Source organism: Paenibacillus sp. FSL K6-3182 (assembly GCF_037976325.1).
Taxonomy (GTDB): Bacteria; Bacillota; Bacilli; order Paenibacillales; family Paenibacillaceae; genus Pristimantibacillus.
Map to the genome: position 1 here is coordinate 4,430,988 of NZ_CP150265.1, position 230,686 is coordinate 4,661,673.

229 protein-coding genes, 2 other RNA genes, 1 riboswitch and 2 other annotated features (1 of these 234 running past the window's edge) are annotated in these 230,686 nt (G+C 45.2%); of the genes, 48 read left to right on the forward strand and 183 right to left on the reverse strand.

Annotated elements, in window-relative coordinates; genetic code table 11:
• Nucleotides 1-35 precede the first annotated feature (35 nt).
• The 11 genes from ribE to MHH56_RS19640 form a co-directional block, all read right to left on the reverse strand.
• Nucleotides 36-695, reverse strand: coding sequence for a riboflavin synthase (gene ribE / locus MHH56_RS19590; RefSeq protein ID WP_339203317.1), 660 nt, complete (start codon nt 693-695; stop codon nt 36-38).
• A 94-nt stretch (nt 696-789) separates the two neighbouring features.
• A complete protein-coding gene (ribD, locus tag MHH56_RS19595) occupies nt 790-1,887 on the reverse strand; it encodes a bifunctional diaminohydroxyphosphoribosylaminopyrimidine deaminase/5-amino-6-(5-phosphoribosylamino)uracil reductase RibD (RefSeq protein ID WP_339203318.1) in 1,098 nt (365 codons plus the stop codon).
• Nucleotides 1,888-2,106: 219 nt separating this feature from the next.
• A riboswitch (FMN riboswitch) is annotated at nt 2,107-2,315 on the reverse strand.
• A gap of 33 nt (nt 2,316-2,348) precedes the next feature.
• On the reverse strand, nt 2,349-2,780 hold the full coding sequence (locus MHH56_RS19600) for a peptidylprolyl isomerase (protein WP_339203319.1): 432 nt from the start codon (nt 2,778-2,780) through the stop codon (nt 2,349-2,351).
• 53 nt (nt 2,781-2,833) lie between these two features.
• Nucleotides 2,834-4,165, reverse strand: coding sequence for a diaminopimelate decarboxylase (gene lysA, locus MHH56_RS19605; protein WP_076271388.1), 1,332 nt, complete (start codon nt 4,163-4,165; stop codon nt 2,834-2,836).
• A 131-nt stretch (nt 4,166-4,296) separates the two neighbouring features.
• Nucleotides 4,297-5,943 carry a spore germination protein gene (locus MHH56_RS19610; RefSeq protein WP_339203320.1) on the reverse strand — a complete coding sequence of 549 codons (1,647 nt, stop codon included), beginning with the start codon at nt 5,941-5,943 and terminating at the stop codon, nt 4,297-4,299.
• 25 nt (nt 5,944-5,968) lie between these two features.
• Complete coding sequence (locus tag MHH56_RS19615; protein WP_076271390.1) at nt 5,969-6,397, reverse strand: stage V sporulation protein AB; 429 nt, start codon at nt 6,395-6,397, stop codon at nt 5,969-5,971.
• On the reverse strand, nt 6,390-7,040 hold the full coding sequence (locus MHH56_RS19620) for a stage V sporulation protein AA (RefSeq protein ID WP_339203322.1): 651 nt from the start codon (nt 7,038-7,040) through the stop codon (nt 6,390-6,392). Before MHH56_RS19620 ends, MHH56_RS19615 begins: the two co-directional genes overlap by 8 nt.
• A 115-nt stretch (nt 7,041-7,155) precedes the next feature.
• A complete protein-coding gene (gene sigF, locus MHH56_RS19625; protein ID WP_054024324.1) occupies nt 7,156-7,911 on the reverse strand; it encodes an RNA polymerase sporulation sigma factor SigF in 756 nt (251 codons plus the stop codon).
• A 19-nt stretch (nt 7,912-7,930) separates the two neighbouring features.
• Nucleotides 7,931-8,377, reverse strand: coding sequence for an anti-sigma F factor (spoIIAB, locus tag MHH56_RS19630; protein ID WP_076271392.1), 447 nt, complete (start codon nt 8,375-8,377; stop codon nt 7,931-7,933).
• A complete protein-coding gene (gene spoIIAA / locus MHH56_RS19635; protein ID WP_076271393.1) occupies nt 8,374-8,727 on the reverse strand; it encodes an anti-sigma F factor antagonist in 354 nt (117 codons plus the stop codon). The genes spoIIAB and spoIIAA overlap by 4 nt, the downstream gene beginning before the upstream one ends.
• 345 nt (nt 8,728-9,072) lie before the next feature.
• Nucleotides 9,073-10,266 carry a D-alanyl-D-alanine carboxypeptidase family protein gene (locus MHH56_RS19640; protein WP_339209679.1) on the reverse strand — a complete coding sequence of 398 codons (1,194 nt, stop codon included), beginning with the start codon at nt 10,264-10,266 and terminating at the stop codon, nt 9,073-9,075.
• A 79-nt stretch (nt 10,267-10,345) separates the two neighbouring features.
• Here MHH56_RS19640 and MHH56_RS19645 point away from each other — a divergent pair, with 79 nt between their 5' ends.
• Nucleotides 10,346-10,486: a hypothetical protein gene (locus MHH56_RS19645; RefSeq protein WP_339203323.1), complete on the forward strand. Its 141-nt coding sequence runs from the start codon at nt 10,346-10,348 to the stop codon at nt 10,484-10,486.
• Between the two features lie 140 nt (nt 10,487-10,626).
• Here MHH56_RS19645 and MHH56_RS19650 read toward each other — a convergent pair whose 3' ends face one another.
• From MHH56_RS19650 to ald, 7 genes are all read right to left on the reverse strand, one after another.
• On the reverse strand, nt 10,627-11,958 hold the full coding sequence (locus tag MHH56_RS19650) for a pyrimidine-nucleoside phosphorylase (RefSeq protein WP_339209680.1): 1,332 nt from the start codon (nt 11,956-11,958) through the stop codon (nt 10,627-10,629).
• A 36-nt stretch (nt 11,959-11,994) separates the two neighbouring features.
• A complete protein-coding gene (locus tag MHH56_RS19655) occupies nt 11,995-12,153 on the reverse strand; it encodes an aspartyl-phosphate phosphatase Spo0E family protein (RefSeq protein ID WP_083682665.1) in 159 nt (52 codons plus the stop codon).
• Nucleotides 12,154-12,262: 109 nt separating this feature from the next.
• On the reverse strand, nt 12,263-13,102 hold the full coding sequence (locus MHH56_RS19660; RefSeq protein WP_076271395.1) for a purine-nucleoside phosphorylase: 840 nt from the start codon (nt 13,100-13,102) through the stop codon (nt 12,263-12,265).
• Between the two features lie 57 nt (nt 13,103-13,159).
• Entirely contained in the window at nt 13,160-14,353 is a 1,194-nt protein-coding gene (gene deoB / locus MHH56_RS19665; RefSeq protein ID WP_339203325.1) for a phosphopentomutase, read from the reverse strand.
• A 49-nt stretch (nt 14,354-14,402) separates the two neighbouring features.
• Complete coding sequence (gene xerD / locus MHH56_RS19670; protein ID WP_339209681.1) at nt 14,403-15,293, reverse strand: site-specific tyrosine recombinase XerD; 891 nt, start codon at nt 15,291-15,293, stop codon at nt 14,403-14,405.
• A gap of 114 nt (nt 15,294-15,407) precedes the next feature.
• On the reverse strand, nt 15,408-15,641 hold the full coding sequence (locus MHH56_RS19675) for a DUF4227 family protein (protein ID WP_054024318.1): 234 nt from the start codon (nt 15,639-15,641) through the stop codon (nt 15,408-15,410).
• An 80-nt stretch (nt 15,642-15,721) separates the two neighbouring features.
• On the reverse strand, nt 15,722-16,867 hold the full coding sequence (gene ald, locus MHH56_RS19680; protein ID WP_339203326.1) for an alanine dehydrogenase: 1,146 nt from the start codon (nt 16,865-16,867) through the stop codon (nt 15,722-15,724).
• A gap of 556 nt (nt 16,868-17,423) precedes the next feature.
• On the opposite strand from ald, the gene MHH56_RS19685 reads away from it, so the two are divergent.
• Complete coding sequence (locus MHH56_RS19685; RefSeq protein WP_339203328.1) at nt 17,424-18,275, forward strand: S8 family peptidase; 852 nt, start codon at nt 17,424-17,426, stop codon at nt 18,273-18,275.
• Between the two features lie 50 nt (nt 18,276-18,325).
• On the opposite strand, the gene MHH56_RS19690 is transcribed toward MHH56_RS19685, so the two are convergent.
• From MHH56_RS19690 to MHH56_RS19700, 3 genes are all read right to left on the reverse strand, one after another.
• Nucleotides 18,326-18,799 (reverse strand): Fur family transcriptional regulator, encoded by a 474-nt coding sequence (locus tag MHH56_RS19690; RefSeq protein ID WP_339203330.1) that lies wholly within the window; start codon nt 18,797-18,799, stop codon nt 18,326-18,328.
• Between the two features lie 92 nt (nt 18,800-18,891).
• Nucleotides 18,892-19,512 (reverse strand): stage II sporulation protein M, encoded by a 621-nt coding sequence (gene spoIIM, locus MHH56_RS19695; protein ID WP_339203331.1) that lies wholly within the window; start codon nt 19,510-19,512, stop codon nt 18,892-18,894.
• 2,007 nt (nt 19,513-21,519) lie between these two features.
• Complete coding sequence (locus MHH56_RS19700; RefSeq protein WP_339203332.1) at nt 21,520-22,083, reverse strand: NUDIX hydrolase; 564 nt, start codon at nt 22,081-22,083, stop codon at nt 21,520-21,522.
• Nucleotides 22,084-22,179: 96 nt separating this feature from the next.
• Here MHH56_RS19700 and mciZ point away from each other — a divergent pair, with 96 nt between their 5' ends.
• Nucleotides 22,180-22,344 (forward strand): Z-ring formation inhibitor MciZ, encoded by a 165-nt coding sequence (mciZ, locus tag MHH56_RS19705; protein ID WP_339203333.1) that lies wholly within the window; start codon nt 22,180-22,182, stop codon nt 22,342-22,344.
• Nucleotides 22,345-22,484: 140 nt separating this feature from the next.
• Here the strand turns inward: mciZ and MHH56_RS19710 are convergent, their stop codons facing one another.
• Complete coding sequence (locus MHH56_RS19710; protein WP_339203335.1) at nt 22,485-23,615, reverse strand: M20/M25/M40 family metallo-hydrolase; 1,131 nt, start codon at nt 23,613-23,615, stop codon at nt 22,485-22,487.
• 96 nt (nt 23,616-23,711) lie between these two features.
• Between MHH56_RS19710 and prli42 the strand changes: the two genes are divergently transcribed.
• Nucleotides 23,712-23,813, forward strand: a complete 102-nt coding sequence (gene prli42 / locus MHH56_RS19715; protein ID WP_161807522.1) for a stressosome-associated protein Prli42 — start codon at nt 23,712-23,714, stop codon at nt 23,811-23,813.
• Here prli42 and lipB read toward each other — a convergent pair.
• The 5 genes from lipB to lpdA all read right to left on the reverse strand — a co-directional run bounded on the left by lipB (nt 23,799) and on the right by lpdA (nt 29,501).
• Nucleotides 23,799-24,506, reverse strand: coding sequence for a lipoyl(octanoyl) transferase LipB (gene lipB / locus MHH56_RS19720; protein ID WP_339203337.1), 708 nt, complete (start codon nt 24,504-24,506; stop codon nt 23,799-23,801). The genes prli42 and lipB overlap by 15 nt on opposite strands.
• A gap of 17 nt (nt 24,507-24,523) precedes the next feature.
• A complete protein-coding gene (locus MHH56_RS19725) occupies nt 24,524-25,849 on the reverse strand; it encodes a dihydrolipoamide acetyltransferase family protein (RefSeq protein WP_339203339.1) in 1,326 nt (441 codons plus the stop codon).
• Between the two features lie 110 nt (nt 25,850-25,959).
• Nucleotides 25,960-26,943 carry an alpha-ketoacid dehydrogenase subunit beta gene (locus MHH56_RS19730; protein WP_339203341.1) on the reverse strand — a complete coding sequence of 328 codons (984 nt, stop codon included), beginning with the start codon at nt 26,941-26,943 and terminating at the stop codon, nt 25,960-25,962.
• Entirely contained in the window at nt 26,943-27,977 is a 1,035-nt protein-coding gene (locus MHH56_RS19735; protein WP_339203343.1) for a thiamine pyrophosphate-dependent dehydrogenase E1 component subunit alpha, read from the reverse strand. Before MHH56_RS19735 ends, MHH56_RS19730 begins: the two co-directional genes overlap by 1 nt.
• A 96-nt stretch (nt 27,978-28,073) precedes the next feature.
• Complete coding sequence (gene lpdA / locus MHH56_RS19740; RefSeq protein ID WP_339203344.1) at nt 28,074-29,501, reverse strand: dihydrolipoyl dehydrogenase; 1,428 nt, start codon at nt 29,499-29,501, stop codon at nt 28,074-28,076.
• A 216-nt stretch (nt 29,502-29,717) separates the two neighbouring features.
• Here lpdA and MHH56_RS19745 point away from each other — a divergent pair, with 216 nt between their 5' ends.
• Nucleotides 29,718-30,011 carry a DUF2627 domain-containing protein gene (locus tag MHH56_RS19745; protein ID WP_054024305.1) on the forward strand — a complete coding sequence of 98 codons (294 nt, stop codon included), beginning with the start codon at nt 29,718-29,720 and terminating at the stop codon, nt 30,009-30,011.
• Between the two features lie 91 nt (nt 30,012-30,102).
• On the opposite strand, the gene coaD is transcribed toward MHH56_RS19745, so the two are convergent.
• Entirely contained in the window at nt 30,103-30,585 is a 483-nt protein-coding gene (coaD, locus tag MHH56_RS19750; protein WP_076267027.1) for a pantetheine-phosphate adenylyltransferase, read from the reverse strand.
• A 136-nt stretch (nt 30,586-30,721) separates the two neighbouring features.
• Here coaD and MHH56_RS19755 point away from each other — a divergent pair, with 136 nt between their 5' ends.
• Nucleotides 30,722-30,889 (forward strand): mechanosensitive ion channel protein MscL, encoded by a 168-nt coding sequence (locus MHH56_RS19755; RefSeq protein WP_144376707.1) that lies wholly within the window; start codon nt 30,722-30,724, stop codon nt 30,887-30,889.
• Between the two features lie 292 nt (nt 30,890-31,181).
• Complete coding sequence (locus MHH56_RS19760; RefSeq protein WP_339203347.1) at nt 31,182-32,402, forward strand: GNAT family N-acetyltransferase; 1,221 nt, start codon at nt 31,182-31,184, stop codon at nt 32,400-32,402.
• Between the two features lie 741 nt (nt 32,403-33,143).
• Here the strand turns inward: MHH56_RS19760 and spo0A are convergent.
• From spo0A to MHH56_RS19890, 26 genes are all read right to left on the reverse strand, one after another.
• Nucleotides 33,144-33,956: a sporulation transcription factor Spo0A gene (spo0A, locus tag MHH56_RS19765; protein WP_076266965.1), complete on the reverse strand. Its 813-nt coding sequence runs from the start codon at nt 33,954-33,956 to the stop codon at nt 33,144-33,146.
• A gap of 297 nt (nt 33,957-34,253) precedes the next feature.
• Nucleotides 34,254-35,582, reverse strand: coding sequence for a SpoIVB peptidase (gene spoIVB, locus MHH56_RS19770; protein ID WP_076266964.1), 1,329 nt, complete (start codon nt 35,580-35,582; stop codon nt 34,254-34,256).
• Nucleotides 35,583-35,705: 123 nt separating this feature from the next.
• The gene (recN, locus tag MHH56_RS19775) at nt 35,706-37,418 is read right to left on the reverse strand and encodes a DNA repair protein RecN (RefSeq protein WP_339203349.1); all 1,713 of its coding nucleotides are present in this window, start codon (nt 37,416-37,418) and stop codon (nt 35,706-35,708) included.
• A 16-nt stretch (nt 37,419-37,434) separates the two neighbouring features.
• Nucleotides 37,435-37,887: a transcriptional regulator ArgR gene (gene argR, locus MHH56_RS19780; RefSeq protein ID WP_076266962.1), complete on the reverse strand. Its 453-nt coding sequence runs from the start codon at nt 37,885-37,887 to the stop codon at nt 37,435-37,437.
• 16 nt (nt 37,888-37,903) lie between these two features.
• The gene (locus tag MHH56_RS19785) at nt 37,904-38,371 is read right to left on the reverse strand and encodes a hypothetical protein (protein ID WP_339203351.1); all 468 of its coding nucleotides are present in this window, start codon (nt 38,369-38,371) and stop codon (nt 37,904-37,906) included.
• Nucleotides 38,372-38,550: 179 nt separating this feature from the next.
• On the reverse strand, nt 38,551-39,384 hold the full coding sequence (locus tag MHH56_RS19790) for a TlyA family RNA methyltransferase (protein ID WP_339203352.1): 834 nt from the start codon (nt 39,382-39,384) through the stop codon (nt 38,551-38,553).
• Nucleotides 39,385-39,400: 16 nt separating this feature from the next.
• The gene (dxs, locus tag MHH56_RS19795; RefSeq protein WP_076267073.1) at nt 39,401-41,299 is read right to left on the reverse strand and encodes a 1-deoxy-D-xylulose-5-phosphate synthase; all 1,899 of its coding nucleotides are present in this window, start codon (nt 41,297-41,299) and stop codon (nt 39,401-39,403) included.
• A gap of 117 nt (nt 41,300-41,416) precedes the next feature.
• A complete protein-coding gene (locus MHH56_RS19800) occupies nt 41,417-42,331 on the reverse strand; it encodes a polyprenyl synthetase family protein (protein WP_339203355.1) in 915 nt (304 codons plus the stop codon).
• A 2-nt stretch (nt 42,332-42,333) separates the two neighbouring features.
• A complete protein-coding gene (gene xseB / locus MHH56_RS19805) occupies nt 42,334-42,588 on the reverse strand; it encodes an exodeoxyribonuclease VII small subunit (protein ID WP_076266958.1) in 255 nt (84 codons plus the stop codon).
• On the reverse strand, nt 42,566-43,942 hold the full coding sequence (xseA, locus tag MHH56_RS19810) for an exodeoxyribonuclease VII large subunit (RefSeq protein WP_339203356.1): 1,377 nt from the start codon (nt 43,940-43,942) through the stop codon (nt 42,566-42,568). The genes xseB and xseA overlap by 23 nt, the downstream gene beginning before the upstream one ends.
• Before the next feature lie 8 nt (nt 43,943-43,950).
• On the reverse strand, nt 43,951-44,811 hold the full coding sequence (gene folD, locus MHH56_RS19815; protein WP_076266956.1) for a bifunctional methylenetetrahydrofolate dehydrogenase/methenyltetrahydrofolate cyclohydrolase FolD: 861 nt from the start codon (nt 44,809-44,811) through the stop codon (nt 43,951-43,953).
• 50 nt (nt 44,812-44,861) lie between these two features.
• The gene (gene nusB / locus MHH56_RS19820; RefSeq protein ID WP_339203358.1) at nt 44,862-45,305 is read right to left on the reverse strand and encodes a transcription antitermination factor NusB; all 444 of its coding nucleotides are present in this window, start codon (nt 45,303-45,305) and stop codon (nt 44,862-44,864) included.
• Between the two features lie 150 nt (nt 45,306-45,455).
• Nucleotides 45,456-45,686 (reverse strand): DUF2273 domain-containing protein, encoded by a 231-nt coding sequence (locus tag MHH56_RS19825; RefSeq protein ID WP_076266955.1) that lies wholly within the window; start codon nt 45,684-45,686, stop codon nt 45,456-45,458.
• 14 nt (nt 45,687-45,700) lie between these two features.
• The gene (gene amaP, locus MHH56_RS19830; protein WP_076266954.1) at nt 45,701-46,258 is read right to left on the reverse strand and encodes an alkaline shock response membrane anchor protein AmaP; all 558 of its coding nucleotides are present in this window, start codon (nt 46,256-46,258) and stop codon (nt 45,701-45,703) included.
• Nucleotides 46,259-46,360: 102 nt separating this feature from the next.
• Nucleotides 46,361-46,768: an Asp23/Gls24 family envelope stress response protein gene (locus tag MHH56_RS19835; protein ID WP_076266953.1), complete on the reverse strand. Its 408-nt coding sequence runs from the start codon at nt 46,766-46,768 to the stop codon at nt 46,361-46,363.
• A 136-nt stretch (nt 46,769-46,904) separates the two neighbouring features.
• The gene (gene accC / locus MHH56_RS19840) at nt 46,905-48,260 is read right to left on the reverse strand and encodes an acetyl-CoA carboxylase biotin carboxylase subunit (protein WP_076266952.1); all 1,356 of its coding nucleotides are present in this window, start codon (nt 48,258-48,260) and stop codon (nt 46,905-46,907) included.
• A 53-nt stretch (nt 48,261-48,313) separates the two neighbouring features.
• A complete protein-coding gene (accB, locus tag MHH56_RS19845; RefSeq protein WP_339203360.1) occupies nt 48,314-48,805 on the reverse strand; it encodes an acetyl-CoA carboxylase biotin carboxyl carrier protein in 492 nt (163 codons plus the stop codon).
• A gap of 231 nt (nt 48,806-49,036) precedes the next feature.
• Nucleotides 49,037-49,669 carry a SpoIIIAH-like family protein gene (locus tag MHH56_RS19850; protein WP_339203361.1) on the reverse strand — a complete coding sequence of 211 codons (633 nt, stop codon included), beginning with the start codon at nt 49,667-49,669 and terminating at the stop codon, nt 49,037-49,039.
• A gap of 32 nt (nt 49,670-49,701) precedes the next feature.
• A complete protein-coding gene (spoIIIAG, locus tag MHH56_RS19855; protein WP_076266949.1) occupies nt 49,702-50,334 on the reverse strand; it encodes a stage III sporulation protein AG in 633 nt (210 codons plus the stop codon).
• A gap of 32 nt (nt 50,335-50,366) precedes the next feature.
• Entirely contained in the window at nt 50,367-51,122 is a 756-nt protein-coding gene (gene spoIIIAF, locus MHH56_RS19860) for a stage III sporulation protein AF (RefSeq protein ID WP_339203363.1), read from the reverse strand.
• A gap of 17 nt (nt 51,123-51,139) precedes the next feature.
• Nucleotides 51,140-52,387: a stage III sporulation protein AE gene (gene spoIIIAE / locus MHH56_RS19865; protein ID WP_339203364.1), complete on the reverse strand. Its 1,248-nt coding sequence runs from the start codon at nt 52,385-52,387 to the stop codon at nt 51,140-51,142.
• Between the two features lie 5 nt (nt 52,388-52,392).
• Nucleotides 52,393-52,788, reverse strand: coding sequence for a stage III sporulation protein AD (gene spoIIIAD, locus MHH56_RS19870; RefSeq protein ID WP_054024281.1), 396 nt, complete (start codon nt 52,786-52,788; stop codon nt 52,393-52,395).
• 40 nt (nt 52,789-52,828) lie between these two features.
• Entirely contained in the window at nt 52,829-53,032 is a 204-nt protein-coding gene (gene spoIIIAC, locus MHH56_RS19875) for a stage III sporulation protein AC (RefSeq protein WP_054024280.1), read from the reverse strand.
• A gap of 15 nt (nt 53,033-53,047) precedes the next feature.
• Nucleotides 53,048-53,566 carry a stage III sporulation protein SpoIIIAB gene (gene spoIIIAB / locus MHH56_RS19880; protein WP_076266947.1) on the reverse strand — a complete coding sequence of 173 codons (519 nt, stop codon included), beginning with the start codon at nt 53,564-53,566 and terminating at the stop codon, nt 53,048-53,050.
• Nucleotides 53,563-54,612 (reverse strand): stage III sporulation protein AA, encoded by a 1,050-nt coding sequence (spoIIIAA, locus tag MHH56_RS19885; protein WP_339203366.1) that lies wholly within the window; start codon nt 54,610-54,612, stop codon nt 53,563-53,565. Before spoIIIAA ends, spoIIIAB begins: the two co-directional genes overlap by 4 nt.
• 103 nt (nt 54,613-54,715) lie before the next feature.
• A complete protein-coding gene (locus MHH56_RS19890; protein WP_076266945.1) occupies nt 54,716-54,982 on the reverse strand; it encodes a YqhV family protein in 267 nt (88 codons plus the stop codon).
• Nucleotides 54,983-55,118: 136 nt separating this feature from the next.
• Between MHH56_RS19890 and MHH56_RS19895 the strand changes: the two genes are divergently transcribed.
• Nucleotides 55,119-55,832: a 2-phosphosulfolactate phosphatase gene (locus MHH56_RS19895; protein ID WP_339203367.1), complete on the forward strand. Its 714-nt coding sequence runs from the start codon at nt 55,119-55,121 to the stop codon at nt 55,830-55,832.
• A 73-nt stretch (nt 55,833-55,905) separates the two neighbouring features.
• Here the strand turns inward: MHH56_RS19895 and MHH56_RS19900 are convergent, their stop codons facing one another.
• The 5 genes from MHH56_RS19900 to MHH56_RS19920 all read right to left on the reverse strand — a co-directional run bounded on the left by MHH56_RS19900 (nt 55,906) and on the right by MHH56_RS19920 (nt 60,112).
• Nucleotides 55,906-57,159, reverse strand: coding sequence for an aspartate kinase (locus MHH56_RS19900; protein ID WP_339203369.1), 1,254 nt, complete (start codon nt 57,157-57,159; stop codon nt 55,906-55,908).
• Nucleotides 57,160-57,387: 228 nt separating this feature from the next.
• Nucleotides 57,388-57,945: an elongation factor P gene (efp, locus tag MHH56_RS19905; protein ID WP_076266942.1), complete on the reverse strand. Its 558-nt coding sequence runs from the start codon at nt 57,943-57,945 to the stop codon at nt 57,388-57,390.
• A 28-nt stretch (nt 57,946-57,973) separates the two neighbouring features.
• Nucleotides 57,974-59,047, reverse strand: coding sequence for a Xaa-Pro peptidase family protein (locus MHH56_RS19910; protein ID WP_339203370.1), 1,074 nt, complete (start codon nt 59,045-59,047; stop codon nt 57,974-57,976).
• Nucleotides 59,048-59,072: 25 nt separating this feature from the next.
• Entirely contained in the window at nt 59,073-59,513 is a 441-nt protein-coding gene (gene aroQ, locus MHH56_RS19915) for a type II 3-dehydroquinate dehydratase (RefSeq protein ID WP_339203371.1), read from the reverse strand.
• Between the two features lie 92 nt (nt 59,514-59,605).
• A complete protein-coding gene (locus MHH56_RS19920) occupies nt 59,606-60,112 on the reverse strand; it encodes a YqhR family membrane protein (RefSeq protein WP_339203373.1) in 507 nt (168 codons plus the stop codon).
• A 219-nt stretch (nt 60,113-60,331) separates the two neighbouring features.
• On the opposite strand from MHH56_RS19920, the gene MHH56_RS19925 reads away from it, so the two are divergent.
• Together MHH56_RS19925 and MHH56_RS19930 are read left to right on the forward strand one after the other, a co-directional pair.
• Nucleotides 60,332-61,294, forward strand: coding sequence for a DUF1385 domain-containing protein (locus MHH56_RS19925; RefSeq protein ID WP_339203375.1), 963 nt, complete (start codon nt 60,332-60,334; stop codon nt 61,292-61,294).
• A 31-nt stretch (nt 61,295-61,325) separates the two neighbouring features.
• Nucleotides 61,326-61,643: a hypothetical protein gene (locus MHH56_RS19930; RefSeq protein ID WP_339203376.1), complete on the forward strand. Its 318-nt coding sequence runs from the start codon at nt 61,326-61,328 to the stop codon at nt 61,641-61,643.
• Nucleotides 61,644-61,710: 67 nt separating this feature from the next.
• Here the strand turns inward: MHH56_RS19930 and mntR are convergent, their stop codons facing one another.
• A complete protein-coding gene (gene mntR, locus MHH56_RS19935; protein WP_053376766.1) occupies nt 61,711-62,133 on the reverse strand; it encodes a transcriptional regulator MntR in 423 nt (140 codons plus the stop codon).
• Nucleotides 62,134-62,343: 210 nt separating this feature from the next.
• On the opposite strand from mntR, the gene splB reads away from it, so the two are divergent.
• Entirely contained in the window at nt 62,344-63,411 is a 1,068-nt protein-coding gene (gene splB / locus MHH56_RS19940; protein WP_339203379.1) for a spore photoproduct lyase, read from the forward strand.
• Nucleotides 63,412-63,426: 15 nt separating this feature from the next.
• On the opposite strand, the gene MHH56_RS19945 is transcribed toward splB, so the two are convergent.
• From MHH56_RS19945 to MHH56_RS19985, 9 genes are all read right to left on the reverse strand, one after another.
• A complete protein-coding gene (locus MHH56_RS19945) occupies nt 63,427-64,140 on the reverse strand; it encodes a cytochrome c biogenesis protein CcdA (RefSeq protein ID WP_339203380.1) in 714 nt (237 codons plus the stop codon).
• Between the two features lie 21 nt (nt 64,141-64,161).
• Nucleotides 64,162-64,971 (reverse strand): metal ABC transporter permease, encoded by an 810-nt coding sequence (locus MHH56_RS19950; protein ID WP_339203381.1) that lies wholly within the window; start codon nt 64,969-64,971, stop codon nt 64,162-64,164.
• Nucleotides 64,955-65,779 (reverse strand): ABC transporter ATP-binding protein, encoded by an 825-nt coding sequence (locus MHH56_RS19955; protein ID WP_256710823.1) that lies wholly within the window; start codon nt 65,777-65,779, stop codon nt 64,955-64,957. Before MHH56_RS19955 ends, MHH56_RS19950 begins: the two co-directional genes overlap by 17 nt.
• A gap of 59 nt (nt 65,780-65,838) precedes the next feature.
• Nucleotides 65,839-66,861, reverse strand: a complete 1,023-nt coding sequence (locus MHH56_RS19960; protein ID WP_339203384.1) for a zinc ABC transporter substrate-binding protein — start codon at nt 66,859-66,861, stop codon at nt 65,839-65,841.
• Between the two features lie 286 nt (nt 66,862-67,147).
• Nucleotides 67,148-69,139, reverse strand: coding sequence for a methionine--tRNA ligase (gene metG / locus MHH56_RS19965; protein WP_339203385.1), 1,992 nt, complete (start codon nt 69,137-69,139; stop codon nt 67,148-67,150).
• A gap of 52 nt (nt 69,140-69,191) precedes the next feature.
• Nucleotides 69,192-69,470 (reverse strand) — a binding site (T-box leader).
• Between the two features lie 64 nt (nt 69,471-69,534).
• Nucleotides 69,535-69,774: a membrane protein insertion efficiency factor YidD gene (yidD, locus tag MHH56_RS19970; protein WP_339203387.1), complete on the reverse strand. Its 240-nt coding sequence runs from the start codon at nt 69,772-69,774 to the stop codon at nt 69,535-69,537.
• A 17-nt stretch (nt 69,775-69,791) separates the two neighbouring features.
• Entirely contained in the window at nt 69,792-70,229 is a 438-nt protein-coding gene (locus MHH56_RS19975; RefSeq protein WP_076266931.1) for a Fur family transcriptional regulator, read from the reverse strand.
• Between the two features lie 180 nt (nt 70,230-70,409).
• Entirely contained in the window at nt 70,410-70,634 is a 225-nt protein-coding gene (locus MHH56_RS19980) for a hypothetical protein (protein WP_076266930.1), read from the reverse strand.
• A 387-nt stretch (nt 70,635-71,021) separates the two neighbouring features.
• Nucleotides 71,022-71,447, reverse strand: a complete 426-nt coding sequence (locus MHH56_RS19985) for an Hsp20/alpha crystallin family protein (RefSeq protein WP_076266928.1) — start codon at nt 71,445-71,447, stop codon at nt 71,022-71,024.
• A gap of 152 nt (nt 71,448-71,599) precedes the next feature.
• Here MHH56_RS19985 and MHH56_RS19990 point away from each other — a divergent pair, with 152 nt between their 5' ends.
• Genes MHH56_RS19990 through MHH56_RS20010 form a run of 5 tightly spaced genes read left to right on the forward strand, consistent with a single transcriptional unit; the run spans nt 71,600 to nt 73,395 of the window.
• Entirely contained in the window at nt 71,600-71,827 is a 228-nt protein-coding gene (locus tag MHH56_RS19990) for a spore germination protein (RefSeq protein WP_054024261.1), read from the forward strand.
• On the forward strand, nt 71,824-72,027 hold the full coding sequence (locus MHH56_RS19995; RefSeq protein WP_339203389.1) for a spore germination protein GerPB: 204 nt from the start codon (nt 71,824-71,826) through the stop codon (nt 72,025-72,027). The genes MHH56_RS19990 and MHH56_RS19995 overlap by 4 nt, the downstream gene beginning before the upstream one ends.
• A 41-nt stretch (nt 72,028-72,068) precedes the next feature.
• Nucleotides 72,069-72,737: a spore germination protein GerPC gene (gerPC, locus tag MHH56_RS20000; RefSeq protein WP_339203391.1), complete on the forward strand. Its 669-nt coding sequence runs from the start codon at nt 72,069-72,071 to the stop codon at nt 72,735-72,737.
• Complete coding sequence (locus tag MHH56_RS20005) at nt 72,737-72,949, forward strand: spore gernimation protein GerPD (RefSeq protein WP_144376705.1); 213 nt, start codon at nt 72,737-72,739, stop codon at nt 72,947-72,949. The genes gerPC and MHH56_RS20005 overlap by 1 nt, the downstream gene beginning before the upstream one ends.
• A gap of 8 nt (nt 72,950-72,957) precedes the next feature.
• On the forward strand, nt 72,958-73,395 hold the full coding sequence (locus MHH56_RS20010) for a spore germination protein GerPE (protein ID WP_339203393.1): 438 nt from the start codon (nt 72,958-72,960) through the stop codon (nt 73,393-73,395).
• Nucleotides 73,396-73,448: 53 nt separating this feature from the next.
• On the opposite strand, the gene MHH56_RS20015 is transcribed toward MHH56_RS20010, so the two are convergent.
• Complete coding sequence (locus MHH56_RS20015) at nt 73,449-74,477, reverse strand: YeiH family protein (RefSeq protein ID WP_339203395.1); 1,029 nt, start codon at nt 74,475-74,477, stop codon at nt 73,449-73,451.
• Nucleotides 74,478-74,668: 191 nt separating this feature from the next.
• Between MHH56_RS20015 and MHH56_RS20020 the strand changes: the two genes are divergently transcribed.
• Nucleotides 74,669-75,556 carry a LysR substrate-binding domain-containing protein gene (locus tag MHH56_RS20020; protein WP_339203397.1) on the forward strand — a complete coding sequence of 296 codons (888 nt, stop codon included), beginning with the start codon at nt 74,669-74,671 and terminating at the stop codon, nt 75,554-75,556.
• A gap of 105 nt (nt 75,557-75,661) precedes the next feature.
• Nucleotides 75,662-77,530 carry a prenyltransferase/squalene oxidase repeat-containing protein gene (locus MHH56_RS20025; protein WP_339203399.1) on the forward strand — a complete coding sequence of 623 codons (1,869 nt, stop codon included), beginning with the start codon at nt 75,662-75,664 and terminating at the stop codon, nt 77,528-77,530.
• A 63-nt stretch (nt 77,531-77,593) separates the two neighbouring features.
• Here MHH56_RS20025 and gntK read toward each other — a convergent pair whose 3' ends face one another.
• Together gntK and gnd are read right to left on the reverse strand one after the other, a co-directional pair.
• Nucleotides 77,594-79,132, reverse strand: a complete 1,539-nt coding sequence (gene gntK / locus MHH56_RS20030; RefSeq protein ID WP_339203400.1) for a gluconokinase — start codon at nt 79,130-79,132, stop codon at nt 77,594-77,596.
• Between the two features lie 105 nt (nt 79,133-79,237).
• Entirely contained in the window at nt 79,238-80,134 is an 897-nt protein-coding gene (gnd, locus tag MHH56_RS20035; RefSeq protein WP_339203401.1) for a phosphogluconate dehydrogenase (NAD(+)-dependent, decarboxylating), read from the reverse strand.
• 134 nt (nt 80,135-80,268) lie between these two features.
• Here gnd and MHH56_RS20040 point away from each other — a divergent pair, with 134 nt between their 5' ends.
• Nucleotides 80,269-81,114, forward strand: coding sequence for a MurR/RpiR family transcriptional regulator (locus MHH56_RS20040; protein ID WP_339203403.1), 846 nt, complete (start codon nt 80,269-80,271; stop codon nt 81,112-81,114).
• 71 nt (nt 81,115-81,185) lie between these two features.
• On the opposite strand, the gene MHH56_RS20045 is transcribed toward MHH56_RS20040, so the two are convergent.
• From MHH56_RS20045 to glgB, 6 genes are all read right to left on the reverse strand, one after another.
• Nucleotides 81,186-82,535 carry a GntP family permease gene (locus tag MHH56_RS20045; RefSeq protein WP_339203405.1) on the reverse strand — a complete coding sequence of 450 codons (1,350 nt, stop codon included), beginning with the start codon at nt 82,533-82,535 and terminating at the stop codon, nt 81,186-81,188.
• A gap of 254 nt (nt 82,536-82,789) precedes the next feature.
• Nucleotides 82,790-84,775, reverse strand: coding sequence for a glycoside hydrolase family 15 protein (locus MHH56_RS20050; RefSeq protein WP_339203406.1), 1,986 nt, complete (start codon nt 84,773-84,775; stop codon nt 82,790-82,792).
• The gene (glgA, locus tag MHH56_RS20055) at nt 84,757-86,223 is read right to left on the reverse strand and encodes a glycogen synthase GlgA (RefSeq protein WP_339203408.1); all 1,467 of its coding nucleotides are present in this window, start codon (nt 86,221-86,223) and stop codon (nt 84,757-84,759) included. The genes MHH56_RS20050 and glgA overlap by 19 nt, the downstream gene beginning before the upstream one ends.
• A 140-nt stretch (nt 86,224-86,363) precedes the next feature.
• On the reverse strand, nt 86,364-87,476 hold the full coding sequence (gene glgD, locus MHH56_RS20060) for a glucose-1-phosphate adenylyltransferase subunit GlgD (RefSeq protein WP_076266918.1): 1,113 nt from the start codon (nt 87,474-87,476) through the stop codon (nt 86,364-86,366).
• Nucleotides 87,473-88,639: a glucose-1-phosphate adenylyltransferase gene (locus MHH56_RS20065; RefSeq protein ID WP_076266917.1), complete on the reverse strand. Its 1,167-nt coding sequence runs from the start codon at nt 88,637-88,639 to the stop codon at nt 87,473-87,475. The genes glgD and MHH56_RS20065 overlap by 4 nt, the downstream gene beginning before the upstream one ends.
• A 16-nt stretch (nt 88,640-88,655) precedes the next feature.
• Nucleotides 88,656-90,563, reverse strand: a complete 1,908-nt coding sequence (glgB, locus tag MHH56_RS20070) for a 1,4-alpha-glucan branching protein GlgB (protein ID WP_339203411.1) — start codon at nt 90,561-90,563, stop codon at nt 88,656-88,658.
• Nucleotides 90,564-91,259: 696 nt separating this feature from the next.
• Here glgB and MHH56_RS20075 point away from each other — a divergent pair.
• Nucleotides 91,260-92,153 (forward strand): helix-turn-helix domain-containing protein, encoded by an 894-nt coding sequence (locus MHH56_RS20075; protein ID WP_339203412.1) that lies wholly within the window; start codon nt 91,260-91,262, stop codon nt 92,151-92,153.
• 2 nt (nt 92,154-92,155) lie between these two features.
• On the opposite strand, the gene helD is transcribed toward MHH56_RS20075, so the two are convergent.
• Entirely contained in the window at nt 92,156-94,483 is a 2,328-nt protein-coding gene (helD, locus tag MHH56_RS20080) for an RNA polymerase recycling motor HelD (RefSeq protein ID WP_339203414.1), read from the reverse strand.
• A 240-nt stretch (nt 94,484-94,723) separates the two neighbouring features.
• Here helD and MHH56_RS20085 point away from each other — a divergent pair, with 240 nt between their 5' ends.
• Complete coding sequence (locus MHH56_RS20085) at nt 94,724-95,449, forward strand: queuosine precursor transporter (protein ID WP_339203415.1); 726 nt, start codon at nt 94,724-94,726, stop codon at nt 95,447-95,449.
• A gap of 91 nt (nt 95,450-95,540) precedes the next feature.
• Here MHH56_RS20085 and MHH56_RS20090 read toward each other — a convergent pair whose 3' ends face one another.
• A complete protein-coding gene (locus MHH56_RS20090) occupies nt 95,541-97,865 on the reverse strand; it encodes an alpha/beta hydrolase (RefSeq protein ID WP_339203417.1) in 2,325 nt (774 codons plus the stop codon).
• Complete coding sequence (locus tag MHH56_RS20095; RefSeq protein ID WP_339203419.1) at nt 97,856-98,644, reverse strand: ABC transporter ATP-binding protein; 789 nt, start codon at nt 98,642-98,644, stop codon at nt 97,856-97,858. Before MHH56_RS20095 ends, MHH56_RS20090 begins: the two co-directional genes overlap by 10 nt.
• A gap of 157 nt (nt 98,645-98,801) precedes the next feature.
• Here MHH56_RS20095 and MHH56_RS20100 point away from each other — a divergent pair, with 157 nt between their 5' ends.
• Nucleotides 98,802-99,431 carry a GTP pyrophosphokinase family protein gene (locus MHH56_RS20100; RefSeq protein WP_076266910.1) on the forward strand — a complete coding sequence of 210 codons (630 nt, stop codon included), beginning with the start codon at nt 98,802-98,804 and terminating at the stop codon, nt 99,429-99,431.
• A gap of 47 nt (nt 99,432-99,478) precedes the next feature.
• On the opposite strand, the gene MHH56_RS20105 is transcribed toward MHH56_RS20100, so the two are convergent.
• Genes MHH56_RS20105 through MHH56_RS20115 form a run of 3 tightly spaced genes read right to left on the reverse strand, consistent with a single transcriptional unit; the run spans nt 99,479 to nt 100,669 of the window.
• Nucleotides 99,479-99,895, reverse strand: coding sequence for a hypothetical protein (locus MHH56_RS20105; RefSeq protein WP_339203421.1), 417 nt, complete (start codon nt 99,893-99,895; stop codon nt 99,479-99,481).
• 6 nt (nt 99,896-99,901) lie between these two features.
• On the reverse strand, nt 99,902-100,114 hold the full coding sequence (locus MHH56_RS20110; protein WP_076266909.1) for a DUF1540 domain-containing protein: 213 nt from the start codon (nt 100,112-100,114) through the stop codon (nt 99,902-99,904).
• Nucleotides 100,115-100,168: 54 nt separating this feature from the next.
• Nucleotides 100,169-100,669: a YpuI family protein gene (locus tag MHH56_RS20115; RefSeq protein WP_076266908.1), complete on the reverse strand. Its 501-nt coding sequence runs from the start codon at nt 100,667-100,669 to the stop codon at nt 100,169-100,171.
• 184 nt (nt 100,670-100,853) lie between these two features.
• Here MHH56_RS20115 and MHH56_RS20120 point away from each other — a divergent pair, with 184 nt between their 5' ends.
• Complete coding sequence (locus MHH56_RS20120; protein ID WP_339203424.1) at nt 100,854-102,701, forward strand: S8 family peptidase; 1,848 nt, start codon at nt 100,854-100,856, stop codon at nt 102,699-102,701.
• A 67-nt stretch (nt 102,702-102,768) separates the two neighbouring features.
• Here the strand turns inward: MHH56_RS20120 and rnpB are convergent.
• The 31 genes from rnpB to MHH56_RS20275 all read right to left on the reverse strand — a co-directional run bounded on the left by rnpB (nt 102,769) and on the right by MHH56_RS20275 (nt 137,603).
• Nucleotides 102,769-103,175: RNase P RNA component class A (gene rnpB / locus MHH56_RS20125), an RNA gene on the reverse strand.
• A 77-nt stretch (nt 103,176-103,252) separates the two neighbouring features.
• Nucleotides 103,253-104,374, reverse strand: a complete 1,122-nt coding sequence (locus tag MHH56_RS20130) for a Nif3-like dinuclear metal center hexameric protein (protein WP_339203426.1) — start codon at nt 104,372-104,374, stop codon at nt 103,253-103,255.
• On the reverse strand, nt 104,350-105,123 hold the full coding sequence (locus tag MHH56_RS20135; protein WP_339203428.1) for a class I SAM-dependent methyltransferase: 774 nt from the start codon (nt 105,121-105,123) through the stop codon (nt 104,350-104,352). The genes MHH56_RS20130 and MHH56_RS20135 overlap by 25 nt, the downstream gene beginning before the upstream one ends.
• Nucleotides 105,123-105,959 (reverse strand): hypothetical protein, encoded by an 837-nt coding sequence (locus MHH56_RS20140; RefSeq protein ID WP_339203430.1) that lies wholly within the window; start codon nt 105,957-105,959, stop codon nt 105,123-105,125. Before MHH56_RS20140 ends, MHH56_RS20135 begins: the two co-directional genes overlap by 1 nt.
• Before the next feature lie 126 nt (nt 105,960-106,085).
• On the reverse strand, nt 106,086-107,216 hold the full coding sequence (rpoD, locus tag MHH56_RS20145) for an RNA polymerase sigma factor RpoD (protein ID WP_053376806.1): 1,131 nt from the start codon (nt 107,214-107,216) through the stop codon (nt 106,086-106,088).
• Between the two features lie 18 nt (nt 107,217-107,234).
• Nucleotides 107,235-109,088, reverse strand: a complete 1,854-nt coding sequence (gene dnaG / locus MHH56_RS20150) for a DNA primase (protein WP_076266903.1) — start codon at nt 109,086-109,088, stop codon at nt 107,235-107,237.
• A gap of 41 nt (nt 109,089-109,129) precedes the next feature.
• Nucleotides 109,130-109,579, reverse strand: a complete 450-nt coding sequence (locus MHH56_RS20155; RefSeq protein WP_339209682.1) for a YaiI/YqxD family protein — start codon at nt 109,577-109,579, stop codon at nt 109,130-109,132.
• A 101-nt stretch (nt 109,580-109,680) separates the two neighbouring features.
• Nucleotides 109,681-110,496 carry a pyruvate, water dikinase regulatory protein gene (locus MHH56_RS20160; RefSeq protein WP_076266901.1) on the reverse strand — a complete coding sequence of 272 codons (816 nt, stop codon included), beginning with the start codon at nt 110,494-110,496 and terminating at the stop codon, nt 109,681-109,683.
• Between the two features lie 27 nt (nt 110,497-110,523).
• Nucleotides 110,524-112,605, reverse strand: a complete 2,082-nt coding sequence (gene glyS, locus MHH56_RS20165) for a glycine--tRNA ligase subunit beta (protein WP_339203434.1) — start codon at nt 112,603-112,605, stop codon at nt 110,524-110,526.
• Complete coding sequence (glyQ, locus tag MHH56_RS20170; RefSeq protein ID WP_076266899.1) at nt 112,598-113,485, reverse strand: glycine--tRNA ligase subunit alpha; 888 nt, start codon at nt 113,483-113,485, stop codon at nt 112,598-112,600. The genes glyS and glyQ overlap by 8 nt, the downstream gene beginning before the upstream one ends.
• 359 nt (nt 113,486-113,844) lie before the next feature.
• Nucleotides 113,845-115,386, reverse strand: a complete 1,542-nt coding sequence (locus tag MHH56_RS20175; RefSeq protein ID WP_339203435.1) for an MDR family MFS transporter — start codon at nt 115,384-115,386, stop codon at nt 113,845-113,847.
• A 153-nt stretch (nt 115,387-115,539) separates the two neighbouring features.
• On the reverse strand, nt 115,540-116,283 hold the full coding sequence (recO, locus tag MHH56_RS20180) for a DNA repair protein RecO (protein ID WP_076266897.1): 744 nt from the start codon (nt 116,281-116,283) through the stop codon (nt 115,540-115,542).
• A gap of 127 nt (nt 116,284-116,410) precedes the next feature.
• Nucleotides 116,411-116,572 (reverse strand): YqzL family protein, encoded by a 162-nt coding sequence (locus MHH56_RS20185; RefSeq protein ID WP_076266896.1) that lies wholly within the window; start codon nt 116,570-116,572, stop codon nt 116,411-116,413.
• A gap of 100 nt (nt 116,573-116,672) precedes the next feature.
• A complete protein-coding gene (gene era / locus MHH56_RS20190) occupies nt 116,673-117,596 on the reverse strand; it encodes a GTPase Era (protein ID WP_054024225.1) in 924 nt (307 codons plus the stop codon).
• A gap of 8 nt (nt 117,597-117,604) precedes the next feature.
• Nucleotides 117,605-118,042 (reverse strand): cytidine deaminase, encoded by a 438-nt coding sequence (cdd, locus tag MHH56_RS20195; RefSeq protein ID WP_339203439.1) that lies wholly within the window; start codon nt 118,040-118,042, stop codon nt 117,605-117,607.
• A 24-nt stretch (nt 118,043-118,066) separates the two neighbouring features.
• Nucleotides 118,067-118,429, reverse strand: a complete 363-nt coding sequence (locus tag MHH56_RS20200) for a diacylglycerol kinase family protein (protein ID WP_076266894.1) — start codon at nt 118,427-118,429, stop codon at nt 118,067-118,069.
• Nucleotides 118,429-118,926, reverse strand: coding sequence for an rRNA maturation RNase YbeY (gene ybeY, locus MHH56_RS20205; RefSeq protein ID WP_339203441.1), 498 nt, complete (start codon nt 118,924-118,926; stop codon nt 118,429-118,431). Before ybeY ends, MHH56_RS20200 begins: the two co-directional genes overlap by 1 nt.
• Entirely contained in the window at nt 118,923-121,169 is a 2,247-nt protein-coding gene (locus tag MHH56_RS20210) for an HDIG domain-containing metalloprotein (RefSeq protein WP_339203443.1), read from the reverse strand. Before MHH56_RS20210 ends, ybeY begins: the two co-directional genes overlap by 4 nt.
• 17 nt (nt 121,170-121,186) lie before the next feature.
• Nucleotides 121,187-122,158, reverse strand: a complete 972-nt coding sequence (locus MHH56_RS20215; RefSeq protein WP_054026960.1) for a PhoH family protein — start codon at nt 122,156-122,158, stop codon at nt 121,187-121,189.
• A gap of 6 nt (nt 122,159-122,164) precedes the next feature.
• A complete protein-coding gene (yqfD, locus tag MHH56_RS20220) occupies nt 122,165-123,358 on the reverse strand; it encodes a sporulation protein YqfD (protein WP_083681718.1) in 1,194 nt (397 codons plus the stop codon).
• A gap of 54 nt (nt 123,359-123,412) precedes the next feature.
• Nucleotides 123,413-123,691: a sporulation protein YqfC gene (gene yqfC / locus MHH56_RS20225; RefSeq protein WP_076266890.1), complete on the reverse strand. Its 279-nt coding sequence runs from the start codon at nt 123,689-123,691 to the stop codon at nt 123,413-123,415.
• Between the two features lie 149 nt (nt 123,692-123,840).
• The gene (locus MHH56_RS20230; RefSeq protein WP_339203445.1) at nt 123,841-124,335 is read right to left on the reverse strand and encodes a hypothetical protein; all 495 of its coding nucleotides are present in this window, start codon (nt 124,333-124,335) and stop codon (nt 123,841-123,843) included.
• A gap of 70 nt (nt 124,336-124,405) precedes the next feature.
• A complete protein-coding gene (floA, locus tag MHH56_RS20235; RefSeq protein WP_339203447.1) occupies nt 124,406-125,395 on the reverse strand; it encodes a flotillin-like protein FloA in 990 nt (329 codons plus the stop codon).
• A gap of 33 nt (nt 125,396-125,428) precedes the next feature.
• Nucleotides 125,429-126,802: a nodulation protein NfeD gene (locus MHH56_RS20240; protein ID WP_339203449.1), complete on the reverse strand. Its 1,374-nt coding sequence runs from the start codon at nt 126,800-126,802 to the stop codon at nt 125,429-125,431.
• Nucleotides 126,803-126,958: 156 nt separating this feature from the next.
• Complete coding sequence (locus tag MHH56_RS20245; RefSeq protein ID WP_076266886.1) at nt 126,959-127,402, reverse strand: GatB/YqeY domain-containing protein; 444 nt, start codon at nt 127,400-127,402, stop codon at nt 126,959-126,961.
• Nucleotides 127,403-127,417: 15 nt separating this feature from the next.
• Nucleotides 127,418-127,591: a 30S ribosomal protein S21 gene (gene rpsU, locus MHH56_RS20250; protein WP_005547957.1), complete on the reverse strand. Its 174-nt coding sequence runs from the start codon at nt 127,589-127,591 to the stop codon at nt 127,418-127,420.
• Between the two features lie 91 nt (nt 127,592-127,682).
• Nucleotides 127,683-128,030 (reverse strand): histidine triad nucleotide-binding protein, encoded by a 348-nt coding sequence (locus MHH56_RS20255; protein WP_076266885.1) that lies wholly within the window; start codon nt 128,028-128,030, stop codon nt 127,683-127,685.
• A 127-nt stretch (nt 128,031-128,157) separates the two neighbouring features.
• The gene (locus MHH56_RS20260; RefSeq protein ID WP_339203451.1) at nt 128,158-128,772 is read right to left on the reverse strand and encodes a hypothetical protein; all 615 of its coding nucleotides are present in this window, start codon (nt 128,770-128,772) and stop codon (nt 128,158-128,160) included.
• A gap of 15 nt (nt 128,773-128,787) precedes the next feature.
• Nucleotides 128,788-132,642: a helicase-exonuclease AddAB subunit AddA gene (addA, locus tag MHH56_RS20265; RefSeq protein ID WP_339203454.1), complete on the reverse strand. Its 3,855-nt coding sequence runs from the start codon at nt 132,640-132,642 to the stop codon at nt 128,788-128,790.
• 3 nt (nt 132,643-132,645) lie between these two features.
• The gene (addB, locus tag MHH56_RS20270; protein ID WP_339203455.1) at nt 132,646-136,161 is read right to left on the reverse strand and encodes a helicase-exonuclease AddAB subunit AddB; all 3,516 of its coding nucleotides are present in this window, start codon (nt 136,159-136,161) and stop codon (nt 132,646-132,648) included.
• Nucleotides 136,162-136,193: 32 nt separating this feature from the next.
• Nucleotides 136,194-137,603: a class I SAM-dependent rRNA methyltransferase gene (locus MHH56_RS20275; protein ID WP_339203457.1), complete on the reverse strand. Its 1,410-nt coding sequence runs from the start codon at nt 137,601-137,603 to the stop codon at nt 136,194-136,196.
• Nucleotides 137,604-137,710: 107 nt separating this feature from the next.
• Here MHH56_RS20275 and MHH56_RS20280 point away from each other — a divergent pair, with 107 nt between their 5' ends.
• Nucleotides 137,711-138,685: a Na/Pi symporter gene (locus MHH56_RS20280; RefSeq protein ID WP_339203459.1), complete on the forward strand. Its 975-nt coding sequence runs from the start codon at nt 137,711-137,713 to the stop codon at nt 138,683-138,685.
• A gap of 2 nt (nt 138,686-138,687) precedes the next feature.
• On the opposite strand, the gene MHH56_RS20285 is transcribed toward MHH56_RS20280, so the two are convergent.
• The 5 genes from MHH56_RS20285 to prmA form a co-directional block, all read right to left on the reverse strand.
• On the reverse strand, nt 138,688-139,119 hold the full coding sequence (locus tag MHH56_RS20285; protein WP_076266880.1) for an NUDIX domain-containing protein: 432 nt from the start codon (nt 139,117-139,119) through the stop codon (nt 138,688-138,690).
• A gap of 115 nt (nt 139,120-139,234) precedes the next feature.
• Complete coding sequence (mtaB, locus tag MHH56_RS20290) at nt 139,235-140,626, reverse strand: tRNA (N(6)-L-threonylcarbamoyladenosine(37)-C(2))-methylthiotransferase MtaB (RefSeq protein ID WP_339203461.1); 1,392 nt, start codon at nt 140,624-140,626, stop codon at nt 139,235-139,237.
• A gap of 5 nt (nt 140,627-140,631) precedes the next feature.
• Nucleotides 140,632-141,408 (reverse strand): RsmE family RNA methyltransferase, encoded by a 777-nt coding sequence (locus MHH56_RS20295; RefSeq protein ID WP_339203463.1) that lies wholly within the window; start codon nt 141,406-141,408, stop codon nt 140,632-140,634.
• Nucleotides 141,409-141,519: 111 nt separating this feature from the next.
• Nucleotides 141,520-142,233: a site-2 protease family protein gene (locus MHH56_RS20300; protein WP_339203465.1), complete on the reverse strand. Its 714-nt coding sequence runs from the start codon at nt 142,231-142,233 to the stop codon at nt 141,520-141,522.
• Nucleotides 142,194-143,192, reverse strand: coding sequence for a 50S ribosomal protein L11 methyltransferase (gene prmA / locus MHH56_RS20305; RefSeq protein WP_339203467.1), 999 nt, complete (start codon nt 143,190-143,192; stop codon nt 142,194-142,196). The genes MHH56_RS20300 and prmA overlap by 40 nt, the downstream gene beginning before the upstream one ends.
• Nucleotides 143,193-143,718: 526 nt before the next feature.
• Here prmA and MHH56_RS20310 point away from each other — a divergent pair.
• Nucleotides 143,719-143,889, forward strand: a complete 171-nt coding sequence (locus tag MHH56_RS20310; protein ID WP_339203469.1) for a hypothetical protein — start codon at nt 143,719-143,721, stop codon at nt 143,887-143,889.
• 57 nt (nt 143,890-143,946) lie between these two features.
• Here MHH56_RS20310 and MHH56_RS20315 read toward each other — a convergent pair whose 3' ends face one another.
• The 13 genes from MHH56_RS20315 to gpr form a co-directional block, all read right to left on the reverse strand.
• On the reverse strand, nt 143,947-144,153 hold the full coding sequence (locus MHH56_RS20315) for a hypothetical protein (RefSeq protein ID WP_339203471.1): 207 nt from the start codon (nt 144,151-144,153) through the stop codon (nt 143,947-143,949).
• Nucleotides 144,153-144,320: a YfhD family protein gene (locus tag MHH56_RS20320; RefSeq protein ID WP_076266875.1), complete on the reverse strand. Its 168-nt coding sequence runs from the start codon at nt 144,318-144,320 to the stop codon at nt 144,153-144,155. The genes MHH56_RS20315 and MHH56_RS20320 overlap by 1 nt, the downstream gene beginning before the upstream one ends.
• 111 nt (nt 144,321-144,431) lie before the next feature.
• The gene (dnaJ, locus tag MHH56_RS20325) at nt 144,432-145,562 is read right to left on the reverse strand and encodes a molecular chaperone DnaJ (protein ID WP_076266874.1); all 1,131 of its coding nucleotides are present in this window, start codon (nt 145,560-145,562) and stop codon (nt 144,432-144,434) included.
• A gap of 99 nt (nt 145,563-145,661) precedes the next feature.
• On the reverse strand, nt 145,662-147,494 hold the full coding sequence (gene dnaK / locus MHH56_RS20330; RefSeq protein ID WP_339203473.1) for a molecular chaperone DnaK: 1,833 nt from the start codon (nt 147,492-147,494) through the stop codon (nt 145,662-145,664).
• A gap of 83 nt (nt 147,495-147,577) precedes the next feature.
• Entirely contained in the window at nt 147,578-148,138 is a 561-nt protein-coding gene (gene grpE, locus MHH56_RS20335; protein WP_339203475.1) for a nucleotide exchange factor GrpE, read from the reverse strand.
• Nucleotides 148,139-148,190: 52 nt separating this feature from the next.
• Nucleotides 148,191-149,216, reverse strand: coding sequence for a heat-inducible transcriptional repressor HrcA (gene hrcA / locus MHH56_RS20340; RefSeq protein ID WP_076266871.1), 1,026 nt, complete (start codon nt 149,214-149,216; stop codon nt 148,191-148,193).
• Nucleotides 149,217-149,477: 261 nt separating this feature from the next.
• Nucleotides 149,478-149,753, reverse strand: coding sequence for a hypothetical protein (locus tag MHH56_RS20345; RefSeq protein ID WP_076266870.1), 276 nt, complete (start codon nt 149,751-149,753; stop codon nt 149,478-149,480).
• Nucleotides 149,754-149,952: 199 nt separating this feature from the next.
• Nucleotides 149,953-150,423 carry an N-acetyltransferase gene (locus MHH56_RS20350; RefSeq protein ID WP_076266869.1) on the reverse strand — a complete coding sequence of 157 codons (471 nt, stop codon included), beginning with the start codon at nt 150,421-150,423 and terminating at the stop codon, nt 149,953-149,955.
• 83 nt (nt 150,424-150,506) lie between these two features.
• Entirely contained in the window at nt 150,507-151,685 is a 1,179-nt protein-coding gene (gene hemW, locus MHH56_RS20355) for a radical SAM family heme chaperone HemW (RefSeq protein WP_339203479.1), read from the reverse strand.
• 136 nt (nt 151,686-151,821) lie between these two features.
• Nucleotides 151,822-153,639: a translation elongation factor 4 gene (lepA, locus tag MHH56_RS20360; protein ID WP_339203481.1), complete on the reverse strand. Its 1,818-nt coding sequence runs from the start codon at nt 153,637-153,639 to the stop codon at nt 151,822-151,824.
• 80 nt (nt 153,640-153,719) lie between these two features.
• A complete protein-coding gene (locus MHH56_RS20365; protein WP_339203482.1) occupies nt 153,720-154,157 on the reverse strand; it encodes a hypothetical protein in 438 nt (145 codons plus the stop codon).
• A gap of 17 nt (nt 154,158-154,174) precedes the next feature.
• A complete protein-coding gene (locus MHH56_RS20370) occupies nt 154,175-155,428 on the reverse strand; it encodes a stage II sporulation protein P (RefSeq protein WP_339203484.1) in 1,254 nt (417 codons plus the stop codon).
• 203 nt (nt 155,429-155,631) lie between these two features.
• Nucleotides 155,632-156,639 (reverse strand): GPR endopeptidase, encoded by a 1,008-nt coding sequence (gpr, locus tag MHH56_RS20375; protein WP_339203486.1) that lies wholly within the window; start codon nt 156,637-156,639, stop codon nt 155,632-155,634.
• A gap of 217 nt (nt 156,640-156,856) precedes the next feature.
• Between gpr and rpsT the strand changes: the two genes are divergently transcribed.
• The gene (gene rpsT, locus MHH56_RS20380) at nt 156,857-157,129 is read left to right on the forward strand and encodes a 30S ribosomal protein S20 (RefSeq protein ID WP_053376847.1); all 273 of its coding nucleotides are present in this window, start codon (nt 156,857-156,859) and stop codon (nt 157,127-157,129) included.
• A 161-nt stretch (nt 157,130-157,290) separates the two neighbouring features.
• Here the strand turns inward: rpsT and holA are convergent, their stop codons facing one another.
• The 7 genes from holA to MHH56_RS20415 form a co-directional block, all read right to left on the reverse strand.
• Entirely contained in the window at nt 157,291-158,325 is a 1,035-nt protein-coding gene (holA, locus tag MHH56_RS20385; RefSeq protein WP_339203489.1) for a DNA polymerase III subunit delta, read from the reverse strand.
• A gap of 259 nt (nt 158,326-158,584) precedes the next feature.
• Nucleotides 158,585-159,553 carry a zf-HC2 domain-containing protein gene (locus tag MHH56_RS20390; RefSeq protein WP_339203490.1) on the reverse strand — a complete coding sequence of 323 codons (969 nt, stop codon included), beginning with the start codon at nt 159,551-159,553 and terminating at the stop codon, nt 158,585-158,587.
• The gene (locus tag MHH56_RS20395) at nt 159,550-160,098 is read right to left on the reverse strand and encodes a sigma-70 family RNA polymerase sigma factor (protein ID WP_053376850.1); all 549 of its coding nucleotides are present in this window, start codon (nt 160,096-160,098) and stop codon (nt 159,550-159,552) included. Before MHH56_RS20395 ends, MHH56_RS20390 begins: the two co-directional genes overlap by 4 nt.
• A 558-nt stretch (nt 160,099-160,656) precedes the next feature.
• On the reverse strand, nt 160,657-163,065 hold the full coding sequence (locus MHH56_RS20400; protein ID WP_339203493.1) for a DNA internalization-related competence protein ComEC/Rec2: 2,409 nt from the start codon (nt 163,063-163,065) through the stop codon (nt 160,657-160,659).
• Nucleotides 163,066-163,173: 108 nt separating this feature from the next.
• Nucleotides 163,174-163,704 carry a deaminase gene (locus MHH56_RS20405; RefSeq protein WP_076266860.1) on the reverse strand — a complete coding sequence of 177 codons (531 nt, stop codon included), beginning with the start codon at nt 163,702-163,704 and terminating at the stop codon, nt 163,174-163,176.
• Nucleotides 163,705-163,816: 112 nt separating this feature from the next.
• The gene (locus MHH56_RS20410; RefSeq protein WP_076266859.1) at nt 163,817-165,109 is read right to left on the reverse strand and encodes a homocysteine synthase; all 1,293 of its coding nucleotides are present in this window, start codon (nt 165,107-165,109) and stop codon (nt 163,817-163,819) included.
• Nucleotides 165,110-165,189: 80 nt separating this feature from the next.
• Nucleotides 165,190-165,750 carry a helix-hairpin-helix domain-containing protein gene (locus MHH56_RS20415; RefSeq protein WP_339203494.1) on the reverse strand — a complete coding sequence of 187 codons (561 nt, stop codon included), beginning with the start codon at nt 165,748-165,750 and terminating at the stop codon, nt 165,190-165,192.
• 195 nt (nt 165,751-165,945) lie between these two features.
• Between MHH56_RS20415 and comER the strand changes: the two genes are divergently transcribed.
• Nucleotides 165,946-166,785 (forward strand): late competence protein ComER, encoded by an 840-nt coding sequence (gene comER / locus MHH56_RS20420; protein ID WP_339209683.1) that lies wholly within the window; start codon nt 165,946-165,948, stop codon nt 166,783-166,785.
• Nucleotides 166,786-166,825: 40 nt separating this feature from the next.
• On the opposite strand, the gene leuS is transcribed toward comER, so the two are convergent.
• The 5 genes from leuS to MHH56_RS20445 form a co-directional block, all read right to left on the reverse strand.
• Nucleotides 166,826-169,264, reverse strand: coding sequence for a leucine--tRNA ligase (leuS, locus tag MHH56_RS20425; protein ID WP_339203496.1), 2,439 nt, complete (start codon nt 169,262-169,264; stop codon nt 166,826-166,828).
• An 82-nt stretch (nt 169,265-169,346) separates the two neighbouring features.
• Nucleotides 169,347-169,600, reverse strand: a binding site (T-box leader).
• Between the two features lie 100 nt (nt 169,601-169,700).
• Nucleotides 169,701-170,963, reverse strand: coding sequence for an MFS transporter (locus MHH56_RS20430; RefSeq protein ID WP_339203497.1), 1,263 nt, complete (start codon nt 170,961-170,963; stop codon nt 169,701-169,703).
• A 95-nt stretch (nt 170,964-171,058) separates the two neighbouring features.
• Nucleotides 171,059-172,252: a GNAT family N-acetyltransferase gene (locus MHH56_RS20435; RefSeq protein ID WP_339203498.1), complete on the reverse strand. Its 1,194-nt coding sequence runs from the start codon at nt 172,250-172,252 to the stop codon at nt 171,059-171,061.
• A 143-nt stretch (nt 172,253-172,395) separates the two neighbouring features.
• A complete protein-coding gene (locus MHH56_RS20440; RefSeq protein WP_339203500.1) occupies nt 172,396-172,698 on the reverse strand; it encodes a hypothetical protein in 303 nt (100 codons plus the stop codon).
• Between the two features lie 53 nt (nt 172,699-172,751).
• On the reverse strand, nt 172,752-172,946 hold the full coding sequence (locus tag MHH56_RS20445; RefSeq protein ID WP_076266853.1) for a YwbE family protein: 195 nt from the start codon (nt 172,944-172,946) through the stop codon (nt 172,752-172,754).
• 127 nt (nt 172,947-173,073) lie between these two features.
• Between MHH56_RS20445 and MHH56_RS20450 the strand changes: the two genes are divergently transcribed.
• Nucleotides 173,074-174,906 carry a DEAD/DEAH box helicase gene (locus tag MHH56_RS20450; protein ID WP_339203503.1) on the forward strand — a complete coding sequence of 611 codons (1,833 nt, stop codon included), beginning with the start codon at nt 173,074-173,076 and terminating at the stop codon, nt 174,904-174,906.
• A gap of 79 nt (nt 174,907-174,985) precedes the next feature.
• Here MHH56_RS20450 and MHH56_RS20455 read toward each other — a convergent pair whose 3' ends face one another.
• The 4 genes from MHH56_RS20455 to MHH56_RS20470 all read right to left on the reverse strand — a co-directional run bounded on the left by MHH56_RS20455 (nt 174,986) and on the right by MHH56_RS20470 (nt 178,813).
• On the reverse strand, nt 174,986-175,438 hold the full coding sequence (locus MHH56_RS20455; RefSeq protein WP_339203505.1) for a hypothetical protein: 453 nt from the start codon (nt 175,436-175,438) through the stop codon (nt 174,986-174,988).
• Nucleotides 175,439-175,532: 94 nt separating this feature from the next.
• Nucleotides 175,533-176,330 (reverse strand): Cof-type HAD-IIB family hydrolase, encoded by a 798-nt coding sequence (locus tag MHH56_RS20460; protein WP_339203507.1) that lies wholly within the window; start codon nt 176,328-176,330, stop codon nt 175,533-175,535.
• A gap of 73 nt (nt 176,331-176,403) precedes the next feature.
• Nucleotides 176,404-177,156 carry a 16S rRNA pseudouridine(516) synthase gene (locus MHH56_RS20465; RefSeq protein ID WP_339203509.1) on the reverse strand — a complete coding sequence of 251 codons (753 nt, stop codon included), beginning with the start codon at nt 177,154-177,156 and terminating at the stop codon, nt 176,404-176,406.
• Between the two features lies 1 nt (nt 177,157).
• Entirely contained in the window at nt 177,158-178,813 is a 1,656-nt protein-coding gene (locus tag MHH56_RS20470; protein WP_339203510.1) for an RsmB/NOP family class I SAM-dependent RNA methyltransferase, read from the reverse strand.
• A gap of 308 nt (nt 178,814-179,121) precedes the next feature.
• Here MHH56_RS20470 and MHH56_RS20475 point away from each other — a divergent pair, with 308 nt between their 5' ends.
• The 5 genes from MHH56_RS20475 to MHH56_RS20495 all read left to right on the forward strand — a co-directional run bounded on the left by MHH56_RS20475 (nt 179,122) and on the right by MHH56_RS20495 (nt 182,528).
• Complete coding sequence (locus tag MHH56_RS20475) at nt 179,122-179,850, forward strand: Gmad2 immunoglobulin-like domain-containing protein (RefSeq protein ID WP_339203512.1); 729 nt, start codon at nt 179,122-179,124, stop codon at nt 179,848-179,850.
• Nucleotides 179,851-179,902: 52 nt separating this feature from the next.
• Entirely contained in the window at nt 179,903-180,361 is a 459-nt protein-coding gene (locus MHH56_RS20480) for a sigma-70 family RNA polymerase sigma factor (RefSeq protein WP_339203513.1), read from the forward strand.
• Nucleotides 180,354-181,304 (forward strand): DUF4179 domain-containing protein, encoded by a 951-nt coding sequence (locus MHH56_RS20485; RefSeq protein ID WP_339203515.1) that lies wholly within the window; start codon nt 180,354-180,356, stop codon nt 181,302-181,304. The genes MHH56_RS20480 and MHH56_RS20485 overlap by 8 nt, the downstream gene beginning before the upstream one ends.
• Nucleotides 181,305-181,479: 175 nt before the next feature.
• The gene (locus MHH56_RS20490; RefSeq protein ID WP_076266845.1) at nt 181,480-181,995 is read left to right on the forward strand and encodes a thioredoxin family protein; all 516 of its coding nucleotides are present in this window, start codon (nt 181,480-181,482) and stop codon (nt 181,993-181,995) included.
• On the forward strand, nt 181,992-182,528 hold the full coding sequence (locus MHH56_RS20495) for a PCYCGC motif-containing (lipo)protein (RefSeq protein WP_339203518.1): 537 nt from the start codon (nt 181,992-181,994) through the stop codon (nt 182,526-182,528). Before MHH56_RS20490 ends, MHH56_RS20495 begins: the two co-directional genes overlap by 4 nt.
• Before the next feature lie 121 nt (nt 182,529-182,649).
• On the opposite strand, the gene MHH56_RS20500 is transcribed toward MHH56_RS20495, so the two are convergent.
• From MHH56_RS20500 to MHH56_RS20510, 3 genes are all read right to left on the reverse strand, one after another.
• Nucleotides 182,650-186,216 carry a LamG-like jellyroll fold domain-containing protein gene (locus MHH56_RS20500; protein ID WP_339203519.1) on the reverse strand — a complete coding sequence of 1,189 codons (3,567 nt, stop codon included), beginning with the start codon at nt 186,214-186,216 and terminating at the stop codon, nt 182,650-182,652.
• Between the two features lie 282 nt (nt 186,217-186,498).
• Nucleotides 186,499-187,302 carry a GTP pyrophosphokinase family protein gene (locus MHH56_RS20505; protein ID WP_076266843.1) on the reverse strand — a complete coding sequence of 268 codons (804 nt, stop codon included), beginning with the start codon at nt 187,300-187,302 and terminating at the stop codon, nt 186,499-186,501.
• A 17-nt stretch (nt 187,303-187,319) separates the two neighbouring features.
• On the reverse strand, nt 187,320-188,417 hold the full coding sequence (locus tag MHH56_RS20510) for a quinone-dependent dihydroorotate dehydrogenase (RefSeq protein WP_339209684.1): 1,098 nt from the start codon (nt 188,415-188,417) through the stop codon (nt 187,320-187,322).
• Nucleotides 188,418-188,591: 174 nt separating this feature from the next.
• Between MHH56_RS20510 and MHH56_RS20515 the strand changes: the two genes are divergently transcribed.
• Nucleotides 188,592-188,732, forward strand: a complete 141-nt coding sequence (locus MHH56_RS20515; RefSeq protein WP_179089760.1) for a hypothetical protein — start codon at nt 188,592-188,594, stop codon at nt 188,730-188,732.
• Between the two features lie 5 nt (nt 188,733-188,737).
• On the opposite strand, the gene MHH56_RS20520 is transcribed toward MHH56_RS20515, so the two are convergent.
• The 3 genes from MHH56_RS20520 to MHH56_RS20530 form a co-directional block, all read right to left on the reverse strand.
• Nucleotides 188,738-190,132: a L,D-transpeptidase gene (locus MHH56_RS20520; RefSeq protein WP_339203521.1), complete on the reverse strand. Its 1,395-nt coding sequence runs from the start codon at nt 190,130-190,132 to the stop codon at nt 188,738-188,740.
• 159 nt (nt 190,133-190,291) lie between these two features.
• Nucleotides 190,292-190,528 (reverse strand): ferredoxin, encoded by a 237-nt coding sequence (locus tag MHH56_RS20525; RefSeq protein ID WP_053376893.1) that lies wholly within the window; start codon nt 190,526-190,528, stop codon nt 190,292-190,294.
• Nucleotides 190,529-190,584: 56 nt separating this feature from the next.
• On the reverse strand, nt 190,585-191,871 hold the full coding sequence (locus MHH56_RS20530) for a DNA polymerase IV (protein ID WP_339203523.1): 1,287 nt from the start codon (nt 191,869-191,871) through the stop codon (nt 190,585-190,587).
• Between the two features lie 202 nt (nt 191,872-192,073).
• Here MHH56_RS20530 and cimA point away from each other — a divergent pair, with 202 nt between their 5' ends.
• On the forward strand, nt 192,074-193,690 hold the full coding sequence (cimA, locus tag MHH56_RS20535) for a citramalate synthase (RefSeq protein ID WP_076266839.1): 1,617 nt from the start codon (nt 192,074-192,076) through the stop codon (nt 193,688-193,690).
• A gap of 63 nt (nt 193,691-193,753) precedes the next feature.
• On the opposite strand, the gene MHH56_RS20540 is transcribed toward cimA, so the two are convergent.
• Complete coding sequence (locus MHH56_RS20540) at nt 193,754-194,293, reverse strand: TlpA disulfide reductase family protein (RefSeq protein ID WP_076266838.1); 540 nt, start codon at nt 194,291-194,293, stop codon at nt 193,754-193,756.
• A 253-nt stretch (nt 194,294-194,546) separates the two neighbouring features.
• Here MHH56_RS20540 and MHH56_RS20545 point away from each other — a divergent pair, with 253 nt between their 5' ends.
• The gene (locus MHH56_RS20545; protein WP_339203525.1) at nt 194,547-195,002 is read left to right on the forward strand and encodes a M67 family metallopeptidase; all 456 of its coding nucleotides are present in this window, start codon (nt 194,547-194,549) and stop codon (nt 195,000-195,002) included.
• Here MHH56_RS20545 and MHH56_RS20550 read toward each other — a convergent pair.
• Genes MHH56_RS20550 through MHH56_RS20560 form a run of 3 tightly spaced genes read right to left on the reverse strand, consistent with a single transcriptional unit; the run spans nt 194,988 to nt 198,209 of the window.
• Nucleotides 194,988-195,722, reverse strand: a complete 735-nt coding sequence (locus MHH56_RS20550) for a 3'-5' exonuclease (protein WP_076266836.1) — start codon at nt 195,720-195,722, stop codon at nt 194,988-194,990. The two genes, MHH56_RS20545 and MHH56_RS20550, sit on opposite strands and share 15 nt — an antisense overlap.
• 12 nt (nt 195,723-195,734) lie before the next feature.
• Nucleotides 195,735-196,802: a DUF294 nucleotidyltransferase-like domain-containing protein gene (locus MHH56_RS20555; RefSeq protein ID WP_076266835.1), complete on the reverse strand. Its 1,068-nt coding sequence runs from the start codon at nt 196,800-196,802 to the stop codon at nt 195,735-195,737.
• 42 nt (nt 196,803-196,844) lie between these two features.
• Nucleotides 196,845-198,209, reverse strand: a complete 1,365-nt coding sequence (locus MHH56_RS20560) for an ammonium transporter (protein ID WP_339203527.1) — start codon at nt 198,207-198,209, stop codon at nt 196,845-196,847.
• A gap of 593 nt (nt 198,210-198,802) precedes the next feature.
• Between MHH56_RS20560 and MHH56_RS20565 the strand changes: the two genes are divergently transcribed.
• Entirely contained in the window at nt 198,803-199,243 is a 441-nt protein-coding gene (locus MHH56_RS20565; RefSeq protein WP_076266833.1) for a MerR family transcriptional regulator, read from the forward strand.
• 35 nt (nt 199,244-199,278) lie between these two features.
• On the forward strand, nt 199,279-199,959 hold the full coding sequence (locus MHH56_RS20570; protein WP_076266832.1) for a zinc metallopeptidase: 681 nt from the start codon (nt 199,279-199,281) through the stop codon (nt 199,957-199,959).
• A gap of 94 nt (nt 199,960-200,053) precedes the next feature.
• Here the strand turns inward: MHH56_RS20570 and MHH56_RS20575 are convergent, their stop codons facing one another.
• Together MHH56_RS20575 and MHH56_RS20580 are read right to left on the reverse strand one after the other, a co-directional pair.
• Nucleotides 200,054-200,950 carry a LysR family transcriptional regulator gene (locus tag MHH56_RS20575; protein WP_339203529.1) on the reverse strand — a complete coding sequence of 299 codons (897 nt, stop codon included), beginning with the start codon at nt 200,948-200,950 and terminating at the stop codon, nt 200,054-200,056.
• 34 nt (nt 200,951-200,984) lie between these two features.
• Nucleotides 200,985-201,632, reverse strand: coding sequence for a rhomboid family intramembrane serine protease (locus MHH56_RS20580; protein WP_339203530.1), 648 nt, complete (start codon nt 201,630-201,632; stop codon nt 200,985-200,987).
• Between the two features lie 102 nt (nt 201,633-201,734).
• Here MHH56_RS20580 and tpx point away from each other — a divergent pair, with 102 nt between their 5' ends.
• Nucleotides 201,735-202,253 (forward strand): thiol peroxidase, encoded by a 519-nt coding sequence (gene tpx / locus MHH56_RS20585; RefSeq protein ID WP_076266829.1) that lies wholly within the window; start codon nt 201,735-201,737, stop codon nt 202,251-202,253.
• A gap of 77 nt (nt 202,254-202,330) precedes the next feature.
• Here the strand turns inward: tpx and MHH56_RS20590 are convergent, their stop codons facing one another.
• The 4 genes from MHH56_RS20590 to MHH56_RS20605 form a co-directional block, all read right to left on the reverse strand.
• Nucleotides 202,331-202,720, reverse strand: coding sequence for a DUF1499 domain-containing protein (locus MHH56_RS20590; RefSeq protein ID WP_083681704.1), 390 nt, complete (start codon nt 202,718-202,720; stop codon nt 202,331-202,333).
• 113 nt (nt 202,721-202,833) lie between these two features.
• Nucleotides 202,834-203,016, reverse strand: a non-coding RNA gene (gene ssrS / locus MHH56_RS20595) — 6S RNA.
• A gap of 48 nt (nt 203,017-203,064) precedes the next feature.
• Complete coding sequence (locus tag MHH56_RS20600; RefSeq protein ID WP_076266827.1) at nt 203,065-203,841, reverse strand: DUF624 domain-containing protein; 777 nt, start codon at nt 203,839-203,841, stop codon at nt 203,065-203,067.
• Nucleotides 203,842-204,022: 181 nt separating this feature from the next.
• The gene (locus MHH56_RS20605) at nt 204,023-205,639 is read right to left on the reverse strand and encodes a DEAD/DEAH box helicase (protein ID WP_339203532.1); all 1,617 of its coding nucleotides are present in this window, start codon (nt 205,637-205,639) and stop codon (nt 204,023-204,025) included.
• 194 nt (nt 205,640-205,833) lie between these two features.
• Here MHH56_RS20605 and MHH56_RS20610 point away from each other — a divergent pair, with 194 nt between their 5' ends.
• From MHH56_RS20610 to MHH56_RS20620, 3 genes are all read left to right on the forward strand, one after another.
• Nucleotides 205,834-206,634 (forward strand): YitT family protein, encoded by an 801-nt coding sequence (locus MHH56_RS20610; protein ID WP_339209686.1) that lies wholly within the window; start codon nt 205,834-205,836, stop codon nt 206,632-206,634.
• Nucleotides 206,635-206,778: 144 nt separating this feature from the next.
• On the forward strand, nt 206,779-206,967 hold the full coding sequence (locus MHH56_RS20615; RefSeq protein ID WP_076267060.1) for a hypothetical protein: 189 nt from the start codon (nt 206,779-206,781) through the stop codon (nt 206,965-206,967).
• Between the two features lie 228 nt (nt 206,968-207,195).
• Nucleotides 207,196-208,392, forward strand: coding sequence for a putative glycoside hydrolase (locus MHH56_RS20620; RefSeq protein WP_339203534.1), 1,197 nt, complete (start codon nt 207,196-207,198; stop codon nt 208,390-208,392).
• A 74-nt stretch (nt 208,393-208,466) separates the two neighbouring features.
• Here MHH56_RS20620 and pfkA read toward each other — a convergent pair whose 3' ends face one another.
• The 3 genes from pfkA to MHH56_RS20635 are packed head-to-tail and all read right to left on the reverse strand — an operon-like array spanning nt 208,467 to nt 210,888.
• Nucleotides 208,467-209,435: a 6-phosphofructokinase gene (gene pfkA / locus MHH56_RS20625; RefSeq protein ID WP_076266824.1), complete on the reverse strand. Its 969-nt coding sequence runs from the start codon at nt 209,433-209,435 to the stop codon at nt 208,467-208,469.
• A 29-nt stretch (nt 209,436-209,464) separates the two neighbouring features.
• Nucleotides 209,465-210,547 carry a tetraprenyl-beta-curcumene synthase family protein gene (locus tag MHH56_RS20630; protein WP_339203536.1) on the reverse strand — a complete coding sequence of 361 codons (1,083 nt, stop codon included), beginning with the start codon at nt 210,545-210,547 and terminating at the stop codon, nt 209,465-209,467.
• A gap of 23 nt (nt 210,548-210,570) precedes the next feature.
• Complete coding sequence (locus tag MHH56_RS20635; RefSeq protein WP_339203538.1) at nt 210,571-210,888, reverse strand: hypothetical protein; 318 nt, start codon at nt 210,886-210,888, stop codon at nt 210,571-210,573.
• Between the two features lie 134 nt (nt 210,889-211,022).
• Here MHH56_RS20635 and MHH56_RS20640 point away from each other — a divergent pair, with 134 nt between their 5' ends.
• Entirely contained in the window at nt 211,023-212,210 is a 1,188-nt protein-coding gene (locus MHH56_RS20640; RefSeq protein ID WP_083681702.1) for an MFS transporter, read from the forward strand.
• Between the two features lie 133 nt (nt 212,211-212,343).
• Here MHH56_RS20640 and MHH56_RS20645 read toward each other — a convergent pair whose 3' ends face one another.
• The 3 genes from MHH56_RS20645 to MHH56_RS20655 form a co-directional block, all read right to left on the reverse strand.
• Nucleotides 212,344-213,063 (reverse strand): YebC/PmpR family DNA-binding transcriptional regulator, encoded by a 720-nt coding sequence (locus tag MHH56_RS20645; RefSeq protein ID WP_339203539.1) that lies wholly within the window; start codon nt 213,061-213,063, stop codon nt 212,344-212,346.
• Nucleotides 213,064-213,357: 294 nt separating this feature from the next.
• The gene (locus tag MHH56_RS20650) at nt 213,358-213,555 is read right to left on the reverse strand and encodes a cold shock domain-containing protein (protein ID WP_054024152.1); all 198 of its coding nucleotides are present in this window, start codon (nt 213,553-213,555) and stop codon (nt 213,358-213,360) included.
• Nucleotides 213,556-213,638: 83 nt separating this feature from the next.
• Nucleotides 213,639-214,430: a methylase gene (locus MHH56_RS20655; RefSeq protein ID WP_339203540.1), complete on the reverse strand. Its 792-nt coding sequence runs from the start codon at nt 214,428-214,430 to the stop codon at nt 213,639-213,641.
• Nucleotides 214,431-214,486: 56 nt separating this feature from the next.
• Here MHH56_RS20655 and MHH56_RS20660 point away from each other — a divergent pair, with 56 nt between their 5' ends.
• The 3 genes from MHH56_RS20660 to pepF all read left to right on the forward strand — a co-directional run bounded on the left by MHH56_RS20660 (nt 214,487) and on the right by pepF (nt 217,020).
• Nucleotides 214,487-214,720 carry a hypothetical protein gene (locus tag MHH56_RS20660; RefSeq protein WP_076266819.1) on the forward strand — a complete coding sequence of 78 codons (234 nt, stop codon included), beginning with the start codon at nt 214,487-214,489 and terminating at the stop codon, nt 214,718-214,720.
• Nucleotides 214,721-214,852: 132 nt separating this feature from the next.
• Nucleotides 214,853-215,035: a hypothetical protein gene (locus tag MHH56_RS20665; RefSeq protein ID WP_339203541.1), complete on the forward strand. Its 183-nt coding sequence runs from the start codon at nt 214,853-214,855 to the stop codon at nt 215,033-215,035.
• A gap of 194 nt (nt 215,036-215,229) precedes the next feature.
• A complete protein-coding gene (gene pepF / locus MHH56_RS20670; RefSeq protein WP_339203542.1) occupies nt 215,230-217,020 on the forward strand; it encodes an oligoendopeptidase F in 1,791 nt (596 codons plus the stop codon).
• Between the two features lie 73 nt (nt 217,021-217,093).
• On the opposite strand, the gene MHH56_RS20675 is transcribed toward pepF, so the two are convergent.
• A complete protein-coding gene (locus tag MHH56_RS20675) occupies nt 217,094-217,441 on the reverse strand; it encodes a helix-turn-helix domain-containing protein (protein ID WP_339203544.1) in 348 nt (115 codons plus the stop codon).
• Between the two features lie 189 nt (nt 217,442-217,630).
• Between MHH56_RS20675 and MHH56_RS20680 the strand changes: the two genes are divergently transcribed.
• Nucleotides 217,631-218,359: an SDR family oxidoreductase gene (locus MHH56_RS20680; protein ID WP_339203547.1), complete on the forward strand. Its 729-nt coding sequence runs from the start codon at nt 217,631-217,633 to the stop codon at nt 218,357-218,359.
• Between the two features lie 74 nt (nt 218,360-218,433).
• On the opposite strand, the gene MHH56_RS20685 is transcribed toward MHH56_RS20680, so the two are convergent.
• The 11 genes from MHH56_RS20685 to MHH56_RS20735 all read right to left on the reverse strand — a co-directional run bounded on the left by MHH56_RS20685 (nt 218,434) and on the right by MHH56_RS20735 (nt 230,534).
• Nucleotides 218,434-218,928: a DinB family protein gene (locus tag MHH56_RS20685; protein ID WP_339203549.1), complete on the reverse strand. Its 495-nt coding sequence runs from the start codon at nt 218,926-218,928 to the stop codon at nt 218,434-218,436.
• A 463-nt stretch (nt 218,929-219,391) separates the two neighbouring features.
• Nucleotides 219,392-220,252, reverse strand: a complete 861-nt coding sequence (locus MHH56_RS20690) for a DUF92 domain-containing protein (RefSeq protein WP_339203550.1) — start codon at nt 220,250-220,252, stop codon at nt 219,392-219,394.
• 79 nt (nt 220,253-220,331) lie between these two features.
• Nucleotides 220,332-221,093 (reverse strand): glycerophosphodiester phosphodiesterase family protein, encoded by a 762-nt coding sequence (locus MHH56_RS20695; RefSeq protein ID WP_339203551.1) that lies wholly within the window; start codon nt 221,091-221,093, stop codon nt 220,332-220,334.
• A 24-nt stretch (nt 221,094-221,117) separates the two neighbouring features.
• Nucleotides 221,118-222,410, reverse strand: a complete 1,293-nt coding sequence (locus MHH56_RS20700) for a CapA family protein (protein WP_339203554.1) — start codon at nt 222,408-222,410, stop codon at nt 221,118-221,120.
• 100 nt (nt 222,411-222,510) lie between these two features.
• Nucleotides 222,511-223,977: a protoporphyrinogen oxidase gene (gene hemG, locus MHH56_RS20705; protein WP_339203556.1), complete on the reverse strand. Its 1,467-nt coding sequence runs from the start codon at nt 223,975-223,977 to the stop codon at nt 222,511-222,513.
• 5 nt (nt 223,978-223,982) lie between these two features.
• Nucleotides 223,983-224,936 (reverse strand): ferrochelatase, encoded by a 954-nt coding sequence (hemH, locus tag MHH56_RS20710; RefSeq protein ID WP_339203557.1) that lies wholly within the window; start codon nt 224,934-224,936, stop codon nt 223,983-223,985.
• Entirely contained in the window at nt 224,929-225,999 is a 1,071-nt protein-coding gene (gene hemE / locus MHH56_RS20715) for a uroporphyrinogen decarboxylase (protein ID WP_339203558.1), read from the reverse strand. Before hemE ends, hemH begins: the two co-directional genes overlap by 8 nt.
• Before the next feature lie 211 nt (nt 226,000-226,210).
• Entirely contained in the window at nt 226,211-226,900 is a 690-nt protein-coding gene (locus MHH56_RS20720; RefSeq protein ID WP_339203559.1) for a hypothetical protein, read from the reverse strand.
• Nucleotides 226,901-226,902: 2 nt separating this feature from the next.
• Complete coding sequence (locus MHH56_RS20725) at nt 226,903-227,505, reverse strand: hypothetical protein (protein ID WP_339203560.1); 603 nt, start codon at nt 227,503-227,505, stop codon at nt 226,903-226,905.
• The gene (pilM, locus tag MHH56_RS20730; RefSeq protein ID WP_339203561.1) at nt 227,502-228,545 is read right to left on the reverse strand and encodes a pilus assembly protein PilM; all 1,044 of its coding nucleotides are present in this window, start codon (nt 228,543-228,545) and stop codon (nt 227,502-227,504) included. Before pilM ends, MHH56_RS20725 begins: the two co-directional genes overlap by 4 nt.
• Before the next feature lie 33 nt (nt 228,546-228,578).
• Complete coding sequence (locus tag MHH56_RS20735; RefSeq protein ID WP_339203563.1) at nt 228,579-230,534, reverse strand: hypothetical protein; 1,956 nt, start codon at nt 230,532-230,534, stop codon at nt 228,579-228,581.
• A gap of 73 nt (nt 230,535-230,607) precedes the next feature.
• On the opposite strand from MHH56_RS20735, the gene MHH56_RS20740 reads away from it, so the two are divergent.
• Nucleotides 230,608-230,686 carry the beginning of a prepilin-type N-terminal cleavage/methylation domain-containing protein gene (locus MHH56_RS20740; protein WP_339203564.1) on the forward strand. 377 nt of this gene lie beyond the right edge of the window, so 79 of the gene's 456 nt are visible here — the first part of the coding sequence; its start codon is at nt 230,608-230,610; its stop codon lies off the right edge, out of view.

Consider the following 230,686-nt stretch of genomic DNA (forward strand, 5'->3'; position numbering starts at 1 on the left):
CCAGACTAGACACTACTTAAACTAAACTAACTTATTTACAAAAAACCATTTTCCATAAGAAAAGATGTAGTGAGCTTGGCTTTGGCTGGCAAGGCTTCTGGCTGCTTGAAATGAAGCAGGTGATCGACGTACTTGCCGATGACATCACATTCGATATTAACGGTATCGCCTGCACGCTTATGCTGTAAGGCCGTTTCGCCTAATGTGTGTGGAATAATCGATACGGATAACGTATGTGATGATGTATCCACTACAGTAAGGCTTATGCCATCAATTGTGATCGAGCCTTTTGGAATCACATAACGCAGCATGTCTGCGTCGTCGATATGGATTTTATAAACAACGGCATTAGCATCCGTTTCTCGTGAAGTTATTTTCCCGGTTCCATCAACATGCCCCTGAACGATATGACCGCCAAAACGTCCGCCAGCTTGCATCGCTCTCTCTAAATTCACTTGTTCGCCAGCACGAAGCTGTTGAAGATTAGACTTACGATAAGTCTCAGGCATCACGTCAGCAGCAAATGATGCACCGTCAAACGACGTTACCGTTAAACAAACGCCATTAACCGAGATGCTATCGCCCAGCTTAACACCATCTGTTACAAGGGATGCTCCGATGACCAGCCTCATCGCTTCGCCTTGCTTCGTGATTCCTTTCATCTTTCCCACTTCTTCCACTAATCCGGTAAACATGGGTTTCCTCCTCAAGGTTCGCTAATGCAGCAAACCTACTTCAAAACAACATAAATCCTGCGATGATGCCAGAGATTTGTTCAACGCCTTATCCTTAATAAACTGGATATCCTGAGACGCAAATGTCCTCGCCGGCCATTTCTACGCTTACTCGATCTAAGGAAATAGCATCGGCCATTTTTTCGAATCCAGCGAAAGTAAATGTACCTGGTGCATCCAAGCCGCCGATAATCTTGGTCGCGTAATACAGCATGATTTTATCAATAAGACCTGCCTCTAACATTGCACCATTTAATTGACCGCCGCCTTCAAGCAAGATTGAGCCGATTTCAAGCTCCCCCAGCTTCTTCATTCCTTCACTGAGATCTACTTTTGCTCCCGTGCCGCAAATGATGACCTCAATCCCTGCTGCTTCAAGCGCTTCACGGTTTTCCGAGCTTGCTTGGCTGGAAGTTAAAACAATCGTTCTAATCGAGCGATCAGTTACAACTCTGGCATTAAGCGGCAGCCTTAGTGCTGAATCTACGATAATACGTATCGGATCAATTGCTGGGACAGATGCTCTCGTATTGAGCAGCGGATCATCTGCAAGGACAGTGCCTATGCCAACCATAATGGCTTCATGCTGATGACGCAGCGTATGAACCTGCTCGCGAGCAACTGCACCAGTAACCCAACGGCTATCGCCTGAATGGGAAGCAATCTTGCCATCAAGCGTACTCGCAGTTTTTAAAGTAACGAATGGGAGGCGGGTCGTAATGTACTTATTAAATTTTTCATTCATTTGCTGCGATCTTTGCTCGAATACGCCAACCGTAACGTCGATCCCCTCTTCACGAAGCCTTGCAATGCCTCGGCCGGACACTGCTGGATTGGGATCGCCGCTTGCGACTACAACCCTTGCAGCCTTCGCATCAATGATACGTTCACAGCATGGCGGCGTCTTTCCAAAATGGCTGCATGGCTCTAACGTTACATAAACGGTTGCTCCTTCAGCCGCATCTCCCGCCATCTGAAGCGCATGCACTTCAGCATGACCGGTTCCTCGCTTTAGATGCGTACCAATGCCGACAATCGCACCATCCTTTACGACGACGCAGCCGACAACAGGATTAATGCCGGTTTGACCCGAAGCTTTTGCAGCCATATCTAACGCTAATCCCATATAATATTCATCATTTAAAATGTCCATATACAAAAAACACCCCCATCGGCATACGATCCGACAGGGGTGATGAAAGATAAAACGAGAACTACGACAAAACCGATCGATGTTGTCGGCTTTGAGAGCCGTCGTTATCTTACGTCGCAAAATTGCGAAATCGGTTTGTAAAGTACACTAAATAAACTAACCTAATTTGTATGTGAAATAAAACACATACAAATAAGCAGTAAATTGTAGCTGTCGAAGCATCCCCTTCTCCCATCCAGACTGTACTGTCGGTCCCGGAGTTTCACCAGGTCCACCGTTTTAATCGTATTCTATCCAAATGATCTTGGATAAAATGCCGTTTAAACCGGGTCACGGACTGACGAGAGGCACAGAAATTCGGTTATCCGATATTCTGTGCCTTCCCGATCACCGCCGGTTAGGAATTTCACCTGACCCCGAAGGATTGCTGCACTTACAATATTATAGTTAGTATCTTAACATTAAATCGTTTCGACTTCAACCTTTTCCATTTTGTCTCCGCCTTTGAAAGCATCAACAAACTCCATACCTTTTGAAACCTTGCCAAAAACAGTATGTCCGCCATCCAAATGCGGTTGTGGTGCATAACCGATATAGAATTGGCTGCCGCCTGTATTGCGACCAGCATGCGCCATTGCTAGTGAACCGCGCTCATGCTTATTAGGGTTGATTTCACAATCGATTTGGTATCCAGGACCGCCTGTACCTGTTCCGTTTGGACATCCGCCTTGAGCGACGAAACCTGGGATAACACGGTGGAAAGTAAGACCGTTGTAAAAACCTTCGTTAGCAAGCTTTTCAAAGTTTGCTACTGTGTTCGGCGCGTCTTGATCGAATAGATCGATAAGAACCTCTCCACCGTTTGCTAGTGTGATTTTTGCTTGTTTAGCCATTGCTGCATCTACCTTTCTTTTATCCGAATAAGACTACGTTACCAATTTCGCTCTTATTTCGCAAGCGATGATTTTTGAAGTCTTGCCGGAATGACGTCATTGCAAACGATATTTTCAAGCGATTCACGCTTAACAGCAAGGTCTGCCTGACCATCTTTAACGAAAACGACAGCCGGACGACGAATGCGGTTATAGTTGCTCGCCATTGCATAATTATAAGCACCCGTACAGAAAACAGCAAGTAAGTCGCCATTTTTTGCTTTAGGCAATTCCAAATCCCAAATGAGCATGTCGCCACTCTCGCAGCATTTGCCCGCGATGGAAACCGTTTCTTCAGCAGCTTCATTCGCACGATTAGCGAGTACTGCTTCATATTTGGATTGGTATAGCGCTGGGCGAGGGTTGTCCGTCATACCACCGTCTACTGCAATGTATTTACGTACACCAGGGATATTTTTGCTTGTACCTACTGTATACAAAGTTGTTCCTGCATCGCCAACCATACTGCGGCCCGGCTCTACCCAAATCTCAGGCAATGGGAACTCGGCATCTGTAAACTTCGAAATGATAGCGCCAGTAATTGCCGCAACATATTCACTGATTGGCAATGGTGTGTCGCCATCAACATAACGAATACCAAAGCCGCCGCCAAGATTGATTACTTTAAACGTTAGGTTAAGCTCATTACGAATCTCAACCGCGAAATCAGCAACCTTGTCCACAGCCATACGGAAACCTTCAACTTCGAAAATTTGTGATCCAATATGGGAATGAACGCCCAAAACAATCAGGTTAGGCAAAGCAATCGCTTCTTGAATCGCTTGTTTCGCCGCGCCATTGCCAAGGTCGAAACCAAATTTCGAATCCGTTTGTCCAGTAGAAATATAGTCATGCGTATGTGCTTCAACGCCAGGCGTAATACGAAGTAGAATGTTTACTTTCTTGCCTTTATCGCCAGCAAGAGCATTCAGAAGCTGAAGCTCCATGAAATTGTCAACTACAAAGCAGCCGATACCAGCATCAAGCGCCATGTTGATTTCCTCAGGCGTTTTGTTGTTGCCGTGGAAATGGATACGTTCAGCAGGGAAGCCTGCTTGCATTGCTGTGTAAAGCTCACCGTCGGATACAACATCCAGCGACAGCCCTTCTTGCTCAGCAATCGCACACATTGCCATTACACTAAACGCTTTGCTTGCGTATGCGACTTGAAATCTAAGTCCTGATGCTTTGAAGGCTTCTACATACTCGCTTGCACGCTTACGAACAAGAGCCTCATCCACAATATATAGTGGCGTACCAAACTGTGCAGCCAAATCAGCCACATCACAGCCGCCAATTTCCAAATGTCCTTTTTCGTTAATATTACTAGTTCCATGCAGGTACATAATTTCCCCTCAGCTTTCTTCTATCTGCATGCAGATAGAACGGATAGAATTTGCATTAATAGGTTTAGTATAACGCAATCTACCCGGACTACGAAATGGATAAATCCACATTTCATTTGCATTTTATGAATCTACTCTGTATTTGGCATCTTATCGCTCTGCTGAGGCCGCAAAATATTTGGGCGCTGCCTGTTGTACAGGACTGGCTGACGGATGATAATGCTCCAAAGCGCTCCGAGGTCAAACGGTATAATGGGCCACATATACGGACGATTGAATGAGCGCTCCACGATCAGCATTAGCAAAATAGCCGTCGTCGCAATGACGAAACCCGGCACACTGAAGGCGGCCACCGATATAATTAACACGAGCCTTACGATTCGATTCGCTAGTCCAAGCTCATAACTTGGTGTTGCGAACATCCCAATCGCTGAAATCGCCATATACAAAATAACTTCATTAACAAAGACGCCGGTCTTAACGGCAATATCACCAATGAGAATCGCAGCAACTAACGACATAGCCGTTGCGAGAGATGTAGGCGTATGAACAGAAGCCATACGCAGCAAATCCACGCCTATCTCAGCTAACAGAAATTGTACGACTAATGGCAGTTTGCCGGTCTTACTCGGACCAATAAACTCAAGAGCAACAGGCTTCATTTCCGGATGCATGACGAACAGCAGCCATAACGGCAGCATGAACAACGATGCCAAAATACCTATAAATCTCACCCAGCGCAGATAGGTGCCAATAAATGGTGTTTGTCGATTCTCCTCTGCATGCTGCATTAGATCGGTATAAGTAGTCGGCAGCGTCATAACACTTGGCGAAGTATCAACGAATACAGCTACAGCACCCTCCAGCAGATGTGCAGCTACCGTATCGGGTCTCTCTGAATATCGAACAAGCGGGAAGGGATTCCAGCCCCTTTTTACAGTAGACTCCTCCAGTTGCTTGTCCGCAAGCGGCAAGCCGTCTATTTTAACCATAGCGATTTTGTCTTTGACGGACTTAAGCAGCTCCTTGTCCACAATATCGTCGATATAAGCGATACAAACGTCCGTTTGTGTCCGATCGCCCACCCGCACAATTTCATATCGAAGCTGGGGATCACGCAGCCGTCTGCGAACAAGTGAAATGTTGACCATCAACGTTTCTACGAAGCCATCTCTGCTGCCGCGTACAACCTTCTCAAGCGAAGGCTCCTCTGGTCCTCTTGCGGGGAAAGCCTTCGCATCGATCATGAGAACACTGGATTCACCATCAATAAACAATGCGGTTACACCGGATAACACGCACGTCAGCATGTTATTCCAATCGTCTTCCTTTATGACCTGCGCCGCAGGAACATATAAATCAAGGAAGGAATGAAAGGCATCCGCAGATAAATCCTCGGGTTGGAGATACGTTAATCGCTTGAGCACATCTGACAGCAGCGTATCCTTAACCAAACCATTCAACGACAACATTGCTGTGCGCTTCTCGCCAAACGTCATCTCTCTCACAACAACGTCAAAGCTTACTTTATAACCGATCTCATTTTCCAATCTTATCAGAACTTCATCCAAATCGCTCGGAATCGGAGTTATGTCCTTATTGCCGTTCTTATTGGAAACAGCTGTGCTGACATTGTTTTTTTTATTACCACTACCGAATGATGTTTTGTTTCGAGCAACTCCCGATTCCTCTTTCTGTTGATCCTCATTGACTTCTAAAAACGGAGGTCTTCCATTTTGTTCATTATCGTTGTCATGAAAATTTTCATTGTCATTCATGTTAGCTCACCCCATCCTTACTGTATCACCATTGAAATACTAACCAATCGAATAATGAGCCCAACGTTTTGCCTAGAACCATTGCCATGACGAGACTAACCATATAAGCAGATAAATTCATTCTTTTGGCCAAAATCGGGAGCACATTCATTACCTCAGTCAAGGCTGCTGCGAGCATCCCCACAAACATGCCATCAATCAGCCCTGTCGCACTTAAAAACAGACCCGACGGCAGCGAAAGCTTCCAGCTCATAAAATCAGCAAAGGTCCAGTACAGCGAACCGGATATGACGGCGGTCTCAAACCACACTGACATCCGGTAAGCATTAGCAACTTGAGCAAGTCGCGGAATGAGATCAAGGACAATTAGCAATGCTACCAACCCACTGCCTACAGCAAGACCCCCTGCCAAGCCTAGCAGAGCAATAAAAATATTAGCAGCGGCACTAATCATGTTTGTCCCCCTGCGTTTGATCGTAATCCGATTTTTTACGCATTTCGTCGGCGATGACATAGGCATTTACATTTTCTTGATACATATAGAGCTCAACCTCAAGCGGGTTAGGCTCCTCATTGAATCGTTTACGGAATAAATGGTTGAAAAACAATACCATCCCAAGTCCAATGCCCAGAGAATAAGGGATTTGAAACCATAGGGGATGCTCCGTGCGCTTCCCCGTTATCAGCTCGACAATTCGGATATGAACCTCCTTCATACTGACATCCGTATGAAAATTCATAATCGCAAGGCCCGCTCCAAAGAACAGCAGCAGCCACGAAAAAATAAGCACAGCAATACGCGGTTTTACTGGCTTCTCCGCCACCATAACGAGCACTTGAGGGTCACCGTAGGCTTCTACAGTTAAATCCGGCTCAAGCTCTCTTATCGCTTTGACGATTTGAAGCAAGTCTATAACGACGCGATTGCCATCCGCCTTCTTGTGCTCGTAAAGAACAAGCCCCTTCAAGCGGTTCTCAAGCAAGTCATCCTTTGCGAGCAGCCTCGCTGCTTGGCCTAAGGAAATGCGTTGATTCGGTTTCATGTATATCCGTTTTTTCAGACGCAGATAGAGGACCGAATGGTTTGGTTTTGCCATTTGTCAACTTCCCTTCTGCTGATACGTTGGTGTATGTTTCCCTTTTAGTATGATAAAAGGACGATTCGGATACTCATGCAATTTGAGGTAAAAAATAGAAAAAAACCAAACCGCCTTAAAGGGCGATTTGGTCTCGGATGGACTGCAATATTTTTTTCTCAAGCCGTGATACCTGTACCTGTGATATACCAAGCCTGCTCGCTACTTCGGATTGCGTTTTGTCACGGTAATACCGCAAGTATACAATCAATCGTTCACGCTCGCTTAGACCTTCGATGGCTTCCACAAGCGCAAGCTTGTCAAACCACCGATCCTGAGATTCATCGGCTATTTGATCCATCAGCGTGATAGGGTCCCCGTCATTTTCAAACACAGTTTCGTGTATCGAAGTTGGCGGCTTATTCGCTTCTTGAGCGAATACAACATCCTCTGGGGTAATGCCCAGCCGCTCCGCAACCTCGCTAATGGTGGGCAATCGACCTAACGTTTTGGAAAGCTCATCCTTCATTTTGCGCACCTTATTGGCGGTTTCCTTAAGGGATCTGCTAACTTTCAACGTACCATCATCGCGTAAAAATCGCTGAATTTCCCCAATGATCATGGGAACTGCATAAGTTGAAAACTTAACATCATAAGACAAATCAAATTTGTCTACTGATTTAAGCAATCCTATGCAGCCGATTTGGAACAAATCATCGGGCTCATAACCACGATTGATGAACCGCTGCACGACTGACCAAACTAGCCGAATATTACACTGTACGAGTGTATCTCTTGCAAGCGTATCGCCGGACTGACTTAACGCAATAAGCCGCTTCACTTCCGCGTCATCCAAGTATGGCTGGGCCGTCTGCTTTAGATTGACATCCATGAGGTTCAACCCCTATACGCTAATTGTAGAGCGCTTTTTTCGATTCAATTCGTTTAAGCATTGCTACGCGTGTGCCGCCGTCTACCTGACTTGAAACCTCAAAACGATCCATAAAATTTTCCATAATCGTGAAGCCCATTCCAGAGCGCTCAAGCTCAGGCTTCGACGTATAAAGCGGTTGACGAGCAAGCTCCAAATCTTCAATTCCGCGACCGTTATCCGACACCGTTAAGGAAACCGAATCTCCTTCAATTCTTGCCTCTATTTTGACCTGACAAGTAGGATCGTTCTCGTAGCCATGTATAATCGCATTCGTTACAGCCTCGGACACAGCCGTTTTCAAATCATTCAGCTCCTCGAGCGTCGGATCCAGCTGTGACACAAATGCCGCTACCGCGATTCGTGCAAAGGCTTCGTTTTCCGATCGGGCGCTGAAGGAAAGCGTCATTTCATTGGAACCGTTCATGACACCACCTCCAAACTAGAAATTGCGGTACGTTCGTTTTCATGAATCGTCAGAATTTTGAACAGACCCGACATTTCGAATAGGCGATGAACATTAGGATTCACATCGCAGACGACCATTTTGCCACCCTTGCTCTTCACCTGCTTGTATCGGCCCAATATGACGCCTAGACCGGAGCTGTCCATGAACTGCAGCTCCTTCAAGCTAAGAATGACATGCTCGCTGTTACCGCGAAGTAGAGCCTCTTCCATCTTAAAGCGTACGACATCGGCAGTATGATGATCCAACTCGCCCCGAAGCCTTACGATCAGCACATTGCGGTATTGCTCCAATTCTGCTTGCAGACTCATTATGCTGTTCATCTCCTCTAGGTTTTTTCAAACACAAGCAAACGTCTTTGGCGTCTTTCGGACGCTAAAGCAGCTTTGACGGTGAACCATAAGGCAAGTATAAGAAAACCATATACCTGCTTATCTATTAAGAAAGAATAGGTCATACCTATACCTCTCCTAACCTTTCACCGTGAAACGTGGACTGATCTGCGGTGAGTCAGGTTCAGCCGTTTACACTTGCCGAGATAGAACTAGCAATTCTCCAAAATGCTTCACGATTCCTGCATGCCGACAAAACTAGAAGCATACCGCTAACAGCTGACAAAAAACGAGTCGCTTTCAGACATAAAGTTTATGTGTTTGTTACGCAAATAGACCAGAGAAGGAACGCTTCAACAATTTCCACCAGCCTGCCCGTTCAACAGACAAGGGAGCATCCACATCAAATTCTTTGAGCACTTGATCGCCTTGATAGACAACAAGCTTGCCAATCGGTTGACCAATTTGAACTGGCGCTTTGAGCGGACCCGCAATTTTCAGCTCATAACGGATATCTTTTGTTGGACTGCCCTTTTTAAGCAGAACGCTGTACGCATGCTTAGCGACAAGCGGAAGTTCCGCGGCAGTGCCCTTCTCGATTTTCAGCGTCCCCATCGACTCGCCTTCTTTAATAATCGAGTGATTCATGTACTGCGCGAACGTGTAATCGAACATTTGCGAAACTTCAGCATTTCTGGTTTTCGTATCTGGCTCTCCCATTACAACAGCAATGACGCGCATGTCATCCCGCCTTGCTGTAGCCGAGAGGCAATATTTGGCTTCACTCGTGAAGCCAGTCTTCAAACCATCAGCGCCACTATAAAAACGTACTAGTTTATTCGTATTTACGAGCCAGAAAGGCTTCGCGGACGTCTTTCTTAAGTAATCCTGATAAAGCCCTGTATATTTGGTTACTTCCGAATGCTTTAACAGCTCCCGAGACATCACCGCAATATCATGCGCCGATGAGAAATGATTGGCTACAGGCAGGCCGTTTGGGTTAGAAAACTGTGTATCGTTCATGCCAAGCTGCTGGGCCCGCTCATTCATCATCGTTACGAATTGCTGCTCTGTACCCGCAAGCTTCTCAGCCATAGCCACGGATGCATCATTGCCTGATGCGAGCGCTATGCCCTTAATCATATCGTCTACGGTCATTTCTTCTCCCGGCTCAAGAAAGATTTGTGAGCCGCCCATAGAAGCTGCGTATTCGCTCGTTTGTACCTTGTCTGTTAGTTTAATCTTGCCGTCATCAAGTGCCTCCATAATAAGCAGCAGCGTCATTATTTTGGTGATACTTGCAGGCGGTAGCTTATCATGGCTATTTTTTTCGTAAATAACCGTCCCGCTATCCGCATCCATAAGGATGGCAGAACGTGCTGAAGGTGCTAAATTAGCGTTAGAGGCCTGACTTTGCGGCGCAGGGGTCGGACCGGGAGCTGGTGTTGGCTCCACAGCAGCAAAAGCGGCTGTCGGCAGCACAAGCGCGAATGCAAGAATGATTATACAGAGCTTCATAGTACGATTTACCAACTAAATCTCCTCCTGTTAAAGTTTTGAAAAGCAAAACTTGCTTCGTAAGCATTCGCTTAGTTTTGTGAAGCAAAACTCGCTTCGTAAGCATTCGCTTAGTTTTATGAAGCAAAACTTGCTTCGTAAGCATTCGCTTAGTTTTGAGAAGCAAAACTCGCTTCGTAAGCATCCGCTTAGTTTTGTGAAGCAAAAACTTACTTCGTAAGTGTTCTAAGCTGCGCAATTCGCTTATATTTCTCTTTTTAGTGTTGACTCTTAAGTTGGAAATTATTCCATCAGCTAGAGTTAATTGAAACGCAAAAAAATCCGCCCCCAAATTGCGGAGCGGATTTCATAAAAAAATATTTAATTATACCTAGTAATGCCTTCTGCTGTTATTACGGATAATAGCAATGGACGAGACAGCGGCTTCTCCGAAGATATCGTAAGTGCTTGCTTTACTCGCTCAGCAACTGCAAGTGTGGATTCATTTGATTCACGGACATGAAGCAGGGCAAGCGTATCACCAGCATTTACTGGATCTCCAAACTTCTTGCGAAGTGTGACTCCAACGGCATAATCAATTGAAGCGTCGTATGTCGCCCTTCCTGCACCAAGCAGCATAGCGGCTATCCCCAGCTGTTCGGCTTCAATCGCGTTGACAAAACCAGAGTCCGATGCTTTCACTTCTACAATGAAAGGCGCTTGCGGAAGCTTCGTTGGATCATCAACAATTGAAGCGTCCCCACCCTGTGCAGTAATAAATGCTTTGAACTTATCTAAAGCAGCTCCGCTTGCGATCTGATCACGCAGCAGCTGCTTCGCAGACTCCACAGAATCGGATTTCCCGCCTAAGATAACCATATGTGCCCCAAGCGTTAAACAAAGCTCTGTAAGATCCTCAGGGCCATTTCCTTTGAGCGTTTCAATTGATTCTTGTACTTCTAAAGCATTTCCAATCGCAAAGCCAAGCGGCTGATCCATATCACTTATAACAGCAGCCGTATTCCGTCCGACCTCTGTTCCGATATCTACCATCGCTTGCGCTAATTGCTCAGAATGCTCTAGCGTTTTCATAAATGCTCCACTGCCTGTTTTGACATCAAGCACGATGGCATTAGCGCCTGCAGCAATTTTTTTGCTCATTACTGAGCTTGCGATAAGTGGAATGGACTCTACTGTAGCGGTAACATCACGAAGGGCATATAGCTTCTTATCCGCTGGCGCAAGATTTCCGCTCTGCCCTATGACGGATAAACCAATATCGTTCACCTGTGTCATAAATTTCTCGCGTGAGAGCTCCGTACGAAAGCCTTCAATGGATTCCAGCTTATCAATCGTGCCGCCAGTGTGGCCTAAGCCTCGACCGGACATTTTGGCAACAGGAATGCCTACGGATGCGACTAATGGCGCAAGGATCAAAGTTGTTTTATCCCCCACGCCTCCTGTGCTATGTTTATCGACTTTAATTCCGCTAATAGGACCAAGATCGACCTGATCGCCTGAATTAGCCATTGCAAGCGTTAAAGCTGCTGTTTCTCTAGGCGTCATCCCTTGAAAAAAAACAGCCATCGCCCATGCTGACAGCTGATAATCCGGGATATCGCCACGAGAATAACCATCAATTAAAAAAGTTAACTCCGAAGCGGTCAGCTCGCCGCCATCTCTTTTCTTCTGTATAAGATCTACCGACCGCATTTGTCCCTCTCCATTCACCATTACGTTGTTGATCCGTTATAAAGCGCGTCGCTCCCTCTGCACCTGGACAATAATCTCATCTAAAGTCTGGCTTAGTACAAGCACGTCCAAGTGCTGAAGGCTTTCATTCAATAGAGCTGCTTCTATCATTTTTTTACGCAACTGCTCCATCTGTGTGAGAACTTGCTTGTCCATGTCATTGTCCACTCCATCTTTCTTTGGTCATGGACATTATACGACGAAACGTAAAAAAAACACTGTCATATTGAGTCGACGAATATATTACAATTGTGTTACGAATTTGTTACATTTTCGCAATCAATGCATTAACTAGACCCAAAAATTGGGACTTGACACGTTCAGTCGTTTCCATAACTTCTCCATGCGACAGCGGCTGATCCAAAATACCCGCTGCCATATTGCTAATACACGATATTCCGATGACCTCAATCTCTGAATGACGTGCTGCAATAACTTCGGCAACAGTCGACATTCCGACAGCATCAGCTCCAAGAACCCGCAGCATTCGAATTTCTGCTGGTGTCTCATAAGTTGGTCCAAGCAAACCTGCATACACACCTTCACGAAGTGTAAAGCCTTGCTCTTTTGCAATATCTCTTGCAACAGCACGCAGACGCTTGCTGTATGCCTCCGACATATCTGGAAACCTTACGCCAAGCTCGTTGTCGTTTGGTCCGATTAACGGATTTTTGCCAGTCATATTCAAATGGTCTGAAATCAACATTAGGTTGCCTGCTTCATAATCCATATTGACTCCGCCAGCTGCATTGGTAACAAGCAATGTTTTCACACCTAGCGCCTTCATGACACGTACAGGAAATGCCGTTAGTTCCGGACCATAACCTTCATACATATGAAAACGACCGCGCATCAGCAATACCGTTCTGCCCGAAAGTGTACCAATGAGCAGCTCGCCCGCATGTCCTTCAACAGTGGAAATCGGGAAATGAGGAATATCATGATATTGAATCGTAATCGCATTTTCCAAATAGTCTCCAAGCACACCAAGTCCCGAACCCATAATTAAACCAATTTCCGGTCTTTGCTCTGTTTGAGCCTCGATATATTGTGCTGCTTCCTTAATGTTTGCTGCTGTTAGTCCTGCCGAAGTAATTGTTGTCATTCTATTTCCTCCTAAAAGTATGTTCATAAAACGATTTGTACCCAATTGTAAAAATAATTACTTTTGTTCCCGTGTAATAAGCTCAGACAGGAAGCTGGTTCCGTTAGGTGGTGTTGCAACACCAAAATTATCGGCTATTGTTGCTCCAAGATCAGAGAACGTAGAACGTACTTGGAGAGGCCCTGGCTCGTTAAAAGCAGGACTCACGAGCAATATTGGTACGTATTCACGAGTATGGTCTGTACCTGGATGTACGGGATCATTGCCATGGTCCGCAGTCACGATAAGCAAGTCTCGCTCGCCAAGCTGTTTCTCAAGCAAAGGAATTGCTACGTCGAACTCTTCCAAAGCTGAGGCGTAGCCAATTGGATCGCGGCGATGGCCATAAAGCGAGTCGAAATCTACAAGGTTCGTGAACAGAAGGCCTTTAAAAGGCTGCTTCAGTTGTTCGATCGTTTTGTCGATGCCGTCCGCATTGCTTTTTGTCGGAGTAGAAGCTGTAATGCCTTCTCCGTCAAAAATATCATTGATTTTCCCAATTGCAATGGAATCGAAACCAGCGTCCTTCAACGCATTCAATACTGTTGGCTGTGGAGGCTTCACCGCGTAATCATGACGATTAGGCGTTCGTTTAAAAGCGCCTGGCTCGCCAATATAAGGTCTTGCGATGACGCGCCCTACTGTGAAGCGCTCGTCCATTGTCAGCTCTCTTGCTATTTCACAAGCGCGGTAGAGCTCCTCGAGCGGAATGATCTCTTCATGCGCAGCAATTTGAAATACACTATCAGCTGATGTATAAACAATCCATGCGCCAGTTTCCATTTGCTCGGCACCCAGCTCATCGAGTATGTCTGTACCGCTTGCTGGTTTGTTTCCAATGACTTTACGGCCTGTTCGCTCCTCGAATGGGGTAAGCAGCTCAGGAGGAAAACCATCCGGAAACGTTTGAAATGGCACTGTCATTTCTAGCCCCATAAGCTCCCAGTGACCAGTCATCGTATCCTTGCCAACGGACACCTCAGCCATTTTACCATAATATGCTGCGGGAGCTTCTGAAGATGGACTCCAATCATGGATGCTAGCTATTCGATCAAGACCCCATCTTCTAAGATTCTGAAGCTGCGTTGACGGTGCTTTTTCTATGATATGGCCTAGCGTATGTGAGCCAAGATCACCGAATGCCTCAGCATCTGGCAGTTCACCTATTCCAACGCTATCCAAAACGATTACTGTTATTCGATCAAATCTCATATGTATGACTACCTCCTCTGTAATTGGGATTTATCGATGTCGACCTTTGTTAAGCACGCGGATGAGCTCGAGAATAAACTTCTTTCATTCGCTCTTTGGACACTTGGGTATACTTGAGCGTAGATGATATATCCGCATGTCCTAGCAGTTCCTGAACAGAACGAATATCCGCTCCGTTATCGAGTAAATGTGCTGCTACGGAATGTCTAAGTGTATGTGGCGTAATCTCTTCTTCAATCCCAGCTTCCTTCGTGTACTTCTTTATCGTCTTCCAAAATCCTTGTCTTGTCAAACGTGTTCCTAAATGATTTAGAAACAACGCCGATTCAGACGCTCTTTCTGTCAGCAATTCATCACGGCCATATTGCAAATAGTCTACAATTGCCTCGGAAGCTAATTTTCCAAAAGGAACAAGCCGTTCCTTTTGGCCTGTACCCATACATTGAATAAATTCTAGCTGCATATTAACATGCTCAATATTAAGCGAGACAAGCTCTGACACTCTTATTCCTGTTGCATAAATGAGCTCCAGCATGGCTTTGTCACGTTTGCCGGCTGCACTTGAGCAATTCGGCGTCTCAAGAAGCTTATTCGTCACAGAGACGCTTAATATGCTTGGCGGCTTCTTCTCCTGCTTTGGGGCCTCCATATAGATAGACGGATTGCTTTGAATAACGTCCTCTGCGAGAAGGAAATGAAAAAATGCTCGTACTGACACGATGTGCCTGGATAACGTAGCGGCTTTCCTGCCCTGTTCCTTCAAGTGGAGCATATACCTCGACATGTGATGCCGCTTCACAGCAGTAAGCTCGGTCAAGCCTTGCTGGTCAATATAAGCTATAAACTGATTCAAATCCCGCTCATATGAAGAAAGCGTATTTGCTGACAAACCTCGTTCTACCTGCAAATGTTGAATGTAGCGATTTAAATGAGCCTTCATTGGACTTCCTTTCACATAAGACACCATTCTAACATGCTTTTCTACAAAAATATTCAACATTCGACTCTATTAATCCTGCTTGAGATCGTTTATCTGCACAACCTTAACAATCCTTTACTCCCCATACCAATAAAACCAGCGAAGCCGATCGGCAGCATCTTTACTGTCTGGAGAATTAGGGTCCGTCACAAAAACCTTCATGGCATGCCCTTTAGGCTCACGATAAGGATGGATAGGTGAAATCGCGTCGGCAAGCCAGCGATAGCCCCCTGTGACGACAAAAAGCAATACTACAAAAACAAAAATAAAGAAAATACGGCTCGTCCATCTCCGTATCGAGAAAACCATGTAAACCAGCCTCCTTCATTAGCCGATACGTTGTCACTTGTCCATCCGTATCACCATATGAGGAGGCAGGTTCTATTATGTCAATCATCCTTCAATTGCTCGTAAGGAACGTTATTCAACAAATTTTCTAATGGCACATAAGGCTGATTGGTCGCTGTAGCAACCGGCTTATACGTTACTTTACCTGCATGAGTATTCACGCCTTTTTGCAGCGGCAAGCTTTTTTGAACAGCGTTCATTCCATTATTCGCCAAATCAAGCGCATAGGAGCTCGTTACGTTCGTTAAAGCGATAGTCGACGTCCGCGGCACTGCGCCTGGTATATTAGCAACGGCATAATGAACGACCCCGTGCTTCATATAGATTGGATCTTTATGCGTTGTCGGCCGGTCTACCGTTGCAATCGATCCGCCTTGGTCGACTGCTACATCGACGATTACTGCACCTTTTTTCATTCTTTGTACCATCGGTTCTGTTACCAAATGTGGTGCGCGTGCACCTGGAATAAGAACTGCCCCTATAAGCAAATCTGCTTTAGCAACAGCTTCTGCAATATGATACGGACTCGACATCAGCGTATGAATTCTTCCGCCAAAAATATCATCCAAATATCTCATACGGTCGGCACTTTTCTCCAAAACAACTACATTTGCACCCATTCCCAGCGCAATTTTCGCCGCATTCGTCCCTACGATTCCGCCACCAATAATGACGACCTCTGCCGGTGGAACGCCTGGAACCCCGCCGAGCAGCACCCCTCTTCCACCGTTAAACGCTTCTAAAAACTGCGCACCTACCTGCACTGACATTCTGCCTGCCACTTCACTCATCGGCGTAAGCAGCGGCAGGCTGCCGTTTGCAAGTTGTATCGTCTCATAAGCGATACCAGTCACTCCACTGTCCACGAGCGCTTTCGTTAAGTCAGGGGCTGCGGCCAAATGCAAGTACGTAAACAGCAACAAGCCTTCGCGAAAATAACCGAACTCCTCTGAAAGAGGCTCTTTCACCTTCATAATCATTTCCGCACGCATCCATACCTCTGCTGCGCTCGCAACGATCTCAGCACCTTCACGCTCGTAATCGCTGTCTTCAAAACCACTGCCGCTGCCGGCTCCTGTTTCTACAAGCACTTTATGCCCAGCTCCTGACAACATCGTAACGCCAGCGGGAGTTAAGGCAACACGGTACTCGCTTTGTTTAATTTCTTTTGGTACGCCTACAATCATGCCCATTTCCTCCTCTAAAGCTTTGTGATTGTTGATGCTTAAATAACCGCTTTCTATGTTGTATGAGAGTTCGGCATGGAATGATCGTCCTTTCCGTGAACTTCACAGCAAAATATATGTAGAACATAAGCTTCATTTCTATACTTTGTTATATTTCGAAAAATATGTGTCAAAGTGACAAGTACCCATACCGAAATACATCCTATCCCATAGACTGAAAAAGGAATTGCTTGATTAGGGGGTTCTAGGTCCATTGTCAAAATTAAAAGGTATATTTAAAAGCTGTATTTCTTGTAAATCGTCTCAAAACACCAATCGGAAACTAATAACACTCCAATCAGCTAAATCCTATAAACGCTGTCTTCGGCACCTCAAACAACTCGGAATTACCCCGTTCAAAACCGTCTCAAGAAGCCGAATCATCGGTTGTCATTTTCATAAAAACTCGTCTTTACAGTCACTCTTGAATCTTCCGCAAGTTAAGCTTGTCGAAAAAGATTTCAAAATCCGCGCTCACGGCCTTCAGAATAATAATACTAGGAAACACAGCTATGCAATGCCCCTGCTCACGCCAGCTACAATACCCGCAATTTTGCCATGGAATGTTATTCGAGTAAAAGCACCCGATGCATGGGCTAGAACACGGGGAAAATCCATTAATGTCGCTATCCTCGACACAGGAATCGCCAATCATCCCGACTTGAATATCGCTGGCGGGATTAACACAATCAACGGCGGTTCTTACGCTGACGATAATGGTCATGGCACCCATGTCGCAGGCATCGTCGCAGCAGCGGGTAGAGCAGGCAAATCATTGGGTACCGCTCCTGAGGTGAATTTATATGCAGTTAAAGCGCTGAATGAGGACGGAGAAGGATTTGTTTCGGATATTATTGAGGGAATCAATTGGTGTGTCAAAAATCGCATGAATGTCATAAATATGAGCTTTGGCGTGCTCGGCTCAGAAAGCAGCGATACGCTGCATAACGCGATAAAACGTGCAGCAAAGCAAGGTATCCTAATTGTTGCATCAGCCGGCAATGAAGGTCGTTCAAGCGGAGTAATCGACGAACCAGCTTCTTTTAAAGAGACAATAGCGGTAGCGGCTACGACAAAAACAAATAAAATAGCTACTTTCAGCAGCAGAGGCAGCGGGATCTCCGTTTCAGCCCCCGGCGAAAACATATTATCCACATGGCTTGGCGGCAAATACGAGAAGCTCTCCGGCACTAGTATGGCTTCACCTCATGTTGCAGGCGGAGCAGCCTTGCTGCTTGCAGGAAAACCTGGAATTAGTCCCTACGCGGTAAAAACAAGGCTGCAAAAAAAAGCGCTGAAGCTGAACAATTATAGTTCGCTTGCACAAGGTGCTGGATTAATGCAGCTTGATCATATTTTTAGAGCTTAATAGAATGCCAAAACGGCTTGCCGTCCAGTTATGCTGGGCAGCCAAGCCGTTTATGATTGATTCTCATTTGGGTTTGCAAGGTCGTTTTTCTCTTTGCATCGATGACATATGCCTTGAAAATCAAGGCGATGATCGAGCACAAAAAATCCGTATTCCTGCTCTAGCCTCTCTTCTAAAGGCAAAAGCCAGTCTTCCTTGATTTCATCCATAGTTCCACATTGTACACATATGAGGTGATGGTGGTGATGTTTATTGCTGTCCGTACGAAGATCGTACCGCGCTACCCCGTCGCCAAAATTCAATTTTTCGACAACATGCATTTCACTAAGCAATTCCAATGTCCGATAAACCGTTGCAAGTCCGATTTCTGGAGCTTTATCCTTAACTAGCATAAATACATCTTCAGCGCTAAGATGGTCATCTTCATTTTCAAGTAAAACTCGTACCGTTGCTTCGCGCTGCGGGGTTAATTTGTAGCCCTGCGACTGCAACTGTTGTTTAATCTTATCAATCCGGGCTTCCATGATTTCCCCCCTACCACATGACTGCGCCTTTTTCAGGAAAGGTTTCCTCTCATTATAGGGGCTAACATGCCGTAAAGTCAAACATTTTGGTGTCAGATTGTGGCGCTAACGGACGCGAGAAGGGGCGAAACCCAACTGATTAATGTTGGTGAAATATACGCCTCTAACAATGCTGCTCCTGCAAAAAGAAATAGCATCAGCACGGCTGTTGATGTAAACGAGCCCAACTCAGGCGCAAGTTCCCCCTTTTGCCGGAGGAGCCTATTTTTGATAACGAACATGGAGAAGGATATTGCAGCAGCACTCATGATAACCATTGCCGGTATTGCAATAATATTCTGAGGCGCGATGGAGACCAGCGAGAACAGTACTCCCTTCCATGCATATTGATTGATCAGCGTCCCTACCGAAAAGCCAACTAATGCCCCTTTCAAGAAATTAAGCGCGAGCACTCCCGGTATGCCAATCACCGTAATTCCGAGCAGCCATAGTACAAGCAGCCACTTGCTATGGAAAAAAAACCGATCCCAAAACGAATCCGCAGCTCCAGAACCGATGCCCTGATTGATCAGTTGAACATATTGATCTACATCTTGAGCTAGATCCTGCTGCTGCTCCAGCGTCAGTGCATTGACCATCAATGCGCCGAAAATGACACCTACGATAAAAAGAACCGACACAAAAACGTATAACGACAATTGATTTTTGGCCATGGTCACCGGACCTTTCGGAGTTGTTTGACCCCGCCCTAAAATTAGGGCCTTACTTTTAGATAAACTGCACCTATAGATAGGACACATCTTACAGTTAGTCTACAACCTTGATAAAGGACACTACCTACATTAAGGACTTCTAACACACTACATAAAGGCTTTTCGAACCCACCCAAACCCTCCCTTCCAAGGGAGGGTCCCAAGGGTTGCACCCTCTGGACACCCGCAACTCAACTAACGTTGGCGACTACTCTGTGTGGATATGCTTGGCTTACTGTGGAGCGCTTTCGTCCCTGCGGGACACGCTGGAAGCTTGTGATTTCATTGCATGCTGCTCAATTCTCGTTTTGAACTATTTCAAAGCTTTTAAAGCCTTCTAACAACTTTTAATCCTTTTAAAATCCTTTTAAAATCAGTTTAAAGATTGGCAGTAATGACTTTTTAGCATAGGCTTTTTAAGTTAAAAGCTTTTCGAACCCACCCAAACCTTCCCTTCCAAGGGAGGGCCCTAAGGGTTGCACACTCTGGACACCCGCAACTCGACTAACGTTGGCGATACTCTGTGCGGACATGCTTGGCTTACTGCGGAGCGCTTTCGTCCCTGTGGGACACGAAAGCTTGTTCTTGTGATTGCATGCTACTCAATTCTCGTTTTGAGCTACTTCAAAGCTTTTAAACCTTTAAAAAGATTAGTGGCAATGATTTGTCGCTTAGTTTTTTATTTAGACTTTAGTTAGAACTCTTACAAACACACCCTTCCAGGGAGAGCCTCAAGCTGCTCCCGCAGGACACCAGTAACTCGACAAACGTTGGCGGTACTCTGTGATGGAACATATGGTTTAAGGTGGAGCGCTTTCGTCCTTACTAGACACACTTGGAGATTGTCAGTTTAATTAGTTAGTTATTTAGTTTAGTTACAAACATATAACCATATAGTAGAAAATTTAAAGGAATTTCAAGATTATTGAAAACCAAGTTTCAATTTATGGGTGTTTTTTTATAATTTGCACTGATTATAACTATATAAATTTATGCTTCTAGAAATTGAGATCGATCAATGAATAGATTAGTTTAAAACAATAATAATCCTCCGCTCTAGATGCTAACGGACATTAGATACCTTATTTAGCTATTTTCCACCTTTTTTCTGATCTTACGGACATAGGATCTCTTATATAGGTTTGAAAGCTTCGATTCTGTTCCTTTTCATCCAAATAACGGAACTCATGTCCATTAGTAGTCTGTTTTGGTCGATTTCTTCACAAATAACAGCTTTTATGTCCGTTAAGAGCGCATTTAACGATGCAAAAGCAACCTTGATATACACAATGAACCTTGCAGGGCTAAATACGAGAAGTGCGTCCCCAAAAGTAAGAGAACCACCGCAAACCAAAAAATTAACACTAAAAACAAATATAAGAGCTGTTAAATACAAAAAAAACAATAAGCCAAAATTAGAAATATACAGCTTACGGTTCTAGAGTTCTGTTGTTCTATGGTTCTTGAGTTCTTGAGTTCAAAAGTTCTTAAGTTCTTAAGTTCTTAAGTTCTTAAGTTCTTAAGTTCTTGAGTTCTTGAGTTCTTGAGTTCTTGAGTTCTTGAGTTCTTGAGTTCTTGAGTTCTTGAGTTCTTGAGTTCTTGAGTTCTGCTATTCTACAATTTCACACATTTACAAAGTTACAATTGTACAAATTTACAGATTCAAAGATTTAAAGATCTACAGTTCCACAGATCTAACGTCCCAGAATTCCAGAGATTCACTGCTCAATAGCTCTAGAGATCTACCGTACCAGACTTCCAGACTTCCATAGCTCTACTGTTCTAAAGTTCTACATCTCTATAGTTACATCTCTACATCTCTACATCTCTACATCTCTACAGTTACACAACTCTACATTCCTATAAATTTAAAAAAATCACTAAATTACCCAAGGGGTTGTCTTACTTTTCATTATATGAGGGGTTTGAGAGAGGTATGACGGGTATGTTGTGGGAAGACAGGGTCGGTTAGAACCGACCTGTCAAAGTGTATAGTTTCCAAGCGTAGACGGCTAGGATCGTTTTGGCGTCGCTAATACGGCCTTCTTGGATATAGGCTTCAGCTTGCTCGAGAGTGATGGCTTCAACCTTCAAGTCTTCATCGTCGTCCGGGTTTATTACGCCCTGCTCCACTTTATCAGTGAAGTAAATATATAGCTTCTCATCTGCAAACCCTGGTGATGTATAGAAAGCGCTTAGAAGAGTCAAATCATCAGAGCGGTAACCCGTCTCTTCTTCAAGCTCACGAGCTGCTGCTGTCATCGGGTCTTCGCCTGGATCAAGCTTGCCAGCAGGAATCTCGATTTGGAATTTTTCCAGCGGCTTGCGAAATTGCTCCACTACAAGCAGCTTTCCATCCAAAAGCGCCATAACTGCTGCTGCTCCCGGGTGTTTGACGATTTCTCTAGTTGCGGTTCTGCCGTCTGCAAGTGTGACGGTATCAACCTGCAGCGTAATCATTTTACCTTCAAAAATAGGTTCTGTCTTAATCGTTTCCTCACGCCACAACTCAGCTCTTTGCTGCTCTTCCACTCGTATTCGCTCCTTAAAATTGAATTTGATTCTTTCGCATAACTTGTCCTGCCTCTGCATAACTATCATTATATCAAATCGACAGGGGAGATTAATATGAAACAATATGTTGCACTCAATCACTTGCGCTTAGTAGGAAAAGGCTGGGAAATAAAACATCAGCTGCGCAAGCTTTCTGCTTCATCCTTATCAAGAACACCAATGTCCGAATATACAAATGTCATCAGCGTACGCCGTGTTCCTTTGGAAAAAACGAATTAATCAGTCACGGACGCATGCATTTAGACAAAAACCCTCCTTCCGCGATCAGCCAAAACTGAGCCGCAGGATCGAAGGGCTTTCTGTCATTTTACGACAAGGCCAATCGAAGCTATCGCTTCTTAAGACCTCTGCTAATTCTATTATGCTTCAGACGCTTGTTTAATAATTTCAACAACAAGCTCAGTCGTTTTCACCAAATCATCTACCTTGATCTGTTCTTTCGTCGTATGAATATGCTCATAGCCAACAGCTAGATTGACTGTAGGAATGCCTAAGCCGTTAAAAATATTTGCATCGCTTCCCCCGCCAGAATGGAATGTACGCGGCGTACGGCCGATTGCTGTGATTGCTTTTTTGGCGAGCTGTACTACTGGATCTTCATCATCGTATTGATAAGCAGGGTAAATGATTTCACTTTCGAGCTCTCCCCGTGCACCAAACTCTTCTGCAGCACTCTCAACCGCTTTTCGCATCGCAACAATCTGATTGTCCAGCTTATGCTGTACAATGCTTCTCGCCTCAGCATACAGCGTCACAAAATCACACACAATATTTGTAGCGCCGCCGCCTTCGAATCGGCCGATATTCGCCGTTGTTTCTTTATCTATACGTCCAAGCGGCATTCTTGCAATTGCTTTTGCAGCAACTTGAATGGCACTGATCCCATCCTCAGGATTAACGCCAGCATGTGCTGAACGACCATACATTTTGATCGTAACTTTCGCCTGTGTCGGCGCTGCTACTGCTATATCACCAACGGCGCCATTCGAATCAAGCGCGTATCCAAACTTAGCTTCCAGCTTCGATGCATCAAGTGAGCGTGCGCCAAGTAGACCTGATTCTTCTCCTACCGTAATGACGAATTGAATACGCCCATGTGGAATGGACTGCTCCTTAACAACACGGATTGCTTCAAAAATGGCAGAAATGCCTGCTTTATCATCAGCTCCAAGAATCGTTGTTCCATCACTTCTTATATAACCATCAGCGTCAAGCTGCGGCTTGATGCCAACACCAGGTGTTACTGTGTCCATATGGCATGTAAAAAAAATCGTTGGTGCTGATGCTGATGCTCCCTCTGCTTCCCATATTGCAAATAGATTCCCTGCGCCATGCCCGGTCTTAGCTGCTGCATCATCTTCGCTAATTTGCAAGCCAAGCGCTTCAAACTTTTGCTTTAGCACACGGCTTATTTCCTGCTCGTGTTTTGTTTCGCTATCTATCTTCACCAATTCCATAAATTCATTCACTAAACGATCTTTTGTAATCATTAACGTTTCCTCCGTCCATAACTTTCGTATACAATAGAGTAAATGACAAGCTCATAGCAAGCTATGACGTTCCAAATCAAGAAAGGGGTTTTTCATATGCGCAGACAGCGATTGATTCGAATTGTTGCCATCGTTCTCGTATCGGCATTAGTTTTATCATCCTTGCTAGCTGGTCTTGGATCACTATTTCTTTACTAGATCCAATTCACATCTGAATTCTTTCACAAAATGAGGGAGCAATTGGTTCGCCGCTTCCTCAACCGATAAATCAAGCCCTGTTAAATCATTAAAGGATGTTACGCCGAACTGCTGGATACCACAAGGAATAATCCCACTAAATCCTTCTTCGGCAATGCCAGATTTAATATTAAGAGCGAATCCATGACTCGTAATAAAGCCCCGCTGATGGCGGGCTTTATTAAATTTTACGCCTATGGCCGCTATTTTCAGATCACCGACCCATACTCCTGTATATTCCGGCTTTCTGCCCGCTTCTATACCATACTCGCTCAGCCAATTAATAATGACCTGCTCAAGGCTCCGCAAATAGGCATGCAAATTAAGACCTACTGCATCTAGATAAAGAAGTGGATAGCCGACTAGCTGGCCAGGGCCATGATAAGTAATATCCCCGCCGCGGTCGATTTGATAAAAAGCGATACCTCGTTCCTTAAGCTCTGCCTCATCTAGCAGAAGGTGCTCAGGATGTTTGTCAGAACCCATCGTATACGTAGGCGGATGCTGAAGAAGGAGCAGCGACTGATTGCGCTCCTCCTTATCAATTTGCTTTATATATGTTTTTTGCAGCTCCCACGCTTCCGCGTAATCGAGCATGCCTATATATTGGGCATCCAGCCGTCTCAAGCTTTTTGCGTTATCCGCTTCAGCCATGATCGTGCTCCCCTTTTCTAATACAATTTGCTTTCTAGATTAAAGCTCTCTAGATTATCCTTCACACGCTGTAAGAAACGACCACAAATAACGCCGTCCAAAATCCGATGATCAAGTGACAAACATAAGTTAGCCATTGAACGAACAGCGATCATATCATTTATGACAACGGGACGCTTCACAATGGATTCAAACGTTAGAATGGCAGCCTGCGGATAGTTAATAATCGGATATGACAAAATGGAACCGAAGGAACCTGTATTGTTAACAGTAAACGTTCCGCCCTGCATATCAGACAGCGTCAGTTTACCTTCTCTCGTTTTACGAGCAAGCTCTTCAATTTCTTTGGCAAGACCGGCTACGTTTTTGTGATCAGCATTCTTGATAACAGGTGTAAGGACAGAATCCTCTGTACCAACCGCCAGCGCGATGTTGATATCCCGCTTCACAATGATTTTATCAACAGCCCACATGGAATTCATGATTGGCACATCTTTTATTGCATTAACGACAGCTTTGAGCAGGAATGCCAAATACGTCAAATTAATGCCTTCGCGCTTCATGAAATCATCCTTAAGCTTATTGCGCAGAAGAACAAGATTCGTTACATCTACTTCAATCATAGTCCATGCATGCGGTATTTCACTTACGCTTTGTCTCATGTTGCGAGCAATCGTATTCCGAATTGGCGTTACATCAATGAAGCTATCACCACGACCAGCTCCCGATGCTCCTTCCACTTCGATTTTTGGAAACCTAGGCGTTTCCGTCAAATGCAGACCAGAAGAACGAACCTGCGCAGCAGCATCTACAGTTCGGGCTGCAGGAACAGCAGCATTCCCGCTAGAAGCTTGATTTCCTCCACCAGCTGCTACATAGGCAAGAACGTCTTTACGTGTGATACGTCCGCCTAAGCCGGTTCCTGGAACATCGGTAAGACGAATGGAGTGTTCAGCCGCCAGCTGCTGTACAGCCGGTGAGAAACGATTGCGCATTGGAGCGTCTTGCAAATCTATTTCACTTACTTGTGTAGCAGTTGCCTCTCTTGGTGCAGCCGTCTGGGATTCCGCAGCCCCGATTCCGGCATCCTCAGCAGAACCTTCTGTTTCAATTATGCAGATTGGAGTACCGACTGGAACGGTCTCCCCCTTGCCAACAAGGATACGAACAAGCTTGCCGGCTACAGTGGAAGGCAGTTCTGCATTCACTTTATCTGTAATAATCTCGCAGACAGGCTCGTAAACATCAACCCAATCGCCAGGCTGCTTCAGCCATTTATCGATGGTAGCTGATACAAGTGATTCTGCTAGTTGAGGCACGACGATTTCCGTCATAGTTTTCATAATTCACATCTCCCTACTGGCCGAGGCGTAAACGGCTACCGCCGTCCTTCGGCGGCGCAGCATACGTTTCGCGGTGACATATAAGCTTAGTACTTTAGACTTCTTATATTTTAATAAAGCGCTAGCTGTCGCATTGCTTCTTTAACTTTATCTTTGTTGAGCATAAAAAACTTCTCGCCCGGCGGGTTGATAGGCATCGCTGGCACGTCTGGTCCACATAGTCTCATAATTGGAGCATCAAGCTCATAAAGCAGCTCTTCTGCGATGATCGCTGAAACTTCTGCACCTACGCCGCCAGTCTTATTGTCCTCATGGATAATAAGCACCTTGCCTGTTTTTCTCACCGCTTCAAGAATGCCTTCTTTGTCCAGAGGCTGAAGCGTCCGTAGATCGAGAATATGAGCGCTAATGCCCTCAGACGCTAGATCTGCTGCCGCCTGCTCGACAAAATGAAGAGGCAGACTATAACCGATAACCGTAATGTCATCGCCTTCGCGAAGAATATTCGCTTTGCCAATAGGAACAATATAGTCCTCTTCTGGAACTTCATCCATAATGAGCTTGTAGCATTTTTTATTCTCAAAAAACAACACGGGGTCCGGATCCCGCACAGCTGCTTTTAGAAGCCCTTTCGCATCATAAGCACGGTATGGAGCAACAATTTTCAGACCAGGTGTACCGAAAAATACCGACTCCGTACATTGTGAGTGGTACAGCCCTCCAAAAACACCGCCGCCAATAGGAGCGCGAATTACGAGCGGGCAAGTCCAATCATTGTTCGAGCGATAACGGATTTTAGCCGCTTCGCTAATAATTTGATTGGTAGCCGGAAACATAAAATCTGAATACTGCATTTCAGCAATGGGCTTCATGCCATACATCGCTGCGCCGATTGCAACACCTGCAATGGCTGACTCTGCAAGCGGAGTATCAAGTACACGATCCTCGCCAAATTGCTCCAACAATCCTTTGGTCGTTGTAAAGACGCCGCCTTTGAGACCAACATCCTCACCCAGAACGAAGACATCTTCGTCTCGTTCCATTTCTTCCTTCATCCCTTGGCGAATTGCATCAATATATTCAATAACTGCCATTATTCCGTACCTCCTTGATCAGCATCATCCGCATAAACGTGCAGCAATGTAGATTCCGGCGTCGGGAACGGCGCTTTATCGCCATATTCAGTAGCCTCGTCAAGCATCTTGCGAATTTTGGCTTGAAGCTCAATTTCAAGCTCCTCGGACCATATCTCGCAATCAATCAGATATTGCTTATATTTTGGGATGCCATCTTTCGCACGGTTGGAATCAACTTCTTCCTTCGTACGATAAGCGAGATCGTTATCTGAAGTAGAGTGTGGTGAAATACGGTACATCATTGCTTCAATCAATGTTGGACCTTCGCCTGCAATTGCGCGCTCACGCGCCTCCTTCACAACACGGTACATCTCAAGTGCATCGTTACCGTCAACCTGATATCCAGGGAAGCCATAACCAAGTGCACGGTCGGCAACCGTACCTGCTAATTGCTTGTGAATAGGAACTGAGATTGCATATTGGTTATTTTCGCACATGAAAATAACAGGCAGCTTATGTACTCCAGCAAAGTTGCAGCCCTCATGGAAATCGCCTTGATTGCTCGAACCTTCACCAAATGTAACAAAGCTAACAAGAGGCTTGTTTTTCATTTTTGCCGCAAGTGCTATGCCTACTGCATGAGGAACCTGCGTTGTTACTGGACTTGAGCCCGTGACGATTCGCAGTTTCTTCGAGCCAAAGTGGCCAGGCATCTGGCGCCCGCCGCTATTTGGATCTTCTGCTTTGGCGAAAACCGACAGCAACAAATCACGCAGTGTCATACCAACAGAGAGCACGAAGCCATAGTCCCGATAATAAGGTAAAAAATAATCTGTTTCTCGATTAAGTGCATACGCCGCAGCAACCTGTGCTACCTCTTGTCCTACACCTGATACGTGAAAATTGATTTTCCCTGCACGCTGCAGCAGCAGCATACGCTCATCAAATTTGCGAGCAGTCACCATCGTTGCGTACATATCAATTGCTTGCTCATCGCTAAGCCCTAATTCCAAATGACGAACATTTTGCCCAGTAGAAGCAGATTGGGTCATAAGGTGTTCCTCCTTTTGCGCGCTATTATAACCTGGTACTAAGACTTGATCATATATATTATAACTCCAATTGAACCAAAAAGAAAACAGTCTTCATTAGAACGATATCGCTCTATCATCTACGGCGAGCATCGCTTCTCCCAGCGCCTCTGAAAGCGTCGGATGAGGATGGATCATTTGGCCAACTTCCCAAGGTGTTGCGTTCAGAATTCCAGCGAGTGCTGCTTCTGATATTAGATCCGTTGCATGAGCACCAATCATATGAACACCAACAATATCGTTGGTCTTCCGATCAGCGATTACCTTGACGAATCCTTCTTTCTCTCCTAAAACAATAGCCTTGCCAATCGCTTGAAACGGAATTTTACCCGTCTTGATGTCATGCCCTTTCGCGCGTGCTCCATCCTCTGTCAAGCCGTAAGAAGCAATTTCCGGACGGGAATAGATGCACCTTGGTATCAAATGAGCCTCAATCGCAACGGGTTTCTCACCGCAAATATGCTCAGCAGCAATTAAGCCCTCATGCGCAGCAGCATGAGCGAGCTGAACACCGCCAATAACATCGCCAATGGCATAAATATGCGGCTCGCTCGTTTGACCGAACGCATTGACCTCGATCACACCGCCCGATGTGCGAACATCGGTATTTTCAAGGCCCATGTTTTCCACATTCGCTTGGCGTCCTACGGATACCAATAGCTTTTCTGCAGTCAATATGACATCACCGTCTTGCGTAGCTGCAACGATAGACACTTCACCGTTTTCGCCTTTGTATTGATCGGTCTGCAGTTGAACGCCAGTCAGCACACGTACACCACGTCCGCGCAGCACTCTTGTCAGCTCAGCTGAGACCTCTGTATCTTCACCAGGCAAAAGGCGGGAGCCCGCTTCTACCAAAATAACTTGTACGCCAAAATCATGCAGAAGTGAAGCCCATTCAACGCCGATAACCCCGCCGCCGACAATAATAACGGATTTAGGCAGTTTGTCCATAACTAACGCTTCATCACTGGTCATTATATATTCGCCGTCTGGTGTTAAACCTGGCAATGTACGAGGACGAGATCCTGTAGCAATAATGAGATTAGTGGATACAACCGATTCCATTTCACCGTCCGGCAGCTCAACGGCTAATGAGCCACTTTTTGGAGAGAAGATTGAAGGACCGATGACTCTTCCCTTGCCTTGAATAATTTGAATGCCATTCTTTTTCATTAGGCTTTGAAGTCCACGATAGAGCTGCTCTACGGTTTGATCCTTACGCTCTTGTACTTTGCCATAGTTGAGTGATATCGCTCCATCAGCTACTTGGATGCCAAATGAGCTTGCTTCAAGCAGCGTTGAGTATACCTCAGCGCTCCGGAGCAGCGATTTACTCGGAATACATCCTTTATGTAGGCATGTGCCGCCAAGCTTGTCCATTTCGATAATGGCAACCGATTTTCCTAGTTGTGCAGCACGAATGGCTGCTGTATAACCGCCAGGCCCGCCTCCGAGCACTGCTACATCTACCTGTATAGCCATAAAATCATTCCCTTCTAATAACCATAACTATATACTTTTTTTGCCTATTCATATAACTCTCAAAGATGCCCATTCGCATTGTAACATGTCATCCATCCCTATTGTACCTGTTTTTAATGACGAAAACATCGTCGTTTTACGAAATAGACACTCTACACGTAAAAAGGTATGATAGAGCTAACTGTATATTTTGACCGATAAGGAGACACTGTATTTATGAAATTAGTTGCTGCTCGCTTTATTGCAATCCTCATGCTCGTTATTCCAGGCTTACTTGCTTGCTTCGGTTTTCTGAAAATGAAAGATTCGGTATTCGTGTATTTCTCTGAATTCGGAAATGAAACCATTACGCCAGATTTTGAATGGCTCAAATTTTTACTTGGATTTATAATGTTCGCTGCAGGTGCAGGTTTTATCGCGGGCTGGACTTTTTTTCGTGACCGCAAACGGAACTACGTTGCTCCTAGGTTCAAGCAGAAACGTCCTCGTCCGCCAAAGCCACAAAGCTAGTTTTATACAACAATCATAATTAAAACCGCTCATGTTCGGATCGTTTTGATCCTAGCTTGGCGGTTTTTTTGTATGATGAATTCGCAAAAAACTAGGTATAATCCACGTAATCAAGCATTTGCGCATACGCTTTTGGAACCATATACGAAGCTGCCAGCTCCGTCTTATCAGACATAAGAAACATTCTAACGAGTGAGCTGCTCGTTTGCATGTAATGCGTGTATGGAGATAAATAAATCGTATCCGCCAACGTAGTATTACGAATATATTGCTCAAGCTGCAGTTCATATTCTAGGTCAGTTGCATTTCTAATTCCCCGTATGACCACGTTAATATCATGCTCATTTATATAGTCAGCCACAATGCCTTCATAAGGAATAATATGGATTTTATCATCCTTTGGCACAGATAAAGCGACAAGCTCCGTACGCTGCTCAATCGTAAAATGATGTTTTTTTGATCGATTATTGGCGACTATAATATGAACCTCACTAAATAATTGAAAGGCTCTCTCTATAACGGACACATGCCCAAGTGTAATCGGGTCAAAACTTCCTGCGTAAACGGCTCTCATCCTGTCACCTCTCCTTGGATATTTTACATAGCGATGATGCTTTCCAAAAAAAATTACAATACTCCGCATTTCAATTTATGATCTCATCATACAACAACACTATTATGAAATTAACCAAAAGAAATGAGGTGCAATCATGAAAATTGTATTCGATGTTACCGTAGATGGAAAAGTAAAAGAGACAATCCAGCCACAAACGCAGCGCCTTAAAGAAATTCATAGCTTTATAAAAGCAGAATCGCATGGTTTAATCAAGAAATATGGCAGCAACGTTTATTTAAACCGCAGAGTTGTTTACAACTGAGGCATCCTTGATGGCCTTTTTTTTTTTGAAAAAAATCCATTTTATATTCAATTTTCAACTCCTCCAACCTCGATACCTACTTAACGCACATCCATACCTGTTTTTGATTAAGCAGATCAATTGTAGGACATCCTCAGCATATAGAAAACTTTTCACCATACGCCAACAAACATTTTGAATCAGCAAATTCGAATCATGTGCTGCATTCCCCTCCAAACAGGGCTAATTTGTTTGCACTTCTAAGGGATGGTACACTACTTGGATATGTTTAAATAAATGGAGGTCGTCACCTATGAGTCGACGGAAATTGCATGACAGACTCAAGTTAAAAAAAATCGAAACCCAGCATGGCGAGCAGTTCAACAATTTATTGCGCTATGTTTTTCAAGTGACCAATCGCGATTTACAAACCTTTGGCTGGGAGAACAGAGAGATTGCAAAGGCCAAACTTCCCGTACTTCAGTATGCCGATGTTCAAGGGTGGTTTGATGGCGATAAACTTATATCTCAGCTTGCTGTATATCCCTTTCAGGTAAACATCTACGGACATATTTATGAAATGGGTGGACTGACAGGTGTCGGAACCTATCCCGAATATGCCAATTTGGGCTTGATGAATAAGCTCATGCTGCTTGCCTTAAGTAAAATGCGTGAGCGGAAACAATCGATCTCTTACTTATACCCCTACTCAATTCCTTATTACAGACGTAAAGGCTGGGAGATCATTTCCGATAAAATTTCTTTTGAGGTTCCGGACACCCAACTGCCTAAGCTGAAAAACGTGCCTGGTCATGTTGAACGTGTAACCATTGAACATCCGGACATCAAAACAATATATGAGCAATTTGCCCGCTTGCACCATGGTGCAATGCTGCGAAACGAGCTCGCTTGGGAAGAATATTTGCGCTGGGATTTAGATGATATGACTGTAGCGATCTATTACGACAATAACGACGCACCTATGGGGTATTTGCTGTATTGGATTGCCGAAGAGATCTTTCACATGAAAGAAATGATCTATATTAACGAAGAGGCACGCACTGGATTATGGAACTTTGTCAGTGCCCATTTCTCAATGATTACGCTTGTAAAAGGGGATATCTATCAGGATGAGCCTCTTGCATTTATATTGGACGACGGGGATATTAAAGAAACCATTGCTCCTTATTACATGGCACGAATTGTAGATATCGTATTGTTCATCGAGCAATATCCATTCGAATCGCAGGAAAAGGAAAGCCGAATCGTTATCAATCTCCATGATCCTATGCTTGAATGGAATCAAGGAACCTTCACCCTAACGGTAGACACAAACGGAAAAGGTCGTATGACTCATGGCGGCATCGCACCATCGGTAGTTATTGACATTCCCGCTTTAACGACGATGCTAATGGGTTATAAGCGGCCAACCTATCTTGCACGTATTGGCCGTATGCAAGCCGATGACGCGTCCATTCGTAAACTGGAGCAATTGATTAATCAGGAGCGTCCGTATTTCTCTGATTATTTCTGAGAACAGGATTTGTGATTTTAAATAAGCACCTATTTTCCTGAGGAAATGAGGTGCTTATTTTTTTCCTTTTACCCGTTATGATAGCTTTTTATGCGATACGACTTACGATGCACCATTACCAACCGTAACGAACCCCATAAACCTTATTTGACTTCATTTCCTCAATATCTTAATGTAACGAACTCTAGCATTCTTATTTCTTTAATTTGGTATCTTTTCTTGATCAAAAGTGACTAATAGCGGTGCTATGATTCGTTAAAATCTTTAAACATCTATTTCCGTAAACATAAGCTCTTTACGGTTCGTTAGAATCTACATGAGGAGAAATCTGATAGATTGAGCCTTATTCACACAATAAATCCTTATTACTTCGTCATTCTTTCTTACGATCACCAACATGCTCAAAAATAGTTTACTAAAACCTAATCAACGTATTATCTCCTTAACTGCATAACTCACATCATGTTCTATTTAGCTTTTTAAAATAACCCCTTAATATAAGATCATTCTTTAATACTCCAAATTTTTAATATAATAACAATTTAATATTTATTATAAATTTTGTCATGTAGCCCCACAAAAAAATCCACTCCTCTTATGGGGTTTAAAGCCCAATAAAGCAGTGGATTCAATCATATCGAACTTAAAATGACCTAGTTGAAAGGTATGATGTCACACAATAACTAGATTACGGATAGTTATTAAAAACGAGTTTTCCTTTAACGATTCTCCCTTCTACGTTCAGCTAACTTTATGCTCAATCCTCAGCTTATCAGCCACCATCGCGATAAACTCGCTATTAGTAGGCTTTGATTTGCTGATGTTGATCGTATAGCCAAACAAGTGAGAGATGCTGTCGATGTTGCCGCGAGTCCAAGCCACTTCAATGGCATGGCGGATAGCGCGTTCAACGCGAGATGGCGTTGTTTTGAATTTCTCAGCAATGGCAGGATAAAGTGTTTTTGTGATGGCACCAAGAATTTCGATATTGTTATAAACCATCGTTATCGCTTCACGCAAGTACTGGTAACCTTTAATATGAGCAGGTACTCCGATTTCATGAATGATGCTCGTAATGTTGGCATCGAGGTTTTTCCCTTTAGGGATAGGAACGACGTTGGATTTCATTGAAGAGGAGCTAGTTGTGAAGCTGCCAGTTGACGAGTAAGTTGGGTTCCCAACAAGCTGACGAATACGATTAGCTAAAATATCCATGTCAAACGGCTTCAAAATATAATAGGAAGCACCAAGCTGTACCGCTTTTTGAGTAATGTTCTCTTGGCCGAAAGCAGTCAGCATAATGATCTTGGGCATAGGAGATAGGTTAATTTCTTTCAACCGTTCAAGTACACCTAGTCCATCCAAATGAGGCATAATAATATCAAGGATAAGCACATCAGGAACTTTTCTTGCTTCCTCCAGATGTCTTAAAACCTCTTCTCCATTATACGCGACTCCACTCACACTCATATCACTTTGTTCGGATATGTATTCCGATAACAAGTTAGTAAATTCCCGGTTGTCATCTGCTAATAATACTTCGATCTTATGCAAGTTGTGGTCCTCCCTTAAATGATATTCATGATTTCGCTCACTAGTTGTCTAATCTAAAGTTTTCGACATGTGGAGTTCAATTCCTTCTGTCGAAAATTATTTTTCTTTATTTTTTTACGGGGATTCGATATAATAAAAAATTTATTACATGTACCGATGATGTTCGTTCTTCTTCGACAAATTTCACTGCTCATTTACGCATTGACGCGGTTTTTAGATAAATGAATTTAATTAAAAATAACGCCCGCCTAAGCTGCTGTTCAGCTCAAGTGGACGTTATTTTCTAATAGCAAGCCATTATGCAGCTTCGCCGATATGTCCGTTTGCCGACTTCAGCAGTACTCCTGCATCCTGCAGCATCCATTCGATAAAGCAGCCATATCCTGAAGAGGGATCATTAACGAATACATGAGTGACAGCTCCAACTAATTTGCCATCTTGAATGATCGGACTACCCGACATCCCTTGAACGATACCCCCGGTTTTGCTTAACAATCTTTTGTCCGTTATCTTAATAACCAAACCTTTTGTTGCTGGACCAGATTGCTTTGATACATGCACGATTTCAATATCAAAGCGCTCAACCTTCTGTCCATTCACAACAGTCAAAATTTGCGCTGGCCCTTCCTTAACATCTTCAGCAAATGCGACAGGAACAGATTTATCACTGTAACTGTGAGTAGGAACTTCATTCATTTTGCCGAAAATGCCAAACGGAGTGTTTCGCTCAACATTGCCTAATATTTTGCTTTCTTTCACAAAATGCGCTCTTTTTTCTCCCGGCTCGCCATTTTGGCTTTTGTTAATGGACGTAACGCTGGACTGTAAAATCTGGCCTTCGCCAACATCAATCGGAGTTTGTGTGTCCATATCCGTGATAACATGGCCTAATGCTCCATAAACACCCTGATCTGGTGCATAAAACGTTAATGTACCTACGCCGGCTGCTGAATCACGGATATATAAACCTAACCGCCATGCCTTATCTTCCGCATCAAAAACTGGATTTAAAAGCGTCTTGCCTAATTGCCCATCTCGCTTATAGGTTACTTCAAGCGGCTTCTTCTCATTGCCAGCCTTCTCACTTAGCTCCGCAATCCTGTTTACTTGATTAATGCTTGTACCATCAATCTTCACAATTAAATCGCCTAAACGCAGTCCTGCGGCCTCACCAGGGGATTGTTTCATGCCGTTGCTGCCAGCTACCTGATGATGTCCTACAACTAAAATGCCCGATGATTTAACTTTGACTCCAATCGTTTGACCGCCTGGAATGACACGGAGATCAGGTACAACATTAACCTTTACAGTCTTGAATGGAATTTTACCAAATAATTTCACTTTCATTTTCGTTTGACCGCTTTGACTCGACTGCAGTGACAGTGGTTCATTCAAATTTACGGATAAAGAATGACTGGTTGATCCGTTAATCTGAAGCATTTGAGGGTCGACCGTTACTTCAGCATGAACGGGCACTCCATATTGTAAACGTTTCAGTTGCCCGGAGAATAAACGAAGTTCATTCGGGATTGCGGCAAAATGTTGAAACGGGGTGGAGCTTCCGATCATGCAAATGAAGAAAACGAGAACCAGGCCAAACCATCGCTTCCTTTGACTGGAGTTCAATGATTTCACGCTCCCTGTATTTCCATCGCATGACGAAGAAGGATAAGTCGCCAATGGCGTACCTTTAAGTTACCCTCACCCGTTCGTTTTATGTCCACAAAAACATTCCCTAATTGGCTTCCATTACGCTCCTTTCTGTCTATGTGCCAAATCAAGCATTTCTTGTGCATGATTCCGTGTTTTTTCCGTTACTTCCACTCCGCCAAGCATACGTGCAAGCTCCTCGATGCGTACAGCTTCAAGCAGTTCCGATACAGATGTAGATGTACGCGAACCAATGACTTGTTTTCTTATTTCATAATGATGATCTGCCATGCAAGCAACCTGAGGCAAGTGGGTTATAGAGAATACTTGGCACTTCGATGCAAGCTGTGACATTTTCTCTGCGATAGCCTGAGCAGCACGTCCGCTGACGCCTGTATCAACCTCATCAAAAATAAGTACAGGAACTTGATCAATTTCTGCGAAAATGCTCTTAAGGGCGAGCATAATTCGCGACATTTCTCCCCCAGAAGCAATCTTGCTTAACTGCTTCAACGGCTCTCCTGGGTTTGTAGAAAGCATAAAGATCGCTTCATCCATACCATTGCTATGCAAGCGAATCTGCTTTGTTTCACCCGCTCCTCCGACTGTCGTATCGATTTGCACACGAAACTTAGCAGCTGGCATTTGAAGCTGTCCTAGCTCATTCTCAATCGCTTCAGACAGCTTTGTCGCTGCATGCTCCCGAAGCTGCGACAATTCCTGTGCCAAAATCAGCGCTTGATCATAAAGCTTCATTTCCTCTGCTTTAAGCTCTTCAAGAAGTTGATCACGGTTCTCGATCTTGTCACGATCCACAATTGTCCTCTCTAAATAAGTAAGTATATCGGGTATTGTTTCCCCGTATTTGCGCTTCATACTATTTATTAAATCAAGTCTGTCTTCAACCTGCGAGAGCTGATCAGGATCAGACTCAATGCCATCACGATAATCACGAAGCTGGAATGCAGCATCTTCAGCTTGATAAAAGGCAGATTGAAGCTGTTCAAGAAGTGGATTTAGTTTCGCTGCATCATAAGTTTGAATATCTATCAGCTTAGCTACTGCCTTGCTAACCATATCAAGCCCTTTGCCTCCATACAAAAGCGAATAGGCCTCAGATACGGCGTCCATTCTCTTCCCTGCATACAATAGCTTGCGCCTCTGCTCTGTTAGAAGCTCATCTTCCAACGGCTTAAGCTGTGCATTCGTAATTTCTTCAATTTGAAAACGATATAAATCAAGCATTTGCACATTGTGTCTAGTCGAATTTTCCAGCTCGCGCAATGATGCTCTTGCCTGCTGCAGCTGTGAAAATATGGTCCGATATATTTGCTTCCGTTCAATTAGCAAATCTCCAGCGAATAGATCTAGCCACTCTAAATGCTGTTCTGTTCGTAGAAGTGATTGATGCTCATGCTGACCATGAATATTGACAAGGCATTCGCCAATTTCCCTTAGCATCGTCATTGTAACGAGCTGCCCATTCACACGGCTGCTGCTCTTACCATTTGCAGACAGCTCTCTTCGTATTACTAACATCTCTTCACAGGATGCATGTACACCAAGTTTGTTCAGAACGATCCATACAGGATGATTTTGTGGAAGGTCAAATAAAGCTTCCATTTCAGCTTTATCACAACCATACCGTACCATGTCTGCGGAGCCTCTACCGCCGACCAGCAAGCTTAGCGCATCAATAAGAATCGATTTACCTGCTCCTGTCTCTCCTGTCAATACATGAAATCCATGATGAAATGTAACGTTTACTTCTTCAATTACCGCTAAATTCCTTATCGACAACTCACGCAGCATGGCTCTGACATCCTCCTTAGTTCAATAGCTCAAGTAATCGTTCTACTACTTCATTGCTTTGCTTCTTGGTTCTGCAAATCATCAAGATCGTATCGTCTCCGCAGATAGTACCCATTACTTCAGTCCACTCCATATTATCAACCAATGCACAAATGGTATTTGCTGTCCCTGGCAAACATTTCATAACAACAAGATTATCTGTAAAGTCAATATGTACAAAATGGTCAAGCAAAGCCCGCTTCAGCTTATGAATTGGATTTTGCTTCTGATGCTCTTGCGGAATGGAATACTTATATTTACCTTCACCTGCAGGCACTTTAATTAGCATTAATTCCTTCATATCGCGTGATACGGTCGCTTGCGTTACTTGCATACCTGTCGTACGAAGCGCTTCTACAAGCTCCTCTTGTGTTTCAATCACACTATTGCTAATAATTTCTTTGATTCGATATTGACGAAGCCCCTTCATAAAAAACCTCCATGAGTTATTGGTCTGCGATGTGAAACGTGACTTTGCGAATCAACTTCTCCCTTGCGTCCACGAATAAAATTCCGTCGCATTCGGGCAAAAGCAGCGAATACACAAGCAAACGATCTCTTACACCGCTCGGCGACCAGTCAATTGGCATCCGGTCACGAGCAGTTTTCACTATATACGTGCAATTATTCATTTCCGCAATATAATCAATGTATAACCGGCTTCCCTTTCCAAGCGGAACATCATCAAGCTTGATTGGAATCGGAACTAAATGTTTTCCTGAAGTTACTTCGTACCCAGCTTGCTCCAGCAACAATATATTTTCATCATCTACTGAAAGAGTACCGCCCTTGCCGAGCGTAAGCCGACTAACGCTTGCAGGCTCATGCAGCCAGCGGTGAAACACTCTGAACAGCCACAATACGAACAAACATCCAGCGACCAGCATGATCGCCCAATCACCATAGGTTCCCATCAGCATCCCCCATTCGCAAATGGATTGTATACTTATTCGTTCGCTATGCTGGGGGCATTTTCCTGTTTATGTCGATTGCCGAACGTTTGTTTGCTTTTCTATAGTTTAACAAATGGAGCACTATGCTGTAAAGTAAAAAAGATGCCGGCAGTTATGACTCTGCCAGGCACCTTTCTCATTTATTTATTCGTTGTAAAGGTTTCATTTGCTTGTTTCACTAGCTCCGCTAATGCGTTGTCATCGGGTACAGCTGAATTTGGTTCAGCAGACCAATGCCAATAAGCTAAAAATTCAATATTGCCTTCTCCACCCGTAATTGGAGAGAACGTAATATCCTGCAATGAAAAACCAATCTCAGCTGCTCCAGTCAAAACGGTGCGAAGTACGTCTCTGTGCACGCCAGAGTCACGTACAACTCCAGATTTACCTACTTTCTCACGCCCAGCCTCGAATTGCGGCTTAATTAAAGCTACAATACCGGAACCAACCGTTAATAACGTAGATAAAGCAGGCAATATATGTTTTAACGAAATAAAGGATACGTCAATTGTTGCAAATGTTGGCGGTGGCCCAACTAAATCAGCTGGCTGCGTATAACGAAAATTAGTTCGCTCCATAACGTGAACGCGTTCATCTTGTCTTAGCGACCAATCAAGTTGGTTATATCCAACATCAATAGCATATACATATGATGCCCCATTTTGTAATGCGCAGTCGGTAAAGCCACCGGTTGATGCACCGATATCGAGCATAACGCGTTCGCGCAAATCAATATTAAACACTCGAATCGCTTTTTCCAGCTTTAGCCCGCCTCGGCTAACATAAGGATGAAGCGCGCCCTTTACCTTAATGTCTGCCGAACGTGCCACCTTCATACCGCTTTTGTCAACAGGCTCGTCATTTACTAGCACAAGACCCGCCATCAAAGCCGCTTTTGCCTTTTCTCTACTTTCATAAAAGCCGCGCTCAACAAGCAATACGTCTATTCGTTCTTTAGCTGTTGTTGTTGTCATCTTTCACCCTCAGACGTTACTGTTTGCCAGTAACTCGTTTCATGCGCCTTGGCTGCATCGTTTTTAATTCAGTTGCAACTCTCTCAGCCGTTAAACCAATTTCTTTGCGTTGTTCTTTAATTGATCCGTGTTCAACGAATACATCAGGTACCCCAATGATCCGAATAGTTAAGCCGTAAATGCCTTTGAGTGAGAAGAACTCAAGAACTGAGCTGCCAAAACCGCCAAGCTCTGCATTTTCCTCAAGCACAATCATATGCCTTCCTTCTGCAGCAAACGATAATAGCATCTTTTCATCAAGCGGCTTAATAAACCGAGCATTTACAATTTGAACATTGATGCCTTCACGCTTGAGAAGGTCTGCAGCTTCTTCAGCAACCTGCAGCATCGGTCCAATGGCCATAATGACGGTGGAGTCGCCTTCGCGAACGGTTTCCCACTTGCCTATAGGCAAAACTTGCGGATCTGCTTCCATCTCTACGCCTAATCCTGCAATGCGCGGATAACGAACAGCTATTGGTCCATCATTATATTCTACGGCGGTCTTGAGCATTCGTCTTAGCTCATTCTCATCCTTAGGCATCATAATGACCAAATTTGGTATATGTCTTAAGAATGAAATATCATAAACACCATGATGTGTTTCACCATCCGGGCCAACGAATCCAGCACGGTCTATGGCAAATATAACATTCAGGTTCTGACGGCAAATATCATGAACGACTTGATCATATGCTCGCTGCAAGAAAGTCGAATACACTGCAAACACAGGTTTCATGCCTTCAATCGCTAAAGCAGCAGACATGGTAGCTGCATGTTGTTCTGCTATGCCCACATCGATCATTCGATTCGGAAATCTTGCTGCGAATGGCAGCAAACCAGAACCGCCCGGCATTGCTGGAGTAACAGCAACGATGCGCTCATCCTTCTCAGCAAGCTCAATTAGCATCTGACCAAAAACGTCAGTATATACTGGCGGGCCAACTGCTTTGACAACTTGGCCTGATTCAATTTTGTATGGCGTGATGCCATGCCATTTGAACGAATCTGCTTCGGCAGGAGAATAACCCTTGCCTTTCACAGTCAATACATGGACTAAAACAGGTCCTGGCATTGCATCCGCTTGACGCATAATATCAATCACTTGCTCGATATCATGTCCGTCTACTGGACCCAGGTAAGTAAATCCAAATTGCTCGAACAATATGCCACTAACGAGCAAATATTTTAAGCTGTCTTTGAAACGTTCAGCTGTCTTAGCAAGCTTCCCGCCGATTGCCGGGATTTTGTTGAGCAGCTGTTGAAGCTCATCCTTAGCTTTATGATAATGACGATCTGTACGGATTTTCCCTAAATAGTGATGCAATGCACCCACATTTGGAGCAATGGACATCTCATTATCGTTCAAGACAACGATTAAGTTCTTGTTCTCGTGTCCGATATGATTAAGCGCTTCTAAGGCCATACCGCCAGTTAAAGCACCGTCGCCTATAACTGCAACTACACGATTGCTCTCACCCTTAAGATCACGAGCAAGCGCCATACCCATAGCGGCAGACAATGATGTACTGCTATGTCCAGCTTCCCAAACATCATGTTCGCTTTCTGAACGTTTGACGAAACCGCATAAACCTTTATATTGACGCAGCGTATCAAACCGATCCATACGACCGGTTAAAATTTTATGAACGTAGGATTGATGGCCTACATCAAAAATAAACTTATCTTCTGGACTATTAAATAAATAATGCATGGCTAGGGTCAGCTCAACGACTCCTAAGTTAGGAGCGAGATGACCACCCGTAACGGAAAGCTTCTCAATAAGGAACTGACGGATTTCAGCGGCCAGTTGCTCTAGCTGAGCGGTTGTCAAAGCTTTCAAATCTTGAGGTCCGTTAATCTGGTCAAGCAGCACGTTACTTTCCTCGCTTTCGCGGACAGCATTTATTGCTGTCCCATGTACATCTACATTTTTCCTATTATAGCATACCGAGCTTTTTTTCCCAACCAAAATGGAAAAAGCATCACATACTCAATGATCGCGCCCAACAAGATAATCTGCAATTTCAAGCAGTCGATCTGGAGCTATGAACTCTGCTTCCAGCACGGCAGACTTCGCTTCCTGGGTAAGCCGTTCAACTTGAGCTTTGCTTTCTTCTATTCCGATAAGGAACGGATAGGTTACTTTATTTTGCTGAACATCACTATTCGTCTTCTTGCCCAGCTTCTTCTCGTCCCCAATCAAATCCAAAATATCATCCTGAATTTGAAAAGCAAGACCGATGTTGCGTCCGTAAATCGCGAGCAGTTCAAGCTGTTTTTCTGTAGCTCCGCCAATACGGCCGCCAGCCATAACCGAGAAGGCAATAAGATCACTTGTTTTATGAAGATGAATATACTCTAGTTCATGAATTGACGTAATGCCTTGCTCACCTAGCATATCGGCAACTTGACCGCCTACCATCCCGGGAGCTCCTGCTAATTTAGCCAAATCTTCGACAATGGCAAGCGCAACATCTGCTGCGACACCGCCTTGACGAGCTGCTTGTGGAATTAAATGAAAGGCGTGCGTCAGAAGCGCATCTCCGGCTAATATCGCCATTGCTTCACCAAAAACCTTGTGGTTGGTTGGCTTGCCTCTGCGGAAATCATCATCATCCATAGCTGGCAAATCATCATGCACTAACGAATAGGTGTGTATAAACTCTACGGCACAAGCAACAGGCATAGCAGCATTCAAAGTTTCTGGCTTTTTGAAAACAGCTTCTGCTGCTGCAATAACGAGTGCTGGCCTTAAACGTTTCCCACCTGCTTCAAGGGAATATAGCATTGCTTCCCTCAGACGAAGGGGAACATCCCATGAGCTTGGTAACGATTGTTTTAGCGAAGCTTCAATAAGCTCCGTGGTTTGCGATAAATATGCTTTTATTGCTGCCCTCTCGCTCAAGCTTATTCCCCTTTATTCTCGATTGCATCTGCAAACGTTTTTTTCTGGAAGCCTTGCTCTGTTTCAATCAATAGTTCGATTTTTTGCTCAACTTGCTCAAGTTTACCCCCGCAAAGCTGCGAAAGCTTCATTCCTTCCTGGAATAACTCAATCGCTGTCTCAAGAGGAACATCGCCATTCTCAAGCTTAGATACAATAGAATCTAGTCGTTCCATTGCTTGCTCAAAAGTGAGCTCACTTTGATTCGTTGCTGCCATCCATTTGATCTCCTCTCAATGAACCTACATGACAATCTAGCTGACCGTCTGCTACTTTCACCTTTACGATGTCGCCTACTTTCACATCGCGAATCGATTTGATTAATCGTTGCTCTTGCTCATCGTACACAAGGCTATAACCTCTAGACATAACTTTTAAAGGACTTAAAGCATCAAGCTGCTTCATAGAGGTATAAAGCTTGTTTTTCCTGTCTTTAACAGAATTATTCATAGCACTCTCTAGCTGCTTCGTCGCTGTCTGCCACCGTTTGGCTGCGAAAGCTACCCGCTCGCCAGGATGATGGGCAGAAAGTGTAGCTTGCTGCCTTGCCAATCTTATATGACTTCGTTCTGTAATACGTTTTGTTCGCTGAACGAGTTGCTCTGACAATCGATCGAGCCGTTCTGCCTGTTCAAGCAAATACCTGCGCGGATGCAAGAAAAAAGGTGAACGCCTTATACGCTGCAGCTTCTCCTTCTCGTCACTTACACGGTAGCGAATTCCTTGAACTAGACGCTGCTGCTGGCGATTCAGCTGCTGCTTCAATTCGGAAATGCTCGGAACAGCGAGCTCTGCTGCAGCTGTAGGTGTGGCGGCACGCAAATCAGCGACAAAATCAGCAATCGTGAAATCTGTTTCATGGCCTACCGCACTAATTATCGGAATCTGCGAGTTCGATATGCTTCGAGCAACGGATTCTTCATTGAAAGCCCAGAGCTCTTCTAATGATCCTCCGCCGCGCCCTACAATTAATACGTCGGCTTCGCCGAAACGGTTCATTGCTTCTATCGCTTTTACAATAGCAGGTGCTGCCCCAGTCCCTTGAACGAGCACAGGATAAACATATATCGGTATTAATGGGTAACGGCGCTGCAACGTAATGATAATATCACGTACAGCTGCACCCGTCGGCGATGTGATAACTCCAATAGCCTTTGGAAAAAGAGGAATCGCCCGTTTGCGCGACTCTGCGAAGAGCCCTTCATTGCTCAGCTTGCTCTTAAGCTGTTCAAACGCTAGATATAAGCTCCCTATGCCGTCAGGCTGCATCGAATTAACATAAAACTGATAATTGCCGTCGCGCTCATAAACCGTTATATTCCCTCTAGCAATTACCTTTGTGCCTTCCTTAGGTATAAACGGAAGCCGCTGGTTATGGGATGAGAACATAATGGATTTGATCCGGCTATCGCTATCTTTCAGCGTAAAATACATATGTCCGCTTGAATGATGTGTGAAATTGGAAATTTCACCGCGCAGCCAAATATCGCCAAGCAGTGTATCCGACTCCATTTTCATGCGAATATACCGATTAAGCTCTTTTATGGAATAAATTCGAGGCTGATCAGCCATGCCCGCCATCACTCCTTAATTCCGTTAGCCCTTTTTGCTGCTGTAATCGTATTTTTCATTAAGAGCGTGATCGTCATAGGACCAACTCCGCCCGGTACTGGTGTAATGAAGCCGGCTGTATCCAAACAATCGTCAAAATCAACATCACCCGCAAGCTTGCCGCTCTCCAAACGGTTAATGCCGACATCAATAACAATTGCCCCTGGCTTAACAAATTTACTGTCAATAGCTTTTGCCTTCCCGATTGCAACAACCAGAATATCTGCTTGTTTAGCGATTTCCTCCATGTTTGCGGTACGAGAATGACAGATCGTAACTGTAGCATTCTCACGAAGCAGCAGCATGGCAACTGGCTTGCCCACAATATTGCTTCTTCCGATAACAACGGCATGTTTCCCCGAAATATCAACGCCGCTGCGCTTAATAAGCTCAATTACTCCTGCAGGCGTACAAGGCAGCAGGCTGTCGTCGCCAATAACCAAATTGCCAACACTTTCCGGATGGAAGCCGTCAACATCTTTTTCAACGGCAATCGCATCAATAACAGCCTTCTCGTTAATATGCTTCGGTAGAGGCAGTTGAACTAGAATCCCGTTGATCGTAGACTGATTGTTCAAACGTTCAATAACAGCAAGTAAATCCTCTTCACTTGTGTCTGCGTCTAAACGATGTACCTCTGAATAAAAACCAAGCTGCTGGCAAGCTTTTTCCTTAGAGCCAACGTAAACTTTTGAGGCAGGATCTTCGCCTACGAGTACGACTGCCAAACCTGGAATAATTCCCTTTTCTTTCAAGGCTGCAGTTTCCGTAATCATCTCCTCACGGATAAGGTCGGATATTTTCTTTCCTTCAATGATTTGTGCACACATAGCTCCAGTCTCCTTTTACATCGATGAATGTTTGATTAATTTCATATCAATTATGATTTTAATTCTTCGATTTCCAAAAGCAATTTTCCAAGTACGCCGTTTACAAACTTGCCGGATTCCTCTGTGCCAAAATGCTTGGCAAGCTCAATCGCTTCATTGATCGTTGCTTTCGGAGGAACATCATCGCGGAATACCATCTCGTACGTAGCAAGCCTTAGAACCTGGCGATCTACGCGGGATAAACGATCAATATGCCAGCCTGTCAAAAATTGCTGAAGCATACCGTCAATGGCTTGCTTATGCTCCATTACGCCAGCTACAATCTCACGTGCGAACGCATCTGTGCTGCCAATCTCAGCAGGATCGGCACCCATTTCATTATCTAAACTCATTTCTTCCACAAGCATGTCCACTGCCTCTGAAGCCGTAACTTCATTCATTTCCATCTGGTATAAGCTTGAAATCGCTATTTCTCGTGCTAATCTACGTTTCATGTGACCTCCGCGGCAGTTTCATGCCGATAAAATGGTTTTATTCTTGTAAACTCAATTGTTCAAGCCAATATTTCAAAAAAAACCTATGATCTCCTCCCTGCCCCGAATAAGCGGCTTTCCGAAATCCGGAGTACGGAGGAGACCACAGGATCATTTAAACGGTCGAAATCTTTCCAACAACGAATACCAAAGCCGCTGCCATGGAAAAATAGGTCCGTCGCTTGTTTCTTTTTGTAAGCCGATCCAATAACCGATTGAGACGAGCAGCCCTACAAAAAGCATGTCCCAAAAACCGACAAACAAATATAGCAATCCGAAAAACAGCCCTATCGCTGCGCCAATCATACGCTTCTGATAGATGTTCCAGAATTCCCTCCACATGAGCAAACTCACCTCTATTCCACGCGACTCTTAAATGTCCCCGTTTGAATGATGTTCGCAACATATACCGCAACGTTCGTTACGGGTATACCGGCAATATCCTCTACATGCTCTTTCACCGTACGTTGAATCTCTTCCGTAAGCACCGGTATGGAGCTTTCTCCATCTACTACAGCGCGTATTACGATATCAAGTCCAGCATCCGTTGCCCGAATGCGCGCACGCAAGTCCTTAACGCCGCGCTGGCGCGATGCTGCTTTCAATGTCAAATTTTCAATGGTTTCAAGAGAGATGCGTATATCTCCGAAATCAGTCCTTTGATCAATTGACGGAGCAGTAGCTGATCCGCGATAAAGAGATACGACAAAAAACCTTAGGCTAAGAATGAATAGGATGACTCCGACAACTGCGAGCGTAATTTGAATGGAGTCGATACGATATAAATCGCCTATTAAATCGTTTAATAAATCTCGCGATATCCAGCCAAATCCTATGGATAGCAGAAAAACGGATAAACATCCAATCACGATGCTATACAAAAACAAAAGCAGCTTGTCCACGACCTTAATCATGCGTAGCGCCTCCTCCTGCCAAGCCGAATGAAAACCCCCTTGCGCCGAGCGGCATGCCCATTCACGAGGGGGTTGTACGGGATTTAATTAAAACATCTTTATTTATTTAACTCGGTGCAGCACTTCTTCTTCTTCCGGTTTATCAGGCGTCTTGAAATGTACATCGTGAATATGTACGTTCACTTCAACAACGTGGAGTCCCGTCATCATCTCGATAGAACGTTTCACATTACGTTGAATTTCCGAAGCGATCTCCGGAATACGGTTGCCGTACTCAACGATAATGGATACATCTACCGCAGCTTCACGCTGACCCACTTCAACTTTAACACCTTTGGATAAATTTTTGCGTCCAAGAAGCTCTACGATGCCTCCTGCAAATCCGCCGCTCATTCCAGCGACTCCATCCACTTCAATCGTAGCTAATCCAGCGATAACTTCGATGACTTCAGGTGCAATTTGAATCGTGCCAATGTCCGTTTTCTCATACTCCGCAGCTATCGTACTCATGATGGCTGTACACCTCCTTAAAGTTGCGCGTACTCGGCGTCAAGGCCAAGCAATAAACCGCATCTTGTTAATATACTATAACATTCGGTAAGAAATATGACAAACGATACTACTTGTTCACATCTTTGTCGTATCTTCATTCAGGAGCGTTAATATCGTGCTCCTCAAGAAACTTAATGTCGAAGTTTCCGCTTACGAATTTCGGGTGATTCAGCAGCTTCAAATGGAAAGGAATGGTTGTCCGAATGCCATCAATAGCGAATTCAGACAATGCCCGTTTCATTCTTGCAATGGCTTCTTCGCGGGTTGAGCCCCAAACGATAAGCTTAGCAATCATCGAATCGTAATGCGGTGAAATCGTATAGCCAGGGTAAACTGCGCTATCCACACGTACACCCGCGCCGCCTGGCGGCAAGTAAAAGGGAATCAGGCCAGGAGAAGGCATAAAGTTCCTTTCGGAATCCTCTGCGTTAATCCGGCACTCGATGGACCAGCCAGTAATTTTCAGATCACTTTGTGAGAACGAAAGTGGATTGCCCTCTGCTACAGAAATCATTTCTTTAATTAAATCCACGTTAGTGATCATCTCCGTTACGGGATGCTCAACTTGGATACGCGTATTCATTTCCATAAAGTAGAACTTCTCATCAGGGCCAAGTAGAAACTCTAATGTTCCTGCACCTGAGTAATTTACAGCTAAAGCTGCGCGAACAGCTGCTTGTCCCATCTTATCCCGTAGTTCAGGAGTAAGAACAGAACAAGGCGCCTCTTCGACGAGCTTCTGGCGTCTGCGCTGCACAGAGCAATCACGTTCGAATAAATGAACAGCATTGCCATGCTTGTCAGCCATAATTTGAATTTCAACGTGCTTCATGCCCGTCAAATATTTTTCCAGATAAACGCCCGCATTTCCGAAAGCCTTTTGAGCTTCCTGCTGTGCAGTCGTAATTTGCGCTACTAGCGTTGTCTCGTCATCCGCAATTCGGATGCCTTTGCCTCCGCCGCCCGCTGTTGCTTTAATAATTACGGGGTAGCCGATTTCGCGAGCGACACGGATAGCTTCATCCATATTCTCAACAAGACCATCAGAACCCGGAATGATTGGCACATCAGCCGTTCTCATCGTCAGCTTAGCGACCGCTTTGTCGCCCATTTTATTAATGGCTTCCGGCGATGGCCCGATGAAGGTGATATTGCATGATTCGCATATTTCAGCAAAGTCAGCGTTTTCAGCTAGAAAACCATAACCTGGATGTATAGCATCACACTCGGTTATTGTAGCTACGCTCATAATATTCGTTAAGTTTAAATAGCTGTCTTTAGATGCCGTGGGCCCGATACAATAGGCTTCATCGGCTAACCGTACATGAAGCGAATCACGATCCGCTTCGGAATAAACGGCAACAGTGCTAATACCTAACTCGCGGCAAGCGCGAATGATACGTACAGCAATCTCACCGCGGTTTGCAATTAATATTTTGTGAAATTTCACGTAGGAACCCCTTTCAAACGACAGTTTCCCTGTTCGGACGTCAACTCACTACATTATTCAGGCTTTACAAGGAATAGTGGCTGGCCATACTCAACGAGCTGACCATTAGAAACCAAAATTTCTACGATTTCGCCTTTAACTTCTGCTTCAAGTTCATTCATCAGCTTCATAGCTTCCAAAATACATACGACGCTCTTATCATTTACGCGATCGCCTACTTTTACGAAAGCTCCCGCTTCCGGAGTAGGAGAACTATAGAACGTTCCTACCATTGGAGATACGATTTGGTGCAAATGATCCGTTGAAGGACGAGCTGGTGCCGTTTCTTGTACGGCTTGAGGCTGCGCTGCTTGAGCTGCCGGCTGAGCTTGTAATGGTGCAGGCGCGTATGTATGCGTAATTGGGGCCGCTTGCACATTCACCACTTCTGTTTTGCCAGGCTTGCGGATGAGCAGGCGAGTCCCTTCGTTTTCAATTTCCAGCTCATGAACGGAAGTTTGATCAACCAATTTGATCAACTCTTTGATCTCGCTCAATTTGAACATGAATATTTTCACTCCTTAAATTTGCGATAGCAAGATTGCTTCCATAGCTTGTACACCTAAATGGTGTCCATGCCATTATAACCAATTCTTTCACATAACGTTTAACATTATATCATAAACAAGCCTGAACACGAATCATTTTTTGTATATTCGAGCATGACAGCCAAAAAAAAGGTCTTGCCCCTTCCAGCTAATATGCCGAAGGGACAAGGCCTTTTCTTGATGGTAGAGCTATTGAGGCTGCTTAACCGATACATATTGTACGGATACTTGATCAGCATCGACATCAAGCGTGCTCATGACCAGCTTAATAATGTCTGCTGCTTGCTTTTTCTCAAGCTTATCGCTTGAAACCACTACATTGTATTTATCGCTTTGCTCGTCGATAACTACATTTTCGTATTGTTTCAGCAGCTCTGCTTCAATGCCTGTGAGCTTCGTGTGCTTCTCCTCCAGCATGTCAAGCTCAGCTATAGCGGCTGATGCTTCCTCCGGCTTTTTAAGCGTATCATTAACTGCTGCCATCACCCGATTATCTACCTCGTTGTATTTCATTTCCCGTTTGGCTAACAATTCACTAAATACGCCGCCTGCTGCTAATCCTTGCGCATCAATCTGTTTCAAAGTTTCTTTATCAGCTTCGCTCAAAACCGCTCCATCAACTGGCTTCTCTACCTCGTTTACAACGATACCATTGCCGCTTGTTGCTGCTTCTGTCGCATTTTGCGCCGCTTGCTCTGTTTGCGAGCCATCCGTCAACACATCAGGCGTATCCACATCTTGCGTGAATAAATAATACGCTGATAATACCACCATTAAACTGAGCATTGATACAAGCCATACCGTTTGTCTTTTCGTGTTCATGAGAACACCCTCCCCATCCATTCAATTTGGTTTTATTGTTTGCTTGGTACAACAGAAATTCGATTAACCGGTACGTTGATGCCCTTCTCCACCGCATTGGTAATGAGACGTCTGACTGTTACGTTTTCAGCACCTTTGGCAACTATGAGAATACCGCGTATGCGCGGGTTAATCGTTTTGGTGATAATTGGCTTTTGGTCTCCGGACACTTCGTACAGTACGACCTGTCCGTCTTTTGTGATTGATGTAATATGCCGCTTGCCGCCATTCGGATCATTCTCATCCGTAATTTGCTGCGATTCTTGTGTATTTCGTTCTAAGATGCTTTCTTCTGTAGAATCGAGAGTTACAAGCACATCAACCGTTCCAACGCCTACAATTTTCTCTAATATTTCCTTCAGCCTTACTTCTAGGGAATTTTCGAGAGTGGCGAATACTGAACTTCCAGAGGTGACCGAATTGCCCCAAGCTGCCTCCGACTGAGGCGGCGGATTAGGTTCTTGCACAGAGGGCTCAACTCCTTTATAGGGTAAAAATGAATTTAGAATCATTAGCGCTGCACCAATCCCCCCTATGATTAGTAAAATTCGCAGTGTCCGCACTCGCTTTGGACCGCCAGGACCGCCGCCAACCGCTGATTCTATGCCATCAAGCCATTTGGCCACCGCGCCTTACCCCCTCTCCAACTTTGAACCTCTCACTTCGCCTTTTGTTGATCCGCAGGTTGCCTTACGATGATTTGATCCTCAGAAAGCCCCCACCCCTTCGAAATCAAACTGCTTATTGCAGCTGCAGTCGCTGGATCAGCTCTTGACCAATTCCCTTCCGTCTTTTCCGTTTCCGTAGATGCTTCCAGAGCAGCTTGATCATCTATACCGCTTGGAACTGTGCTTCCACCTTCAATAGGCGCTATTTCAACATCTACAACAACGGGCTGTACTGCTTCCACGGTAGCCTCTTCCTTAAATGTGCTTTTTTTGTTATCTGCTGCTTTGAGTGTCACGGTTACTTCACTAATATAGGGAGTTGCTTTGCCGGAAACGGTAGTCCATTTCAATACGGCATCAACCTCTGCTATAGGAGCTTTTGTCCGCTCGACCAGCTCATTTCGAATGGATGCTTCCAATGTTCGTTCCGTTAATTTTGCAGCCTCCAGGCTGCGCTTATCGCTCATCGCCTGAGCATCTCGCTTAATTTGGTTTAGTCCGCTCATTTGCGATTCAACCTTCATGGCAGATTTGCTCCAATTGTCCATTCCTTCATCCAGCTTGGCACCAATGTCACTTTGTATAAGCTTCAATATGGGTGAGAGTATCGTCAAAAGGATGAACAAGCCGACTACTAGCCGAGCGTAGCGCTGCATTGCTTTGTTCGGTAGCAGAAGTTCGACGAACACTGCCAAAAGAATGACTGCAATAATATCTCTCAGCCAGTCGCTTAACCAAGCAACCACAGCTCTCGTCCCCTTCCTTACCTGACCATCATCGCCGCATTGCCTGCAGTCAAAATGATCGTAACCGCAAGAAAAAACATAAGACTGACAGCAGCCAAAGCCGCAAACACGTAAATCATCGTCTTGCCGATCGTCTCTAGGCAGGTGACGATCGGTGATTCTCCCAGCGGCTGCATGACAGCAGCAGCAATGTTATAAATGAGCGCTAGCGTCAAAATTTTGATTGCAGGAAATGCGCTGATGAAGAGCAGAATAATGACACCTGCTAAGCCAATTGCATTTTTCGCAAGCATGGAAGCAGAGATGACTGTATCCGCCGCATCGGAAAACATTCTCCCTACAACAGGGACGAAATTTCCTGTTACGAACTTAGCCGTTCGCAGTGTAACGCCATCTGTAACCGCTCCTGTCGCCCCTTGTACGGAGATGACTCCTAGAAAAACCGTCAGCAGTACTCCCATAACGCCTACTCCAATGTTTCGCAGCAGATTAGCTAGTTGGGTAACCTTGAATTTTTCTGATAAAGCACTTGCTATATGAAGCACGGCCGAAAAGAACAATAATGGAAACACTAGCGTGTAAATGAGTGTTCCTACGGCATGAATCATGAAAATGATCAATGGATGTAAAACCGATACGGTGACTACGTTGCCCATTGAAGCAAGCAGCGTTAGCAGCAGCGGGACCATCGCAAGCATAAATTGAATCATGCTTTCAATTGCTCCTTTTGCATAACCCATTGCGACATGGAAACTGTTTACCGCGATAATGATAAGCACCATGTACGTAATAGAGTAGGCTACCTTGCTGACCGCGTTTCGTTCAAAAGCATTTTGCAGCGTTTCGAGCACCATACTGAATACCGTCAGCATCACTATTGTCACAAGGAGCTTGCCATTATAAAGCACCTCATGCCACAAATACTTCAGCAGGCCGCTCAGCATCTCCGTTAGCTTTAGGCCATCACCTCCTGGAAGAATCATCTCCATGAAACTTGGAATATGCTGCTCTGGGAAAAAACCGCCATACTCGCTTCGGAGATTGTTCCAGTAAGACTCAACAGCACCCGTTTCCAATCCGCCAATCTGCTGGGTTGTCAGCTCCTTTGCAAGCTCATCCGCGTTAGCTTGATTATCCAAAACCGGCGCTGCGCTCTCACCGCTAATGGCATAGGTAACTGTCGGAGCGATTGATAAAATGATCATGGATACAAAGATGAACAGCAACAGCTTGGCCCGTTCACGTGCAGGAGTCAGCTTCATCATTCGCTTCAACCCCCATCCGGCAGCAGCCCGATTACTGTCTCGACAATGACGCTGATAATAGGGACAGCCATAACAAGAATAAACACTTTGCCGGCAAATTCGATTTTTGAGGCAATTCCTTCTTGCCCTGCATCTCTGACGATCTGTGCTCCAAACTCAGCAATATATGCGATTCCGATTATTTTCAAGATCGTCTTCAAGTAAATGGAAGGGATACCTGATCGATTAGCCAGATCCTCAAGCACGGAAATGACAATTTCGATTTTGCCAATCAAATACAGGAATATAAACAATCCCGTAAACGCGGCGAGCAAAAAGGAGAACATCGGTTTTTGCTCTCGAACGACAATAATGAGTACCGAAGCCATCAGACCAAGACCAACGATTTGAATCATTTCCATTTGGCTCACCTGCTTGCAATCACTTCTAAAATGATGACGTCTACTGGAACAAGAAAATCGATTTAATTTCTTGGAATAATTCATTAAGCATTCGAACAACCATAAACAAAACGACAACAAACCCGATTAGCGTTACCCAGTGCGCCATATCTTCTTTTCCCATTTGCTTCAGCACCGAATGTATCATGGCGATAACAATTCCGATTCCAGCAATTTGGAAAATGGCGCTCACATCCATATTCATCAATGCGGCACCCCACTACACCATCAAAATGACGACCAGAACGGCGATCAAAATTCCGAGACTTTTCCACATTTTCTCGTAACGCCCCTGATCGTCTCTCGCAGCGTCCTCCTCAGCCTTCAGCTGCAATAACGCAAGATGTATATGCTTCATTTGATCTTCCTTATCGCTTATGCCAAGCGTCGTTCCTAAACGTATAAGTACGGCTTGTTCGTTTTTTCGCATCGATGTTGCATCCCATTGTGACTTTATCGCTTGCTCCCAGCTATCGCTGAAGGTAAAGCTTTCGGTTTCCCAAACTCCGTTTGCTGCCTTGCGAAAAATGGTTGCTAACGGCTCCGGAGTAGCAGAAGCTGTCCTCTCCAGTGCTTCTGGCAATGGAGTATGACCATAACCGATTTCTGTCTCCAGCCTTTGCAGTGCATGTGCCAGCTGTCTTAGCTGCCTTGGACGTTCGGCGAATTTCGCTGCTTGCTGGAAGCCTATCATCGTGCCTGCAAACAGGACCAAAACCGCACCTAACAGCTTTATCACGGGTCACCAGCTCGGAATCGACCAGAGAAGGAGGGTACAGTATCTGCAAGCTGCCGATTAGGCGTCTTTGGCTCGCGTGCAGGAGATCGTTCGGCGACTGCCTCAGCAGGAACGACGCGGTGCATGATACCTTGATCTGTGCGCTTCAGCTCCACCACGTAGGTGAACGCTCCTTCTTCCAGCAGCTTCAGCAGTACCGGTCTGCCTCTAGCATCCTGCAAATCGTAGGCGTGCGCGGTTGCGACTACACTAATTCCCGCGTGGCTTGCTTCTCGGATGGCTTCCGCATCCTCAGGCCGTCCAATCTCATCAATAATCATGACCTCTGGCGACATTGAGCGAAGCAGCATCATCATGCCTTCTGCCTTCGGACAAGCATCCATAACATCGGTTCTAGGGCCAACATCAAACGTTGGAATACCGCGAACACAGGCTGCAATCTCTGAACGCTCATCTACAATTCCTACCTTTCGGCCCTGCCATCCGCTTGCTTCTAGGCTTGGCCATAACCCATAGCTGACTGATCTCGCAATGTCACGTACGAGTGTTGTTTTACCTTGCTGCGGTGGAGCTAGAATGAGAGTGGAATGCAGCGTTTTTCTCGTCCGATCGATTAGTTTGGGCAGGAGAAGCGCACTCGCTCCGATCACTTCTCTAGCAACTCGAATATTGAATGCGCCAATATCGCGGATACCTCGTACAACGCCGCTGTCGAGTATCGTCCTGCCCGCTAGTCCAATGCGATGTCCGCCTGAAACCGTTATAAAGCCCCTTCTCAGTTCCTCCTCCATCGCATACAAGGAATAGTTGGTAATGCGTTCGAGCAGCTTGCGACATGTGTCTGCCGAAGGCTTGTATGCTCCGTCGGCAGCCTGACGCAGCGTCCCGTCAATCATCATAAATCGAGACTGTCCGCGGAACCCTATTTCTAGCGGTCGTCCCTCTCGAATCCGAATTTCCTCCAGCTGCTCCTGCATTTGTTCAGGAAGGCGCTCCAGCAGCGTCTTCAGCTCCAAAGGCAATAAATGTGATACGCGTGCCAGCATATGATTATCACTCCCGGATGTTTGTCCTTCGTAGTTCCTATTTGTATGCTTGTATTGCGAAAATATGTCTGCTCCATTTCATAAATGCTAGAGTTGAAATCTATTATTTTTTTAAAATACCGATCATCAAGCAAATAACTCCCGCTCCTACCCAAAGAAACTTGCCTGGCGATAGCTTATCGGACATCCCGACGAGCCCTACCGTTGTTGTAGCTATCAGAATAAGCGGGCCTACTAAAGCAAGTGATGAGTTTACTACTAGTGCCTTGTCAATTTGGTTTAAACGAAGCATAAGCAGTGCTGCGCAGATCTCAATTGTTCCAGACGTCAGCCGCAGTGAAGCCATCGTTAATACAATTTTATTTAGCATGAATGGATAACCTCCCTTCAATGAACCGACTATTCCTTAATCATATGCTGGCTTGTCTGTCTTTCATGCCGGGCACAGGCACGTTGTTAGGCGCATATCATAAAGAATTGAGTTTGAGAAAGGCGGAATAACAACGATGCAAGTGCAGGTTATATCCAGTGTGAACGAAGCGAGCTCGGCAAGATTTCATCATAAAACGGCAATTATTATCGATGTTTTGCGAGCTACAAGCACAATTGTTACCGCTATTGCTGCGGGAGCTTCATGCATCATTCCTGCTGAAACGGTAATGGAAGCGCGAGCACTTCAGCGACCGGGAGATTTGCTTGGAGGAGAACGCTTTTGCCGGAAAATCGCGGGTTTTGATGTTGGCAATTCGCCAGAGGAATACACCGAGCAGGCCGTCGCTGGCAAACGAATTATTTTGACGACTACGAACGGAACAAGGGCAATCCATAAATCAATGAGGGCGGATCATGTGTTGACCGCATCGCTTCTAAATGCGGAGGCTTGCGCTCGAGCAGCGATCGAGCTGCGGAGAGATGTCGTTATTTTGTGCGCCGGGAGTCACGATGAATTTGCTATTGAGGATGGCTTGTGTGCCGGCCTTGTACTTGATAGACTTCAAGGCTTAAGCCACTTCGCTATAGAGATGGATGACTTTGGCTGTGCGATGCTCGCTTTGTACCGAAATCGCTCCACTCAAGTGAAAGAAACGATCATGAACGGAATGACCGGAAAAAAACTGATAAAGCTAGGAATGAAAAAAGACATAGAGGCATGCTCCGCTATCGATATCTATCAGGAAGTACCTAGACTGAACGGTGATCAATTAACGAGGAATGGTTGAAATTCCAAGTTAATAAAAACAATAAAAAGCGTGCTCCCTAACAAGGAAGCACGCTTTTATTATTTCTATTAGATTAACGGCGATCCTGAGGGCCGCCTACAAATGCCTGCTCTGCTGTATCAAGACCATACGCAGTATGGAGTGCACGTACAACTTCGCTGAGCGGCTCTGCATTAATAACGCAAGAACATTTAATTTCAGATGTGCTTACCATCTTAATGCTTACACCTAGTGAAGATATGGTTGCGAACATTTTCGCTGCTACGCCTGGATTGCTGACCATGCCAGCACCTACGATCGATATTTTAACAAGATCGGATTCCGATGTCGTTTCACGGAAAGGAACAGTGCCGCGAATTCCCTCGATAACGGAGATCGCTTTATCTTTATCATCGCCTGAAAGCGTGAAGGAGAAATCGGCTTTGCCATCCTGAACACCGCTTTGTACGATAATGTCCACATCGATGCCGTTGTTTGCTAATGCGCCAAACACATTTGCAAGCACGCCAGGAACATCCTCAACTCCCATAATGCTGATTCTTGCTACATTTTTGTCAAACGCGATGCCGCGAACGACCACGCCTTGCTCCATGACCGCTTCCTCCTTCACACTTGTACCTTCGTTTTGAGTAAAGCTTGAACGCACAACTAGCTTTACATTGTTATGCTTAGCGTATTCCACCGCACGCGGATGCAATACAGCAGCGCCTAAATTAGCTAGCTCTAGCATCTCATCATAAGATATTTCATTTAGCTTGCGCGCATTTTTTACTACGCGAGGATCCGTTGAGTAAATACCGTCAACATCGGTATAAATCTCGCAAACGTCTGCTTTCATCGCAGCTGCCATTGCAACTGCAGTCGTGTCAGAACCGCCGCGGCCGAGTGTTGTTATTTCTCCCTCTTCCGTCATCCCCTGAAAACCTGCAATAATAGCTACATTACCCTCTTCAAGCGCTTTGAACACGCGCTCTGGATGGATATTAGTCATCTTCGCTTTACCATGCACCGCTTCTGTACGAATGCCTGCTTGCCAGCCCGTGAAGGAAACGGCCTTTGCACCAAGCTGATGTACGGTCATCGATAACAAGGCTATCGAAATTTGCTCTCCAACTGTTAAAAGCATATCCATTTCCCGCGCCGGCGGATTTGGATTTAGCTGTTTCGACTGATCGATTAAATCGTCTGTCGTATCTCCCATGGCAGAAACAACAACAACGATATCGTTGCCTTCTTGCTGCCTCTCAATAATACGTTTTGCTACACGCTGCATCCGCTCCGGCGTTCCAACGGAGCTGCCGCCAAACTTCATCACGATTAACGACAAAGCCGATTCACTCCTAAACCTGACATATACATACAAGTCAATATTATATCACATTGCGCTTACCTATGGGTATATTCTCTTACAAAAAAACCGTCCGAAATCCTTCGGACGGTTTTAAATATAAGAATTTATAAGCTAGCACTCTTATAAACGGCTTATATTTCTCCGCGAAACGCAAGCTTAGCCTCCAAGGATGGCTTTAGCCGTTTACACTTGTCAAGCTGCTTACTAAGCGCGCGAGATGTATTTGCCTTCACGAGTATCGATCAGCAAAACGTCGCCTTCGTTAATGAACAATGGAACTTGAACGTTAAGGCCAGTTTCAACCTTAGCTGTTTTTGTTGCGCCTTGCGCTGTGTTGCCCTTCACGCCCGGCTCTGTTTCAATAACTTTCAGCTCTACGCTGTTTTGCATTTGAATACCAAGGATTTCACCTTGATAGCTCGAAATGTTAACGTTCATGTTTTCTTTCAGGAAGTTAAGCTCCCACTCAAGCTGTTTCTTGTCCAAGTTAAATTGGTCAAACGTCTCGTTATCCATGAATGTATACTCCGAACCAGAGTTATACAAATATTGCACTTCACGGTTTTCGATGATCGCGCGGCCAATGCTCTCGCCTGCACGGAACGTTTTCTCAACAACGTTGCCGTTGCGAAGGTTTTTCAGCTTAGAGCGTACGAATGCAGCGCCTTTACCAGGTTTTACGTGCTGAAAGTCTAGAACTGTAAAAATATCGGAGTCTACTTGCACGGTCAAGCCTGTTTTAAAATCGTTTACTGAAATCATTGCTGATTCCCTCCTGAATGAATAGTCCTTAACCCAGAGTGATTAAATCCTTCGGGGATGAGGTTAATATTTTAATACCGGTTTCCGTAATAACGATGTCATCCTCAATGCGTACGCCGCCGAAGCCTGGTACGTAAATGCCGGGTTCTACCGTAACCGTCATGCCGGGGGTTAAAATCGTTTCACTGAATTTGGACAACCTAGGGGCCTCATGAATTTCCATGCCCAGACCGTGTCCGGTACCATGTCCAAATAGATCGCCATAACCGTATTTCGTAATGATGTCGCGAGTTAGCGCATCCGCTTCACGACCGGTCATGCCTGGCTTAATATGCTCAAGTGCATGCAACTGCGCTTCAAGCACGATATTGTAAATCTCGAGATGCTTAGCTGTCGGAGTGCCGACCACGACTGTGCGTGTCAAATCGGAGCAATAACCGTTGTAATAAGCGCCGAAATCAAGCTTTACAAACTCATTATTCCCAATAATGCGATCGCTAGCTACTCCATGCGGCAACGCAGAGCGCTCGCCTGAGGCTACGATCGTATCGAAGGAAGAAGAAGTCGCGCCATGGCTGCGCATAAAAACTTCCATTTCAAGTGCGATATCCGTTTCACGAACTCCTGGGCGAATGAGCTTCAAAATGTGATTGAAGGTGCTGTCCGCAAGATCGGCAGCTTCCTGCATAATTTGAAGTTCTGCCTCGTCCTTAATGTAGCGAAGCTTTTCCACTAATCCTGAGGCAGGCTCAAGCGTGATACCGTCTAATGTTTTCGACCAAGCAGTAAATTCACTGTATACGACATGGTCTTGTTCAAAAGCCAGCTTCGACAACTTATGTTGTCTTAGCAGCTCAAGCACATCCGCAAGCGGATTCGAACCATGCTCAACAATTTGAAAATTGACCGCCTGCTGCGGCGCTTGTGTGCGGTAGCGGAAATCCGTAAGCAAATAGCTTTCGCTTAGCGTAATCAACACCATGCCTGACGAACCAGTGAATCCGCTTATGTAGCGACGGTTATACTCGCTTCCAATTAGTATCGCTTCAAAGCGATGTTCTTCCATCAGCTGCCGAAGTCGTTTTACTCTATCGTTTGCCATAACCGCTTCACCCTCTCTTAACTTATTACTGTTTGTTCAAGTGACGTACGAGCGCAGTTAGACCAAGCTCATAGCTATCAGACCCGAAGCCGGCAATTTGACCGACTGCAATCGCAGCAACGACGGACGTATGACGGAACGCTTCTCTCTTGTGAATGTTCGACATATGCACCTCGATAATCGGCAAATCAACGGTGCTAAGCGCATCGCGAAGCGCGTAGCTGTAATGGGTCCAAGCACCAGGATTGATGACAATGCCGTCTGCCTTGCCGTACGCACTATGTATTCGATCAATCATATTGCCCTCATGATTCGTTTGGAAAAATTCAACGGAGACGCCAAGCGCCTCAGCTTTATCCTTCAAGAGCGATTCGATGTCTGCAAGTGTTTCTGTCCCGTATACGCCAGGCTCACGAATGCCGAGCATATTTAAGTTCGGTCCGTTTAAAACAACAATTTTGTGCATGAATGCACCTCCCAAGCAACCGAATCCATCATAGGTTCAAAGATCATTAGCCATTTTACCACAAATGTCTGCCGCTTGAGAAGTAGAACTCGCTACTGAGCTTTCGCAGGCTCCCTCGATGCTTCATCCGTGAACTCAAAAGCAATCGAATAACCAATGAATACACCCCATAGAAGAAAGACACACAACTCTGTGTAAAGCGTATTCCAGCCCGCTTTCGTGATGCCTGGCATAACGCCGAGCAGTGGTCCCGCCGCAATAAACAAAATCGCCCACCAAACCAATCCGTACACGATACCCGGCCAAGGTCCTCGCAGCTTCCCAAGTATAACTTTATATAGAAAGGCAGCCACAATAGAAAAAATAATAAACGCTCCAACACTTACGACTTCTCCCCATCCCGTTTTTAGAAAAGAAGCTTTAAAAAAAGGATCTGCCACAAATCCGGGAAGCACCTTCGTAAAATTCATCTCAAAGAACATCCAGCGTACAACGCCCCATATTAAGCCAGCAAAAAAACCGATTTTGATTGCGTAAAGCCACGGGTTTGTTACATGATCCTGTTTATCATATTGGTTTCGTTGTTTACTGTTAGCCATTACGCTAAGCCTCCACTCTGATTTCCATAGTTGTCCGAATTAGTATGTGAAATAATAGCGATGGATAACCATACTTTACCGTCAACTTGCCTATCCCTTCCTTTATGTATGCTGGCGTTGGCAATTGACTGATAGATCAAGTACAATAGACATACAAAGATAAGGTACATTCGTCGCAACAGCTAAGACGATATTCCAATCAAGGAAGGTGACACGCACTTGCCGCAAGACTCCCGAAGCATATATGGCGGACAAGCGGTTATTGAAGGCGTTATGTTTGCTGGCAAACACGTTAACGTAACAGCTGTCCGACGCAAAAATGATGAAATCGTATTTTATGAAGTACCTCGCACAACGAAGAATTGGATTCAAGCATTGAAAAAAATCCCTCTCGTTCGAGGCGTTGTCGGTATTCTTGAATCAAGCGCCAAAGGCTCCCAGCATTTGAACTTTTCTATGGAAGCCTACGCTGAGGATGAAGCCGGTGAGGGTAAAGAAACAGACAGCAATCAACAACCTGCTGCAGTAAAGGAAGAAAAAAAGCAAGGCTGGAGTCTCAGCATGATTGTTGGCGTAGCTGTCGCTGGCGTGCTTTCCTTTATTTTCGGCAAACTTATTTTCACTGCTGCACCCGCAGCGCTCGAGGAACTTCTTTTCTCAGGGGTATTTGAAAATAAGATCGGTCATAACTTATTAGAAGGACTTATCAAAATTATTTTGCTGCTTTCTTATTTGTATTTCATTTCCATGACACCGTTAATTAAGCGGTTGTTCCAATATCATGGAGCTGAGCATAAAGTAATTAGTACTTATGAAGCTGGTGAAGAGCTTACGGTTCAAAATGTACAGAAGTACAGCCGCCTTCACTACCGCTGCGGTTCAAGCTTTATCGTGTTCACCGTTATTGTAGGTGTTGTTGTCTACTCGTTGCCGTTCTTTACTTGGGACACAATATGGGAACGCGTCTACATCCGTATCTTACTGCTTCCACTCGTTCTTGGCCTCTCCTATGAGGTGCTTCGCTGGACAAATGCTTTGCGTGAAATTCCAGTGCTGCGCTACCTCGGATATCCGGGACTATGGCTGCAGCTTCTAACGACCAAAGAACCGCGTGATGAGCAAGTTGCGGTATCCATTGCTTCCTTCAAGCGCATGCTTGAACTAGATAAACAAATGAAATAATTTCTATTGAAAAAGGAAAGGCGGAATTACAATGAGCAGAATACCAAGCAAATGGAATGTTTGGTCCATATCGTTTTTGGCGCTGCTGTTGATCGGTCTCGTTTACAGCGTTATCCAAAGCCCAATAACCTTTCTAATTCCCATTGTGGTGCTTGGCGGCATTTTCTTGCTTTATAAATATCCGCCTTCTTTCTTAAGAGGTTACAATACGCGGCAAGGAGGAGTACATGTCACACAAAGACGTGCTCCTGCAAGCAAAACGAGAACGAACAAGAACCGCTCCAAGACCGTGCCGTTTCGTGTCATTGAAGGCGGCAAGGAAGATGACGATACACCTAAATATCATTAAATCAAACAAAAGGCCCGAGGCATAATTGCCTCGGGCCTTTTTGCTTTCTCGTTCGTATCGATATGTATTACTCGCTGTCCATTTCCGCACGCACGGCGCGAAGCTCGTCCATACGCTGAGAATCTCTTCGGAAATATTCAACTAAAGTTTCAATACAGGTTATAGAGTCCCAGCTAAGATGATGCTCGATTCCTTCAACATCCTGATAAATATTCTCGTCCTGTACGCCAATCGTCGTTAGGAATGACTCTAACAATTGATGCCGATCAACAAGCCTTTTGCCCATTTTTTTCCCTTTATTGGTCAGGACCAGCCCGCGATACTTCTCATAGATCAAATAATTATCTTTATCAAGCTTTTGAATCATCTTGGTGACCGATGAAGGATGCACCTCTAGTCCTTCTGCAATGTCCGAGACACGCGCATAACCTTTTTCATCAATCAACTTATAAATTCTTTCCAAGTAGTCTTCCATGCTCGGTGTCGGCACTGAAGAACCCCCTAACCATACTTCTTCACCTTTTTCACAGGCGTTACTTATTGTATCATACACTGTTCATTGTGTTCACTGCAACCCAAGCCCATCTCCAAAATAGATAAAGAAGCGCAAATATCACTTGAACTTACCAGTTTCAGCTTCGCTCATCCTTCACACAATAAGATGATGTTGATTGTGATGAATCTACAGGAGGAATGAGCTATGAGCACTGCAATTATTGATCGTCCTAAACCAGATCGCTCCACCCTCTCCTTTGTTCCCGAGCTTGTTTATTTTGAACCATCTGCGCTCGATTATCCTAAAGGGCAGCGTATTTTTGAATGGGTTAAAAAAGAAGGCATTCCTTACCGGATGACAACCTCACATAACCGGATTACGAATTTACCGGGCGATACCGAGCTTGAACAATACAAAATCGCCAAAAGAACGCTTGTCGTTGGCATACGCAAAACCTTGAAATTTGATACTTCGAAGCCTTCAGCGGAATACGCCATTCCGATAGCAACCGGTTGTATGGCTCATTGTCATTATTGTTATTTGCAAACAACCTTAGGAGCAAAACCTTATATTCGTGTATATGTCAATATAGACGATATTCTAGAGGCTGCTGAGGGGTACATCAACGAGAGAAAACCGGAAATTACCCGCTTTGAAGCCGCATGTACATCCGATCCCGTCGGACTGGAGCCCATTACAGGCAGCCTTCGCGAGCTTATTGATTTTATGGGGGAACAAGAACATGGACGGCTTCGGTTTGTGACCAAGTTTCACCATGTGGATTCCCTTCTTGATGCAAAGCACAATGGACATACCCGTATCCGATTTAGCGTAAATGCCAAATATGTAATCAAGCATTTCGAGCCTGCTACATCAAGTTTTGATCAACGCATTGAGGCCGCCGCAAAGGTCGCTAGAGCAGGTTATCCAATGGGCTTTATAATTGCCCCTATTATTTGGCATGAAGGCTGGGAGGAAGGCTATGGCGAGCTTATAGCCTCACTTGCAGACAAACTCCCGCAGGATGTGACCAAAGACCTTACATTTGAACTCATTCAGCATCGTTTTACAAAAACGGCAAAAGCAGTTATTGAAAAGCGGTATCCACGGACGAAGCTTGAGATGGATATTGAAAAACGCAAATATAAATGGGGTCGCTGGGGACAAGGAAAATACGTCTATCCCGATGAACAAGCAAATGCGCTCCGCATGTATTTATCGGAGCGCATCTTTGAACATTTTCCTGAAGCAAAAATTGAATATTTTACGTAAGAGATCAGTATCTGCTTAAAATTTCAACCATTCCGGCGTAATCATGTTAAGCCAGATCGTGATTTTGGTCATTTGATCGGTAAACAATAATACACCCATCAAAATCATAACAGCTCCGCCAACCTTCATTACGCTAGCTGAATATTTCAGTATCCATCTTGCCGTACCAAGGAAAAAGGCAAGTACAAAAAAAGGAATCGCAAAGCCTAATGAGTAAGCAGTCGTTAGCTGAAACCATGTGCCAGGTTCCGATGCTGCAAGACCTAAAATCGCAGTAAGCGCGGGACCTGTACATGGGGTCCAGCCTGCGGAGAAGCCAATTCCAAAAATAAAGGAGCTGACATAGTTCGCTTTTTTCGGAATAAGATTCATTCTTCGTTCCTTCATCAGGAGCTGCGGCTGAAATAATCCGATTAAGAATAGTCCCATCAAAATAATCAATATCGCTGATAATTGCCTAATCAGATCTCGATACTCGCTAAAAAATTCAGCAAATACATTCGTTCCGTAGCCTAATGCATAATACACGGTGCAGAAGCCCAAAATGAAAAACAGCGTGTGTGACATCGTTCGCATGCGTTTTTGTTTGGCATGTGAATTGCCCTTCAAATCCGCTACCGATATTCCCGTTATGTATGATAAATACGAAGGATAAAGCGGTAAGCAGCAAGGTGATATGAACGATGCAAAGCCAGCCCCTAAGGCCAGCCAAATGTTAATGTCGGACAAACCCTCTCACTCCAATCCTCATTAACTGCCTGGTCGCATGCCACGGCGGAAAACGAGCAGCAACAGCAGCACAGCAATTAGCAATAATACAATGGTACCGCCTGGTGCCAAATTCCATACACCCGCGATTAGTAAGCCTAATACAACGGCAATCTCGCCAATAATGACGACCGTTATAACGCTTTGACGGAAACTGCGGGCAATGATCAAGCTGCATGCGGCTGGTATAGTCAGCAAGGCCGATACAAGCAGCGCACCTACAATTTTGATAGAGACACTAATAACTAGAGCAGTAAGCACGCTAATCATAACATTATAAAATTTGACGGGCAAGCCGCTCACTGCTGCCGCGTCCTCATCAAACGTAAGCAGGAATAGCTCCTTTACTTGAAGCCTGATCGCAACAAGAACAATCAGTGTAACGACGCCTATTACGTAAAGATCAGTGGTGCTCAAAGTATAAATGCTTCCAAATAAGTAACTATTCACATTGCTGTTGAATCCTTTGCCCATCGTGAATAATAATGATGCGAGCGCGACTCCGCCTGACATGATAATGGCAATGGACAGCTCTGCATATGATTTATATGCTTTCCGAAGCTTCTCAATAGCAAATGAGGCAATAATCGCAAACACAAATCCCATAGCAATTGGATACACGCCAATCAAGAAACCTAGCGCTACTCCAGCAATAGATACATGCGATAAAGTATCTCCAATCATTGAAAGCCTTCGCAGCACAAGAAATAAGCCGATTAGCGGAGCCGTTACCCCGATTAGAAGTCCGCCAATAAGAGCCCTTTGAAAAAATTCACTAGTTACGATCTCCAACCAAAACAACCTCTTTCCTGCTCTCCATTTGTTCCCTTAGCCCTTTCAGGCTGTGTGCAAGATCATTTTCTACACAATCCTGCGTTTCGTGCGAATGTTTAATATGAAACTTGAGCTTCCCGTTTCCACTGGCTGGCTCTTGTCCTAAATACGAGCGAATCATGTCAAGGTCATGAGAAACCATTAGAAATGTAATGTTATGATGTTGATGCATATGCTTGATCATGTGAAAGAAGCTTTCCTGTGTCTCCGTATCTATCCCCACAGTCGGCTCATCTAGAATAAGCAGCGATGGGTTGTTAATGAGCGCTCTGGCAAGAAATACACGCTGCTGCTGTCCGCCCGACAACTGCCCGATACGTTTATCCTTTATATCCTCAATCCCCATTGCTTGCAAAGCATCATCACATTTTTGATAATCCATTTTGCTTAGTTTCTTAAACAGCTTGCTTCGCCCATAAAGGCCTGACAAGACGACCTCCCGAACAGTAGCTGGGAACAACGGATTTAATGTGTTTTTCTGCGGGACATATCCGATGCGCTCCCACTGCTTAAATTTGTCTACTTTCTCACCAAACAAACGGATCGTTCCGCTCGTTGGCTTTATCAATCCAACGATCATTCGCAGCAGCGTCGTTTTTCCAGCGCCATTCGTGCCGATTAATCCGATAAAGTCCCGTTCTTTCACCGCGAAGCTTAGCTTTGATATAACTGTCTGCTGTTGATAAGAGAAGGAGACATCCTCCAATGAAATAACCTCTTGGTGACAGCTTGCATCCGCATTTGTCATTCGATTTGATTGCGCCATAATTTATCTCCTCACAGCAATGCGGAGCATAAATCAGCTCCGCAGGTTTGCCTTTTGCTCTATTGTAATGCTTGCACAAGATTTTGCAAGTTTCGTTCCATTAGGGTTAAGTACGTGTCTCCCGCTTTTTCTTGATCCGGCGTTAGGCCTTCGAGCGGATTAAGCACCATTGTCTCAACGTCCGCTTCGCCTGCAAGCGTTTTGGCAAGTTGATCTGAAACTAATTCTTCGAAAAAGATATATTTTACATCGTTTGCTTTAACAAACTTCGCAATTTTGAGCAAATCCTGTGCACGCGGCTCAGCGTCAGGGCTAAGCCCCATGATAGAAATTTGCTTCAATCCGTAATCACGAGCTAAGTAACCAAACGCTTGATGCGAGGTAACGATGTTTTTGTTCGATGTTTGTGCAAGCTTTGCCGTGTAATCCGCATCGATTGCTTCGAGCTTTCCTTTTAGTGCCTCGTAGTTTTTCTCATAATCTGCTTGGTTTGCGCTATCGGCTTCAATTAAGCTATTTTTCACATTCTCGGCTAATGTAAGGGCTGATTTCGGACTAACCCAAGTGTGCGGGTCCAAGCCGCCATGTTCATGTGATTCTTCATCAGCATGTTCTTCTTCATGTTCATGATCATGCTCATCTTCATTACCCTCAATTAATGGAATGCCTTTGCTGATTTCTTTGGTCACGACTTTGCTGTCTTTGGACAGGCCTTTCAGAAATCCGTCAACCCAGCCTTCTAGTCCCGCTCCATGGTACAGAAACAGCTGTGCCTTCGACGCTGTATCAAGATCGCGGCTCTTTGGTGTCCAATCATGCGGCTCTACGCCTGATGCTACTAGATTAACCGCTTTGACATGATCTCCGCCAATTTCCGATGCTAGAAAAAATAATGGATAGAAGCTGGTAACGACACTAACTTGTTTCCCCTCTGCTTGACCAGTTCCCGTGCTGCCGTTCGCTGGTTGGTTTGATGAGCCTGAATTATTCGTATTATTGCCGCAAGCCGCTGCAAAAAGCAGCATTGCTGATAAAAGAAAACTAAGCGCCATAGGTCTTGTCTTTGATTTCAGTCTATTCATTTTGATTTCTCTCCATTCATCTTTCTCACTTGTTCGTAATCGTTATGATTACGTTTTGTATTATACGATGACCTGAAATAGACTGTCAACCTAATTTCTTAGCAAAAGCTAGTAGAAGTTTCCTACCGATCATGACTCACAGCTGCAATTTAATCATATAGATTATCTTTATTGACCAAAATGATATGAATTATGATTGATGCTAATTTTTGAAGAGCAGCAAAACATAAAGGCACCCCAGAAGTTAAACAACCTCAGGGGTGCCTCCGTATATGAACAAATGAACTTACTTCACAACAGCGCCGTTTGGCATATTGTCAGGAACCGTTGCAAGTGTAAGCTGATCGCCATGTGATGCTGCAAGAATCATTCCTTGCGACATTTCGCCGCGCAGCTTAACCGGCTTCAAGTTTGTAACGCAAATAACTTTGCGTCCAACCATTTGCTCCGGTGTGTAAAACTTAGCAATGCCGGAAACAACCTGGCGCTGCTCATACCCAAGATCCAATTGAAGCTTCAGCAGTTTATCTGCTTTGAGAACTGGCTCTGCAGAAATAACCTGAGCAACGCGAAGCTCTACCTTTGCAAAGTCATCAATTGCAATTTCATCCTTGCTCTCAGGCGCAGCCTGTGGTGCTTCATCCGCTGCCTTCGCCGCATTTGGCTGCTCAGCTGACTGCTCTGACTGTGTACCGCCGCTCATTGCTGCTGCGATAAAAGCAGACTCCTCTGACGTATCGAGGCGTGGGAACAATGGTGTACCCTTGTTTACTTTCGTTCCGCCCGGCAGCGAACCGAATTGCTTCGTGCTCTCCCATGAAGTTAGTTCACCTTGCTCAAGTCCAAGCTGCTTCCACATTTCCCTTGGAGAATGCGTCAAGAACGGCTGCAGCAGAATCGATACGATTCGCAGCGATTCCGCCAAATGATGCATGACCGATGCTAGCTGTCCATTTTTGGACTCATCTTTAGCAAGCGTCCACGGCTGTGTCTCATCGATATATTTGTTCGTGCGGCTTACAAGCTGCCAAAGGGATGACAGCGCCACGGAAAACTCCATATTTTCAAGCGCTGACTCTACCTGAACGATCGTTTCACTCGCAAGCTTCTGCAACGATTCATCAAATTCGGTTACACTGCCTGCAAATGGCGGGATCACACCGTCAAAGTATTTATCGATCATCGCTATCGTTCGGTTAAGCAGATTACCAAGATCGTTCGCCAAATCGAAGTTGATTCGTTCAACGAAATTTTCTGGCGTAAATGTTCCGTCTGCGCCAAACGGCACTTCTCGGAGCAAATAATAACGAAGCGCATCAAGTCCGTAACGATCGATTAGCATTACTGGATCGACAACATTGCCTTTGGATTTTGACATTTTGCCATCCTTCATCAGAAGCCAGCCATGTGCAAACACCTTCTTAGGCAGCGGCAAATCGAGCGCCATCAACATGATTGGCCAATAAATCGTGTGGAATCGAACAATTTCCTTTCCGACCAAATGTACGTCAGCCGGCCAGAAATCACGATATTTCTGATCATCGCCTTCATTTCCGTAGCCTAATGCCGTGATATAGTTGGAAAGCGCATCAATCCACACGTAAATGACATGTTTAGCGTCTCCAGGCACTTTAATACCCCAATCAAACGTTGTACGCGATACAGCCAAATCCTCAAGGCCCGGCTTAATGAAGTTGTTGATCATCTCATTCTTGCGTGATTCCGGTTGAATGAAATCTGGATTGTCTTCATAATATTTGAGCAAACGATCAGCATAATTGCTCATGCGGAAGAAGTAGCTTTCTTCTTTTACAAGCTCAACCGCACGTCCGCAGTCTGGGCATTTGCCGTCAACCAACTGACGCTCGAGGAAAAACGACTCACAAGGCGTACAGTACCAGCCTTCATACGTGCCTTTATAAATATCGTCCTGTTTGAGCAGCTGAGCAAAAATTTTCTCAACAACAACCTTATGACGATCCTCCGTCGTACGAATGAAATCATCATTGGAGATTTCCAGCTTCGCCCACAGATCTTTAATGCCTACAACGATATCATCAACAAATTGCTGCGGGGTTTGGTCCTTTTCCTTTGCTTTGCGTTCAATTTTCTGTCCATGCTCATCTGTACCCGTCAAATACCATACATCATAGCCGCGCAGACGTTTATAACGTGCCATTGCGTCACCAGCCACCGTCGTGTAGGCATGTCCAATGTGAAGCTTATCGCTCGGATAATAAATCGGCGTTGTAATATAAAACGTATTTTTTTTCGTCATTTTTACTCCTCCTATTGCATTAGTCTAAAAAAACGCAAAAAACTCCCGTCCATCATGGGACGAGAGTTTGAACTCACGCGGTACCACCCAAATTTCAATCCGGAAATGAGCGGTTAAACCGCCACTTCAAGAAAGCTTCGTGTGCCGCCTGCATGGCGGCTTGCGCCGTTAACGCCAGCTTCGCGTCGCTCCCTTACCCAGCGCTGCCGCTGAAGCTCGAAAGCGAATCCTCCCGGACCATTTTCCAATGGCGTCCCTTACCGGCTTGCACCATGTTTCCCGGCTCTCTGAAAAGGTTCTGCTATTGTACTTATCCATTCCTCGGACATATAAATAAAACCAAAACTAATTTTACCACTTATAAATCAAAATATACCCAAATAGAGCCCTCTCTGTCAAGGAGCATCTATGTTGCTGTCTTTTGCAGGCGGAACGGGATCATAACCACCAGCATTAAAGGGATGGCACCTGGCAATTCGCTTCATAGCAAGCCACGAGCCCTTAGCCGCTCCATGCTTCTCGATCGCTTCGAGCGCATACATCGAACAGGTCGGATAGAAACGGCAAGATGGCGGGGTCAAAGGTGAAATCACTTTGCGATAAAAGAGGATCGGAGCTTGAGTCACTCTTTTCATTACCCGTTTCTCTGACATTAGGCCTCGCTAACTGCTGACTCGTCTTGTATGCAGTCTTTGCAATATCCGAACACCTCGAATTTGTGTTTCACAACTCGGAAATCATCAGGAACATTCGTTTGCTCCATTGGGCAGAAGGTAATGGGATAAGTCATCCCGCACTGCAGGCAAATCATATGATGATGATGTTCATTCTCTCTGCAATGCAGCTTGAACTTACCGCCATCCTCAAAAATAACCTGCTCCAGCACACCGAGTTCTTCCATCACTCGCAAATTGCGATATACGGTATCAAAGCTTAATCCCGTATACGATTTCCCCATATATTCATAGACTTCCTTCGGAGCCAAATAACCCTGTGTCTCAGAAAAAAGCTTTGCGAGCGTTTTCCTTTGATCCGTTATTCTCAATCCTTGACTAGACATGCGTCGTATAATGTCTTCCATCGTATGCATATGTCGAACCTCCGGACTAAAAATTGTATATCTCCATAATGACGAACAAACTTAAAACGGCTAAAGCCGCCTATGGAGGCTTAGCATTCGTTTCGCGGAGAATTATATAAGTCCATTATAAGCAATAAAACTTATAAAGTCTTATATTTAAAAAAAGCTCTCGTCAATGAGAGCCTCCATTTAACCATTTAATCTCATGTTGATCATAAAGCTAGCTGACATCGCTACAAATAACAAGATACTAATAATGCCGACGAGCTTCCGCCTAGTATTGAGCTTATTAATTAACGCGGAATCATTGGAGAGCCGTTTCGATTCCGAGTACGAGCGATGCATAAACATATAACTGATAATGGAAACGACGAACAGCATGTTAATAAAAAACCATATAATTGTCCAGGTCAAGCCCTTACCTCCGGTCGTGATCAGCTATAAAAAATTATAGATACCACTTATTTAATATGTACATGAAGACTACAAAACTCACGACCGCTCCTGCAAAACTAAACCAGCCTGTACGAAATTTTTGCTGAAACATCCGCAGGATACCAAAGCTCAGCAAACCGAAAATAAGCATTAAAAAAACGATTCCAAGTATGAATAACGAAGCAGAAACACTGCTTACATCGACTAAGGACACTGAACACACTCCCTTTTTACTAATATGTACATGTTCATTAGACATTATAAGGGATAGTGAAGCCTTTAGCCAGCTGTAATACCTGTCGATTTCGTGACAAAAAGAGCACATCTCATCTAGATTTGTGCCCTTCCTGTTCCTCCATACGTTAACTACCAGCGAATAATCGCTTCATGATAGGTACGATTGGTTGGCCTCTTCTGAAGCTTCACGTGCATAAAATTGTCTTTCACTAATGTTTTGCACACCTTTGGCTTCACAAACTTAGGCAGCTTGATCGTCTCCGGCTTACCGCTCGGCAGTCCATCCAGGCGCAGCCGATCTTCCCTTACGAACAACCGCAGCTGCTCTTTATCAAAGCCTTCCGGCAATGTAATCTTCACATTCAAAAAATGACGTGTTTCAGAAAAGGCGGCTGAGCCTCCTCCAATCATAACACCAGCCGCTTCGGGCAGTGCTTTGGTCATCATTTTACGCACATATTGCTCTACCCAAGCCGGTTCGCGCAGCAGCTCAAAGCCTTTCGGCATCTGCTGCTTCTCCATCCACCGTTCCATATCATCCCATTTAGATGCCACAGCAAACACCCGCCTTCCAGCACTTCTACCAGCATATGCGCCTTGAGCGTTTCAGGATACTTTCTGGATAGTAACCTCTGGGCGAATGCCGCATAAGCTATACCATAAACAATCCATTTATCAAAAATCATCTATACAAAGGGAGGATGCTCATGCCAGCTGTCGTAGGTTTTGTCAAAATTGTTAGCGTTGGCTCCGGCTCCATTATTCAATTTGGAGACGCCCTGGAAGTGTCGCCAAATAGCACTTCCAAGACGTATGCGGGATCAGGATCATTCCTAACCGGAAGCTTAACGAACTCAAATAACGCTGTCAGCGCAACAAACACCCTTGATCCGGATGTGCAAGATAGCTCGAATAATGATGTGAGTGCAATATGAGCCTGACCATTCATCAGCAAATTACAATTCATCAGCTACGTGTCGACAGCATATCGAACAGCTCCGTCCTGCAGGTCGGCAGTGCCGGATCCATACGTTCATTGTCACAACTCTATAATTCGGGCGGGTTCACTGAGCCTGCTCCAGAGTTATCCTCAGATAATCCGCTTTCCTTCGTCCCACTGCCTAACCCTACTTAAGCGGAAATTAGAACTCATTACGAGTAGGAGGTGCAAGTATCATGCAGCAAAACAATCCACTTTCCCCGTGGCAAATATGGTCACTTGAAGTACAAAATAAGCTTAACGAGCATTGTGAGCGGCTGGATGCACTTGAAGCAAAGGTCAACGCTTTATGTGAACAAGTAAAGCAGCTCGAAGCGCGCCCTACTTACCATATAGACGGCATACAATATCATTTTGATCAATTGAAAGTTGAGAAGCTGGACGGCACACTGAATATCGGGATGACCGCGCCAGGCATCGGAGATGATTCTATCCCTGGAAGCATTGAACAGATGACCGTATCAAATACGCCCGCTTTCCCAACTGCAGCCTCACCTACACCGCCGCAAAATGGGCTATACAATGATATTTATGCTGGGATGACTCGCTATTTGGATATGGAAGCTCAGCAAAAGCTGCTTTCCTACGAAAACGAGCTTCAAATTCCACTAGATCCTTATCATCGGCAAATTATTATAAATGATGTCCGCAAACAAGTGCCTGCTCGCATTCAGTACTATATGCAAAAAACAGATCGAGGCAGCGATACTCAACCAGCCGCGATTGATAACAATGCAGTCACAGCTACCGTTCTGTCCAAAACAAAAAGGGATGCCGACGCTGCATTGCTCGCATATATGCGAGAGCTGCAAAACAACTCCCCATCTACCGGAGGAATGTCATAATGCTGTATTTTAAAGTCGTTAATCATCTGCTTAGTGTTGGTCAAATTGAAGTGCTCGGCGTATCCAGTGCATCGATGCTGCAAGTTGGAGACACCGATAACGTAAACTTATATTCAATGTTCGATACACCGCCTGAATCTGTCATCGTTGGACCGATTGCTCCGTTTCCGCTTCCGGAAGAAGAATCTAGCGGCACTTTCGGGGGAAGCTAGGTGGCATCATGAATCGAATCAATGATCAATCTATCAATACCTTTCATGTTCGAACCGCAACTGTTGGGTTCTTGCGTATAATATCCGTTGGTCAGGCAGGTATTGTACAGCTTGGTGATCGCGCTGTGACGAGCGCCAAGCTTCGAGCACTAGCAGTGCAGCGGAAAGAAGATCATCTGATTTCAGGTGAAGTTTTTTTTGAATCCTATGAGCTTTTTTCACGCCCGCTGCCCGTTATCAGTGATCCGGAATTTGATAATGCTGGTGGTATTGAGCTGTTTCGAACCAATTGTGCGCCGAATATTACAGTCGGATACATACAAGTCATTGCATCCGGCTCAGCAGCGAGCATTCAGATCGGCAACGGAGTGACTCTGAACGGAGAATCACGAATCAAGCATATTCGGCAGTACCCCCGTCAAAATTCCGCTCTCTCTCAAGGTTGAGCAAATAAAGTCCGCTAAGGCGCTGTATGCCTGCGGACTTTTTCTTGTCTTTTTTATGCCAATTGAAAAATATGCACAAGCAGCAATCCGAGCCCGGCTAGCAGCACAGAACCAATGAATCCCGCAATAAATGGTTTTTTTCCAAGCTTCTTAAATACGACAAAATCGACGCCGAGACCAAGTCCTGCCATTGCCATTGCAATAAGAAAATAAGCGGCGACAATCAGATTCGCAGTAGCTGCGGCAGGAATTATGCCTAACGTATTAACTCCGCTCATGGCAAGAAATCCAACGATAAACCATGGAATCGGCAATTGCTTTAAGCTCATTTTTTGTGCTTTATGGGCTTTGCGGCCATTCCAAATTCCAATAATAATCGCAACTGGGACAAGCAGCGCTACGCGAGTCATCTTTACAATAACAGCCAAATCAATCGCTTCTTGTCCTCCAGGTGCCGCGGCAGCAATAACATGCGCAATTTCATGTAATGTTGCACCCGAGAAGATACCATAACCTGCGTTGCTTAAATCAAGCACGGGGTACAATACGGTATAGGCTAGAGTAAAGAGCGTTCCTAAAATCGCAACCGTTGTCGCACTCACTGCTGTTTCATTTGGACTTGCCTTCAATTGTGGAGCTATCGCTACAACAGCTGCTGCACCGCAAATAGCTGTACCGCAGGCTGTGAGAAGGCCTAAATTTTTATCTATTTTCATCCATTTGCTTATTCCATATACAACAAATATCGTAAAAACAATGTTAATAACGGCAAGCACAAATACCTTTGGTCCTGCATGTAAAATATCATTTAAATTCAGGCGAAGCCCCAGCAGAATAATTCCGAATCGCAGCAGTTTTTTGCTTGAAAACGTTATGCCGCTCGTCGCTTGCACTGGCAAGCCTATCCATGCACGACAGGCTATCCCTAATAAAATAGCGACAACCAGCTGACCCATAACGTTAAAAAAAGGAAGCATCGCGATTCCTTTCGCTGCTATTGCAATACCCATCGTATACGCTAATCCTTGTATAAAACCAAAACCATTATTCGAATGACGAATTAAAACATTTTTTATAATCATCGATTTCACCTCTGCAACTTGTGTTTAGCAAGTGTTCCTGTTGCATTCACTATAAGGCTCGGAGCAGACAAAGTGAAATACCTATTCCCTATCTTTATCATCAGGAATCCTAATGATTAAATTGCCATTCATTCGTTTTTTCCTTATAGTTACGTTATATTCAAGAAAATCGCAATCAATAATGAGGGATAATGATGATCATTGAGGCACTTCGAGTATTCGTTACCGTAACCGAGCAAAGTCATTTTTCAAGAGCTGCAGATCTATTGAATATTTCTCAGCCAGGGGTAAGCCTGCATATTCGAAATTTAGAAAATGAACTTGGAGCGAAGCTGCTGCATCGCTCTCCTAAGCAGGTTCGGCTTACCGAAGCTGGTGACATTATGTACCAACGGGCGAAGCAAATTTTATCTTTATATGAGGAAGCGAAGCAGGACATACAGCTTTTGCAGGATAAAGTGACGGGCAGCTTGCAGATAGGAGCCAGCTTTACGATTGGTGAATATGTTCTCCCAAGCCGGCTTGCTGAATTTGCTGTTCAATATCCGCTTGTTACTATCCAAACGACAATCGGGAATACGGAGGAAATTGTTCAAGCAGTGCGTTCCAACGAACTGGATATTGGTCTCATTGAAGGCGATACAAGCGCGTCAGATTTAATCGTTACGCCTTACATGAAAGATGAAATGATTCTGATCGCTCCTTCTACACATCCGCTCGCAGCGGAGCGCTTCATTGATGCCGAAATGTTGCAAAACCAAGTATGGGTACTGAGAGAAGTCGGCTCTGGCACTCGCGCTTTTAGCGACCAGTTCATACGTGATGCGCAATTAACCCAAAAACGCTCTTACATTTTTAATAGCAGCCAAAGTGTCAAACAATCTGTTGTATCCGGTTTAGGAATAGCTATGCTGTCACGCTGGGTCGTAAAGAAGGAATTAGAATCGGGAGAATTGATCCAGCTTCGGTTGAGCAAACAGCGTTTCGAACGTGATTTTTCTATTATCCGACATAAAGAAGGAGCAGCTACAATGGCTGTATCCATGCTGCTGCAACGGCTTCTAACCCTTAATGAATAAACAGTTTGAACAAGCCGTCTATTCCTATTAGGCGATCCTCGACTGTGCATGCTGATTAGCGCATATATATTAAGCAACGACAGTTGCAAAGGATGATTGCGCCACATGGATATGAAACGAATCCGCGCAAGGATAGATGCAATGACGGAAGAGCTTATTCACCAGCAGTCGCAGGACGGCGCATGGCGGATGTGCTTCGATTCTGGGACGATGACGGATAGTTATTTAATCATTTTACTGCGCCTGCTAGGCAGAGCAGATGAGCGTTTGATTCACATGCTTGCAGCTCGAATCGCCTCAAAACAAGAGGAAAACGGTGCTTGGAAGGTTTATCCTGACGAATCCGAGGGCAATTTGGACGCAACGTCTGAGGCTTATTTTGCACTGCTTTATGCAGGTTACTACTATGAAGCTGATCCGCGTATGGTAAGGGCTAAGCAATTTATTCTGAAGCGCGGCGGTTTATCCGAGGTTAGATCCTTGCTCACGCAGGTTATGTTTGCCGCAACAGGTCAAGCGGAATGGCCGCGTATGCTGCGCATTCCGCTTGAAGCTTTTTTCTCCGATCTCGGAATCGGCCTTGATCTATTCTCCCTCTCTGGTCACGCGCGTGTCCACCTTGTACCGACTATCATTATGGCGAACAAACAATTTGTACGCAAAACGAGCACAATGCCCGAGCTTTATCAGCTATTTGTTAACGACTCGCGCAAATTTTCGAATGATACGACCTGGATATCTGCGTTGAATGAATTTATATCCAGCTTGCCTTTATCCAGTCTGCTTCCACCCAGCTCCTTAACGTCGTATGAGAAGGCTGAAGCCTTTATGTTCGAGAGACTTGAGCCAAACGGAACACTTCTAACCTTCTCTACTGCAACAATATTGATGATTTTATCTTTGCTTTCGCTGGGCTACTCCACGGATTCACCCGCCGTAAATCGATTATTGGCAGGTATACTTTCAGTCATGTGCGTTGACTGGCCTCATCTTCAAGTCGCATCTGCTGAAGTTTGGGACACCTCCATGCTGACTTACGCGCTGCGTGAAGCAGGAGCCTCTCCAAGCATGCCTGCCCTCGAGAAAGCTGGGGTTTATTTGTTAGCAAGACAGCAGGTTCGTTTAGGAGATTGGACTAGACGTTTGCCGAACACACCTGCAGGAGGCTGGGGATTCTCCAACGTAAATACGCTGTATCCAGACGTTGATGACAGCGCTGCTGTTCTGCGGGCTATTCGGCCTTACACGACCGAAGCAAATGGCTTACACGCCAATTGGCAACGAGGTTTAAACTGGGTGCTGGCGATGCGAAACGAAGATGGCGGCTGGCCTGCGTTCGAACGCGAAGGCAACCAGCTGCCAGCCAGCTTCTTTACTTTTGAAGGCTCCTCTGACATTTCTACCGATCCTTCTACTGTCGATTTAACCGGCCGTGTTCTTGGTTTTCTAGGGGATGAGCTGGACATGACAATCGGCCATCGCTGGCTGGATAATAGTGTGCAATGGGTGCTCTCCCAGCAAATGAGGGATGGTAGCTGGTACGGTCGCTGGGGTATTGCCTATACGCATGGGACAGGTGCTGCAATAAAAGGAATGACAGCAGTTGGGGTGCCAGACGACCATCCCGCCATTCAGAAGGGAATCAAGTGGCTGTTATCTATTCAAAATGACGACGGCGGCTGGGGCGAGTCCTGCTTGAGCGACAAAGTAAAGCATTATGTCCCGCTCCATGCTAGCACCCCCTCTCAAACCGCATGGGCGCTCGACGCATTAATCGCCGTTTATGCTAAACCTAATGCCGCAATAGAAAGAGGCGTAGAAGCATTGCTCCAATCGCTTGAGCGGCGAGATTGGACCTACACCTATCCAACAGGAGCAGCTCTTCCAGGCAGCGTTTATGTTCATTATCCGAGCAACAACTATATATGGCCGCTGCTTACGCTGTCGTCGATTTTGAAGAAATATGGCACGTAATACGAATACGACTTTCAAATAAAAACAGCCGGCATAGCTGCTCGGCTGTTTTTGCGATATGAATTAAACATATTTTTGTTGAAAAGCTGCAATATTTGCGTATTCCTCGGTTAATAAACGAGAAACTCGGATGTAGATCCGCATGAGCTCGGCATAAATTTCAGCGTTTTGTTTATTGGGCAAATGAAAATGCGAACCTCCTACCATATCCGCAACAACGTCCAGCGAATCCACCTCGCCCAAGCTGTATAACCCCAGAATAACCGCGCCAAGACAAGAGCTTTCAATACTCTCAGGCACATGCAATTCTTGATCAAATATGTCAGCCATCATCTGGCGCCAAAGCTCTGACCTCGCAAACCCTCCTGTTGCTTGAATTTGAGTAGGTTTGCCTGTCAATTCTTCAAGTGCCATGAGTACGCTATATAAATTATAAATGACTCCTTCTAACGCTGCGCGAACTAAATGCTCTTTCTTATGATGCAGTCCCAGCCCAAAATATGAACCACGCGCATTCGCATCCCAGAGCGGAGCACGTTCACCAGACAAATAAGGATGGAAAATAAGACCCTCAGAACCCGGTTTCGACTTCGCGGCGAGCTCCGTTAGCAGCTCATAGGGATCGATACCTCTTTCTTTAGCCGTAATTACTTCTTCCGTACCGATCTGATCGCGAACCCAGCGAAAAATCATTCCCCCGTTATTCACTGGTCCTCCGATAACCCAGTGCTTCTCAGTTAAAGCATAGCAAAAAATACGGCCCTTCGGATCAGTTACAGGCTTGTCCGTTACCGCTCGTATAGCACCGCTCGTACCGATTGTAACGGCAACTACGCCAGGCTTAATCGCATTGACACCCAAATTGGAGAGTACGCCATCACTTGCGCCTACTATAAATGGTGTGTTTGGCTGCAAATTCATCAGCTTCGCATAATGCTCTTCCAACCCCTCCAGCTTATAAGTCGTCGGCACAAGCTCCGAAAGCCGGTCTGCCGTAACGCCAGCAACACGAAGCGCTTCCTCATCCCATTGCAAATTGTTCAAATGGAACAGGCCTGTTGCTGATGCAATCGAATAATCAATGACATAACGTCCGAACAGCTTGAAGAACACGTACTCTTTTATCGAAATAAATTTGTATGTACGATCGAATAACTCCTTATGATCATGACGCAGCCAGGTAAGCTTGGATAACGGAGACATCGGATGAATGGGAGTGCCAGTCCGCAAATAGATTTCATGCCCATTCCATTCATTTTTAATTTTATTCGTCCATTCGATACTCCGATTGTCTGCCCAAGTTATGCATCTTGATATTGGCATCCCTTGTTGATCCACAGCGATCACGCTATGCATGGCCGAACTGAATGAAACACATAAAATATCTTCTTGCTGCACGTTGCTTTTCGCAACAGCTTGACCAATAGTGCCTAACACAGCATTAAAAATTTCATCCGGGTCCTGCTCCGCAATAGCTGGCGAAGGTGAATGCAGCGGATATTCAATACCATGGCTTGCGACTATGACACCTTTGGCTGTAAAGAGTACTGCTTTCGTGCTTGTCGTTCCTATATCAACACCGATAACATATTTTGTACTCATCCTTGTACCTCCGCATACAATTGCCAAATCAAGATCTGGCTTTATAATCGTTTACCCTGTAATTGCTACAATATCGTTATTCAGGCATTTATTCAACTAGTTCCATTATGAGCTAATTACACTGTGTCCGCCAAACTCATTGCGTAGAGCGGCAACGACTTTCCCAGAGAACGTATTCTCCTCAAGGGATCGGTATCTCATCAAAAGCGACATCGCAATAACTGGTGTTGCTGTTTGTAAATCCAGTGCCGTTTCGAGTGTCCATTTGCCTTCTCCCGAAGAGTGCATGATGCCCTTTAAGCCGTCCAATCGCGCATCTTTTGCAAATGCATTTTCCGTTAGCTCCATCAGCCAAGATCTGATAACAGATCCATTGTTCCAAACGCGTGCAACCTTCTCAAAATCAAAGTCATAAGCGCTTTTTTCTAGCAACTCAAACCCTTCTGCAATTGCCTGCATCATTCCATATTCAACACCATTATGGACCATCTTCAGAAAGTGACCGCTGCCGCTTTCCCCTGCATGTAAATATCCGTCCTCGACGCAAATATCACGAAATAGCTGTTCGACTGATTCAAATGCTGCCTTATTGCCACCGATCATCGTACATGCGCCTGATCTTGCACCGGAAGTTCCACCGCTTGTTCCAACATCAAGGAAGTGAATGTTCTTTTCTGCAAGCTGAGCCGCACGTTTAATCGTATCCTTGTAGTTAGAGTTACCGCCATCGATCAAAATATCGCCAGCAGCAAGGAAGGTACTAACCTCCTTGATGACCGCATCAGTCAGCTCTCCTGCTGGAACCATCAGCCAAATGACACGTGGAGCAGCTAATGATTGTACCAATTCCTCAATCGATTTCTCCCCCTTCGCCCCTTCCTCTTCTGCTTTATGAACCACATCTATATTTACATCATAGACAACCGTTTTATGATTGTGCTCCATTCCATTCAGCATCAAGTTGTAGCCCATTTTACCCAATCCAATAATACCAATTTGCATCTTTATTCATCTCCTAATGGTTTAATAAACATAACTGCTTTGCTAAGGCTGAAAGATCTGGAATGTAGGATCAACTATTCATTTATGTTATACTTTTCATGAAATATGCTGCAACGCGAGGAGAAGCAACGATCATGGTGCAAAACATGTTTGGAAAAATTCGTTCATATTATGCAAGATTCACGGATAAGGAAAAGAAAATCGCGAACTATATTTTAGATAATCCTGAAAAAATCATTCATAGTACCATTAATGAGGTTGCCTTCGATTTGAATGTCGCGGAAGCAACTGTGTTTCGCTTCTGCAAACATATAGGCTATAAAGGGTACCAAGCAATGAAAATTGCACTCGCCTCTGAAATTATGGCACCAACCCAAGCTATTTATGAAGAAATTAATGAACATGACGATGAGAAAACAATAGCTGAAAAAGTGTTTAAGTCCAATATTCAAACATTGGAAAATACGTATCATATTTTAGACGGCGATGACTTTGCCGAAGCTGTATCCATCATTGCTGCCGCAAACCGTGTTCACTTCTACGGTATTGGCGGTTCCGGCGTCATCGCAATGGATGCGTTCCATAAATTCATTCGATCTGGAAAGCAAGCATTTGCTTATACGGATGCACATTTCCAACTCATGTCAGCAGCCCAGTTGACTAAAGACGATGTCGCAGTCGTCATCTCCCACTCCGGCACGAACAAAGATACGATTCGTATTTTGCACACTGCAAACGCAAATGGCGCAAAAACAATCGCTATTACGGGCTTTCCGAAATCTCCGATCAGCCAGCAGGCTGATGTGTCACTACATACTAGCTCCGATGAAACGGCGTATCGTTCCGAAGCGCTCGCGTCGCGAATCGGCCAGCTTAGCTTAATCGATGCTCTTTATGTCAATGTCATCATTTTAAACAAGGAAAAGGCAAAGACATCGCTTGAGAAAGTACGAGAAGCCATCTCCGATACGCGAATTTAAAAGCATTTCATTTCAAGGAAGAAAGGTGGGCCATTGACTGCAGAGTCATTTGTTCACCTTTCTTTTTGATTCTAAACGAAAATATCTACGACCAGAATTAGACCAAGCGCCACAACGGAAATAATCGTTTCGAGCGCTGTCCATGTGAGAAGCGTTTCTTTTACCGACATTCCGAAGTATTCCTTGATCATCCAAAACCCAGAATCATTGACATGAGACAGGATGAGCGATCCTGCTCCTGTTGCGAGAACAAGTAACTCGAGATTTGCTCCAGGCACGATCGCTGCGATTGGTGCAACAATACCTGCTGCTGTCATCATAGAAACAGTTGCTGATCCAGTCGCGACGCGAATGAGAGCCGCAATCCCCCATCCAAGTAAAATCGGGGATACGTTGGATGATGTCGCTAATTCCGCGATGTACTCACCAATCCCAGAATCGAGTAAAACCCGGTTGAACGCCCCGCCTGCCCCAATAACAAGCAAAATCGTCGCTGTAGGCGCCAAGCAGTCATTTGAAAATTTAAGTACTTTTTCCCTGCTAAGACCACGAAAGAAACCTAAGCTGAAAAAAGAATATACCGTAGCGATCAGCAATGCCGTAACCGGGTCCCCGATGAAGCGCAGTGCTTGGTACAAGGAGCTTTCTTTCGCAAGAAACAGCTCAGCAATTGACGCCGTGAGCATAAGAATGACCGGCACAAGAACGGTAAACACCGTATTGATGAAGCCAGGCAGCTTCTTGTCTATATCCGCTTCTGAAAGTTGTTCTCCAATTTCCTTCGGTACTGATTTATGAATTCGATTGCCGATCCATTGCCCATACAATGGACCCGCAACGATAGCCGTTGGAAGTCCCACGATGATCGCGTACAAGATCGTTAAACCAACATCAGCGTTAAAAATGCCTACTGCTGCCATTGCTGCTGGATGCGGCGGCACTAGGCCATGAACGACCGAAAGACCAGCGACTAGAGGTACCCCGATTTTGACAAGTGACACACCTGTCTGCCTTGCGATTGTAAATACCAGTGGAATCAATAGCACGAAGCCAACTTGGAAAAATACCGGAATACCAACGATGAAGGCAACAAACATCATCGCCCAATGAACATTTTTTTCACCAAAACGTTTAATTAACGTTTGTGCAATTTTCTCGGCGCCACCAGACTCCGCCATCATTTTGCCAAGCATCGTACCGAGTGCAAGTACGATAGCCAAGAAACCAAGCGTATTGCCCATGCCAGTCTTGATAGAATCAATAATGCCTGTCCCGCCTGTTTCGGTTGTGAACAATGGCATTCCTGTTGCAAGTCCAACACCAATCGCAGTAACGATTAGCGAGACGAACGGATTGAGCTTAGCTACTGTAATAAGAAGCAAAAGCACTACAATAGCAGCTAAAACGATAAGTAATAACATGGTACGCCCTCCTAGGTTGAATTCATATTATGCTGAGCAGCTTTTCAATTATATGAAAAAAAATTTCTCAAATCAATATTTAAAAATGAAAAATATTTTATTATTCATTTTGAATATAACGTTATTTATTATGAGTCATATTTTTTATTTCATTCAGTCATTCTTTTTGAACAAAAGTACAACAAAAAAGAACCTGTATGCGGTAATCGCACACAGGTTCTTTTTTTTAAAATTAACTTCGTGATAAGAAAGTACTATAGCAAACCGTTAGCCTCCGCTTCCAAACGAAGACGTTTATATTTCTCTGCATATTTACTCACGCTGTGTACGACGGTTGCATGCGACCAAGTTAGCGGCGCTACTGATAGAGGCGTTCCGTCGTAAGGATTAAGCTGCTCCGGCAGCAATCCGCTTTGCAGTGCATGATCAGATACCCATTGTAGCGTACTTCGCGGGCTTTCCAGCTCTTGAAGCGTTTTGGCGGAATCAATCTCAAAGTTAGCTACCCATAGCGTACAAATAATCCAAGGGTTTCCAGGAACCTTGTCAATTTCACCTGTTTGCTGGAAATAATAATCGTTCGTGTAACGGGCGATTCCTCCGATATGGGTTTTGACCTGCAGCCCTTCCTTGATGGCATGCATCGTCTGCACGACACGATAATCATCAACGGGAAGAACGCCAAATTCCAGAACGCCAAACAAGCTGCTCTCGAGCGTCATATCCTTCACCCAGCGATTATCCTTCTGAATAAGTCCTCTGGCGAATCGGCCGGTTTCTTCATCCCACAAATTAGTTACAATGCCGTGTTTAATTGTTTCTGCTGTGCTTTTGTAAAGATCGCTGCGCTCGTAATCGCCAAATAGATCTGTGAAAAACGATGCAGCCATTAAACCGCCATATACAGATGCGGCGGTGTACGTCCAGATGCCGTAGCGCTCCTCCCACAAGTCATAGCTCGGTTTCGGCAGTGACAAGGAAGGCTCCATGTATGAGGTCAAAAAAGTAGCAGCCTTGCGAATCAGGTTGCTATATAAGGACTGCGGCAGCTCAATCACTTGATTCCGCGAGTAGTCCTTCCACAATGCGAATAACACGAGTGCGGTTTCATCCTCTTGAATAGGCAATCTTCTGCTGCCCTGCACGATATACGGATGCCAGCTTGAGCCGACTGTTCCATCTGGATTGTATTTGTGATACAAATACCCTTCAGGCGACAAAGCCTGTGCGCAAAAATGGAAAAAAGGAGCTATTACACTCTGATACCCTGCCATAGACATCGCATCTGCAATAAGAGCACCGTCACGCGGCCACATATAGCTGTAATGGTCTCGATTGTATTGCAGGATATCCGTATCATTGGCAGCTAATATAGCGCCTCTCTCATCCACCTGTGTTCTTACGAGAAGCAAGCTTTGTTTGAACATCTTAACCACATCATGCGGCAGATCGCCAAGGTCTGATTCTGCTCGGCGAAGCCAGTGCTTCCAGTAAATAACCATCCGGCTAAGCAGCTTCTCCGGGTGATTCTCCTGAACATACTGGTTCAGCTCTTTGACTTCCTCAAGATTTTGGCCGATTGACATCCAATAATAAATGGTTTTTTCGCTGTTTGGAGCAACGACTGTTCGGAAGCTGATCGTGCTGTCAACGGAACCCTGGGCAATCGAATTGCCCATAAGCACGCCGTCCTCCGCGTCACGCCATGTTCCTTCAGCGGACTGGAACCTCTTGATTCCTGTGGAATACTGCGTCATGCCGCCTTCATCTGAGAAACCGTTGAACATAAAGTAATTATTGCGTTTGTAGTGATACAGCGTGTGATTTTCAGGATAATAAACAGCGGTATCACCAACCTCTGTCCCGTCTATCATCAAGTCCTGATGGAAAAACAATCGTACTTCTTTTGTATCATTCGTTTTATTACGAATGACTACCCGTTTGATATAAATGCATTCCCGCTGATGAATCCCGTCGTTCATATAAAGCTCGATGCCTAAACCATCGTGCTTAGCCGTAATATTCGTAACCAAAGAATCCTCAATATAATCTAGATCAAACTTCCATCCCGGCTCATCCAGCCAGCTAAAGGCACCTTCTACCCATACGCCTAAGCGGCAATATTGTCCGCCTACGTGATTTAACTGCCCTACGAATGGATAATAAATATCCCGAATAAAACAATGTTGATCCAAATTAAGGAGCATCTTTCCGTTGCCGATTACAAGATGACGGGCCATGATTCTTCGTTCTCCTTTCGATGCGCTAAAAGTTGTGAGTAAACGGATATATAGGCTTTGGCAGATCGATTCCAGCTGTAATCCTCGTTGCTGCCATTACTCACGATTTGCTTCCAGACTTCCTGATTACGATAAAGCGCCAGCGCTCTGCGTACGGTATTCATATAATCGTGCGCATTGTAATTCGTAAAGCTGAAGCCGTTACCTTCGCCAGTATATTCGTTATAGGCTTGTACCGTGTCCTTTAGTCCTCCTGTCTCACGGACAATCGGGACGGAACGATAGCGCAGGGCAAGAAGTTGACTCAAGCCGCAGGGCTCGAATTGCGAAGGCATGGCGAACATGTCCGAGCCTGCATAAATTCGGCGTGCTAGTCTATCATCATAACCGATCCATACAGCAACCTTACCCGGATGACGAGAAGCGGCATCATTGAAAAATTGCTCATATTGCCAATCGCCCGCACCTAATATTACAAATTGCACGTCTTCTTGTAGCAGTTCTTCAAATGTTGCCGTGATTAAATCAAAGCCCTTTTGCTCCACCAATCTTGAAACGATTCCGATAAGCGGTATATCTTCGGACTGCGTGAGCCCTAGCTCACGCTGGAGCTCCACTTTATTTTTTCTTTTGCGATTCAAGGCATTTCGGAAAGGAATGGCAATGGCTTCGTCATTCATCGGATCAAACAGTTCATCATCAATGCCATTCACAATCCCAATTAAATCGCCTGAACGATACCTGAGCAAAGAATCCAGCCTCTCGCCGAAATAATCGGTTTGAATTTCTTGAGCATACGTACCGCTCACAGTCGTCAGCTTGTCGGCATACACGAGGCCGCCTTTCATACAGCTGCCTGCTCCATGAAATTCCAAGCTGTCCTCCAGAAACATATCATCACCGGCTCCAAGCAAATCTTTCAGGAGATCAATTCCAAATAAACCTTGATATTTTAAGTTGTGAATCGTAAATACGGATTTGGTATACGCCCAGGCCGGATCATAATAATATCTTGTCTTTAGGAGAAACGGAATGAGTCCCGTTTGCCAATCGTGACAATGAACGATATCCGGATGGAATTCCATATACCGTACCGCTTCCATCACAGCAAAGCAGAAGAATACAAACCTTTCCGCATCATCCCCGTAACCATAAAGCCCATCTCTTTTAAAATAAAACTCGTTATCGATTAAATAATAAGTAATGCCGTCAAACTCCGCTCTAAGCAAACCGCAATATTGATTGCGCCAGCCAAACGACACGTTAAAATGAGTAATAAGCTCAAACTGCCCGATAAGTGCAGCAGGAATTTGTGCATACTTCGGCAATACGACTCTGGTATCAACGCCCCGCTTATTCAGCGCCTTGGGGAGCGCCCCTGCAACGTCGGCGAGACCGCCAGTCTTCGCAAGCGGTACAGCTTCTGAGGTTGCGAACAAAATGTTCATAGGATTCTCCTTTCTCATGGACGCCGCATCAGCAATGCATGAACCCAACTGGAATCTGATTTTATTTTCCGATCGTGGTAAATTGCATTTTTTCGCGGCAAATAAAAGCTTGAATTGGATGACCGTAACGATTGCTTATATTAAATAATTTTCCGTTTTCCTGCTAAGAATGGCGAGCTTGCCGCTCCCCTAATATCACGATCCGCTTCAACGCGAACGTCTTTGTCCAAAATACTGTGCTGTAAAAAGCTATTTTCTCCGATTACGCCATTTTGCATAACGATGCTATTGCTTACGATAGCGCCCTTCTGAACATGTACGCCGCGGAAAATAATGCTGTTCACTACGGTACCTTCAATACGGCAGCCGTTTGCAATTAACGAATTCGTAACTTTGGAATTACCCAAATAACGGGCAGGCGGCTCATCCTTAACCTTCGTAAATATGGAACCCGGCTGATAAAATAGTTCCTTCCAAACATCCGGATCTAATAAATTCATATTATTGCGATAATAGCTGCTAAGCGTATTAACTACACCCAAATATCCCTCATACATGTACCCATATACATTAAGCTGATTCAGCCTAGAGAATATCGCGTGGCGAACCAGATGATCCTGGCCTTGTGCAAGCGAGGTCTCAACTAATTCCATCAGCAGCTCTTTACGCATAACGTACATTTCCATAGAATTGATGTCACTAGACATCCGGCCATAGTGATCTTGAATAGCAGTGATTCTGCCTTCGTCATTCAACTTCACTTTACGAGCTTTGCCCATTAATATATCAGCCTGCTGCTTGCACACAACGGTGATGTCAGCTTCCCGCTCCAAATGAAAATCGATAACCTTCTCGAAATCGATATTGCAAACCATGTGGCTGCGTGTAATGACAACATAGTCGAGTGATGACCGATTAAAATAATCACGCTGTTGATAGAAATGATACAAATCACCACGGCTAATTTCTTGAATGTCGTCAGTTGCTGGCGGGAGCACAAACAATCCGCTTTGACGATGCTGCAAATCCCAATGTTTTCCTGAACCCAAATGATCCATAAGTGAGCGGTATTTCGTATGCGCAAAAACGGCAACCTTGGAGATTCCGGAGTTAACCATACTCGACAGTACAAAATCAATCAATCGATATCTCGCGCCAAAGGGGACAGTAGCAAGGCAGCGGCTTTGTGTTAAATGCTCCAGCTCGTCAGTTTCATGAATTAAATTGATGACGCCCATGACTTTATGCTTCATGAGTGCTCCACCTCCTGCAGCAAATGTTCGTTCGTCACATATTGATCCACTGCTATAACGGTAATGGCATCATCATCTGGGCTTCCAATCGTTACACCCGCTTGAATGACGGCTCCTTCGCCAATAATCGCTCTATAAATGCGTGCGCCTTCACCTATTCTTACATTAGGCATGACGACTGATTCTGTAATAACTGTGTTTTTGGCTGCTTTGACGCCGTAGAACAATACCGAGCGATCAACAACCCCTTCAATCATGCACCCTTCTGTTATTAAAGAAGAAGAAACCTGTGCACTTGCGCCAATATGTTGTGCTGGCTGATTTGGACTTACCGAATAAATGCGCCAATCGGCATCGGCAAGCTCAAGCGGAGGCTCATCAGCAAGTAAATCCATATTCGCTTCCCATAAACTCTCGATTGTACCAACATCTTTCCAATAGCCCTTGAACGGATATGAATGCAGCCGTTTCCCGTCTCTCATCATGGCTGGAATAAGATCCTTGCCAAAATCATGACTGGAGCTGCGGCTTGCTTCGTCATATATCAAATACTTTTGGAGCTCGGACCATGTGAAAATATATACGCCCATGGAAGCGATGTTGCTAGTCGGGTTTTTCGGTTTTTCCTCAAAAGCCGTAATCCGATCCTCATCATCGATGTGCATAACGCCAAAACGGCTTGCTTCTTTCCAATCTACCTCAATCCCGGCAATCGTCACATCTGCTCCTGAACGCTTATGATGCTGAAGCATTAAGTCATAATCCATTTTGTAAATGTGGTCTCCTGAAATGATAAGTACATACTCAGGATTGTAAGGTTCAATAAAGGACATATTTTGATAAATTGCATTTGCCGTGCCTTTATACCATACGCCGCCTTTTTGTTTCATAAATGGCGGCAAAATGGTCATGCCGCCATCGCGGCGGTCAAGTCCCCATGGACTGCCAATGCCAAGATAACGATTGAGCTCCAGCGGTTGATATTGCGTTAGTACGCCCACAGTGTCAATTCCCGAGTGTGCGCAATTGCTTAACGTAAAATCAATTATTCTGTATTTACCGCCAAAATAGACTGCAGGCTTTGCTAAATCCTTTGTTAGCACGCCCAGCCTTTTCCCTTCGCCTCCTGCAAGCAGCATAGCGATCATTTCTTTTCGGCCCATGGACACCAACTCCCTCTCAAATTGTGTTCCCCGGATCTAAGCTGAAGATCTGGAATGTCAGGGGGGGTAAGTGAAGCGTAATGCTTTGATTGTGACCGTGCCAAGCGACGTTTTCACTGGTGTAGCCTTGTTGTGCTTGTGTTACCGTTCCGCCAAATGGCTTCTCATTGCTATTTATTAAAGAGCTGTAGAAACCTGGCTCTGGAACACCAATACGGAACTGTTTATAATCGTTCCTAGAAAAATTAGCAATAACAACGGAGAAATCAGTATTTCCGCGGCGGATAAAGGATATGACAGATTGTGCTGCATTATGAACATCAATCCATTCGAAGCAATCCGCCTGGCTGTCTCTCTCCCATAATGAAGGCTGATCAGTATAGATATGATTAAGAGCTTTCACATAATGGTGCATGCTGCGATGCATATCATATTCGAGCAGCATCCAATCCAGCATGTCGGCGTCCTTCCATTCATCGAACTGCCCCCATTCACTGCCCATAAACAACAGCTTCTTACCAGGATGCGTAATCCAATAGCCGTAGAACAATCGTAATTGTGCGAATTTCTCTTCGTAGCTTCCAGGCATTTTGTTTAATAGAGAACGTTTGCCGTGGACAACTTCATCGTGCGATAGAGGCAATACATAGTTTTCCGAAAAAGCATAAAGGAGTGAAAATGTAATGAGATGGTGATGATGCGAACGTTCAGCCGGATCCAGTGCCATATAACGCAGCATATCGTTCATCCAGCCCATATTCCATTTAAAATTAAATCCGAGGCCGCCTTTGTAGGTTGGTGATGTAACAGCTGGCCATGCGGAAGAATCTTCTGCGAGCATCAAGGTATCGGGGTAATAATGAAACACAGTTTCATTAAGCTTCTTAAGGAAGCGGAGAGCATCTAGGTTGTCTGGGCCGCCTAGGTAGTTGTATGTATGCATTTCCGGCGGTTTGTCCATGTGTAAATTGATCATGCTGGCAACAGCATCAACACGCAACCCATCAATGTGAAATAAATCCATCCAGTAAATGGCATTTGAAATAAGAAAGCTGACAACTTCTTTTTTCTCGAAATCGAAGGCTAGCGTCCCCCAGAGCGGCTTCTCCGCTCGATTGGGATCTGCTCCTTCAAAAATAGGTGTACCGTCAAAAAGACGCAACCCATGATCATCTTTGCAGAAATGACCGGGAACCCAATCCAAAATAACACCGAGTCCATGTTGGTGGCATTTATCTACAAATCGCATCAGCTGCTTCGGATATCCGTATCGACTCGTCGCTGCATAAAAGCCCGTAATCTGATAGCCCCAAGATTGATCTAGAGGATGCTCAGACAGCGGCATAAGCTCGATATGCGTATAACCCATTTCAGCTGTATACGGGATCAAGTCATCTGCTAATTCCTCGTACGTGTAATAATCCTCTTTGCCTTTAATTTTCCACGAACCTGCATGCACCTCATAAATGAGCAGCGGATTCGTGTATGGAGGAAGCTCGCGCTTCCTCTCCTGCCACTTTTCATCATCCCATTTGTAGCCGTCTAAATCCGATACAATGGATGCCGTTCCTGGCCGCCGCTCTGCAAAAAAAGCGTACGGATCAGCTTTTCTAATGATTTTGCCTTCTATGGTTACAATCTCATACTTGTATAATTCGCCTTCACCAATGCCAGGGACAAACAAGCTGTAAACGCCAGTCGTTCCGATCCTTGCCATTGCATGACGATTGCCAATCCATTTATTGAATTTGCCAATAACCCGAACCTCAGCTGCGTTTGGTGCCCAAACCGTAAATCGAACACCTTTTTTACCATCCAATAGAACACGGTGTGCACCCATAAAACGGTAGCTATGGTAAGAACTTCCTTCGTTGAATAAATAGAGATCCTTCATGGATAATCCGATAGGTGCCGTTTGAACCATTCTTGGTTTCACCCCCTGTTGGATGATTAATTACAAGTACTTTAATCATCTAAACACGAATCACTTTATCCACATTATACATGGTTTTGAAAAAAAACACAGTCGTTTTCATAGATTTCGGCAATAATAATTAATCTGTGTCAGATTACGTGACATCAATCTTTTTCAGGACTCAGCGTTCGCTGTATGTAATAATGTTTAGCACAAAAACCTTTCGTTTTTGAGAGTTGAGTACATTTAATCCATTTACAATTTGTAACTTGTTTCACTCTGCGCGGTCTTACAATGGAAGGATCACCGTGACGCAGCAAACGTTGATGGTGCATTGCACATAAATCTTTGGCTTTGATCGGCTTTGTACAGTTTTCTATGATGCAATGGTTCATATTCTGTCTCCCCTGTGTGTTAGCCTGCTGCTCTTTTTTCCATTTAGGCTGTCTGCTTTCATATTATCGGGAAACCGAATGAGAATAAAGCCTGCTGGCGGGGTGTTACAGGTGATTTTGAATCAACTTATGACTGTTTGCACCATAAAGGTATCGTTTCAGCGATCAAGTTTAATTAATTAAACTTATGAAACACTTTTGAAACATAATACGAAATGTCAAATTCATTGACTTGTTTGTTTAGAACGACTATTTTATACTTTTATTTGATTATAGGATCTTGGAATGGGTTTAAGAGGAGTGTTTCGTATTGTCGGTTTACAATCATATTTTTCAAATCATGAATCAGCCTATGCTGCTAATGAGTCAAAATGAAATAGAGGTGCGCATAGAGGACGCGAACCAAGCTTTCCTTAGGTTATGCGGTTATACGTTAAAAGAGCTGCAATCCAAAAAAAGCAGCTATTTGCTTCATAAATATAAGATCAACATTTCAAGGCAAGTGATGAGAAGCGAAGTTATTATTTACACCAAATCGAAACGAAAAATTTCTGTACGCATTGACCTGCAGCCTTTGCCAAGGAGCATTGATAATAAACTCCTTTATGCCTTCATTATATTCGAAGATCTATCACCATACAATTGGATTGAACAGCAAGCAGAAAGAAATAAAGTGTTGATCAGCGGTATTATTGATAGACATCATCATGTGCGTTTTCTAAGAGACAGGCTTGCTCCCTTTCAAATTGAGCCAAACCAGCAAATGCAGGACGAAACGCTGCTGCAATTTATTGCGGAAACCGATCATGGTAAAATTTTAAAAATAATACAAGAGGCTCACCTGCAAAAAAAAGAGCGGAGTATCACGATTAAGACAAGCAAGCTAAGCGGAATCGAGTTTGAGTTGTCCGTTTCGTTTACTCCCATTATTGACGGATTTGGCGACGTGCTTGAGTTTGCATTCGTCATCTGGGATCTGCGTCCTGTCGATGATTGTATCGAAGCTTCGATGAAACTGCGCATATGGATGGCCAAAAGAGATATAACCGTCGGTTATCTATCCTCATCAACCGGTATTTCCATTCAAACCATTTCCAAGCTCCGCAACGGGAAAATATTGAAGCCCCAAAGACTTACAGCAGAGCTGATAGCTTCGGAGCTTCAAGTGGATGTTCATGATATTTGGTCAGAGATTAGAAAATAAGGTTATCTGATGAACGGCGTGAGCTCTCCCGTATGGAAAATATGGAGCTCATGCATCGCTCTCGTACATGCCGTGTAAAACAGCTTTCTTTCGCTTTCGCGTGAATAGATCTCATTGCTAGCATTGCTAATGACAACTGCATCAAACTCGACGCCCTTGGCTAAATAAGTAGGAATCACAATAATTCCTTTTTCAAAAGTAACGGTTTCCTTCTCTACAAGGCGGAGCTTAGGAAAGTATGGCTGCAAAGACGCATGCATGCGTTTGCTTTCTTCCGCCGTTTTACATATGACCGCAATCGATTGATAACCGCCCAGCATCAGCTGATTCAATCGTTCCTGCATTCCCTCTATGAGCTGCATTTCGCTATCTGCTTTAGTGATTGTTGGCTCAGCGCCATCTCGGTTAAAGGCCTCTATCTGATCACCGCCTTCAATCATCCGACTCGTGAATGACACAATCGGCTTCGTCGAGCGATAGCTTCTTGTTAAAATGATCTTCTCCGTCTCCTCCTCGCTATACAGCTCAGATAACGGCTCAAAACCATTACCTGTTACAGCGTGAGCAAATATGGACTGATTGAGATCACCCAGCACGGTCATTTTGCAGTTGGGAAAAATACGTTTTAAATAGTGATATTGAAAAGGTGAATAGTCCTGCGCTTCATCAATAAATAAATGTTTAACCAATGTATTCGTTTGAAATCCTTCAAGCTTTTCTTTTAAATATAAATACGGAGTAGCATCCTCATAATAAATCTCTTTCTGATTGAGTTTTGCAATCGTTTGCTCACTAATTTCATTCCATTTTTCAGGCAATTGATGATCGCTGTTTTTAAATCGCTCCAACATATTCGCATTATCCTCGAATAGTCTCTTATAAATCGCTGGCACATCCAAAAACAATAATTGCTTCACTCGTCTGCGCAGCTTCTTGAATTTTTTCTGCACAATCATCGCGGCTAAATAATCACGTTCGGCGTCAAAATCATCAAATGTGTTTCCTGCAAAATGTTTTTTCCGTTCTAGATCTTCAAACGCCTTCGCATACGCCTCTTGATCCAGAAGCTCGATCTGTTCCTGAACCCAGTCCTGATCCCGTTCTTCGCGGCTTAACCGCGTCAGCTCTTTCAGAATCCATTCCGCCGTAAGGCGTATCCGGTTTCCAATGGAAGACGAACGCTCCAAACTGTAAAACTGCTCCGAAATTGCTGCTGCAGAAATCAATTTTCGTCCCATAAACGTAATTGCTTTAAAAGCTAGCCCCTCTTGACCAAGCTCGGCTGCATAGTGATCAATCAAATGCATGAACGAATTGCTTGATTTATAAGTAATTCCAGCTATTCTCGCATCATAGCCTTGTTCATTAACCGCTGCGAGCGTATATTCCATTTGTGAGAATGGATCCTCTAGGGCAAACGTTTGTCCTAGCCTGTGCTCGAGATATTGCTGATAGGTCGTTTGCTGCATATTTTGCTCACCAAGCTCAGGCAATACGGTCGCCACATAACTGTTGAACATTGGGTTTGGTGAGAATAAAACGATTTGATTCGCATTTAACCAGCCGCGATACCGATAAAGCAAATAGGCCACTCGTTGAAGCGCGGCTGACGTTTTTCCGCTGCCCGCAGCTCCTTGAACGATAAGAAGCCTTGCGCGTTCGTTGCGAATGATGCGATTTTGCTCGCGCTGAATCGTAGCTACAATGCTTTTCATTTGGGCATCAGACTGCTTGCCTAACACTTCCTGAAGCAGCTCATCCCCGATTGTGACTCCTGTGTCGAACATACTGCGAATTTCAGCATCACGTATAATAAATTGACGCTTAAGCGACATTTCGCCCTTAATCGGGCCGCTTGGCGTTTCGTACTGCACAGGGCCCGGGCCATAATCGTAATAAAGACTCGACACGGGAGCCCGCCAGTCATAGATAAGGTACTCATATCCGCTTTCATCCAGCAAGGAGCCTACACCTAAATAAATCGGCTCTGATTTGGACTGCCCCTCCTCCTGGAGATCAATTCGACCGAAGTATGGAGAATACTCAAGCTTATAAAGTGTTTTTAGCTGTTCCTCAGCATGGCGATGGCTTCGTTCACGCTCTGAGAGTACCTCTGCTTGCTGCTTCATGCTGGCATGCGACTCTGCTGATTCCGCCGCATCCTCAAAATTTAGTGTTACATCATCCCAAAAATTACGTCGGAAATCAACGATATCCTCGCGTATGCCGCCAAGCTGATTGTTGAATTGTTCTATCCGAGTGCGGATGAGATCCGTCACGTCAATGACACGCTGCTCCTCTTGTTCCAATTGTTCGTTAGAATTAGTCACTTTACCACTCCTTAACTATTAGTAAGGTTAACCAAGTCTTTGGCATACCATGTTTTAAAACGTATCATCCATTTTACCATCTTCTGCCGCCTAAATGAAACTACAATCAAAAGTTATTGCTCCGCTCCTAAGAAGCGTTTATAATGACAAAGGCAGAAAAACAACTCAGAAGTCTTATCAGTCAAGCAATTCGCGGTTCGAAAACTCCCGCGTTATCAAAACTAGGAGGTAACAAGCAACATGTTTAATTTATGGTTTGGCGCGATCTTCATGCTCGTGCATTTTTCGTTATTTCTTCTTTCGTATCGTTTTTTTGGCCGGGTAGGCATTTACGCTTGGATAGGAATGGCTACCGTGTTAGCCAACATTCAAGTCGTCAAAACAATCGATATCCATGCCTTCGGCATGATTATTGCTATAACGCTTGGCAATACGATGTACGGAACTATCTACTTGGCGTCAGACCTTCTTAATGAAAAGTATGGCGAAAAAGCGGCCAAAAGAGCCGTTTGGTTCGGATTCTTCACGCTTATTACTTCGACCATTATTATGCAGATGGCGCTTCTTTTTAATCCGTTAAATGAAGAATTTCCTCTGCAGGTTCAAGGTGCTATGGAAACGTTATTCGGACTAATGCCAAGAATTGCACTAGCAAGCTTATGCGCTTATTTTGTGAGCCAATTTTTGGACGTCAAAATTTACTCCACTTTAAAACGTTTATGTCCGGCTCCTAATCAGCTCTGGATTCGTAATAATGGGAGTACTATGGTAAGTCAGCTAGTCGATACGTTCATATTTTGCACCATTGCTTTTGCAGGCGCACCAGGCTATAGCAGCAAGCTTTGGCTCTCTATTTTCTTATCGACTTATGTCATCAAATTTATCGTATCCCTTTGTTCGACACCATTCTTATATGCTGCAAGAAACTTTACCTTTAAAGAAGAAAAGGAAAGTCTTCCGGGCTGATGCCATCTGGACAAGCTCGTAACTTATGATTCATATAAGGTTGTAAAAGCGGGATGCCAACTGCCAGGCATCCCGCTTTCCTATTTGCTCACTATGATGTAAACCCAATATCATCAATCATTACTTTTCCTGGTCCACTTACAAAACGAAACGTAATTCGGCTAATCTCATCCGCTTTTATTGCTAATTCGTCTGAGCTGAATAGCTCAAGCGGCAGCGTGTAGGTTTGAAATATGGGCTCCGAAGATTCTTTGTATTTCTCATCCTTAATGCGCTCCTCCAGCCAAGGAAAAGCCATAAAGGCTGTATACGTTGGCGGCGCCACAGGCATAACTTTATCTAAGCCTAGCTCTATACTCTCGCCTTCAGTCGTCGTAAGCTCAATCTCTATGACCGGCAGCGGCGGCGGTTCAGTGAGTTCTAATGCGTTATTTGCAGCATCTGCTTTGTCTTTATCCTCTACAGCAATCAAATCACGTTCAAGATTTGCCATCGAAAATACTAGATTGCCATCCGTTATTTCTGCGGCTTGATCAATCGTTTTTGGCGATAATTCCAAAGCATATTCCGCCCCAGGCTCCGACCATTCCAGCTCGATTCCTTTTGTACCTTTGTTTTTGCCATCGCGGTCTTCAGCTGATGCGATGCTCCAATCGATCATTCCAGCAACACTCGCCTTGCCGCCATTCTTCAACGCTGTTTTTTGCTTGCCATCATCATACCTAGCAATCTCTGTAAAATCGGACGATTCAAACCGATTGGTATACGCTGTATTTGGGAGCCAATCAAGTCCAGACCGATAATCTTCAAAAAGCTGCTTATAGCTGTTTTCTCCTAGCAAAGTAGCTTGCAAAAATGCCGATACATACACTTTGGAAACTTGACGCTGATCCTCAGCTGCAAGCAGCTCCTTACGACTCAAAAACAGGCCTCCCGGCGGACGCTCATCCATTCTCCCCCAGTCAGAATTAAATTGACTGTGATTAGCATCCGCGATATAAAGAGCTGCCTTAAACTTATCTGTTGACTCTTGGAACTTCGTTCTGCTGTACTGTCGATCACCGTAAAAATTGTTTACATCCGCATCTCGCGCCCCTTGAAGTGTCAAGTAATTTACATCGGTCAGCTGTGCCGATTTATTATCGACTTGCTTATCTGTTGGTGCGATTGCTACAACAGACTCGATTACAACATCATTTAAGTTCTCTAATGTTTTGTCGTCTTTAAACCAGCGATCCGCATCAGAAGCCATAGCTACTGCTTGGCCGCCGCGGGAATGACCAATTAATGCAACCCTACTTAAGTCAACTTTTCCGGTAAAAGGATTGCCGACTTCTTCGTTCAACTGTTTAATTTGCTGCAAATGCTTAAGAAGTACCCAAGCGCGTACTTTCATATCATTATTAGGTATACCAGACCAAACGGAATAGTTTAAAAAATTCTCATCTACTGAAATGGCTATTATGCCTTGGCTAGCAAGCAGCTCTCCCAAATAGCCATAACCCCCATCAGAGAAATCCTCCATCAAATGATTGCCATGTACGATAAGTGCAATTGGATAAGTTCCTTCACCCTCCGGCATCCAGACACGGCCATTTAAAGGCAGAGCATGCTCGTCAAATCCCCAAAATTTTGTTTTCAGTTTTGACCATTCAGTAATATAAGCTGAAGCATCAACTGCCGTAGATTGAACATCAACCTCTTTGCCAAAAATAACTCTATGCTTATCCAGCCCGCTTCCGTAAGTGAAAGCCTGAAATGCAAACTTCCCATTCTCAGCTGGATCAGGCGCATTTATTGTATTGCGAATGGAATCGCTGTCCAGCGCGACGTCAGCCGTTTGAGACATAGCTGCAGTTCCTGGCCAATAAACAAACAGATAACTGATCGCTGCAACAGAAGCTGCTCCCACCATAATCAAAAATTTGCTCCGTCGCTTTATTTTTAACTTTAAGAGGACACCGAGCAAACAGCCCGCAGCAGCCCCTATGATGGTAAATGCAATCGCAATGATAATTGACATGAGTATGCCTAGCTCAGCATAATACAAAATCAGATAAGCCTCTATCGAAGCGTATGTCCATACAGCCGCAAGTCTGCGTGGTATTGGTAAATACAACATTGAATATATAAATGATAGCAAGTTCGCTGCTAGACTCATAGCAACGATATTCAAAATTAAAAAAAGTAAAATATCAATTGTCGTACCAAGTCCAGTCGGCATGCCAAGCGCGGCTGCCGTCATCGCTAGTGACGCAAATAGAGCTGTGCTTCCTATAGCAATTCTCGCTATATAATGATCTCGTTCATTTCTAAGCTCGAATCGGTTTTTTAACCAAGCCATTAATTTTTTCCATCTTTTTGGCTCAGGAGGCTGCTGCAGCTGAAACTGCGGCTCTTGCAATACTAATTCCATAAATCCCCCTCAACAGTAATCCAGTTTCGGCTATTACGCTTCTCGATATGGACAGGCACTCCAAAAAAATCACTCATAAGTGCGGATGTCAGCACCTCAGAAGTGTCATTTGCTGCAAACACCTTCCCCTTCTTAATTAAAAGCGTTTTTGCAAAGCAAGGCAATATCTCTTCCACGTGATGGGTCACGTAAATAATGGTAGGAGCATTCTGCTCTCCTGCCACAGCAGCTATCATTTGAAGCAGCTGCTCGCGTGCAAATACATCAAGTCCTGTACACGGCTCATCCAGTATTAACAGCTTCGGAGTAGCCATCAGCGCCCTTGCGATCAACACTCGCTGCTTCTCTCCTTGTGACAGCGTATTGTATGTTCGCTCCATTAAAGCCGTACAGCCGAGTGTTCTCATTAATTCTTCTGCTTGGATCATGTCAGCAGAATCGGTTTGATCATATAGTCCAATGGTTGCAAATTTGCCGCTAAGAACAATTTTTAGAGCAGTCTCAGAGCCGTATAGCTTTTGCTGCAATGAAGTACTAACCCAGCCAATGCTTTTTCTCAGCTCGCGTAAATCAAATTCACCGAATTTTTTCCCAAGTACCTCCATACTGCCTTCAGATGGCCATATATAGCCGTTAATCATATTCAGCAATGTTGTTTTGCCAGACCCGTTCAGTCCAAGCAAACACCAATGCTCACCTTCGTTTACTTTCCAGCTTATTTGTTCCAAAATTTTATTGTTATTTTGTTCCCACGAAACGTTATGAATGTCAATGATCACGATTAACTCTCCCGTCTGTTGACTTTTAAGTATGCTATAAATTTGACTTGGCATATAATATCGACCATTATAATAATACAACGATTCTCGCTTATGTCGAAACCGTTCCAGCTAATAATCACATATATATAATTGTTATATCAGGAGTGATCTGCGTATGAAAACGAATCAACTAAAGCAATGGGCTCATTTTTTTCTGACTTATAAATTTGCGCTCGATGCTGTAGAAACAAAACTTAACATTCTAAATGAAGAATTTCAATTTATTCATGATTACAATCCGATCGAGCATATGAAGACCAGAATCAAAGCGCCAGAGAGCGTCATGCAGAAGCTTCAGCGCAAAGGACTCCCTATTACTCTTGAGGATGCCAAAGAGCATATACGGGATATTGCTGGCGTGCGCGTAATCTGTTCCTTCTCTACCGATATTTATCAAATCGTCGACATGATTAGCAAGCAAAGCGACGTGCGCGTCGTTGAGCTCAAGGATTATGTCATCAATCCGAAGCCAAATGGTTATCAGAGCATTCATTTGCTAATTGAAATACCGGTCTTCCTTACCGATCGAACCGAAAATGTGCTTGTAGAAATTCAAATTCGAACGATTGCCATGGATTTCTGGGCAAGTCTCGAGCATAAGATCTATTATAAATTCAATGAGCAAATTCCGCTACATATACAACAGCAGCTCAAAGGCTCTGCCGATATGATTCATCTTCTGGATCGGGAGATGCTTGCTTTGAATGTGGAAGTACAAAAGCACCGTGAGCAAGCTCTAAAATAAAAAAAGCTCCATCCCGATTTACCGGGAAGGAGCTTTTTTTTATTCGGTTAGGTGATCGCGTAATAAAAAGGGACGATAATTAAATTTAACATTAATGCAATAGCTCCGATCGCCATAGACCAACCGCCTAGTCCGCGTGCGCCTTGTCGGTATGCTATAAAGCCAAGTACAACTGATGTTGCACCAATGAGTACAGGCCATAGAAACCAAGACGCAATTGCAAACACAAGTGATACCCATCCAAGAGCATAACCTCCGGACTCGGCATCTACCCGCTCTTCTCTCTCCTCATAACGGTTTTCTCTGTGCTCTGTATGAACTGCTGGATTGCTGATTGCAAAATCAGCAGCCATTTCTTCATTTACATCAATCAAGCGATCCGTCCCCACAACTGGATGGCTTGTTCGTTCAGATCGATCTCGATCATCCAACAATTGTTTATAATCGTCTTCATATTTACCCATCGACCTTCACTCCTTTGGTTTAAAGGTAAGGCAGCATGTTGACTTTGATTGTTCAGCTTGATCTTGATGAAATAGTCCGAGGTCATCCGCAGCAAATTCTTCTTTAAAATTGGCGCCTGCATGTTGATCGATTTCGATGTTGATTTCACTAGCTCCACAATTATTGCCTTCTTTCCAGAAGTTGCAGTTAGCGACACTACAAGACACGCCTTTTGGCATAAAAAAATCACCTCCACTATCAAGTTTCCCTGACCGGAGGTGATTCATTCTGCCTTATTTTTGTCCTTGCATACGACGCTGAGTCATGTAATCATTTTCGTAATACGCTAATTCATCACGCAGTTCTTCAAAAACCTTGGAAACACTAAGTACGATACCACGAGAATCACGATTCGGTTTAAAGCGGAAACGAATCGCATCTTGGCCAGTATAAGCATAACGGCCATCTTCAGAATAACATTCGTTCTTCGGATAGAAAAACGCGCTTACGCATTGATGGTAAACCTCATACAGCACGCGTTCCGCATAATCTGTATCAAAATTGGGCCGTCTGAGCAATACTCCCAGCTTTTCAACCGAGACTTCAGAAAAGACCAATAAATGTCTCAAATCGGATAAAAGGCCTTTGTAAAAAGTATGTGCTTCTTCTCCATCATCTTCGCCGGTTAATTGGGGCAAGGAATTGTTATTCAGAAACGGTTCCAGTTGGCTTAACGCATCCTTTAGCTTTGTGCGAGTTGATTCCGTTAGTGCTTTGACGTTGGCAGTTGGCATATAGGTAGTTCCCCTTTCATAATCCAAACACACGTAAAAACTACAATCATCACTATCGTACCACAAATTACATTTAAGTGGTACTGGCGATTCACGCTTTCGTTCGCATATTTTAAGCCTTGGAATCCGAACCTATAGATTAGACTTAGCTCTAATTTAGAACGATCAATGGAGGGTTTCAGGCATGCATAGAAAATGGATTGGTGGCCTTACAATTTTAGCCTTAGCTGCTCTACTTATACCAATGACGCCGATATTTGCCCCTAAAGACGTCAAAAAACCGCCGCAAACGTCTAGTTTTTCTGCAAAACGCGAGCATACGCTCAAAATTGCTGCGCTGCAATCCGATATGAAAGCGACAGCGATGCTTTGCTCAACAGAGTGCTCCAAAGATTTTCAGAAGCTAATGAGCTCCAGTATGGGATCAAAAAACGAAGCTGATCAACAAATCAAGCATATGATGCATGAGCATGCGCACATGGCTTATATTAGCTGGATTTCGGGCAATCGCAGCGTTGATCGAGGAGCCCTTCCACAAACAGAGGATCAGAAAGTCAAATCTTATGTTTCTGAAGCAAAATCACAAGTTAGCAAAGGGGCCAAATTTGAATCCCCTTCTTTCACGGCCAAAAATGGAAGCCGTTATATGGTGCTGGGTGTGCCAGACTCCAAGCATAGTGGAATCGGTGTTGTCGGTGTCATCAAACAAGATATTTTGAAATCCGTAGAACATCATCAAATGCGCAACCTTAGACTTGTACCTTACCCGGTTGAAGGAAATTACAAAATCGAATCCGTGAAACCAAACTCAACGATCGATACGACTGTTCGTACTGGCGAGGATAACGGTAATGCCAGTCATTATCATGTTCGTGACGTCGTTGTACATTTCGTTAAGCCTCTTTCGGGCAGTGAGCTTGAACAGGTAAAACGCGATATAAATGCGGAGTGGGTTAAACAAGTCGGAGATACTTTTATTTTCCGCTCAAGAAATATTGAAACGGATCAGCTAGTCCGTTATTTCAAGCAAACGTGGAATACCGAATATACAGAACCACATTATTTGTATATGACAAATGAGAGCTCAGCCGCTATCGTTCCAAATGACGCTTTGTACTCAGAGTACCAATGGAATTTGCCATCAATTGAGACGGAAAAGGGCTGGAGTTTATCTAAAGGCAGTGACAAGGTTATTATTGCTGTGCTTGATACCGGCGTGCAAAGCAATCATCCGGATTTGAAGGGAAAGCTCGCTGAAGGCAAAAATATAGTAGATGAAAATGCGGCTCCCGATGATGATGTTGGCCACGGAACCCATGTATCTGGCATCATTGGCGCTACCGTTAACAATAATGAAGGTGTTGCCGGTTTATCATGGTACAACAAAATTATGCCTGTTAAAGTATTGGACAGCAGCGGTGCAGGCTCAACTTACTCCGTCGCTCAAGGCATTATTTGGGCCGTCGATCATGGAGCTAAGGTCATTAATATGAGCTTAGGCAACTATGCGCAGGCAGATTTTCTACATGACGCGATTAAATACGCCTATGAACATGACGTAGTTATGATTGCAGCCAGCGGTAACGATAATACGGATCGACCGGGATATCCAGCCGCATATCCGGAAGTATTCGCTGTTGCGGCTACCAACAGCAGCAAAGAAAAAGCCTCATTTTCCAACTATGGCGATTATATAGACGTTGCAGCACCTGGCGACAGCATTGCGAGCACCTATCCTGGCAGTCAATATGCGGCATTGTCCGGCACATCTATGGCAAGTCCCCATGTCGCGGCATTGGCAGGATTGATTCGTTCCATTAATCCTGAGCTATCCAACGTTGAAGTTATGGAAATTATGAGAAAATCAGCTATTGATTTAGGCGCCAAAGGAAAAGACGATTATTTTGGCTATGGAGAAATCGATGTTGATAAAGCGCTGCAAGCTGCTTCAAAATACGGTGGAGCGCTGCAAACTTATCCCGATCAGGTAAAAAGAAGGCTTGATCGGATTATGAATAAGTACGGGAAGTAATTCAGCAAACACAATAAAGCACCCATCGCATGCGATGGGTGCTCTTTGTTTGTAAGTGTAAGGTCGTGCGGAAAGTTTGTCGTAAGCCGGGTTCTGTACTTCTGGTGGTCCAAACGGGAACGACCCTCCCACGATGAAGCGACAATCATCTATCTAGGCCATACATTGCTATACGGCTCCAGCAACCAACCCGGACGCGCCTCAGGCTAAGGCTGCAGCTTAGGGGCTGCGGCGTCCTCTCGGTCTTGCTCCAGATGGGGTTTACCAGGAACGTAGTCACCTATGCTCCTCGTGGTCTCTTACACCACGGTTCCACCCTTACCTGTTCCGGCTAAAAGCCGGCCATCGGCGGTCCATTTCTGTGGCACTATCCTTCAGCTCGCGCTGACTGGACGTTATCCAGCATCCTGCCCTGCGGAGCCCGGACTTTCCTCTCGCGGCAACAAGGCCGCCAGCGATTGTCTGTCAAACTTTCCGTGGCATCGTTAAGTATACAAGGTATTTCACAAAAGCTCAACCCTCAATGCCATTCCAATCTAACAATAATTTAACTATATAAAAGTAAACGGTTCTGTGTTCAAGGAAGAAGCAACCGCTGTCGTTTCATATTTACTGCTCACAAGCTGTTCATTCAACCAATTTGCAACCTTCTGCTTCATCACTTTTTCAATGTTATGACCAGGGTCGATGATCGTCATTCCTGCAGCCAGCGCATCATGTGCGGTGTGATAATCAATATCTCCAGTGACAAGCACATCAGCGCCGGAAAATACAGCATGGCGTACATACTTGCCACCCGCACCTCCGAGTACAGCGGCTTTGCGAATGACTCGGTCGAGTGCTCCTACGACTCTCACCGCTGGAACATCAAATAATTGCTTCGCTTGTTCTGCAAGCTCACTCAGTGTCTTCGGCTCGGTTAGCTTGCCGACTCTGCCCAGTCCAAACGATCTGCCCTTTAAATCGACTGAATATAAATCATAAGCAACCTCTTCATACGGATGTGCTTTAAGCATAGCTTGGACCGTTTTGCGGTGGACACTGTGAGGCACGATCGTTTCAATCCGAATCTCATCAGCACGCTCCAGCTTTCCTTCCTCGCCAATGAATGGGTTCGTTCCTGGTCCGGGAATAAATGTTCCTGTCCCCTTTATATTGAAGCTGCAGTTGCTGTAGCTGCCAATTTTACCTGCCCCTGCCCGCCACATAGCCTCAAGTACTTGCTCGTGATGGCTCTCTGGTACAAATACAACAAGCTTGTACAGCTTATCCGTATGCACTTCCTCCAAACACTGACGGTTATCCGGCACGATACCGATTAAATCAGCGAGCCAATCATTTATTCCGCCATCTGCCACATCAAGATTGGTATGTGAAATATATACGGCAATGTCGTTTTTGATAAGCTTCTCGTATAGGCGCCCTGCCGCAGTTGATGTATCCAGCTTGGCAAGCGGCCGATATATGATCGCATGATGAGCGATAATAAGCTCAGCACCTTGCTCGATCGCTTCATCAACAACAGCATCCGTCACATCCAATGCAACGAGGATCTTCTTAATCGGTTTATTTAATGTGCCAAGCTGCAAGCCGATTTTGTCATTTTCAACCGCATAATGCTTAGGCGCAAGCTGCTCCATTAACTGGATCACGGTTTGTCCATTGGCAAGCATTGTAAAACCTCCTCAATCACGTTCATCTCCGCCTGAAACTGCTCGCGTTTACTCGCTGATTCAGCAAGATCTGATCCACCCAGCTGATCACAAATACGCTCAAGCTTATTCAGCTCATGACGCCATTTTTTAAGCAATACAGGTTGCGGCTCACGGAGCAAATACGGACCCATTTGCTTCAAAACACCAAATAGCTTGTCAGCCGCAAGCTTAACCTTCAAGAAGCTGCCATCATAAAGCTCGCTATTGCGCGCTTTAGCATCCGATACACGTATGGCGTGCATCACTTCATAAATTTTTCCGTCTTCTTCGAGAATGCTTTCTGCAGCCAAATACCAATTATGCTTCAATAGCCATTCGCGTACGACTTCTTCACCTACATTAGGCTGCAGCACAAGCTCTACAACCCCTTCTAGCTTGCCCGCCGCATGACCTGCCTCCAATATATCGCTCATAAGGCTGCCGCCCATACCGGCGATTGTGACCGTGTCAGCCTCACCAGGCTGAAGCACGTTCAGGCCATCGCCTTGCCGGACTGTCAAACGAGCAGTCATTCCAGCAGCAGCACCTTGCTTCTTCGCTGCCTCATAGGGACCGAGGTTCAGCTCTCCTGCGATCGCTGAAGGGCACTTATCGATTTGCAGCAAATATACGGGGAGCATCGCATGATCCGAGCCTATATCAGCTACACGCGAGCCCGCGGTTACGTAATCTGCAATCTTCTGCAGACGCCTTGATAGTTTTAACATTATACAACCCACACCATCCATTGTTTTCGCATTGAAAATAATATTATGCCGCCTATCGCTATTTTGACAATGAGCTGCAGCTGCAACAAAATCGCATCATTTACGAACATGACCGAGTATAGCTCAGGCATAAACCACACGAGCGCGCAGGTTGCAAACAAAACAGCAGATACCGGCTTCGACCAGCGATGTACAAACCAACTGCTCCAACCAAATAAACAAGCGATAGGCAGCCAGTATAGCTGCACCTCATACCATTTCGAATCCAGCATAAATTGTGACAGCAGCCACGCATAAACAAGTATAGCCGCCAACCAGCCACTTAAATGAAGGGCAGGAATGCGAGCCTTTATTCCGTAAACAACCCAAAAGATCGAACAAAAGGCCAACAAGCCTGTTTTCCAGCCCCAATGATCAAAAGCATGCAGATTCAACATATACAATCCCCCGCCTAGAAGGAGGAGCATTCCCGTACTTGTTATTGCCAATCCAGCCGACTCGTTGCGGCTGCGAAGTCGCTGTCCCGTAAGTAAAAAAACAGCCACCGCGCCGACCACAACAGCCATTTGCAATAACGGATGAAATTCGTTAAAATAAAGCACAACAAAGGAAATTAAGGTAAAAGTTCCAAATGTAAGTAGCCATTGCATACCTGTTGCTCGTTGTACTGCGGCGATTGCTTTTCCAACTGTATGATGCTGTTCTTTAGTTGTTTGGATCGTATCTTGATCAGCATACAAATTCAGCAGAAAGTCACAATATTGATCTGGCAGCAGCTTGCTTCGGCGCCAATGATCAATTTCTTTCACGATAATTTGCCGACGATCCTGATTCATAAAATCTCGCTATCCTTTCGGTCGACTTGTCTTGCCTGCACAAGTCCGTATGTATGAGGTTGGCATTTTAGAAAAAAGACCTCGCTGCACGAGCAGAAAGGTCAATATACTAAACATCAAGTTTTTTTATTCGAGGAAATCTTTCAAACGTTTGCTGCGGCTTGGATGACGCAGTTTGCGAAGTGCTTTGGCTTCAATTTGACGAATACGCTCACGCGTAACACCAAATACTTTGCCAACTTCCTCAAGCGTTCTCGTGCGTCCATCATCAAGACCGAAGCGAAGACGAAGTACATTTTCTTCTCTTTCAGTCAATGTATCGAGCACGTCTTCCAGTTGCTCTTTAAGCAGCTCATACGCAGCAGCATCTGCTGGAGCAAGCGCTTCTTGGTCTTCAATGAAATCACCTAGGTGAGAATCATCTTCTTCCCCGATTGGAGTTTCAAGCGATACCGGTTCTTGTGCGATCTTCATAATCTCGCGTACCTTCTCGGTGCTTAGCTCCATCTCCGCAGCAATTTCCTCCGGTGTCGGTTCGCGTCCAAGTTCTTGGAGCAATTGACGTGATACTCTAATTAGCTTGTTAATCGTTTCCACCATATGAACCGGGATACGAATTGTTCGTGCTTGGTCAGCAATGGCGCGAGTAATCGCTTGACGAATCCACCATGTTGCATACGTACTGAATTTGAAGCCCTTCTGATGGTCAAACTTCTCAACTGCTTTAATAAGTCCCATATTGCCCTCTTGAATCAAATCAAGGAACAACATGCCTCTACCTACATAACGTTTCGCAATACTGACAACAAGCCGCAGGTTCGCTTCCGCAAGTCTACGTTTTGCTTCCTCGTCACCATTCTCGATACGTTGTGCAAGTTCAACCTCATCATCTGCAGAAAGAAGTGGAACCCGACCGATTTCTTTTAAATACATACGTACCGGGTCATTAATTTTTATACCCGGCGGCAAAGCTAGATCATCATCAAAGTTAAAGTCGTCCTGTTCGCGCTCTTGTTCTTCCCCTTGGGCAGCGAGTGGATTTTCTTCGTCATTTTCGTTCAGTACCTCAATCCCAAAATCATCGAGCTGTTCGAAAAATTCATCAATTTGTTCAGGGTCTTGATCGAACGGAGCCAACTTATCCATAATTTCTTTATACGTCAAAGATGACCTCTTTTTGCCTTGCTCAATCAATTGATCCTTCACATGATCCAGTTTTTGTTCGGTATCTAGTTCAGTATGTTGATCATTCGCCATATTCCGACTCCCTCCCCCCTAGAAACGATCTTCCTGTCGTCCTTTGAGCTGTCTCTCTAGGGTTATAATCTCACTTGCTATTTGTGCTGCTGCCAAAAAATCTCCGGTACGCTCAGCACGCACCATTTCTTCTTTCTTGCGTTCAATATCACGATACTGCGGTACTTTAATAATGTCCTGGATATATGCGTCCATCATTGTATCATCGAACGGAAAGTCACCGTCCATCATCAAAATCGATGCAGCTGTACGTTCTAATCGGTCATCATGCAGCGTTGCAATAAAGCGGCTTACATCCGGATCATAGCCTTGAGCAAAATAAGCGTATAAATAAGCAGCAAGAGCTGCGTGATCCTCTACATTAAACGCATCGCCGAGTCGTTCATGAACCGATTGCGCTACCTCTCGATCCCGCATCATAACGTGCAGCAACCTTCGTTCTGCATGTGTGAAAGCAGGCATAAGAGTAGGTGGTCCAGACTTTCGGGGCTTTTCATTCCTACCATTATTCCACGAATTGTCGTTATTATCCCCTTGCGGTTTCTTTTTTTGCAGCTCCTGTCTAATTTGATGACAGTCCTGTTTCAAAGCATCCAGTGAGATTTCGAACTCTCGTGAAATTTCCTTCAGGTAGACCTCGCGTTCTGTTGAAGAATCAAGCTCTGCAACAATTTGTACCGCTTCAAGCAGATAGTTCTTTCTACCTTCTTCTTTTAGCAGTATATGGTTTTTCCTTGAATATATAAGCTTAAATTTTGTCACCGATACCGGCTGGTCCATTATCTCTCGCAAGAAATACTCCGGACCATATTCGCTTATATAATCATCGGGATCCTTTCCTTTCGGAAGCATCGCCACCGATACTTTGAGGCCTGCGCTTTCAAGCATCGGAATTGATTTGAATGCTGCTGCTTGTCCTGCATCATCACCGTCATAACATACAATGACTTCTTCGGCTTGTCGTTTTAGAATAGCGCAATGTTCTTCGGTCAAAGCCGTTCCCATCGTGGCAATTCCATTTTTTACGCCAGCGCTCCATGATTTAATGACGTCCATGTAACCTTCAAACAATACAACTTGCTTACTCTTTCGAATAGATGGCCGCGCATAGTGCAGATTGTAAAGTGTTCTGCTTTTCGTAAACAGCATCGTTTCCGAGGTATTCAAGTATTTCGGCTGTCCTTCGCCTATAATGCGACCCGCAAACGCGGTAGCTTTGCCGTCTCGATCCCATATCGGAAACATAATGCGATTTCGAAACCGATCCACATATCCACTCCCGTCAGATTTAGCCGAAAGCAATCCGCCTTTTTCCATCAATGCAAGATCAAACCCACGATTCGTTAAAAACCGGGCCAGCAAGTCCCATTCCTCAGGAGCGTAACCAATCATAAAATGATCAATCAGCTTATCACTAAGTCCGCGATCCCGCAAATATTGCTTTGCCGCTTGTCCTTGCTTCGTGTTATTCAGCACATGATGATATAACTTAATTGTCAGCTCATGCGCCTCAATGATCTTGGCTCGGTCTGCATCATGCGGCGTGGATTTCACTCCATCTGGTGATGCCCAGGTTACAGGCATTCCCGCATCCATCGCCAGCACTCGAACAGCTTCAGGAAACGAATAACCTTCCATTTCCTCAAAAAAACGAATAACGTTGCCGCCCTTACCGCAGCCGTAGCAATGGTAAATTTGGAGCTCCGGCGTCACTGTAAATGAGGGAGTCTTCTCCGAATGGAACGGACATAACCCCTTCATATATTTGCCGTGCTTCGTGAGATGAACATATTTCCCGACCGTCTCTACGATGTCATAATGCTTGCGAACCGCATCAATGACCTCTTCCGGTATTTTATTACCGTATGTCATCGTTCATCACCTTCATCCTAGTAACACGTAAATAATATTCGCTATACGTCATGGTTCTCCTGCTCATTTCGTAAAACTTTTGTCAACTTTTGTTGAAACCGTGCACGATCGTCGTTGTTCATCGCTTTTGGCCCTCTTGTTTTGCCTCCGGTACGGCGACGTTTCGCAAGTTCGTGTCTACGTTCCATCAAATAATCAATGTTCTCATCGGTATATTGTTCTCCACGAGGAGACAATACGACAGCGCCTTTGCCGATTGCTATGCATGCCAGTCCAAAATCTTGTGTAACGACAATATCTCCACGCACAATATGGTTCACAATGTATAGATCGACAGATTGATTGCTTCGGTCCACCTGTACAATATCTACTCCAGGCTGAGGCTCCAGCCGATGGTCGTGAGAAGCAACCATTAGTACTGCTACAGAAAAGAGTCTTGCCGTTTCACCTATTTCCGTTTTAACCGGACATGCATCCGCATCGACCACAATGGTAGGTTTTTGTTGACGAATAGAAAATCACCGCTCGGTTTCAAATTCTTTTCCTATACTATTATATACGGCATAACTCTAAAAAATCCTTCCGCTTGACATTATGGCAAACGTACATATTCCATAATCAAACTTGCTGTCTCTTCAACGGCTCGATGTGATACGTCAATCACAACGCAGCCTAGCTGCTTCATAATAGTATCGGCATAAAGCAGTTCCTTTTCAATACGATCAGGAGTCGCATAAGATGCATTATTCGGTAAGCCAAGTGCTTTAAGGCGTTCTTTCCGTATCGTATTTAAGTATGGAACACCTATTGTAAGCCCGATTATTTTGCGTTTTGGCAGCTTAAACAATTCGTCTGGCGGCTTTAGCTCTGGGACTAGCGGCACATTAGCAACTTTGAACTTCTGATGCGCGAGGTACATCGATAAAGGCGTTTTTGACGTTCGTGATACGCCAACGAGTACAATATCTGCTTTTAGTACGCCGGATGTATCTCTCGCATCATCATATTTTACTGCAAATTCTACAGCATCTACCTTTTTGAAATAATTGGCATCAAGCACATGATTAAGACCAGGCTCTTGACGTGATTTCCGCCCAGTCCGCTTCTCCAGCGTCTCGATAAAAGATCCCAAAAGATCGATCGCGGTAACGCTGTATGCCTCTGCAAACTTTTTCATGCTATCGCGAAGATGCGGAATAACGAGTGTATAGATCACAATTGCATCAACTTGCTGCGCCTGCTCAATAATTCGCAGCAAGCCTGCCTCTTCCGTTACAAAAGGGGCTCTGCGGATATCGGTATGAAGTGGATGAAATTGCGCGATTGCTGCGCGTACAACAAGCTCCCCTGTATCACCAGCTGCATCGGAGACGACATATACGATTACTTCGGGATTAGAACGAGACATGATCTATCATCCTCCTTACGGACTCAATTACCAAACGAGCTTCGAGAAATCTGCGATAATCGCAATATCTTCTGCGATACCAGCAAGCGTTGACAATCGATTCGCACGAACAGCCTCATCAGGTGCCATGACCATAACATTCTCAAAATAGTTATGAATAAACGGCTTCAACGATGATAAAGATTGTACCGCTCTTGAAATATCTCCCTCATCAAGCGCTTGTTTAAACGTTGGACGCTGCGCTAGCCATGTTTGATACAGCTCTGTTTCCACCAGTTCTGCGAACAAAGCTGGATCAACCGCTGCATCAGCAGCTTTGGAACCCAAATTGCTGACACGGTTAAACTGCTCGACAGTTAGCTTAAATTCAGTACGATCGCTGCTTGCAGCAAGCGCTTGAACGACGCTCGCACGCTCGATGGTCGATTTAAGATCTGCAAAACCAGAAGCCATAACGGCGTCTACAACATCATAACGAACGCCTTGCTCGGACAATACGTTCTTAACGCGAAGCGCAAAGAAATCAGAAAGATCTTTGCGGATTTCAGCAGCGCCGCGTTTAAGGCCGCGGTTCTCATGTACAGATAGCGCAGCATCATACAAATCATTTAGCTCCAGCTTCAAGCCGTGTGCCAAAATAATTTGAACGATACCTGCTGCTTGCCTGCGAAGGGCATAAGGATCTTGCGAGCCTGTCGGAATGATGCCGATCGAGAAACAACCAACGATTGTATCGATTTTGTCCGCTAAGCTTACGATTGCTCCTGTTAATTCAGATGGAGCTAGATCTCCGGCAAAACGCGGCTGATAATGTTCATTAATGGCTTTCGCCACTGAAGCTCGCTCTCCTGCTTTAAGAGCATAATCTTCCCCCATAATGCCTTGCAGTTCAGGAAATTCATAAACCATTTGGGATACGAGATCGAATTTGCAAATATCAGCGGAGCGGCTAATGTCGCTGGACGTTTGCTCATCGATCAGCAAATGCTTGCTCAGAAGATCAGCTGTTGCACGAATGCGTCTTACTTTGTCAGCTACTGAGCCCAGTTCTTCGTGATATACGATGTTCTCAAGCTTCGATAGAGCATGTTCTATCGTCAGCTTATGATCTTCTTCATAAAAGAATTTGGCATCCGAAAGCCTTGCGCGCAGTACTTTCTCGTTACCTTTCGATACTAGCTCGATCGACTTAAGATCGCCGTTGCGAACCGTAACGAAAAACGGAAGAAGCTCACCTTCGCTGTTGAATACCGGGAAATACCGTTGATGCTCACGCATCGATGTAATAAGCACTTCCTGCGGAATGTGTAGAAATGCTGGGTCGAAGCCGCCAAACAATACGTTTGGATATTCAACTAAAAAAACAACCTCTTCAAGCAAATCTTCCTTGATTGCAATCTCCCAGCCTTTTTCTTTGGCTAGACGATCGATCTGAGCTACAATCAGCTCTTCACGTTCGCTAACATCAGCAAGAACATGCTGCTCGCGCAGGCGCTGAGCGTATTGAGCAGGTTCTTGTACAGTAGCATCATTGCCAAGGAAACGATGTCCGCGTGTTGTATTGCCAGTTTGTACCCCTGTAATTTCAAAAGGAATCACATCTTGACCAAATAGTGCAACCAACCAGCGGATCGGTCTAACAAACTTTAGCTCATGATTGCCCCAACGCATGTTTTTCGGGAAAGACATCGAAGTAATTAAGCTGAGCAAGCCATCTGGCAGTACCGCTGCTGTGTCTGTACCGATGCTGCTTTTGGTAGCATAAACATATTCAACGCCAGCTAGTTCTTGGAAATACAACTGTTCAGGCTCAACACCTTGGCTTCTAGCAAATCCAAGAGCAGCTTTGCTCCAATTGCCTTGGTCGTCTTGAGCAATTTTACGAGAAGGGCCTTTAGCTTCTTCATTCATATCCGTTTGCTTCTCAGCTACGTCGTTGATTAGAACAGCAATTCGGCGTGGTGTAGCATACACATTTACAGCGCCGTGTTCAATTCTTGAGTCCGAAAGCCACTTCACCATTTTATCCTTTAGCTGGTTCATCGCACCGCGCACGAAACGAGCAGGTACTTCCTCAAGTCCGATTTCAAGCAACAAATCTCTAGTCATGCTGCTCCACTCCTTTCTTCAGCAAAGGGAATCCAAGACGTTCTCTTTCCTCGTAGTATGTCGATGCGCAAGCACGCGCTAAATTTCTTACCCGTGTAATATAGCCCGTTCTTTCCGTTACGCTGATTGCGCCGCGCGCATCGAGCAGGTTAAAGGTGTGCGAGCATTTTAATACGTAATCGTACGCTGGAAACACAAGATGATGCTCCATCGTTTTTTGAGCTTCCTGCTCATACATGTTAAATAAAGAGAACAGCATTGCTGTATCCGATGTCTCGAATGTATATTTGGAATGCTCATACTCTGGTTGTTTGAAGACGTCACCGTATGTTACTCCTTCAACCCATTCCAAATCAAAAACATTCTCTTTTTGTTGAATATAAGAAGCCAAACGCTCCATACCATATGTGATCTCAACAGCGACAGGATTAGCATCAATGCCGCCAACCTGTTGGAAATAGGTGAATTGCGTAATTTCCATGCCGTCCAGCCATACTTCCCAGCCTAAACCCCAAGCGCCAAGAGTTGGCGATTCCCAGTTATCCTCAACGAAACGGATATCATGCTCAAGTGCATCAATGCCTAGCTGCTTCAAGCTTTCCAAATAAAGCTCCTGAATATTGTCAGGCGATGGCTTCAAAATAACTTGGAATTGATGATGCTGGTATAAACGGTTTGGGTTCTCACCGTATCGACCGTCCGCTGGACGTCTTGATGGTTCCACATAAGCAACATTCCAAGGCTCAGGACCAATCGAGCGTAGAAACGTCATAGGGTTCATCGTTCCTGCACCCTTCTCAACGTCATAAGGCTGTACGAGAATACAATTTTGTTCAGCCCAGAACTGCTGCAAAGTCAAAATCATTTTTTGAAAATTCATAACTGACCCTCTCCTTCTTCCTCTGTTTTGTGTCCGTAAAAGCGAAGCAGGCAAAGGCGTTTATACGCAAAAAAACTCCCGTCTCTACGCCTGCTCCCAGACGTAGGGACGAGAGTTGTTATCCCGCGGTTCCACCCTACTTGGTCAGCTCCTTAAGAGCAAACCCTCTTTGCTTGTATACGACTCCGGAGTGCCTTTTCATCGTTTTGACCGTCTGGGCTTTCACTTTCCCCAGCTCGCTAACCAAGTCGGCTTAAAACGATTACTTTCTCCATCACTGCCCAATATTCATATTGCATTATTTTATGCTTCTTTATGCCAATTGTCAAACATAGTTCCTAGGTATCATAATAAAGCCGCTAATGTGCACGAATCTCATCTGTATTAGCCGTTTTTCCCTCACGTTTGCCGATAATATCTTTCATACCCGTATTCCCCATCATCAAAACACAAACTAATGCTAATCCTGCGGGCACAATAGACCAAACGAACGTGGTTGATACTGAATCTGACAAAGCGGCAACAATCTTCTCCATGACAGGAGCCGGTATTTCCGCACGCTTCTCCGGTGATAACAGCTCACGTGCATTTTCCGTCATCGGAGCCGCTCCTTCTCCACCTGCAAAAGCATCAGTCATACCCTTTGTAAAGTGGTTGCGCTGAATAATGCCGAATACCGTAATCCCTACTGTCATGCCTAATGAACGAATGAAGGACATCGTAGATGTGGCGCTTCCTCTTTGCCGCATATCGAATCCATGAATGGAGGACATTCCAAGCACAGAGAATGAGAAGCCGATACCAAATCCAGTTAAGAACATATACACGGACAACATAAACCTTGTTGTTTCCGGCGTAATGGTGGATAGCAAGAAAATACCTATAATAAATATAACAGCTGAGATCATCATGACGCTGCGATAGGACATTTTGTTGACTAATAAACCACCGAGCTGCGCCGCAATAACTGATCCCAAGGTCATAGGCAGTAAAGTTAAACCTGCACTAACCGCTGTTCCGCCGAATACGCCTTGGACAAACATCGGGATGTATAAAGCTGCTGTAATAAACGCCGCTCCGTAAAATAAGCCTGCTCCCGTACTTGCTGCAAACAGTCTTTGTTTGAACATATTAAACGAAATGATTGGTTCTGCTGCCTTGGTTTCCACGAAAAGAAATATGCCGAGTAAAACCGCAAAGCCAGCAAATAAACCAATAATTTGCGTTGAATCCCAAGCAAACTCAGTTCCACCGAGCTCGAGTGCAAACATGAGACAGACGATAGAGCCCACAAGTGTCGTTGCTCCCCACCAGTCGATCTTTTGCTTGGAATGAGATAGTGACTCTTTGTAATAAATAACGATAAAAGCAAGTGCTACAAGACCAATGGGTACATTGATGTAAAAGATCCAGCGCCAATTGATATATTCCGTTAAGTATGCGCCTGCAAGCGGTCCAAACAAGCTTGAGGTACCAAATACAGCACCGAACAATCCACCCATTTTACCGCGTTTCTCTGCTGGAAAAATGTCAAATACGATTGCAAAGGCAATTGGCATCATCGCACCGCCGCCAATACCTTGAATAGCACGGTAAATGGTCAGCTGCGTAATCGATTCAGCCGTTCCGCAAAGAACAGAGCCGATTAGAAATAAAGAAATACCTAAAACGAAAAAACGTTTTCTCCCATACATGTCAGACAATTTCCCGAAAATCGGCATGCCTGCCATCTCTGTTACCAAATATGCAGATGTAACCCACACATATTTGTCCAAGCCGCCAAGATCGGATACAATCGTTGCCATTGCGGTCGATACAATCGTATTATCGATTGATGCGACCAGTATGCCAAGCAAAAGTCCGGCCACGACAAAGCCCAGTCTATTTTGTCCTGTAGACATCAGGTCAACCCCTCCAATTACTATGAATCTCAAACAACCTCATCTATCATAAATCAATTTCTTAGATGATGAAATCATGCAGAGGAATGAGCCTCCCCTCCGTCTTGAGACCGATAACAAACCAAAAGCACCCATTTCAAGAAATGAATTTCTTTACATCAATTTATCGAGCTGATCAAGAAAATTACGCGACTTCAACTGCATTCCTAAATGAGTATCTAACAGCTTACGCATAGCAATTTTAAGCTCTGCTTTTGTTTCAGGCTTCACTTGAATAGAACCAAGTCTTCTCATATCCATCCTGCGGAACAAACGAAGCAGCTTATAAGCGCCCTCCCCTAGCGAAACCGCATGAGGATCTTTGCCAGTACATCGTGAGCATAATATTCCACCCGCATAGGGAGAAAGTTTAAAAGGGCCTACAACGTTTCCGCAGCTTACACATTCATCAAGTGCAGGAGCATAACCAGACAAGTCCAAAATGCGCATTTCATAAAGATGAGAAACAATTTGAGGGTCTTTGCCTTCTTGAAGTGCTGAAAGACATGCTTTTAGCTGTTCAAAATGAAAGCCCGTTGCCTCGTCGTCCTGTATTGAACGATCCGTCAATTCTGCTACGTAAGAGGAATAAGCAGCCAAATCAAGCTTCTCACGCAAAACATGGTGAGATTCAATAATCTCACCATGATTAAGCGTGCCAAGCCCGCTGCTTCGGAAATAAACAAACTCTCCATATGTAAACGGCTGCGCGAGCGAAGAATGTTTGCTTTTCACCTTTTTCGCTCCGCGTATAAGTACACCCGCTTTTCCATTTGTCTTCGTCAGCAGTGTAACAATTTTATTGCCTTCCCCGTAATCCATGCTTCGCAGCACAATTCCCTCGACACGATACAACATAATGCAAACTCTCCCCTGAAAGCAGAAACGTATGTTTACCGTCCCATGGCGGCAAACATACGTTTAGCTGTTAAAAACACAAAAGCTCTATACTTGATCAACCGATTCAAATAATGCCATTGATACGTTAGACAGATGTGTCCTCGAGGTCCAGCTCGGCAAGCTCATCCTGATTTCCTACTAACGCATCGGAGCTGCCTTCTGCTCCGTATTGGTGTATTTCCTTGTATAACATGAAAGACTCGACATCCCCGGTCAACGTAAAATACTTCCACGAAAAATTCCGCATACGTATTCATCCCTTTCCGTCCCCTGAAATGCTGCTTCAGACGTTAATAGGATGCGATAAACTGTTCATGTCTATCCTTAACAAAATACGTCAATTATGCTTATTCGTTCCGGTAACCAAGATCCTTCAGCACACGCTCCTGATTGCGCCAATCCTTCTTCACTTTTACCCAAAGCTCAAGAAAGATGCGTGAGCCAAGGAGCGCTTCGATATCTTTTCGCGCTTGTTTGCCAACTTCCTTCAGCAGATCGCCTTTTTTGCCAATGATGATCCCCTTCTGAGAATCACGCTCTACAAAAATAACAGCGCCGATATAGACGACTCCATTTTCCTTTACGCGCATATCCTCAATGGTCACTGCGATTGAATGCGGAATCTCTTCACGCGTCATATGCAATATTTTCTCGCGAATAAGCTCCGAACAAACAAATTGCTCAGGGTGATCAGTAATTTGATCAGCTGGATAATACTGTGGTCCTTCTGGCAAATAACGAGTCAGCTGTTCAAGCAAGGTTTCCACATTATTGCCCTTAAGCGCTGAAATTGGGATAATTTCCGCAAATTCATGCAATGCATTATATTGGGTAATCATCGGCAGAAGCTGTTCAGGCTCTACTTTATCGATTTTGTTCATTACTAGGAAAACAGGTGTTTTCACTTTTTTCAGCTGTTCAATAATAAAACGGTCACCGCCGCCAAGTCCCTCTGACGCATCGATTAGAAAGAGCGCTGCTTCCACTTCACGAAGTGCGCTTTCCGCGGTTTGCATCATATAATTCCCAAGCTTGGATTGTGGTTTATGAATACCAGGTGTATCAAGAAACACGATTTGTGTGTCATTTGTCGTATAAACACCATGAATTTTATTCCGTGTCGTTTGCGGCTTATCTGACATAATCGCAATTTTTTGACCGATAAGATGGTTCATCAGCGTTGATTTACCAACATTTGGCCTGCCGATTATAGCTACGAAACCGGACCGAAATTTTTTGTTGCTGCGTTCATTTGATGTTTTTTGATTCATATTCTTGTTTAACGCTCCCTATTATCTAATGAAGCCGGCGTGAAGGCACCCGGCAATATGCCTGAAACGGTTGAGATCGTCCATTGACCTTTTAAATTCCCCATAATGACAGGCATTTCTGGCGGACATAGCTCAACTAGAACTTGGCGGCAAACGCCGCATGGCGCGATTGGAGAATCCGTATCGCCAATAACAGCTATTGCTTGGAATTGTCCTGGTCGCTTTCCATCCGCTACTGCGCGATATAATGCGGTACGCTCCGCACAGTTTGTTGGACTGTAAGCTGCGTTCTCTATGTTGCAACCATAATGGACTTGGCCCTCATCGTCAAGCAGTGCTGCTCCAACTTGGAAATTTGAATAAGGAACGTATGCTCTTGACATCGCTTCCTTAGCCGCATTCATTAGCGAAGTATAAGACTCCGACAATCCTTCAAAAACCAACATAAATATCCCGCCATTCCCCGTTTTTTAATCCATTATTAAATGCCATAAGGGCGGCCCAAGTATGAGCAGCCCTATAATTGCAGAAATTGCAGCAGCAACTAACACCGCCCCAGCAGCAACATCCTTAGCAGCTTTAGCTACTGGATGAATATTGGGGCTTGCTAGATCAACCGCCTGTTCAATTGCCGTATTTATCATTTCAGCACTTATCACGAGGGCGATCGCCATTAAAATAATCGCCCATTCAAGCGGCTTAAGTGATAGCATAAATCCTAAACAGCACACCACTGCGGCGGCAATTGCGTGAAACCGCATATGACTTTGAGTCCGAAGAGCAAAACCTATGCCGGATATTGCAACTGCGAAACTAGATATAACTTTTCGCATTAACGAGTTAAGCCAGCCTGCTGCAAAATCGCTTCTTGCTTAGCGGTCATTTCGGCTTCGGTTTCATCATCCTGATGGTCGTAACCGATCAAATGCAAAAAACCATGTACAAACAAAAAGCCGATTTCGCGTTCCAAGGAATGACCGTACTCCTCGCTTTGAGCAAGAGCCGTATCCACGCTTATTATAATATCGCCAAGCATGCCTGATATCGGGTCCTTCTCATCCTCGCTGTCCACTTCAAAAATAATATCAAGCTCATCCACGCCATCTTCTTGCATAGCGAATGACAATACATCAGTTGGACGATCAATTCCGCGATATTCACGATTCAGCTGATGAATTTCCTCATCGTTTGTGAATGTTAAAGACACCTCACCATCGGAAATGCCTTCCGCTTCACCAGCCAATTGCAGCAATTGCTCTATTTTTGTAATCCAATCCTCGGGTATTTCCAGCTTTTCCTGCTCATTGCTCCAACCGAGTTGCAAGCTCATGACAAACGCTCCTTTGTTTTCACATCATCCGGATATTCAATACGTGAATGGAAGATGCCAATTACGCTTTCCTTAAGTGAATGCGCAATTTTGTCCAGCTCCTTCAACGTTAAATCACATTCATTGTATTGATTGTCATCCAGCCTGCTTTTAATAATTTTGTTAATCATTGCTTCTACCTGCTCTACTGTCGGGTTGCGAAGGCTGCGAACCGCTGCTTCCACGCAATCAGCAATGCCAACAACAGCCGCTTCCTTTGACTGTGCCTTCGGACCAGGATACCTAAAATCATCTTCCGTAAACGCAGGTTCGACACCTTGTTCTTCCGCTTGTTTTATCGCTTTGTAATAAAAGAATTTCAGCGATGTTGTTCCATGGTGCTGCTCTGCAATATCGCGAATCGGCTTAGGGATATTATGCCCTTTAAGCATATCGACGCCGTCTCTCGCATGAGCAACAATGATTGATTTGCTTAACTTAGGATCAATCGTATCATGCGGATTTTCAATATTGGATTGGTTTTCGATAAAATAATTCGGCCGCTTCGTCTTTCCAATATCGTGGTAAAACGAGCCAACCCTACATAATAAGCCGTCTGCCCCAATTGCTTCTGCTGCCGCTTCTGACAAATTGCCCACCATTACGCTATGGTGATAGGTTCCCGGCGTTTCAGTCAACAGCTTGCGAAGCAGCGGGTGATTGGGATTCGAAAGCTCTACAAGCTTAAGCGCAGATAAAATTCCGAATGTAACTTCAAAGAACGGCATCAGTCCAATGACGAGCACCGCAGTAATCAAACCGCTAGCAAACGCAAAAGCAACAGAATAGATGAAATGAGCCCGTTCCAGCTGTTCAGACAGCAGTAAAATGGATAAAACAGACAAGGAGCCGAATAAGCTCACCATTATTCCGGCCTTCAATATTGTTGATCGCTGACTCGCTCTATGAATCGAGAAGATAGCAGCAAACGAAACGACAATAATGACAAAGCCGTATTGGAAATCAAAAATTTGATGCTGGCTCGTGTTCAATATAATACTGCCCATTATTGCAAATATTATGGAGCTGATCATGGCTAGATGCATATCTAACAGCAATGTAATCAGCATCGTCCCGAGAGCAGCAGGAGCCAAATAACCCGCATAAGGGGCAGCATCCGTCTGCGTCAACGAAGTAATCTCCATCGTAATAATATTGATCAGAAAGATGAGCCACAACATCAAAAGAGAAGAGTTGTTATATTTGGGCTTAATCCCATTAATACTTCCAGACTGATGCAAATACGCGTAAATGACGACGATAAACATCACAGACATGATTAGCAATCCGAACTGCGGCCAATAAGTCTTACGATCCTGCAGCAGGGAAGAATCAACGAGCAGCTTGTACAATTCAGGCGTAATTGTCTGACCGCGCTTCACGATCAGCTCACCTTCTTTAATTACGACAGGCGGCGTGTTTTGCTTAGCCTGCACTTTAGCCTCGTCCGTCGCTTCCTTATCCAGAAACTTGTTTGGCATGATGGCGAATCTCGCAAGCTCTTGCACAATTTCTCTGCTTGTCCGGCTGGATAGCGAGCTTGCATTAACAAGTTCCGCAACCTGTGTTCGAGCGGTTTCCGCATCACGAAGCTGTTCTACTGTCAGTTTACGCACAATATCCCGAGCTACATCGCGCATCTCGGTTAGCGTTTCTGCTGTTAGATTGGGCATCTTGTAAAAGGTTTCTTCCGGAATGGTGTATTGCTGCTCCTTCGCAATAAGCGCCATTTCCTCAAGCAGCGTGTTGTTATACGTTCCACGGCCCTTATTCAGCTTAACAAAGGTATCAATATACTCCGAATAACGGCCTGGGATTTCATTGCGATAAATATCAATCTTATTTTGCAAGGTTACTTGGTCGTCCTGATTCAGCTGCTCTATTCGAACAAAGATTTGGTCAACTAGCACCTCGTTGCGTAGCGGTACTATCGAATAGATGACATCGACTTTCTCGGCTGCATCCTCTTCCGCTTGTCTAGTCGCCTTCTCGTCTTTAATTTGGAAGGGCGCTTTGATATCCTTCTCGCTTACAGCGCCCTCCTGAATATCATAGGTTTCAGGAACGAGATGCGGAGCTAAGCTGAAATAGAATAGCAGCACAAACATCAACATCAGCACCCAGCGAACGGCTGCACTCTGCTTCCAACCCGCCGTTTTGGACGGCCGCAAGTTCCCTTGTTTTCCGGTCTGGTTTTGGTTCATGCAGCAGACATCCCTTTCTAGGCTTTGTTTTCAGCATCCCAGTTGTAGGCAACAATAATCTTTTGAACGAGCGAATGACGAACGACGTCCTGCTCTGAGAAAAGGATGATGCCAATTTCCTCTATGTCTCTCAGAATCCGCTGAGCTTCAATTAAGCCGGAGTTTTTGCCCCGCGGCAAATCGATTTGCGTAACGTCTCCCGTTATAACCATTTTAGAACTAAATCCTAGTCTTGTTAGAAACATTTTCATTTGCTCAGGCGTCGTATTTTGTGCTTCATCCAAAATAATAAACGCATCGTCAAGCGTTCTGCCGCGCATATAAGCAAGCGGGGCAATTTCAATCATACCGCGCTCAAGCGCTTTGACCGTCTGATCAGGTCCAAGCACATCATGCAGTGCATCATACAAAGGACGAAGATAAGGATCGACCTTCTCCTGCAAATCGCCTGGCAAAAAGCCGAGATTTTCTCCCGCTTCTACGGCAGGTCTCGTAAGAACAATTCTTTTTACCGAGCCTTCCTTCAAAGCAGCGACAGCGAGCACAACGGCCAAATATGTCTTACCTGTTCCGGCTGGACCTATTCCAAACACGATATCCTTCTTGCGGATCGTCTTCACATAATGGCGTTGACCGATCGTCTTTACCCGAATCGGCTTACCACGGAAGGTAGTTGTAATTTCTTTCTTAAACAAGTCCAACAGCTCTTCTGCCTGCATCGATCTGGCGAGCTCAAGTGCATATGCAACATCACGCTCTGATGGCTTATAGCCCCCGCGAACGAGCTGTAAGAGCACATTGTATAGTTGTTCTAACGAATCAACCTCTTCTACAGGACCTGATATGACAATTTCCGCTTCACGCGATGTAATCGAAGACTCTACTTGCGCTTGAATGAGACGTAAAAAATTATCCTGTGGTCCGAATACTCCAAGTCCTTCCGCTGCGTTGCCGAGCGGTATCTTTACTACTTTCGTTTCAATTTGCAACAATCCTCATTCTCCCTGCATATGGACTAGTGGCATTTCCTTAACGATAGATTGCTCGACTTCAAAAAGAACTTTCATATAAACTTTACCATTGTCCGCCTTTTCATGCAAAACAATTTCATCGCGGATGACTGCATCGCTGCCTGTTTTAAGCAGCAATTTGGCTTTAGCCTGCAGAATGCCGACGTTCTTCGCTTCTTCTTCGGTAAGCGTGCGGTCTTCCATACGGGTTTCCATTATGGTCTCCTTCATTCTACCAATTGGAAGAGACCAATTGCGCCAGGAAACCTTCTCCTCATGCTTAATCGATTCGGATTTTCCGAAAGCAGAATCACCGTACCCGCTAAGCTGAAGCGCTCTCGAGCCGATGACTGCAAACCATTTCGTCTCTTTATCTCCAGTATACACCTTAACCTGTTGAACAAGCGGTGAAGAAATTTCAAATTCGTACCAAACAAGCCCACGAACATTGCCCTTGGCAACGACAGTGCGCGAATTCATTTCTCCCCCAATCGTTCCCGAGATCAAAATTTGGTCTTTTTTCACCTTCGTATTTTTTCGAACGACGGGCCGTCCCGCCTCCGCTATAATTTCGGTAACTACAGCATCATCAGATGCGACCAAATGTCGAGGTGTATTCAAGGAAGCCTTATCCGGTATCGTTGATTCAACCACTTGAATAATAACCTTTGTCCCCTTTTTCTCCACACCAACCCAGGTTGAGCCTGGAAGCTTGCGAACAAGCTGCTTGGACAGCACATCAGCATCGGTTAAACGGAAAGACCACTGCATAGGATATAAGCCTTCCTCTTTGGCAGCAGCCCTTATTTGATCCTCCGTCAGCTTGACATTGCCTTGCACTTCGATGCTCCATACGAGCGAGGAGAGCATAAAGATAATCGCAAAAAACAACACGATGCCAGCCGCAAACAGCTTTCTGCGCTCTGCTTTGACAAGCAGAAAAGGCAATCCTTTGCGCTTCGTAACATGAACACGACAGCCTGTCTCTTTTAAATACGGACGAAGGCCAAAAAAATCACTGATTGACAGCTCACATTCAAGCAAGCCGCTGCTTGTCCATCTGATGGAAGACAGCTGCAAGCCGCCAGCCAAGGCTCGGTTGACGAGCTGCTCAGGTTGTCCCCCCCGAATATGAATGGTGACCATACCCTTTAACCAATTTGCACCTTGTCCGCTCACGTCCATTCCCCTCCATTACCTCAGCTATTAATATATAAAATCGCCTTATCTATTTCATGGAATCAATTGAATATTCGTAATTTGTCCCTCAATAAACACTTCTTCTGTCCAAATGGTGCGGATAACTAGAGAGCTTCCCGTAACCTCCAACTGGCCTTTGCTTAGCGCGAGTCTCAATCGCTCACTAGAGAAATGAACAACACCACGATGGTTCTCGATATATAATTGGCAGTCTCCAATCATTGTTAATCGCGGCAAATCAAATACGACATCATGCGGCATATCAAGCAGCTCTGCTGTCATTTTGCGAAATCTCTTTTTTATGTGGCGCATGTACGATTCTTTGCCTCCTTCAAGGTTTGCTAAAAGTAAAGCAAAGGAATGGCGATTTTCATGTACTGTACCAAAATATGCGAACCGCTCGATAATTATGGCTCCAAAATAAAAAAACCGCCTAAGCGCAGCGCTTAGGCGGTTTAAATTTATTTTCGAAAAGGTTTTTTCGAGCGCGGCGGTCCCAATACTTCGGCCCAAATAACTGCTTTCCGCAAGTCATCGGATCGAATGGATGCTGCATTGATGCCCTGGCTTCCATAATTGCGCTGTGCTGCAGCCTGTGCTGTTTCTTTGTTAGCTGCTGCTCTTTGAAGCGCACGCTGCAGAGAAGCTGTTTGCGGCGCTTCTGAGCTCTCTCTGCTAGAACGTGTCGAATTCATATCAGAAGAACGCTCAACGTCAGTTACAGAGCGATAAACCGTTCCTCCAGCTGCCTGCGGCGGTTGCGGTTGCGGGCGCTCTACCTCTCGCTCCTGTTCTCCGGACTGCGGGAACAATGAACGCGGCAGCCCTCCGCCGCCAAAGTCAGGCATTTGACCAGGCTTCTTCTTCGCGCCGGATTTGCCGAATACCGAAGCCAGCGCACCCAATATAACGACTACGATAAATATGTTATTCATCAGAAATTCTATAATCTTCAACTTGCCTTCACCTCCAAGGCTCAGTTACGTTGATCCAACTTGATCCAACCAAATAACTGGGCCATCGACTTTATCGGCCGTCTTTAATGTCTGTAGAACTGTCCTGCTTGCCGATAGAGCTGCGCATATGGGTATCCGCTTCGATGTTTTTCAAGTTCATATAGTCCATAACGCCAATTTTCCCGTTTCTAAGCGCTTCAGCCATGGCAAGTGGAACTTGTGATTCCGACTCTACTACGCGCGCTTCCATCTCAACGACTTTTGCTTTCATTTCCTGTTCGTGAGCAACGGCCATCGCACGGCGCTCCTCGGCTTTTGCTTGAGCGATTTTTTTGTCCGCTTCCGCTTGTTCCGTTTGAAGATGTGCACCAATGTTTTTGCCTACATCAACGTCCGCGATATCGATCGACAATATTTCAAACGCTGTACCTGCGTCAAGCCCTTTGCCAAGCACAGTGCGAGAGATCATGTCCGGATTTTCCAAAACGTCTTTATGTGAGCCAGCAGAACCTACAGTCGTTACAATCCCTTCACCAACACGAGCAATGATAGTTTCTTCACCCGCACCACCGACTAGGCGTTCAATGTTGGCACGAACCGTAACACGAGCTTTTACTTTCACTTCAATACCATCCTTCGCAACCGCAGCTACGATTGGTGTTTCAATGACGCGCGGATTAACGCTCATTTGTACGGCTTGCAATACATCACGACCAGCCAAATCGATAGCCGCCGCACGTTCGAATATAAGTGGAATGTTCGCACGTTGCGCTGCAATCAACGCATTGACAACCCGATCGACGTTACCGCCTGCCAAGAAGTGACTCTCAAGCTGGTTTATGTTAAGTCCCAGCCCTGCTTTTGTTGCCTTAATTAACGGGTTGACGATTCTGCTTGGTACGACGCGGCGAAGACGCATGGCAACGAGCGTAATAATTCCAACTCTAACGCCCGATGCTAATGCAGATACCCACAGCATAATCGGGAAAAAGCTTAAGAATACGGACAGTACAATAATAACAACGACAGCCAAAATTAAAAAAGATACGATAGGATCCATTTGTTCCAACCTCCATTTGTATATTCGTTTTCTCTATTTTGTTACTTCTTTGACAACGACCCAAGTACCTTCCGCTTTAATGACTGTCACCGTTCGGTTCGTATCGATAAACTCACCAGAGGTAACGACATCAATTCGCTTGTCATTCATAACAATTGTTCCTGCTGGTCTCAGCGGAGTAATTGTTGTCCCTTGCAATCCGAGCAGTGAATCCTTAATATCCGCAGAAACAAAACCTTGCTCCGTTGTCAGCTTCTCGCGCAATATAAATTTGTTCCAAATACCTCTGGATTTGTTCATTCTAATAAAAATAACGATTAGAATGGTGGCAACAACTAACGCAATGACGATCGATATGAAAGCCGTCATTGGGTCTGAAGCAGCGGTAACGACTCCTGCTACCAACGCAGCACTGCCGAGCAAGCCCAAAATCCCAAAGCTTGGTACAAACACTTCGATTATGAGCAAGGCTATTCCAATTACAAACAGCACGACCGACTCCATTCCAGCAAATCCAGCAACATAGTGGCCAAAGAAATAAAGGGCAAACGATAATATTCCGACAACGCCCGGTACTCCAAAGCCTGGAATGATCATTTCAATAACGATACCTGCAATGCCAAGTATGAGCAAAATCGTCATAACGATTGGATTGAGCAGCCATCTAGCTACATTTTCCGCAAGTGACGGAACAACCTCAATTTGTGTTCTGCCTTCCAAGCCCAGCCATTTGACTGCTTCATCAACGTTCGCTGCTGTATGCTCAGAGTATCCGACTTTCTCAGCTTCACTTGCTGACAGGGTAAGAATTTCTCCCTTCAGCTTATCTCTGCCAAGCTTGTCTTTCAGCTCCACTGTTGCATTCGGATCCGCCATAGCGACAGCGATATTCTTATCGCGACCCTGTAATCCTGCAGACTCGCTCATTTCAGAGGTCCAATAGGAAATCGTTTTGGGATTATCCTCTAAAGTTCCCGAGCCATTCACCACTGCAGCTGCACCTATCGTGCTGCCTGGCTGCATAATAATATTGTCAGCATTCAAAGCAATATAAGTGCCTGCTGATACTGCTTTCCCCTCAACAAATGCCGTAGTAGGAATAGCGCTCTCCCTTATAAGATGACCAATTTCCTCTGCGTTTACGACTTTGCCGCCAAGCGTATTAATAACGAGAATCACATGCTCAGCTTTTGCTTCCTCAGCTTCTTTAAAGGCTCTCTCCAAAAAGGATTGAAGCCCCGATTCCACCGTTTGTTTAACGGGAATCACATACACTGCTGGGCCAACTTCATTTGCTGCCTTTGCTTTCTCCCCCGGTGAACCAAATAATGCTGCAAGCGTCACCATTAACACCGCTGCGATCAATGCGATTGGAGTGGCGGACATACTTCTTCGCCATCGATTCATGTGCAAGAAGGTTCCTCCTTTTTTTCGTGTTTGCTTTCTACTACGTTTGACAAATGAAAACGTTTCAGGCAGCCTTCTCCATATCATACCATTTACACTTGAAACGTACAAAAAAACACCCCCGTTAAGGGGTGTTTTGTGAGTCCGTATGTTTAGTTAGTTGAGATGTTGCTGAACGAGCTGATTTACTAGTTTACCGTCAGCGCGTCCTTTTGTTTTAGGCAAAAGGGCACTCATAACTTTTCCCATATCGGCTTTGGAAGAAGCACCGAGTTCATGGATGGTCTGCGTTACTATCTCTTGAATCTCTTCTTCAGTCAGCTGTTCGGGAAGGTATTGACTAATAATTTCAATTTCGACCACAAGACCCGCTACTAAATCATCGCGGCTGGCTTTTTTAAATTCTTGGAGGGAATCTTTACGTTGTTTGATTTCGCGACTCAATATATCAAGCACTTCGTTATCGTCCAATGGACGCTTGAGATCGATTTCCAAGTTTTTCACTGACGCGCGCATCATACGAATAACGGAAAGTTTAAACTTGTCCTGATTCTTCATGGCTTGCTTCATATCATCGGTCAATCTTTCGCTCAGGTTCATTATGGAAGGATCCTCCTAAAACTTTCTCTTGCGCGCAGCCTCAGACTTCTTCTTGCGCTTTACACTTGGCTTTTCATAATGCTTGCGTTTTTTCACCTCAGCTAGAACACCATCTTTAGCGATGGAACGTTTAAAGCGGCGAAGCGCAGCATCAATAGTTTCGTTTTTGCGAACTTTAGTTTCAGACACCAGTTTTCCCTCCCTCCGAAACAGACCGTCCAGAGCTATAACACGGTTTATCAAATTTCATTATATGTCAAACCAAAAGGCAGTGTCAACTTTAGATATCTACAACCCGAGAAGAAAGTTTCGTTCCCCCCAATACATGGATATGCAGATGATAAACAAGCTGTCCTCCGTCGGCATTAACATTGTTGACCAGTCGATAGCCTGACTCCGCAATTCCTTGTTCCTTTGCGATTTGACGAGCTACCGCGAACATCTCGGCTATAACCTCGTCATCTTCATCGGTAACATCATTCATCGTTGCGATATGCTTCTTAGGAATGATAAGAATATGTACAGGAGCAGCTGGCTGTATATCGTGGAATGCGAGAATTCTGTCATTCTCAAATACCTTCTTCGAAGGTATTGCACCCTCGATTAATTTACAGAAAATACAGTCCATAGGTTTCACCCCCTATTCGCTTTCCTTACCATATCATACCGAAATTTTAGCCGCTCGTCCAATCATTAAAGATAACCCGCAAAAACTTCGAAGACACCCTTCCAAAAAAGCGACAGAATCCATGCTGCTACTTCGAAATCTCAGCTGATTTTTCCTTCATAACAGCCTGCATCTGTTCAACAAGCTGAGCCCATTCAAGCCCGCTGGACAATCGAATAATTGCAATGCGGCTCTCCCCGATATTTGCATTAAAACCACTCATAATACCTGATATGGTTTCAAACGCACTTTTTAATCCCTGAATGTACGCGGCATCGGTTTCGTTCAGAGCACCATCATAGTGACCAATCGTTTGCAAGCCTTTATCGACATCAGTTACATAGGCTGAGGTAAGCTCTTTATTGATTTTTTCCGGCTCTGCATTCACGCTTGCTGCTTCTGCAGTAAATTCCACCAAAGCATGGCCGCTCGCAGCTGCTTGACCTGAAAGAAATGCAATGGCATACCGTTCGTCTAAAGTTTTACTTTGAAGCAAAGCATCCAGCTGCGGAAGCATTTTTTCTATATAATCTTTAGAACCAATCGCTGCTTTAAATATTTTTTGGCCTTTTACATAATTGTTTTCTTGTTTATTTTGTAAAAATTGCGAGTACAAAAAAACATTGCCGATTAAGCTGAATACAAGAATAACGAGAGTTATCGGCAGCGCGATAGAGCGTTTGCCCGTTTGCTGTGGTTCCAACTTCACAGCCTCCTTTTAGATTTGGTTTGTTCTCTTAAGGTGAACGGATTGACCCCCGTCAAAGAAAAAGACATGGCTCTCATCCACTTTTCTCCCGAGAACAGATTCGATTGCTTCGGCATACAGCTCCAGCTGGAAACGATGCCGCTCCGCTGCTTCCACCCATTGCTCCTTATAAATTCGATCCGTCTTATAATCGAGCAGTACGACGCCAGCAGCATCCTCGAACAAACAGTCTATTACCCCTTGAATCAATATCGGCTCATCTAGATCTGAATTCGGATAAACACGTTTAGCAGGGAACATGCAGCTGAACGGAACCTCTCTTCGCACCCAGTTAGCGTTTAACAACCGCTGTCCCAGCTCGCTTCGGAAAAAAGCTGCGACGTTCGGCAAATCAATTGCCTCCGATTGCTTTACTGTTAATAAGCGCTGCTCAATCATATGATCAAGCGTTTGTTTAAGCATCGGTTCATCTATTTCTTCTGTGAGGGAGACAAGCTGCATAAGCAAATGATTAACAGAGCCCTTCTCAGCTGCTGTAAGCGACTTTTCCTCCATAAAGGCTGGACGGCGCAGTCGGAACGTATACGATGCTTCTGAAGCAGTTGCAGCTTCTTGAAGATGTGTATTCGCCTGATGCTGATTCAGCTCGTCTAATGGAACCGCATCCTCCTGCTCCTCCGAATACAGCCTCTTCATTTCCGTAACCGATGTTTTGGCAGCGAGTGCCGCCGCTTCTTGATGCGGATAATGCCATTCCAACCGCTCACGCAGCTCATCATCTGCTTCTACATGCTCAAGAAGCGATAGTGAAGTAACCGCTTGAAGCCGCTCTTCCTTGTCCTGGTCCTGCAGCTCCGTCTCTGACGCCGCTGCGGCTTCAGTGCCGAATATAGAAGCTGAAACAACACCAGCATGCCAGTTCGGAGCATTGTAGTCAGCCAGCTGACTGTCATTGATTTGCCTAGCCGCTAGCGGACCTAGCCAATCGATAAACGAGCGTGCTGCAGCAACCCGGAAATCAGACATTTTACCTGAAGCATCGACGGAAGAAAGCCATCGCTTAAGCTTGGCTTCGGCATCCGCTACAGTCGCGACGAGAAACATTTTTTCTTTTGGCCGGGTTAGCGCAACATACAAAATACGCATTTCCTCTGCTAGCATTTCTTTACGCATGGCTCTTCGGATAGCCAAATAAGGAAGTGTAGGATAACTAATGCGAAGAGCAGGATCAACAAAACGAGGCCCGAAACCGAGCTCTTTGTGTTTCAAGAACGCACTTCGCACATCCTGCTGATTGAACAGCTTGCCTAGACCTGCTACGAATACAACCGGAAATTCAAGCCCCTTGCTCTTATGAATGGACATGATGCGAACGACATCCTCTTGTTCGCCGAGCGCTCTTGCAGTACCCAAGTCGCCGCCGCTATCGCGCATACGTTCGATAAATCTTAGAAATCGAAACAAACCGCGGAACGAGGTCGCTTCATACTGCCGAGCCCGGTCATGCAGCGCACGCAAATTCGCTTGACGCTGCGTCCCTCCTGGCAAGCCGCCTACAAAATCGTAATACCCGGTCTCGCGGTAGATTTCCCATAGCAAATTAGCAAGCGAGCCCTGCCTTGCTTCCTCACGCCAGCGATCCAAGCTGTCCAAGAAAAGCGAAAGCTTCCTGCGCGTGTCCTCATCCATAAACAAATCGCCTGCTGCTTGAAGGACCGCATCATAATACGTTGATTTCGCAGATTGGATGCGTATTCTTGCAAGTTCCTCACCGTTTAATGCAAATAATGGCGATCGCAATGCAGCCGCAAGCGGAATATCCTGATACGGATTATCGATAACTCTTAACAAGGAAAGCATCGTCTCGACTTCTGTCGCTTCAAAATAGCCGCTGCTCAGCTCCGCATACGCAGGAATACCGCTTCCTTGCAGCTCCTCAATGATAATTGGCGCCCACTGCTGGGTCGCCCTTAACAAGATAACGACATCCCGCCATTGCATACTTCGATTCTCACGACGTTTGCCATCATAAACCTGGAATCCGCTGTCGATAAGAGATTGCAGCTGCTGAGCAATCCAGCGTGCCTCCAACTGCGCCGCCTTTAGCTCGGAAGCTGATTCGAGGAGCGTTCCATTTTCTCCTTGCTCTCCCTCACCCTGTCCCTCTGATGACTCTGAGTTATCGGCATCAGCTGTCTCTTCGTCATCTGCATCCGCTTTATTCAACACGGCAAACTCAACTTGACAACGATCGGCTGGCACTGGATCTGGGTAGGTAGCGCCACATACGAGTTCTGCTCGCTCATCGTAATCCATTTCAGCTACCGTCTCGCGCATGATGGCGCGGAAAACCGCATTCACGCCATCAACAACTTCCGATCGACTGCGAAAGTTGCGCGCCAAATCGATGCGCAGAGCGTCGGACTCATCTGTTTCCGATCGCTTGTTCATCTCATGACGAGACAGATACGATTTATATTTTTGCAAAAACAGCTTCGGCTCAGCAAGGCGGAAGCCATATATGCTTTGCTTAACATCGCCAACCATAAACCGGTTGCCAGCACCTGGCCGTTCAATTAACGAAACGATTGCTTCCTGCACCATATTCGTATCTTGATATTCATCAAGCAATATTTCATCGAATTGCTGCTGGAATTCAATCGCTGCAATCGAAGGCAGCATTTGTTCAGGTGTAGAAGACGGATCACGCAAAATACGCAAGCAATAATGCTCCAAATCACCAAAATCGAGCATCCCTTTCGCGCGTTTAGCCGCTTCATAGCCTTGACCAAATTCGATAACAAGCTCGGATAATGCCTTCATCAGAGGAGCAAGCTCCTGAAGCTCTTCCAAAAACTGCTCCGCAGATCTGCCAAATAACTCATCAGAAAGTGAAGTGATCAGCTTCTTCGCTTGATCGCGCAGCTCCTTCGCCTGCTCCTGAAAGGACTTGTCATATTCATCGCCGCGCATCGCCTTCAGCTTGCCGAATTCGATGGACTGAAAAGGCGCTATCCAACATTCCCAGGGCATGGAATGTACCAGTTCCGAGAGACTGCTAATGATTTGCAAATCATCATCAAAGGTAGCCGCATAAGGTGCTGGGCCAGCAGGTTGTCGCGTTAGCTCTAAGGCTTGGTGCAGCAGCGAGCTCGCTCCTTCTAAAGCCATCTCAATATCGCCTATTAAACTGAGAACCCACGTACTGTTTTGCAGCGCTGCGACATCCGCGATATTAAAGGCATCTGCGGTTTGCCTAAGCCAATATTCAGGCCATGGATGGCTTTGCGCAAAGTCGAACAATTGTTGAACCAGCCGATACAAAGGCTCATCGCCGCGCTCACCGCCATAACGATCGGCAAGCCTTAGAAAAGCGCCGTTATCGCCAGCCCCTTCATACTTTTGCTCAAATAGCTGATCGAGAACGTCAAGGCGCATTAGCTCGCTTTCGGTCTCGTTTGCAATACGAAAGCCAGGATCAAGCCCGATTAACGGATAGTAACGCCTAATGACGTCCATACAAAACGAGTGTAGTGTCGTAATCGATGCTCTATTCATTAGGGCGAGTTGCCTTCGCAAATGCTCCGAATCGGGTTGCTTTTCCAATTCAAGCTCTAAAGCGTTTCGAATCCTATCCTTCATTTCCGCTGCAGCCGCCTTCGTAAAGGTTGCAACGAGCAGACGGTCAACATCGGCGTTCGCTGATATTTTACGGATGATTCGCTCAACGAGTACGGCTGTTTTACCAGAACCCGCTGCAGCAGCTACAAGGATGTTCGAGCCGCTTGTAACGATTGCATCCCATTGATCATCGGTCCATGTACTATTTTCCGGCTTGGGCGAATCCTTTGCAGTGTGCATCATCCATTACTCCCCCTCTAGCTGCTGCCATATATGTTCCTTAGAAGGTTTGCTCAGCTTCCTATACTCATTTCCGTCGAACTGAGCATCAAACTGACAAACCGCTTTATAATCGCAATACTGGCAAGGTGTTTTTGTTCCGATACGATAAGGCTCAATTGAAACATCACCTGACTGTATCGAGCTGCCAATTCGGCTGATTGTATTTCTAACAGAATGGCGAAGCACGTCCCATTGTTCATTCGAGACGACCGAAGAGCTGCTATAAAAGCTTCCATCCCGCTTCAAAGCAACGGGCAGCAGCTCTGAATAGCCAGTGTCCAGCTCATCGTCCATCAGTCTAACGGTTTCCGAATCAGCCGTAACCAGTCCACGCATTTTGAATCGCTTTAAGAGCTGACCGTTTGCTTCAGAAGGGCTAATGCTGTTGGTCAGCGCCAGAATTGGATTATGCACATGAAAATAAAGTACACCGGCCGGAGAAGCAGGTCGACCAAGCCATGCCGATGCATGTGTAACCAGTACATCCAAATAAGTCAGCATCTGCAGGGAAAGCCCATGGGCAACTTCTTCAAGTCTTAGATGCGTCGAGCTCGATTTGTAATCAAGCACGCGCAGCAGCAGACCTTCCTCCGTTTCTGCAGCATCAACACGGTCGATCCTGCCGATAATCTCTATCTCACCGCCCGCCTCAAGCGGAATGCGGAGTGCAGGCAGCTTCCCATCAGGGCCAAAATCGACCTCGGTGCCTACGGGATGGAATTGCGCCCTTCGCGCATGTTCACCCAGCATAAGCGCTGCTTGGCCAACAATTTCCTTCAGCTTGCGAGCGATATATTGAAAACGACTGCTGCTTAACAAGATTTGGGATTGCAACTTAGGAACCAAATCATCGACCGTTTGCGAGACGACCGCCTTAAGCTCCGCTTCCGATGTTTTTCCCCAGCGTCCTCCAAAACTCGTCGCCACCTTACTTAGAGCAGCGTGAAACAATTGACCAACATCAGGGGCATCCAGCCGGTAAAGCTTTCTTTCCCTCAGCTTTAGGCCGTGTATGGCAAAATGCTGAAATGGACACGATACGAACCGTTCCATGCGCGATACGCTAACTTGCAACCTCGCTCCATAAAGCTCTCGTGCTGTATCCTTAGAAAGGAACTGCTCTTGGTTCTCATAAGTTAAGGAGCTTGTCAGCAGCTGAAGCTTCTGCTGCCACTCCGGACGAACCGCGTACCAATTGTATAGATCCCACCAGAAAGGCGCAATAACTGCTCCCTGCTGCCATTTCCGAATAGCTCCGATCAAATAGGACATCGTTCGCTGCGGCTGCGAGACGAACTTTCTTTGCTCGGACAATGGCAAGCTTGGCGATGGCTCTGCTGCGATACTTTGAACGGCTATGCCCGGGAACAACTGACGGACATGCCTTACAATCTCTGAAGGCAGCAAGCTTTTCCCTTCCTCGTCGGCTTGTGCCCAGCTAAGCCATAAATGCTTGCTTGGCGTGGTCAATGCGTTATAGATCATAAATCGCTCATCAAGCAGGCGCCTGCGCACCCCTGGGGCCATTACGATTCCATCATCAGCCAAACGTTCCCGCTCCGATTCAGTAAGAATGCCGTCTTCTTTCACACGCATTGGCATGATGCCGTCATTTGCACCTAGCACGTAACATACATGTATATGCCCCGACCGTGTTCGGTCCATGCTGCCGATCAATACTTGATCAAGCGCTGGCGGTACCGCAGCAAGCTTCAAGCTGTCAAGCCCCGCCTCAATCATGCCGGCGAACAATTCTGGTGTTACGGTCTGTTTTCCAGCCAGTTCAACTAATTGATCCAAAAGCTGCATGACACTGTCCCAAAGCTGCTTGTGGCTTCTTGCTCTTTGTGTTTTCCCTGCTCCAGTATCTTGAATGCTCCAGCGCTCGAGCTTATCTGCTGCTTCGGATTCATCGAGCAAACGATATAAAGCCTCGCACATCCCTTGAACATTTTCGGCCTTATTCAGTGCATCAGAGAAGCGGCGAAGAGGAGGAACAACAACCTCTCTGGCTGCAAGTACGATATTGATTTCACGCTGCGCCTTTTCGCTGATTTTGGTCTCTATATCCTCGTCATCATCAAGTGAAACAGGAACTAACGGATGCCACCGCTTATGGTCAAGCCATTTCCAGCCATCAATGCCTGCAGCGAGCGCATAGTTTTCCAGCATATCGAACCAGTCTCTAGGCAGACTTCCGTCAACCTTGAACAACATCTCCGTCTTAATGCAGCGGAACACCGCATCGTATCGCCAGCCAAACAAGACGGTTTCAAGCGCAGACCGAATAAACTCAATCAATGGATGATGGACGGCCTTCTCCTTCTGATCGACAAAATAAGGAATGCCGTAATCAGCAAAGACAAGTCCGATATAGTCGGTATAATCCTCCGCATTTCGTACCATAACCGCAATATCCCGCCAGCGCAGCCCTTCTTTACGAGCTCTGCGAACGATATCGCGTGCAACGGCCTCAACCTCGGCACGTCGATTCGCAGCAGCATGCAGCGACAAGCCGCAGCGTGCATCTTCTGCGTCCAATATCGTTTTGTCAGCAATAAGCATCGGTATTCTCTCGCTATAATGCTTCTCAAGATGAGCAAGCATTGGACTGCTTTTAAACCGAACAGGAAGAATTTCGTCTAGCAATATGGGAGAATCGACCTCAACCTCATATTGAGCAGCCAGCTCCATCAGCTTATTGTAGGTTTCGGCTGTTGGATGAAACAGATCCAGTTCATGCGGCAGCTCGCCTATTCCATAAGTTCTGTTTAGTGTAAGTGTGACCGTCACCTGAGCGGATGAACCGATCAACGTTCCTAGCGCTTCATATTCCGTTGGCGTAAATCCATAAAATCCATCCACCCATATATGCGCGCCATTCATAGCAGAGGCATTAGCAAAACCATTTTGCAAATAACGCAAATAATCCTCGGCGTCTATATACATGCCCGCGAGTTCCTGCTCCATCTGACTATAAATGAGCTGCAAATCATGCAGCTTGCGCTTTAGCAATGTTGATTGGCCTGCTTCTGCCTTAGAAGCGTCCTGCTTGTCCTGTAAGAGCTCGGAATCTATTCCGTACCTTTTCCACTCTGTTAGAAGCTCTGCAAGCCTATCGATGAATCCAGGCTGTTCCGCACCATTTTGAAACAGCTCAAGCTGCTTTCCGAGCCGATGTACGATCTTGTAGAGAAGCATATGCTTCCCCGTATCGTTAATCGGAACGAGCGCCGTTCCGCCCGTCTCCTGCATGACCCGAAAGGCAAGGCGCCGAAAGCTTAGCGCCTGCGCCCTGATCGTCCCGTTTAATTCACCGCTCTGCAGCAGCGCATATTCGGTTTGAAAAGTAGCCTGTTCCGGTACAAGCATGACGAGCGGCGGTCCGTCCGGTTGATCGCGCAGCTGCTTTCTTATTTCATTCAAGCAATAGGATGTTTTTCCGGCTCCCGAACGCCCGATGACAAAGCGAAGCGACATGTGCAACTCTCCCGTCTATTCGTTTAAATCAATTATTTGCTTCGTACTTCAAATATTGCGAATTTCAAGTAATGTCCTTCATTCACGCCGAGCAGCTGAGGATGATCCTTGCCTGCCGCGCGCCATTCAACCAAACGAAGAAGCTTGCCTGCATCTACAGCCGCTTCTTGGATCGTTTCCAGAAACAGCTCAGGACGCATATGATACGAGCAGCTTGCCGTAACTAAATATCCGCCCTCATTCACCAGCTTTAAGCCTTGTAAATTAATATCTTTGTAGCCGCGGCATGCGCCTGCTACTGCGCTCTTCGTTTTTGCAAATGCCGGCGGATCAAGAATAACAACATCCCAGGTCCGTCCCGCTCCGCCTTCCATCTTCTTAGACGTATCTACTCCGCCAAGCGCGCGCTGCTTTCTCTCGTCGAGCCCTTTCACTTGAACGCGCAAATAATCAAAAGCGTCTGCGACAACAAACTCGACCCGATCGGAGTACCCATTGCGCTCAACGTTGCGCTTTGCGGTTTCGATGGCGTGCTCCGAAACATCCAAGCATGTTACTTTTTTGGCGCCATATTTACAAGCATGCAGTGTGAAGCTTCCTGTATGGGCAAAACATTCAAGCACCGATGCACCATCCCAGAAAGGAAAAGTGACCACTTTGCCATTCGCGTTCACCGGCACGAAATCGGATGTACCAGATGATTTACTTACAACGCTTGCCTCGATTTGAACAGAGCCTGATTCCAGTGCTTCACGCTCTACGAGATGAATACCGCTCCGGCCTCCCCAGCCTTTCATAAGCGGAGCAATGGCAGCACGGTTTTCACGTTGATCGAAGAAATAGCCTGTTTTCTGGCCTTCAACAATATCAACCTCAAGCTTCAAGCCGTTTTCCTCAATTTCAATAATGGATGGGCAATCACCGTAAAGCACGCCCGTCCGCTCTTCCAATCCTTCAAGCACTCGAACACCCACATCACTGCGCTCATAGATGCCGACAGGCTGAAATACGTCAATCAACGCCTCAATCAGCGCTTCTCTTCTTACATCCATCCCAAGAGTCAAAAACTGAAGCACCAGCACATTGTTGAAACGGTCAACAACAAGCCCAGGAAGAAAATCCGCTTCCCCGTAAACTAAGCGGCAATCGGCATCCGCAACGAAGCGACGGCGATGCTCTTGACACTGACGAAGGCGATCACGGAAAAAGCTTGCATCCATCGCAGCGATTGGCGTATATGCAACGATTCTTACTGTAATTTGTGATTTTGGATTCCAATAGCCTGTTGCTAAATAACGTCCTTGATGGTTAACAACATCAACCAAATCACCCGGCTTCGCATCACCTTCCAAACGATCAATTTCTGTCGCATAGACCCAAGGATGTCCTTGCTCCAGCCTCTTTTTCCTTGCTTTTAGAAGAAATATTTTTGGATTGCTCACGTTTATCTCGCTTCCCCTCATTGGACTTGCTAGTCATGCTTGTCTTGCTTGCAGCATATGTATATTTACGAATCAAAACTTGAAATAAATAATAAGGAGTCCAAACCATGGTTCAGACTATACTCATTCCAATGCTGCTTGGGTTTTCTGTTTTCATGTGCGGCATGAAGCTGATGGAGCTGGCGCTGCATCGATTAGCCGGTCCGTATTTGACCGGAATCCTAAAACGATCAACCGCAACCCCGATTCACGGACTAGCAATCGGAACGGTCACGACTGCTTTTCTACAAAGCAGCACAGCCGTAACGGTTATTGCCATTGGAATGGTCAATGCCGGCTTGCTTACATTCCCGCGTACATTAGGCATAATACTCGGTACGAATATTGGCACCTGCATAACGACAGAGCTAATCGGTCTAAATTTAAATAAACTGGCCGTTCCCTTGCTCATCCTCTCGATCGGAATGTGGCTGGCAACGGCTTTACTAGGAGAATTACGTCTGTTTCCTGCTGTTCGGAATGCGCGCTGGCTTCCAGCAGTTCGTTCGACCTCTGTCGTGCTGTGCGGCTTCGCTCTGCTCCTTACTGGGATGACGATGATGCAAGGCGTAGGCTCTGCCGTCCAAGACAGCCCCATGTTCAGCTGGTTTCTTGGAAAAGCAAATGAGAGCTTATGGTGGGGGCTCGCAGCGGGTGCGCTTCTTACAGCTGCTGTTCATAGCAGCGCAGCCGTTATTGGTATCATCATGGGTTTCGTATCTATAGGCGCGATGCCTATTGAACTTGGTATCGCCGTCGTTCTCGGCGCAAACATCGGGACTTGTGCGACAGCATTGTTAGCCTCTATAGGCGGGACTAAGGCCGGGCAGTATGTGGCATGGTCGCATGTCATCTTAAACGCTGGAGGCGCATTGCTGTTTATGCCATTCATCGGCGAGCTTGCGACGATATCGGAATGGATATCCTCGTCTGCAGCAGGGCAAATCGCTCATACGCAAACAATTTTCAATATTCTAAGCTCATTGATCGCTCTGCCATTTTGTTATCTACCCACATTTAGGCGCCTTGATCCCGTTACTTAGCACTAATCCGTTTGCAAACCCAGCAGTTGGAATGCTCCTGCAACGATGCGATGATTGTTATCGTATCCGGATTGCTTTTGACGTCTCCAAGCTTCTCCAGGTTCAAACCAATCGACGCCGCGGATCTCTTCTACTTGTGCATGCAGAGATCCTCCAACTGCCTCAACTAAATAATAATGAACCTCTTTATCGACCATCCCGAAGGCTTCATGCTCATATTTATATTTAATTTGATCAATCGGAGCGATGATCACCCCTTCAAGACCCGTTTCTTCGACGATTTCACGCAAAGCGGTTTGTTCAATCGTTTCGCCGGGCTCCATTTTTCCTTTTGGCAGCGAAACTTTTCCGTAACGATCCTGAATGAGCTGGATTTGCAGCTTTCCTTCCTCGGTGCGGCGATAAACGACACCGCCTGCTGAAATTTCCTTCATGTCCGTTTCCCCCTTGCAGCATTAAACACATTGTATATGCAGCAAAGGATTCCTCCATCTTTTCCACAAAAGGAATCGATAAGCAAAGGAATCCCCGCATTTTGTCAAGCTATAGCTAGGCTCTTATCGCTTCCGGACGCTCCAGCACGAAGGTGTGCTGCTCCATGCCGCTCGCTGCAGCAGGATGATCTTCCATCACGCGAACAAGCTTTGCGCGACATTCGTTGACGCCTGCCTCCGTGATTTTCACTCGGCAAAGCTTGCCGATCAGCGATTCTGTGCCGTCGAATACGACCTGGATATAGTTATCCGTATAGCCCATAACAAGCCCAGTACCCGGGGCACCCTTGTAATCGCGCTCTGGGATAACATCGAGAACATGGCCAACGTACTGCTCTGCGTACGCAAGCTGCATTTTCTCTGACAAATCAATTAGCTTATGCACGCGCTCATTTTTCACTTCTTCATCAACTTGCTCGTCCATTCGAGCAGCAGGCGTACCTGTGCGTTTCGAATAAGGGAACACATGCATTTCAGCAAACTTCAAATCTTCCATGAAGCGGAAGCCCTCTTCGAACATTTCTTCCGTTTCTCCAGGGAAACCGACAATAACATCCGTTGTAATGGCAACGCCAGGCATTGCCTCGTGCAATCTTTTAATTTTTGCAGCGAATTCTGCAGTCGTATATTTACGGCGCATCCGCTTTAATACGGAGTCTTCACCTGCTTGGAGTGGAATATGCAGATGGCGGCACATTTTACTGGAACGGTTCAACACATCAATCATCGCATCGTCGATTTGACTTGCTTCGATCGAACTAATTCGAATGCGCTCTAGTCCCTCTACCTTGTCCAAGTCCCACAGCAGACTTGTTAAATTGTAATTTTCCATATCATCGCCATAGCCGCCAGTGTGAATACCCGTCAGTACAATTTCCTTGTAGCCGGATGCAACGAGCTGTCTAGCTTGCTCTAGCACGCTTTCTGAAGCACGGCTGCGAGATAAACCGCGTGACCATGGAATAATACAAAACGTACAGAAGTTGTTGCAGCCCTCTTGAATTTTCAAGAACGCACGCGTCCGCTCCGAGAAGTCCGGTACATTCAGTTCCTCAAAATCACGTGTCTTCATGATATTGCGGACGGCGTTAACCGGCTGACGATCATCGTGAATTTGATTCACGAACGTCATAATTTTCTCCCGGTCCTGTGTCCCGATGACTAGATCGACGCCTTCAATAGCCATAATCTCTGCTGGAGAGGTCTGAGCGTAACAGCCCGTGACCGCAATGACAGCATCGGGGTTGCGACGAACAGCCCGTCTAATGATTTGACGGCTCTTCTTGTCTCCCGTATTGGTTACCGTACATGTATTAATTAAGTAAACATCAGCAGTCGATTCGAAATCGACCTGTTCATAACCTTCGTTTTTAAATAGCTGCCATATCGCTTCTGTATCATAGAAGTTTACTTTGCAGCCCAGCGTATAAAATGCGACTGTTGGCATAGTTGTTACGCTCCTCCCATTTCTCCGGATTCATATAATAAGCAGGTTAATCCTACGATGCCCGCTGTTTCCGTTCGTAATATTCTTCTGCCTAGTCCAACCAGCACAGCACCAGCTGCTTCTGCCTCGTCCGCTTCACGATCCGTGAAGCCGCCCTCAGAACCAATAATGAGCAGTACTTTCGGCGAGCTCACTTCGCCTGCTTGTTCGGTCCATTCGTTAATCGCTGTGCGAACGCCTCTGCCATGGGCAAGATGTCCTTCACGCTCATAACAAAATAAAACCAAATCGTAATTGGACATAGACTTTATGAGCTCACGCCAGCTATGCAGCGGCTCAATCGCCGGAACACGGTTGCGATGTGCCTGCTCTGCCGCTTCCTTCGCAATTTTACTCCATCGCTCTATGCGCTTTGCTTCCTTCTTTGCATCATATTGAACGACCATGCGCTCGGACTGAAAGGGAACAAATGCATAAGCACCAATCTCTGTTCCTTTCTGTATCACAAGCTCCATTTTGTCGCCCTTAGGCAAGCTCTGAGCTAGCGTTATTGCCCATTTCGGCTCACTATCATTGCCTAGCATCTCAACAATTTCTGCGGTTACGAGTGTTGCAGAAGCTTCAAGCACAGCGACAAGCGCCGTGCGCGACTCCCCATCGCTGACAATAAACTTATCGCCTGGCTTCGTGCGCATAACCCTTGCGGCGTGATGCGCATCATCGCCGATTAGGCGGATTTCAGAGTCGCTAAATTGCTCCGCCGCTATGAAATATCGTTGCATGATCTTTTTCCAACCACCCTTAAACAAATTCCATCCTTCATAATAACATGTTTGTCTTCACTAAATCTATCAGAAACCGTTGCCAGCAGCCTGCGAACGGCCGCCTAGCCTCTATAAGAAAATCTGGTAAACCCACGCAAACGTATTGTTCATTAAATCTGCGCCTAACCCAAGTACAGGATCAAGTGTTACTTTACGAAGCGGCGGAATAAATACGATTAATAAAAAGATAAACATTCCCCACTGCACATTTTGATCCATCTTGTAACGAAGCTTTAGCGGCAACAGATCTGCGATGATCCGGTAGCCGTCAAGCGGAGGAAGCGGAATAAGGTTAAAAATAAACAATAAATAATTATACCAAATAAAATAATCAAAAAATCGATGTACAGCAGCATCCACACCGACAGATGCTCCGCTTAAAATATCTGAAGCCAAAATCGCAACATAAATAAAAATGCTTATCGTACCCATGAGCAAATTGCTTAACGGTCCTACTGCGGTCACTACAATGCTCATCATTCTCGGACTTTTGAATTTGCTTGGATTTACCGGTACGGGCTTCGCCCATCCAAATCCGGCAATGAGAATCAACAGCGTCCCTAGTACATCCAAATGCACACGCGGGTTTAGGGTTACACGCCCAGCATTATAAGCAGTATCATCACCAAATTTATAAGCGCTGTAAGCATGAGCGAACTCATGCACGGTAAAAGCAATAATTAAAGCCAATACGATAAATGGCAAATCCTCTAGCGGAAATCGCAAAAAGCTTTGCAAGTCCATTAAATCACCTGTGGCTTTCTCGCTACGATTGCGATCCAATCCTCATCGCGGCGCTTCTCAATAATTTCAAATCCATGACGGATTAATCCTTCTTCTACATCGGTTTCTTTATTTTTGTAAATGCCGGAAGCAATATAAATTCCGTTTGGTTTTAATGCCGCATATACATCGTCGACAAACATCAGGATGATTTCTGCCAAAATATTAGCTACAACAAGATCTACGGGCACGGTAACTCTGAAAGCGCCATTCGCAGCTGCTTGTTCTCCTCCAGCAGATTCTTCCTTAATTACACCAAGCAAATCGCTAAGCCGCACTTCAACTTTCTCCGAAAGATTGTTTAGCGACACGTTCTCTTTGGCACTGGAAACAGCAACGGGATCAAGGTCAACTGCAAGCACGCTCTTCGCGCCCAGCAGACAAGCTCCAATAGCTAGTATTCCCGATCCTGTGCCGACATCAATGACTTCTTCTCCGCCGCGAATGACAGACTCGAGCGTTTGCAGACACAATGAGGTCGTAGGGTGTGTCCCTGTTCCAAAAGCCATTCCTGGATCCAGCTCGATTATGCGCTCATCCGGACCTGCTTCATACTCTTCCCAAGTTGGCTTAATCGTTAACTTATCAGAAATGCGAATCGGCTTGAAATATTGCTTCCACGCAGTCGCCCAATCCTCATCATCTACAGTTGCAACGATATATTCTACAGTTCCGGGATCAATATCAAATTCACGAAGCTCTTCGACACGAGGTCTAATCGCTGCAACTAGCGCATCGGTATCGGTGTCTTCTCCAAAATAGCCCTTGATGATCGCTTGGCCTTCTGGAATATCGTTAAGCGGCGTTTCGTACCATTGTCCAAATGATGTATCACGCTGTTTGCTGAGTGTACCCGATTCTTCAATGGATACGCCTCCGGCTCCCATCTCATGCAAAAAGTTGGATATCATCTCTTGCGCCTCTTCAGTTGTTGAAATTGTAAGTTCAAACCATTTCATATGTAATATCCTCCAATGCCAATCGTAAACGGCTATCGTCGACCGCGGTCGACTAGACAAACGTTTCGCTTTAAAAACCTAACATCTATTGTACACCAGAGTAGTGCCTTTGCACAAAAAAATGAGTCAAGAGACCGACTGCTGTTTTCATGCTACAATCGTTACGGAATCTGGAAGAGGAAAATCACAATTCCAGCAAGCTTTTTATCGTCGGGAGGTCTACTGCAATTATGCCACCTAGAAATATTGAAAAAGATCAACGCTGGTAGAAAGCGGCCAAAAAGAATACAGAGAGTTCGTTGAGCAGGCGTAGCAAATGCCGGTTCCGCCCTATGATAAGCTGTTCTGGTAGTAGGATTAACCGCACATTCTTCCCTGCTTCCATTTCAACTTTCCGGTGGAATGAAGCAGCGTACCGCAATTGCACGCGCATTAGCGACAAATCGCGCTCGAAACGGGAATAACGATCATTTTCATTACCTATGATGTTGACGAAGCTTTGCTGCTTGGCACAAGAATCATAACGATGCAAGGCGCTCCTGACAGAATTGAACTGGATTTAGCAAATCCGCTAACGAAACGAGCTGAACCATTCACTGCGGTTCGAAAGCATAGCAAGTACAGCGAATGGCGTGACATTCTCGTCCAATCGCTGCGCCCTGCACAGCTGGAGCTTCTAGAAGCAGCTCATATTTAATGGTTCAAACGAATAAAAGGGACTGAAGGCTATACTAGCCCACAGTCCCTTTTATGTTTAAGTAATAATTGTATTTGCGTTGCCGCCCATTTGTTTAATAAGATGAAGCGCGCGTTCGGCGACTTCATCATCTACGGTTGCCGTCAGCAATCCGCTGTCAATCAACCCGTTCACTTCAATTGCACGCAGCGCTTGAAGCTTCCGCATCGTCTCCTGAGCAGCCCCCTCACCCTCGAAGGTCGCTTGGATTTCAATATGGCTCATTATGCCTGCTCGTTGCGCTCGTCGGCTGCAGCTGCACGCTGAGCAGCTTTGCGATCTGCTTCGTCAGCAAGCTCTTCAGAAAATTCCACATCTTCGTTTTCGCCTACAGGCAGGTTGCCAAAGTTTGTTTTCTCCAAGCTGTTATTGTTGTTGTTATTGTTTGTCATCGTATTAGTTCCCTCCGGTTGTGTGTTGATGTATGGTTTTCCTACCCGAATAGAGTATGTTAATCCACCCCATTCTATACAGCCGGGGAAAGAAAAAAAAGACGTGCCGGGTTATTCACCGCGGAACGCCTTTTTCATTTTTTCGAATATAGATTCATGATGTTCTTGATCATTCGATACGGAATCGCCGCTTAGCCCGCCAAACTGACGAAGCAGGTCCTTCTGATCATCCGTCAAGCTCGTTGGTGTTACGATAGTAACCTTCACATGCTGATCGCCTTGACCGTATCCACGAAGCTTAGGAACACCCTTGCCTTTGAGTCTGAAGTAAGTGCCTGTTTGTGTGCCAGCTGGCACCTTGAGCTTCACTTTCTCCGTTAACGTAGGAATCTCAATTTCATCGCCAAGAGCTGCTTGCACGAATGTAAGCGGAACTTCGCAATAAATATCATCGCCTTCACGTTCGAAAAACTCATGCGGCTTCACACGGATAACAATATACAAGTCGCCCGCAGGACCGCCGCGAAGACCGCCCTCACCCTCGCCAGACATACGGATTTGAGCTCCGTCATCTACGCCGGCTGGAATACGGATGTTGATTTTGCGTTGACGCTTCACTTTACCCGCGCCATGGCAAGTTGTACATTTATCTTTTATTACGCGGCCTGTGCCGCTGCAATTGGTACAAGCACGGCGGTTGACCATACGGCCAAATGGCGTATTTTGAACAACCTCCTGCTGTCCGCTGCCCTTACAAACCGAACAGCTCTCAGGTTTCGTGCCCGGCTTAGCTCCATCACCATGACAGGTATCGCAAGTTTCTGTTCTAGGAATCGTAATCTCGGTTTCTTTGCCGAATACCGCTTCCTTAAACTCAACTGTCATTGTATATTGCAGGTCGTTTCCGCGCTGCGGTGCATTCGGATCACGACGACCGCCTCCGCCGCCAAAAAACATGTCGAAAATATCGCCGAAGCCTCCGCCGAAATCAGCACCGCCTCCGCCGCCCATACCTTGGTTTGGATCAACATGGCCGAACCGGTCATACGTTGAACGTTTTCCATCGTCACTTAGTACATCGTAAGCTTCTTTAACTTCCTTGAACTTCGTTTCTGCATCTGCAGCTTTATTTACATCGGGATGATATTGACGTGCTAGCTGACGGTATGATTTTTTAATATCGTCTGCTGAAGCATCCTTGCCAACACCAAGAACCTCATAATAATCGCGTTTGCTTGCCACCTGTTCTCACCTCCGCTATATATCCTATGATTCCTCTATAAGCACGAAAGGAGGTCAAAGCCAGGTAGCGCCTGTCTTTGACCTCTCGCTCGCTACACTTTATTTATTATCGTCAACCACTTCATAGTCAGCGTCTACTACATTGTCTTTGCCTTTTGCAGCGCCGCCAGCTTCTGGGCCAGCACCTTCAGCTGCTTGTGAAGCTTGCTCATAAAGCTTAACTGAAAGCTGTTGAACGATTTCAGTCAGCTCTTCAGCTGCTGCATTGATTTGCTCAAGATCGTCTGTTGCAAGTGCTGCAACTACTTTTTCTTTTGCAGCATTAGCTTTTTCGATTTCAGAAGCATCAACTTTATCGCCAAGATCTTTAATTGTTTTGTCAACGGAGTAAACCAATTGGTCAGCGCTGTTTTTTGCTTCAACAAGGTCGCGACGTTTGCGATCTTCTTCAGCGTTAAGCTCAGCATCTTTCATCATTTGGTTAATTTCATCATCGCTGAGACCGCTTGAAGATGTAATCGTAATTTTTTGGCTCTTGCCTGTTCCTTTATCAAGAGCAGACACGTTTACGATACCGTTCGCATCGATATCGAAAGTAACTTCGATTTGAGGAACGCCGCGTGGTGCAAGAGGAATATCGTTCAAAGTGAAACGACCAAGCGTTTTGTTGCCTGCCGCCATCGAGCGCTCACCTTGCAAGACGTGAATTTCAACGCCCGGTTGATTGTCCGCATATGTGGAGTACACTTGCGATTTGCTTGTAGGAATCGTAGTGTTACGATCGATCATCTTAGTGAACACGCCGCCAGCAGTTTCAATACCAAGCGACAATGGAGTAACGTCAAGCAATACAACGTCTTTCACATCGCCAGTCAATACGCCCGCTTGTACAGCTGCGCCAAGAGCTACAACCTCATCCGGGTTAACACCTTTATGCGGTTCTTTGCCGATCAATTTTTTAACTGCTTCTTGTACCGCTGGAATACGAGTCGATCCGCCCACGAGTACAACTTTATCGATATCGCTTGGGGACATTCCTGCATCGCTAAGCGCTTGACGAGTAGGTCCTAGCGTACGCTCTACAAGGGAAGCTGCAAGCTCTTCAAATTTCGCGCGAGTAAGGCTAAGCTCCAAATGCTGAGGAACGCCGTCAACCATTGTAATGAACGGAAGAGAGATAGCTGAAGTCAATACGCCGGAAAGTTCTTTTTTCGCTTTCTCAGCAGCATCTTTCAAACGTTGAACAGCTGATTTATCTTTGGAAAGATCAATGCCTTGCTCTTTCTTGAATTCAGCAACAAGGTGATCGATGACAACTTGGTCAAAGTCATCTCCGCCTAGTTTGTTGTCGCCGCTTGTTGCTTTAACTTCGAAGAAGCCATCGCCAAGCTCAAGAATGGAAACGTCAAATGTACCGCCGCCAAGGTCATAAACAAGAATCGTTTGATCTTCTGTTTTCTCAAGGCCGTATGCTAGTGCTGCAGCTGTTGGCTCGTTGACAATACGAAGAACTTCAAGACCAGCAATTTTACCAGCATCTTTAGTCGCTTGACGTTGGCTGTCATTGAAATAAGCAGGAACCGTAATAACGGCTTGCGTTACCGTTTGACCCAAGTAAGCTTCAGCATCAGCTTTCAATTTTTGCAAAATGATTGCAGAAATCTCTTGTGGTGTGTAATCTTTATCGTCAATTTTTTCTTTGTGGTTCGTACCAATGTGGCGTTTAATCGAGCTGATTGTACGATCAGGGTTTGTGATCGCTTGACGTTTTGCCGTTTCACCAACAACACGCTCGCCGTCTTTCTTGAAACCTACTACGGAAGGAGTTGTGCGGTTGCCTTCCGGGTTAGGAATAACAACTGCTTCTCCGCCCTCCATTACTGCTACGCAAGAGTTTGTTGTACCAAGGTCAATACCAATTACTTTACTCATAGCTATAGTTCCTCCTACAATTTTTATATTTTATCCTAATAACAGCTTGCTCTGTCTCATTTATTGAGAAAAAGTTTTACCGTTTAACTGCTTACTTTAACCATCGCTGGACGCAATACCTTGTCTTTCAAGATATAGCCCTTCTGAACTTCCTCAACAATGATACCCTCTTCATGCTCATCGGAATCTACAGTCATAATCGCTTGATGGAATTCAGGGTTAAAAGGCTCGCCAACTACGTTCATAGCTTTAAGGCCTTCCTGCTCAAGTGTTGACTCGAGCTGACGGAAAATCATGTCTACACCCTTCGCAAGTGATTCAAAATCACCGTTAACAGATGCGGCTGCTACAGCGCGCTCAAAATTATCTACAACCGGAAGCAGTTGACCGATCAGCTTCATCGATGCGTACTGTCCGAGTTCTTCTTTTTCTTTCATTGTACGACGGCGGAAGTTATCGAAATCCGCTTGTGCGCGCAAGAAGCGCTGCTCTTTCTCCTCAGCCAGCTTCACAAGCTCCGCATAACGCGAATCTTCTTCCACAGCCTCGTTTACAGTATCCTCGCTTGCTTGATCTGATTGCTCAGCAGATACCACTTCTTCTACAGCCTCGGCTGCCTCATTATGTTGTTCTTTCGTACTCATGCAATCACCTCCTAAAAAAGTTTACGAAGTAAACTTGGCAAAATATCATTAATTACTTATACCAGCGGCCAAGAAGAACCGCCATATCCTTGGATATAATATCCAATAAGCTAATGACTTTGCCGTATTCCATTCGCGTTGGTCCTAGAATGCCGATCGTTCCCAGCGATTGGCCATCAATGGCATAGGTTGCTGTGATAAGACTGCAATCGCTAATTGCCTTATGGTCATTTTCTGTCCCGATACGTACTTGTATACCTGACGGAAGGCCGGAAAACATTTTCATTATGGCTGGTGTCTCATCAAGCAAATCCAAAATTGTTTTTACTTTGTCTACATCCTTGAATTCAGGCTGTGTCAGCATATTGGTTGTTCCGCCTAAGAAGATTCGGTGCTCATCCTCATTCTGCAATGCATGATCCAGTACCTGCAGCAGCTGTTCATAGTGATCAACATGCCTTTCAAGCTCTTGCCCAACTTCAGTGTAAAGCTTCGACCTTAGACGAATCAGCGGAACGCCAACCAATCTTGTGTTTAAAATGTTAACGACCTTTTCCATATCGTCCATTTTCAGGCCGTCAGGAATTGAAATCGTCCGATTTTCAACATGTCCAGTGTTCGTCACAATAATAGCAACTGCTGATGTTTGATCAAGCGGCACAAGGCCAAAATGCTTAAGCGATGTGCTGAACATTTCAGGTCCAAGCAAAATAGATGTGTAATTGGTTAAATTGGAGAGAATCATCGCCGTTTGTTGAATAACCTGCTCCATTTGATTCATTTTGTCCGTTACGAACGAGCGAACCACACCAATGTCTTTCTCATCCACTTCGCTAAGCTTTATTAAATGGTCGACATAATAACGGTAACCTTTCGTTGATGGAACACGCCCTGCTGACGTGTGCGGCTGCTCTAAGAAGCCTAGCTCTTCCAAATCCGCCATTTCATTGCGAATGGTTGCCGGACTAAAGCCAACGTCGCCGCGCTTCGAAATACTGCGTGAGCCTACTGGTTCAGCCGAGCGAATATAATCATCCACAATTGCATGTAAAATCATCCGTTGTCTCTCCGTCAGCATTCGAATTCCCCCTACGTAAATGTCAAATCCGTTATTTCGATGTACCTTCGTTAGCACTCAATCCGATCGAGTGCTAATCATTACTACAAAAATACCAAACCAGCTTGTCGATTGTCAAGTCAGTTCGGCATTTTTCATGCGCCTAATTCAATTTAAACATCTTATAAACGATTTAATGACACAAGGAAACTCCGCTGTGGCTTAAAGAAAAGCCGCTGTGCCAGCAATATATGTTGGCACAACGGCTTATTCTACAAACAATTACACTTTATGAACTCTTCCTGCTTCATCTGTTGCAAACTTTTCTCTTCTCACGCGATTTTCACCTTGGTATAGCTCTACAATACGATAAGGTGAAACGGAGTCATCTATAATAACTTTCCAGCCATTTGTATTTAGCAAAGCGAACAGTTCATCGTAACCCATTGCTTTAAAACCATAAAACCCGCTAAATCCTGCCCATTTCTTCAAAAGCACTGTCGTTACATGCTTTAGCTTATCCTCTACTGCTACGATTTGATCTTTTTTTTGGCTCATTTTTATTTCTCCTCTATATGACAATAAACATCTACCTTGACTATATACCAAAACGCGCAGCATTACTATCAACGAGTTCGGACAAACTAACATATTAGTTGAATGAAACAAAAAAACCACTTTCCCAATAGTCCTAATGCAAGCACTAAAGGAGAGTGGTTTATTTTCAACAAAAGAAGATGCGTTCGGAAAATGTGCTTTAATTCAGCATTCTTAGAACAGCTATTTCATCGCAAGCAAGCTGCTTTGGACAGTTGATGCAATCCTTCCAAACCTTTTCCGGGAAAATTTCCTTATCAACGACCTTGAAGCCATTTTTCTCAAAAAAGGACACGGCATAAGTTAAAGCCATCACCTTCGGAATTTGCTGCTCTCTAGCCTGCTCGATCAACGCTTCTACCAGCTTGCTACCGATCCCTACGCCCTTGTAGCCATCCGACATGCCAAGCGAGCGAATCTCAACCAATTCTTTCCCTAGCCGCAGCAGTGAACCGCAGCCGACAACTTCTTCCCCAATTTCCGCGACGACGAATGTATCTATCATATATTCGAGCGCTTCCCGAGTGCGAGGCAGCATAATGCCTTGCTCTGCATAACCTTTAATTAATTCAAACAATGTCTCGATATCATTAGACGTTGCTTTTCGACATACGACCTGTACTGCCTGCATTTGTGCATTCGCCTCCACCCGGTGCAAGATCAAAATCAATATGAATAAATATACACCACAACGAATTTTTTCTCAAGAGTATTTTAGCCGTTATATCCGATAAAAGCACCAAAAACTTCGTTCCCGAGAAGCACACCTTTGTCAGTCAACCGGTAAATGATATCGTCTTCTGTTTGCTCAGCTTCCAGCAGGCCATCCTTCATTAATTTATGAATAACATCACCGAACTTGTCCTCCAGCTTCTGGCCTTCAAATTGGTTCGAGAAGCGTGATGCCGGAACTCCGCTTAGCAGCCTGAGCCCAACCATCATTAAATCCTCCATCGCTTCAGCTTCAGTAACTTCAAACGTTTCAAGGCGCGGAAGCTTGCTTGATGCCGCATCGATATACGGTGTAATCCCTTTTAAATTAACATGACGCATGCGATTCACATAACCATGCGCGCCCGCTCCGAGGCCGTAATACGGCTCATTGCGCCAGTAGGTGGAATTATGGCGGCTCTCATAACCTGGTTCGGCGAAATTGCTAATCTCATAGTGGCCGTATCCATTTTTTTTCAACATGTCCATTAGCAAAATAAACATATTAAACTCCTCTTCCTCTGGAGGCAAAGGCAGCTCGTTGCGCTCATAGAGCTTATGGAACAACGTATTTTCTTCTACTTTTAGACTGTAGATGGAGTAATGGGGCAATCCCAGCTCCATCGCTTTGTTCACACTGTCTCTTAACAGCTCAACCGTTTGACCTGGCAGGCCAAACATCAAATCGATGGATAAGTTGGTAAATCCAACTTTGCGTGCATTCTCGATACTGCGATATACATCATCTACGCTATGAATGCGGCCAATACGCTCCAGCAATCCATTATCAAAGGATTGAACCCCGAAGCTGATCCTGTTCACGCCGCCTTCCTTCATAGCTGTCAGCTTGTCTATGTCCGTTGTGCCTGGATTCGCTTCCATCGTAAATTCCACATCTGGAGCAAGCGGGAAATAAGTGCGTACTGCTTTTAGAAATCTTTCCATTTGCGGAGGAGTCAGTACGGTAGGCGTACCTCCACCAACAAAAACAGTATCAATTTCTACTGGCGGCCATTCAGCAACTGTACGCTGCATTTCTTGCTCAAGCGCATCGAGATACTGATCAACAGGCTGTCCCTTTAGTACATAGGAAGTGAAATCGCAATAATGACATTTATTCGTGCAAAAAGGGATGTGTATATATAAAGCGCGTGGTGATTGCGTAATGTTCATCGTTAACATTCTCCTTCAAGCGTAAACGGCTGGCACTGCATTAGAGCGGCAGGCTCACGTCCCGCGTTGAAATATAAGTCGGTAAATACAGTTCACTTAAAATAGAAAAAAGGGAGAGCTGCGCCCTCCCTCATCCTCGTACGTTTTAATCTTCGCCGATTTTGAGTACCGCCATGAACGCTTCCTGCGGCACCTCTACACTACCTACTTGTTTCATCCGCTTCTTGCCTTCCTTCTGCTTCTCAAGCAGCTTCCGCTTCCGGCTAATGTCACCGCCGTAGCATTTGGCAAGAACGTTTTTACGCATTGCTTTTACTGTCTCACGCGATATGATTTTGTTGCCGATAGATGCTTGAATCGGCACCTCGAACATTTGACGCGGAATAAGTTCCTTCAACTTTTCACAAATAACCTTGCCGCGTTGGTAAGCACGATCGCGGTGGACAATGACAGACAAAGCATCAACCTGTTCATTGTTAAGCATGATGTCCATTTTGACCAGATTGGATCTGCGGTAGCCAGATATCTCGTAATCAAACGATGCATAACCCTTCGTGCTTGATTTCAACTGATCGAAGAAATCATACACAATTTCTGACAAAGGCAATTGATACGTGAGCGTTACACGATTCAAATCCAAATATTCCATATTCACGAATTCGCCCCGCTTGTTCTGGCAAAGCTCCATGATTGCGCCGACATAGTCATTTGGTACAATGATAGCAGCTTTAACGAAAGGCTCTTCTACGAAGTCAAGCTTGCCTGCTTCAGGATAGTTCGATGGATTATCAATCTCCATCGTTTCGCCATTTGTCAGTGTAATTTTGTAAATTACGCTCGGTGCTGTCGTAATAAGCGGGATGTTGAATTCCCGTTCAATCCGTTCTTGAATAATTTCCATATGAAGCAAGCCAAGAAATCCGCAGCGGTAGCCAAAGCCCAAAGCAGTTGATGATTCCGGCTCATATTTGAGTGATGCATCGTTAAGCTCCAGCTTCTCAAGCGCATCACGCAAATCATTATAGTCCTGTGTCTCGATTGGATAGAGTCCGCAGAATACCATCGGGTTAATCTGACGATAGCCTGGCAGACGTTCAGGTGCAGGTTTCTTCGCATCCGTAATTGTATCACCGACACGCGTGTCCTTCACGTTCTTGATGCCCGCAACGACAAAACCAACATCGCCAACTGCAAGCTCCTTCACGATCGCCATGTTCGGCATGAATGCCCCAACCTCGATGACCTCGAATTCTGCTCCCGTTGCCATAAACTTAATTTTATTGCCTGCTTTGATGCTTCCATCCATAACTCGTACATAAACGATTACGCCTTTGTAGGGATCATAATGGGAGTCAAAAATAAGCGCTTTAAGCGGCTGATCTGGATCTCCTACTGGTGAAGGCATTTTCGTAACAACCTGCTCCAGTATTTCCTTAATGCCGATTCCCGCTTTTGCGGAAGCAAGTACCGCGTCGCTGGCGTCTAATCCAATGACATCTTCGATTTCCTGCTTTACCCGTTCAGGCTCCGCACTTGGCAAATCGATCTTGTTAATAACAGGTACGATCTCCAAATTGTTGTCTAACGCCAAGTATACGTTAGCCAGCGTTTGCGCTTCAATGCCTTGCGCAGCATCAACAACGAGCAATGCACCTTCACAAGCAGCGAGACTGCGTGAAACCTCGTATGTAAAGTCGACGTGTCCAGGCGTGTCAATCAGATTGAGTATATACTCGATCCCGTCATCTGCCTTATATGCCAAGCGTACCGCTTGCAGCTTGATGGTAATTCCGCGTTCCCGCTCCAAATCCATTTTGTCAAGAACCTGCTCTTGCATCTCGCGAGATGTCAAAGCGCCGGTAAATTCTAAGATCCGGTCAGCAAGCGTAGACTTTCCGTGGTCTATATGCGCGATAATGGAAAAATTCCTAATTCTCTTTTGTCGGTCACGTACGTCAGTCATGCCTAACCCCCACAATTTCCAATAATGCTAATCATTCCTCCTATTATATCAGTTAAGGGGAAGACCAGCAATGTTCATTATCACTTCGTCAGCCCATCGAATATAGATACGACCATTCGAATGCCTTCACTTGACATATTTTGCAGCAAACCAGAGGTTGAATCTGCGATCTTATTTACTGCTGGCTGGTCGCTCTTAAGCGGAAGACCAGGCATCCTTTCATTTTCGGCAGGAAAGGTTTCGGCCGTTTCTCCTATAGTTTCGTCATCATATGCAGCAAGTCGCTTTAGTTCTTTAAGCTCCTGCTCAAGCTGGGCAATCTTTTGCTGCTGTTCCTTCTGAAAATCATTAACTGGCTGCACATTCTGCTCTGTCTGCGGAATCTCTGTGTACCCGCTTGAGCCTTCTATAGGTCCATATATACGCTCGATGCCCGAAGAGGACATATCAATGCCATACATGATGATTATCGCCAAAGCACCACCTAGCACCGTCCATTTTAGCGCATTTCGTTTCACTTATTCTTCGCCCCCTCCTACTTTTTTGTTGATGCCTTCTCGTCTGCCCAGTAAATTTCGGAAATAACTGCTGCCAGCGCATCCGCTGTTCGATAGGACTCTTCGAGGGTGTTGTCTACGCCCCCTACTTCTATAAGCACATTATCCTCAGCTAGCGATTGATTGTATTCGGCATTGCCTGATGAGGCTGTTTTGCCCCAAATTCCGCGAGAGATGCCTGGATATTTTTTTTCGAGCGCTTCATGGATTTTTGTCGCAAAGGCTTCATTTTTTTCCCAATTGGGATTTTTATGGCCGATAATGAAATAAACCTGCGCGTAGCTTTTGCCATCAATATCGATGGTCGTTTCTTTCCGCCTTTGCGAGTCACGGTGAAGATCAAAGAAAAACTTCAAATCCTTGCTGCTGGCAATGGCTTCTTTCACCGTCTTCATCGAATATTTATAGGAATAATTCCAATCATAACCTTTAATCGCCGTTGGATAATCAGTGTTCGAGTGCTGTGCACCTACACCCTTCTCCTCCAGCTTTTGGGCAAGTCGTTTGCCAACAAGCGTAATATTTTTTGTACTAGAATTCGGGTCTTTCTTTTTATCTGTCAGCTCAGGGTACCAGGATTCGCGATTATGCGAGTGATAGATAAAAGCCACTTTTTTTCCGCCAGTCGTAGGTTTCGCCGGCTCCCCGTTATCACCTTCGCCAGTTCCTGAAGATGGCTTGTCTGTCTGTACCGGCAGCGGCTCCTCCTCATTTCCTTCTGTCGTCCCATTATTCGATACATCTGTTCCTGCATCCTCATGCAATTCGCCAAGCGGATCATATGTAATCGGTGCATTATCTTCCGGTCCCACCGCTGTATCCGTACCGATGCCCTTGCGAATTAAGTAAGCATCATTAACCCCCATGCCAGGCAGCTCGCCTGCAAGCAGGCTTTTAGGATCGTTAGGGTTAATATCCGTTAAAGCTCTCATAAGAAACGCGCTAATTTGCTTTGATGTAAACGTATCTGTCTCCCGACTGCTTTGAAATGCAGGCATCTCCATCTCTAGCATATCCCCAAAAAAACCGCTCGATACAGCAGCAGCAAAACCTTTCATTGAATTTACAGGCGAAGCTGTCGTTTGCTGATGAGCCATACCCGCTGCTCCTAACAAAATAAAAAATACCATTGAGCAAAATGAGAGCAACGCGAATGTACGTCCCGTTACTAGCAATTGTCTCACTCGTCTACTTTCCTTCCCTATATCAAGCAGCATAATTTTTCTTTTCATTGGTTTTTTACCTCCCGCTTCATAGTGCTAGCCGCATTAGTCACTACTAAACTATGAGAGTGATAGAGTTCATAGAACCAAATCTATGTGGAATAATTAGCGTTGATAGAGTTATAGGGATACAAAATAGCGAATCGCGCAAAAAAAGAAGCTGTCCAAAGGTTATGCCTTTAGAAAGCTTCCTTCTTAATTATACTAGGAATTTAATGCGTATACGCCGCAACATTGCTTGAATCAACCGCTTCGTGCAGCGATGCATTTAGCCCGCTTGCTATAATGTTGGCGATATCCTCTATAAATTCATCAATTTCCTTTGGCGTAACCAGCAGATCATGGCCAAGCGGGCTGAGCACTTCCCTAACGAGCTGCAGCCTCTCGTTTTCTTCCATCTGATTTACCAAACCTAAAATTTGATCCGAGTTTGCGCTTTGTTTCTTAAAATGACTGCTCATCATCTCAAGTGTGTTGTTGACGATGGTCGAAGCATAAACAACGGTAGGCACTCCGATCGCAATAACCGGGACACCTAAGATTTCTTTTGTAAGCCCTTTTCGTTTATTCCCGATGCCAGAGCCCGGATGAATGCCTGTATCTGCAATTTGGATCGTTGTATTCACTCTCTCTAATGCTTTAGATGCCAATGCATCAATCGCAATGACGAGTTCCGGACTCGTCTTCTCAACGATACCTTGAACGATTTCACTGGATTCTATACCCGTTATGCCAAGCACTCCAGGCGCTACCGCACTTACCGCGCGATAACCAGGCGCCACTTGATCAGGCATCAGTTCGAAAAAATGGCGAGTGACCATTACATTCTCAACAACAATTGGACCAAGCGCATCAGGCGTAACATTCCAATTGCCTAAACCTACAATTAGAACTCGCGCTGTTTTACTTATGGATAACCGTTCAAGGAAAGCTTCAAAATGTTTGGCAAACTGTGTCGCCACCCTATCCTGCAGTCCCGTATCCCCTTTTCGCAGCTCCGGAACCTCAATCGTCACATAATGCCCTTGCATTTTGCCAATGGCCTGAGCGCCTTGTTCGTTTTGTACATGCAGCTGCGTAATCGTTATTCCTTCATCTTCAGAAGTTTCGGATTGTATGCCTGGTATAGGCCCGCCGCTTGGCGCCTCTGCCATCTCCTTCGCTTCAAGCGCCAAGTCTGTTCTAACATTATATTTTTGCAAATCAAGTTCGTTCTCCATTGCTCATTCTCCCTTCAAACACCAGTTCTGATGTTATTGTTTGCAGATGGATTATTTTCATACTCGTAGATGAGCCTTCATCCTTACGGAATACAGTTTTTATAAGGAGCTTCCTGCTATTGCTTTTTGAGGAGTGGCATGATAATATACTTTAAGTTGTGTTGTCTAGGTTTATGATGTAGATAAACCGTTGTAAACAGTTTAGGAGGTGAATTCCATGCCAAATATTAAATCCGCGATTAAACGCGTTAAAACAAGTGAAAAGCGTCGTGCTTTGAATGCATCCCAAAAATCCGCACTTCGTTCGGCCGTTAAATCTGCTGACCAAGCTATCGCTGGCACTGATGTAGATGCTGCTAAAGCAGCTCTTATCGCTGCAACGAAAAAGTTGGACAAAGCAGCAACTAAAGGCCTGATTCATAAAAATGCGGCTTCCCGCAAAAAATCTCGTCTTGCTAAACGTCTGAATGCCCTTTCGGCTCAAGCCTAAGCAAGATAACCGCTCTTACGAATGACGTTGTCCATCTGGTCAACTGAAACTCGTTTAGCACAACAAAAAAAGCTTCACTGCTCTTATCGAGCGGTGAAGCTTTTTTGTTTTTCCATGCTGCTTATCAGCTGCTCACATAAAAAAAGGCAATGGAAAGAACGCTATGCGCCCTTCTCCATGCCAAGTGAAAGCAAATACAGCTCTAAACCGAGCGTTTTATCAATTGCTCCGGTTTTCATTTTATAATCGAGATCTGCAAGTGAAGCCAACAGCCTGCCAAGTCTAGCCACTTGAAATTTCCGGCTTTTCTCCGCGGCAAGCTTGACTGCGTATGGATGCAAGCCTAATTGGCCAGCCATTTGCTGAGGGGAATAGTGATGCTGCTCCAGCTCTTTGATTTGCAGCATGATTCTTAATTGCCTAGCGATAAGAGCGGCGATCTTGATTGGTTCTTCACGACGAACCAGCAATTCTCTGTACAGTCGAATAGCCTTGTCCAAACGAAGCTCAGCGATCGCATCCACAAGCGCAAATACGTCCTCCTCAACTGTTGCTGCAGTTAGCATAGATGCCGTCTCTACATCAATGACACCGCCTGTTCCCGCGTGCAAGCACAGCTTGTCCACTTCCTGCGACAATTGCTGCATATTCGCTCCGGCTCGTGATAGGAGCAGCTCAGCCGCATCTGAAGACAAGGTTCTTTGCTGATCTGTTGCCCGCTTAATCATCCATTGCTTAAGCTGAGCCGCGTCGAGTTCAGGGAACGGAACTAAGGAATGACGATCCTTTAACGTTTTTACAAGCTTTCGACGTTCATCCAGCTTCTCTGATTGGACAGAAATAACGATAATGGATGTCTCTGAAGGATACTCCATATACTGTATCAGCTTCTCAGGACGATGCTCAAGCTTTCCGCCTTCCTTGCCCCCAGCACACAGCACAGTCGCATCTCGTATTAAAATCAGCTTCCGCTGCACAAAAAAAGGCGATGTTTCCGCTTCAAGAACCGCTTCTTCAATCGAGGTTTCCGCAGTATCAAATTTAACAATGCCAAGCTCTCGCTCCTCAGCTGTAAACATCGCCTCGGTCAATACGTTAATAAATTGCTGCAGCCGATATCGATCCTTGCCATACAGCACATAAATGGGACGGAAGCGTCCGCCCTTTATTTCTTTTAATGCTTCCTTTGCATCCATACCTTCACCTCGTCACGAGTAAGTACAATTAGACGGCAACAAAGGGATGAGCCATATAAAGCCTCATCCCTTTGCCGAACATCTATATAAACATTCGCAGGCAGGTCCATGGTACCGCCCTGCGGATGGTCATACGACGTTAAGGATTCGTCGCAGACACTATCGCTGCTAACATTATACGCATAAATCGATGTAAATGTGCGTAATAACCCTTAATTTTTGCAGTCCGCAATCTGTGCTCAAACGAGCAGTTTCCAAGCTAATGCCCTGCCTTCTGCTCCGTCAGCGTAGATAAATCGATCACATACTTCTCAATTGCTCCTTGTTCAACATGAACCTCGTAGGTCAGCTTTTTGCTGTCCTCAGACCAGATGAGATTGAGCAGCTCACCATTTTTGCGCGGTGATGTGAAGACGATAGATTTATCGGCAGCAGCAACAACTTTAATTTTAAAATTTTCAGCCGTGCCGCTATAAAGGCCATCGGGTGAAACCGTTGCCGTGCTGTTCGTATTCATACCTAAACCATTCTCGCCTTCGTTTTCAACCAATCCTTCAGAAGGATTCGAAGTTAAGCCTTTGACTGAGCCATCCTCAAATGACCCGCCATCAGGCGCTTTGTCTTCTTCATTGGTTAAAGGATTGATTGCGGTACTCTTGGACGATGGCGCTGAATCGGCATCTTTATCTTTAGTTGCCGTTTCCGTCTTCACTTCTGGGTCTTCAGCACCGTTAGCGCTCGCTCTATAAGACATTTCCACTGGCGTATCGTTCATCATATCAGCCGCGACGTTATTCGATTGCTTGGCTGAAGATTCTGATGCATTCATATCGCCAATCGAGCCTGAATTATACGTTACGATAAACAGCCCTGCAACGATTCCGGCTGCGATCACACCACTCATAATGCGCATGGACGGCCAGCGGCGTTGACGCTTCGAAAGACGTTTTGTTGCTTCCGTTCTGCTAACCATGGATGGCGGTTCCGCTTCAGCCTGACCAAACAGTTCCATCCGCTCTAATTGAGGCATAATCGCATCGACTAAGCTATAGCTCGGCATAACTTTTGGCAAACTGGTAAGCTCGGCGGACAATAGCTGTAACCGCTCGAACATGGCTGCACAGTCCGGACACTGTCTAGTATGATTCATCAAGACTTCGATTTCGCTTTCATCGAGATCGTTGTCTAGCTGTCTTTGCATTAGTTCCATCACCTCTTGACAATTCATCCCCGGACACCACCTTTCTGATAATCATGGAGTAAAGTCTGCAGCTGTTGCCTAGCTCTGAATAAATAGGATTTCACTGTATTGAGCGGCAAATCGAGCGAATCTGCAATTTCATTGTAAGAGAAATCCTGTAAATACCGAAGGACGACGACCGCACGATGATGCTCAGGAAGCTTGTCGATAGCGGCTTGAATGTCTTTAACAGCGTAAGCAGACATTACCTCGTCCTCCACGTTTTGTTTTTCGTGGAATACCATGTCGTGCTCATCTATTGAGACGGTCGGTTTATTTCTCCGAAACTTGTCAATGCAAATGTTGGTTACAATACGTTGAATCCATGTTTTGAACTGCGCTTTTTCTTCGTACGAGCCTATTTTTGTATAGATGCGAATTAGCGCTTCTTGCGCTGCATCAAGGGCATCCTGTTCATTATTTAATATATAATAGGCTGTCCGATAAACATGCGTTTCAATCTCTCGCAATAGAGTAATTAAAGCGTCGCGATCTCCCGACTGAGCGGCTCTTATAAGCTCCGGCTCCACCACGAAGGATCCCCCTCTCTTGCAACCATTCTGACGAACTGGTTGCGGTAAAAGTTGCAGATAAATTAGAAATATTACTTTATTTTTTTTAGTAAGTTTTAACAAGCAAAGCGATTGTCCCCAAGCGGACCGTCTTAAATGCACGAAGCAGGAAAAAAACCATAAAAAATTTACAGATACTCGCTATGCTGTGAAAGAATCGAAATAAACTCCACATTAAAGGATACCAAATTTCAACTAACTCGTATATAGAAAGAAGTCGAATACCTTTGAAAACGGCTCGACTTCTTTATTCCTAAGTATGAATGATTTTCATATGATTTGCGAATTTAGGTACGGAAAGATGAAAACAGGCTTTCTATCCGCATTTTTTCGATACCCGCCTTACTTAATTTTTGTATACGTAAATAAATCTTGGCTGGTTACAATAAACCGTACCTCGCCATCACGATCTGTTCGCCACAAAGCGGTTCCCGCTTGATTTAATCGAGAAATCACATCTGGACTAGGATGGCCATAGGTGTTTGTCGCTCCAACAGAAGCTACTGCTCCAAGCGTACGCTAATAATCGAGCCACTCTGTGCTTGTTGAAAAACGACTGCCATGATGTGCAACCTTCATAACTGAGACAGTCTTTTCATTTGATTCCATTATATTTTGCTGCCGCTCATTTCTTATAATGGCGCGTTCCGTGGCTGCATTAATATCACCGGTAAACAAGAAGATCGACTGAAAAAGCTGAACACTAAGCACAACACTGGCTTCATTCTGTTCCTCAAGTTGAGCCACCGCTTCCTCTTTTTGCGCCAATGGCCACAGAACGCTTATCTTCGTATTTGCATCTACCTGCTGCTTCATGCCCGCAGACGCGCTGTACATTGGAATTCCCAGTGCAATTGCCTGCTTAATAAGCTGCTGAGCATCATCTGCTTCCTTCAGCGTTCCGTTCCACCAAATGCTGCGTATTGGAAATGTCTCCAAAACCGCTTTTAAACCACGGATATGATCGCTATCCAAATGTGAAATGACGAGGATGTCAATCTCGCGCACGCCTCTTTTCATTAGTAAAGGCACAAGCACCTTTTTCCCAATTTCAAAAGGGTCGCTCCGCTCCTTCCACTCTTCTCCCGGCTTGCGGAAGCTCATCGTACCTCCGCCATCGATTAAAATATGCTTGCCGCCGGGTGTTCGGATATGTACAGCATCGCCTTGACCAACATCTATAAAACTAACTTCTGCCTGACGGTTAAATAAATCCGGTTCAAAGGCATAAAAAATCATAATCAAAACTAACGCTAACAGCAGATATTGGCTGATCCTTAGCTTTTTACTGTTTTCTTTAACCACTATGTAAGGATGAACCGCTCCAATTGGCGCTGTCTCCTCTATGGTCGCTGCTTCTTCCTCATGTTTCGCAGCGATTTGCATCGTCCAACTGCGCAAAATCCGAAATATAACACCAAATATAATCAACCAAGCTGCCACCCACCAAAGAGGCGGAGTTGCCCAAATCGTCCTTAGTGAATCCACTTCGGACAGCTGCTCGACGAAAGCAAACGTCCATTCATTCGCGAAATGCGAGAAATAGGCCAGCAGCTTGCCGCCGCCCTCCCAAGGTATCGCGAGCAGGAGCGATACTGCGCCAAGCGGCATAACGATAAAGCTGATGAACGGAACGAGTACAAAATTCGCGAGCATAGACAACACATGAAACTGATTGAAATAATAAATCGTCAGGGGAAAGGATACAATCTGCGCGACGAGCGTAACCGCTGCCAGATCAAGCAGTGATTTTCCTCTGCGCCACCTCGGCATCGCTTGCCGTACAGGCTGGACTCCGACAATTAGACCGATCGTTACAATGAACGACAGCTGAAAGCTGACATCCTCGATAAAATAGGGATCATAAATAAGCATGAGCACAGCAGCAGCAGCTAGCAGATGCAGCCCATCCTTCAGCTTGCCCATCCGGGCTGCCAATAGCCCAAGAACGGACATTAGACCCGCGCGGACTACCGATGGGGACGCGCCGGCAAGCAGCACATACATGGGAACGGATAACATGAGGATGAGCAGCATTCGTTCGCGGCTTATACGTGCGAGGTGCAGCAGTCCGCTAAGCGCATAAAGGAATACAGCAACATGGAGGCCCGAAATCGCTAAAATATGCGTTAAACCAAGCCTTGAAAATTGCTGGAACTGCTCTGGATCGAGGTCCTCGCGAATGCCGAGGACCAGCCCCTTCATGTATCCGGACTGCGAGGACGGATACAGCTGTTCCATCTGCGCGCCAAGCCATGCGCGCGCGTTGTCGACGCGGCCGAGCAGCGCGGCCGCGGTCCACTTGGGGCCCGGCGCCGGCTTTACGGCGGCGGTGCCCTTCACTTTGAGCAGCCAGTGGATTCTCTGGCTGCTGAGGTAGCGGCGGTAATCAAATCTGCCGCTATTGGATGCGCCAGCCGGCCGCGTAAGCTCGCCGGCAAGGCGCACTTTGGCGCCGCGCTGCCAAGCCGCGGCGATAGCCTGCTCCGGCTGTTCAATCAACCAGACATGCACGATCAACCGCTCGCGCAACGGCTGCGCAGCGGCTTCACCTTGAACGTGGATGCTGTGCGCCTCCACGCGAAACATCGCGCGGTCGCCGTCGACCTCCACCGCCGACACAATAACGCCCTCCGCTTCCGCCGCATACGCAGCTCGCGGTCCATCCGCCTCAGCGGCGGCAAGCAGTGCTGGCAGCGCAGTCACGTTGCGGGCATCCGCCCATAACCGCTCTCCTGCGGCAAGGCACACTGCCAAAGCACAAGCTGCCGCGAGCTGCCACGTCGCTTGCTTGCCAAGCACTGCGGCGGTCGCGAGTAATATTCCCGCTCCCGCCGCAAGCCAAACGCCGCTGTTGTTCAATCCAGCAGCAGCCGCGCCCCCAAATACCCAACAAATCGCAAACCAAATTAAAGGACGTCGATTCACCTCTAGCTCCCTCCAATTCACAAAGCCTCATAACAAAAAAAGAACCTCTGTCGCATCAAAAGATGCAATCAGAGGTTCCTCCTCGTTTCTACTATTTCATGAACAACGCTATGATGTTACATCCATATGCGCCTGAGCAGGTGGCTCGTAATGATCCAAACAACGGAAAACAATACCTTTCTGGGCCATCATATTGCTCACCTTTTCACTGTCTTTCGGATAACTGCGATGATAGACGATTTCGATAACACCGCTGTTCGCAAGCATGTTAGCGCATGTCCAGCAAGGTTGGTCGGTTACATAAACGGTTGAGCCTTCGCGATCGGTACGATCGGTGAACAGCAGCAAATTTTGCTCCGCATGTATCGTTCGAATACAGCGTTGTTTCTTGAATGGCTGCTCCTTGCCGTCAACCAGCTTCATCTCAACTTCCTCCGAAATCATGCAGCCTGCCTCGAGACAATCCTGCACGCCCATCGGAGCACCGTTATACGCTGTGCCAAGCAGTTTTTTTCCTTGTACAAGAACAGCTCCAACATGTCTGCGCGGACAACGCGAGCGCGTCGAAACCATATAGGCAATATCCATGAAGTAGGTGTCCCAGTCCTTGCGGTCGGCATCCTTCGTTTGGGTGCTCATAACTCAACTTCCTCTCTCATGCTGCATCTGATGATCTCTGGTTGCATTTATTTATCGTATATTTCTTCGTTAAAGCTGATTCATTATCAAGTGGACACTAAAGCGTTTAGGCTTAGGCTTGGCTGGCAGCAATGGCTTGCTCAATATCCGCCAAAATATCATCAATGCCTTCTGTACCGATCGATAGACGAATCATGCCTGGAGAAACGCCCGCATTAGCTTGCTGTTCCTCAGACAATTGCAGATGTGTTGTGCTTGCTGGATGAATAATTAGCGACTTGGAATCGCCGACATTCGCCAAATGCGAGAATAGCTGAACGGAGTTGATCACTTTCTTGCCCGCTTCTACTCCGCCTTTAATGCCAAATGTCATAATTGCGCCTTTACCCTTCGGCAAATATTTTTGGGCAAGGTCATAGGATGGGTGGCTTGGAAGTCCTGGATAGCTAACCCACTCAACCGCTTCATGGCCTTCCAAATATTCAGCTACCTTTTGCGCATTTGAGCTATGGCGCTCCATACGAAGATGCAGCGTCTCAAGTCCTTGAAGCAATAGGAAGGAGTTGAAAGGTGAAATGGCAGCACCCATATCTCTTAGCAATTGGACGCGCGCTTTAATGATATAAGCGACAGGGCCAACTGCATCGGTGTAAACAACGCCATTGTAGCTTGGATCTGGCTCAGTAAGACCAGGGAATTTGCCGCTGGCTTTCCAGTCAAACTTGCCGCCGTCTACAATGATACCGCCGATTGATGTTCCATGTCCGCCGATAAATTTAGTCGCGGAATGCACTACAATGTCTGCTCCATGTTCAATCGGTCTGCACAAGTATGGGCTCGGGAATGTATTGTCCACGATAAATGGAATGCCATTCTCATGTGCAATTGCAGCAACCGCTTCAAGATCGATAACATCGCCCTTCGGATTTCCGATCGTTTCAGCATATACTGCTTTCGTACGCTCGTTGATTGCTCCGCGGAAGTTTTCCGGATTCGACGGATCAACAAATCTTACAGTGATGCCAAGCTTTGCAAGCGTCATTGAGAATAAGTTGTAAGTACCTCCGTACAGGCTTGTAGCGGAAACGATCTCATCGCCAGCTCCTGCAATATTTAGAATCGCGTATGTAATAGCCGATTGACCAGAAGCAACTGCCAATGCTGCCGGAGCACCCTCTAATTCAGCTACACGTTTCTCAAAAACATCCGATGTCGGGTTCATAATTCGGGAGTAAATATTTCCAAATTCCTGCAATGCAAATAGATTCGCTGCATGATCTGTATCTTTGAATCCGTAAGATGTCGTCTGGTAGATAGGTACTGCGCGCGACAACGTAGTCGGATCGATTTGCTGACCTCCGTGGACGGATAGTGTATCAAGGGAAAGCTTGCGTTGTTCTGACATTTTCTCGACTCCTTCAAATGAGTTAATAGATAATGGCAAACGGAAGTTGTAAATATCCGCTTCTTTCCATTCTCTCACAATTATGGACGAGCTACAATGCTGTCTTCCAATCCTTTTAATAGTTTTTCTCCAATTCCCTTGACACGGAGTAAATCATTAACGGTCGCAAATTTGCCGTTTCTTTCTCTATCTTCAATAATTGCTTTTGCTTTGGACGGTCCGATTCCTTTCAAATCATCAAGTTCCGCCTCCGTTGCGCGGTTGATATCAAGCTTTGCTGCATCATCCATGCCCGCATTAGCAATCGGTGCTGCTGGTGCAGTGGATACAATCGTATCCTCCTTTAAAACAGCTTTCTCATCCGACTCATTTCGATGATCAACACCCGCAGCTGATGCTTCTTGCTCCTTTTCCGGGATCATTTCAGTATCCTTCTTGTTCTTTACGTCTTCTTCACCCGTATCTGCTGCATCAATTGCAGCGACTGCAGATTTCACAGCATCGTTTAAAGGTACCCAATCACCTGTTTCCTTCTGCTTAGGCTCCATAAAAGCAGCGGCCAGCAATATAGCTGCAGCAAGTATTAAAATAGAAGCAAATAAAATAGCTTTGCTAGAAATCGTTCCAGTTAAAAGCTTCACTTCTTCACTCTCCTTTGAAAGCGACGAATTATTTGGTAATTAGTGACATATGAAACAAGTCCTGCGGAATAAGGTAAGAGAGCACACGAAATGAGTACGGCTATTGAAATTTTCACTCGGGATTTGTTCGCATATAACCATTCTCTACAAATTAAAGCAGGTTATGCGCGCGCCAAACCTATAGGAGGGTTCAGCATGAATGTCGGATTTATCGGGACGGGCACAATGGGAAGCCTGCTCATTGAAGCTTTGATCGCATCTGGTGCATTATCACCAAAACAAATTGCCGTCAGCAACCGCACCTTTGCAAAAGCGCAAGCCTTGGCCAACCGTTATTCCGGCATGAGAGCCGAATATACGAATGCTGCGGCTGCCTGCGGCTGCGATATTGTTTTTTTGTGCGTAAAGCCTTTGGAGTTCAAAAAAGTGGTCGATGATTTGAAGGCAACTATTCGACCAAATCAGATTGTCGTATCTATAACGAGTCCTGTCCTTATCTCTCATCTAGAAGGGGAACTCGATTGCAAGGTAGCTAAGGTTATTCCGAGCATTACAAATTATGTATGGAGCGGAGCATCGCTTTGTATTTATGGGGAAACGATTGATGAAAATGATATGGCTCAACTGGAGGACTTATTATCCCATATTAGTCAACCGCTGCGAATAGATGAGAATTACACACGCATCGTATCCGACATTTCAAGCTGCGGACCAGCTTTTATGTCTTTCCTGCTTGAGCAATTTGTGGATGCTGCGGTTGAAGAAACGGGTATAAGCCGTGATGAAGCGCTGCGTGTTGCAAGCGCCATGCTGCTCGGAACCGGCTTGCTGCTGACCGAAGGCGGCCTTACACCAGCAGAGGTGCAAGAGAGAGTTGCCGTCCCTGGCGGCATTACAGCCAAAGCGCTAAACCTGCTGCGCCGCGAGACAGAAGGAGTGTTCAATCAACTCATCCGTACGACACATGCAAAGTTCGATGAAGATGTGGTCAAGGTTTCGACCGCCTTTATAGGCGAAGAGGTGAACGGTCAATAGCTGTTCTTCAGCTAATGCCCGCTCACCTCTTCTGTTTGTCTTAATTAGCAACGATATTGACTAGCTTGCCTTTTACCGCAATGACTTTACGGATTGTTTTGCCGGCAATCAGCTCTTGTACCTTCTCAAGTTCTTTCGCTATGCTTTCCATTTCAGCAACGTCCATATCAGCTGCAATGGAGATACGATCTGCGATTTTACCATTTACTTGTACGACGATCTCAACCTCTTGATCGACCGTCCAAGCTTCTTCGAACGTCGGGAACGCTGCATACGTAAGCGAATCCGTGCGTCCCAGCTTCTCCCATAGCTCTTCCGCGATATGCGGCGCAATTGGAGAAATCAATTGAACGAATTGCTCCATTGCTGCTTGAGGAAGCACTTCTGTTTTATAGGCTTCGTTTACAAAAATCATGAGCTGGCTGATTACGGTGTTGAAGCGAAGTCCCTCATAATCATCCGTAATTTTTTTGATTGAACGATGCCATGTGCGCTTGAATGCATCACTCGTTTCGCCATTGCCGATTTTGGCATTCAAGCTGCCATCCTCGTTCACGAACAAACGCCATACACGGTTAAGGAAACGATATGTTCCTTCCACACCATTGGTATTCCAAGGTTTCGTTGCTTCAAGCGGACCCATAAACATTTCGTACATACGTAGCGTATCTGCGCCAAACTCGTTTACGATATCATCTGGATTGATAACATTTCCACGCGATTTGGACATTTTTTCGTTGTTGTTTCCAAGGATCATGCCTTGGTTGACAAGCTTATGGAACGGCTCCTTTGTATCTACAACGCCGATATCATAAAGCACCTTGTGCCAGAAACGAGCGTAAAGCAGATGCAGAACAGCGTGCTCAGCGCCACCGATGTAAAGGTCAACCGGCAGCCATTGCTTTTGCTTCTCTGGCGAACAAAGCTGTTTGTCGTTTTTAGGATCGATGAAGCGCAGGTAGTACCAGCAGCTGCCTGCCCATTGCGGCATCGTGTTCGTTTCACGGCGAGCCTTCATGCCCGTTTCAGGATCAATCGTGTTCACCCATTCCGTAACGCTGGCAAGCGGTGATTCCCCTGTTCCTGAAGGAGTAATAGCATCAACATCAGGCAGCAGAAGCGGAAGCTGATCCTCAGGAACAGTCTTCATCGTACCATCCTCCAAGTGAAGGATCGGAATCGGCTCACCCCAGTAGCGCTGGCGGCTGAACAACCAATCGCGCAGGCGGTAAGTGATTTTCCCTTTTCCTTTGCCCGATGCATCCAGATGCTCTATCATCTTCGCAATCGCTTCTTCATTCGTCAAACCGTTCAAGAAATCGGAATTGACATGAATGCCGTCGCCTGCATAAGCTTCCTTCGTAACATCTCCGCCTTGCACAACCTCAACGATCGGCAAATCAAATTGCTTTGCAAATTCCCAGTCGCGAGCGTCATGACCTGGAACAGCCATAATAGCACCCGTTCCATAACCAGCAAGAACATAATCTGCAATCCAGATTTGTGTTTTCACGCCATTAACGGGATTAATGGCATAAGCTCCTGTGAACACGCCTGACTTGTCTTTCGCCAAATCAGTACGCTCCAAATCACTCTTGCGCGATGCTGCCAGTTGATAAGCTTCAACTGCTTCTTTTTGCTCTGCCGTTACGATTTTTGCAACAAGCTCATGTTCAGGAGCGAGTACGCAATAAGTCGCGCCAAACAATGTATCTGGACGAGTCGTAAATACGACCAATGCGGAATCATGACCGTCAATCTCAAAGGTAACCTCAGCTCCTTTGGATTTTCCAATCCAGTTGCGCTGCATATCCTTAATGCTCTCTGTCCAGTCCAGTTCTTCCAAATCATCCAACAGACGATCCGCGTATTCCGTAATTTTCAAAATCCACTGACGCATAGGCTTGCGAACAACGGGATGATTGCCCCGCTCGCTTAGGCCGTTAATAACCTCTTCATTGGCAAGCACCGTTCCAAGAGCCTCACACCAGTTAACTGATACTTCAGCAACATAAGCGAGTCCTCTGTTGTACAATTGGATAAAAATCCATTGCGTCCATTTATAATATTCAGGATCGGTTGTACTAATCTCGCGATCCCAATCGTATGAGAAGCCAAGTGATTTTATTTGTCTGCGGAAATTATCGATGTTTACAAACGTAATATCGCGCGGATGCTTTCCTGTATCAAGCGCATGCTGCTCAGCAGGCAATCCGAACGCGTCCCAGCCCATTGGATGAAGGACATTATAACCTTTCATTCTTTTGTAGCGAGACACGATATCCGTCGCTGTATAACCTTCTGGATGTCCAACATGCAAGCCAGCTCCAGATGGATATGGAAACATATCTAATGCGTAAAACTTTGGTTTTTCAGCATCCTCTGTCGTTTGAAACGTTTTGTTTTTATCCCAAAATTGCTGCCATTTCGGCTCCACAACAAGCGGGTTATAGCCGTGAAATTGCTGTTCTTGACTCATGTGCTCATATCCTCTCTCAAATAAATGCTGCATGCATAATTGTACAAAAAAACATAAAACCTCTCGCCCCTAGCGAATTATCGCTAGGGACGAGAGGTTGTTCTCCCGTGGTACCACCCTAGTTAGCGAAAGACATGCTTTGCCGATCGCTCACTTGTCGCCCTTATCGCGGGCCAAACGGTGATTTTCGCGTAAACGATGTTTCGTAAACATCGCTTTCGTTAATCGCACAGCTCCAAGGCGAGCTTCATTTCGCTGCAGGTCCGGCTTCCACCATAAATCACCGGCTCTCTAGGCCTGACAAACGAAATTACTGTTCCTCTTCAACGCTCCATATGCATAAAATCGTTAGTTTCGATTATAAAGATCACACGGTTCGGTGTCAAGAGAACGAACTTGAACTTCAAGCGTATACTAATCAATTTGCACAACACATTTATTTTTCTTGTGCTCCTGATATGGTTTTATTCGCTCCAGCTCCGAAGCCTATATATCCAAAAATAACGGCAACGGCTACTAGCATCACTAATGAGACAGTCCAATTATTCGTCAAATCATGAATGAGTCCAAACAACAGCGGTCCGGCAGCGGCAAGCAGATAACCAAGAGACTGCGCCATCCCCGACAACTGAGCCGACTGCCTTGTGCTGCTTGTCCGCAGTACAAAAAACATAACCGCGAGACTAAAGCCGGAACCGCCGGCAATTCCGAGTAAGATCATACAAATCGGAATAAGATCCACATTCCCGCTAAGGAGCCCTAAATATCCTAGGAGCAGCAAGATCGTTGTAAGAATAACAAGCAGCCTTTGGCTTGCCTGCTTTCCCGCAATGACAGGGATAATAAAAGTCGCGGGCAAGCTGACAAATTGCAGCAGTGACAGCATCCATCCCGCATCAACGTGACTCATGCCGCGGTCAGACAAAATTTCAGGCAGCCATGATATGTTGACATAGAAACAAAATGATTGAAGACCCATAAATAATGCTACTTTCCAAGCTAAGCCAGAGCGCAGCAGACCACCGTTCTTCTCGCCATCCGTTGCTGCTTTGTTGTTGTCCTTCTTCGCAAACGAACGAAGTTGCGGTACCCAAGCAATCGTAGCAATTAGAGCGAGCAGTGCCCAGCAGGCCAGCATCCCTTGCCAGCCAAAGGAAATCTTCTCTGTAATGGGAATGCTGAATCCTGAAGCTAGAGCAGCGCCTAAATTCATCACGACCGAATATAAACCAGTCATTAGACCGACGGTGGCCGGAAAATCTCTTTTTATCATGCTCGGAAGCAGTACGTTTGCAACTGCAATCGCCATGCCCAGCAAGATCGTTCCAACAAATAAAGCGGCTATCGCCGGAAGGGATCGAATTACAATCGCGCCAGTTAGCACAACCATTGCAATAAATAATGTGTTTTCCATACTAATGCGCTGTGCAATTCGTGGCGCAAGCGGAGAAATAAGTGCAAATGCTAGCAGTGGCAAGGTCGTCAGCAGTCCAGTGAGCGCACTGGAGATGCCAAACGAACGCTGAATTTCAGATACGATTGGTCCAACCGCTGTTAGTGGCGCTCGCAAATTAGCGGCTATTAGCAATATGCCAAGAAGCAGCAGCCATGAGCTTGTTATTGCAATTGGCGCAGAAGATGTAGATGCTGATGATAAATTTGAATTGCTGATTTTCACGAAATAATCCTTCTTTCTCATGCTGATCAATCTAAGTTGTTTAGTTTCCCATATAAGCGCCTTAAACATTCAACAAGGCGCCTTATACGATTATTACAAATAACAAATAGCAGCTTTTATTTTTTTACTCGATACCAATACTCGTATTGCGGGCCATACCCGATTTTATCGTACAGCCGATTAGCTGCTGCGTTATCTTTTACGACGAGCAGATAACCTTCAGTCGCTCCACGTCCCTTGCCCCATTGTAGAAGATGCAGCACTAGCTGCTCGCCAAAACCTTTATTTCGATAGTTAGGATCGGTCACAATATCATAAATACCAATCCAACCATCCTCAATCACCGCATAGCCGCATGCTACCGGTATTCCATTGTCGTGCAGGATTGCGCAGCATTTATCCAGCGGTGACTGTTCTATCATTTTGCGTGTAGTTGACCGCTGTTCATCCGTTAAACGACTAAAAACCGCAACCGCATCCAGCCAGTTCTCCGAAACTTCCTGTTCGAGCCAAATTTCAGCAGCCTTCGGGGATAGAGCGTCAGAAAGATGTATCGTCTTTACAATCGTCCGGTCGATAAGCTCATAACCGCGAGTCGCCAGTTCCTCATCAAGCGAGGTTGGCTGGACAAAGGGTGTTATTTTAAAAACAGAGCGTATTCCCTTGTGTTCATACAGTTCCTCGCAGGAGCTGATTTTTGCATCAAGCTGAAGCGTGCTGCCGTACACAGGATTAATCGAATTGGAACGTTTCGTATAACCTTCTGCAAAACGAAGCAGCCAGCCGTCGTAGACAACCGTTTGCAAAGCTGGCCAGCCATTCAAGCTCATTTCCTCTATGCGAAAATGCAACAGTCGTTTAATCTGCTCCATATGATGCTGATCATGCCATATAAAATCTTTTATATACTGACTCACTTCAAAGGCATGGCCGTCCGCATCTACATATTTAGCTTTGTATTGCTCATCTGCTAACTGTGCTATCGTGTCAATAATCCGCTCACGTATGCTTGCAGCTTCATGAACGAGCTCAGCGACCGAAGTTGACCTGCTGTATATTTTTGCTTGTTCGTTAAACTCATTATAATCCAGATGTTTAACCGTAAGCGGCAGGCCAGCTCGCACCTTTAAGATTGCTTCTTCATAAAAATAAATATCCCAACGTAAAATATGGGCTGTGACGTCTCGAACCGACCACTTTCCTGCGGCAATGCTCTGATTCCAAATACGTTCGTCGTAACGCGCCAAATCGGTTACAAACGTTATCCATTCTTTGAAGGTGTCCAGCAGCTGCATTTTCTCGACAACCATATGCAAATTCCACTCCCCTTAAACTGGCATAATCATCCAAGCTTCCATTTATCATAAAGGATGATTCATTAAGGAGAAAGATTTTTTTCCATTTTTGAAATAAAAAAAGCCGCCTCATGAGCAGCTAATTGCGATTCTGATCCTCATAACATATCAAATCGTTCAAGCTGTTCCAGCTGATTTTCTCGCTTCAATATTTCACTCTGCATCGGTCCAAGCAAATCAAAATGCGGATACTCTGACCGCGCATGAATATAGCGAGGGTTAAGTCCGTTATCGAGGCACCAGCGCGATAGCTTCTCCATATCGGAGCAGCCTACCTTCGTTACTGTCTTCATGTCTGGAAACCTCGAATCCAGCCAGTAGTGCGTCAGAAATGCAATTTCTCCGCGGGCAACGGCTTCCTTCCATCGCTGCAACTCTTTTCTTTTTATGCCAAAGGCCACAGCACATCGCTCCTTTAACGTTGAACATTCCTTCCTGACTAGATATGGACTCTTTAAGTCAGGATGTTCTTGACTCTCCCTACTTGCCCATCAGCCAGTCTCACTTTAATGCCATGAGGGTGCTTAGGCGAATTCGTCAAAATATCTTTCACTACACCTCGTGTCAGCTTTCCAGTCCGTTGATCCTGCTTCAAAACAATGTCTACCGATAGGCCCGCTTTGATCGCGGAGCGCTCTGTTCCATTCATATTTACCATTCCTCTGCTGCTCTAATGTCGGCTTTTAGCATAGCATAAGCAAAGTAAAGATGCACATTATAAGGACAGCTGTTATACTTAACATCAAAAGATGTAAACGAAATGAGGAAATGTATTAATGTCTAACGCATTTAACGCTTTGGGTATAATTCCCAAGCTAAGCGAATTGCTTCACCATGATGGAATTATCGAGCCGACTCCGGTTCAAAAGCAAGCGATTCCACTTCTGCTCAACGGGCAGGATGTTATTGCACAAGCTCAGACGGGCACAGGCAAAACGATTGCGTTTGCTTTGCCTATTTTGCAACGTATTAATATAGAGAAAGAACAAGTCCAAGCTCTCATATTAACTCCAACGAGGGAACTTGCGATTCAAATTACGAGCGAGCTCAAAAAACTTGTTCCCGCTGTTGGCGTAAGCGTGCTTGCTGCCTATGGCGGCCAAGACGTTGATGCTCAGATTCGCAAGCTGCAGCGCTCGCCCCATATCGTGGTTGCAACACCTGGTCGTCTTATCGATCATATGAAACGTGAAACCGTCAGCCTAGGCAAGCTGCAAATGCTTGTTCTCGATGAAGCGGATCAAATGCTTCACATGGGCTTCCTGCCAGATGTAGAAAGCATTATTTCACAAACGCCGAAAGCTCGTCAAACGATGTTGTTCTCAGCTACAATGCCTGATGCTATTCGCAAGCTGGCTGCTGATTATATGAAGACACCTGTCGATATTCGGGTACGCAGTACTAACGTCACACTCGACAGCATTACACAAATCGTCTATGAAACAACGGATAGAAGCAAGCAGCAAACTCTCGTGCATTTGCTTGAGCGTCATCAGCCGTATTTGGCCGTTATTTTTTGCCGGACTAAAGTTCGCGCGAAAAAATTAAACAAGGAACTCCAAGAGATCGGCATCGAATCGGATGAGCTGCACGGCGATCTTACGCAAGCGAAGCGTGAGCAAGTAATGAAGCGCTTCAGAGATGCAAGACTGCAGGTGCTCGTAGCCACTGACGTTGCTGCTCGCGGACTCGATGTTGAAGGGGTTACCCATGTTTACAACTACGACGTTCCACAAGACGGCGAGCTGTATATTCACCGTATTGGCAGAACAGGTCGCGCTGGGCAAGATGGCGCAGCCATTACACTCGCAACTCCTTATGACAAAAACCATTTGATTCTTATTGAACAAAGCATAAATGCTAAGCTTGCACGCCGTGCGATTGACAGCGAAGGCAACGAAACATCTGTACGCGCACAATCCGGCGATCGTCCAGAGAGAACACGCAGTGCAGCTGGCAAAAGCAGTACACGCGGCGGAAGCAGCAAGCCATCCGAGGGTGGACGCCGCGGCGGTCGTGACCGTTCTGCTCAAGGTGATCGCAATGCGAAGCCAGGCGGACGCAGAGGCCAACGCGAGACCGTTCGTCCTAATGCTGGCAAACGTACAGGCAGAACAGCTGAGATTCGCGGTCAAGCTTCCGAAGCAGCTGGCGAGAGCACAGGCTGGTCAGCCAACCGTGGGGACCGATTCGAATCCGCAAGCCCTGCTCGCGGTAATGACCGTTCCCAAAGCCGCAGCAGTTCCACTCGCGGCGGTGATCGTTCCGAAAGTCGCGGAAGTTCAGCTCGCGGTGGCGAACGCTCCGAGAGTCGTGGCGGCTCAGCTCGCGGTGGTGCAAGCCGCACCGGCGGCTTCGGCAGTCCTCGCGGCGCAGAGCATGTAGCAGGCCGTGCCTCGTCCAAGGTGGATAGCCCTTGGGAAGCAGCGCGCAGTGATTTCAAAGCGAAAACACTAAATGAGCACGAAAACGGCCGTGGAACAGGCAAGCGCGGCAAATCATCGTCAGGCGGACGCAGCGGCTCACCTGCCGGCGGTCGCGGCAACAGTCCGCGTGGTGGCGGAAGCTCTTCGAGCAAACCGCGCGGTGGCGGCGGACGCAATCGGTAAACAACTTTAAAAGAAAGAGCGGTCAACACAGGAACTTATTCCCAGTGCTGACCGCTCTTTCTTTTTCTATATCATTCCGTCAGGATCTTACTTCGTTAACCGTTAGATCATACTGATTATTATTGCTAGTCAATGCCGCCTCATAATATCCTCTGCCGCAGCTAGTAGAATTGCATTGGCATTTATACGCGCCGCTGCATCCGCAAACGTAAAATTTAGTTTTCGTAAATCCGGGATAAATATTAGTAAGCTTTTCATAAAAGGTATGAGCATGGTGAGTGAAAATAGCTATAACATTATTTCGCACTTTGGATGGAATCGCATTAAAAAAATGATTCGTTTCTTCCTGGCTTATAACATGTGTTGGATCTACTGTAATTCCGCTTACCTTCAGCGGCCAATGGCAATCAATAATATAATAATAGCTAGGGTCCAAATTTTTAAGCAGGCTTATGCTTGCAAAGCTGAATTTTCCAGGAACATTATCCAGCCATACATATTTCACATTACCGTTCGTACCAGGAAAATTCATCTGTCCAAAAACATCTCCTAAATACTTTACGAATATCCCAAAGAAAAAGGGCTGTTTCAAAAGTTTTCACTTTTGAAACAGCCCTCTTGTTTAATTAGCTCCAAGCGTGCTCATAAAGCGCTCTAGCCACGCCATCCTCGCTATTCGAAAGTGCAACTGCATTAGCTGCCAGCTTCACTTCCTCTGGAGAATTGCCCATTGCTATGCCCATGCCCGCAAATTGAAGCATCGTAATATCATTATGATAATTGCCGATTGCTAGAATTCGGTTGCGATCAATGCCTTTAATTGCTGCAAGCTGCTGCAACGCTTTTCCTTTATTGGCTTCACTATGATGCACATCGATAAAAAAGTCGCCGCTCCGAATCGAATGAAGCTGCTTAGGCCATCCCGACCATTCCGTTTGCACGACATCCATCTGATCCTTCGTTCCAAAAACTGTGAATTTCACAAGGCCGCTAGGCAAGCCCAGGCGGAAATCATGAATCGATGGTTTAGCTTGAAAATGACCATACATCGCTTCCACTTCCGGCGTCATGCTCTCGACCATCATTTCAAACGCAGTATTCAAATCAAAATGAATGCCATTCTCGCGGCAATATTGAATAAAACGCAATAAATGTTCAGGTACCATATCGAATTGGTGAACAACGGAATGGTCGTCCGCATTTATCGTTGCTGCGCCGTTATGAGTAATCACCGTCCCGCTAAGTCCAAGCTCTTTCAGCACAGGAAGAGCGCCTGATGGTCCTCTCCCAGTACATAATACGATTTGAGCTCCGCGATTGGCAGCCTCATGTACCGACTCACGAATAGCTTTCGTCAGCACATGATCATCTGTAAGCAGCGTCCCATCCACATCTAAAGCAATTAAGTCATAATTAAGGCTCATGTCTCCACTCCTATTCCAAGCTCTGTAAGTGCTCTCTCTATCTTTTAATTACATCAAACACCAGATACAAAGTCTAATCAGTTTTCCGTTTATGTGAGCGCAGAAGCTCTAGTTCTTCTTCCGTCAGCTCCCGATAGGAGCCCTCTTCAAGAGTTTCATCAAGCTTAAGCGGGCCCATCGATACTCTTTTCAAGTATACGACCTTTTTGCCGACAGCTTCAAACATTCTTTTCACTTGGTGGAACTTACCTTCCATAATGGTAAGGGAGATACTCGAAAATATTTCATCATCCCGTTGTTCACGACTCTTGATGTGTAGCTCAGCCGGCATCGTAACATACCCGTCGTCTAATGCAACGCCAGCCAAAAAAAGCTGCTTGTCTTCTTCGCCAACATCGCCAAGAACCAATGCTTCATAGGTCTTCGCAACATGCTTGCGCGGAGACAACAGTTCATGAGCAAGCTGCCCATCATTCGTCAGCAGCAGCAAGCCAACCGTGTCTTTATCCAGTCGTCCGACTGGAAATGGATCTCGCTGCCGATCGGAGAGCTCAAGTAAATCGATTACCGTGCGTTCACGACTATCTTCTGTAGCAGAAATAACGCCCTGCGGCTTATTCAACATGAAATAAACGACATCACGATACACGACAGGTGCGCCGTCAAAATAAACCTTTGCTGTATCAGGGTCAACGATTAGTCCGCTGTCTTTCACTACTTTATCATCGACAACAACCATGCCGAGCTTCACAGCTCGTTTAATTTCGCTGCGCGTACCCAGTCCCATATGAGCGATTAGCTTGTCAATTCGAATACGTTTACTCATTCTACATCCATCTCCATCCTGCAGGCAGTTCATTTTTGATCATTCCAGCGGCATATTTCCCCCAGCCTATCGGGAAACCGTCTGTGCAAACTAATATATATCCTTTTGAGGCGGCGCCAGCATGCACCGTTAATTCCGATTCATCAACAAACAAGGTTTCCCCTTTGAGATATCGAATCGTCTGCTCATCAGACGAGCTCCAATTAACGGAGCGCACGGCTTCATCTCGCTTTAGCCCCATGGCTAGCGGGTGTGACGGTTCAAATCGACCTCGAATAGCTTCACCTACATACCAGCCGGCTCTAACCACGCGCAAGCCATCGAGCGATGGCAGTTCGGCAGGCTGAATATATACGCGAGAACCAAAGGCTACTACACGCCCTGGCCAGCTTCGTGCATTTATTGCAAATTGTTCTGCATACTGGTTCCACAGCTCAATTGGACTTGCTTCTTCCGTGAGGTTCATCGCGGCTCCATCACGACCACTCCCTGCCCCTTTCTTGTTTGCAGGGCGCTCCAATCCAGCGTTGGCCCAATCATTTCTCGTTTGCCGTTTAGCTGCGCGGCGCTCATCCCTATGATCTTGTTTCTTTTCTTGTCTTTTCCCGCTGCTTGGCACGACTTCACGTTTTAAGCTTCCGCCAGCAGACTGGACGCTCTGGCGCTTTACAGAAGCAGCAACCGCCGGCTCTTCTTCCATGATGCTTGTCCGCTCCCCGCTGCGTCTAAGGACAGCCGCATAATGACCTTCACCCTCGATTAAATGCGGCCATAGCCTTACCGTTCCTTGAATGGATTGCAGACGCTCTTCATCAAGCTGCGCCATGCCTTCTGCTAAATCCGCTCTGCCTGCCCTCCAGCCATGCTGAGGAGAAATAGCTTCAACAAAAAAATCTTCATGCTCGGCTAAAAACTGAGCCATTTGCTGCTCGTTCTCCTCCGGCGAGAACGTGCATGTCGAATAGACCATTCTCCCCCCAGGTGCCAGCATCGCTGCGGCATGCTGCATAATATCGCGCTGCATTAAGGAGCATTTTTCAATCGAGTGCTTCTCCCATTCTGCGATCATTGAATCATCCTTGCGAAACATGCCCTCGCCGGAGCATGGTGCATCAATGAGAATACGATCGAACCATTGTGGAAAAACAGCGGCAATTGCTGCGGGCTCATCGTTAAGCACGACAGCATTGCGTACGCCGGCAAGCTCTATATTTTTGGCCAAAGCCTTTGTTCTTTCTCTAGCGTTATCATTCGTGACGAGCACTCCGCTTCCTTGCAGCTTCCCTGCAATTTGCGTCGATTTACCTCCTGGAGCCGCGCATAGATCAAGTACGCGTTGACCAGGCTGAACGTCCAGCAGTTCTACCGGAGCCATCGCACTTGGTTCTTGAATATAATAGAGCCCCGCATGATAGTGCGGATGTTTGCCTGGCCGTTCGCCCTCTTTGTAATACAAACCATCCGGTGCCCAAGGTATTTCACGCACCTCTTCGCCCATGTCAGATAGCTTTTTCCATTGCTCGACACCTAGCTTTAATCGATTGATTCGAAGACCGTATACTCTCGGTGCATCATACGAAGACATAAAGCTATCAAACTCATCACCAAGCAGCTTTTCCATTTTTTCTGTGAAATTACGCGGCAAATTGCCGTTCATGCTATTTCCTCCTGCCAAATAAATAGCCTCTCAGCATTCGCCGAGGCATTCGTACACAAAGCTTAAGGATTCATTATACAACGCACGGAATAATGAAGCGCCATTAAAATTGTTGAAAAGTTAGACAAGCTCCGAAACGCTATTCGTTATTCAAAAATTGGTCGCATTCCTTAGCCGATTAATGGAATATACTTCCTTGCGTCTTTTTGACCATCTCGCCCATCTAACCTATGTAGCCTTCATGAAGCAAACAGCAATTATCGTTTAACAATAATACACGGCGAAAAAGCCATAAGGAGATTATTCATATGAAAAAAATAGTAGTAGGTACAGTCGTAGCTTCAGTCATTGCCGGAGCAACCCTTATCGGGTTGATGACGAATTCGGTCAGCGATCGCAGCATCGTTCAAGCCAAGGAAAACGTAAACCAAATAACGCAGCAGCATGTGAAACAGCCCACTGCAAACATTAGCAACGACTCGTTCCGCATCATTGAAGCAGCCAAGCAAAGTTTAGTATTTGAAATTAATGGCGAAGCAAGCCTATTCGAAGGCACCTACCATTTCACAATCAAGCAAGGCGATAAAATCATCATGACTGATTTTGGAACTGCTTCTGTAGGTGGACCGGAATGGGGTAAAGTGAATCAGACCATTATCGTTCCGGTAAATAAGTTGTCACTCGACAACCCGCTCCATATCGAGCTATATGAAATTGATCAAGAGAGCGGCGAACAAGTTCGCAAAATCAACATGCCGCTAACGATGTACGCAAGCAGCAAAAAAGTCGATAACGAATCATTTCGCAACCTGATGATCACTCCTGTATCCGTCGATTATTCCTTAAAGGGCGAGACTTTCAGAGGCACCTATAATTATACCCTAAAACATGGCGAAAAAGTGCTTGCCTCAGGTTTTGGAACAGCCTCTATCGGCGCACCTGACTGGGGCAAGGTTCCGTATGATTGGAACCGTCTGGGAGAGCATAACCAGAGCACGACTATTACTCATAAGGAGGCCGACCGCCATTTCAATTGAAATTGAACTTGTAAAAAAAGCGATAGCCGGCGATGACGAAAGCTTCTCCAAGTTGATCGCGAGTCGGCAGGATCGGCTCTACCGAATCGCCTATACTTATGTTCGCAACAAGGACGATGCTCTCGAAATTGTACAAGAAACCATATATCGCGCCTTTATTTCTGTCAAAAAAGTGCGTGAGCCGCAATACTTTCATACGTGGCTAACAAAGATCGCCGTCAATTATGCGCTTGAATATATTCGAAAAGCGAAAAAAACAGTCTATATCGACAACGATTATGAGGCTGGTTACGCTCCTGAACGAACCGAAGAGCAAATCGATCTGCATCAGGCACTCGACAGTCTTGACGAGAAGTCCAAAACGGTGATCATCCTTAGGTATTTTGAAGATTTGCCCTTAAAAGATGTTGCTGAAATTGTCGATATGTCGTTAAGCTCGGTGAAATCGATCGTCTACCGGGCTTTAGCAAAGCTGAATATTCATCTAAACGAGGGGGAAGACGATGAGTAACCGAATGGATTTATTTAAAAAAACATATAATGAAATCGATATTCCCGATCAGCTTGCTTCCATTGCCGATGCAGCTATTCAAAGAGGCAAAATCGAGCGCAAGCGCACGAAACAAGCAAACTCAATCCGCTGGGTGAAACGTGTAGTTGCTGGTGCAGCAGCCCTATTTATTCTTTTTACAATCAGCATTAATACGATGCCCACTTTCGCTAGCAGCTTAGAAAAAATACCTGGACTTGGCCAACTCGTGCGTACTTTGCAATTTAACAAAGGAAGCGCAGGTGGCGGTACAATTACGGACTCCACTGCTATTAATGTCATTTCACTCGAGAAAAAAGGCGATCTTGAGCATATTGTCATTCATTTTCAGCAAAACAATAAAGATCAGCAAATGACGAATTCTTTTAGCGTAAACTATAGCCTATATCCTAAAACGATGACTTTTTCAATTGGCGGTGTTAGACGCTTCTCAGCCGAGAAGGACTTAGCGGAGCTAAAGAAAAGCAGTTTAATCGCGGACGCATATCCATTAATTTCGCTCGACGACTCGCTGGTTCGCTTTAACATAACATTTAAGAACAATATAAGTTACGAGGTCAAGGAATATAAAGAACCGGCACAAGTAGTTCTTACGATAAAGCGGGACTCTGCAGAAACCGATCTTCCCACCGTTTATTCGCTTCGTACCGCTTCTTCCGCATTCGGAGAAACGCAAGGCATTTACGAAGAAATGTTAGCAGGCCTTGAAGGAGTACGAACGCTTAAAGATCAACAAGGGGGTTACTTTGTCGAAGCTGGATATTATAGCAGTGAAGAAGCCGCTATGGGAAAAATGCAGGAAATAGTTAAAACCTATGGCATCTCTGACCATTCGTTATACATTGAACAGAGAGAAGCCATGCAAGATCCCCAAGCAATTAACGCCAGATCAGACAACCAGTAATATCCAATATTTTATCCATCTATTTCCTTTCATTCTCTAAATCCGAATGTTGTATGACATTGATGTTCAAGCTCTTACATACCAATACGGATTTGTTATATAATATATTTAAGTAAGGACATGCTGTTCTTTCATAGCTTGTCCACTTAAACCTGTTTCGGAGGTAGTTGCTTACATGAAGAAGAAAAAGAAATTGAAAATGATTTACGTCTATATCGGTATCGTTGTTATTTTATTCGGTCTTATTACCGTTTTAAACAACAGTGGCAAAGTAAACGCCGTATATGACAAGCCCCTCTCCGAGCTGAACCCAGAAACACGCAAGCTGCTTAATGATCCTAACTATCAGAATATCATTTTGCCTGCTGAATTAGACAAGAAAGTGGCCGATAAGGAAGATTTCTTCGTTTACCTATTCGCTTCTGATTGTCCTCATTGCCAAAGAACGACGCCACAGCTTATGCCGCTAGTTGATGAGCTAGGAATTGACCTTCCGCAATTCAACTTAAGAGAATTCCCAAGCTATTTCAACAAATATAATGTGGAATTTACGCCTACACTTGCTTATTTCAAAGATGGCGTTCAAATTGACAAGCTAGAGGGCGGACTTGCTGAAGAAGGAACTACCGGCTACAAACTAGATGATTTTAGAGCGTTTTTCAATAAATATTCGGGGGCTGAAACCAAATGATGAAGCGTCAGCGCCAAACGGCTGAGCAGATTACGGAGGAGCAAAAAAATTCACGCATTCGCAGCATCATGTATGCTTTGCTGCTCGCATTCGCTTTTATTACTTTGCTCACCGCATGCGGCTTAGCGAACGACGACAAGGCAGGCGCTGAGCATCAACACGGTTCAGAAACATGGCAAACAACAGCATCCTATGATGAGCTGCCTGGTTTTTTAGCGGACTATACGCCGCATACGAGCGAGCTATATAAAGGAGTCCATGCTCACGCAGACATTATGAGCGGGATCACTTGTTATTGCGGTTGCTCAGATGGGTTAGCAGTTGAAACCCCACATGACTCGCTTCTGCGCTGCTACGTTGCCGAACATCCTGCGGACGAGGGCGCTGTCACATGGACCAATCACAGTACCAGCTGCGGCATTTGTAAGAAAGAGATGGAAGAAGTAATCGCCTTAAGCAAGCAAGGCAAGACCAAGGAAGAAATACGTGCAGCCATCGATAAGCTGTACAAACCAAAAAAATCAACAGATTAGTTAACGCTCATCTGCTGTATAAGTTGAAGAAGCTGTCCAGCTAGGTCTACTCCGACCTTTCTGGACAGCTTCTTTTTTTCAAGCATGTAATGCAACTAAGGCTTTATTTACTTATTCTTTCTTATTTGCTCCAATCAACGATTAATTTGGCCATTAATACGAGATCGAGAATATCAATGACCTTGTCGTTGTTCAAATCTCCAGATTTAACTGCATTCCAGTTGCTGTCGCCTTCCTTCGCACCATATGATTTTACGAGGATTGCTAAGTCAACGATGCTTACCTTCTCATCATTGTTGTAATCGCCAGAAATATTAATAACTTCAAGTGCATGCGAATCGCCGGCTATCGTTACTTCTTCCACACTGTCGGATAATACTGCTTTTTTCACTGTAATTTGAGTTGGGCCTGCCAAAGCTCCTGCCTTAGCTTGGAATGTGAGCTTCATCCAATCCCCATTCGCATTCGTCTGTGCCTCATTCAAATGGACTGCGATTAATCTTACTTGTCCATCCTTATCCTTCGTTTCTGGGATCAAAAATTTAGTATCATCCATGGATACTGCTGAAACAAAGGTTAACTTGGAAGGATCGTACTCAATCGTAATGTCCTCTGCCATAACGGAACCCACAACGTTTTCTAGACCGTAAGTAAGCGCAATAGAACCACCTACTGTTACTTTCGTTTCACCTTTTAAGCTGGCTTTTTCCGTCTGCTTGTCCTTAACTGTACCTGTAAAATCAATTTCGCTCATGCTCGTAAAGGTGCCTGCTGCATTATAAGTGCTCTTTACAACAAATTTGATATATCTGCCGGAAATCGTTTTGTTAAGCGGTGTAAAATCTTTATACGTACTGCCTGTCCACGATTTTCCAAAGGTGCCTGTCGCTTTATTGGCTTCATTCGCAAGGAACGCCGCGTCACTTAGATCTGACAAGCGATCAGAAGCGTATACCTCAAAGTCTTTCGGAAATTCCAGCGCAGTTTGATTCATTCTGCTTGTTCTTTGAATGCCGCTCAAGCTGTGGCTATTCTTTGAATCAATAATAACCCAGTGAGGGAAATCTGCCGCGGGAGCCTCCCATTTGGAGTGCCAAATAGTCGCCGAATCACCATCGAGAATATTTGATGCAAATGCATCTTCATTATCCGCATAAGAGCTGAATGATTCGATTGCAAATGCCGATTTCGATAGGAACTGATAAGCCACAGATTCCTTTGCCGCTTCCAAAGCGAGCATAAGATTCACATAAGCTTCATCGATTTCGTTTACTGGGCTTTCAGGAGTAAGCGCCGATGCACTGCTTAAAGCAGACCGAAGCTCCATCATCTTGGCAGCGGAATAGGTGACGCCAACAACACTTTCACTGGCAGCATCAAAGGCCGAAGCATCAACCATCAACTTGTTAAGCTGCTCATACGTATAGGCTGGAATGATTTTGTAGGAATCGGATAACGCTTTGATCTCCGTTGCAGTGAGCGTCCGTTTCCAAATTTTCAAATCGTCCATCGTAACATTGGCACCGCCGTTCCCTTTGTTGCCATCCGCGCCAATAATCGTATTAAATGCTGTGTCTACACTGCTCGTGCCAAGTGCAGTCATTTCTTTAGAGGCCTTCTCCACCCCATCGACATACACTTTGCCAACTTGATTTGCTCGGTCGACGGTGACCGTGAGCAAATGCCATTCACTTCCTACACTACCCGCCGAAGTATCCATTCGGTTCGTGCCGTCTGCAATGTTTAACGTCATTGCATTGGCTACAGCAGGTCCGATATACCAACCGACGTTTTTGCCGCTGTTCCAGTTTTTATTCGAAATGACCGTCTGATCTCCAGATAAATTGCCTGTATGCCAGAACGATACCGTAAAGCTGCCACTGCCAAACTTCAGATCGCTGCGGCTGCCCAGATCAATATAATTCGCATTGCCTGCCGGAATGTAAGCTGCTTTATTCGATTTGCCCTGCACGTACGCAACGCTTCCTCGTGATACAGCCGAACCCGTCACGCCGCTCGCATCATCGTTTAAGTTGTCGTCAAACTTCATATCAACGACTAGGTCCTTCCACATCGTTTCAGGGTCAATCGGCGTAAGCTCAGGCAGCGTGCCTTCCGTACGGAATGTATGCTGGATCGCACTAGACTTGTTCCCGTAGCTGTCAACGGCATAAATGACCGCAGTATAGGTCGTTTGCGGATCAAGTCCGTCCAGTGGAATCGTCATCGCATTTGGAATCGGCGTAAAGAAATAGTCGGAGAACACATTAACCGATTTTGCGGTCGTACCCGTCCTTTTGTTCGTAAGCGTCAGCTCGTAATGATGCATGTTTTGGTCATCCTTCGCTTGATTGAAGCTCAGCTTAGGCGTGCCATCCAGATCCGTCACTTTCAGATCCGTCTCAGCAGGAAATTGTGGTGCTACTTTATTGCGATTTGCACTCGTATACTTGAAATTGCTTTTGATCTCTTGAATCGTGTTGCCTTTCAGTTCAATAACCCATTTCTCGCCAGCAATTGTACCGACGCTGTTGAATGGGGGAACCGGTGTCCAATCATCCATAATATCTGCCGGATCTGCATTAAAAGCAATTCTATCTACTTCAATCCGATCCGCATACACTTCAATAAAATCAGCCTGAGATACCGGAAATTCAAAGCGGCTGACCAGTCCTGCATTCGTTACAGCAGAGTAGCCATGCTCTGCTTCAATGTACGACATCGAGCCAAGATTCAGAGCCGTATAATCCTTCTGGAAAATAGAGCGTTCATCGCTGTTGGTCAGATGAGAGTGCCCCGACAACGTAATAACCTGCGGGTAACCCGCCAGATCACTGTTAAGGTTCGGATTGGACGCCTGCTGTCCATCCATTACCGTCCCTGTGATTGGCTGATGAATGCCTACAAAGATCGGCTTATTTTTGTTTAATGGATCAGCTGTAATTTCAGCCAGTCTGCCCTTAAGCCAATTGCGCTGGCCTGTATCCGAGTTGTAGTTGTTTCCGTTCAAGAAGAAAAAATAATAACCGCCGATTTGAGTTTCATAATAGCCGTTGGCTTGTGATGTGAACCAATCCGCTGGATAATGCTCATTCACTTTTGCAACTGTCGCGTCATGATTTCCCATTGCAACATGCATCTTTGTATTGGTCATATTTTTTCTAGCTAGATTCGCTTGGAAAATTTCCCTTACCATTTGATGATCATTCGGTTTGTCTCCTCCGTTATCGTTGATCATATCACCCACAACCAGGATGGCATCAGGATTTGGGAAGATCGATGCGATAGTATCGAAATAGCTTTCATATCTTTGATCACCTGTCGTGCGTGAGCCTACATGAACGTCTGACATCGCTACAAATTGCAGCAGCGGCTTTTCACTTGTTTTAATCATGTAACCAAACGTTACCGCCTTGCTCGTCACGCCATCCTTTATCGCAATCGCGCTAAGGTTTGTGGTTTTGGCAATCGTGATCGGATTATTGTCAGCTTTTTTGCTTTTCTCGTTAGGCAGCGTTCCGTCAAGTGTGTAGTAAATGCCAGCATCACTTGTTTTAGAGCTTAATACAACCGCTATCGCAGCCTCGTAACGTCCTCCAGCAACAGATGCTTCAGGTGCTTGTACCGCACCATCAGCAGCGCTTGCTGATCGAATGAACCCTTGTGCATTGGAACATAAAACAGCCATAACTATGAAAACCGCTAAACTTCTCCTCCACTTAAAAAACAAATCAATCACTCCTTTTAATTTCTTGTTTCATGTGCATTATATATGTTTTGATTGGTTGTATTGTTAAACAGAAGTCATTTTAACGTTTGTTTATTGTAAATGATGGAATGGGCGCCACCTCCCTTGGACAACAAAAAAAGACGACTTCTCACTCTATAATGGAGTGAAAGTCGTCTTCAATGTTCATTTTGCCTAACTATCCTAAATCCAATTCACATGGGTTTTACGCCAGCATTTATGCTAGCTTTGGTTTGCTTTCTTAGCTTTCCCAATAGCCGTTTGAATATCTAGCGAAAGCTGATTAAGCTCATGATAGTCCTCTTTTTCAAATTTCTCGTTAAATTTCATTTGAAATTGAGCAGCTTCTCGAACCCGATTATAAAAATATAAATCTTGTATGCCTTTAAGCACCTTCGAGACCACGTTGGACTGCTCCTCGAACTCGGTCTGCGCATCCAAAATCTCTTTGCGTATGCTGGTCATCTCTGTATCCAGCTGCGATGCGGCTTCAGCCGCTTTCTTCAACCGCTCACGCACATCCTCAGGCAAGCTTTCTTTAAACTTGTAGTTTAATGAATGCTCGATTGTCGCCCAAAAATTCATCGCTAACGTCCGTATTTGAATTTCAGCCAACACGATCTTGTAACCTAGTGCTGTTTGAACCGGATATTCTACAATCATATGGTAGCTTCGGTAGCCGCTGTCTTTGAAATTCGTAATATAATCCTTCTCATATACAAGGGAAAGATCTTTACGTGTACGAATCAAGCCAGCTACTCGGTGAATATCATCCACAAACTGGCACATAATGCGAATACCTGCAATGTCCTCTATACCCGTATCCAATTGATCCGAGGGGACTTTGAGACGCTTGGCCTTTTCCAAAATACTAGAAATTCGCTTAACCCGGCCGGTGACGAATTCTATCGGCGCGTAAGCTTCTCGTATCTTCAGTTCGACCCGCATCGTTTTAAATTTCACTTTAAGTTCTTCAACCGCTTGTTCATAAGGCTGTAAAAAAAGATTCCAGTCTCTACCGTCCATCCGGCCGCCTCCTGTTCTTAAACGTGATCTGCACCAACTGCTTCGGCAATATTGCGGTAGCCATCTTTGCGTAAACATTCCTTCAATCCACTCGTTAGCTCTCGCAGCACTCCAGGCCCTTTATAAATAAGCGCCGTGTAGATTTCCACAAGTGAAGCTCCCGCGCGGATTTTATCGTATGCGTCTTGTGCTGTAAAAATGCCGCCCGAGCCAATAATGGGCAGCTTGCCTCCTGTTTGGCGATATACCGCCCGAATGACCTCCGTTGAACGATCTCGCAGCGGCTTGCCGCTGAGCCCGCCCGCTTCGCCAGCATTCGAATGCTGAAGGCCTTGGCGCGATAATGTTGTGTTTGTTGCAATTATACCTGAAACTCCGCTTTCCATAATAGTCGCAACGGTAAGCTCCAGCTGTTCATCTGTCATGTCAGGCGCAATTTTGACGAGAACGGGCTTTGCTTTTGCTCCTGTTTTCGCCGCTTGCGTGTTTATTTCCTTTTTTACAGCGGCAAGCAAATTTCTCAGTTCTTCACCATGCTGCAAATCACGCAAATCCGGGGTGTTCGGAGAGCTGATATTGACGACAAAAAAGTCGCCGTATGTATACAATTCGCGTATGCAGGTCTGATAGTCCTCATGAGCAAGTTCATTTGGCGTTATCTTGTTTTTGCCAATGTTAACCGCTATCGGGATTCTATTTATTTTGCGGCGTGACAGCTTTTCTGCCATTGCCGCTGTGCCATCATTGTTAAAGCCCATCCGATTAATAAGCGCTTCGTCTGATGGGAGGCGGAACAATCGCGGCTGCTCATTGCCGGCTTGTCCTTTTGGCGTTACCGTTCCTACCTCAGCAAAACCAAAACCTATGCTCGAGAAACCGTCCGCGGCTTTGCCGTTCTTATCAAGTCCAGCAGCAAGTCCGACAGGGTGCGGGAATTGCAGTCCGAATAGTTCTGTAGCAAGCTCAGGCGACTTTGCTACGCCATACATCGCATTCATCAGACCATTCAGTCCTGGAACTACACCGCCGGCTGCTAAGCCGTCAATCACAAGATGATGGGCCCTCTCAGGATCCATTCGAAAAAAAATAGGTTTTAAAATTGAAGAATAAATCAACTTACTCACTCCGATCTTAGATGTATGCTCTATCTGACAGTTTATCTTTTTTGCAGCAAAAAGAAAAGAGCCTGCACGCAAGGTGCAAGCTTCCATTGTATTGCGGCTTGTCTAGAAAACGATTACAATGAGATCATATTATTTATTACTATGAAATAGAGAGGTTGATTGACGATGAGTTCACCAAAAAGAAGACCGGCTACAATAAAAGCGAAACCAAAGGATGAAGTAAACAAAAAAGCGCTTGTATGGATTGGTTCAATCGTCGGCGTAGTTGTTGTAGCTGTCGCGCTGCTTCTTATTTTTACTTCGTAAGCGGTCTACGTCAACCATTTATAGATTTTCAAGGGATTGGTTTCGTTTTGGAGCGGCTCCAGCTGAAAACGTTCTGCTGGCTGCTGCACCTTAGACGGAAGCGTCCCATTTTTTATTTTGACAACCGTTCCTAGCGGCACCATATCAAACAACTCCTCCACATCGGCTTTGCCCATCCGGATACAGCCAAGTGATTCGTCCTTGCCAATACTGCCGGGTTCATCCGTTCCATGAATCGCGTACAGCGTATTCGATAATGTCATTCCTCGGCTTCCGAAGTTTCCATCGTCACGCCCATTCGGATTTCTAACCTTTTCACTTATGTAGAAGCTTCCCTCAGGTGTTGCATCGCCTCCGAGGCCCACCTTATAGCTGCGCACAATGATATCCCCTTGAATAACAGCAAGTCGATAACTCGCTTTATCTACCACGATCTCTAGCGGCTGGCTCCACTGTTTATCCAAAATTCCATTTGTGCCTACGTTCGGACTCGTTCTTTTTTCGCTTTCCTCTTGCTGCTGATTTCCTGCTGCTTGTTCTTGTTCTTGGATTGAACGGTTTTTTTGTGCTTGCTCGGCTTTCAGCTTTCGCAATACAGCAGGAAACATAGAGCGCATACCGCTGCGTTCCCCGGAAAGAACATTGTTCGGATAAGGTTGAATAAGGTCATCCAGCTTCTCCGGCCACTTTTTATATTTTTTCTCATATTGATAGATGCCGCTTGCAAGCGTCCAGTGCGTCTCTTGCTGCACGCTCCATTCTTTATATTGTGCTGCTGCCGAGCTCGCCTCAGAAGGCTCACACTCGCAGGTAAGGCGGTCATACATCGTTACATCCAGCTTACTGCTTCCGTTTTCCTTTTCTATAGACATGAGCAGTCTAGTGTTCCCTGTCCATTTCCGCCAGCCCTCATCTTCCTCAAGGCGAGCTGCAATGGTATGAAGAGGTGCTTGCTTGCCGGCTGCAATGAGGCTGTTCCATGCGCTTCCGACTGGATTTCGTTCTTTACGCGGTATAAACACAACGCCAATTGGGTTCACTTCAACTAAGGTTATAGGCTCGGGCTGCTCTGGCCTTTCCTTGAATACGGAAGTACTAGCTGGAGCAAACACTGCAACGAGCAGGAACAATAGAGCTAATGCTCCTAATTTGCGAGCTCGTCTTTTTTTCTTTTGCTGCAAATCCCAATCTTTAAGCAGCTGCAATTGATTTTCCGATAACGGATGACTTTCATGCTCGAAGGCATCGTATACTTCACCAGCTTGCAGGAAGCAATAATTCGCTTTGCCCTCCTTGCCAGCGAGCTTATATTGCTTGCCTAACAAATACCAACCCATTTGGTTATCAGGGTGCTGCTTTACAAATTGCTTCAAATAAAAAATATCTTCCGGAGAGTCCATCCCCCATCCTCCCGACATGTAGTATATATCCTCTATATCGGCAGGCAGGGAGTTTGATTGTAATCCGGCGTCCATTTCTGTTATTGCTGCATATACAAAAAAAGCTCCTCACCGCTGCATAGGCAAGCGAGGAGGAGCTTTTTTATCATCACTCAAAAATTAGTAATTAAAAGGAACGTCTGCAATTTTGATTGAATCTGTCGGACAGCCGTCAGCTGCATCCTGCAAATCATCGAACAAATCTTCAGGAATTTCAGTGTTGCCTGTATTACCGTCAGCTTTATAAATAACTTCTGCAAGACCTTCGTCATCATAATCATAAATGTCAGGAGCAGTCGCTCCGCAAGCTCCACAAGCGATGCACGTATCTTTTTCAACCCAAGTAAACTTACCCATGGAAATCCCCTCCCAAATAAATAAACGGAATAATCTCGTCTCTGTACAGTCAAGCTTCATTCATCAATATATAACAAACTATCGTCCTTTTGCAAGGATGTACCGCGAATTCGTTTATTCCTAATTAAGGTTGAAGGATCATCACCAAGCATTCCTGCCGTTAAAACAGCATCTTCTCCATACTTGTCGCGGAGCTGATCCATCGCTTTAGTCAACGCTTCTTTTCTCGGCTGTTTCTCGTAGCTGAACAAATCAAGCTGCAAGGCAGTTTCGGCAAGCAAAGTGAGGTTCTGGAGCGTTATGCCAAGCAGCCGAATCGGTTCGCCTTCCTTCCAATGCCGGTCATATAGCTTGCAAGCCTCCCTATAGAAATCTTCACTCGATTCCGTAGGTGCTGCAAGGGTGTGGGAGCGGGCAATCGTCGTCATATCCGGCTTGCGAATTGTGATTTGAACCGTGGTTGCGACCATCTTCTGCCTTCGCAGCCTGCGACCTGTCTGATCCGCCAAATTAAGCAGCACCCGGAAAACGTCGTCCCGCGAAGTAATATCGTTCGGAAGAGTGGTCGTATGACCGATCGATTTGTTCCGTTCCCGATTTGGGTTAACTTCAGAATAATCAAGTCCATGGGCAGCTGATTTCATCCAAGAGCCAACTACGCCAAAATGCTTATTCAGCATCGTTTCATCCGATGCCGCCAACTGGCCAATCGTCCGAATATTCAGCTTGCTTAGCTTATCAGCCGTTTTTTTGCCGATGCCAAACAAATGATCGCACGGCTTATCCCAAAGCACCTTTTGCACATCACGAATCCGCAGCACAGTCAGCCCGTTTGGTTTTTTCATGTCGGATGCCATCTTTGCAAGCAGCTTATTTGGAGCTAAACCAATTGAACAAGGAAGAGACCACTCAGACTTGATCCGCTGCTGCAGCGAGGCCGCAATATCAAGCGGCGAGCCGAACATTTTCGAACCGGTAATGTCCATATAACATTCGTCAATCGATACAGACTCAACGAGCGGCGTATATTGTCTAGCGATTGCCATAAAGCCATGTGAATATTTGCGGTATAATGAAAAGTCCGGTTTGATTAATATAAGCTCAGGACAAAGTGTTAGTGCCTGTCTGACTGTCATTCCCGTCTTTATCCCTCTGCTCCGTGCTGCATAAGAACAAGTGACGAGGATACCCTTTCGCTGCTCAACGCTGCCGGACACTGCAGTTGGTTTGTCCTTATATTTCTCCGGCTCTTCAGCCTCATGTACGGAACAATAAAAAGCATTCATATCTAAATGAATGATTACTCGGCCCTTAGCCGGATAGAACTCATTCGTATTCGTCATAATCGCGCAAAACACCGCCTAACCTAAGCCATAAGCCTACATAAGCTTATCCACCCAAGCATACAATTCCAATAGGGTCAAGTCAACGAAGCAAGCGCGAGCTGACAAAAATTCCTTTTGCCCCCTCTACTTTCAAGGCGACAAGTGTTATAATACTAAATTATGATTTGAAAAGGCATTCAGTGAAGGAGGCGTCCCGTTAATGACAAAAAACATATCTATATTCGATACGACGCTGCGTGACGGTACTCAAGGTGAAGGGATCAGCCTGTCGGCAGATGACAAATTAAAAATTGCCCAGAAGCTCGACACGTTGGGCGTTCATTATATTGAAGGCGGAAATCCTGGAAGCAACAGTAAGGATATTGAGTTTTTTCAGCGGATCAAAGCTTTCAATTTAAGCGCCAAAATTACTGCCTTCGGCAGCACTCGTCGCAAAAACAGTTTGGCAGAGCAGGATGCCAGCCTTGTTCGCATCGTGGAGTCCGGTGTTCCGGCCGCTACGCTTGTAGGCAAGTCATGGGATTTCCATGTACATACAGCCCTGCAAACGACTTTAGAAGAAAATATGTCGATGATTTTTGATTCCATTGCTTTTCTAAAGCAAAATCAAATGGAAGCCTTGTTTGATGCCGAGCATTTTTTCGATGGCTACAAGAACAATCCAGAGTATGCCATTGCTGTTTTGAAGAAAGCACAGGAAGCTGGCGCCAACTGGCTCGTCCTATGCGACACGAACGGCGGCACATTGCCTAGTGAAATCCATGAAATCGTTTCGCGCGTGAAGCAGGAGCTAACGGCTCCTATCGGCATTCATACACATAATGACTGTGAGCTGGCTGTCGCAAACTCTTTAGCAGCAATCGAAGCCGGAGCTCGTCAAGTACAAGGCACGATTAACGGCTACGGCGAGCGCTGCGGGAACGCGAACCTATGCTCCATCATCCCTAACTTACAAATCAAAATGAATTATGACGTTTTGCCAGAGGATAAGCTTCGCACATTGACGAGTACTGCTCGATATATCAGTGAAATTGCGAATGTCCACATGCCTGTTGGTCAAGCTTATGTCGGCAATGCCGCATTCGCTCACAAAGGCGGCATTCATGTCTCCGCTATTATGAAGGATTCCAAAACCTATGAGCATATTCAACCAGAGCTTGTTGGCAACAAGCAGCGTATTCTAGTCTCTGAGCTCGCAGGACAAAGCAATATCATATCCAAGGCGAAAGAGCTTGGACTTGACGTCAACGCAAATAATGAGAAAACCAAGCTCATTATGGATCAAATTAAAGAGCTCGAGCATCAAGGCTATCAATTTGAAGGCGCCGACGCTTCTATGGAGCTGCTGCTTCGTGAAGCATTCGGCAGCGAAGTAAAAGAATTGTTCAAGGTTGAATCCTTCAAAATGCTCGTAGAAAAAACAAACGGCCAAATGATTTCAGAAGCGATTGTAAAAATCAACGTTGGCGGCCAGCAAGTTTATATGGCTGCTGAAGGCAACGGACCTGTCAACGCCCTCGATAACGCCCTGCGCAAGGCGCTGGTGCAGTTTTATCCGGAAATCGTTGATATCCATCTATCCGATTATAAAGTCCGTGTAATCGACGAGAAGGACGCTACAGCAGCTAAGGTGCGTGTTCTTATCGAGTCGACTGGACTAAACAATACGTGGAGCACAGTTGGCGTATCAAACAACGTCATCGAAGCAAGCTGGGAAGCTCTCGTAGACAGCATTCGTTATGCCCTGCTTAACATGGTAAAGGTTGACAGCACGCTCGTTGATCCTCATGATCGCATGGGCCTCGTCAATCATTAAAACAACAAAAAGAGTCGAACAGGCTGTTCATGCCTGCTCGACTCTTTTTGTTGTTGCTGCCTACTACATCCATTTCTCAATCATGCGTTCCCACTCCGCATAAGGAATGACGCCATTGATCCGCTCTCTAATGACACCCTCACTGTCAATAAGGAACGTTGTTGGAAACGTATCTACCTTATACTGCTTCGTCACATCGCCCACCCGATCCATTAAAATTGGAAACGTGAACTCATATTCTTTGACAAAGTCTCTAGCTGCCCGTTCTTTATCGAATTTCGTAGCATTAACGCCAACGAGTGAAATTTTTTCCCCGTATTGCTCATGCAGCCTCTGCAGATCCGGCGCTTCCAGCTCACAAGGACCACACCAAGATGCCCAGAAATTAACGAAAGTCAGTTTATCCTGTTTGCCCCCTATTTCATAGGACTTCTCATCAAGATCAGGGAGTTTGAAGGTCGTCGCTTGAAATCCCGCTTTCGGCTTAAAATCAACTGAAGTGGCTGCTATCGCTGCTGAATCCGAGTCATCATTTTTATATTGAAATACAGCTAATCCTGCAAACAGCAACGCAATTGTAAATAGTGCTGCGACACGCTTCATGAGGTTCCATCCTTTTTTTCACATTTTCAAATGCCTATATCGCTTCATGGTATCATGCACCGTATAGAAGCTCAATACACAGGACAAATTAGCCATCAAAACGTCATTTTTAAAGAAATGGTTCTTATCTATTCTCTGACGACTATTATGGGTAAGTTGAGTATTATTCATACCCAGCCTTATCGAAGTTAGCGGACTTAAGCCTATTTCGTTATACTTAATTCATTCGCATTATAAAAAAGGAGGCATTGTGTTGGAAACAAACCAAACGCGTGGCTGCATAACCAAATCGGCATTCGAGCGGCTTATTCAAATATGTGCGGATGCTCAACCTTTAGAGGCATGCGGCATTATGGCAAGCAGCCAATCCTTACATTCCATTGCCGCTGATCAAAATGAAGCCATAATAGATATCGTTATCCCCATAACTAATAATCATAACGATCCCCTACATTCGTTCTCGTTTGACCCGACCGAGTGGACCGCTGCTTATTATGACATGCAAAAAAACCGACAAACGCTTGTCGGCTTATTTCATTCGCATCCGCGTACAAAGGCTATTCCGTCTTCTAGCGACACTGACGGTTTCCTGCCCGCTTCGGAGCTTTCCTATTGGATTGTTTCACTGGAAAACACGAAATCGCCTGACGTTAAGCCCTATCGCCGCTCGGAAGGTTCATTTATTCCACTGCAGCTAGTGCTTGCTTAAGTAGGCATACAGATCGCCGAGTGTCGTAATATTTCGTTCCAAAATACGCGTCAAATAGTTCCGCCACAGCTTTGCTGTCATGATTGAATCCTGCAAAGCATGATGCCGCTCTGTAATTGGAATACAGCAGCTCTCAAGCAAATCATCGAGACTGTATCCTTCCAGATTGGGCTCGAGCCATTTGGCCACCATCATCATGTCCAGCACTCTGTGGTTCAAATTAATCTTTGACGTCCTCCACAATGCCGCGTTCAGAAATTGCTTATCGTGGCCGGAAGCATGAGCGATAAGCAGCCTTCTGCCGACAAACTCCATAAAATCATGAAGCACCTGCATCAAATCAGGAGCATCCTGAACCATTTCATTCGTAATGCCGGTTAGTTCGACTATCGCTTTCGGAATTCTTCGTTTAGGATTCACGAGACTATAAAAGGTTTCACTTTCAACAAGCTCGCCATCTCGAAACAATACAGCGCCAAATGAAATAATTTCATCCCCGTTATTCGGATAAAAGCCTGTTGTCTCCAGATCAAAAACAATGACCTCCAGCTCTCGAAGAGGCATATCGAACATCGACTGCTTGCGCTGCTCTTTGTTGACATTCCGAATAAACGCCATTTGCTGCGCATTTTGCGAGCCTAGCATAGAAGCGATGGCAGGCGTAAATCCTCCCATTTTGTATAGGTTCCACATGCGACCGACGCCTTTTTGTTCCTTCATTTCTCCACCGCCTTACGTAAACCTGCCCATTGTTTGCTTAAAAACCGTTCGTTGCAGCCTCTTGCCAAGACGCAGTCCGCTCTTAAGCTCATCCGTCATTTCCTTCGTAAGCTTATGGCTCGACAGCTTTCCATTGTTGGCATATAAGCCATCTGCGTTTTTCTCAGTCGTCATTAGACGGAGCCGGAGAAAAATCCGAAAAGCTTGATCATAAATAGCCCCGTCAGCTGATGACATCTTCCCTGCCTTTACAAGCATTCTAATTCTTTCAAGTGTAGAGGTTTCACGGATGCCTTCTTGTATGGATAATAGCCGAATCGAATTAACCATAGGAATATAGGCGCCATATTTAATATCTAAGCTGCCCGCTTCCTCGCCATACTGCTCCTTTAGCAATTGGCCAAAAAAGCCTAGCAGCACCTTATGCCGAAGCGTATTATCCAGCATCCGCTGCAGGATGATCTGGTGGTTAAGCATATCAATAAAAAACAATTCTTTAAGCTGTTCAACGAGCTTATAATCACCGTAAATACAGCGGCCATCAGCGATAATAAGCAAATAGCGCACTGCCTCCCAAGCTGGCTCCTCAAACCAAGCACCGAGTTTAACGCCCCACTCCGAAATGGACAAACACCAGTCGGAGTTGCTGCTTAGCACATTGCCCTCACAAGGCGGGTAACCTACACTTTGGAGATTGTTTACAATGAGTGCACTTAAATTCAAAAAATAGTTCTTAACTTCTGTTGAATCAGCCACTGGATCCTGATAGACAACTCCGCTGTCTTGATCGCTTGACAAAGTTTGCTCTTGCCGACCGCCGCTGCCGAACAATACATATGCGTAAGGCACGGGGGGAGAACCATTCCCCCTCCGTGCCATTTCCGCTTCTGCGAGGATAATCGAGCGCTGAATCACCGCGTCGTGCACCTCATTTAATTGTTCATTAAATTGTTCGACTGGACGCGTTGGGAGAAGAGCCTCCATATGCTCGTGAACCTGATCCCGCAAGTTTCGCAGCCTATCCACATGATCAGCTGAACCAATCTGCTTAAGCAGCTGCAATCGCACCGGATCACTCATGCGACGCTCTCTCCTTTCGGTCAGTCCATCGCGTATCTTCTATTAGCCTTGAATGTTTTGACCAGCTTTTTTCATTTGCTCAGGATAACCATAAGCTCCATGCTCACTCAGGTCAAGACCGATAATTTCTTGCTCTTCTGTTACGCGGAAGCCCATCACAAGCTTCATAATACCTAGAATAAGGAATGATGCAGCGAGTACAAATGCGCCAACGACTACTACCGATTCGAATTGAACCCAAAGTTGCTTCCAGCTGCCTGTGTCGATCAAGCCGCCTGTACCTACGCCTACTTTATCAGCTAGTTCTTGTGTTGCAAAGATACCGTTGGCAAGCGTACCCCACACACCAGCCGCGCCGTGTACAGATAGAGCATAGATAGGATCATCAACTTTAACTTTCTCGAAAAATTTCACACTGTAGAACACGAGCACGCCAGCTACTAAACCGATTACGACTGCCGCCCAAGGAGCGACGTAAGCACAAGAAGCTGTAATTGCAACTAGACCTGCTAGCGTACCATTCAGCATAGCCGTAATGTCAGCTTTGCCTGTTACTGCCCAAGAGATAAGAAGTGCTGCCACGCCGCCTGCGCCTGCTCCAAGCATCGTGTTGAATGCTACATATCCAAAAAATCCATCGCCAATCGCTACCGTGCTGCCTGCGTTGAACCCAAACCAGCCCACCCATAGAAGCAATACAGAAAGTGCTGTGAATACTTGGTTATGTCCCAAAATCTCATTCGCAGAGCCGTCTTTGTTAAATTTGCCAATACGAGGTTTAAGTAATACAGTCGCTGCAAATGCTGCAAGCGCACCCGTTAAGTGAACAACCGTGGAGCCTGCAAAATCTTGCGCTCCATCTTCAGCGAGCCAGCCGCCGCCCCAGATCCAGTGAGCTACTACAGGGTAGATTATGGCAATGAAGAATACGGTAAATACGATATAAGCTGAAAGTTTAGCTCTTTCTGCAAAACCGCCCCATGCTATGGAAAGCGAAACCGCTGCAAATGCTAATTGGAACAAGAAGAATACAGTACTTGGATAGCTCTCGCCTTCACCAGCTGCTAGGGATGGATCAAAGAAGAAATTGCCCCAGCCGATCAATGCGTTAATTCCGCTATCGCCGCCAAATGCGATGCCGTAGCCGAAAGCCCAATAAATAAGTGCTGCCAAACCCGTTGTGAAAATCGTTTTGCCAGCAACGTGACCAGCATTTTTCATCCGTGTTGAGCCTGTTTCAAGAAGAATAAAACCGCCTTGCATGAGAAGAACAAGAATGAATGAGAGCATAACCCATAGAGAGTTGAGACCCATGTTCAACGTTGCTGCGGAAGGATCCTCTGCAAACGCCATTACCGGGAACAATAAGGTGAAGATTCCTAAAGCTAACATCGTTTTCTTAATCATTACGACCACTCCCTAAATGTTATATTTCCTTACACGTTAAGAAAGACTTAATGTCATTATAGTCAGTAGTGCTCAATTTGACAATACGTTTTAACTATTTTTATAAAAAAAATCAAACGTTCGGCATATAATCTAACACGAACGTTAAGAAATGAGGCAAATCAACCCCAAAATCGTCAGTTGAAACTCCTTATTCTTCGCATTTTCACTCTATATAGGTATTGGTTCCTACTTTTTCTAGTTAAAAGCGAAAATCACTATGACTCACACCCGTTTCATGTCACCTAAATTGCGTTATATAGAAGAAACACATGAAAGTGCCCTGTCGAAATTAAAAAATTGACACTAAAATTGTATAGTCATGTAACACGTTTGACTGTATGGTTACTTTCCTATTATCATTAGAGGAACAATAGTTATACGTTTTCCCATAAGATGGTGATTGTGAAATTCACCTCAATAGGTAATGATGTTCTTTTAGACATGACTAGCTAAAACAACAAACCTGTTCTTTGTCGACACATCATCTCAGAATGAGATGAAACATAAGCTTAGTACGCAAGCGGAATCTAGTTTACTTATATTTTGAACGAATGGAGGATTTGAAAATGTATCGTATCGGAGAACTATCCAAGCTTGCGCAAATCAGTGCACGAACCATTGATTATTACACTTCAATCGGTCTAATAGAGCCTGCAGAGCGTTCCGCCAAAAACTATCGCCTCTATTCTGATGAAACTTTGCAGCGTCTGGAACGTATTGAACAGATGAAAAAAGATAAATATACATTAGATGAGATTAAGGCCACAATTGAAAGCTGGAGCAAGATTACACCTGAGGAGCAGGTCTCACGTAAGCTTACGGACTTGCAGTACCATCTAAGCCAGCTCGAGCGTGAAGTGAAGGAGTTAGAGCCTGTTATTAAGAAGCTCAAGCCTCGTCAAGCCAATCACCTCTACACGCGTCTTATGCCGCAAACCGCAGCTTGCATAGAGGCACTCATGCTTCTCATTAACAAAAGCTCCCTCATGTAGCTATACATTTCATCAAAAATTGGAGGAATGACTCAATGGCGTTTATCTATGTTTTAATCGTACTTGCATTTATACTAACAATTTGGGCTCAATTCCGAGTCAAAGGAACGTTTAAAAAATGGACGCAAGTTCAAGCGAACAGTGGTTTAACCGGTTACCAGGCAGCACGAAGAATGCTTGATTCTAACGGACTTCATGATGTACCGATCGAGCCAGTACGCGGTACACTGACCGATCATTACGATCCGATTCACCGAGTTGTACGTTTGTCGGAGCCTGTGTATTATGAAAATTCAATTTCAGCGATTTCAGTCGCTTGTCACGAAGTCGGCCATGCCATACAGCATGCGGAGCATTACCCAATGCTCGTGCTCAGACATCGTATATTCCCAGTCGTGAACTTTGCATCTGGCGTAGCACCATTTTTATTTATTGCCGGTATTCTATTCTCAGCACTCAACCTAATTGGGCTTGGCATCATATTTTTCTCAGTAGCAGTTGCCTTTCAGGTCATTACACTTCCGGTTGAATTTAATGCGAGCAACCGAGCTAGAGACATTATGGTTGCTGAAGGGTTCATAACGAATGATGAGGAGCGCGGGGTTGCAAAGGTGCTTAACGCAGCGGCTTTAACGTATGTAGCAGCGGCTCTCTTGTCCTTGCTGGAGCTTGTCAGATATATCTTAATCTTCGTAGGCGGCAGCCGTCAGGAATAAGCTTACGTGTCTTATAGCTAAACAAAAGAGGAGCAGTTCCCCTTCGGTCTTCATCGACCAACAGGAACTGCTCCTCTTTTATTTATTCTTTTATCTATTTTATCGTGTTCTGGAAATAACGAAGCAGAAAACCGTGAAACACCTTCGCAACTAAAGGCAATTTCTCATTTGAACGCTGGATAAGTCCGATAGTACGAGTCACCTGAGGTTCAATCACCCTAACTTTAGTCGGCTGCAATGGCCCTGTATAGTGAAGCGCCATCTCTGGAAGAAGACTTACGCCCATCCCAGCGGCTACCAAACCGCGAATCGTATCCGTCTCTTCCCCTTCAAAACCAATCTTCGGTGTAAAACCTGCCTCTTGGCAAGCTCCCCATACGATCGGCCTAAGAGAATACCCTTCGCTAAACAACACGAACGTCTCATGCTCCAGCTCTTTCAGTTCAATCGATGCTTTGTCCGATAAACGATGCCCTGGCGGCAATATCGCATATAGCTCCTCTGTCAGCAATACTTGGCCGCAAACGAATTCATGTTCATCCGGGAAAGGAGATATGAACGCCAAGTCAATCTCGCCTTTCACCATATCACGAATAAGCGAAGGATACATCCCCTGCTTAAATTTAAATTTCACATTCGGATGGAGCTTGCGGAAAGCTGCCACAACCTGTGGAATTAATGAGATCCCAAGACTATGCGGGAAGCCCAGTCTAATTTCACCCTTCTCGGGGTCAAGAAATTCATGTATTTCAATGACAGCACGTTCCAGATCAGCCAATATCACTTCAGCCCGCTTTAGAAAAAGCTGACCGACTGGTGTGAGCTGCAAATTTCTACCTTTTTGAACGAACAGTTTTACGCCAAGCTCTTCTTCAAGCTGATGAATCTGCCGGCTTACTGCAGATTGCGCCACATGCAGCTCTTCCGCTGCTTGCGTTACATGCTCTTTTTTCGCTACTTTTACAAAATAATGAAGCTGACGAAGTTCCATACCGGTTCAATTCTCTCCCGTACTTACATAGTTTTTATGAGTATCGCTTTTTCTTTTGAGTCTTTATTCGGTCAAAGAAATGGTAGAGCAAGAAGCCTGCAAGAGCGCCGCCAACATGTGCCCATAAATCCACTTTGGCTACTACAATCGAATAAATAACCCCAAATATTAATATCGTGTACACCGTTTTACGAGAGCTCTCGTCAAGCTGAGCCTTGCGGAACAACGATATGAACAGAAAGGCGCCATACACGCCGTAAATTGCCCCAGAGGCTCCTACACCTATATGACCATTAAGATCGTCTTGCAGCACATTTACGAAAGCGCTCATCGCATTTCCCGCAATTCCACAAAGCAAATAAAATATAATATATCTCGTTTGTTTAAGCAGATACTCTAGCGGCGGTGCAAACACGAGCAATGCAAACATATTGTAGAGCAAATGCTCAAATCCCGCATGCATGAACATGCTTGTTATATAACGCCATGGCTGTTCTAATCCAAATGGATCGTTCACAGGGTCAGTAGCAAAAGCACCATACTGGTATGCATGCAAGGAATCATTAGGATCGCCATTCCATAATACGACAATAAAATAAATAATATTCAATAAAATTAATATTGATGTTACGGGATACATCTTTAAGTAAGAGCGAAAGCTCTCATATCGCAAGAAGATCACGAGTACATCCCCTTTCTCAATCCAACAATTGGACAAGGTTGTTTCATAACGATTATAATAAATCTGGTATTGACCATATCTTTTAGAGGAGGAAATTTACAAATGACACAAGAACGTAATGGAGCTGCCACATTCAAAGGCAACCCGATCACATTAGTAGGTCCAGAACTTAAAGCAGGGGACAAAGCCCCAGATTTCAATCTTAACAAATCACTTGTCGAAAATGTTTCCCTCAAGGACTACTCCGGTAAAATCAAACTAATCAGCGTTGTGCCTTCAATCGACACTGGCGTTTGCGATGCACAAACTCGTCGCTTTAACGAAGCTGCTGGCGAACTAGGCGACAATGTTGTTGTCCTAACTGTCAGCGTTGATCTACCGTTCGCACAAGCACGCTGGTGCGGTGCTGCAGGTATCGACAAAGTTGTGCTGCTGTCTGACTACAAAGCGCATAGCTTTGGTGAATCATATGGCGTATATATTAAAGAACTTGGTTTGGATCAACGTTCGATCTTCGTTATCGATGCTAATGATACGATCCAATATGTTGAATATTTGCCTGAAATGACAGAGCACCCGAATTACGAGCAAGCAATCAACGCTGTAAAAGCACTCGTGTAAATTCAAAACAAAGAAGTTTTTCAGCACTATTGCAAACAAAGCGAGTGAAGGCTACCCTTCCTCGCTTTGTTTATGAATTAATTATTTACTTTAAATGCAGCTAGCTTCTTATCAAGCGTACGATATAAATCCATAATGACTCTGTAATTAGAACCAAGATCCCCTAGTGAGCCGCGGGATGCTGAATAAATATCGACAGCTGATTGGAGCGGATTTACGCTAATAACGGAAACGGTAATGTCCATCGTTCTTCCAAATGCTGTGCGCTTCTCCAGCACAATCTCCCCTACGGATTGCACCTCATGAAGCACCTTATATCCTTGCATTTTCTTAAGAGTCGATATCACTTCTTCCCAAGCCTTATCTTTCGACAGCTTGTAGAAATGAGATTTGAGCATTGGATCCTTAGCCCTGTCGCCCGTCTGTTCATGACTGCGCAGCAGCCCGATCAAGGTCCGCTTCAACAACAACGATCTCCCCCTCCGGCATCTATGTACATTACTCTATATGATACCATGATTTGTCCCATGAAAAAAGAGCTATCACTGGATTTAACCAGCAAATGCTCTTTATTTGAAAATGAGAACCCGCCTATGCCGTCCGACTCACATGTTTCTGAACCCGCTTACGCAGGTGGGTGACCGCAGAACCGCTTTTGAGATCCCCTTTCGGGGGCATGTCAGCTGCGTCTCGATGTTGGTCTCCCGTGAAACAGCCATTGGTTCAAAACAGCGTAAAGCCGTAACGAGCATCGCAGGAGGTATTGCTTATTATAGACTGAACAAAAGAAAAAGTAAACTTTGATGGGCTGTTATTTACTGGAGCCGCTCGAATCTTCTTTAACCAAATCGATACGGTCTAGCTCAGCTGCTTTCTCCGCTTCTTCTTCCTCTGCCAAACGCGCTTTCTCCGCTTGGTCTTGAAGCTTCTGGTAAATCAAGTTGAAGTTCCAGAACGCCAGGTAAGCGATGATGCTGCCCATAAAGAAAGGAATAAGAAAAGTGAATCTAGTACTGAAATACATAACCGCGCCGCTCATAATCGCTGTTGAAAGCGAACGAAAAGGTTTGCCGATCGTAATGAGAACAGCGTTTTTCAGTAATTGAAACGTTTTCATATGATAGTGGACAAGCATAGAGAAAAAATTAAATAACGATACGATTAACAGCAGCAAAAATGCAATGAAAATGTATGAAAGCAAATTCAATTGTTCACGATATACGATAAAGTCAACAACCATAATTGCAAGCAGTATCGTATAAATAATACCGCCTAGCATACTTTGCTTATAATTTTCCTTGTATCCGCGGAAGAACGTTTTGAACAGCGCAACGTCACTCTCTCCCATTACCCATTTGCGCGCAACCGCAAACATAGCTGCTGTTGCTGGAAATAAGGAGAACGGCGCGACGACTGCCATCGCAATAAGAGCGGAATAGATTTGATTGACATCCTGTGACAAAACCAATCCCCATGCAAAAAAAGCGAATGGAATCGAACAGATCAACCACAAAACATTAATAACTGCCAATCTCATGATCCATTCCGAAATTCGGTAAAACCCACCCATTAGCCCCTTTGGTTCCATCGGATCTGCCTCCAGAAAAGTAAGATTACTCCCACTAGACTACAAAGTATAGCGGAATTCGTATATCTGTTTTGTAATAAGACAACCAATAGAATAATAATAAAAAAATCGAGGTCGTCCAGATGCCCGTTAGGGATCACGGACTTCCTCGATTTTTTTGGTTATACAAGGGAAACGATTATTAGTTATTTACATAACCGTCGGAAGAGCTTTTTGGACGACGGTTTTCTGGACGCCCTTCGCTGCTTCTTTTACCAGCGTAGCCGCCGCCACTGCTGCTGCCGCCACGGGACTCATAGCCACCGCGTGAGCTGCCGCCAGTACTGCTGCCGCTGCTGCGTCTGTCATCGCGACCGCGATATCCGCCGCCACCGCTGCCGCCAGTGCTGCTGCTGCGATTGCCGCCGTATGAAGAGGACGAACCGCTGCGGTTGAATGGACGACCGTTTGAACGAATGTCCGGCTTGCGTTTTTTCGCGCGAAGCGGATCTTCCGGTGTCAATTCGATTTCTACGTTTTTCTTCTCGCCAGTCAGCAATTTAATTGCTGCTGAGAGCAAGTGAACGGAATCATATTGCTCAAGCAATTGAATCGAAATCGCTTTGTACTCAGAGAACTCTTCGTTTTGAACGACTTCAAGAAGACGTTCAGCTGTTACGCGTTGTTTGCCTTCAATCGCTTCTGCGATGCTTGGAAGCGGCTTGCGGTTCATCTTCTGACGCGTTACTTTCTCGATGAAATGCAAGTGGTCCGTTTCACGAGGTGTAACGAATGACCAAGCTGTACCTTCTTTACCTGCGCGGCCTGTACGACCGATACGGTGAACATAGCTCTCAGGATCTTGCGGAAGGTCAAAGTTGATAACATGCGTTACGCCGGATACATCAAGGCCACGAGCAGCAACGTCAGTCGCTACCAATACATCGATGCTGCCATCACGGAATTTACGCATTACGCTGTCGCGTTGGTTCTGCGACAAGTCGCCGTGCAAACCGTCTGCAGTATATCCACGTTTTTGAAGCGCTTCGCTAAGCTCATCAACCCGACGTTTTGTACGACCGAAAATGATAGCTAGCTCAGGGGATTCCATATCAAGCAAGCGGCTAAGCGCTTCGAACTTCTGGCGCTCATGCACTTCAATATAAGATTGCTCAATAAGTGGAGCTGTGATTTGTTTTGGAATAACTGAAACATGCTCAGGGTTTTTCAGAAATTGCTGTGCAAGCTTCTGAATGTTTGCTGGCATTGTTGCAGAGAACAGCATGGTGTGACGCTCGTCTGGCACTTGCTTAAGGATAGATTGAATATCCTCCATGAAGCCCATATCAAGCATTTCATCTGCTTCATCCAAAATAACGGTTTGTACATCTTCAAGACGGATTGTTTTGCGGTTGATGTGATCAAGCAAACGTCCTGGTGTACCGATAATAATTTGAGGCTTCTTCTTCAATGCACGGATTTGACGACCAATTTCTTGTCCGCCATAAATCGGCAACGAGCGAAGACCTTTGTACCTTGTTAGCTTCCCGATCTCGTCAGCCACTTGAATAGCGAGTTCACGGGTTGGCGTCATTATTAATGCGACAATGCGTTCCTCGCTTGTCGGAATTTTGTTAATGAGCGGAATTCCGAATGCCGCTGTCTTTCCTGTACCCGTTTGTGCTTGGCCAATTAAATCTTGTCCCGCCATAGCAATAGGGATAGCTTTGTCTTGAATCGGGGTAGATTCCTCGAATCCAAGTTCGGTAATTGCTTGTAACACTTTTGGTTCCAAGCCAAATTCAGCAAATGTTTTCAAACTTTTCTCAAACTCCTTTTATCTGCAGCCTACTTAAGAATATCCAAATCATTATAGCACACAATCAATCATGAATACCAGCAAACCAATTTAAGCCATACTAAGCATGCCAAAATAAAGGAATTAAACAAGTCGGTTGCATTGGAGCGATTTTATTGAATCCGCATTCCCTGCGTTACCTTTTTACAATCCCAATGATGACGATAGGCGCCTTCCTTATCGCACTGGGCTTCAATTTTTTTCTAATTCCGCACCAGCTGCTTAGCGGTGGAATATCTGGTATTTCCATGATGGTCGGCTATATTACGGGCGGAAACATCGCCTTGCTTTATTTTATCCTCAATGTGCCGGTGCTATTATGGGGATGGTTTATCGTAGGTCATCGCTTTATTATATGGAGCGTCTACACCGTTGTCGCCTCTACGGTGTTCTTACAGATCATACCCGTCATGAAAATTGCGGATGACCTTATGCTTGGCGCTGTATTCGGCGGGATTATAGTCGGGTTTGGCAGCGGCTTAACACTTCGGTACGGCGGCTCATCAGGCGGTTTCGATATTATTGCCTCGATTGCAACGCGTAAACACGATTGGCCAATAGGCATGATTATATTTTTATTGAATGGCGTAGTCATTGCAGTGTTGATTTTGTTTACGAAGGACTGGAATTTAGCCTTATACTCGCTCGTCGCTATTTTTTCCGCTGGAAAAGTAGTAGATCTCATCCACGTGAGGCATATTAAACTTACGGCCTTCATCATCACGACCAAAACCGAAGAGCTGCTCGCAAAGCTGCTCTTGCACCCGCGCGGAATTACAATAATAAAAACACGCGGTGCATATTCTTCGGGTGATCGCGATATGCTGATGACTGTAAGAACGAAATATGAAATAGCAGAGCTTTGCAAAACGATTACCACCATCGACCCGCGTGCATTCATTAACATCGTAGAAACGGTTGGTGTCATCGGCGATTTTTACAAGCCAAAAGACTAAATCATATACGCAGGTATGGATTTTACACCGTATCCCTATGTTTTTGAAAATGATCCTGATATAATGTTTGTATCCCGTAGTTTGGTTTCTTGCCATATGATTTCCCCTAAACATTAGATATGAAAGGGTGAGGCTCAGGTGGATATGGAAACGGTCAAATTGTCTCAAATTGTAGAGAAGCTAGCCCCAGAGCTCAGTCCTTTTCTTACGAAACGCGAATTGGACATCAGCATTGTGCTGCGTGACGGTCTTGCAGTATTAGAGCCTGCTGACGCAATGGAAATTGTGCAGCACAGTATTTGCAATCAGCAGAGAGAAGCTTTGTTACAATGACAATGCGGGACACACACGGATTATTTATGCGCCAGTCGAGTCACACTCGGCTGGCTTTTGTTTGTTTTGCAGGAAAACGGTGTCGATAATCCCCTATTCGCAAGTCATTATTTCAGCTTTTTAGCAAATTTTCAATATGAGTTTTATGACAATTGTAAAAAAGTTAATGACCCAGACATGCCATCTGCTTTATAATTTGAACAGAATAGCTAACGGGGAGAGAGCAAAATGGACAACATCATTTCAACATTGCTGCTGCTGTACAGCTTGCTCACTGGAAGCGGAGAGCATAACACCGCAGTGAAGCAGCTAGCAATTGCATACTTAAATTCCGCAGCTGGCCAAACCATCATTGATCCGGATGCAGCTGCAAATGGAGGCGAACTCTCAGGGAAAAATCACGATGGACTCATCATAAAAGACCCGCAGCCTGAAACACCGCCGATCAAAGGAATCTATGTAACTGCTCACAGCGCAGGCGGTGCGCGCATGGAATCACTTTTAAAGCTGCTTGACGACACGGACCTCAATAGCATGGTAATCGATATTAAAGATGACAACGGCTACATTACATATCCTACTACAACACCCGAACTGCTAGAGGTTGGCGCTTCGAAGAAGTATATCCGAGATATCAATGAACTTATGCTTACTTTAAAAAAACATAATATTTATCCGATAGCCAGAATTGTAGTCTTCAAGGATACTGTGCTTGCGCGAAAGCAGCCTGAGCTGTCTTTCCTCCAGCAAGACGGAACGATATGGAAAAACAATCGCGGTGAGAGCTTCGTAAATCCTTATCGCAAAGAAGTATGGGATTATAATATTGCTGTCGCCAAGGAAGCAGCAAAGCTTGGCTTTAAGGAAATCCAATTTGACTATGTTCGGTTCCCAGAGGGCTTTGATAACAAATCAGATACACTAACCTTCAGCAAGGCTGATCAGAGCCGCGTGGACACAGTCGCTGGATTTGTCAAATATGCTAGAGAACAGCTGCAGCCGCTCGGTGTTAGGGTTTCGGTAGATATATTTGGTTATGCGGCATCCGTACCGACAGCCGAAGGCATTGGCCAAGATTTTGTGAAAATTTCAAATGATGTGCATGTCATTTCACCTATGGTTTATCCCAGTCACTATAGTACAGGATGGTTTAAACAAAAGGATCCTGACAAAAGCCCATATGAGACTATAAAAGGCGCCATGCTCGATACGCATAAGAAGCTTGATCCGGGTACGGAGGTTAAACCGATTATTCGCCCGTGGATTCAAGATTTCACTGCAAGCTGGTTAGGCGCTGGTCATTTTGTGAAGTATGGCAAAACGGAAGTCGAAGCTCAGATTAGAGCTTTGAAAGAAACAGGCATCAAGGAGTTTCTGCTATGGAATGCCGGAAACAAATACACTCCTAACGTAGATTATAATTAGCTTAAATCATATTTAAACTCAAAAAAGTCCACCTTCGCTTATTAAGCGGCGGTGGACTTTTTTTATATTTATTTTTATTGGGACAAACGAAGTGCCAGCTCGTACATATCCGTGTCAAATGGTTTCTTCGTATTGACAACAAGATCAATATCAGTCGTTACGAGCTCGCCTTTAACAACGCCGCAGCCTTTGCCTGAATCGCCAGCCATTAGCTGTCTAACGGCAAAGTCACCAAGACGGCTTGCTAGAATACGATCGATTGCCGTCGGCGTACCGCCGCGTTGAATATGACCAAGCACAGTTACACGCGGCTCAATTCCGCTATTAGCAGTAATCTGTCTTGCTACCTCTTCACCTTTGCCCGCACCTTCTGCTACAACAATAATTGAATGACGCTTGCCTTTGGCAAAATTCGTCTTCATACGCTCTGCAACCTCAGTAAGTTCAAAAGGAACCTCTGGTACAAGAATCGTCTCCGCACCGCTTGCTAGACCAGCATGCAGAGCGATATCGCCGCAATGACGTCCCATAACTTCAACAACAGATGAACGCTCATGTGATGACATCGTGTCGCGAATTTTGTTAATCGCATCTACTACGATGCTGACCGCGGTATCAAAGCCGATTGTAATATCCGTGAACGGAATATCGTTATCAATCGTTCCTGGAAGTCCCATCGTTTTGATGCCCAGCTTGCTTAGCTTATTAGCGCCATGATACGAGCCGTCGCCGCCAATAACGACCAAACCGTCGATACCTCTAGCACGAAGCACTTCGGCACCGCGCTGTTGGCCTTCAGGTGTCATAAACTCCTTGCATCTAGCTGTTTGCAAAATTGTACCGCCGCGTTGAATAATATCGCCAACGCTTCTCAAGTCCATTTGTCTAAGGTCGTCATTGATAAGCCCTTGGTAACCCCTTTGCACTCCATATACATCCAAACCGTGATATAGTGCACTCCTTACAACAGCACGAACGGCTGCGTTCATTCCTTGCGAATCTCCTCCGCTTGTCAATACTGCGATTGATTTGACTGCAGACATGGTCATTCCTCCACATTTTTTATTTATAGTTAAGCCTGTTGTTTCCGAATCCAGATGCTGTTAATAAGGAAAAACAGACGCGTAAGCGGGCTGTTCTTCATTAGCCTCCTAGAAACATTTCTGACATCCGCCTGGTGGCGAACCTTCGGGTCTGACAAATATAAGGCTAAGAGCCCTTCAATAATCAAACGATGAAAACGAGAAGCAGGAAGCTGCTTCACATCCTCACGCGCTCGGTTCACAATCGTACCGAGACGCTCAACAAGCAGACTGTCATTATCATAATAATTGCAAAAATTAAGGTCTCCGCCTACTTGATCCTCTTCTTGATCGATTAAATAATCGAGCAGGATATGAAGTCCGCAAACATGCGGAAAATAAATATTTTTGATCGCTGCAGCGTCCTGGGTGGATAAGCATGGCTCGCTTGCGGCTAAAAACAACATAAACATGCCCAGCGTCGAACCTGATGCCGCAGCAAATTCATTCCATTTCAGGTTTGGATAGTTCCCTCGATGCTGCTCCCACCATGCAAACAAATGCTCCTCGCGCAATTCCTTGCGTATATGCTTGTACACCTGCAAATCGCCATATAAAGTGACTAGCTCGATCACATGCTGTTGAACACTCCCATAGGAAGGCAATTGCGCGACATGGATCTGACAAGTTCGCACCAGATGATGCAAATAACCCCCATCATCTTTTTCATCGCGAAATGCATAATAATCCTGAAGCTGAGCTTCGGGATTGACGGCATCGAGCATCGATTGATGCAATAATCGAAAATCATTCGGATCAAGAGAGGTGCTGCGATCACATAGATTATCCAAATAGTCGCTAATGGTCTGCAGCGCAACAATTAACGGTATGAGCACATGTCTGTGCTCTAAGTTCGCCGCTGCATATACTCCGCCGCCTTGGCAATGAAACTTCTTGCTATCCATACTGCTAAGAGCTTGTGTTCGCAGCTCAGCATCTGGTATTCGCAGTGCAAATACGCGATGTTGCTCGAGCTCTCGCGCCACTTCGGGAAGTACATATTTATATACGCGATGCATGAGCTTTAGTGGGCTCTGGGGCACTCGATGGCCTGTCAAAGTCGTCAATCTCATGATGCACCTCTCCTCAAAATCGTTCATGAATGCCAGCGCGGCTCTAATTGCTGCTCTAGGCGATACCAAATATGAAGGTCGTTTATCCTACTTGCATAATCGGCAATTTCATAGTTTAGTATACAGGATTGCTCAAAGCTATCTTCTTCAAACAGCTTTGCCTGCTTTTCATTGATGAACGCTTCAAACTCTTTCACGCGATCGGGGATCGTCCCACGAATGAGTTCCCACTGCTCTACGATCGCAAGCTGTACAGCTGCTTCATACTGCTCCCATTCCATTTCCAGCACGGGAATACGGATCCGAAGCCGTTCATTCCAGTCAAAACGATAAGCACCCATTGTAAACCTCCGCCTCTAAATGTATCATCTCAGCTCATAATAATCCAGCTTCAAATCTCATTGGTTCGATAACTAATCCATGTTATACTGAGAACCATATTGTTTTTGTAAAGAGATGGAGTGAGCTTTAAAAGATGGACACATCTGAGATTGCGCCAGCAGAGCGCTCTTCGACTGCACGCAAGGAAACACTTTCACTACGAATTTACAGCTTCTCTTCTTATTCTACCGCTGCGATGGTTGTTTCCTTTATCCCGTTATACTTTTTGGATAGAGGTTTCTCTGAGCAGCAAATTGGAATTATTTACTCAACAGGACCGTTCATATCAATCTTTGCGAATATCCTTCTTGGGATAGCCAGCGACAAATTCAGAACGATAAAAAAACTGCTAATGATCCTGTTATTTGGACAGCTTGTCATGATTTCATTGCTTTTCCCTATTGAAAACTTTGCTCTTGTTTGCCTTGTTATGATGGGCTTTTATTTTTTTCAGACACCTATTAATCCATTGAGTGACAGTCTGCTGCTATTATCAAGTCAATACACCGGAACGCCATACGCTTTAATACGCATATTCGGCTCGCTCGGCTTTGCAGTAACGGCTTATACGTTCGGACTTATTCTAAAAGAAATTGGCTCACAGTGGACGCTTCCGCTAGCGCTTTGTACCATAGCCATCACCCTCGCCTTAACGACGAGAATTAGAGACTATCAAGGAAGCGCTCGGAAAATCGATTTTTCTGGATTCTTTAAGCTTATTCGCCAGCGTGATGTCCTATTGTTCTTTTTGATTATTTTGACCATTTCGATCCCGCACCGTATGTATGAGGGATTTCTTGCCGTCACCATGCGCCAAATGGGAGCAAGCGATTCTTTGGTCGGACTCGCATGGCTCGTGTCCGCGATGAGCGAGATTCCGATTTTGTTTCTACTCGGCAAATACGGCCATAAATTTAAGGAGCTGCCGCTGCTTATGATCGCATCTATCATGTATGCTGTCAGACTGTGGCTGCTAAGCGATATTCAAGATCCACGCTGGGTAATTGCTACCCAAGCCATGCACAGCGTTTCGTTCGGCATTTATTTTTCAACTGCGCTGCGTTATTTGTCCCACCTTATTCCCGACGAGTTCCGCGCATCCGGCCAAGCCGTTTATGCCGTGGTCTGGACTGGACTTGCCGGTGTGATCAGCGGCATGTTCGGAGGTTATATTTATGAGCATTTCGGACGCGAGACCTTCTTCCGCATGGGAGCTGCCTTAGCACTGGTTGCAGCGGCTGCCTTCCTTACAAGATATTTTTTCAGTCGTACGAACCGATAACGAGCTCTAGTTCTACCAAGCAATATGACTTCCGTGTCACAAATGAAATCATTTCTTATAGTTAAACAAAGGCTGCTCCAGAAGGCGTATCACCTACGCTTGGAGCAGCCCTTTTTTATTGCTTAAGCAGATACTATTCTACAATTTCAAAATTGGAGTATACATCCTGCACATCGTCGTTGTCTTCAAAAGCATCCATCATCTTAAGCAGCTTCTCCGCATTTTCGCCGTCGACTTTAACAATCGTTTGCGGAAGCCAGCGCACGCCAGCATTTACGAAGGAGTAGCCTTCCTTCTCAAGCGCATTTTTCACCTGCTCGAACTCATGCGGATGTGTCAAAATCTCAAAGCTGTCGTCATTGACGATAACGTCCTCAGCTCCGGCTTCAAGCGAAACCATCATCATCGTATCCTCATCTGTCTCATGGGCTTCACGATCGACAACAAGCAATCCTTTATGGTCGAACATATAACCTACACAGCCGCTCTCACCCATATTGCCGCCACGTTTATTAAACGCAGAACGAACGTCCGCTGCCGTACGATTCCGATTATCCGTCAAGCATTTAACCATAATAGCTACGCCGCCTGGGCCATAACCCTCATACATAATATCATCGTATTCGACGCCATCGCCTGCACCAGCTGCTTTCTTGATCGCACGCTCGATATTATCGTTTGGCATTTGCTCCGCTCTTGCGTTGGCAATCGCTGTTTTCAAACCAAAGTTCGCGTCTGGGTTTGGTCCACCTCTGCGGGCTTGTACATAAATTTCACGTCCAAGCTTGACGAACTTGTTATTTTTAGCCTGATCGGCCTTTCCTTTACGGTCTTTGAACAATTTAAATTTCATTATGCTCGCTCCCCTGACAAAGTTTCCAAGCAACAGTTTATCATTGCAGACAGGTCTTGGTCAATGAAAGCAAGCGCAAACGGCGGTTATTTCACGTTATCTATTGATCTGATTATGGCTTAGAAATTCGTATTGCAAAGATGGTTTAATAGCCCAGCTTCAAAATATATAAAAAATGCTTTGATTATTTATAAAAGGCTGACATTAGAATTTAAAAATACTATTAATGGTAATATGTTCATATTAAAAAAGGGCTCCCTGCTTCCAGGGAGCCCTCTCCATTCGCACATTTTCCTATAGTTTAATGACGTTGGCCGCTTGAGCACCGCGGTTACCTTCAGTAATGTCGAATTCAACCGCTTGCCCTTCATCTAAAGATTTGAAGCCATCGCTTTGAATCGCTGAGAAATGCACGAATACGTCTTCTCCGCCCTCTGTTTGGATAAAGCCGTAGCCTTTCTCTGCATTAAACCATTTAACTGTTCCTTTCAATTGAACAACCTCCTAAATATGACCGCCGTTTTATTTGAACGTGCGAGTAAAATTATTATAGCTATCCCATTTCAAAAAAGCAATTAAAGTAAAATTTTCAAATATTGACTAGATCCAGGGATAAACGGAAGGTTGGAGTTTCCAAGCTCTGTGCGCCCTCCGTTAGCAGCTATCATCGCAATCAGGTTATCTAGTTCCGAATAAGGTTCCCAGTTAAGCGAAATAAGCGGATAAATTCGAATTTGACCGCCTGTCTTACAAATACGCATCAGTTCTAGAACAGCCTGCGAATGAAATTCATGACCAAATTGATTCGCATACAAAAACATAAAATGGCTGCACAAAATGAGTGAAAAGCGATTCTCCTTGAAGGGCAGCTCTGGAAGCTTGCCATCTATATAGATTTGTTTATTCTCGTTTCTTAATACATCGGCTTTAAATCGTTCAATGGATGCTTCGCGTCCAGCTCGATGATTCTCAACCGACCCGTAATAGCTCCAGTCAAAATGCTCCTGAATTTTAGCAATCTTAGCTGTTGATGTTTCGATTTCCTCAGCTGCCTCAGAGATCCATTGCTCAATTCCTGCCCCATAGCGCGGATCAACAGCAGTTGCTGAAAAACCTCTCTCGTTTACTTCTGCAGTAAATGACGAACCCCCGGCTGCAACATCAAGAATATCCCCTTTAGCAAGATCCTCCTGCTGTAAATCAAACATCCTTAAATACTCTTCGTAGCTTCTGCAAGTCATAGCGACTCCCATTTGCTCATAGCCCTGTTTACTCATTCTTGCACTCTCCTCTGCTCGTCTCATCTCAACTTTTCTCGTTACAGCTATAGCTTCTTCTTGCAGCGTCGTATTGATTACCGCCGCCATAATGGCTATGATGATAAGAATACCATAATTAACTACTATAAGGGTGGAATTTACGCATGTTTAAGAAACACGAAATTTACAAGACCGACAAATACAATATGTTGACGGTTGAAGTTCAAGGCAAAACACTTATTGTTCGGGAAATTTCTGATCAATGGGGCGAGGACACACATACTTTTATTAGTCGCCCTGAGATGCTTCACTGGGCACAGAATCGGTTTCGCGCAGCCGACTTTGTTGGACGCGAAGATGAACTAGCATCCATTATGAGTGCGCTAAAGGAAGTATAAGCCGTCTATTTCTAACCAATCAGCAGGATATTTCACACATCGCGGCGAACATATCGTTACGCATTTGTGCATAGGTAAAATTAGAATGCTGCCTTTTGAGGCCAGCTTACAATCAGGAGGACTTACCTTCAAATGGATGCTACCGCTTCAGTTATTTTCATTATTGCAGCCTTCGCGCTAGGAGCCATCGTTATTTTGAAACGAGATACCTTGCCTCCTGGCATACGCAGAGGTCTTGCACTTGTATCCATTGGATTTATTGCATTTGCGTTTTTTCTGATCGTATATGCTTTTTTCACAATGGGTACAGCTTAGCCGGCAGGCAGCTGAATATTCGTTATCCCGTACGGACATAGTAGAAACAAACTGTGTCCTGAGGTGATAACTGGATGAAATGGCTTCCCCTGCTGCTTGTTTTAAGCCTCGTGCCAGGTGCTTCCGCTACAAATGAGTCCGCGGCACATGCAGAGCATGCTTTACCAACCTTATCCATACCAAGGAGGAATTCGATGAATCACGTACCTAAACGTTCAGAATCGGCACCTGAGACCCGCTGGAAGCTAGAGGATATTTTTGCAAGCCAAGCGGCATGGGACAAGGAATATGCAGAAGCAAAAGGATTAATCAAAAAAATATCCGAATACCAAGGCAAATTAGCCGATGTCGCGCAGCTTAAAGCTTGCTTCGAGCTTGAGGACGAATTGTCACTGCATGTTGAACGGCTTTATGTATATGCAAATATGAAGCATCATGAGGATACGGCTGAACCTACTTATCAGGCTCTATCCGAGAAATCCAAAAAACTAAGTGTGGAATCCGGCGAAGCATTATCATTCATCACACCTGAAGTTCTCAGTCTATCCGATGAGCAGCTTGAGCAATTGATAACGAACGAATCCGTTGCCAAATTCCGCCATGCACTCGAAGAAATGCGTCGCCAGAAAGCTCATATTTTATCCAAAGACGAGGAAGCGCTGCTTGCACAAGTAGGCAATATGAGCTCCGCTCCCGGTACAATCTTCAGCATGCTGAACAATGCAGACCTCAAATTCCCAAAAGTGAAAAACGAAAAAGGCGAATTGGTTGAGCTGACACATGGCAGTTACATACAGTTTCTTGAGAGCAAAAACCAAGACGTACGCCGCGAGGCATTTAAAGCAGTGTACGAAACATACGGCAAGTTAAAAAACACACTTGCTACAACATTGACGGCTAACGTTACCAAAAACAGCTTTTATGCAAAAGCTCGCAAATATGACTCCGTGCTGGATATGTCCCTTTATGGTGACAACATTCCGCAGGAAGTATATACAAACCTTATCAACACCATTCATAAGCATCTGCCGCTGATGCATCGTTATATGGAGCTTCGCAAAAAGCTGCTAGGTTTGGATGAGCTGCATATGTACGACTTGTTCGCACCGCTCGTTGACGAGTTCAAAATGGACATTACGTATGAGGAAGCCAAAAAAACAGTAAAAGAAAGCTTGAAGCCACTGGGCGAGGATTATTTGAAGGTGCTGCAAGAGGGCTTTGATAATGGCTGGATTGATGTGTACGAGAATGAAGGCAAACGCAGCGGTGCTTATAGCTGGGGCGCTTTCGGCACGCATCCGTATGTATTGCTCAATCATAATGACAACTTGAACAGCATGTTCACATTGACGCACGAAATGGGTCATGCTCTGCATTCCCATTATTCGGATACAAATCAGAACTACCGCGACGCACAATATACGATTTTCCTTGCTGAGGTTGCTTCAACATTAAACGAAGCTTTGTTGATGGATTATCTCCTTAACAAATCAACTGATCCAAAAGAAAAAATGTATTTGCTCACTTATTATGCGGATCAGTTCCGTACAACCGTATTCCGTCAAACGATGTTTGCAGAGTTCGAGAAAATCATCCATGAGCGCGCGGAGCAAGGCGATTCGTTAACGCCGCAAGACCTTAGCAAAATCTATTACGATCTTAACGTTCAGTACTACGGCTCAGGTATGGTCGTAGATAAAGACATTGAAATGGAATGGGCTCGTATCCCCCATTTCTATAACAGCTTCTATGTGTACAAATACGCAACGGGCTTCTCAGCTGCAACCAGCTTCTCCAAACAAATTTTGGAGGAAGGCGAGCCTGCGGTTGAGCGTTATCTTGGCTTCCTCAAAAGCGGCGGCAAAGACTTCTCGATTAATATCTTGAAAAAAGCCGGCGTGGATATGTCTTCACCTGAGCCAATTGAGCAAGCAATGAGCGTCTTTGAAGAGCTTATTGGTCAAATGGAGCAATTGACGAAATAACCGAAATACGTAAAGAGACCGTCAAGCCTGCTTGACGGTCTCTTTGCTGTTTATTTTTGAGGAACTGGATTGATTATTTCATTTCCTTCGTATTAACATAAACCAAATGTTCCCTACCCCAGCCGCACATGCTATCAAGCACCGAGGTCAGTGTTCTTCCGTGTTCCGAAATGCTGTACTCCACCTTCGGAGGCACTTCTTGATAGATAACACGGGTAATGAGCTCATCCTCTTCGAGCTCGCGAAGCTGCTTCGCAAGCGTGCCTTGCGAGACTTCAGGAATAAGCCGTCTTAGCTCACCAAATCGTTTTGTCCCGTCAATTAATAAAATAAACAATATAAGCGGCTTCCATTTCCCGCCAATCATATGAAGGGTGGTAAGTACACCTTTTAGCCTCGGTTCCTTCAAATCCGTAATCATCGTATCACCTCCACTATCATCATACCGCATGTTATTTGCATGCGCACGTTTGTTCCAGTCATTATATTTTTTTTATGATTAGTACGATTTTTCGTACTAAGTACGAACAAAGTGCGTACTTGGCAGTCTTGTTTTTGTCATGAATAATAAACATTAGAAGTGATTTGACTACAAAAGGAGAATATGATCATGTCTAATTTTTCATTAAAAAATAAACGTATCGTCATTATTGGAGGAAGCTCAGGTATTGGCTTAGCGACTGCAAAACAAGCGATAGGGCAAGGGGCTCAGGTTGTCATTGCCGGCCGGTCCAAAGAAAGATTGGATGCTGCATGGCAGTATTTAGGCCATGAGCATGTTGAAGCCTATGCATTAGATAACAAGAATGAACTGGCGCTTCAGTCTTTTTTCGAGCAGATCGGTCATTTCGACCATTTATTTACACCGGGCGCCTCCTACGTTCGAGGTCCAATTACATCAAGTGCTGAGGTTGCACACAGCTGCTTTAATTCAAAATTTTGGCCGCAGTACAATGCGGTGAAATACGCTGCTCCATTTATTAACTCGAATGGCTCAATCGTGCTCATGTCCGGTGCTTTTGGCCAACGGCCGCTTGCGGGCGGCGCTTCCTATGCTGCCTGCAACGGCGCTATCGAAAGTCTTTGCAAAGCGCTGGCGGTTGAACTTGCTCCTATACGTGTCAACGTCATATCTCCCGGCACCATCCATACGAATTTCAACTGGGAGGGTGCAGAGCAGGAAGTTAGAGACCAATCTTATGATGCCTATGCGAAAATTAATCTGTTAGGCAAAATCGGTCAAGCTGAAGAAGCAGCCCATACTACAATTTATTTAATGACTAATGCGTATACAACTGGAAGCACCCTTTTCCCTGATGGCGGATATATTTTGCGTTAAGCAGGTGTTTTGTAGAGCACTGATAACACCAAAAGATTCCTTAGCAATGGCAAGGAATCTTTTGGTTCTGTAATCTATTCGTATGACTTTGAGCGAACCACTGAAGTGGATGTGTATTCCTCTTTCAAACATAGTTTTGCAATATAGAATAGTTGTCCCATATGTTCAGAATAATGGGCAGCACATTGATGCAGCATATCCAAGTTCGTTCTTTCCCGGTTCCTCACCGTTTGGGTTTGTCCCAATGCTTCATCCGAAATCGTCTGAATCGTATCGATGACCAGCTGCAGCCTATCCTGAATGATCGTTTGCAAGGCTGCCTTCTTTACATATTCAGCTTTAAACTCATTGTCACGGCTTCTCTTATTATCTACATGTAAAATACCTTTCACGATTCTCTCTTCAATATTGCCATCTATGTGATTGATCAACATCGATATGCTGTGACTTGATGAATCAGGCTGCCAATTCAACTGGTCATCATCGAGCTGATCGATCGCCTTCAGCATTCTTTTTCGGATTTCTTCAAATTTAGTGGTTAACCACTCCCGATTAAAACTGTCGTTCATATGAGTCCCTCCTTGTATTTCTGGCGCTGTAAGCACATATTTGTGCTTATTGCGCGTGTTTGAGGTTATTCTTACGCTGAATCTACTCTGTAAGAACGTATGTGTTCTTACAGACAGCTAATTAGGCTGCTTTTTGTGCTGTAAGCGCATATGTGTGCTTATTGCGCGAGTTTGAGGTTATTCTTACGCTGAATCTACTCTGTAAGAACGTATGTGTTCTTACAGACAGCTAATTAGGCTGCTTTTTGTGCTGTAAGCGCATATGTGTGCTTATTGCGTGTGGTTTGAGGTTGCATACGCTGAATTTACTCTGTAAGAACGTATGTGTTCTTACAGACAGCTAATTAGGCTGCTTTTTGTGCTGTAAGCGCATATGTGTGCTTATTGCGCGGGTTTGTTAAAAAAGACTGTTCAGGTGATTTCACATCCTGATCAGTCTTTTCACATTAGCTATTCGCATCGGTCACAGAAAAACTTGACCGATCCCCCATGCTAGCACGCCTGCAAGCAACGACGACAGAAGGTTCACTCTGTCGTTGTTCAGCCAGGCGAAGCCGCGTACTTGCTCCGCCGCGCTGCCGCAATGCGCGGCGCGTTCGATCTCGCTGCCGCATACCCGGCAGCGATACATGGCCTGGCCGGTTGCGCCGAGCAAAGAGTCGGCGAACGCCCCGGCCAGGCCAGCGGCGGCTGCGGCGGCGATGTATACCGCCGCCGCGCCGCCAAGGGTACCCGCAGCAGCCTCTGCTGGCTGCGGGGCCGCAAGCAGCAGCGCGGCAACGGCGCCGATGAACACGGCGCCTGCGAGCGCTGCTGCGCTGCCGAGCGGCGTGACGCCGCCGCTCGTTCCAGGCGTGACCGGCTTGCCGCTCGTCACCGATCGCGGCGCCGTCTTACTTAAGGCCCCGATCTCCGTGGCCCATGTATCCGCGTTTACAGCAGCCATCACGCCGATGTACGCGAATAGCCACCCATCATCAGGCCATATTGCATGAGCGGCGCACAATAGGAGTCCTACGCCGCCATTTGCCCATACTTGCCCTGCATCACGGCGGCCAGTCTTTGCATATTTGGCTTCAGCAGCTTCCTTCGCTCTATGTTTTCTCTTCCACTTCGACCATACACTCGATGAAACAAAAAAACCGATCAATAATCCAAACCAGACCGGTTCACCTAGTGTTACGAAGCCGGTTCCCATTATGATCGCCGAGCACGCGCCTGAAGCGGACAATGATTTCACATGATAGGCTGCTGCTGCAATAAAGCAGCTGCCCACTAAGCCGATAATCAGACGCAACCACCATTCATCTATCCATCCTACCATCTAGCGAGCAACCTCCTGCTTATACACAACCCATACATGCTTGCTATCTTATTCCTTGCACTCTATTTATTAATTTTAATCATTTTTTTCTATTCACTACTTCTAATTCCATGCTTTCAGCCCGCAGCTCATGCCAGCGTTCCGGGTAATTTGTACATATTAATAATTCCGGATCAAGTGCAGCAATTTTACGGATCGCACGTTTCTCATTGATCGTCCAGGCCATAATTTGAATGCCTGCATTTTTCAATAGCTCGACGCGTTCCTTGTTTAGCTTGGAATAGCTGATTGATAAAAAATCTGCTCCAAGCTCTTTTAGCTCCTTAGGCAGCGAATTCCGCCAGCCGTCTATAATAATACCAGTACGGATTTGGCTGCATAGGCGCTTCATTCGGTATAATGTCCCTTCATGAAAGGACGTGATGACCACTTCACTTTCCGCTTTATATGCTTGAATACATTCAAGCACCTTCTGCTCGATCAACGGATAACGGATGCCATCCGTCTTCAGCTCGATGTTAAGCTTGCAGTGTCCGACCGATTCTTTAAGCACCTGAGCAAGCGTCGGAATATGCTCGCCTTGATACTTTTGTGAAAACCAATTTCCTGCATCCAGTTCAGCAAGCTCGTCAGCCGTCTTTTTTTTCACATCGCCTTTTCCATCTGTCGTTCTGCGCAGCGTATAATCATGAATCACCATCGGTACATGATCCTTTGAAAGATGAACATCAATTTCAATCCATTCAATTAGTGGATCAGCAAGCGCCAATCGTATAGCTGCCATCGTATTTTCCGGCGCGCGGCTAGACCAGCCTCGGTGCGCTACGCACGGATTTTTCATTAAACGCTCATCCTCTCACTCGGCTCATTTTTCAGGTGTAATGCGTCCATCCTCATTCAGCTTTACGCCAAAGGAGACCGATGTTAGCCGATCGAGTAACGCTTTTGCTTTTTCTCCCTCTAATGGAGTAGGCTGCGCATTAACTGTAAACATCGGATGAAACGTCATCTCACAATCCCCGTTTTTTGTGCATAAAGCGTCAAGAACACCGGTCTCGCCCGCTGTCTCCTTGGGATATGAGCTAAAAATAAAGTTTCCTAAACTGTATGCAATCCATTTGCCTTTATACATTTCGAAGCCTTGCAGCACATGCGGGTGGCTTCCGATCACCAGATCTGCTCCCGCATCGATATATTGTTTGCCAAAATCTTTTTGATAAGGCTCGGGCTGATCGACTCGTTCCTTGCCCCAGTGCACCATCACGACAACGATATCGGCTTCCTTCTTTGCTTTCGCAATCGCTTCCGTCGCGCGCCGAGTGTCGTAGGTTTCAGCTAATCCTGCCACATTTTTATCCGCTTTCCATGAAGAGAACGGCACGACTCTGCTGAGGCCAATATAAGCTACTTTAATGCCCCGAACCTCTTTGATAACCGGAGTGAAAGCCTCGGTATCATTATTGCCCGCCCCCATATGCGATAGGCCTGCTTCATCCAAATATTTCATCGTGTCGAGCATGCCCTCAACCCCTTGGTCAAGCGCATGGTTGTTGGCTAAGCTCAAAACATCAAAGCCTGCATTGCGTATCGATGGAAGAACATCAGGCGAACCTTTAAACACATACGGCGTTCCTGTTACCGGAGTACCACGCTTCGTTACTGGAAATTCCAAATTGCCAGCCGTCAGATCCGGCTCGCTTAGGTACAGCATTGCAGGTTGATAGAGATACTCATAGCCTTCACGGGCAGTGATGGCGCTCACATAATCAGCAACGAGCAAATCCCCTACAAAGGAAAGGCTGATTCTCTCTTCCTCGCTGCCGGCACCGTTAGGATCCGTTATAGCAGAAGTATCTTCCTCTTCATTCGGTAGATTGGATTCTGTGTCATTTCCAGACAAATCGACGTCTTCTGTTAAATCCGGCTCTTTTTCTGACCCTTTATCACCTGGGTTAACCGTTTGATTTTGTCCTTTATTCCCATCACCTGCGAAGCTTAACAAACCTTTGAGCTTATCTGAATTTTCAGCCGCTAGCCAGGCACCTAATACGATTATAATGATGCCTAGCAGCGACAAATTAACGAAAATGAGTCTTCGAAGCCTCTTTTTACGTTTAGACCTATCCTGCTGATGCGTTTCAGAACGTGATATGTGCATGGAAGATGGCTCCTCTTTAATAGAATCAAAGTCTATGAATAGCTAGACTCTTCCATTATAGCAATGATCCACCTTCGCGGGGAGAACTATTATTGCGAGCTTACTTTAATAGTTCTTGAGCAGCTTCCTTGCCCTGTCTTATGCAGTCCGGAAGACCTACTCCATCGAATGCTGCACCTGTAATCCAAACTCCTGGCAGCTCCTGTTCGAAGCGTTCTCGCAGCTGTTTCATATTCTCAACATGACCCACCGGATATTGCGGCATGGAGCGCGGCAACCTCGTAATTTCAACAAACAAAGGCTCTGCCTTTATGCCCATTGTTTCTTCAATATCTCGCCGCACAGCCTTAATAAGCTCAGCATCCGGAAGTCTAACGCTTTCTTCATCACCCGACCGTCCGACATAGCAGCGAAGCAGCACCTTGTCATTCGGACTCGAATGCAGCCATTTATTTGATGTCCATGTGCAAGCAGTAATTTGCAAACCTTCTGAGCGAGGCACTACAAATCCCGAACCGTCAAAATCGAGCCCAAACGTCGCTTTATCAAATGCCAGTACAACGTTCGCAACGGATACATAATTAATAGCGCGCAGCTCATTAACTTCTGTCAAAGGCGCAAGCAGCTCTGCCGCGTTATATGCAGGTGCCGTCATCACGATTTGATCCGCCCACAGCGTCTCCCCGCTATCAAGGACAACCTCATATCGTGCCCCCTCTGACGCACTAGAAACAGCTTGATCGCTGCTTAATGCTAGATCCGCACATCGTTTAATTTCCACAACTTTTGTACTGAGTCGTCGCTGCATTTTGCTCAAAGCTTTATCTAGTGCGTTAACTAGCGAAGACAAACCACCCTTAAACGTCAAAAAAGTTCCACCCTTTGCGACGGCTGGAAGCGCTCCTGCAGCAGCACTCACTTTACGGTTATGCTGCATGCCGCGAATCAGGCTGCCATGCTTGCGCTCTGACGCGGCAAACTGCGGAAACGTAGCTTGCAGACTTAGCTTTTTTAGATCACCTGCATAAATACCTGCAAGCAGCGGCTCCGCGATGCGCCGCATCACTTGATTGCCCACTCGTCGTTCCAAAAAACCACCAAGCGACTCATCGCTTTGCTCCTTGCGAACAGGCAGAACCAAATCCATCAGCGCCCGCAGCTTGCCGCCCCATGACAATAAGCCTGTTTTCACGAATGGCCCAATTTCAGTCGGAACCCCAAGCACGAGTCCCGCTGGCATCGGAAACAGCTTTCTTTGATGCAAAATATATGTTTTTTTCGCTCCTGGATTCGTTGTCGTAAGCTCGTCCGCTATGCCAAGCTCCTCCGCCAAATCAATGATGGCAAGCTTGCGCGCCAAAAAAGAATCCGGCCCTTTCTCGATGACGAACCCGTCACGCTGCAGCGTATTAATTTTTCCGCCTAAGGCAGGAGCCCCATCTACGATGGTTATCTCCAGCTCCCTGCCTTGCCGCTCCGCTTCCCGCTGCAAATAAAAAGCGGAGCTCAGTCCGCTGATCCCTCCGCCAATAATGACAATTCGATCAGGTTTTCCGATTCTCCGCATCTCATTCATTCCTTCCCTTGGCTGTCCAAAGCCTCGATGACCGATTCTGCCAATGTTTCCATATATAAAGGATCACGATTCAGCATCGCAATTCTATCCAAAGTCATATTCAGCTCTTTCGCAGCAGCTTGTGCTTCAATATCAAGATCGTACAACACTTCCAAATGATCTGATACGAAACCAACTGGTGCAACAAGTACTGCTTTTACGCCTTCTTCAGCGAGCACTGGCAATGTTTCCAAAATATCAGGGCCAAGCCAAGGGTCTCTTGTCCTTCCTGCGCTTTGCCAAGTAAACTGCCAATCCTTCACATTAGCTGCTTTCGCAACCGCTGCGGAAGTTTCAAGCAGCTGCTGCTCATAAGGATCACCAAGCTCACGAATTTTTTCAGGCAAGCTATGTGCGCTAAAAAGCACCTTCACACGCTCTTCACCATCTGTAGCAGCGTCCAAGCGTTCTAATCCAGCTACAACGCGATCCGTTAGCGCCTCAAGCAATTTCGGATGCATATGGTATTGCTTTACGAAAGTCATCGCGATACCTAGCTCTTTCGCCTTTTCTTCCGCACGCTTAATATAACTGCCCACACTCATCGTTGAAAAATGGGGCGCAAGTACGATTCCTACTGCTTGTGTGATGCCGTCCTTCGCCATTTGCTCAACACCGTCTTCAATATACGGTTTTGCGTGCTTCAAGCCCTGGTAGCATGTGAATTTATTAGGAGCCAGCTGCTCTAGTTTGTCCTGCAAGCCGGCAACCTGACCGTTTGTATTTTCACGCAGTGGGAAAACCCCGCCTATAATTGCTTCATAACGACCCTTAAGCTCAGCAAGCAGTTCAGGAGTTGGTGCATTGCCGCGGCGAATATGCGTGTAATACGTTTCAACATCATCCATCGATTCCGGCGTTCCGTAGGACATTACAAGTACGCCTATTTGTTTCGCTTTATGCTCAGACATGACTAGTCTCCTTATGGCTGCGTGCAGCGATTGCCTTTTTAGAATACGATTGTACGAATGCAGTTAACTGAGCCAGCTTCTCGAGTGATGCTTCAGGGAACAAACCATGACCAAGGTTGAAAATAAATCCTGGCTCCTCTATTCCGCTATCAATGATCTCTTTCGCATAGGACTCAATTACGCTAATAGGTGCAGTCAGAATTGTAGGATCTAGATTGCCTTGCACGGCAAAACCATGATCCAGTCTCCGACGGCCTTCTGCAATCGAAATCCGCCAGTCGAGACCGATGACATCTGATTTGACATTTAATAGTTCTGGAAGCAGCTCTCCCGAGCTTACGCCTGGGAAGTAAATTTTCGGCTGCGGCAAGTCTGACAATTCTGCAAAAATACGCTCAATCGTCGGCAAGACGAATTTCCGGAAATCCGCTGGCGTCAAAGCGCCTACCCAGCTGTCGAACAATTGAAAGGCTTTACCGCCTGCCGCGATATGCGCGCGCAAATAAGTGATGACCATGTCGCCAAGCTTACGCATCAATTCATGCCATAGCTCCGGCTCGCTGTACATCATTTCTTTCGTCCGCAAATAGTTTTTCGAAGGCCTTCCTTCAATTAAATAGCTGGCGATGGTGAATGGTGCACCAGCGAACGTAATTAACGGCACTTCCAGCTCACGGTCCAGTATCCGAATCGTCTCAATGACATGGCCTAGATCGCCTTCCACATCAATCGGCTTCAAGCGCTCAACATCAGCAGCCGAACGAATCGGGTTCGCAATTACGGGCCCAATATTAGCTACAATATCAAAATCAATTCCGATAGATGCTACTGGATTCATAATATCAGAATACAAAATAGCTGCATCGACACCCAGTTTACGAACAGGCATCATCGTTACTTCAGCCGCAAGCTCCGGCTGTTTGCATATTTCAAGCAAAGAATACTTCTCTTTTATTTTGCGATACTCAGGATCATATCGTCCCGCTTGTCGCATGTACCATACAGGTAATTGATCTACTTGTTCCTTCCGGCAAGCCCGTATGAAACGGTCGTTATAAGACATTCCCGTTCCCCATTTCTATGTATTTTCCTATGCTTCCATTATGCCCTTTTTCCGCAAACCTAACAACCGCCGACACTCCACTTCCTATGACAATAGTATGACAATCAGCAGCAGGTTGCATGAAGGATGTATGAAAAAAAGATGGCTTCATTAATAAGAGCTGTAGCACTCTAACTAATAAGCCATCTTGTACTTATGACATTCCCTTGAATTAAGCTGATTGCTCCTGAGTTTTCTCCGTATCACTGACTTTACGGAAAACGTCTGCATATTGAGGAAATATGTACGTTTGAATGTTCATTCGCAAGGAAAGAATCGGTTTATCTTTCTTAATGAAAGGATGCGAATATAAATCTGGATAATCATTACTAACGATTTCTTTAGTTAATTCCGTCAAGTTCCATTTTTGTAATGTGAACAACCTTTCATGCTTTTGCATATTGTCGATATAGAGCAATAGACTAGGAAGATGACCAACGACAACCACTTCGAGGTTATTAGTAATGATATTTAAATTTGGCTCCGCAGTCTCAGAGGTTTGTGGAATATTTTCATCCTCATTCGATTGCTTTACATAAGCTAGCGGTGCCATAGAGAGCAACGCTAAATCTTGAAAAAAAATGAGGTTATCTGAGTCAACTCTGCTTACAGGCACACGGTTCGTTAATTGTTCAATCTCTTTCTCTGATATCTTCTCATCAGAATATTCGTTTCTCACACTTTGCAGCGTCAGTTTTTTTTGTTCTAACACTTGTTTAACTTGCTTCAAGTTCTCTAGCTCAGGTAATAGGTAAACATACAAAGATACTGCGTTCACCATTACCAATATAGCAATGCCAATGATAAAATAAATCTGAAATTTAGTAAGCGACGGCTTGGCAACTTTTAATTTGATTTCCATATTTATTGAGCTCCTTTTTCCTTATTAAGCTCAATGACCAAGGCTAGCTTATAAACTTCTTTTCTTTTCATTTCTATGACGGTTTCGCCGTTTGTACCTGAAGTAACAGCTTCCGCAGACGTTTGCTCGTCCGCTTTCTTATAGAAAGAAGATAATACAACACCTTGAAGCTTATCATTCTCCTCCAAGTCCTTCATATATTGAATCACCTCAGATGCATTCACAAAATCGAGCTCCATACTAATTTTCAGATCATCACTAGCGGATATCGTCATTATTTTTGTTGTCAAAGGCAGATTTCCAATAATGGCCGCCAAATACGACTTCCATTCCGTTCGATTAAGCTCTAATTGGGCAATCATTTGCTCAGCTTGTTTATATGCGTCCACCTTAACCTTCAAATCGCCGTTATTACGGATTTTGTCGGCTTCCTGCTCCGATCCTAAGCTCTCCTGTTGAAATCTGCTAGCTTCCGCTTGCCAAGTCTTCGTATAGTACAGCTGCGAGCTTAACAAAATTAACATTAATAACAACATCAACGGCAGCAGCTTTGGATTTTTGGAGTTTGATTTTTGCTTCACAGGCAGTAAATTTATTGATTTCATGTTCCCTTCCCCCTCAAAGCTAAACCAAGCGGCACGGCATACATTGGAACACTCCAGCTGCTATCCTTTCCTGCTTTAGATAATAGATCCAAATTCAGCAACGCTACAGGCGGGGTTAGACTATCCTCCATTAAAGAAGCTAGCTTATCTAGTTGTAAAATATCACCAGAGACTATTACTCGGCTGAATGTACGTTCACTCTTATTGATATTGTAGTAGTAAAAATTCATTAACCGCTCAAGCTCTGCTATTAAATCCTGTGCAGCATTCATGAAAAATTGCTCAGGGTTTGAGTAGTTATCTAGCCAAAGATTTTGTTCAATGTCGTGTTCTGTGACTAAAGATTTGAAGGATACCTCAACATTACGGGTAATTTTGAAATGTCCATCTTCTATAATAGTTATCTCACTGTTTAGTTCATTTACATTAACGATAATATTAATTCCTTCGACATCGATATGCCCCCATTTTACTAAACGCAGTAGGGAGAATGACTTGATCTCAATGCTGCAAGGAATTAATTTCAGTTGTTCGAAAATATCTACATAATCCTGCAATATGCTCGTTGATGCAGCAACCACCAATACCTCGCATAAATTCGCTTCTTCCGATGGTAGCACTGCCTCAGCGTTAACAGCCTTCGGCAGCTTAATGAAATCGTAATAAGGATCGTCAAATGCCATACTCAAGTTATTTTTCACTTCGAACTGTACAAGCTTCTTAATCTCAACATTTACGATATCCGGCAGCTTGAGACTTCTTACCATCACTCTTTGACTAGGAATGGCGAAATGAACGTATCGACTTCCAAAGCGCCTGGAGTCCAACACTATTTTCAATACCGCTTGCAGCTTTTCCTTATCCATCACCTTGCCATCGTCAACAACACCAACTGGCAGCTCTCTTGAGGAATAGTTCATTAATTGAACAGCCTTCTTTCCCTTTTGTTGAATCTCACAAACCTTTACATAGCTGTCTGTGATTTCAATACCAAGGGTTTGATGACCATTAGTAAGTTTTCTAAGTATGGACTGATTCATTTCTCATCCCCCTTTCGGCAGTGCAAAATGTAGTTACTTAATGCATATACGTTCTTGTATGTGTCCTTTAACAAGACCATCTATATATGTAGAGGTTGCATACTCCGAATTAAACTTCGTAGTACCACCTACGTAAAAACCTTTGGTTTGATTACTATTCCAGTCCTTCTTTAAGTCACCAAAGGTAGCGTCCTTAAATACTAAAAGCATACCACCAACATCTAGGCTCCCATTTAGTCGCCAGTCTCCAAAGTTTAAATCTGCTTTAGAAATTAGATTTCCACCAATCTTTATAACCGCATCCGTTTGTATAGTATTATTAAAAACAATATTTCCTTTTGACACTAATGAGCCTTTAATATTGAATGCTTTCTCGATAGTGCTATTAACAGTAAAATCTCCTTCCACAATCACATTGCCAAGAACATTAAAATCAAAAACTGTATTTGCTAGTAGCAGATTCCCTTTTATATAGATAGAGCCGCCCACTTGAAAGTTTTTCTTAATGACATCATTAATGATTAAATTATGATTAGCAATGACATCTCCTGCGACGACAAAGCTATAAACTGTATTTTTAATTTGAAGGATTCCTTTCACCTTCAAGGACCCACCAATAGAGAATAATCCTGTTACACCATCTCTTGACTCTGCAACAGGATTGGTGAAGAGCATCCCGCCTTGAACAACAATATCCTTTTTCACATCAAAGCTAGTAATACCATTCGTTGCATTTATACTTCCTTTCACAACCATACCGCCGTCGACATGCCATCTTAGAACGGTGCTCTTATACTCAATGTCACCATTCACTATAATATCGCCTTTGACAAAAAAGTTTGTCAGTGTATTATTTACCACTAAATTACCATTCACAATTAGATCACCATCAATAACGATTGTGCCATTGGTTCCCGTATCACCAATGACGACATTTCCTTTTACAAGAACATCTTGTTTAAAAGTAATCGATTTGTCAGCAGCGAGTTCTCTAAATCTCAAATTCCCTCCGACACGTACGTCGCCTTTAAATAGGATTTCTGCTTTGATGATATCCTTGAAATACAAATCTCCATTTGCCACAACAGAATTCCCGTTACTATCGGAGTCAATAACTATATCCTTTGTGATAATAGTGCTTGGCGTACCTCCTATATTGACATTTTCGGCATTAATAATTGCAGATCCTGACTCACTTTTAGACAAATCAATTGATGTGACTTTACTTACCAGTGCAGCAACCTCACTAAACCGTTTATCCGAGAACACATTCTGGAACGCGTTTGAGATTACGTTAGATGAATGATTGATATAATAATCTGCTGTCGGAGCAAACCATTCTTTAAACTGAGCATCAGTATAGTCGTTTAAAATATGCGATGTCGGCAGCGCTTGTCCCGTTGCAGGCAATATGTAGCATGCTGCAAACACTTTATTGTTTTTGTTATCCTTATTGTCTGTTGTATTGTTACTATTTTTCATAATGACCTTATTGCCAGTTGAAGGGACCGGCGGGGTTGGTGATGGTGTAGGGCCTGGAGTTGGAGTGGGTACAACGACGATCGGAGGAGATGTAGGTTCATGAAGCGGAACTAAATTATACTTTAGTTTGCTTGCACGAACCTGATTTCCGTTTCCGTAATCAGCTTCAAAGACTACAGCTATCGGCTTATTATGGCTGTCATTCACAATTTCCGCTTGAACGTTTAATTGGTCCATTTCATTAATAATTTGAACTAAATGCTCGATGTTTGGCTTTGTATTGTTCGTTACATCCATCTTCTTCATTTCCTCATACATTCTGGCAAACACGGTCATACCCGAATGAGCATCTGTAAAAGATTTCTCTGAATTTGCATTTGTTTTGGCCTGCAGCATTCCGACACTCGTGCTCATAGCAAGCGGAATAATTACAATGGAAATCATAACGATAAATCCAAAAACAAGCATTAACGTTCCGCCTTTTTCAGACTGAAAAGATTTAATCATTGCCTTTTCCCCCTTGAGCATATTATTCTATGAGTAATTCGATCCGACTACTTAAGTATAAAGGAGCTGCCCGATGCGCAATCAAAAAGGATTAACATTGATAGAAGTTTTGGGCTCCATCGTCTTATTAGGCATCGCAGTTCTAGGCATCA

Excerpts from the sequence above, each read along its gene's own strand:
- ribE (WP_339203317.1), bottom strand. The coding sequence starts at position 695 with ATGTTTACCGGATTAGTGGAAGAAGTGGGAAAGATGAAAGGAATCACG.
- ribD (WP_339203318.1), bottom strand. The coding sequence starts at position 1,887 with ATGGACATTTTAAATGATGAATATTATATGGGATTAGCGTTAGATATG.
- MHH56_RS19600 (WP_339203319.1), bottom strand. The coding sequence starts at position 2,780 with ATGGCTAAACAAGCAAAAATCACACTAGCAAACGGTGGAGAGGTTCTT.
- lysA (WP_076271388.1), bottom strand. The coding sequence starts at position 4,165 with ATGTACCTGCATGGAACTAGTAATATTAACGAAAAAGGACATTTGGAA.
- MHH56_RS19610 (WP_339203320.1), bottom strand. The coding sequence starts at position 5,943 with ATGAATGACAATGAAAATTTTCATGACAACGATAATGAACAAAATGGA.
- MHH56_RS19615 (WP_076271390.1), bottom strand. The coding sequence starts at position 6,397 with ATGATTAGTGCCGCTGCTAATATTTTTATTGCTCTGCTAGGCTTGGCA.
- MHH56_RS19620 (WP_339203322.1), bottom strand. The coding sequence starts at position 7,040 with ATGGCAAAACCAAACCATTCGGTCCTCTATCTGCGTCTGAAAAAACGG.
- sigF (WP_054024324.1), bottom strand. The coding sequence starts at position 7,911 with ATGGATGTCAATCTAAAGCAGACGGCCCAGCCATACTTGGATGACGCG.
- spoIIAB (WP_076271392.1), bottom strand. The coding sequence starts at position 8,377 with ATGAACGGTTCCAATGAAATGACGCTTTCCTTCAGCGCCCGATCGGAA.
- spoIIAA (WP_076271393.1), bottom strand. The coding sequence starts at position 8,727 with ATGAGTCTGCAAGCAGAATTGGAGCAATACCGCAATGTGCTGATCGTA.
- MHH56_RS19640 (WP_339209679.1), bottom strand. The coding sequence starts at position 10,266 with ATGAAGCTCTGTATAATCATTCTTGCATTCGCGCTTGTGCTGCCGACA.
- MHH56_RS19650 (WP_339209680.1), bottom strand. The coding sequence starts at position 11,958 with ATGCGGTCGGTAGATCTTATACAGAAGAAAAGAGATGGCGGCGAGCTG.
- MHH56_RS19655 (WP_083682665.1), bottom strand. The coding sequence starts at position 12,153 with ATGGACAAGCAAGTTCTCACACAGATGGAGCAGTTGCGTAAAAAAATG.
- MHH56_RS19660 (WP_076271395.1), bottom strand. The coding sequence starts at position 13,102 with ATGACAACAATTACTTCGGCAGGACTAACAGCAGCAAACATTAAGGAA.
- deoB (WP_339203325.1), bottom strand. The coding sequence starts at position 14,353 with ATGAGATTTGATCGAATAACAGTAATCGTTTTGGATAGCGTTGGAATA.
- xerD (WP_339209681.1), bottom strand. The coding sequence starts at position 15,293 with ATGAAGGCTCATTTAAATCGCTACATTCAACATTTGCAGGTAGAACGA.
- MHH56_RS19675 (WP_054024318.1), bottom strand. The coding sequence starts at position 15,641 with ATGGTTTTCTCGATACGGAGATGGACGAGCCGTATTTTCTTTATTTTT.
- ald (WP_339203326.1), bottom strand. The coding sequence starts at position 16,867 with ATGATTGTAGGCGTACCAAAAGAAATTAAACAAAGCGAGTACCGTGTT.
- MHH56_RS19685 (WP_339203328.1), top strand. The coding sequence starts at position 17,424 with ATGCCCCTGCTCACGCCAGCTACAATACCCGCAATTTTGCCATGGAAT.
- MHH56_RS19690 (WP_339203330.1), bottom strand. The coding sequence starts at position 18,799 with ATGGAAGCCCGGATTGATAAGATTAAACAACAGTTGCAGTCGCAGGGC.
- spoIIM (WP_339203331.1), bottom strand. The coding sequence starts at position 19,512 with ATGGCCAAAAATCAATTGTCGTTATACGTTTTTGTGTCGGTTCTTTTT.
- mciZ (WP_339203333.1), top strand. The coding sequence starts at position 22,180 with ATGAAACAATATGTTGCACTCAATCACTTGCGCTTAGTAGGAAAAGGC.
- MHH56_RS19710 (WP_339203335.1), bottom strand. The coding sequence starts at position 23,615 with ATGATTACAAAAGATCGTTTAGTGAATGAATTTATGGAATTGGTGAAG.
- prli42 (WP_161807522.1), top strand. The coding sequence starts at position 23,712 with ATGCGCAGACAGCGATTGATTCGAATTGTTGCCATCGTTCTCGTATCG.
- lipB (WP_339203337.1), bottom strand. The coding sequence starts at position 24,506 with ATGGCTGAAGCGGATAACGCAAAAAGCTTGAGACGGCTGGATGCCCAA.
- MHH56_RS19725 (WP_339203339.1), bottom strand. The coding sequence starts at position 25,849 with ATGAAAACTATGACGGAAATCGTCGTGCCTCAACTAGCAGAATCACTT.
- MHH56_RS19730 (WP_339203341.1), bottom strand. The coding sequence starts at position 26,943 with ATGGCAGTTATTGAATATATTGATGCAATTCGCCAAGGGATGAAGGAA.
- MHH56_RS19735 (WP_339203343.1), bottom strand. The coding sequence starts at position 27,977 with ATGACCCAATCTGCTTCTACTGGGCAAAATGTTCGTCATTTGGAATTA.
- lpdA (WP_339203344.1), bottom strand. The coding sequence starts at position 29,501 with ATGGCTATACAGGTAGATGTAGCAGTGCTCGGAGGCGGGCCTGGCGGT.
- MHH56_RS19745 (WP_054024305.1), top strand. The coding sequence starts at position 29,718 with ATGAAATTAGTTGCTGCTCGCTTTATTGCAATCCTCATGCTCGTTATT.
- coaD (WP_076267027.1), bottom strand. The coding sequence starts at position 30,585 with ATGAGAGCCGTTTACGCAGGAAGTTTTGACCCGATTACACTTGGGCAT.
- MHH56_RS19755 (WP_144376707.1), top strand. The coding sequence starts at position 30,722 with ATGAAAATTGTATTCGATGTTACCGTAGATGGAAAAGTAAAAGAGACA.
- MHH56_RS19760 (WP_339203347.1), top strand. The coding sequence starts at position 31,182 with ATGAGTCGACGGAAATTGCATGACAGACTCAAGTTAAAAAAAATCGAA.
- recN (WP_339203349.1), bottom strand. The coding sequence starts at position 37,418 with ATGCTGCGTGAGTTGTCGATAAGGAATTTAGCGGTAATTGAAGAAGTA.
- argR (WP_076266962.1), bottom strand. The coding sequence starts at position 37,887 with ATGAAGGGGCTTCGTCAATATCGAATCAAAGAAATTATTAGCAATAGT.
- MHH56_RS19785 (WP_339203351.1), bottom strand. The coding sequence starts at position 38,371 with ATGGGAACCTATGGTGATTGGGCGATCATGCTGGTCGCTGGATGTTTG.
- MHH56_RS19790 (WP_339203352.1), bottom strand. The coding sequence starts at position 39,384 with ATGACAACAACAACAGCTAAAGAACGAATAGACGTATTGCTTGTTGAG.
- xseB (WP_076266958.1), bottom strand. The coding sequence starts at position 42,588 with ATGGCAGCAACGAATCAAAGTGAGCTCACTTTTGAGCAAGCAATGGAA.
- xseA (WP_339203356.1), bottom strand. The coding sequence starts at position 43,942 with ATGGCTGATCAGCCTCGAATTTATTCCATAAAAGAGCTTAATCGGTAT.
- folD (WP_076266956.1), bottom strand. The coding sequence starts at position 44,811 with ATGTGTGCACAAATCATTGAAGGAAAGAAAATATCCGACCTTATCCGT.
- nusB (WP_339203358.1), bottom strand. The coding sequence starts at position 45,305 with ATGAAACGTAGATTAGCACGAGAAATAGCGATTTCAAGCTTATACCAG.
- MHH56_RS19825 (WP_076266955.1), bottom strand. The coding sequence starts at position 45,686 with ATGTGGAGGGAATTCTGGAACATCTATCAGAAGCGTATGATTGGCGCA.
- amaP (WP_076266954.1), bottom strand. The coding sequence starts at position 46,258 with ATGATTAAGGTCGTGGACAAGCTGCTTTTGTTTTTGTATAGCATCGTG.
- MHH56_RS19835 (WP_076266953.1), bottom strand. The coding sequence starts at position 46,768 with ATGAGTACGATAGCTGCGGAGTATGAGAAAACGGACATTGGCACGATT.
- accB (WP_339203360.1), bottom strand. The coding sequence starts at position 48,805 with ATGTTCAAATTGAGCGAGATCAAAGAGTTGATCAAATTGGTTGATCAA.
- MHH56_RS19850 (WP_339203361.1), bottom strand. The coding sequence starts at position 49,669 with ATGAACACGAAAAGACAAACGGTATGGCTTGTATCAATGCTCAGTTTA.
- spoIIIAE (WP_339203364.1), bottom strand. The coding sequence starts at position 52,387 with ATGATGAAGCTGACTCCTGCACGTGAACGGGCCAAGCTGTTGCTGTTC.
- spoIIIAD (WP_054024281.1), bottom strand. The coding sequence starts at position 52,788 with ATGGAAATGATTCAAATCGTTGGTCTTGGTCTGATGGCTTCGGTACTC.
- spoIIIAC (WP_054024280.1), bottom strand. The coding sequence starts at position 53,032 with ATGAATATGGATGTGAGCGCCATTTTCCAAATTGCTGGAATCGGAATT.
- spoIIIAA (WP_339203366.1), bottom strand. The coding sequence starts at position 54,612 with ATGCTGGCACGCGTATCACATTTATTGCCTTTGGAGCTGAAGACGCTG.
- MHH56_RS19890 (WP_076266945.1), bottom strand. The coding sequence starts at position 54,982 with ATGCTAAATAAAATTGTATTAACGATGGCTTCACTGCGGCTGACGTCT.
- MHH56_RS19895 (WP_339203367.1), top strand. The coding sequence starts at position 55,119 with ATGCAAGTGCAGGTTATATCCAGTGTGAACGAAGCGAGCTCGGCAAGA.
- efp (WP_076266942.1), bottom strand. The coding sequence starts at position 57,945 with ATGATTTCAGTAAACGATTTTAAAACAGGCTTGACCGTGCAAGTAGAC.
- MHH56_RS19910 (WP_339203370.1), bottom strand. The coding sequence starts at position 59,047 with ATGGCAAACGATAGAGTAAAACGACTTCGGCAGCTGATGGAAGAACAT.
- aroQ (WP_339203371.1), bottom strand. The coding sequence starts at position 59,513 with ATGCACAAAATTGTTGTTTTAAACGGACCGAACTTAAATATGCTCGGC.
- MHH56_RS19920 (WP_339203373.1), bottom strand. The coding sequence starts at position 60,112 with ATGGCTAACAGTAAACAACGAAACCAATATGATAAACAGGATCATGTA.
- MHH56_RS19930 (WP_339203376.1), top strand. The coding sequence starts at position 61,326 with ATGAGCAGAATACCAAGCAAATGGAATGTTTGGTCCATATCGTTTTTG.
- splB (WP_339203379.1), top strand. The coding sequence starts at position 62,344 with ATGAGCACTGCAATTATTGATCGTCCTAAACCAGATCGCTCCACCCTC.
- MHH56_RS19955 (WP_256710823.1), bottom strand. The coding sequence starts at position 65,779 with ATGGCGCAATCAAATCGAATGACAAATGCGGATGCAAGCTGTCACCAA.
- MHH56_RS19960 (WP_339203384.1), bottom strand. The coding sequence starts at position 66,861 with ATGAATAGACTGAAATCAAAGACAAGACCTATGGCGCTTAGTTTTCTT.
- metG (WP_339203385.1), bottom strand. The coding sequence starts at position 69,139 with ATGACGAAAAAAAATACGTTTTATATTACAACGCCGATTTATTATCCG.
- yidD (WP_339203387.1), bottom strand. The coding sequence starts at position 69,774 with ATGAAAAGAGTGACTCAAGCTCCGATCCTCTTTTATCGCAAAGTGATT.
- MHH56_RS19975 (WP_076266931.1), bottom strand. The coding sequence starts at position 70,229 with ATGCATACGATGGAAGACATTATACGACGCATGTCTAGTCAAGGATTG.
- MHH56_RS19990 (WP_054024261.1), top strand. The coding sequence starts at position 71,600 with ATGCCAGCTGTCGTAGGTTTTGTCAAAATTGTTAGCGTTGGCTCCGGC.
- MHH56_RS19995 (WP_339203389.1), top strand. The coding sequence starts at position 71,824 with ATGAGCCTGACCATTCATCAGCAAATTACAATTCATCAGCTACGTGTC.
- gerPC (WP_339203391.1), top strand. The coding sequence starts at position 72,069 with ATGCAGCAAAACAATCCACTTTCCCCGTGGCAAATATGGTCACTTGAA.
- MHH56_RS20005 (WP_144376705.1), top strand. The coding sequence starts at position 72,737 with ATGCTGTATTTTAAAGTCGTTAATCATCTGCTTAGTGTTGGTCAAATT.
- MHH56_RS20010 (WP_339203393.1), top strand. The coding sequence starts at position 72,958 with ATGAATCGAATCAATGATCAATCTATCAATACCTTTCATGTTCGAACC.
- MHH56_RS20015 (WP_339203395.1), bottom strand. The coding sequence starts at position 74,477 with ATGATTATAAAAAATGTTTTAATTCGTCATTCGAATAATGGTTTTGGT.
- MHH56_RS20020 (WP_339203397.1), top strand. The coding sequence starts at position 74,669 with ATGATGATCATTGAGGCACTTCGAGTATTCGTTACCGTAACCGAGCAA.
- MHH56_RS20025 (WP_339203399.1), top strand. The coding sequence starts at position 75,662 with ATGGATATGAAACGAATCCGCGCAAGGATAGATGCAATGACGGAAGAG.
- gntK (WP_339203400.1), bottom strand. The coding sequence starts at position 79,132 with ATGAGTACAAAATATGTTATCGGTGTTGATATAGGAACGACAAGCACG.
- gnd (WP_339203401.1), bottom strand. The coding sequence starts at position 80,134 with ATGCAAATTGGTATTATTGGATTGGGTAAAATGGGCTACAACTTGATG.
- MHH56_RS20040 (WP_339203403.1), top strand. The coding sequence starts at position 80,269 with ATGGTGCAAAACATGTTTGGAAAAATTCGTTCATATTATGCAAGATTC.
- MHH56_RS20045 (WP_339203405.1), bottom strand. The coding sequence starts at position 82,535 with ATGTTATTACTTATCGTTTTAGCTGCTATTGTAGTGCTTTTGCTTCTT.
- MHH56_RS20050 (WP_339203406.1), bottom strand. The coding sequence starts at position 84,775 with ATGGCCCGTCATCTTGTAATCGGCAACGGAAAGATGCTCCTTAATTTG.
- glgA (WP_339203408.1), bottom strand. The coding sequence starts at position 86,223 with ATGAACATTTTGTTCGCAACCTCAGAAGCTGTACCGCTTGCGAAGACT.
- glgD (WP_076266918.1), bottom strand. The coding sequence starts at position 87,476 with ATGAAGCATAAAGTCATGGGCGTCATCAATTTAATTCATGAAACTGAC.
- MHH56_RS20065 (WP_076266917.1), bottom strand. The coding sequence starts at position 88,639 with ATGGGCCGAAAAGAAATGATCGCTATGCTGCTTGCAGGAGGCGAAGGG.
- glgB (WP_339203411.1), bottom strand. The coding sequence starts at position 90,563 with ATGGTTCAAACGGCACCTATCGGATTATCCATGAAGGATCTCTATTTA.
- MHH56_RS20085 (WP_339203415.1), top strand. The coding sequence starts at position 94,724 with ATGTTTAATTTATGGTTTGGCGCGATCTTCATGCTCGTGCATTTTTCG.
- MHH56_RS20090 (WP_339203417.1), bottom strand. The coding sequence starts at position 97,865 with ATGGAATTAGTATTGCAAGAGCCGCAGTTTCAGCTGCAGCAGCCTCCT.
- MHH56_RS20100 (WP_076266910.1), top strand. The coding sequence starts at position 98,802 with ATGAAAACGAATCAACTAAAGCAATGGGCTCATTTTTTTCTGACTTAT.
- MHH56_RS20105 (WP_339203421.1), bottom strand. The coding sequence starts at position 99,895 with ATGGGTAAATATGAAGACGATTATAAACAATTGTTGGATGATCGAGAT.
- MHH56_RS20110 (WP_076266909.1), bottom strand. The coding sequence starts at position 100,114 with ATGCCAAAAGGCGTGTCTTGTAGTGTCGCTAACTGCAACTTCTGGAAA.
- MHH56_RS20115 (WP_076266908.1), bottom strand. The coding sequence starts at position 100,669 with ATGCCAACTGCCAACGTCAAAGCACTAACGGAATCAACTCGCACAAAG.
- MHH56_RS20120 (WP_339203424.1), top strand. The coding sequence starts at position 100,854 with ATGCATAGAAAATGGATTGGTGGCCTTACAATTTTAGCCTTAGCTGCT.
- MHH56_RS20130 (WP_339203426.1), bottom strand. The coding sequence starts at position 104,374 with ATGCTTGCCAATGGACAAACCGTGATCCAGTTAATGGAGCAGCTTGCG.
- MHH56_RS20135 (WP_339203428.1), bottom strand. The coding sequence starts at position 105,123 with ATGTTAAAACTATCAAGGCGTCTGCAGAAGATTGCAGATTACGTAACC.
- MHH56_RS20140 (WP_339203430.1), bottom strand. The coding sequence starts at position 105,959 with ATGAATCAGGATCGTCGGCAAATTATCGTGAAAGAAATTGATCATTGG.
- rpoD (WP_053376806.1), bottom strand. The coding sequence starts at position 107,216 with ATGGCGAATGATCAACATACTGAACTAGATACCGAACAAAAACTGGAT.
- dnaG (WP_076266903.1), bottom strand. The coding sequence starts at position 109,088 with ATGACATACGGTAATAAAATACCGGAAGAGGTCATTGATGCGGTTCGC.
- MHH56_RS20160 (WP_076266901.1), bottom strand. The coding sequence starts at position 110,496 with ATGTCTCGTTCTAATCCCGAAGTAATCGTATATGTCGTCTCCGATGCA.
- glyS (WP_339203434.1), bottom strand. The coding sequence starts at position 112,605 with ATGACTAGAGATTTGTTGCTTGAAATCGGACTTGAGGAAGTACCTGCT.
- glyQ (WP_076266899.1), bottom strand. The coding sequence starts at position 113,485 with ATGAATTTTCAAAAAATGATTTTGACTTTGCAGCAGTTCTGGGCTGAA.
- MHH56_RS20175 (WP_339203435.1), bottom strand. The coding sequence starts at position 115,386 with ATGTCTACAGGACAAAATAGACTGGGCTTTGTCGTGGCCGGACTTTTG.
- recO (WP_076266897.1), bottom strand. The coding sequence starts at position 116,283 with ATGTTGTATCGTGTCGAGGGAATTGTGCTGCGAAGCATGGATTACGGG.
- MHH56_RS20185 (WP_076266896.1), bottom strand. The coding sequence starts at position 116,572 with ATGCGGAATTTTTCGTGGAAGTATTTTACGTTGACCGGGGATGTCGAG.
- era (WP_054024225.1), bottom strand. The coding sequence starts at position 117,596 with ATGAATCAAAAAACATCAAATGAACGCAGCAACAAAAAATTTCGGTCC.
- cdd (WP_339203439.1), bottom strand. The coding sequence starts at position 118,042 with ATGTTGGTTTTTGAAGGATTGTCGGAGTCTTATACTTCGCTAATGAAT.
- MHH56_RS20200 (WP_076266894.1), bottom strand. The coding sequence starts at position 118,429 with ATGCGAAAAGTTATATCTAGTTTCGCAGTTGCAATATCCGGCATAGGT.
- ybeY (WP_339203441.1), bottom strand. The coding sequence starts at position 118,926 with ATGAGCTTGCAACTCGGTTGGAGCAATGAGCAGGAAAAGCTGGAAATA.
- MHH56_RS20210 (WP_339203443.1), bottom strand. The coding sequence starts at position 121,169 with ATGAACCAAAACCAGACCGGAAAACAAGGGAACTTGCGGCCGTCCAAA.
- yqfC (WP_076266890.1), bottom strand. The coding sequence starts at position 123,691 with ATGCGCCACATAAAAAAGAGATTTCGCAAAATGACAGCAGAGCTGCTT.
- floA (WP_339203447.1), bottom strand. The coding sequence starts at position 125,395 with ATGGATCCTATCGTATCTTTTTTAATTTTGGCTGTCGTTGTTATTATT.
- MHH56_RS20240 (WP_339203449.1), bottom strand. The coding sequence starts at position 126,802 with ATGAATCGATGGCGAAGAAGTATGTCCGCCACTCCAATCGCATTGATC.
- MHH56_RS20245 (WP_076266886.1), bottom strand. The coding sequence starts at position 127,402 with ATGAACCTGAGCGAAAGATTGACCGATGATATGAAGCAAGCCATGAAG.
- MHH56_RS20255 (WP_076266885.1), bottom strand. The coding sequence starts at position 128,030 with ATGGACTGTATTTTCTGTAAATTAATCGAGGGTGCAATACCTTCGAAG.
- addA (WP_339203454.1), bottom strand. The coding sequence starts at position 132,642 with ATGATGCACACTGCAAAGGATTCGCCCAAGCCGGAAAATAGTACATGG.
- addB (WP_339203455.1), bottom strand. The coding sequence starts at position 136,161 with ATGTCGCTTCGCTTTGTCATCGGGCGTTCGGGAGCCGGAAAAACATCC.
- MHH56_RS20280 (WP_339203459.1), top strand. The coding sequence starts at position 137,711 with ATGGTTCAGACTATACTCATTCCAATGCTGCTTGGGTTTTCTGTTTTC.
- MHH56_RS20285 (WP_076266880.1), bottom strand. The coding sequence starts at position 139,119 with ATGAAGGAAATTTCAGCAGGCGGTGTCGTTTATCGCCGCACCGAGGAA.
- mtaB (WP_339203461.1), bottom strand. The coding sequence starts at position 140,626 with ATGCCAACAGTCGCATTTTATACGCTGGGCTGCAAAGTAAACTTCTAT.
- MHH56_RS20295 (WP_339203463.1), bottom strand. The coding sequence starts at position 141,408 with ATGCAACGATATTTCATAGCGGCGGAGCAATTTAGCGACTCTGAAATC.
- prmA (WP_339203467.1), bottom strand. The coding sequence starts at position 143,192 with ATGAAATGGTTTGAACTTACAATTTCAACAACTGAAGAGGCGCAAGAG.
- MHH56_RS20310 (WP_339203469.1), top strand. The coding sequence starts at position 143,719 with ATGCAAGGCGCTCCTGACAGAATTGAACTGGATTTAGCAAATCCGCTA.
- MHH56_RS20315 (WP_339203471.1), bottom strand. The coding sequence starts at position 144,153 with ATGAGCCATATTGAAATCCAAGCGACCTTCGAGGGTGAGGGGGCTGCT.
- MHH56_RS20320 (WP_076266875.1), bottom strand. The coding sequence starts at position 144,320 with ATGACAAACAATAACAACAACAATAACAGCTTGGAGAAAACAAACTTT.
- dnaK (WP_339203473.1), bottom strand. The coding sequence starts at position 147,494 with ATGAGTAAAGTAATTGGTATTGACCTTGGTACAACAAACTCTTGCGTA.
- grpE (WP_339203475.1), bottom strand. The coding sequence starts at position 148,138 with ATGAGTACGAAAGAACAACATAATGAGGCAGCCGAGGCTGTAGAAGAA.
- hrcA (WP_076266871.1), bottom strand. The coding sequence starts at position 149,216 with ATGCTGACGGAGAGACAACGGATGATTTTACATGCAATTGTGGATGAT.
- MHH56_RS20345 (WP_076266870.1), bottom strand. The coding sequence starts at position 149,753 with ATGAGCCAAAAAAAAGATCAAATCGTAGCAGTAGAGGATAAGCTAAAG.
- MHH56_RS20350 (WP_076266869.1), bottom strand. The coding sequence starts at position 150,423 with ATGCAGGCAGTACAGGTCGTATGTCGAAAAGCAACGTCTAATGATATC.
- hemW (WP_339203479.1), bottom strand. The coding sequence starts at position 151,685 with ATGTTAACGATGAACATTACGCAATCACCACGCGCTTTATATATACAC.
- lepA (WP_339203481.1), bottom strand. The coding sequence starts at position 153,639 with ATGACTGACGTACGTGACCGACAAAAGAGAATTAGGAATTTTTCCATT.
- MHH56_RS20370 (WP_339203484.1), bottom strand. The coding sequence starts at position 155,428 with ATGAAAAGAAAAATTATGCTGCTTGATATAGGGAAGGAAAGTAGACGA.
- gpr (WP_339203486.1), bottom strand. The coding sequence starts at position 156,639 with ATGGAGAACGAACTTGATTTGCAAAAATATAATGTTAGAACAGACTTG.
- rpsT (WP_053376847.1), top strand. The coding sequence starts at position 156,857 with ATGCCAAATATTAAATCCGCGATTAAACGCGTTAAAACAAGTGAAAAG.
- holA (WP_339203489.1), bottom strand. The coding sequence starts at position 158,325 with ATGGATGCAAAGGAAGCATTAAAAGAAATAAAGGGCGGACGCTTCCGT.
- MHH56_RS20390 (WP_339203490.1), bottom strand. The coding sequence starts at position 159,553 with ATGAATTGTCAAGAGGTGATGGAACTAATGCAAAGACAGCTAGACAAC.
- MHH56_RS20405 (WP_076266860.1), bottom strand. The coding sequence starts at position 163,704 with ATGAGCACCCAAACGAAGGATGCCGACCGCAAGGACTGGGACACCTAC.
- MHH56_RS20410 (WP_076266859.1), bottom strand. The coding sequence starts at position 165,109 with ATGTCAGAACAACGCAAGCTTTCCCTTGATACACTATCCGTCCACGGA.
- comER (WP_339209683.1), top strand. The coding sequence starts at position 165,946 with ATGAATGTCGGATTTATCGGGACGGGCACAATGGGAAGCCTGCTCATT.
- leuS (WP_339203496.1), bottom strand. The coding sequence starts at position 169,264 with ATGAGTCAAGAACAGCAATTTCACGGCTATAACCCGCTTGTTGTGGAG.
- MHH56_RS20430 (WP_339203497.1), bottom strand. The coding sequence starts at position 170,963 with ATGAGAAAGAAGGATTATTTCGTGAAAATCAGCAATTCAAATTTATCA.
- MHH56_RS20435 (WP_339203498.1), bottom strand. The coding sequence starts at position 172,252 with ATGGTTGTCGAGAAAATGCAGCTGCTGGACACCTTCAAAGAATGGATA.
- MHH56_RS20445 (WP_076266853.1), bottom strand. The coding sequence starts at position 172,946 with ATGAATGGAACAGAGCGCTCCGCGATCAAAGCGGGCCTATCGGTAGAC.
- MHH56_RS20450 (WP_339203503.1), top strand. The coding sequence starts at position 173,074 with ATGTCTAACGCATTTAACGCTTTGGGTATAATTCCCAAGCTAAGCGAA.
- MHH56_RS20455 (WP_339203505.1), bottom strand. The coding sequence starts at position 175,438 with ATGAATTTTCCTGGTACGAACGGTAATGTGAAATATGTATGGCTGGAT.
- MHH56_RS20460 (WP_339203507.1), bottom strand. The coding sequence starts at position 176,330 with ATGAGCCTTAATTATGACTTAATTGCTTTAGATGTGGATGGGACGCTG.
- MHH56_RS20465 (WP_339203509.1), bottom strand. The coding sequence starts at position 177,156 with ATGAGTAAACGTATTCGAATTGACAAGCTAATCGCTCATATGGGACTG.
- MHH56_RS20470 (WP_339203510.1), bottom strand. The coding sequence starts at position 178,813 with ATGAACGGCAATTTGCCGCGTAATTTCACAGAAAAAATGGAAAAGCTG.
- MHH56_RS20475 (WP_339203512.1), top strand. The coding sequence starts at position 179,122 with ATGAAAAAAATAGTAGTAGGTACAGTCGTAGCTTCAGTCATTGCCGGA.
- MHH56_RS20485 (WP_339203515.1), top strand. The coding sequence starts at position 180,354 with ATGAGTAACCGAATGGATTTATTTAAAAAAACATATAATGAAATCGAT.
- MHH56_RS20490 (WP_076266845.1), top strand. The coding sequence starts at position 181,480 with ATGAAGAAGAAAAAGAAATTGAAAATGATTTACGTCTATATCGGTATC.
- MHH56_RS20495 (WP_339203518.1), top strand. The coding sequence starts at position 181,992 with ATGATGAAGCGTCAGCGCCAAACGGCTGAGCAGATTACGGAGGAGCAA.
- MHH56_RS20500 (WP_339203519.1), bottom strand. The coding sequence starts at position 186,216 with ATGGCTGTTTTATGTTCCAATGCACAAGGGTTCATTCGATCAGCAAGC.
- MHH56_RS20505 (WP_076266843.1), bottom strand. The coding sequence starts at position 187,302 with ATGGACGGTAGAGACTGGAATCTTTTTTTACAGCCTTATGAACAAGCG.
- MHH56_RS20515 (WP_179089760.1), top strand. The coding sequence starts at position 188,592 with ATGAGTTCACCAAAAAGAAGACCGGCTACAATAAAAGCGAAACCAAAG.
- MHH56_RS20520 (WP_339203521.1), bottom strand. The coding sequence starts at position 190,132 with ATGGACTCTCCGGAAGATATTTTTTATTTGAAGCAATTTGTAAAGCAG.
- MHH56_RS20525 (WP_053376893.1), bottom strand. The coding sequence starts at position 190,528 with ATGGGTAAGTTTACTTGGGTTGAAAAAGATACGTGCATCGCTTGTGGA.
- MHH56_RS20530 (WP_339203523.1), bottom strand. The coding sequence starts at position 191,871 with ATGACGAATACGAATGAGTTCTATCCGGCTAAGGGCCGAGTAATCATT.
- cimA (WP_076266839.1), top strand. The coding sequence starts at position 192,074 with ATGACAAAAAACATATCTATATTCGATACGACGCTGCGTGACGGTACT.
- MHH56_RS20540 (WP_076266838.1), bottom strand. The coding sequence starts at position 194,293 with ATGAAGCGTGTCGCAGCACTATTTACAATTGCGTTGCTGTTTGCAGGA.
- MHH56_RS20550 (WP_076266836.1), bottom strand. The coding sequence starts at position 195,722 with ATGAAGGAACAAAAAGGCGTCGGTCGCATGTGGAACCTATACAAAATG.
- MHH56_RS20555 (WP_076266835.1), bottom strand. The coding sequence starts at position 196,802 with ATGAGTGATCCGGTGCGATTGCAGCTGCTTAAGCAGATTGGTTCAGCT.
- MHH56_RS20560 (WP_339203527.1), bottom strand. The coding sequence starts at position 198,209 with ATGATTAAGAAAACGATGTTAGCTTTAGGAATCTTCACCTTATTGTTC.
- MHH56_RS20565 (WP_076266833.1), top strand. The coding sequence starts at position 198,803 with ATGGAGGATTTGAAAATGTATCGTATCGGAGAACTATCCAAGCTTGCG.
- MHH56_RS20570 (WP_076266832.1), top strand. The coding sequence starts at position 199,279 with ATGGCGTTTATCTATGTTTTAATCGTACTTGCATTTATACTAACAATT.
- MHH56_RS20575 (WP_339203529.1), bottom strand. The coding sequence starts at position 200,950 with ATGGAACTTCGTCAGCTTCATTATTTTGTAAAAGTAGCGAAAAAAGAG.
- tpx (WP_076266829.1), top strand. The coding sequence starts at position 201,735 with ATGACACAAGAACGTAATGGAGCTGCCACATTCAAAGGCAACCCGATC.
- MHH56_RS20600 (WP_076266827.1), bottom strand. The coding sequence starts at position 203,841 with ATGGAACCAAAGGGGCTAATGGGTGGGTTTTACCGAATTTCGGAATGG.
- MHH56_RS20610 (WP_339209686.1), top strand. The coding sequence starts at position 205,834 with ATGATGACGATAGGCGCCTTCCTTATCGCACTGGGCTTCAATTTTTTT.
- MHH56_RS20615 (WP_076267060.1), top strand. The coding sequence starts at position 206,779 with ATGGAAACGGTCAAATTGTCTCAAATTGTAGAGAAGCTAGCCCCAGAG.
- MHH56_RS20620 (WP_339203534.1), top strand. The coding sequence starts at position 207,196 with ATGGACAACATCATTTCAACATTGCTGCTGCTGTACAGCTTGCTCACT.
- pfkA (WP_076266824.1), bottom strand. The coding sequence starts at position 209,435 with ATGTCTGCAGTCAAATCAATCGCAGTATTGACAAGCGGAGGAGATTCG.
- MHH56_RS20630 (WP_339203536.1), bottom strand. The coding sequence starts at position 210,547 with ATGAGATTGACGACTTTGACAGGCCATCGAGTGCCCCAGAGCCCACTA.
- MHH56_RS20635 (WP_339203538.1), bottom strand. The coding sequence starts at position 210,888 with ATGGGTGCTTATCGTTTTGACTGGAATGAACGGCTTCGGATCCGTATT.
- MHH56_RS20640 (WP_083681702.1), top strand. The coding sequence starts at position 211,023 with ATGGACACATCTGAGATTGCGCCAGCAGAGCGCTCTTCGACTGCACGC.
- MHH56_RS20645 (WP_339203539.1), bottom strand. The coding sequence starts at position 213,063 with ATGAAATTTAAATTGTTCAAAGACCGTAAAGGAAAGGCCGATCAGGCT.
- MHH56_RS20655 (WP_339203540.1), bottom strand. The coding sequence starts at position 214,430 with ATGGCGGCGGTAATCAATACGACGCTGCAAGAAGAAGCTATAGCTGTA.
- MHH56_RS20660 (WP_076266819.1), top strand. The coding sequence starts at position 214,487 with ATGTTTAAGAAACACGAAATTTACAAGACCGACAAATACAATATGTTG.
- MHH56_RS20665 (WP_339203541.1), top strand. The coding sequence starts at position 214,853 with ATGGATGCTACCGCTTCAGTTATTTTCATTATTGCAGCCTTCGCGCTA.
- pepF (WP_339203542.1), top strand. The coding sequence starts at position 215,230 with ATGAATCACGTACCTAAACGTTCAGAATCGGCACCTGAGACCCGCTGG.
- MHH56_RS20675 (WP_339203544.1), bottom strand. The coding sequence starts at position 217,441 with ATGATTACGGATTTGAAGGAACCGAGGCTAAAAGGTGTACTTACCACC.
- MHH56_RS20680 (WP_339203547.1), top strand. The coding sequence starts at position 217,631 with ATGTCTAATTTTTCATTAAAAAATAAACGTATCGTCATTATTGGAGGA.
- MHH56_RS20685 (WP_339203549.1), bottom strand. The coding sequence starts at position 218,928 with ATGAACGACAGTTTTAATCGGGAGTGGTTAACCACTAAATTTGAAGAA.
- MHH56_RS20690 (WP_339203550.1), bottom strand. The coding sequence starts at position 220,252 with ATGGTAGGATGGATAGATGAATGGTGGTTGCGTCTGATTATCGGCTTA.
- MHH56_RS20695 (WP_339203551.1), bottom strand. The coding sequence starts at position 221,093 with ATGAAAAATCCGTGCGTAGCGCACCGAGGCTGGTCTAGCCGCGCGCCG.
- MHH56_RS20700 (WP_339203554.1), bottom strand. The coding sequence starts at position 222,410 with ATGCACATATCACGTTCTGAAACGCATCAGCAGGATAGGTCTAAACGT.
- hemG (WP_339203556.1), bottom strand. The coding sequence starts at position 223,977 with ATGCGGAGAATCGGAAAACCTGATCGAATTGTCATTATTGGCGGAGGG.
- hemH (WP_339203557.1), bottom strand. The coding sequence starts at position 224,936 with ATGTCTGAGCATAAAGCGAAACAAATAGGCGTACTTGTAATGTCCTAC.
- hemE (WP_339203558.1), bottom strand. The coding sequence starts at position 225,999 with ATGTCTTATAACGACCGTTTCATACGGGCTTGCCGGAAGGAACAAGTA.
- MHH56_RS20720 (WP_339203559.1), bottom strand. The coding sequence starts at position 226,900 with ATGGAAATCAAATTAAAAGTTGCCAAGCCGTCGCTTACTAAATTTCAG.
- MHH56_RS20725 (WP_339203560.1), bottom strand. The coding sequence starts at position 227,505 with ATGAAATCAATAAATTTACTGCCTGTGAAGCAAAAATCAAACTCCAAA.
- pilM (WP_339203561.1), bottom strand. The coding sequence starts at position 228,545 with ATGAATCAGTCCATACTTAGAAAACTTACTAATGGTCATCAAACCCTT.
- MHH56_RS20735 (WP_339203563.1), bottom strand. The coding sequence starts at position 230,534 with ATGATTAAATCTTTTCAGTCTGAAAAAGGCGGAACGTTAATGCTTGTT.